Source organism: Acetobacteraceae bacterium, from assembly GCA_039613835.1.
GTDB lineage: Bacteria > Pseudomonadota > Alphaproteobacteria > Acetobacterales > Acetobacteraceae > Sorlinia.
In genome coordinates this window covers 342501-572597 of the sequence record CP154827.1, presented here as the reverse complement: position 1 = coordinate 572597, position 230097 = coordinate 342501, and the positions used below count along the sequence as shown (strand labels likewise).

Here is a 230097-nt window from a genome sequence, read left to right as displayed (position 1 = left end):
AAGCACGCCACGTGGGTCATGGCGCTTTTCAGCATCCATGATCGGGGCGCAGCCTTACATGGCGTTGACGCTTAACGCGGACGATGCGGCCTTCTTCAGGGGTCGATCTCGATGGTGACGGTCCGTGACGCAACGACGGCGTCCTTCGCATTGCGTGGGGCGCGGGATTTCTGCTGGATGATCCGCCCATCAACACCCTGGCGTGCAAGGGCTTCCGCGACATTTGCGGCGCGCTTTATCGCTAGAAGCTCATCCGCTGACAGGTTGCGTCCGACCTCGGCATGGCCAATGACGGTGACCTTACGTGCATGTTCCTTGATGGCATCACTTGCGGCACGCGCAATAACGACGTCGGCCGTGCTCGACAGTTTTACTGATCTCGGGCAAAAATACCGGATAACGGTCGCGATCCGACCCGCTCTGACATGCAGCGAGGCCGAGAACAGCAACAAACGGCATTTGGCGAAGATAAGCGCGCATTTATTGTCTTCCTTTGCTTGGGGCGATGCGACTCACCGCCTGCGATAAAGCGGATGAAATCACCAACTTCGCCGTCAATGATCCTCAGAAGGTCGAAATCGCCGATAATTGACCATTACTCAGTTTCCACACCGAATCAAGCTTTTCGACACCCGTCAGGCGATGAAGCACCATGATGAGTGTCCGTCCCGCCACAACGTGATTCAGCGTGCGGAAGAACTGTTGCTCTGTTTCAGCGTCAAGACCCGCTGTTGGTTCATCCAGCACGATGATCGGCGCGTCGGAGAGGAGGATACGCGCCAAAACTAGGCGTCGCCCCTCACCCCCGGATAAAGTGCGTCCGCCTTCACCCACCCAATGATCGAGTCCCTCCGGCAGGGCTTTGACAGTGTCCGCTAGACCCGCCTGCGTCAGGGCTCGCCAAAGTGCTTCGTCCGTATAGGCATGACCGTCGAGGCAGAGATTATTCCTGATCGTGTCCACAAAAATATGTGTCGTCTGTGATAGCCAGGCCACGTGGCGACGCAGCGCTTTTGTCTCAAATTCCTCATAGCCGTGATCATCAATCATCAGGCGCCCACGTGTTGGCGAGACGACTTTCAGAAGCAGGGATACAAGACTCGATTTACCGGCACCTGAAGGGCCAATAATGGCAATGCGTTGGCCACGGCGTATCACGAAGTCGCAATCACGCAGAACCGGCGGTCTTTCCGCTTGCCATGTAAAGTCAACATGGTCGAAGCGGATTTGGTCAAAATCGGGGTCGAAGTTTTTTCGGCCATGCAGCTGCGCCTGTTTCTGCGTCACAAAAACCGTCACCCGCGCCGACGCGTGACGCAATTTCCCGAGCAGAACGCCCGTGCGGGCGAAGCCCTGAAGCAGTTCCAATCCAGCAATGAGGATGAAGATCAGGGCGACAAAGCCCGTCAGTCTGCTGCCATGAGCCACACACGACCCGACCCCAATGAGGCAAAGTGCAAGCATGGCCTGGCCCAAAAGATAGGACACCATCCCGGATGCGGCCTGACGTCGGGCCTGCGTGGCTTCAGCTTTGATCAGATGCGATGCATCCTGCTGCACGTGCCCCTCCAGCAAGGATTGAGCACCATAGATCCGGGCCTCCCGCAGCCCGACCGCGAAATCAAGACCGGAGGACCGCAATTGCCCCTGTGCCCGCAACACGTCCCCACCGGAACGCGACGTCCATAGAGCGGATAAAACGGGCAGGCCAACCACCATGCTTAGGGCGACGGCCCCCAAAGTCACGGCGAGGGTGAAGCTCAGTGCCCCGGCGAAAAAGATAATGGCCAGGATTGTCACGATCGCCGCGCAGAAAGGCGTGATCAGCCGCAGATAGATTGCGTCCAAAGCGTCAACATCATGAACCAGCCGGGAGAGCATATCCCCGCTGCGCATGAAGCCCATCCCATGGTCAGAAACCCGTGCCAGATGGCGGAAAAACCAGATGCGCGTCGCGGTCAATGCCCTGAACATGGCGTCATGCGCGCAAAGGCGCTCAAAATAACGGAAAATGACACGTCCCGCGCCCAGCAGGCGGAGGGTCAGGAGACTCACAAGCGCCGTCGCACCGACGCCGCCGACACGGGCAGCGGCACTTCCCATCAGGGTCAGGCCAATGAGGGCGGAGAGGATCGCCAATATGACGCCGAACGTGAGACGCCATTTATAAGGCTGCCAGACAAGCAAGATCGGTTTGAAGATGCCTAACGCCTTTCCGGCTGGTTTTTCCAGATCCGTCACGTTTTCCTGCGTCATAATGATGCCCGCCCGCGCCCTACCGTCAGTTTCTGTGTCGCCAGGGCGCGCACCTTTTTCGCGTGGCTGGCGAGGATCACCGTTCTCCCGACCGCGAGGGCCGCGATGGCGTCGATAATGTCCCGTTCACTCTCCGGGTCGAGATGAGCTGTTGGTTCATCCAATAGAAGTATCGGGGCATTTTTGAGGAAGGCCCGGGCGATGGCGACGCGCTGTGCCTGCCCGCCAGAAAGACCATAACCGCCCTCCCCCATCAATGTATCAAGCCCGTGGGATAATTGCCGGATAACAGGCTCCAGGGCCGCACTTCTGACAGCCTGAAGAAGCGCTTCCTCCGTCGCATCCTGTTTCGCAAAAAGGATGTTGTCCCGCAACGTGCCCGCGAAAATGACGGGTTTCTGGTCGATCCAGGCTATTATGCGCGCCCGCGCCTCGGCGGAAATTTCCGAAGCATCCACCCCGTTGAAAGTGATCTTGCCAGCTTCCGGCGTGATGAAGCCAAGGATCAGCTCCATAATGGTCGATTTACCGACCCCGGAAGGCCCATCCGTCACCAGGATTTCCCCGGGCGCAACGTTGAAAGTAAGGGCGTCAATAATGCGTGGCCTGTCACTTCGCCAGCGATAGGAAACATTATGAAAGCCCAGTGTCACGAATTGCGGGACCTCGTCAACATGAGCATCAGGCGGCGTTTCAATAAAGGGTAGCCTGGCGAGTTCGGCTGCGGCGGCCTCCGCCTGAGCAATATCCTGATAAGTCAGCCCCTTGGCGCGAAAGGAACTGTAAAATTCCGGCACGCAGATGATTGTGAAAAATACAGCAAAAATATCGTACGAATAGTGACCGGGCCGGGCAAGCATGTGGTGGATCTGCTCACTATGGATCACCACCACACTGACCAGCGCGATGACAGAAGCGAGGTCCGTCGCTGTTGAGGACAGGAAGGCCGTGCGCAGGACGCGCATCGTCCGCTGGCGGAGCGCATCGCCTGAAATCTGCAATTGCGCCGCCTCATGCGGCACCGCGCCGGCAAGCACCAATGTTGCGATGCCCCGCGTCCTATCCAGAAAACGCGTTTGCAATCGCAGCATGGCGACAAATTGCTTCCTGGCCTCAACCCCCGTCCAGATGCCGAACACGGCCTGAGCTATAACGGCAATGAAAGCGGAAACCAGCAGGATAAGAGCCGCGGCGGGTTTGACATAGGCCACCGCACCCAGAACAATGGCGGGGGTGATGAGCCATGACGCCTTGATCGGCAGATAACGCGCAAAATAACCGTCCATCGCCTCAATATGATCAACGACCATCGCCGAGATTTCAGCGCTATGGTGGCGGCGAAGCAATTGAGGCCCTTCAGAGGAAATGGCGCGCATCACATATTGCCGCAAATTCTCGCGTGCGCGAGCACCGCAGCGACATGCGACAATTTCGCGGAAATATGAAAGGAGAGCGCGCGCCACCGCCAGAGCCGTAAATGCGATGATGCAGGATGTGACGTGGACATCAACCCCACCGATTGCCGCCGTGATCACCCAGGCAATCAACGCTGCCATCGCGACGCCGATCATGCTATCGACACACGTCATGGTGGTGAGGGGCAGAATTTGCGCCCGTACACGACGTTGCTGCTGCCGAAGCCATAACTTCGCCTGATTTTTGTCGTCCCGATTCATATGCCGCCATATAAGCGTCTGATCATGGCAAAAATAGTTATTTTTGAGAGGTAGGAGAAAAATTTACCGTTTTTCAAGTTCCTGGCGCGGTTGCTTATGACAACGTCATCCGACGCACGGGCTTGACGATAAAGGTCAGGACAAATTGTGTTCCATCCGTTGTGGAAAGTGTCATTTCACCACCGAGCTGTTTGGTAAAGCCCGCGATCAGTTTAAGACCCAACTTCTCGCGCCCGCCCTCCTTTTCAACATTTTGCGGGTCGAAGCCAATGCCGTCATCCTGAATTGTCAGAGTGCAGACCTCCTGATCCCGCGAGAGGGAAAGTTTGACGGCGCCGGATCGTTCCCCCGAGAAGGCATGGGCGAAGGCGTTCGTCATGACTTCTGTGACGATCAGCGCCACAGGGACAGCCTGATCCGCCGTGACCGTGACGGAATCAAGCTTGAGGTCGAGTTCCACCCGCCCCAGCAAATTGGGCGCATAGACAGCGTAGAGTTGTCGCGCCAGTTCACCGAGGAAATTTTCCAATTGCAGGATGGCCGCCCCGCCATCAGGGTAAAGATGACGGTGCAGGGTCGCCAGGGCAAGGACGCGCTCTCGGATCTCCTGAAATTCACGCCGTGCTTCGGGCTGGCTGATCCGCTTGGCCTGAAGATTCAGCAGCGAGGCCACGATCTGTAGATTGTTTTTGACGCGGTGATGGATTTCTTTGATCAACACATCCTGTTCCCGCATGGCGCGTTTCAGCTCCGCCTCATGGCGATCCAACTCGCGTGTGGCACGGCGGAAGGCCCGCAGCATGAAGGCCACTTCCGACGGGATGGACCTTGGGAAACTCGGGTTGAAGTGCCCTGTCCGACGCCAGACATTGACGGATTGCGCCAGTCTTTGAAGCGGTGAGACGAGGTAGAAATGGGCAGCGATCGCGACGAGCGCGAGCTCGATGATCAGCATCAACGTGATAAAGGCGACCCGGGCGAGGAAGAGGTCAAGCGCGTGCGCCTCCTTCGGTTGCTGGTGCCGCGTTGCAACAAGGCTCCGTCCCTCGAAAACAGGCACGTAAGAATAGGATATGCGCGCATCCTGAAAGTGATCCAGCTCCAGCTTCTTTCTCGCATCTCGGGCGATGCGTGCCAGGGCGTAAGATGTCCATGCTGTCTGGGCGTGACCTCCCGTGACAAGGGGAAGCGGTGTGGAGGTGGGGGACGAGTAAAGCCAGAGATCCCCGAAGCTGGGCGCTATCACACCGCGTATGGCGTCGCTGTAATTCAGAGCCTCCGCAATCGGAAAATATTTGATCCCAACGAGAAAGCCACGCCCAAAGCTTTTATTTGGGCGCGGATAAGGCGTCCTGAGCGTAACTTTGACATAAACCTTCTGATCCGCCACGCCGACAAATGGCGAGACGGCGGGATCTTCCCCTCCCGGTGTTTTCAGCCAGCTATGGCTTGAAAAGGCACGCTGCCCCGGCGCGCAATCCGGTGACGACTCATCAGGCGTCGGGAAGCGGTAGATAATCTTTTCCGTCTCGTCCAGCAACATAAGGCGGCACATCGTGCCTGAAGGCATCTGCATGTGCACGTCAGGCAACTGAACCGTACCATTTGTAACAATGCGGGAGGAAAGCGCCTCAAGCCCGAGGCGGACACGATAGACCTGATCAACAATCAAAGATCTGGCGAAAAAGAGATCAGCCTGGCTGCGGTCAAAGCCGCCATTGACGGAGGTGCGGTAAGCATGCCAGGCCAGCACTGCTGAGACGGCAGCAAGCGGCAGCGTCGCGAGGACGATAAATGTGATGACCCGGGCGCCGGCCGAGGAGAGACAATTGAGTCTCAAATGGCGCAATCTGGGTCTCCCTCACGCAATGCAAAACCGTCTGCCTGCCAAATTCTGATCCCCGCAGTTTCAGGATTTCTCGCGATCGTCCTGAATGAGGCGAAGAAGCTCCTCAGGGATAGGCTCATTTACAATATCGTCATACAAAGCATGCAGACCTCGCTTGAGCCAAAGATCGAACGCGTTTTCCGGCTCCGCGTCGTCATTTGGGCGGGCAGTTTGCGGTTTGATCTCCTTTCCCGCGCCCATAACATCACCTCGAAAATAAGATCCTGACCGACAAGAATTTCATTAATAAACAGCACGACCGCCGTCGAGTTGCAACGACGCGCGGCCGACCCGTTCGACATTATCGCCGACAGATTATTTAATTTCATAGGTTTACAAATACTTTCTCAACTTATAATTCTTCTTGAAAACGAATGGCGACTCCGTGGAGTCGCCATTCGTTTTCAATTATTAAACAAGTCGTCGTAAGCTTTGCCGTAACGTCGGCGCTCATCAATAGCCGCTTTTAAAGCACTTACCTTCAGGCGTAACTTGTCGTTAGAAGGTAATTCGCCTGTAAGCCATGCTTCAAGCTGGCGACGTGCCCGAAATACGCGGCTCTTTGCTGTCCCAACTGCGCATCCGGTCGCCTCAGCAAGTGCCTCATAACTGAGGCCCTGAACCACCACCATCACCAGCGCTTCACGTTGATCCGCCGGGAGGCGGGATAAGGCAAGGGATAGGTCATTGAGAGCAAGATTATCGTCATGTGTCGCATTGGTCGCGAAAGATGATGCGGGCACGTCATCAATATCTGTCGTGTCGCGCTTCTTCCGCAGGTCGGAGATGAAGCGGTTTCTGAGAATACGATGCATCCAGGCGGAAAAATTGGTTCCGGGAATAAAGCTGTCCTGCGCGGCCAAAGCATTGCACACCGCATCCTGCACAAGATCCTCCGCGGCCGAACGGTTACGCGTCAGAGAAAGTGCCTGAACGCGAAGTTTTGGCAGAATTTTTATCACTTGGTCGTGGAAGCTGGACATAAAACCACCCTTTCCCGGTTGTCCTCTACCGGCATAAATGGATGGGAATTAAAAAAGGTTGCAGTTGCGCGAAAGGTTCACAAAAAAAGTGAAGTTTTTTGTCAAGTTCGCGGGACATCGCCCTCCCGCATTTCGGCCAGCCTGTCCCGCGCGCGGGAGACACGGGCTTTCATCGTTCCGACCGAGCAATCACAGATTTGCGCGGCCTCATCATAACTGAAACCCTGCGCCCCCACTAATATAAGGGCCTCACGCATCACAACGGGAAGTCGCCAGATCAGGACACTTAAATCCATGACCTGATCCTGATATCGAGGCAATCCATGCGGGTCAGTCCGGGCACGATCCTCAAAATCCGCCATTACTTCCTGCTCCCGCTTTGAGCTGCGCAGGCCCTCATAAAAGAGGTTGCGCTGCACTTTAAGGATCCAGGCCTTCAGATTTGTACCTTCCTTATATTGGTCATGCGCCCGAAGGACGCGCAGGACCGTCTCCTGCACAAGGTCATCAGCTGATGAAACATCATGCGTCAGGAACCTGGCCAAGCTTCGCATCGTAGGCAAAATTGCCGCCAATCCACGTCTCAGTTCACCATCCACGTTTCACGACCCTTCTCGGCCTGCCATCATCGATGGGTATAGAAATCTTGAAGGCAGATACAATATAATTGTTTCGTCAAGAGGTTTGCCATAAAAATGGAGAGTAAGCTTCGTTTCTTGTTCCGTTCGAACCGCGTTTATATGAGGATCGACCCATGGTATCAGATTTGCCGCGTCAGGAGCTTTACCGTGCACTCCCGTTTGCCCGGCGGTTCGCACGCGCCCTGACCCGCGGACAGCAATCCGGGGATAAGCTTGTAACGGAGGCGTTAAAGCGTTTTCCCATATTGCCTGATGAGGAGACATCACTCAGCGCCCGGCATCGGCTTTACCGCATTGTCACGGAAACCTTCCACCAGATAGTCAAAATCGCGCCGGATGAGGTGCCAGGCCTGTCGCTGGATCAACGCTTTCTTCTGCTCCTGACAGCGTTGGAGGAAGTCCCGATCGGTAAAGCCGCGGAGATCATCGGATTAGATGAGCGCACGGCGATGCATACGGTGATGGAAGCACATAAAGGCCTGCGTTCAATGGCGGAAACCAGCGTCCTGATTATTGAAGATGAGCCGATCATCGCTTTTGACATCCAGAATATTGTCGAACAAAGCGGGCATCGCTGCGTCGGTATCGCCCATACGGAGGCCGATGCCGTCCGCCTCGCGCGGGAGACGCAACCCGGCCTTATCCTTGCCGATATTAATCTGGGCGCCGGCGGGGATGGCATGTCCGCGGTACGCCGCATCGGCCAGAATCAGGATATCCCCGTGATTTTTGTCACCGCCTATCCTGAGCGACTTCTTACCGGTGAATCGGAGGAGCCACCTTTCGTCATCACCAAACCTTTTGAGCCAATGACGCTCGCCATCACGACTTATCAGGCCGTTACAGGTGGGTTATCGACGATCTAATCTTATCAAAACCCATGCGTTTCGCCACGGATGACGCATGGATGCGCCTCTTTTAACACTTCAGAATATTTCGCTCTCGCTTGGTGGCCCTCGCTTCTGTCGAACGCCGCCTTATCCGTCCATGAGCGAGACCGTATTTGCGTTGTCAGGCGCAATGGCTGCGGCAAATCGACTCTCCTGAAAATAGCGTCCGGGGATATATTGCCGGATGAGGGGCAGAGATTTCTGCAAACCGGCATGCGGGTCATTTATGTCCCGCAGGAACCGACCCCGGGCGATGCGAAGACCGTCTTTGATTATGTTGTGGCCGCGTTGCCGCCGGCGCGCCATTTCCTCGCGCGCAGCCTGATTACGGAAGTCGGACTCACGCCGGATAAGGACGCCGCCGCGCTCTCCGGCGGTGAAATGCCGCCGTCATCTTCATCAGTCATGACCGGCAATTTCTCAAAAACATGTCGCGTGGGGTGTTGTGGATTCATCAGGGGCAGACCCATCGCCTGAGTGAGGGGGTTGAGAAATTCGAAAGCTGGCGGGAAACTCGCTGCCGATATTGAGGCACTCGGCAAATCTTACGGTGATCGCTGCCTTGTTCAGAACCTCAACCTTAAAATACTGCGCGGCGACCGTATCGGCATCATCGGACCGAACGGGTCAGGCAAAACAACGCTGCTCAAGCTCATCACAGGCGCGCTGACGCCGGATCACGGTCGTGTCGCGTTATATAGGCCCTTCCATCCAGCCCATCGTGATTGACCAGCGACGTGAGATGCTTGACCCATCGCGCACGTTGGTCGAGAGTCTGATGGATGGCAAGGGCGACATGGTGCAATGTGCCAGCCAGACGCGCCACGTTATACGTTATATGAAGGATTTTCTCTTCCGCCCTGAGCAGGCACGGACACTGGTCAGCGCCCCTTTCAGGGAGTGAACGCGGCCGCCTGGCCCTCGCGAAAGCCCTCCTGACCCCAACGAATTTCCTCATACTTGATGAGCCGACCAACGATCTCGACCTTGATACGCTAGAAGTTCTGTTCGAATGGTTGGAGAATTATGAGGGCGCCGTCCTGCTGGTCAGCCATGATCGCGACTTCCTTGACCGTATCGTCACGTCGACGTTGGTCGCGGAGAAAGAAGAGCGCTGGACGGAATATGCGGGCGGTTATGACGATATCGCGGCGCTTTCCCAAAATCTGAAGAGCCCCACATCGCGGGAAGATGTGACGACGGAACGCAAAGCCTCCTCCAGTAAGCCCTCCCTACCTAACCGGAAACTGAGCTACAATGATCAACGGACCCTGGATCAATTGCCGGAGCGCATCAGCAAATTAGAGGAAGCGATTTCCCGTATGACGGCGGAACTCGCGCAACCCGACCTTTATCAGAAAGACCCGACACGCTTCAGCACCCTCACCGAAAAACTTGCGCAAAGCGAGAAGGCGCTGGAAGCCGCGGAAGAGCAATGCCTCACGCTTGAACTCAAAAAAGCGCCCTCTCCGCGCCTCCCGACGCTTAAGGGAGCTGACCAAGTCCGGAGGCGAGCACGCGGGCGCGCGATTCCTTAATACAGGCGGTGATCCGGAGCGCGGCGTCAAGCGCGCGTATCCCCGCTTCCGCATTGACGAGAACCGGCGCGCCATCCCGGCAGGAAGCGACAAAAGCTGCATGTTCGGCTTCGATATTATCGTGATCCGCCCAATGAATGGCCTCCCGTCGGAAGCCGCCAGTGCCGGGCAAAGGAAGTCCCCTCTCCCGACCGATAAAAGTCAGTTCACGCTTCATGAAGTCAGCGGAAAGATAACCCTCTGCCCCGAAAATACGCATTTTCCGCTCAGTCTTCAGGGAGATCCGGCTGGCGGTGATCGTGGCCACGCACCCATTTTCAAATCGAACACGCGCATTGGCAATATCCTCATGCGTGCTGGACACCGCTACACCGAGCGCATCAATATCGCGGATCGGGCTGCGCACGAGGGATAAGGCGAGGTCAAGATCATGGATCATCAGATCCAGAATGACTGAAACATCCGTTCCGCGATCCTTGAAAGGCGCGATGCGCGTGGCCTCAATATAAATGGGTTTTGTCACACGGGTGGAGATCGCCTCATGCTCCGCCGAGTAACGAAGGAGGTGGCCGACCTGAAGCACGCAATTTTGAGACGCGGCGAGCGCACCGAGCTTCTCCCCCTCTTCACGCGTTGCAGCGATGGGTTTCTCGATCAGAACATGTTTCCGGGCTTCAAGACACGTGGCGGCCAGCGCGTAATGGTGCTCCGCCGGGGCCGCGATGATGACGGCCTCAACATGCGCCAGCAAGGCCGGGATATTTTCAGCCACGTCGCACCCAACCTCACGCGCGACGCTCTGCGCGCGTGATGGGTCAGGGTCATAAAGGATTTCAAGCGTTTCCCGGTTGGATGCGCGCGATTTCAGGGCGTGAAACCGCCCGAAATGCCCCGCCCCGATTAATCCTACGCGCAGGGGCCGCATCGCTGATGCGCCGGAACAGAAAGTCATGTCATCACCCTAAAAAACAATTCAGAAAGCGGAGGCTTTTACAAAGTCTTTATCACCCATAAAGGGAGTTGCATCACGTCAAGGCACACGCCATCCTCAGGCGCTAGGACAAATCTGCGTTATCTGCTATACTCCCGCACAGGCAATAAGGATACTGCGACGGCCGATGATCCGTTATAATCGCTTCACATTCCTCGGCGTGCTCGCCATCTGCTTCGCCGGGCTTCTGCTCTGCGTCCCGAATTTCGTGCGCCAGGCGCCCTATCACCTTCCCTGGCGTCAGGTGCACTTGGGGCTTGACCTTCAGGGGGGGTCATACCTCCTGCTTCAGGTCAATACCGAAACGCTCTCCAGTGATCGCCTGACCGCGCTTGAGGACGATATCAAGCATAGTCTTACAGATGCGGGGCTAGGCTACCGGCAATTCTCGATCGACTCAAAAACGCGGATGCTCCATTTTTATCCTCGGGATGCGCAGGAGGCCGATGCCGCTTTCAAAGTCGTCAATGATCTCCCGCGCGCTTCACCGGATGAATTCAGCGTTCAACGTGCGCAGGCAAGGATTGAGGTCGCCCTCAACCATCAGGTTTTGCAAATGCGCGCGCGTGAGGCGATGGCGCAGACGATTGAGATCGTCCGCCGCCGCATTGACGGCACGGGCGCCGTTGACCCGCAGATCACGTGTCAAGGTGAAGATCGGATCGTGGTGGAGTTGCCCGGCGTGAGTGACCCGGAGCGGATCAAGGCGCTTTTAGGCACGACCGCGAAAATGACCTTCCAGCTTGTCGCGACAGCGGGCAGTGCGCGTAATGTGGGCGGTATCACGATGATACCGGCAGCGGATAATTCGCGGCAATGGCCGGTCCTGAACCATGTTGAAGTGGATGGCGTCGCCCTCACCAATGCCGCGCCGGTCATTGACCAGCAGACCGGGCAATGGGCGGTCTCCTTCTCATTCGATCATCGCGGGGCCACGGCATTTGCCAAAACAACGACTGAAAATGTCGGCAAGATGTTTGCCATTATCCTCGATAATAAGGTCATTGAAGCGCCGGTGATCCGGACACCCATCACGGGGGGTAACGGGCAGATTACCGGCAATTTCGATGCGCGCAGGGCGACGGATCTCGCCCTGATGCTGCGCGCCGGTGCATTGCCCGTCCCGCTCAATGTCGTTGAACGACGATCCATCGGCCCTTCTCTCGGTGTTGATTCCATTCGGGCCGGTGCAATCAGCCTGCTGGTAGGGCTGTTGCTGGTCATTGTGTTCATGCAGCTTTTTTACGGGCTTTTCGGCCTTTACGCCAATCTCGCCCTCATCGCCAATCTTGTGCTGATGATCGCCATACTCAGCCTTTTCCAGGCGACTCTCACACTACCGGGCATGGCGGGGATGCTGCTCACCCTCGGGATGGCTGCCGATGCCAATATTCTGATCAACGAGCGTATCCGGGAGGAAGTGCGCAATGGCCGCACGGCCCTCGCCGCATTGCAGAATGGTTTTGACCATGCGCAATCAACGATTGTGGACAGTAATGCGACGGCCTTCCTCGCGCATGTCATGCTTTTTGCTTTCGGGACCGGGCCGGTGCGTGGTTTCGCCCTGACGATCACCATCGGCATTCTCACCACCCTGTTCACGACCATGGTGCTCTCCCGGCTGCTTATCGTGCGATGGTACGCCAAAACGCGCCCTGCGACCCTACCGGTGTAAAGAATCATGTTTTCTCGTCCTCTTCTGCGCTTTTTTCGAGATAATAAAAAAATCCCCTTTATGCGGGGGCGTTATGCCGGGCTGATCGCGTCGGCCGCTTTATCTCTCCTCTCCATCGCCCTGTTTTTCAAACCGGGGCTGGAGCTAGGGCTGGATTTCCGCGGCGGTATCGTTGTGGAAGCGCGCACCAAAGGCCCGGCTGATGTGCTGGTGCTTCGGGAAGCATTGAATAAAAAAGGGATTACCGCCGCCGGCATCATCACATTCGGGGCGCCAGACGATGTGCTGATTCAGCTCGAAACGCCGAAAGCGGGGGCGGATAATAATCAGGAGACGCAACGCCTCGTTGACCGGGTGCGTCAAACAGTTGAGGCCGTCCAGACAGGTGCGCAGATCCTGCGTGCGGATGCGGTCGGGGCTTCCGTCTCGCAGGAGCTTTTCCGCAACGGCATTTTAGCGCTGCTTTTGAGCCTCGGCATGATCCTCATTTATATCTGGGTGCGGTTTGAGTGGGAATTCGCGATCAGCTCCGTACTGACCCTTGTGCTTGATTTGACTAAGACGATCGGCTTCCTCGCCATCACGCGCATTCAGTTTGATCTGGTGATGGTCGCGGCGATTTTGACAATCCTCGGTTATTCCACCAACGATAAGGTCGTGGTCTATGACCGCGTGCGTGAAAATCTGCGCAAATATCGCAAAATAAATTTGCGTGAATTGCTCGACCTTTCCATCAATGAAACACTGAACCGTACTTTGGGCACGTCATCCACCGTGTTTCTCGCCGCACTGCCTTTGGCGATCTTCGGGGGTCACAGCCTGTCCGGCTTCGCGACCGTGATGTTATTCGGTATCGTCATCGGTACCTCCTCCTCGATTTTCATCGCCTGCCCCATTCTCTTGCTTCTGGGCGCAAAAAGACTGCGTCGCGACGCGTCGTAAGGTGCTTGATGATGAAGCGGCGGGAAGCTTGACCATATTAAAGTTCCGGTAAGGCTTCCCGCGCCGCAGAGCCGCTTTACTTACGGTTTACGCTCCAGCAGATCACGAATTTTGGTCAGAAGTTTTTCTGAAATTATGGGCTCCGCCACTTCTTCCTGCTTTTTATAGAGGCTCGAAACGAGCTTCACCAGCCAAAAGACGGCAAAGGCAACGATGAGAAACTGAATCAGCGCATTCAGAAAAACGCCGACATTGATCGTCACCGCCCCTGCATTTGTGGCTTCCGCCAAAGTTGGCAGGACCGGGCCTTTAAGGGTGATGAAAATATTTGAAAAATCGATACCATCGGTCAACAGACCGATACAGGGCGTCATCACATCCTTGACGAGGCTGCTGACAATAGTCGTGAAGGTCGCGCCGATAATGATACCGACAGCCATATCAATGACATTGCCGCGCATGATGAATTTTTGAAATTCACCCACCCAGCCGAGCTTATGTATCGAAAATTTATTATCCATTTTCTCTCTCTTAATTTGTCAGCTTGTCTCTTCTATTGACGGGAAACGCTTCTCTTATCCGAAAAACCCGGTGATTCTGAAAGTTCCCGCAAATAAGCGTTCCCTTTCACGCCTGATTGCGATAAGACGCATCGCTTATAAGTCCCGGTCAGCATCGGGGCATGGTTATCTGGAGAGATTGGCAATCATGAAATCTGGCATCCACCCTGAATATCACGAAATCAAAATTGTGATGACTGACGGGACCGAATTCACCACGCGTTCATGCTATGGTGAGCCCGGCGCGACATTGCGCCTCGACGTTGACCCGAAGTCACATCCCGCCTGGACAGGCATGGAACGTATCCTGGATACGGGCGGCCAGGTAGCCAAGTTCAACAAGCGTTTTGCCGGGATCGGCGCGCGCAACGCGAAGAAATAAGCGCGTCGGGGACCTCCCCGGGATCTCTTGAAACCTCCTTTTCCGATCCCCATTTTAAGGTTGTTGCGGTGCCATTGGGCCGCAACAACCTAAACGGCTCAACCCTCCGCCCTTCGGGGAGGGTTGAGCCGGATCTGCCTTAAAGGAGGTTCTTATGACGTATGATATTTCCCCGCTTATGCGGACAGCGATTGGTTTTGACCGTTTTGCCCGCCTTATGGATAACGCGGCAAATGTGGCCGCTCCCAATAATAGTTACCCCCCTTACAACATTGATAAGCAGGATGCCGACACGTATCGGCTGACGATGGCGGTTGCCGGGTTCGGTTCGGCTGATATCGACATCACGCTTGCTGATAATAACCTCGTCATCAAGGGCACGCCGCCCGCACGTTTCACGGAAGGTGAAATGCTGCATCGTGGCATTGCGGCCCGTGCCTTTGAGCGTCATTTCGTCTTGGCCGATCACATCGAGATCGGTGAAGCCGAACTGGTCAATGGGCTGTTGACGGTCACGATCAAACGGGTTGTGCCGGAGGCTCTGGCACCGCGCCGTATTGAAATTAAAAGCGTCGAAGCCCTTTCCGCCTCCGCAAAAGCAGAAGGGTCGAAGACGCAGCGCAACGCCGCTTAAATTGACGCGCTTTTGAGAGAGAAATAGGGTGCAAATGCACCCTTTTCTCTTATTCAGAGGCCGGAAAACACTTGACGTTTTATCCCGCACACCGTCATACGATGACAACTTCGCAATGCATTTCCAGGCACCGTGCGGACCGTATCTCGATACGACAACTCTCTTTCGGTGCCTGGCGCGGCACAATCTTGACCCGGGGTGACCGAGAATGACTCTTCCACTTATGCCAAAAGCCACTGCGGTGTGGCTTATCGACAAAACGGCGCTCACATTTTCACAGATCGCGGCTTTTTGCGGAATGCACCCTTTAGAGGTGCAGGCTATAGCGGATGGTGAAGTTGCTTCCGGCATTAATGGATATGACCCCGTCAAAAATAATCAGTTGACCTCTGAGGAAATTGCCCGCTGCGAGCGTGACTCAAATGCAACTCTGAAGCTCTCCTCCGCCGCCAATCCGATTCCGCGTCGTGCCAAGGGCGCCCGTTATACTCCGATCGCCCGTCGAAATGATCGTCCGGACGCTATTGCGTTTCTCCTCCGGCAATTTCCGCAATTATCCGAGGCGCAGGTCATCAAGCTTCTGGGCACCACGAAAGATACGATCGCCAAAGTGCGGGATCGTCAGCATTGGAACAGCGCCAACATTAAGCCGCGTGACCCCGTCATTATCGGTTTGTGTAGCCAGACCGACCTGAATGCCGCTGTGCATATCGCCGATCAACGCCTTGAGAAGGAAGGCGGCGCGCAGGATATGCGTTTCGCGGCCCCACCGGCGGATGACATAAATGACGTGCCGAAAAGCGCACCGATAACCGACGACAATGCGTCAGATGAGGATGATGTCGCTTGAGACAAGCTGCTGACGATTGCAGCGGTGCTGTGCGTCGAGCCTGTGTGGCCCGGCGGGACTTCGGCGTCTCGCTATCAAGCCATGGCGCCATGTTGCCGATCGCGCCTGGGCATGATCACTTCAGAGGTGAGGACGGTACGATAAACCTGCCTGCCTCTCCATCCGAACCAAAGCCGGTTTGAGGTGTCAAATGAGAGACGACCGAATACAGGACAGGAAAGCGTGAACCGAAATCGAGACCTACCCGCCCATGTTGGCATCATTATGGGAAGTCAGAGTGACTGGGAGACGATGCAGCACGCCTCCCAGACGCTGGACGAGTTGATGATCACGCATCAGACTAAAATCGTCTCAGCACACCGCACACCGGATCGCCTGCGGCAATATGCTGTTTCAGCACGGGATGCAGGTCTCAAAGTCATCATTGCCGGAGCGGGCGGTGCCGCGCATCTGCCCGGGATGGTGTCAGCCTGGACGACGCTTCCCGTCCTCGGTGTGCCAGTTGAAAGCCGCGCGTTGAAAGGCATGGACTCCCTTCTCTCCATCGTGCAGATGCCTGGCGGTGTGCCGGTGGCAACGTTCGCCATTGGCCGCGCAGGGGCTATTAACGCCGCCCTGACCGCCGCGTCGATCCTGTCTCTCGACGATGACGCGGTGCGCATCCGTCTTGAAAAATGGCGCCAGGCCCAGACGGATAACGTCAAAGACGCACCTGAGGGCTAGGCCATGCCGCGTATATTGAAGCCCGGGGGGCGAATCGGCATTATTGGTGGCGGGCAGCTTGGCCGCATGTCCGCCATGGCGGCGGCAGAAATGGGCTTCCACTGCCATATCTTCTCGCCGCGTGACGATGAGCCTGCACTTGACGTGGCTCCCTCCGCGACGATCGCCGCTTATGATGATACCGCAGCCCTGCGGCGCTTCGCGGAAAATGTCGATGTCATCACCTTCGAGTTTGAAAATATTCCCGCAGAGAACCTTGCATTGCTTGAGTCGCTCAAGCCCGTGCATCCTTCACGCAAAATATTAGAGATCAGTCAGGACCGCATTGTCGAGAAGTCTCAACTCAACGCATTTGGCCTGAAGACGGCACCCTGGGTCGCTGTCACGGACCCTGCTGCGCTTGCCACGATAGAGGCGGCACTCGGCTTACCGTTCATCCTGAAACAGACGCGTTTTGGTTATGACGGGAAAGGCCAGTGGCGGGTCAATGGCCCTCAGGATCTTGAAGCGATTCAGGATACGCTGCCCTACCCGCTTATCGCCGAGGGCCTCGTTGATTTTGATCGGGAGCTCAGCATCATCGTCGCGCGGGATCTTTATGGTGACGCTTTCTGCTTCGACGTGACGGAAAATCGCCATCGACATGGCATCCTCGATATCAGTCTCGCCCCGGCCCGCATCAGCCCTGAGCTGGCCGCATCAGCGCAGGACATTGCGTGCCGCATCGCCCATGGTCTGCAGCTTGTGGGCATCCTCGCCGTTGAGTTGTTCTTGGGCGCAAAGGGGGAATTGCGCGTGAATGAGATCGAGCCGCGACCCCATAATTCAGGCCATTGGACGCAGGATGCCTGCCTGATCAGCCAGTTTGAGGCGCATATACGCATGGTGGCGGGGCTGCGCGCCCAACCCCTCACCCGTCACAGCGATGCTGTCATGAAAAATCTGGTCGGCCCCGGCACATATGACGCAGCTTCCAGGGCGTTGGAAACACCCGGCACGCGCCTGCATCTTTACGGCAAGGCGGAAGCGCGGCCCGGACGCAAGATGGGTCACATCAATGCGCTTTTCCCTAAAGGGGCGCTACCCGGGGATCTTGGGCTTGCCGCCGCGCTTGGGCCGATCCTCAATGACGGACTCGAGTAAGCCGAGTTCTTTAAGACTGGCGTAACGCCCTTTACCAATCACGAGATGGTCAAGAATATCGACGCCGATCAGGCGCGTTGCATACATGATCTGATGTGTCATGTGGATGTCACTGCCTGACGGTGTCGGGTCTCCACTCGGGTGATTATGGACGAGGATGAGGTTGGCGGCCCTTAACTCCATCGCGCGACGCGCAACTTCCCGAGGGTAGACAGGTGTATGATTGACTGTGCCCTGCGCCTGAGCTTCATCCGCCAGAAAACCGCCATCATCGAACAGGAAAATAGCATGAAACTGCTCAACGGCCTCTCGCGCTAATCAACTGGTGAGATAATCCAGAAGAAATTGCTTATCCGCGAGGACGTTCTTTTTATTGATACGCTCACGATTAATGCGGATAGCCGCTTCCTGAACGAGGCGCACGGCGATGATGGCGCTGGTCGGAAAATTCGGGACAGAAGTGAGCGCTTCATTGGGCGCGCAAAGTAAACCGGAGAAGGAGTCGAAACGCGCCTTGAGATTGACGGACACCGCAGCCGCGACATCTTCCGGAATTTGCAACACTCGAAGGAAATGTCGAATCTGATCATAGTCATCTTTGACCGGCAGGCTTCCCGCCGCTTCAATTTCACTCAGGGCGACCCGCGACCACCCGGAGCCGATGACGTCAAAGAGATCGTTCGACCCGGTCGGCCTCTTCCTCGTTCTATTCTTTCGATTTATTCTTGGCAGAGTAGCCTCTCGTTGGGACAAACACTGATGAGGATCGGGGGGGAACGGGATAAGTCTACAGCGTCAAACAGTTAACGAATGATGAAAGTCGCGCTTCAAACTTAGCGAAAGGTGATCCTAATCAAAACTCTTTTTTTACCGCACCGCATAATTGCTTTCAGACGATAATTCCCTGTTGCCGGAAACTGAACAATTCGAATTGCTTATCAATAAAAATATAGTCATGCAGCGTAATTGCGAGGTTTTCTGTCTCTTTCTGTAGTTTGACTGCAACACTCCGAAGTCGACGCGCCTCGCCTTGCACGTTGAATTGCACAGAGTGCAAACATATAAGCGCCGTTGCATGGAGAGATAAGGCCCGGCGGAACATATCCTGCGTGTCGCGACCTACATTGAAAGCCTCATCGGCCAGAAGCCGGTTCTTGTTATTGAGGAAAAGCACCCGAGAGCTATCCTCCGGCATGATCTCCATTGTGTCATGTAGATAATCAACCAGCTCCTCCCAAGCGCCAACGACGATCTCAGTCTGTGGCTCAGACACGGCCAGCAATGATGCCGCTACCTGCGGGAGGCGCATGATTTTTATCGCCTTGTCGTTGAGGCCAATCTCGCGCAAGCGAGTCACGGGTGCATTTACAACGCCGCCAATGGAACAAAACGTGGCCATTAGCTCCTTGGTACGCGGCTTTGTGTCCTGCCTTGGGACGGACAGAAACAACAGCATTTCAATTATTTCGTAATCCGCCAGAGATTCGACGCCATTGCGCAAAACGCGCTCACGCATACGGGCACGATGGCCGAGCACGCTGTTCTTTTGACTGGAAGACCGCCTGCTCATTCTTTAAAAGGATATAGTGTCATAAAATTCTGCAACGTCGTGCGGTAAATGTGAATCATTCTGTACCATCCCCTGAAGCACATGGATACCTGAAACGCTTAAACCTTGAGCAGCGCGCCGCTGTCGAGTCAATCGAAGGGCCATTATTGATCCTCGCTGGCGCGGGGACAGGTAAAACCCGCGTTTTGACGACACGCTTCGCGCATCTTCTTCTGACGGGTAAAGCACGCCCCCATCAAATTCTCGCCGTGACTTTCACGAATAAAGCAGCGCGGGAAATGAAAGACCGCATTGAGACGCTCGTCGGGCATACAGTCGATGGGTTGTGGCTGGGCACGTTCCACGCAATCTGCGTGCGGATGCTGCGTCGACATGCCGCTCTGGTTGGTCTCAGCAATCAATTTACCATTCTCGATACGGATGACCAGATCCGCCTCATCAAACAGGTGATGGAGCCGGCCGGAATCGATGTGAAACGCTGGTCGCCCAACGCCATGCTCGGCGTCATCCAGCGTTGGAAGGACCGCGCCCTCACCCCGGCAAGTATCACGCCAACTGAGGATACTGACTTCGCGCAGGGTAAGGCGCGCGACATATACCTCGCTTATCAGGAGAGGTTGCGCACTCTCGACACCTGCGATTTTGGCGACCTTATCCTGCACGTTTATGAAATCCTGCGCCTGCATCCTGAGGTTCTCAAATCTTATCATCGCTTATTCAGATATATCATGGTCGACGAATATCAGGATACGAACACAACCCAATATCTTTGGCTACGTCTTTTGTCACAACGCCCGGATGAAGACGCCAATATCGCCTGTGTGGGTGATGACGATCAGTCCATATATTCCTGGCGCGGCGCTGAAATTGAGAACATCCTTCGATTTGAGCGTGATTTCCCGAATGCGAAGATCATCAGGCTTGAACAGAATTACCGTTCAACGCAGGAAATTCTGTCCGCCGCTTCCGGGCTGATCGCACATAATCATGACCGACTGGGCAAAACACTCCGCCCCGGGACGGATGACCGCCGGGGGGAAAAAGTCACCGTTCTGGCAGCACCGGATTCGGATGGTGAGGCGCGTCTCATTACCGCACGGATTGAAGCGCTGCATCATGAGGGTCATGATTACGCGCAAATGGCAATATTGGTGCGCGCCTCCTTCCAGACGCGCGCATTCGAAGATCGTATGCTGGTCAGAAACATTCCTTACCGCATTATTGGCGGCATCCGATTTTACGAACGCACTGAAATCCGGGATGCGCTGGCCTATGCGCGTCTTCTGGCGCGCCCGGGCGATGATCTCGCGTTTGAACGCATCGCCAACACACCCCGCCGCGGGATCGGCGCCATCGCGATGCAGAAAATCCATGCCGCCGCGCGTGCGCAGCATATTCCCCTCATGGCGGCCGCCCTGGCTGAAAACGGCCCCAAATTATTAACGCGCAAGGGGCAGGAAGCTCTGGCGACTTTATCCGACACATTAACGCAGGGGCGTGAACGGCTGGGTGGGGAAGGCCATGTCGTCGCGCTTGAAGCCGTGCTGGAAGAGGCCGGTTATCTCCAGATGTGGCGTGACGATAAATCGATCGAAGCGCCCGGCAAGCTCGATAATATCAAGGAACTCCTCCGCGCCATGGCGGAATTCCCGTCATTGGAAGCGTTTCTGGAGCATATCGCCCTTGTCATGGATGCGGATGCTGTCCAGAGGGATGACAAGGTTAATGTCATGACGCTTCATGGTGCGAAAGGGCTGGAATTCGATACGGTCTTCCTGCCGGGATGGGAGGAAGACATTTTCCCCTCACAACGCAGCCTTGAGGAGGGTGGAGAACGCAGCCTTGAGGAGGAACGGCGCCTGGCCTATGTTGGGCTGACACGCGCCAGAGTGCGGGCTATCATCTGCCATGCCGCGCGCCGGCGCATTTACGCCAATTGGCAGGACAGCATCCCGAGCCGGTTTGTCGGGGAAATCCCGGAAGACTGGCGGAATGAAACAAACCCCTATGATGGTTTGCGCGTGCCGGAGACGCCCTTCCCGCGCCCTGCCAGCCATTGGCCAATCCTGGCGCGACGTGATAGGGGCAAAGCATCAATGTCGCCCCCGGTGGAAGAATTTGAGGTGGGTCATCGTGTTTTCCATCAGAAATATGGATATGGTACAATTATGGTCGTTAATGGAGAGACTTTATCCGTCGCCTTCGAGAAAGCGGGTGACAAAGCCGTTCATGTCAGTTACGTCGATCTGATCTCATCATGATCCGCCCGCGCCACGCGACACAACTTGAAACCTTCTCCGTCACGGTTGCGGAAAGCGCTGTCCCTTTATTTGAAAGTGCGCTTGCCACAGTCTGCACAACTGTTGGCATTTTCGAGGCGGATGACGACCATCGGAACTGGCGGGTTGAACGGGTGCGTGATCAGAGCCATCGGGAGGATGAGTTGCAAAGCGCCCTTACGGTGGCACGCCTCCTTTCCCGGCCATGACGCGCCGCTTCATCAGCAGGCAACCCATAGTGATGGCCTGGCTGGCCCGAATTTATGAAGCCTTCCCGCCGCAGAAGATCGGCCAGCGTTTCATGATTTGCGGCACGCATCTCGATGCGCAGCGCGCGCCGGGGCGGCACGTTATCACGCTCGATGCGGGGATCGCCTTCGGCTCGGGCGAGCATGGCTCAACCCGAGGTTGCCTGCGCGGCTTTGAAAAAGTCGCTTATCGCCGCCTGCGCCGCATTCTGGATATGGGTTGTGGCTCCGGCATTCTGGCGATGGCCGCAGATATTGATCCATGGTCTGTGCGTATCATCTGGAGCAATGCGCGGCTTAACGGCCTCAGGAACATGATTCACGCGGTGCAGGGTCAAGGCTGGGCCACGCCCGCAGTGCGTCGCAGCCGGAATTTTGACTTGATATTCGCCAATATTCTTGCGCGCCCCTTTTGCCTCATGGCCCGGGACCTTACCGCCAAACTCAGACGCGGTGGAACGACCATACTGGCCGGACTGCTCACGACGCAAGCGAATATGGTTCTCGCGACTTATCGTCGTCAGGGCCTTGTGCTGCAGCGCCGCATTTATGAAGGGGAATGGTGCACCCTTATTTTGAGGAAACCCGCATGACCACACGTGATTGTCAGCTTCGCCTCGCGCGGGAAGAAGACCTCCCGGAAATTCTTGAGATCGTCAATCACAATATTGCGCATTCCGACGCGCTCTGGAACAACACGCCGCAAACCCTCAAACAACGTGCGGTCTGGCTGAAACAGCAGCAGGAAAATGACATGCCCGTTTTTGTCGTGATATGTGAGGGCACGTTTTTCGGCTATGGCAGTTACGGCCCTTTCCGCCCCTATGAAGGTTATGCGCAGACGGTTGAGCACTCCATTTACGTCAAACCGGGGATGAGCCGCCTCGGGATCGGCCAGATGCTCCTCACCGCATTGATCACCCATGCGACGGAAGCCGGGCGCCACCTGATGATCGGTGCCATCACCGACACAAATACGGCGTCCATCCAATTGCATGAGAAATTCGGCTTTACCGCCATGCCGGCGATTCCGGAAGTGGGGCGCAAATTTGACCGATGGCTTAACCTCGTCTTTATGTATCGGATACTCGATTCCTGAAGCAGGGGTTAAAGGTGACATTACCCGCAAGCCGCGATTCCATTCGCCATATTCGTGCACAACTCTCCGCGGAGGGTCTGGACGGGATGATCCTGCCGAGGGGCGATGAATTTCTCGGTGAGTATGTCGCACCTTATGCTGAGCGCCTTGCCTGGTTGACCGGATTTACCGGCAGCGCCGGGCTGGCGATTTTGCTGCAGGAGGAAGGGGCCGTCTTCTCAGATGGTCGATATACCGAGCAGCTTCGCAGCCAACTTGATCCGTCCATCTGGTCCGCACAGAGCCTTGTGGCGGGTGGTCCGCAAAAATGGGCGGCGGCGCGCCAGGGGGGCCTCAAACTTGGGTTTGACCCGCGCCTGGCCTCTGAGGCTATTTTCAAAAATTTCGACACCATATCGTCCGTTACGCTGGTCCCACTCTCGCAAAACCCGATTGATGCTGCCTGGGTGACACAACCAGAGAAGCCCGATGGCAGGGTCCAGCTCCTGGAACTGCAATTTTCCGGACAGGATTCACTTCAGAAACGCACGCATATCGGGCAGATACTGGCTGAGCGTGGACATGACGCCGCCCTGATTACCGATCCGACCTGCCTCGCCTGGCTGTTGAATATGCGCGGTAATGACGTGCCTTATACGCCGGTCGTGCTAGGCTTCGGACTGATCACGCCGGATGGCGCGGTGACGGCCTTCATCGATAAGGCCCGCCTGCCTGAAAACGCCGCCACCCATTTCGGGCCTGGCGTGACCTTCGCCCCACCCGAAACCTTGCCCCAGTCACTGGAAAATCTTCGGGGCAAAATCGTGCGGCTGGATCCGGAGAGCGCGTCAGTGTGGTTCCGACAGCATCTTGATGCGATCGGTGCAAAGCCGGTGCGCGATGCCGATCCCTGCCACCTTTTGAAGGCGCAGAAGAACGACGTCGAGCTTGATGGCGCCCGTCGCATCCAGAAAATCGACTCAGCCGCTTTGTGCAAATTCCTGCATTTCGTCACAAAGTCAGGCGTTGGATGCCAGGAGGCAGCACTCGCCGATCACCTATATAGGTTTCGCTCTGAAGCGCCGGAATTCCGGGAGGAGAGCTTCCCCGCGATCTCCGCCGCCGGGCCGAATGCCGCCCTGCCCCATTACCGCGCGATCAAAGGGCAGGATCGTGACCTCACAGCGAGCCAGATTTACCTCATTGATAGTGGCGGGCAGTATGAGGCCGGCACGACGGACGTGACGCGCACAATCTGGATCGGGCCGAACGCGCCTGATGACGCCATATGTGACGCGTTCACGCGCGTGCTGAAAGGACATATCGCCATCGCCCGGGCGGTCTTCCCCGTCGGCACGCCGGGTTACCGGCTTGACCCCCTCGCCCGCTACGCTTTATGGCAGGCGGGGCTCGATTATGATCACGGCACGGGCCATGGCGTCGGGAGTTACCTCTCCGTGCATGAGGGGCCGCAAAATATCAGCGCGGCCCCGCGTCCCACTCCGCTTATGCCGGGCATGATCGTCTCAAACGAACCAGGATATTATGAGCCGGGACATTACGGCATACGTTCGGAAAATCTGCTGATCGTCAAAGACGCACCCCGAACGGGTTCGCGTGAATTTCTGGCGTTCGAGACGCTGAATTACGCACCTTTCGACCGGAAAATGATCCGCCCCGTCCTCCTCTCTGCGGAGGAGATCGATTGGATCAACGCCTATCACGCCAAAACGCGGGAGGAAATTTCCCCGCTTCTGGAGGGAGATGCACGGGCGTGGCTCATGGAGGCATGTGCACCCCTGAACTGTTGATTGAGGCTTTCTATGACAAGCAGAACATATCGGGCGACCCTCATTGAGGGTGATGGGATCGGCCCGGAAATCACGGACTCAACCGTGAAAATTCTTGAAAAACTGGGTGCGCCCTTCGCGTGGGAAAGATGTGCGGGCGGGCTCGGCGCGATTGAATCCAGTGGCCTCCCCTTGCCGGAGGCAACACTGGAAAGCATCTCCCGCACCGGTCTGGCCCTCAAGGGGCCGCTGACGACCCCGGTTGGCAAAGGGTTCAAATCCGTCAATCTCACCTTGCGCCAGCGCTTCGGGCTTTACGCCAATCTGCGCCCGACGCGGACGACCATCCCCGGCGGACGGTTTGATCATATTGACCTCGTCGTGGTGCGGGAAAATATCGAGGGGCTTTACGCCGCGAATGAATATTACCTGCCGTTGGGGGATGACCCACGCGCCATCGCCTGTGGTGGCGGCTTTAATTCCCGCGAAGAATGTGCGCGGGTCATCCGTTTCGCGTGTGATTATGCCGTCGCGAATGGCCGCAAAAAAGTCACGCTTGTTCATAAAGCCAATATTCTGAAAATCTTCAGCGGACTTTTCCTGGAGACAGGGCGCGACATTGCGCAGGAATATGCCGGAAAGATCACCATTGATGAGCGCATTGTAGATGCATGCGCCATGCAACTCGTCACCGATCCCTGGCAATTTGATGTCATCGTCACGACAAATCTCTTCGGTGATATTCTCTCTGATCTCACAGCCGGGTTTGTCGGGGGGCTGGGCATGGCACCGGGGGCGAATATCGGTGAGAAAGCCGCCATCTTCGAGGCCGTCCATGGTTCAGCGCCGGATATTGCCGGCAAAAACGTCGCAAACCCATTGGCCCTGCTGATGGCAGGCGGGTTAATGCTGGCCCATGTGGGGCGTCATGATCTGAAGCAACGTCTTGATGACGCCATCACCCGCGTCGTAACCACAGGCGGTGTCCGCACGCGTGACCTTGGCGGCACAGCGAGCACAAGTGAGATCACCACAGCCCTGCTCGACGCGTTGTAAACCCCCTGCCCTGACTTGGGCTGCGACACGCGCGGACCTTATCTGTCGCGTGTCGCGTCAAGCCAGCCTTGCAACATGTAGGACGCGGCCATTTTATCCACGACCGCCGCCCTTCTTTTACGGGTCATGCCGGCTTCCTCAATCAGAAAGCGATTGACAGCGGAGGAGGAAAGACGCTCATCCCAACAACAAGCGGGAAGGTTGAGACGTGTGGAGAGATCACGCAGCCAGTCTTCAGCCGCTTGTGCCGCCGGTCCCTTTTCCCCGTTCATGCTGAGGGGCAGGCCGCAAACCAGCGCGCCCACGCCCTCCGCGGCGACAATGGCGGAGATTTCGGCCACCATCTGCCCCAGCTTCTGCCGCTTAATGACATGGTAGGGTGAGGCCAGCATCAGACTGATGTCACTCAAGGCGAGACCAACGGAAACGCTTCCCGGATCGATGCCCAGCACACGTTGATGTCGTCCGAGCGCGGCGCGCAGCTTGTATGGATTGAACAGGGACATGATTCAGCGTTATAACCCGACCAAAATTAACACTCTTCCCTACCCACCCCTCAGCAGGAAAGTCGAGAATTTATGTCGTTGGACACAGAATCTGTCATGCGGATCGCCAAAATGGCCCGCATCGGCCTGACGCCTCAGGAATGCGCCGAAGTCGGGTCGGAACTTGATCATATTCTCGGATGGGTCGAGCAACTTAAAAATGTCGATGTCTCCAACGTGCCTCCCATGACTGGCGCGGGTGTCGCAACCCTGCGCATGCGTCAGGATAAAGTCGCTCTGGAAAATGACGGGGAAGATGTTTTAGGCAATGCGCCCCTGCGGCGCGGCCCGTTTTACGCTGTGCCGAAGGTGGTTGAATAATGTCCCGCATGACCCTTGCTGCCACACGTGACGCCCTCCGCGCCAAAAAGATTTCAGCGCTGGAAGTGACGGATCATTTTCTCGCCGCCGCGGAACGGCTGAACCCTGAGATCAACGCCTACATCACGCTTGACCCGGAAGGCGCGCGGGCCCAGGCGAAAGCTTCCGACGCGCGCCGCGCAAAGGGTGAAGCCCTGCCGCTTGACGGTTTACCTTTGGCCGTCAAGGATCTTTTTTGCACAAAAGGGGTCAGGACCACGGCAGCAAGCGCGATCCTGAAAGATTTCAAGCCACCTTATGAAAGTACGGTCACGCAAAATCTCCTCCAGGACGGCGCTGTTTTTCTGGGTAAGGCCAATCTTGACGAATTCGCGATGGGGTCGACGAATATGACCTCCCATTTCGGCCCCGTGACCAACCCCTGGAAACGCGCTTCTTCCGAGCAGCGCCTCGTGCCGGGTGGTTCATCCGGTGGGTCAGCGGCAGCGGTTGCCGCGGGGATGGCGTTGGGCGCGACGGGCACGGATACAGGCGGTTCCATCCGGCAGCCCGCGGCTTTCTGCGGCATTACCGGCGTCAAACCAAGTTACGGTCGATGCTCACGCTTCGGGACAATCGCCTTCGCCAGTTCGCTTGACCAGGCGGGCCCCATGGCCGCCAATCTTGCTGATTGCGCGTTGCTGCTGCAATCCATGGCCGGTTTCGACCCCCATGACAGCACCTCCGCACAGCGCGACGTGCCTGTTTACGCAGACGCATTAAATCGCGGCGTGAAGGGGCTGCGCGTCGGTATCCCCAAAGAATATCGCCCCAACACATTGCCCACGGAAATCCAGGTGCTCTGGGACCAGGGAATCGCATGGCTGCTTGAGGCGGGGGTCCACATCGTCGACGTCTCCCTGCCCCATACGCAACATGGCCTGCCCGTTTATTACATTGTTGCGCTTGCCGAGGCATCCTCCAACCTCGCTCGTTATGACGGGGTGCGTTTCGGGACGCGAGTCGCCGCTGACACATTGGACGCGCTTTATGAGGCGTCACGTCGCGCGGGTTTCGGGGAGGAAGTCCGCCGCCGCATTCTGATGGGCACGCACGTGCTTTCATCCGGCTATTACGACGCTTATTACCTGCACGCGCAGAAAGTACGCACACTGATCCAGCGCGATTTTGATGCCGTTTTCGCGGATGTTGATGTGCTTTTGACTCCAACAGCACCCAGCGCCGCCTTCGCGCAGGATGAAAAGCCAAGTGATCCGGTGCAAGTTTATCTGAATGACATCTTCACCGTGCCCGCCAGCCTGGCCGGCCTGCCCGCCCTTTCCCTGCCCGCAGGTCTCAATGGGGAAGGTTTGCCGCTTGGTCTGCAATTGATCGGCCGCGCCTTTGAGGAAGAAACCATGTTTGCAGCCGGCCGGGTGCTGGAAGACGCCGCATCATTCACGCACCGCCCTGCTTATTTCGCGGAGGGGCTGTGATGCGCACCTATATCATTGAAGGCGCAACGGACGCCTGGGAAGTCGTGATCGGGCTGGAAGTCCATGCCCAGATCGTCAGTCAAAGCAAGCTTTTCTCCGGCGCACCGACAGCGTTCGGGGCTAAGGCCAATACGCAGGTCAGTCTGGTTGACGCCGCCTTCCCCGGCATGTTGCCGGTTTTGAATGAGGAATGCGTTGCGCAGGCCGTCCGGACGGGCCTCGGACTCAATGCGCAGATCAATCTTTTCAGCCGGTTTGACCGCAAAAATTATTTCTACGCCGACCTGCCGCAGGGATATCAGATCAGCCAGTTTGAACACCCGATTGTGGGAAAAGGTGAAATTGAGATCGAGCTTGCCGATGGGCAAACGCGGAAAATCGGCGTGACACGCCTGCATGTTGAACAAGATGCAGGTAAGTCGATCCATGATCAGGACCCGGAACTCACTCTGATTGACCTTAACCGCGCCGGTGTCGGGCTTATGGAGATCGTCAGTGAGCCCGATATGCGCTCACCGGAGGAGGCCGGGGCCTATCTGCGCAAGCTTCGACAGATCCTGCGTTATCTCGGCACGTGTGACGGCAATATGGAAGAGGGCTCCATGCGCGCAGACGTGAATGTCTCCGTGCGCAAGAAAGGGGAAGCCTATCGCACACGCTGTGAGGTCAAGAACGTCAATTCAATCCGCTTTGTCATGCAGGCCATCCAGGCTGAAGCCCAACGTCAGGTGGAAGTCTGGGAATCGGGTGGCGAAGTGCAGCAGGAGACGCGGCTTTTTGACCATGTGCGCGGTGAGACGCGCTCCATGCGCAGCAAGGAAAATGCGCATGATTACCGTTATTTTCCTGACCCGGATCTTTTATCGCTGGTCCTCGACGCAAAGTGGGTCAAATCGCTGCGTGATCACCTGCCGGAACTCCCCGAGCCGAAACGTGCCCGGTTAGAGGCGCAATATGGGGTCAGCCGATACGAATCCGGTATTCTGACCACGGAGCAAGCCGTGGCGGATTTTTACGAGATTCTTGCGAAAGAATTGGAGCCGCGTCTGGCGGCAAATTGGATGTTGGGGGATTTCTTTGCGGGGCTCAATAAACTGAGCGTTGGAATTGACCGCTCCCCGATCTCGGCGCAACGCCTCGCGGGTCTGCTCAAGCTGATTCAGGATTCGACGATCAACGACAAGATCGCCAAGGAAGTTCTGGAGGAGATGTTTGCGTCGGAGGCTTCCGCGCGTGACATCGTTGAGAAACGCGGGCTGAAGCAGGTCACGGATACGGGGGTAATCGAAGCGGCGATCACGGCGGTTCTGGATGCAAACCTGGAAATGCTGGCCCAATATCGCAGCGGAAAAGACAAGCTTTTCGGGTTTTTTGTCGGGCAGGTCATGAAGGCGATGAAGGGAAAAGCCAACCCCGCCCTTGTCAATGACCTGCTGAAAAAAATACTCGCCGGATAATCGCGTTTCAGTATTAAAGGGGGTTTGACGTCCATGCTAATTCCCCCTAGAAGCACAGTTGCAAACGTCGTGTAAACAACGTCCCTCACGGCGGAGGGGTGGCCGAGTGGCTGAAGGCGGCGGTTTGCTAAACCGTTGTACGGTGTCAAGCCGTACCGTGGGTTCGAATCCCATCCCCTCCGCCAGCAACCGTTATCACGGCTTCTCATCCCCTTTCACACCCCTTTATTTTCCCGATTTTCCACCGTAAACTTCTCTCATGGCCTCTTACCCCCCTCGCGCAAGCGCACGAAATATGGGTTTTTCTGGGAGTCACTAAAATCGGGCGGGGGCATTGCATCGTCGCCGCAATCTGAGCCTTTTCAAGCCTCCGCCCCCTCACCCCATCCCCATCAAATACCGGGCCACTGACTGATCCGTGACGAGTGATGTGATTGCGCCGCTACGGAGGGCGGCGAGGATGGCTTTTTGTTTGCCGGGGCCGCCAGCTGCGGCAATGACGTGGGGGATGTTGCGCAAACTGTCGAAGGATACCCCCATTGTCCGGCGGCTGAAGCCTGTCTGAAGTGGCTGGCCCGCCGCATCAAAGGGGATGGCGCAGATTTCGCAGGCCATTTTGGCGGCGTCGATTTCCGCACGATCCGCTTCATCCAGAACGTCGTAGAGCTGCGAGTCCTCAGACGTCGCCCCGCCAATGGCGATAACAGCGACGGTGATTTTCAGCCAATGATCCATCACGTCGCGAATTCCCTGCTGGCGCTGAAAAACCCCTAACGCCGCCTCATCCGACACGACCAGTGGCGCGTAAATCGGGTAGCTTTCCCCACGCGCGACAGCCGCAAAGCGCCGCACAAGGTCAACGGAATTTGCTTCCACCGCCCCGGCCACACCGGTCATTTGCACCACGGCACAATCGGGCAAAGCGCGGATCTTCTGCGCAACAACGTCGATCGTGCGTCCCCAGGCCACACCAAGGACATCCTCCGAGGAGATGATTTCCTCCAATAATTCCGCCGTCAGACCACCGAGTGTGAGTCGCATGTTATCGACAGACGCATCAGAGGTTTCAGCAACCAGCACATGTCTCAGCCCGAAACGCGCACGCAGCGCCTCGGATAAGGCCGTATCGACCCGGCCGGAGTCGTTGATGTGTATCTGCACGAGACCCGACTCAATGCAGGCATTCAGAAGACGCGCCACTTTATAGCGTGACATGCCAAGCTTCTTGCCAATATCGATTTTGCTCACGCCCTCAAGGTAATATTGCCGCGCGACAGACACCGCCAGCACGCGTTCCGCAGGCCCCATTTCCATCTTCCTCATCCAAACTTCAACCGCACCATATCACAAATGGGCGAGAATTTTGACATATGGGCGAATCATGCTTGTTTTTTGTCACGCGAAACGTCACAAACATCTCATTAAACGCGTACAGGGAGAGGATGCTCATCGTGTTTGAGAGCAGTAACGGCGCTGACGAAATGCCGATCATGCCGCATCTGAGTGATGCGGAACTCGCCTCCACAGCGAAAAAAACACTCAGATTCGTCGTCATCATGGCTGCATTGGGCGGGGTACTTTTCGGTTACGATACCGGGATCATCTCAGCAGGGCTCCTGTCGATCAGCGCAGATTTCGGTCTCAGCGCTTTCGGGAAGGAGCTTGTCACCAGCGCGATTCTCATTGGCGGCATTTTCGGCGCTCTGGCGAGTGGTCCGGTCTGTGATCATTTCGGCCGCAAACGCACGGTCATTGCCGTCGCGCTGCTTTTCATCGCGGGCTCGATTGCGACAAGCTTCGCCCCGGACACAGTCTGGCTGATCGCTACACGATTTTTCCTCGGGATTGCGGTCGGGGCGGTCACACAGATCATGCCCGTCTATATCGCTGAAGTCGCACCCGCCGCCCGACGCGGCGGCCTCGTCGTGCTGTTTCAGGTTATGATCGCGGGCGGCCAGCTCGTCTCCTACCTCATCGGCTACGCCATAAGCGGGCACTGGCGTGTCATGTTCTTCCTCGCAACGTTTCCGGGGCTGGTGCTTTTCCTCGGTATGCTCAAAATGCCGGAGAGTCCCCGTTGGCTCATCCGGCGCGCGCGTCATCATGAGGCCCTTTTCATCCTGACGCGCATTCGTGGCCATCGTGGCCACGCGCAGAATGAAGTCTCACAGATCCGCAATCTCTCTGAAAATAATTCGGATCAGGGGCGCTGGCGTGACCTTGGCAGGTCCTGGGTGCGCCCTGCCCTCGTCGCGGCCCTTGGCGTCTCGATATTATGCCAGCTGACGGGCATCAACGCTGTCATCTACTATGCGCCGACCATTCTGGTTGAGTCAGGTTTCGGCAGTTCAGCGTCCCTTCTCGCCATTATCGGGGTGGGGGTGACGTTGCTCGTCATGACAGTTATCGGCACATATCTGGTCGATCATATCGGTCGGCGACGCCTGATGCTGGTGTTCATCCCGCTCTCCGTCATCGCCCTCCTGGTTCTGGGCGCCGCTTTCTGGGGCGGACATCCAACAGGCATCGCGCAATGGGCCGTTGTCATCTTGATGCTCGTCTATATCGCCTTTAACGGGGGCAGCCTCTCCGTCGTGATCTGGCTTCTGAATTCCGAGATCATTCCCCTCTCCGTGCGCGGCAAGGGGACGGGTCTCGCCTCGGTCTCCATGTGGGTATCTAACCTAATCGTCAGCCTCACAACCCTCAGCCTGATCCAGTCGATGGGAGCGTCAGGGACATTCTGACTATACGGCATCGTCTCCATCGGGGCTTTTGCCTTCGTTTATTTCTGCGTGCCGGAGACAAAAGGGCGCAGCCTGGAGGAGATCGAAAAAATCCCTCCGTGATGGCACTTTCTCCCCTCTCAGCCGGATGATGGAGCATCATAAAATTTGAGGCAGGCGCTTTTTCCAGTACGTTTTTTATGATCGGGATTTGAACAGTCATGTCCGTTGTCGTCGGGGTCGATAGCTCGACCCAATCATATAAAGTCGAACTCCGGGCCCTTGAAAACGGCGCGCTGCTGGGTAGAGGCAGCGCCAGCCATCCGCCCGCCCACAGCCCTCGGAGCGAGCAGGACCCGGCGGCCTGGTGGGAGGCTTTCAAGAAAGCCCTGCGCCGCGCAGTGGATCAATCCGGTGTGTCACGCCAGAATATCAGAGCCATATCAATCGCGGCACAATGTCACGGGCTCGTGGCGCTGGATGAAACCGGCGCCACCATTCGCCCGGTAAAATTATGGAATGATACGGAGAGCGCGAAGCAGCTCCAGCATCTTCGGGAGAAAATCGGCGCGCAGCATTGGATTGAGTCGGTGGGCTCCCTCCCGACCGCCGCCTTTACCCTTAGCAAAATTACCTGGCTCGCTGAAAATGAGCCATCGCATTTCCAACGGATGCGACGCATCTGCCTGCCCCATGATTGGCTGACCCTGCAATTATGCGGCCAGCACGTCACAGACCGGTCCGAGGCCTCCGGCACGGGTTACTATAATGCCCGAACGGACCAGTATATTTCGGCATATCTTGAATTGATTAATCCGGATCGGGACTGGATGCCCCTCCTGCCGCGCGTCTTTGGGCCTAACGAAGCAGCCGGAAGAGTTGACCCTAAAATCGCCGATAGTCTCGGCCTTGCACAGGACGTGCTGATCGGCCCTGCAGGGGACCAACACGCTGCCGCGCTGGGGCTAGACGTCAAGGAGGGAGACGTTGCTTACGTCTTAGGGACATCCGGCGTCGTCTTTACGACGTCGGCAAACCCGGTTGCGGATCTTGATGGGGTTGTCGATGGCGTCAGCGATTGCACGGGCGGCTACCTGCCTCTCGTTTCGACTTTGAATGCCACGCGTGTCACGGAATGGGCCGGGCAGATGCTCAATGTCGGGCTGGACGAGCTCGGGCGCCTCGCCCTCTCGGCTGATCCGTACGCTTCCCCCTCTTTTGCCGCTTTCATGGAGGGGGAGCGCAAGCCCAATCGCCCTGATGCGTGCGGCGTCCTGGCCGAGCTGACCTCTTCCACTACGCGCGCTGACCTCGCCCGCGCCGCGCATGAAGGTGTGTTGATGGCGCTGACCCGGGGTGAGAAACGCATCAATGCCGCCGGGGAGGCGACAGGGGGGCGAGTCATCCTGGACGGGCGGCGGCGCAAAATCCATGGCGTATCGTCAGATCCTCGCTGACCTGACGCAACGTCCCGTGCTGATTGTCGATCCGGAAGATGCCAGTGAGGCCCCGGCACGTGGCGCTGCCATTCAGGCGGCCGCATTTCGATTGCGCCGCTCACCCCCGAACGGAATTACGTCACGCTTATGAAACCGCATCTGAGCGTTACGCATGTGTGGCGGATTGGACGGCGTTCGACGGGAAATTGACCCGATGAAACAGTCAATTCCGCAGACACGGCCGGAACAGATCGCGCTCAATCCCGCGATAATTGGCCTGGCAAAGCGATCAGAGACCACGATTAGCGGTAGCCTCTACGCCGCGCCACCCGCCCGACGCCACGAGGTGGCGCGCGCTTTGGCGCAGGCGCATTGCTGGATCCATGCGGATATGTTCAGCCCGGAGGCGAAGGGCGTCCGCCTGGCGGAAACTGACCGGATTCTTGCAGAAGGGCTCGGGCCGGTCGATGTCCATCTGCTTAGCGACCAGGCCATGGGCGCTTCCCATATCATTGTGACAGACATGCAGGCGGACCGCCGACAACGTGCCCTGCAATTTGGCGCAACGCGCGTGATTGACCCGCTGAAAGAGTCGCTCGATCTCTTGGGGGTCGATACCTTTATCGACTGTTCCGGCGCGACGCCCGCCATCAAATCGGGCATCAAGGCCGTGCGTCCCGCCGGGTATGTCGTTCTGGTCGGGATGGGCGCCGATGAGCTGCCGATCCCTTCCCCGAGCTTCAGACGCGGGAAATCTGGCTGACAGGTGTTTTCCGCTATACCGGTACCTGGCCGATCGCGATTTCAATGGTTGCTCGCCATCAGGTGGATCTGACATCCATGGTAACGGCGCGTTATGACTTGGCGCATGTTCAGGATGCGCTTGAGGCCACGCGAGACCCGAATTCAATCAAGCCGATGGTGACATTATGAAATCGCTTGTTTCAACCAAGGCCAGTCTGCAAATCGTCAGGGATGAGACGTCGCGTCTCATGCGAAATATCGCGCCTACCCAGCTTGAGGCCGTCGCCGAGCTTTGCCTCGCCATTTCCAAAGGCGGGAAGACGGGGATGCGGTGGTTTTTCTCCGGCCAGGGGCGGTCCGGTCTGGTCGCGCAAATGGTAGCCATGCGCTTCATGCATCTTGGCCTCAACTCGCATTTTGTCGGTGAAGCTTCCGCACCCTCCATCCAGCCGGAAGACGTATTAATGCTGATTTCCGGCTCTGGCTCCACGCATGTGACACTCCATTTTGGAAAAATCGCGCACGATGTCGGTGCGAAGGTCATCTCAATTACGCGCGCGGGGGACAGTGCCTTACAGAAACTTTCCGACATCACCCTCGAAATTCCGGCATCTGACTCACGTCAATTTGCAGGAAGCCTCTTTGAGCAAGACGCTCTACTGGCCTGCGATGCCCTTTTTGTAAGGCTCGTGAAGGAATTCGGGGAGTTCGAGGCCGAAATGGCGCGCCGCTACACAAATTTCCAGTAAAGGCTTTGCGCGGCGGGATGGGTTTTCTTAAACGAGCCGCGCTTCACGCCATCAGTTAGCCATAACGCAACAATTAACTGATTGGGACGCGGCTGATGCAGTGGCGCATCATAAGATTTTGACCACACATGTCAGCTCAAAGAGTGGAAGGGTCTGTATTTGCAAAACAGAACTGACCCTTCCAACTCAAATCCCATCCACCGTGCGAGACTTAGCGCGGCGGAAGGTTTCTTTTAACAGCTACCGTCGGATCAGCTGATATGAATGGCAGAGGCATCGAGATGCTCAACCCTGAGGAACGTGACCTGCATGTTATTATCCACAGTTGCAGGATCGTATCCCCCCGAAACCGTGGCTGTGGCCAGCAGGTTCTGGACCGCTAGTGCTGAATCGATAGGGTCGTAGAAATATTGGAAAAAATAATCACCTTTCGAGGCATCGAAATCCGTGATGGTGATATTGCCGCCACTATGCCCCGCCAGAACGCCGAAGGAATTTGCACCCTCTTCGCTTGTCACAGTGACAGTCGAGTCACCTGAAGCGCTTGAAAAAGCCGTGCCGAAGACCATATGATCGTCACCCGCACCGCCTGAAATCGTTAAGTTTCCCGTTCCGTTGAGAAAGCTCAGTGCCCCGGCTACACTGATGACATGATCCTGCCCCTGAAAGACGGAGAGATTTCCCGAAGCGGAAATCGTGTCACCGACAGCACCGGTGATCGTCCCTGAACCACCTGCATTATCAAACGTCACAGTTGACCCGGCACCACCTGAGATGGAGCTGTTTGCCTGCACCTTGATGACGCTGCCAACCGTCGCCGCATCGACAACACTGGCGTTCTGGCCGAGATCATATTGTCCTCTGCCGCCATTGATCGTCACGAAATCCGTGCCATAGGACGTCCCTTCTGTGACGATGTAATCCGATGCACCGGCGCCGGTGAGGTAATCGACGTTGAAACCCTGACCGTAAACAGTGTCATTGCCCTGTGAGACGAGATAATTATTTCCCTGGCCGAGACCGATAAGGTTTCTCGCACCTGTCACCGTCACATAATTTTCACCACTCGAGGTGTTGATAACGTTGCCCCCGACATTAAAGGCCGTGCTGACGAGTTGGTTAAGGCCTTCCTGGCTGATAGGACCGACAGAAGAGTTGGGCACGCCGCCTGCATTGACGGCAATCGTTCAATCCCCTGTCGCGTTTCCGAAATCAGCAAAGCGAGAGCCTTCCAACACGGAGACAGGGCCCCCTATCGCCCCCGAGATGAGGTAATTCCCCGGGGATGTTGATGCATCAAGGATGGAGAGCTGGCGTGATTCCGTCGCATTGATCTTGAAACTTGAAGACGCCGTCGCTTCACCCTCATGGATGAGAAGATGGGTGACGCCGTCCGCCAGATTATCAAGACTCGTTCCGTAAGACTGAACGATCCAATCCCCCATAACGACCGAATATCTGTTGTTCGCCGAAACGTCGGGGGACGGCGACGAAAGTACCATCCGAAACGGCCGCAGCGATCGCGTCCGCATATTGCTGCGCCAAAGCGCTTGTCGCCTCTTCCGGCGCGTCGAACTGGTAATTCTGTCCGGTGATACCCGGGACGGTGATCGTTGCCATCGTTCTTCCACTCCTTTTCGATGAATCCTTCTCGTTCAGCTCTGAGGAAGTCGAGAAGACCTGTTTATTTCCGCGCTGAGAGATCGCCGGGCCCATGATCCGACGGTATCTCGCGAAGAATCACTGACAATGGAGGAAAATGAATTTTTCTTGCACGATAACATCCCGTCCCAGCCGTCATGTATGGGGGTGTTGAGGGGATGAAGATCGGTTAGAAGAGGTATCGGCCCTTGTTACTTAATTTACCAAGCAGCGACTTTTATCGATCGCTAAAGCCCACGTCACAATTTGCGATGGCTTTCGGCCTAACGCGAGCCTGGTAGCTTCACTATTTTCTTTGATAAAAGCGCGTCTTGCGTCATCAAGGCCGCTTTCGCTGGCGGCGACCGCCGGCGTTCCCGGGGGCGTAAAGGCGTCGCGGGGTGCGCATCGATCAGCTGAAAATCGGGGCGTTTGTAACGGACCAAATGGTGGGCGCAACAGGGATCGAACCTGTGACCCCTACCATGTCAAGGTAGTGCTCTACCGCTGAGCTATGCGCCCATCTGGTCCGTGGGCGTGCTTCTAACCTTCATCAGCGCAACTGACAAGACTGGATTTTGAAAAAAATGCCGTTCGCGCCTCATAAGCCGACATTACCCGCCCTTCGGCCCGGATGGTTTGGCCAATTTTGAGTGGGGGCGTGGCGGCGGACGGTCAATCGGGGGTGAAATCTCATCTTCACCCATAGAGGTGACCTCCCGACCCATATGCGCCGTCACCATCCCCAGACGATGGCGCGACAACGCCTCCGGATAATCCTCCCGAATACGTTTGATCATCTTCTCACGAATATCGCAGCGGAGGTCCCAGCTTTTAAGCGCGCTTCGGGCGCTGGCGATGATTCGGATCTTGATTGTCACAGCATCACAATCCGCAACCTGGAAGTCGAGCACCTTCCCGTCCCAGAGTGGACATGTCTTCGCGATCTCCTGCAATTCTTCCCGGAGCGCATCAATCGGGGCTTCGTAATCCAGGTATAGATAGACGATGCCGATGATGGCGGCTGAATTGTGTGTCCAGTTCTCAAACCGGTTTTCAAGAAAATAGGAGATCGGCACGATGTGACGCCGCCAGTCCCAGACGCGCAGCACCACGTAAGTCGCCGTGATTTCCTCCACCCACGTCCAGTCGCCATTGATGATGATCAGATCTTCCATCCGGATAGGCTGGGTGATGGCGATCTGCACACCTGCCAGAAGATTCGTCAGCAGGCCGCGTGCCGACAGGCCGACGATCAACGATGCCGCACCGGCCGACGCGAAAAGAGACACGCCGTAATTGCGGACGGAATCAAACGTCATCAATGCGACACCAACGGTGATGATACCGACGAGGATTTCAAGAAGGCGTTGCAGGACTTTGATTTGCGTCTGATGCGAGCGGACGATGATATCATCATGATGCTCACTGAGCGAAATGCGACTGAGATAAGCCTCCGTCATGATCCGGAACGCTTTGATCGCACTGTAACCCACCATCAATATGACGATGAAGACGAAGGATTTTTGCAGGATCTGCGTCGTCCGCCAGGAAAGTCCGGAAGCCGCGGGCAAAGCTGAAATCACCACAACAAGCACGATGATCAGCCGCACGGAGCGACGCGTCGACAGCACGATTTTGCGTGCCACCGTGCTGCCCTCCCGACTGAGCAGGCGGAGCAGGAAGCGCGTCATCCAGTGGCTGGCATAAAACGCGATTAAGGCCAGCGTGACGAGCATGACGACCGTCACGACAGACGCTGGCAACCAGCCGAAATACGCACGAAACTGGAGGAGGCAGGCGATAAAGTAGGTTTTGAAACTCATATCGGCATCAACCCATTCAAGACGACCGCGGTCAGCGAAAGCAATAGATGGTCACGAGACAAGCTTTCGATGAAACGGGTCAACGACCGGTCGGCTTCCTTTTTTCGTCAGCCGGGCACCATTGCAGTTTTTTGATATCACGCACAAAATCATTGCGCACGTGGTTGACACGATATCGTCGGGGCTTTAATTGCAACCCACCAGTCGCGATGGCGGCGTAGCTCAGCGGTAGAGCAGGGGAATCATAATCCCTTGGTCGGCGGTTCAAATCCGTCCGCCGCTACCATTCCGACTGGGTCAGCCATCATATCCGCATCTGACCCTGCGCGACCTCCCCCACATGGAACACTATGCCTTACCCGGGGCGGGGCGCGACCTCTGCCGAGGTCGCGATAAATCTTTCCTTACTCCGCGTTATCTTCAGCAGAATGGGCGGTCTCGCCCCCTGACTCATCCTCCGCCTCTTCAGGGCCGCGGCGGCTCATCTCCTGACTCAGCCTGTTGCGCCTTCATGCGCTTCTGATGGCGCTCCTGACGTTCTGTCTGCGATTGCTGGGCTGCCTGCGTCATGGCATTGATGATACGGAAATAATGTTCAGCATGCTGGAAATATGCCTCCGCAAGGATACGGTCACCCGCACCGGTCGCGTCCCGACCCAGCTGAAGATATTTCTCAAAAAGCTGTTGCGCCGTGCCGCGGACACGCATTTCAGGCCCGTTACTGTCAAACACGTGGTTGCGATTAAGCGGCGTCTGATTATTACCCTGACGCGCGCTCATCCCACCGTTGGAGCGATGATGACGGCCTCTGATACGTTTGATGTTCATGGATTTAAATGGGACTTTCCTGCTGGCAAGGCTGAGCCCTGCCTGGTTCATGATCGGCAAAGCAGTGTGGAAAATGTCCTGCTTTGCTTTCCAAAGTCGAAGGTCGGGCGAGGAAACAGCGCGTAGGTTTGACAATATCATAACCAGTAACCGCGATACCGTCTCCAGCAGAGCGAAATGCGCATTAAAAGCGCAATCGAATAAAGCCTCGCAGGCGAGTTTAGCAGCTCCCCCTCACCTCTGCCAAGTTTTAAAATGCGCCCAACCCGAGAATCATGGCGCGCGCAATGCCGTTAAGGTCATTGTAACATGCGCGCATTTCCAGCCCGTTTTCCGCCGCCAGATGCCTTACGTCGTGATCCTGCCCCTTGCCCAGCTCCAGCACGGCGATCCCGTCGCGGCGCATCAGGCGTGGAAGGTCAGACAGGATGGCGGCATAGGCGTCCAGACCCGACGCCCCGCCATCGAGGGCAGAGGCAGGTTCGTAATAACGCACTTCCGGCATCAGCCCTGCCAGCTCCCCGGTTCTGATATAAGGCGGGTTGCTCAGGATAATATCGAAGCGCCCTGTCAAGGCGTCACCCCAATGGCTGGTGACAAACCGGGCGCGGCGCTCAAGCTGGTTCAGTTTCGCGTTTTCTCGCGCAAGCTGTGTTGCTTCGGGCACGATATCGACGCCAATGCCCCGCGCATTCGGGTAATGGCTGAGCGCCGCCAGGAGGAGGCAACCCGTCCCCGTGCCGAGATCCAGAATGCGGTAAGGTCTATCCCTCTGCGGCTTGTGATGACGCAGCGCTTCAATCAGAGTCCCGCTATCGGCCCGCGGGATCAATGTATATTCGTTTGTCAGGAAATCCTGCGTCCAGAAACCGCGCGTGCCGGTGATATAGGCGTAGGGCTCCCGTCGCGCGCGGCGGGCAATGACGGCTTCAAACCGCGCCTGCGCCGCGTCATCAAGGCGAAGAATGGTCACGATTGCGGTGAGGTCAATTCCCGCCGCCCAGCGTAGCAGACGTCTCGCCTCCGCCCGTGCGTCCTCAACGCCTGCCTGCGTTAATCGAAGGGTTGCCCTTGCCAGAATGTCACGCACGCGCATTTTATTTAACACTTTTCCGTAAATCGCATTTTATAAGGAGATCATGCCTGCCCGAATTCGCACTCTGCTTTTTTGCGCCTGTTTGATGCTGATCGCAACATCAGCCGCGCAGGCTGGCGCCTTCAAATTGCAGGATCCACGCGCGCCGAATGAGATATTCGAGACGACGCGGCTTTATATTGACGGCAGGCTTGCCGCAGTGATTCACCTGCATGACGGTACGGTCTCGATTCATACGAGAAAATCATCCCGGTAAAAGACGCGCCCCGCGCCCATCATTATGCGCTTTGCGGTGAGATGATCGTCATTGATGAAACGGGCGCGCGGGTCGTCCATCATGTGGAGAGTGAAGGCATTCTCCTCCGGCCTGATGGCCATGTGATCATCGCGGCCGCTGATGATGATCTCGGAGACTTCTTTCTGATAGATGCCTCCGAACCCGGCGCAACCCGGCATGAAAAAGGTAAAGCCGGGATCTGCTCAGGCCCGACCAGCTGAGTTATGAGGGGGCCGAGCCATCATGTCACAGCCCTTCCGCGGCGAGCAGAGCGGTTTGCTCATCCTGCACCAGCGTGTCGATGATTTCGTTAAATTCGCCCAGCATAACGCGGTCAATTTTATGCAGGCTGAGATTAATACGGTGATCCGTGACGCGACCTTGAGGGAAATTATAGGTACGGATCCGCTCCGACCTGTCACCCGTCCCAACCTGGGATTTACGATCGGCTGAGCGGGCGGCGTGGACCTGGGCGCGCTGTTGCTCATAAAGACGTGCGCGTAGGATTTTCATCGCCTTGGCTTTGTTTTTATGCTGACTTTTCTCTTCCTGCATCGCGACGACGATGCCGGAGGGGAGATGGGTGATCCGCACGGCGCTTTCCGTCTTATTAACGTGCTGCCCGCCCGCACCTGAAGCGCGATAAACATCGATGCGCAGATCCGTCTCATCAATATCGACATCCACCGCCTCCGCCTCAGGAAGGACCGCGACCGTCACGGTCGAGGTATGGATGCGTCCCTGCGCTTCCGTCGTCGGCACACGCTGGACGCGATGCACGCCGGATTCGAATTTGAGTTTGGAAAAAACACCGCGGCCGGAAATCGTTGCGACACCACTTCTCAGCCCGGCAAGGTCGCTTTCATCATATTCATCAATTTCAAAGCGCCAGTGATTCAGCTCCGCATAACGTTTGTAAGCGCCGAAAAGCTCCGCCGCGAAAAGAGCTGCTTCATCCCCCCCGGCTGCGGGCCGGATTTCGAGAATGGCGCTCCGCGAATCGGCCTCATCTTTCGGGAGGAGCGCCAGCCGCAATTGTAGCTTCAGCTCAGCGCACTTCGCTTCGGATTCCTGAATTTCAATTTCGGCGAGCTCCTGCATTTCGGGGTCATCCAGCAACTCACGTGCCTGCACCATGCGTTGCGAAACGTCACGAAAAGCCTGCACGGCCTGCACGACGGGGTCGAGATCCGCATATTCCCGCGAGAGCCGGGAAAACGCATCGCCATTCACGTGCCCCTCTGCCATGATCGCAGCGATCTCTTTATGGCGCGCAAGAATGCGATCGAGCCGTTCATCCAACGCCATTGATCAGGCGCCGTGAGTCAGGAAGCGCAACGCCTCATCAATCGGCACTTCCCGCTGCGCACGCAGACTGAGATCCCTGATGATGACGCGGCCTTGCGCCAGCTCATCCGCGCCCATCAGGATGAGGTGCGTTGCCCCCCCTTTTATGGCGCGCTCCATTCGTTTCTTGAAAGCGCCATGAAGGGCCATTTCCGCCCGCACATCGCCTTCACGCAATTTCTGCAACAGGGAGATTGCCTCGGGCAGGCCGGCCTCACCCATGGGGAGGACGACAACATGTTTGCCGTGACTTTCCGGCGGCGCGATGAGGAGGGCGAGGCGTTCAATCCCGCCCGCCCATCCGATGGCGGGGGTCGATGGTCCGCCCATTTCGGCCACAAGCCCCTCATAACGTCCACCCGCAAGCACCGTACCCTGCGCGCCCAATTTCTCCGTCACAAATTCAAAGGCGGTGTGGCTGTAATAATCGAGTCCGCGGACGATATGGGGGTTTTCAGTGTAGGCAACGCCGTAGAGGTCCAGCCCGCGCCGAAGCCCGTCATAAAATTCCCGCGATGCTGGATTGAGGTAATCCGAGAATGACGGTGCGCTTTGCAGCAACAAGCGATCCTGACTGGATTTGCTGTCGATAATGCGCAGAGGGTTCTGGTGCAGCCGCGCCCGACTTTTATCGGAAAGCGCATCCTGATGCGCGACGAAATAGGCGATCAGCGCCTTACGCCACGCGAGACGACTTTCAACATCGCCCAATGTGTTGATCTGTAACGACACATCCTGTTCGAGCCCCAGTTCCCGGAGGATCATCTGCGCCATGGCGATCGTTTCAGCATCGACCAGCGGGTCGGAACTGCCGAGATATTCCGAGCCAATCTGATGAAACTGCCGGAACCGCCCTTTTTGCGGACGCTCATAACGAAACATCGGGCCATTGTAGAAAACACGTTGCGGCAATTTCTGCGTCAAACCGTTTGAGACGAAGGCGCGACATACAGCGGCCGTGCCTTCAGGCCGCAAAGTCAGGCTTTCCCCGCCGCGATCCTCAAAGGAATACATTTCCTTCGTGACCACATCGGAAGTATCTCCGAGCGTTCGGGAAAAAACGCGCGTGTCCTCAAAAATAGGGGTCGACCATTCCTCATAACCATGTCGCGCGGTGACGCGCCGCGCGACATTGATGACATGGGAATGACGGCGCGCTTCGTCGCCGATAAGGTCGTGCGTACCGCGCGCAGGTTGCAGAGATGACATAAAATCAAGCGTTTACTTTTTTAGGTTCATTCTGTTCGGTCTCGGCTGCTTTTTCCGCTTCGATCTTCGCGACGCGGGCCTCCACCAGATCAATAATGTGCGCGATCATATCCTGCCCATCTTCAAGGCGATGATCCTGCCGCCCCGCAGCATACACCATGTGGCGCCCTGCACCCCCGCCCGTTACGCCGAGATCCGTCATCAGTGCCTCTCCCGGCCCATTCACGACGCAACCAATAATGGACAGGGTCAAGGGTGTTTTGATGTGCTGGAGGCGATCCTCCAAGATCTGCACGGTTTCCACGACATTAAAGCCCTGGCGCGCGCAGGATGGGCAGGAAATAATCTTGACGCCGCGATGACGCAGACCGAGCGATTTTAGAATATCCCAACCGACAAGAACTTCCTCCTGCGGAAGCGCAGAGAGGGAGACGCGCATCGTATCACCCACACCGGCCCAGAGCAGATTGCCAAGCCCGATGGAGGATTTTACCGTGCCAGCGCGTTTTGACCCGGCTTCCGTAATGCCGATATGCAGCGGGTGGTCACAGCTATCGGCAAGTTGCTGATAAGCGGCCACGGCCATAAAGACATCAGAAGCTTTGACGCTGATTTTAAATTCATGAAAATCATGATCCTGAAGAATTTTGGCGTGCTCCAGCGCACTCTCAACCAAAGCCTCAGGGTTCGGCTCACCATATTTCTCCAGCAGGTACTTTTCCAGTGAGCCCGCATTCACGCCGATCCGGATGGAGCATCCGTGATCCCGCGCGGCAGAGACGACCTCACGCACACGCTCGGCACTGCCGATATTGCCCGGATTGATACGCAGACAGGCAGAGCCCGCCTTTGCCGCCTCAATCGCCCGCTTATAATGGAAGTGAACATCGGCGACGATCGGCACATTCACCTCATGCACGATCTCAAACAAAGCAGCGGTGCTTTCCTCATCCGGACAGGAAACGCGGACAATATCGACGCCGGCAATCTCAGCGAGGCGGATCTGCTCAATTGTCGCCTTGGCATCTGAGGTCAGCGTATTTGTCATTGTCTGGATGGAAATGGGCGCATCACCTCCCACCGCAACCTTACCGACCATGATCTGCCGGGATTTTCGGCGTTCAATATGTTGATAGGGGCGATATCCGCTCATACTCTCCACAATCCTCCATGAATTGCCGCCCATCGGGTATCGGCGGCGTCCATGACAAATATGACATATAACTAGGCACTCTGGCGCTTAATACCAGAGTTATGACGTGACTTTCCGCCTCTGGCGGCGTTGCGCCGCAAAATCTTTCCTCAAGGTGATACTTGCGTCCTGATTTGGCCGAGCTGACGGTCATTCAAACGGTCACTCTCGGATTTTTCAGGCCGCTTCTTCTGTTTGGAGGCCATTGCACTTGCCGGAGGCGGCTGATTTGGTTTGGTCGCCTCAGGAATCGTTGCAGGCGCGCCTCCGTCCCCTGGCAGATTTGGCGCGGTGACGGGCGGGGAGTCACTCTGCCGCAAAACGGAATCCGACGGATGCGCTTCCGGCGGGACTGATGCCGTGTTGTCGGGCGCGCGACCCTGCGTAATATCTTCTGAAGTCAAAGTGAGGTTGCGGACAACCTGCCCGTTCTCGCCAAGGGGCGCTGTCACAGCATCTCCGAATCTGAAAGCCACCCCGCCCGCATTGCCGGTCGTGATGCGATACGGCGCTTTATCACGCTTGCCGCTACAGATTTCACCGGGTTTGAGCACACGGTTGCACACATCCTGGCCGTCCTTGTCCGTCACGCGCACCCATGTGTTGTGCGATGCCACCAGGTCAAAACCGGTTGGACTTTCCGGAACGGTGGGAATCGGTGAGGAAGGCGTCGCCACTTCCTGCCCGGTTTGGATGGCCTGCCCGCCAGTGGCTGGCATATTGCTGACCGGTGCCGGGATTTGTGCCGCGCTAGGCTGCGCATTATCTATTTCCGGCTGGGTGGCTTGCCCGATAGGCGCTGCGTCTGACCCGGTATTGGCGGGGGTCGCTTCCGCCGCCTGCATGGAGGCTGGCGGCAATGACGATGTTTCCGCGGCTGGGGCCGGGGCGGGTGGCTCCGGCATCACAGCTGCGATTTCCGGCGATAATCCGGCATTTTTCGGCACGGTTTTCGTCGGTCCGGCCGCAAGCTTATCCCGCACGTCCGCGCTGTCATCTCCCGCATAATGATAAATACCGGTATAGGCGATGACGATCAGAACAAGCCCGATTGCCGCCCAGATCGCGACGGGGACACCGCGCCCTACCAGGGGTTCCGGGATGTTCAGGGCTGGGCTGCGCACTTTGGATAAGGGGATGACCGCCTGGAACTCCGACACAATATCATCCGCATCCAGGCCGAGGGCACGTGCATAGCTGCGTAAAAACCCCACCACGTAAACGCCGGAGGGCAGATCCTCCGTTCGCCCTTCTTCAAAAGCAATGAGGTAGGTTTCGCGGATGCGCAGCCAGGCCGCGACATCGCTTAAATCCCAGCCAAGCTTGACCCTCTGTTCTTTGAGACGTTTACCGACGGGGAAATAAGCCGGCGGCTCGGTTCTGGAAGCTTTCCCATTTGACGCCCCACCGCTGCTCATCCGAAAATCGCCTTTCTCGCCTGAAATATCGATTGTTCAACCCGCTTTGCGCTGCATAAGGCTCTGAATCGCTTCATCAACAAGGTCATTTATAATCTGTGCAACGGGTTTGACCGCTTTGACCATACCGACAGATTGCCCCGCCATGACGGAGCCATTCTCGATATCACCATCAATCACGGCCCGTCGGAGGGAGCCAGCCCAAAAATGCTCAATTTCCAATTGTGCGTCTTCCCTGCTCACTTCACCTTCCTGAAAACGACGAAGGATTTCCGCCTGATGCGCCAGAAAACGCCGCGTCCCGTTATTTGTCAGGCCACGAACGGGTATAACGGGGAAACGCTCATCAAGTTGAACAGATGTCACGGCATCGCGCGCATTCGCCCTTAAAAAAGCGGTTTTGAAGTTGTCATGCGCGATACTTTCCTGCGACGCCGCAAAGAGCGTGCCTAATTGCGCGCCGGATGCGCCCATCTCAAGATAACTGAGGATGGCATCACCGCGCGCCAGCCCGCCCGCCACGAAAATCGGCACATCCCGAAGGTAGGGCAGAATCTCCTGCGCGAGGACGTTGAGTGACACTGGCCCGACATGGCCGCCTGCCTCGGAGCCCTCAATAATCAGCGCCTCAATGCCCAGACGGACGAGGCGCTTACCAAGGGCGAGCGCCGGCGCAAAACCCATCGTCCGAGCGCCACCATCACGCAGCGCCTTGATTGTGGCGCCCGCGGGGACACCGCCCGCCAGCACGACATGCCCAACCTTATGCTCAAGACAGACGCGGACGAGGTGATCAAGATCCGGGTGCATCGTGATCAGATTAACGCCAAAAGGCGCGTCCGTCAGCGCGCGGGTGGCGGCCATTTCCAATGCCAGGCGGTCCGGCGACATGACACCGCAGGCAATCACGCCAAACCCCCCAGCATTGGAAATGGCCGCCACGAGGTGACGCTCACTCACCCACGACATGGCTCCACCTAATATGGCCGTTTTTGTGCCGAGGAAGCGACAGCCGTCCGCCCATAGACTGGCGAGCGCGGCCTCCGCACGTGCGCGATTAAGCTCAACCATTCTGACGTCCCCCGTCCTGATCGTCGAGGCCATAGGCTGTGTGCAGGGCGCGCACGGCCAGTTCCAGATATTCCGCCTTGATCAGGACCGAGATCTTGATCTCACTTGTCGATATCGCCTGCACGTTTATTCCCCGCTCTGCGAGTGTTGTAAACATCGTGCTTGCCATCCCGCTATGGGACCGCATCCCGACACCGACCACGCTGATTTTCGCAACATCCTGTGTTGAATGGATCGCGCCGAATTGAATGTCACCTTTCGTCGCCTCGAGCGCGGAAATGGCGGCGGACTGATCCGTCTTGGGGACGGTGAAGGTCATGTTGGTGGAACCATCTGACCCGACACTTTGCACAATCATGTCAACATTGACCCGCGCCGCCGCGAGGGTGGAAAATATGGCCGCCGCAATGCCTGGTCGGTCAGGGAGGTGGCTCACCGTAATTTTCGCCTCATCCAGCGCATAGGCGATCCCCGTCACCAGATCTTTTTCCATAACCTCTTCCTCATCCACAACGGATGAACCCGAGTCATCCGTCGATTCGTCAAAACTGGACAGAACGCGCACGCGCACGCGCTCCCGCATGGCGAGGGCGACGCTGCGGGTCTGCAAAACTTTCGCCCCGACCGATGCCAGCTCGAGCATTTCCTCGAAGGTAATGCGGTCCAGCTTGCGGGCGGCGCTGACAATACGCGGGTCCGTTGTATAAATACCATCTACATCGGTATAAATGTCACAGCGATCCGCTTTCACGGAAGCCGCGATGGCGACAGCCGATGTGTCTGACCCCCCGCGCCCCAAAGTTGCGATGCTGTCCACCTGTGTCGCTGATGGTGCTTCATTCGCCGGGCAGACGCCCTGAAACCCAGCGACAACCGGCACGATGCCGGCCTCAAGGCAGCGAATCAGCTTTGCGTCATCAATGCCCAGAAGATTGGCCTTACCATGCGCATCATCCGTGATGATCGGGATCTGCCAGCCCAGCCAGGATTGGGCCGGCACGCCGATCGCCTGAAGGGCAAGAGCCGTCAACCCGCTTGTCACCTGCTCTCCCGCCGCGACGACGGCGTCATATTCCCGCATGTCAATGTTGGGGGATAAAGCGTGGCAATAGGACACCATTTGATTGGTCACACCCGCCATGGCCGAAACAACGACGACGACCTGCTTCCCGCTTTCCCACTCCGCTTTGACACGGGTCGCCACGGCGCGAATGCGCTCAATATCGGCCACGGAGGTGCCACCGAATTTCATCACGATGCGATTGACTTCATAATTCTTCTGGGGCGCCATCGTGATAAAAACTCCTGAAATGTCGTTTTTTGTATAAACCCCGGCAGGCTCGGTTCAACACCGGGTGAAATCCGGGCGACGACATGTTAAACATGCGCCCAAACGCGGTGAATACAAATTTAACGCCGTTTCGTCCAGTTTTGATGAAGGGTTACGAGGTAGATGAGCAGGGCGTCATCCATATCCGCTGAGGAAATTGCACAGTTCGGACGTTCGGCAGCTTCATGGTGGGACCCGTCAGGGCCCATGCGCCCGCTGCATGACATGAATCCGCTCAGGACAAACTGGAATCATCAATTTTTCAGAGGGCTCGCCAAGCCGGATGGTGAAGCTGTCAGTCTGCTCGATATTGGTTGCGGGGCGGGCATCGCCAGCGAGGCTTATGCGCGACTGGGCTATCAGGTGACCGGGCTGGATGCCTCAGCGGAAGCCATCACGGCGGCGCAATCCCATCAGGAAATTTCCCGCCTGGAAACGGGGAAAGGAAGCCTCACTTACCAACATGGTGCCGCGGAGGATTTCGTTGCTCAGGGCCTGACATTTGACGCCATCAGCGCACTGGAAGTCATTGAACATGTGACAGATGCCGAGATGTTTCTGCATCTCCTCAGCGACCTGACCCGTCCGGGTGGATTGATCGCGATTTCGACCCTGAATCGCACGTTGCGCTCCCTCGCCATCGCCAAATTCGGGGCGGAATATGTGATGCGGCTCCTGCCCGTCGGCACCCATCAATGGCGCAAATTCATCAAACCTTCTGAGCTTGTCCGCGCCGCGCGCGGGGCCGGGCTTAAAATGATCGACATCACGGGCATCCTTTATACAGGTGCCGCCTGCCGCCTGACGTCGGACACGCGCATGAACTATCAGGCGATGTTCCGCAAACAATAAAGCGTCGGGGATGGCGATAGACTCATTTCGTCATTTTACAGGCGGGGCCGATATGGCCCGTATAACGCGTCCATGTCTGAGTCCGTCCTAAGAGCGGGATGCCAAGCAGGTAACCGCGGAGTTTAAGGACATTCGGGCTAGGCGACCAGATTATCGCGTCATAGACCTTACCGCCTTCAGGGTCGAAAATTTTTCCCTGCCATTGCCCGTCCCCCTGAGGCGTGAAACCTGTCAGCATGGTCAGGTCGCATTGTGATCGACCCAGAACATCATGCGGTACGGGCCCTTCATAATCCATACCGACGAGGCGACCGCAGATCTCCGCCCCGCAATGGAAGATATGAAAAACGCCATCCTGCGTTTGCGCCAACCATTTGCCCGTCACGTCGCCCTGCGCAGTGCGATCGCGATGCGCGGGGCTGGCGACGGCATGAAATGAAAAAAGCGCGACCAGAAGTACGGCGGCGCGTGACACAAGCCTAGGCATCATCGATTTGGCCCCAAGGGATGGAGACAAACTCTATGCCTTTTTCCTCAAGAATGTCACGCTCTTGTGAGGAGGCCTGCCCATAAATTCCTTTTGGGATGGTTTCGCGTTTCGCGGCGGATTCGTGGCGTTTAATCGTCTCCGCGGCAAAGCGGCTCCCGACATTCTCGCAATGATCGTCAACGACGCGCCTCAATTGCCGGAGCGCCACACGGAGATGATCCGACATCGGGATCGACCTGGATGGCGACGATGTCCGCGGAAGCGACGCATCAGAATCACTTGAATTTTGCTTCGCGATTGCTAGCGCCATCAACGCTTCATCAACGTGCGTCGTGCCGCAATGAGGGCAGGCGACAAGCTGCGCCGCGCCTTGCTCTGCAAATGATGTGGCGCTTTGAAACCAGCCATCAAATTCATGAGCCTGCGCGCATCGCAGCTTAAAGAAGATCATCCAGCACGCCTTAGAAGCGGGTCGAGTTTCTTCTGCTGCTCCAACGCGTATAATTCTGAGCAACCGCCAATGGCGCGATCATCAATAAAAATCTGCGGCACTGTCCTGCTTCCGCCCGAGCGACGTGTCGCTTCCTCACGCACCGCGCTGCCCCGCGGGACATCGATCTGCTCAAACGCGACGTTCTTCTGCGTCAGCAAAGCGACGGCCTGGGTGCAGTAAGGGCAATGTTCCTGAGTGTAAATTTCAATCTTCGGCATCAATAAAACCATGAATCTTATGGGCAAAGGGAAGGATGTGTCGACCAGAACGGGTCGCGAGCAAAATCGCAACCTCAGCCGCACCGGCATCCAGGAACCGTTGAGAGCAGATGGAGAGCGTTGCACCCGTGGTCAAGATGTCATCAATCAATATGACGCGACGCCCCTGGACCATCCCCCTGTAACGCGGGTTGAGCGTGATGGCCTCCCGCACCTTCTCCATACGGGCATCAGGCCCCAGCCGCGCGAGGGCGCCTGTATGTCGGATGCGCTTCAGCAGGTCCGGCACGCGTTGCAACCGCGCGGAATGCATTCGGCACAGTGACTGCGCGATAATGGCGATTGATTGAACTTGCGCCGCAGCAGACGCCGCCAATGCAGCAGAACCGGCGCGATGAGATCAGCATCGGATAAAAGAGCTGCGCCATGGCGCATCATGGCATGGGCGAAAAATGTCGCGACTTCCGTGCGATCACGATATTTCAGATCGAAAATAAGGGATTGCGTCACATCGCCGAAAATAAATGCAGCGCGCGCTGCCGACCATGGCGGCGGGGAATTCTGACAATATATGCAGAGATGATTGTGATTGAGATGTTTCGCGGCAGGGAGAGGCGCGGCGCATCCATGGCAGAAAGGCGGCGAGATTCGCTCTGTCTGCGCAAAACAAGTCGCGCAAAGCGCGTTGTGTGAAAGGATTTCCGCTTTGCAATGCAGACAGACAGGCGGGAAAGCCACATCCAGAACCTGATCATACCAGGACCGCTACAAAGCACCCGGCAAAAGTCAGTCGCCTTCCGGCAGCACGATCAACGTCACGTGCCGCGCGTCGATCATTTGTTTTCCCTGTTCAGGAAATGTCACGGTGACGCGCCAGGCAATCGCGGATTGGACCTGCCCGATGCCCCATTCCGGACGGGTCGGGCGCCGCACCAACATGCCGGGTTCAAGAAATGTCTGGAATTCGTCTTCCGTGACAACCCCCATCTTTCCGGCCCGGATGGCGGGAGCACCGACGTCATGCCCGCACGACCCGCCCTCACCGTGCCAGGCGCAACGCCCGGACCTTTAAATATATTTCCGCAGAAACGCTTTGACGGCCGGTCCGAGATCGGGACGATCAATCGCGAAAGCGATCTGCGCTTCAAGGAAACCCGCCTTGTCGCCGCAATCATAGCGCGTGCCCTCATAGCGAAGACCATGGAAGGGCATGTCGCCAATGAGCTTTGCCATGGCGTCGGTCAGCTGGACTTCACCGCCGGCACCGCGCTCCAGCTTGGAGAGGTGCGTCATGATCTCGGGGCGCAGAACATACCGGCCGATGATGGAGAGGTTGGACGGCGCAACGGACGGGTCCGGTTTCTCGACCAGCCCTTTCACCTCAACCGTGCGGCCATCATCCTGACCCACATCGAGTATGCCATAGCGATACGTGTAATCGCGCGGGACTTCCGTTACAGCGACGACATTTCCGCCGGTTTCGTTATAGACGTCCACAAGCTGCGACAGGCAGCCGCGCCCACCTTTGATGATGTCATCCGGCAGGAGGATCGCGAAAGGATCATCCCCGATGAAGGACCGTGCGCACCATATGGCATGGCCCAGCCCAAGCGGCTCCTGCTGGCGGACAGCCGCGAGTAACCCGGCTTCGATACTGCTGGGCTCCAGCGTTTCCAGCAATGCCAGCTTGTTCCGCTCCCTCAGGGTCGTCTCAAGCTCAAACGCGACATCAAAATAATCAATGAGGCTGTCTTTGCCCCGGCCCGTGATCAGACAGAACTGATCAATACCCGCCTCTCGCGCTTCGTCAATCGCATATTGCACGAGCGGGCGATCGACGACCGGAAGCATCTCTTTCGGCATGGCTTTTGTCGCGGGAAGGAAGCGTGTCCCCAAACCTGCGACTGGCAATACGGCCTTTCTGAGCGGCTTTTTCAAAACTGAACCCCTATTGATGCGAGCATCGTCACTTATGGTTATCATCGCGACGGCAATGTAAGCGTAGTGTAAATCAAAGGGGGGATTTTTGAATATGGTCATTTCATTTACTTATGACCATTGAGGGAAATGCCACATCCTCTGGGTAAACCCGCCATCACACCGAGCGTCACCCGATGGATGCATCTGATATGACAACCATCTTCTGAGAGAAGTGGTGCGGTCGAGAAGACTCGAACTTCCACGGGGTTTCCCCCACAAGCACCTCAAGCTTGCGCGTATACCATTCCGCCACGACCGCAACGTGACAAGTGTCTTGCAATAAGCGATACCACTCGTCGAAGGGGGCTATAGCTTATGCGGAAGAGTGAGGCAATCATCACGACGGAAAATTTTGAAAAAATAATGTGGAGGACAGCATCATCGCCCGTCAATTATCCGGACGCCCTTGCCGAGATGGCGGCGCATCAGGCACGGATGCAAGCGGGAACGGGGCCGGAATTGATCTGGCTTCTGGAGCATCCACGGCTTTACACATCCGGCACATCAGCCCGCGAGCAGGATCTCTTCAACCCGGACGCTTTGCCGGTTTATGAAGCGGGTCGTGGCGGGCAATGGACCTATCACGGTCCCGGCCAGCGCATCGCCTATCTCATGTTGGACCTTAACCGCCCCCATGGCGACACCCCAGCGCGTGATTTACGCCGCTTCGTCGCGGATCTTGAAAAATGGATCATCGCGACGCTCGGCATGTTCGGAATCGCAGCGGACGTGCGGCCCGGTCGTATCGGCGTCTGGACGACTGACCCGTTAAGCGGGGAAGAGGCCAAGATCGCTGCGATCGGGCTGCGCGTCAGTCGTTGGCTGACGACACATGGCGTCTCCATCAACCTCGCGCCGCGGCTGGAGGATTTTTCCGGCATCGTTCCGTGCGGTATCCGAGATTACGGTGTGACGAGCATCCAGCGATTCCGGCCGGACGTCACGATGGCGGTGCTTGACCGCGCGATGAAAGCGAGCTGGCGCGATATTTTCAGGCAGGCGCCTCAGGATGCGCCGTGACGTCAGGGGCTTTCATGCAGGCTCAACTGAATCTGCTGCTTCCTGACATCCGTGCCGATTAGGTCTTTGAGCCGCAAACCCGCACGGGTCTTCTCGAAATCGAGGGAAAGAAGCCCTTGTGACGGGTTTGCCGCCTCAGCGAGCGAAATGCGCAGCAGGTCCGACGTCTGAACCAGTTGCGTGACCTGTATCGCACGGGTCAGCCGCAAGGGTTTGCGCAGGAGGAGGCCAAGGGGATGCCGGGCAAGACCGATGCGAGTCACCGCGCCATTGGCTTTATCCGTTACGACGAGATGTTGATTTTCAGCCTCCGCTCGCAAGCCATGCGGCACGTCATAAGCGAGAAGCAGATAACCGGGGTGATAAGTAAAGTGACCGCGCCCGGCCCAGTTGCCCGGCCCAACCTGCTCAAAAAAACCGGTAACGGGTTGCGGGCGGTTCAGAGCATTTTCAACATCATGAACCATGGCCTGATCGGAGGGGGAAAGATGACTGATCCCGCCAGAGGCACAGGCACTCAGGAAGGCGGCCAGGCCCATGAAGACGAGATGTCGAAACTTCATGATCATGACGCGCCAGACGTCTGCGTTGTCAATGCCAGGCTGTGCAGGCCGCTCTCAAATTCAGCTTTCAGGAGATCATTGACCTGACGATGGCGGGCAATGCGGGAAAGGCCCTCAAAGCGGTCACTGACGATTTTAACCGCAAAATGCGTCTCCTCCCCTTCTATGCCCAAACGATCCTTATGGCGTGCATGACAATGAGAGACGTCCTTGATTTCAATTTCCTCCGGCACAAGGGCCTCTCGTAAAACGCGCTCGATACGTGCCGCGCGTGTCTCATGGACATTCATTAAGCTTTTCTCCTTGCACCGGACTGGATGACGTCACACATTGATGCGATGACCAAGCGCCGCCAGACACGTCATCGCGCCTTTGACCCCGACCCTGACGCGCCGGGGCGCGTGTGCGACATGCCAGGCTGCACGGCGAATGCCGGTTATCGTGCACCGAAAAGCCGCCAGACGCTACGGGAATATTACTGGTTCTGTCTTGATCATGTCCGTGAATATAACGCCAAATGGGATTTTTATAAGGGCATGACGCCGATTCAGATTGAGACACATCTGCAATCTGACTCATCCTGGCAGCGCCCTTCCTGGAAATTGGGCAGTCTCGGCAAACCCTCGAAATTTGAGGAACGTTTGCGTGATCCGCTCGGTCTGCTCAGCCGTGCGCGCCATGCGCGTGCGCGTTCCCTCCCCCATGACGCGCTGGAACGCCGGGCACCTAAACCCATCAAACAGCACCTCAGTGCGCTCGGGCTCGATTGGCCCCTGACGATGGAGGAACTCCGGGCGCATTACCGCAACCTCGCACGTCAGCACCATCCGGATGCGAATGGCAGCGACCCGCGCGCGGAAGCCCGTTTCAAAGAAATTAACGTGGCGTACACGACGATTCGCGCCTTCCTCTCAGCGCAATGACATGCCGGGGAAGATTTGCATTTGAGACGGAACGCGATATCCTTCCTGAGACAAAATTGAGGTTAAGGACACGCGCCGCGCATGAAGAGCCCCTCGCCCGCCGCCAAAAGGGCCCCAACGACCGAAAACCCCACGGAAAACATCGGAAGAGAATTGAAAGCGCCCGACAGAAAACTGTCCGCGCGTGAGGTTTTCGGCATTGACAGCGACATGGTCGTGCCAGCCTTTTCCGTCCGCACGAGTCACGTGCCGGAAATTGACCCGACCTATCAATTTGACCTGGATACGACGCGCGCCATCCTCGCCGGCTTTGCCTATAACCGCCGGGTTTACGTGCAAGGGTTTCACGGCACGGGTAAGTCATCCCATATTGAGCAGATCGCGGCACGTCTCAACTGGCCGACCGTACGCATCAATCTCGACAGTCATATCTCCCGCATTGACCTGATCGGCAAGGACGCCATCGTGCTTGAGGATGGTAAGCAAATCACCTCTTTCCGTGAAGGTCTCCTTCCCTGGTGTTTTCAGCGGCCTTCCGCCCTGATTTTTGACGAATATGACGCGGGGCGGCCCGATGTCATGTTCGTAATTCAGCGCGTTCTGGAGGCGGAGGGGCATTTGACGCTGCTGGATCAAAATCGCGTCATCAAGCCCGATCCCTGGTTCCGCCTCTTCGCCACCGCCAATACGGTGGGGCTGGGCGATGCGACCGGGCTTTATCACGGCACGCAGCAGATCAATCAGGGGCAGATGGATCGCTGGAACATCGTCGCGATGCTGAATTACCTCCCGCCTGAGCAGGAAGTGCGGATCGTGTGCGCCAAGATGGAAATTCCGCTGGGTGATGATGCCCAGCGTGAGGTTGTTGGCAATATGGTCCAGCTTGCGAAACTGACCCGTGAGGGATTTATGTCCAGGGATCTCGCAACGGTGATGTCGCCGCGCACGGTCATCACCTGGGCCGAAAATACGAAGATTTTCGGTGATCGGCAATTCGCTTTCCGCGTGACATTCCTCAATAAATGCGATGAGGCTGAGAGAGAAATCATCGCCGAATTTTATCAGCGTTGCCTCGGTGAAACGCTGAACCCGCTCTAACGGGTTACGGGCATGAGCTCCCAACCGCCCACCCCGCCAAAGCCGGACCCGGAACTCGGCGAACGTCATCCGGGCGATGGTTTCCGGCGTGCGACGAAGGCAACGCTCCGTGCCATGGCGGGGGACCCCCATCTTGCCGTCACTTTTCTGGAAGGGTCACCGCAGGAGGAGAGCCACGGCACCGTCCGCCTTCCCTACATGCCGCGCCATGTCACCTCGCAGGAGGAAGTCGAGATGCGTGGCGTCGCGGATGCGGAAGCTTTGTTCCGAAAGCATCACGACCCCCGTTTGGACATGTCCAGTCGCATCCCGGACCCGACACGGCGCACAACCTTTGAAGCCATGGAACAGGTGCGGTGTGAAGTTTATGGCGCCCGCATGATGCGGGGCGTGCAGGATAATCTCGCCGCAAGGCTGCAACGCAAATGCTTCATGCAGGGCGCGATGCGTATGCAGGAGAAGGCGGATATGCCGGCGCCGCTCGCGTTTGAACTTCTGTTACGCGACGCCATGATGCCCGGCTCCCTGCCGCACCCGATCGGCCCGGCATTGTCAGCCTGGCGCGACTCCCTTTCAGAGGCAGAGCGGGAGAAATTGCACCATCTCGCCGCCATCCGAGATGACCAGGCAGCTTTCTCCGAGACTTTAATGGAGCTTTTTGCCACGCTTGATGCGCCCGATCACACGCAGGACGCACCGCCACGGGCGACGCAGGATGACGCGGAGCCTGCCCCCTTCCCGGATAAGCCTGACGATGCTGGCGGCGAGGCGTCACAGGATGAACCGTCAGAAAAGGCGGAATCTGAAGGTGATGAGACGAATTATCAAGGTGAAATGGAGGGCGAATTGGGGTGCGATGAAGCCCCGCTTGGCGATGACCTCTCCCCGACAATGTCGAGAGGAGACGGGGAGCCCTCGGACACGGAAGCCGCCCCCTATCGCATTTTCACAACGGAGCATGATGAAGAGGTCAGCGCGTCCGAATTATGCGACCCTGAAGAGCTGGCGCATCTTCGGCACCTTCTCGACCAGCAATTAACGGGCACGCAATCGGTCGTCGCGCGGCTGGCGCATAAATTGCAGCGCCGTTTAATGACGAAACAGCAGCGCTCATGGCAGTTTGATCAGGAAGAGGGCCTCCTCGATGCCACGCGTTTGCCGCGCATCGTCATTAATCCCGCCACGCCCCTGTCATTTAAGATCGAGCATGAGTCCGCTTTTAAAGATACAGTCGTGACTTTGCTGATCGATAATTCCGGCTCTATGCGCGGCCGCCCGATTTCTGTCGCCGCGCTTTGCAGCGATATTCTCGCACGCACGCTTGAGCGTTGTCACGTCAAGACGGAGCTCCTCGGCTTCACAACCCGCACCTGGAAAGGCGGGAAAAGTCGTCAGGACTGGCTTGAGCAAGGCCGACCGGAAAATCCGGGACGCCTGAATGATACGCGGCACATTATCTATAAAAATGCCGATTCCCCTTATCGACGTGCGCGGCTCAATCTCGGCCTCATGCTGAAAGAGGGGCTGCTGAAAGAAAATATTGATGGTGAGGCGTTGCTTTGGGCCTGGCAGCGCCTTCTCAAGCGGCACGAGAAGCGGCGCATCCTGCTGGTGATATCGGATGGTGCGCCGGTGGATGACAGCACGTTTTCAGCCAATAACCACGCTTATCTTGAGGAGCATCTTCGCGCGGTGATTCGCAAGATTGAATCTCAGAAATCGGTGGAATTGCTGGCGATTGGTATCGGCCATGATGTGACGCGATATTACCGCAACAGCGTCACCATCCGCTCAGCGGATGAGCTTAGCGGGACCGTGCTGCAAAAGCTCCTCGACCTTTTTGGTGAGGACTGACCCCCAACCGTCTGGACAGGGTAACGACTGGAACGCACCGCATGACAGCCAGCTCGCGAGACGGCGTCCCGTTTAAACCCTTACCTTTAAATTAACTTAATATCAGTGACTTACGCGACTGGATTGAAATGATTTATTCATTCGTTTCCCTGGCCGCAAGAGTTTGGACGCCCCTAAAACCGGGGCGTTACAACCGCGTGACCGGTCCTAACGGTCCGCAGAAAATTACGATAATTGCGCGCGGCGCCCATTCGTGCCCTAGACTTGCAAACCCCACTTCCGCAACGTTTTGGTGCAGTCTTTCTGGTCAAGCGCGCATTCTATGAGGGTTGGGCCTTCCTTATTGGCGAGGGCCTGACGAATCGCCGTATTAAGCTCCGCCCCGGTCTTTGCATGCAGGCTCAGACCATGGCCGTCCTCTGCATTGAAGACATCCATCAACCCGGCATAATCCCAATTTTTGATCACATTATACGGCCCGTCATGGATCGCAATTTCAATGACATAGCCGCGATTATTAATAAGAAAGATAATGAGCGGTAATTTGTGACGGATCATCTGGGAGACTTCCTGCGCCGTGAGCTGGAAGGAGCCGTCTCCAACCATAACGACATGACGATCCCCCGGCGATCCGATCGCGTTGCCGAACATGCTGGGGATGGACCAGCCAATATGGCCCCACTGCATTTCAAGCTCCAGTCGCGCATGTTTAGGGAGGCTCAAGCGCATGGCATTGAATCACGAATCCCCGTCTCAGCGAAGAGCGTCGTCTCCGGACGTCATGAGTTCCTGAATTTGGCGCGTCATCTCATCATTGATGAGGGGCGCGTCGGTCGGGGTGGGTGCGGGGCTGAAGCAACGCGGTGCGGCGGGAGGTGCAATGGCGCCCCTCTGCTCCAGACGCGTCGTAAGGGCTTCAAGATAGGCTGCGAGTGTGAAGCCGTCATAGCTCGTCTGACAGAGAGTCACACGATCAGGATCCGCGACCAGCACATGTTCACCGTGCGGCATAGCGTGCCAACCGACGGTTGAGAAATCATTGAAGACAGGTGCGAGATAGAGCACCGCATCCGACGTGTTGATCAGTTCCTCCACGCCCGGATCACTCACGAGGCCCCAATAGACACCGCGGAAAGAAGGGTGCGTTTCCGGAAAGAAGGATTTGGCGGCCGCCATGACAGCGACGGGGCTCCCCAATTTTTCAGCCAGAGCGATAGCCGGCTTCTGGGCCTGCGCCGCGCGAATTTTACTCCCGACGATAATGACGGGTTTTTCACGCCCCTCCAGCCAATCGAGCGACGCGTCGAGGGCGGCAGTAAGGCTGGACCTGTCATAATTCAGGGAGGGGTGGCGTGTCGTCATCGGGCCGGGACGCAGACAGGGTGCATCGGCGATGTTACAGGCAATGCTGATATAAGCGGGTTTGCGCTCCGCCAAAGCGGTGCGAATGGCGTAATCGATTTTTTCGGGCGCTGTGGCAGCATCATTGATCTCGACCGCTGCGCAGGTAATCTGCCGCATCATTTCAAGCTGGAAATTATAATCCGTCTTGCCGATCGTATGATGAAGGATGCGTCCGCAGCCTTGATCATTGGAATTGGGCGCGCCGGAAATGAGGATGACAGGCAAATTTTCCGCATAGGCCCCGGCAATGCCATTTGTCGCGGAAAGGGCACCGACGCCGAACGTCACAACCGCCGCCGCCACACCGCGCACCCGTGCATAACCCTCCGCCGCAAAGCTGCAATTCAACTCATTGTAGCAATAAAGCTGCTTAAGATTTTCATGGCTGAGAAGTTGATCGAGAAGGATGAGATTATAATCCCCGGCGACCGCAAAATGATGCTCCACCCCGATCTGGTCAAGGCGCGCCGCCAGATACATGCCGACTGTATACGTCATCGTAAAAAAGTCCTTACCGTTGCCACGCGGGAACGTTAGACCTTGCTCCGATACATATCCAATATATATTCAAGCCAATTTCCATATGTAGGGGATATGGCTGTGGAATTACGGCATCTGCGCTTTCTCACCGCCATCGCGGATCACGGAACCTTCACGCGGGCGGCGGAAGCGTTGCATATGGCGCAACCACCTCTGAGCCAGCAGGTCAAAAGGCTGGAAGATGATCTCGACGTGCGGATTTTTGACCGTTCGGGCCGCGGGGCGGCGCTGACATCGGCTGGCAACATCCTCGTTGAACGAGCGCGCCATTCTCTCCCTCGCGAAGGAATTCGAGACACTCGCCCGTGCGCTTGGCGCCGGGGATCAGGGTCATTTACGGGTGGGTATGGCGGGCGGCGTCTCGCTTCTTCCCTTGATGCCGGCGGCGATTTCCGCTTTTCGGCGTGAGAAGCTCGGTGTCACCGTGACGCTGGAGAAGAGTAACACGCCCGCACTCTGTGCGTCATTGCGCCTCGGCCAGGTCGATATGGCCATCATCCCAGCTTATCTGCAACAGATCCACACGCAGGGCGTGACGTTTCACCCGATCCTGGGAGAAATGCCGCGCGCGACCATTGCCATGGCGACGACACATGCTGCACCCAACAAAGCCGCCACTGCTTTTGTCAACATTTTGAAGAAGCTCTGCGCTTCAAGCGATGGAAAAACCGTTGGCACCTGTTGAATTCCAACGCATTGAAAGCTTTGCGCTTCATGGGACGACGCGCCGACGGGGCGTTTCAAGGCGATCACGGTGCCCCCGTTTTTTTCTCCGCCATGCGGGCAAGGACGGCGGTGACTTTCCGCGCGTAGGCGATACGCTGGGCGTTTGTCATCTCCCGCACGATGGCCAGCTTGTGATCCGCCCTGAGTTTGACGCCTTGTGCCGCGTTGCGCGCGATCCATTTCATCAACCCGTCCGGGTTCGGGAATTGCTGCTTACGGAACTGGATGACCATGCCTTTTGGCCCGACTTCAACCCGCTCCACGCGCGCGCGACGGCAGGCTTTCTTGATTTCGATCACGTTTAGGAGATTCTCAACCTCCGGGGGGATCGGGCCAAAACGATCAATCATCTCCGCGCGCATGGCATCAACTTCCGCCTCACCTTCTAGCACGCCGATACGGCGATAAAGGCCAAGACGCACGGGCAGGTCCTTGACGTAATCTTCCGGGATCAGAACGGGAAGGCCGAGCACGATGATGGGCGTCCAATCCTCATCCCGCGCGCGTACCGCCTCGCCCGTATGGCGGAGGTCACCCACCGCATCCTCCAACATTTGCTGGTAAAGCTCGATACCAACCTCTTTGATATGGCCGGATTGCTCCTCACCCAGCAAATTACCGGCACCGCGCAGGTCGAGGTCATGCGCGGCCAGCGTGAAGCCAGCCTCCAGACTGTCGAGTGACTGCATGATCTCAAGTCGTTTTTCCGCCGCCGGGCTGAGAGGGTGCGTTTGCGGCCAGGTCAGATAAGCGTAACCCCTTTGCTTGCCGCGCCCCACACGCCCGCGCAACTGGTAAAGCTGACCCAACCCGAACATGTCGGCACGATGAATGATCAGCGTATTCACGGCGGGCATATCGAGGCCGCTTTCGACAATGTTGGTCGAAAGCAGGATATCGTGCTTCCCGTCTGAAAATTCCGTCATCACGCGCTCAAGTTCGGTCGCGGCGAGGCGGCCATGGGCCTGCGCGATTTTGGCATCCTGGACAATCTCCCGCAATCTTTCGGACATGCGCTCCATATTCTCGACGCGCGGCACGACGCAGAAAATCTGCCCCCCACGGAACCGCTCACGCTGTATCGCCTTACGGATCATCACGCTGTCGAACGGTGTGATGAAAGTGCGCACGGCCAGGCGGTCTGTCGGGGGTGTCGCAATCAGGCTCATTTCCCGCACGCCCGTCAGGGCAAGTTGCAATGTGCGGGGGAGAGGCGTGGCTGATAATGTCAGCACATGAACATCCTCCCGCAGGGCTTTGAGGCGTTCCTTGTGCGCGACGCCGAAATGCTGTTCCTCATCAATAATCAGCAGGCCGAGATTGGCGAATTTGATCGTTTTTGCCAGAAGCGCATGGGTGCCGATCACAATATCCACCCGGCCCGCCGCGAGCCCCTCCCGCACCCGCGCGGCTTCTGCCGCACTCACCAATCGAGATAATTGGGCAATCTGAATGGGAAAGCCTGAAAATCTCGACGTGAAGCTTCGATAATGCTGCTGCGCCAACAAGGTTGTCGGCACGACGACCGCCACCTGCACCCTGGACATGGCCGCGATAAACGCCGCACGGATAGCGACCTCCGTCTTGCCGAAACCGACATCGCCGCAAATGAGGCGGTCCATCGGCTTGCCTGACGTGAGATCCTCCAGCACATCACTGATGGCCCGCGTCTGATCATCCGTCTCGATGAACGGAAAACCCGCGCAAAATTCGTTCCAGAGCCCTTCCGGCGGTGCCAGATTAGGTGCTTCCCGGATGGATCGCCCAGCCGCCGTACGGATCAACTCCGCCGCCATGTCACGGATGCGCTCCTTCATTTTCGCTTTACGCGCCTGCCAGGCAGGTCCGCCGAGGCGGTCAAGGGCGACGCCATTCTGCTCTGATCCGAAGCGGCTTAATAATTCAATATTCTCAACCGGGAGGTAAAGTTTCTGGTCATTGTCGTAGAGCAGACGCAGGCAATCATGCGGCGCCATCCCGACACTGATGGTTTCCAGCCCCTCATAACGCCCGATGCCGTAATCCGCATGGACGACGAGGTCCCCCTCATTGATCTCCGCAGCTTCTGAGATAAACTGATCGGCCTTGCGCTTACGACGCGGTGGGCACGCGATGCGTCCGCCCAACAGATCCTGCTCGGTGATGAACACCACGCGGTCCGCGATAAAGCCGCGCTCCAGCCCCAGGATAATCAACCCGACGATGCCGGTCGCCACGCCCGCCGCATCGGCCCATGGGTCAAAATTCTCGTAAGCCAGGCCATGATCATCAAGCAGCGCCGCAATCCGCGTGCGGGACCCGGTTGACCATGCCGTGATGTAAACGCGCCGCCCCTGTGCCGCCCAATCCTTCACCTGACGCTTCAGATCCTGAAAGACGCCTTCCCGCGTTTGATCTTTCCCACGGGCGAAGACAAGGCCCGCCCGCGCACCGGCATCCAGCCCGACCCCGACATCCGGTTTGGCAAACGGGCTGATCTTGATGCATTTCTGTCGGCTCAGCATGGCATCCCAACCGGCGCGGTCGAGATAAAGCCGATGGGGCGGCAGGGCGCGATAAAGCGCTTCGCCCTCATGAGCGAGTTCCCGCCGCGCCGCGTAATAGTCCTTGATCATCTCCAGCCGGTTGAGCAGGATTTCCTCAAGCTGATAATCCGCGCTGACAGCCGCATCCAGGATATAATCAAAGATGTTCTCAAGTTCCGGGTAGAAGAGCGGCAGATGATGCTCAATACCCGGATGGCGGCGCATTTCCGAAATATGCTCATAAAGGGTGTCACGCACTGAGGAAGGGTCGAAAGCATCCCGCCACCCGGTGCGGAAGCGACTGACTGCCTCCGGCGTCAGCATATATTCCGTCACCGGCCGTAATTCAAAAATTTTGACCGGCGTCGTCGAGATTTGAGTCTGGACGTCGAAACGCCGGATATTTTCGACTTCATCGCCGAAGAGATCAATACGCAGGGGTGCGGCTTCGGAAGGGGGGAAAAGGTCAAATATCCCCCCCCGACTGGCGAACTCACCCGGCTCCCTGACTGTGTCAGTGCGGCTATAGCCACTCGCGGTAAGGAGGGCGATCAGTGTTTCCGGATCACAGGATTCTCCGACGGAAATCCGCATCGTCTGCCCCTGAAACACATCACGCGGGGTGACGCGCTGCACCAGAGCGGCCACCGTCGTCAGCACCACGCGTCGCCCCTTCGGCGCGTCCAGAAGGCGGGACAAAGTATCGGCGCGCTCGGCAATAATCACCGGGTGTGGTGAGACGCGGTCATAAGGCAGGCAGTCCCAGGCGGGGAAGCGCAGGATTTCCAAAGTGGGTTCAAGGTAATTGAGCACATCGCCAATGACGGCGATTGCCGCGTCTTCCCGGGCAATGTGCACAAGCGTCCCCTTATGCTCACTCAACCGCGTGCGAAGGAAAAACGCGGCATAAGAGTCCGGCACACCCCAAAGGGTCGGATAATCAACTGTCTGTCCCACGATGACGCCTTTTTACCTCACAAGCTATAAAGTCACTCTGTCGCCCTTCAGGAAGACGTCTTGTTGTTCATGTGGGTTTTCCTATAACGGTTGAGGGTTGTCGTGTCAGCCCGTCAGGTGAATGGATGAACGAGACAGAACCCGAAGACATGTTTGCGCCCCTTGACGCCCCGCTCCTCTCTTTGCCGGGGGTCGGGGCCCGCGCGGCGCCCCTTTTGACGAAAGTTGCGGGCGGTCAACGCGTGATGGATCTCCTCCTGACCCTGCCCGACCGTTATATTCACCGTGCCCATCCTGTCCCGCTGGCGCAGGCGGCGGAAGCCTGCCTTGCGGGCGATATTGTGACGACAACAGGTCGTGTCGCGCGCATTGAGAGATCATCGAGACCGCGCCAACCCTCCCACATCTTTCTGCGGGATGAAAATGCTGAAATTGACCTCGTCTTTTTCAATTCCGCTTTTATCCGCAATCTTGCCATCGGGCAGTCTATCGCCGTCTCGGGCATTGTGGAGCTTTATCATGGCCGGCTGACCATGCCGCAACCTGATTACCTCGTCCCGGCGGAACGTCGGCATATGATCCCGGCAATTGAGCCTATCTGGCCTTTAACGGCCGGGTTATTCACCTCGACCATGCGCCGCGCTGTCTCCGCCGCTCTTGCCACCCTTCCCCCTCTGCCTGAATGGCTGGACCCGGCGCTGTTGTGCACACAGAAATGGCCGCACTTCAAAGACGCCCTCATCACCCTCCATGCCCCGGACCGCGTGATCAAGCCTGGTCATGAAAGTGAATGGCAGGACCTGCAACGTGGCGCGCGGGAGCGGCTTGCCTGTGACCGGCTTTTTCATGACCAACTTGCGCTGGGTGCAACGCGCATGCGGCTTCGGCAGCAGACGGGCAGTGCATTAATCGGCACGGTCCGCCTGCAAAAAGAAGCGCTCAGCCGCTTCGGCCATGATCTGACATCTGCCCAGCAACGCGTCATTCATGAAATCACTGCGGATCTGACCCAGCCCAGCCCGATGCTTCGCCTTCTTCAGGGGGATGTGGGGTCCGGCAAGACGATCGTTGCGCTGATGGCCATGCTCCATGCTGTGGAAGCGGATATGCAGGCCGCGATGATGGCGCCGACTGAACTCCTGGCGCGACAGCATTTCACGACGATCTCCGCCCTCTCACCGGTCAAGACCGTCTTTTTATCCGGCAATGTCAAAGGGAAGGCGCGGCGTGAGGCGCTGGCGGCCATTGCTGATGGGTCCGCCTGCATTGTGATTGGCACGCACGCTTTGTTTCAGGATGGGGTGGCGTTTGCGAAGCTTGGCCTTTGCGTCATTGATGAGCAACATCGCTTCGGCGTCACGCAGCGCGTGAAATTGAGCAATAAGGGCGAGAACGTCAATATGCTCGTCATGACGGCCACCCCGATCCCCCGCACGCTTCTTCTGACACGTTGGGGGGAGCTTGCAGTAAGCCGTATTGATGAAAAACCGAAGGGACGCCTGCCCATCCAGACATCCCTACATCCCCTCAGCAGCATAAACGAGGTTTATCATGCGATCGGGCGCAAAATCTCGGAACAGGCTCAGATTTACTGGGTCTGCCCTCTGATAGAGGAAAGTGAGAAACTGGACCTCGCCGCGGCGGAGGCGCGCTATGAAAGTCTTGAGCGTTTCTTTCCCGGAAAAGTCGCTGTGGTGCATGGGCGTCAGGACAGTGCGACGCGCCAGGCGATTTTGCAGCAATTTCGGGAGGGGCTGTATAAAATCCTCGTTGCAACGACCGTGATTGAGGTTGGCGTGGATGTCCCGCAAGCTTCCGTCATGGTGATTGAACATGCGGAGCGGTTCGGCCTGGCCCAGTTGCACCAGTTGCGCGGCCGTGTCGGGCGAGGACATAAGCGGTCATATTGTCTGCTGCTTTTTGACAAGACGACGTCTTTCAACGCCCAGCAACGCCTTACCCTGCTGAAACAGACGGAAGACGGCTTTCTCATCGCGGAGGAGGATCATCGATTGCGCGGCGGCGGTGATGTTGCCGGGCGACGTCAGACCGGACTGCCGGACCCCCGCTTGTTAAATGGAGTCCCGCTGGAGAAGATACTGGAAATCGCGCGTCAACTCAGTGACGCCTACTGGCGGAAAACACAATCGGGCGTTACAGATGACAATGATCAATACAGGTTACTTACACGCATATTTAATGGTGACCAGCCTTTGGATTTGCTCGCATCTGGTTAAAATAGGTTATACAGTCCCCTGATAGGTGAACTGGGCGCATTTAACGCTACATTACACGGCCTCGGCCTGATCGCGCCGCGATGCCGGTGATGAAAGATGGATTTCAAAAATGTCGAATCTTCCGTCGCACCAAACCGAAGAGTCGATATTGGACATGTCTCGGCACCTGCTCGGCGCGGACCGCCTCGTCCTTTTGACGCTCAACGATAAAAACACCCGGTACGGGTCATCGCACGGGGCCGCGTGGACCTGCCCTCCGTTGAAAGCGTGATGCCCTCTTTGCGTGATCACGCCGCGCATATTGAAATCGCTGAAACGAGGGTGGCGACAGTCTTTGGGTGATATGATGACAGATCATATGTTGTGACGCAGTTCGGCCATCTGAAATCTTCGCCTGAGGAAACACTCTCCCGCTTGAGGAAAATCCTGCCTTATTTTTCAACGATTTTCGCCCCGCCGCATCCATCTCTCTCCGTAAAATCCCTGCCGGGACGGTCAGAATGCCTCGACTTTATCCGTCAGCAGATAGATGGCGAACGGCACTTGCCGCGCCGTCGCAGCTTCTCCGTCATTCGCGTTTCTCTCGGGAGCCTTGACCACATCAACCAGCTTTATGGCTGGGATGTCGCCAATCAGATCATCGACAAGCTGGCGGTGCGGATCGCTCAGAGCGGCACGCATTATGCCTTGATCGGCCATTTCGGCGGGGGGGGGAATTTTATTCTCGTCACGCTGCCTGGTGATAACCGCATCATCATCGATCTCCACATCTCCACATTGCGCAATATCATGTCCCGCCCGGTTCAGATCGGTGACATTAAATATGCGCCGGATATGAATTTCGCTGTCGCCACCTATCCCGAGCACGGGCATGACCCGATGTCCCTCCTCCGCATTGCCGAAATCGCTGTCTAGCCCCTGTCCGATCCGCAATATCGCGGCCCCACCGCCATAAATCCGGTGATCACCCATCGCCGCGGAAATAGCGGGCATGATATCCGTCTCGATACCCGCCACCTTGATGAGCGGAAAACGCCAGATGCGTCCGCCCTGAACCTGAAAGACGGGCTGATTACGCAATTGATGGTCCCAACCCCGGTTCGGCGAATCACCAATGACGCTGTGAAAGCCATTCTGCATCTGCCTGCCACCCGCGGCGGGGCCCATGACGCCTAATTGTGTCCCGACGACGGAGCGCGACAGATCCGTGTCATTAATTAGGTTCAGCGTGCCGAGCAGCACACCGGCATAAGGCCGGTCACCCGCGAGGGAGGTTGCCGCCTGTGTGTTGCTGAGCGTGAAGATAAGTTGCTGGACGCCGGCACTCATCCTTTGCACTCCGTCACCCAGCAAAGCGCGGTTGATGCGGGAGAAAAATCGCGGCAGCTGGTCCGTGCCTGACGTCCAGTTCACCCGCAGGCCGGAAGTGTAATATTGGTCGGACGTGCCTTTAAGGGCGGAGACGGCGTCATTCTCAGCCTGAATGGTCCAGATTGAGCGTGGGTCCGTCGGGGGAGATGCGGCAGCCTGTGCCACACGCGCGCCCCCCAGAAGACACGGCGCGACGCACGACATGTATGGATTTGAGCATTGAACAGCCTCTTGCGAAAATTGGTTAAGAGTAAAAGTTTATAATTTCTTGACACAGAGATGTGTGTTTTAGAATTGTTATGATAAATTTTTATTTAATTTTCAGAAATTGTGACACCTCTGATTTTATTACACCTTTTCCTGTGGCACGGTTTTCCAAAAGCATGCTAGTATCGTCGAGAAATTTTACCTGTGCGATTTAGGCTGCAATATGCAGACCGATTCTCAGTAAAATTTTGATTTACGCCACCAGCGCTCTCTTTATTGAAGAGACCGCGCCTAGATCTCGGGATTAGACCGTTGAGAAGTAACAGAACCGACCGCAGCCCCCGTTCCCCTCGCCGCGGCGGATTTGACGATGATTTCATGTCCGCTCCGTCATATGGGGACCGCCCCAATTCACAAAATCGTCGTCCATCAGGCGGCGGCGCTCAAGTCGTCGCTTCGGGACCGGAAGTCAGCGCCACGGTAAAGTGGTTCAGCGGGGAGAAGGGCTTCGGCTTTGTCGAACTTGCTGATGGCACGGGCGACGTTTTCCTCCATGCCAACGCGCTCTCCAATGCTGGCTTCTCGGCAGCGTCCCCTGGTGCGACACTCTCCGTACGGATCGGCCAGGGTCCGAAGGGTCGTCAGGTGGCCGAAGTGATTTCTGTCGATGAAACCACTGCCGAGGCCCCGCGCCCCCGCAGTGGTTTTGATGCCCGTGGCGGCGCTGGCGGTTTCGGCGGTGGCCGTCCGCCACGTGTCGCGCCGGACCTCTCCTCCGCTCAGGATCTTCGCGGCACTGTCAAATGGTACAATGCAACGAAGGGTTTTGGCTTCATCACACCGGAGAGTGGCGGCAAGGACATCTTCATCCACGCCTCCGCGCTGGAGCGTTCCGGCTTGAACTTCCTTTCCGAGGGTCAGGCTGTCAATGTCAAGGTTGTTCAAGGCTCGAAAGGCCCTGAAGCTGCCGACATCGACGTCGGTTAAGCTTTCAACAATATTGTTTAAGAAAAGGCCGGTCATGGATCGGCCTTTTTTGACCAGTGCCTTTGCCATGGAAAGTTCAGATTAGAGGTATCGGCTTATTATCTTGTCTCATTGGAGCGCCTCCAGATTTTTGTTTGACATCGGCAACGTCATTTTTAGCGCGCGTCGCGCCTTCCTTTTCCTTCGAGCCGTTGAAACGCTAAAACGTAAGCTTCCTCCCAAAGCATTTAGATACGCATCAGTTTTTCTGAAGATAGAGAAAAAACGTCAATCTCGTCAGCGCTCCATCTAAGCGAGTCTTGTCGACGTGATTTGACGCCGTGTTCGTCCTTCCGGGAACGATCCGACTCGGCTTCAATCGTCGGGCGGAGTTTATACCTTTTTATCGATACGATAAATCATGTTAAAGGCTCAATTTTTAAGGAAAATTCGATGCGTCATGCTCGCCCGATAGGATGAGCGATGTCTGCGCGGTACGGACGCAGTACCCGATTGTAGCATGTCACGTCCGGTAAGCGCAGAAGCGGTAATACCACAAATCTTGTCAGTTCATTTGAGATTAAACGAAAACTTATATACAGTAGATAAAAATCACTTTATCGCCTTCCTAACATGTGTTACTTTACATAGTCAGTTTTTATTGTTAACGACCTTCATGAGGGTAAGAAATGGCCACGCGTATTGTGATGAAACATAAAGAAACCAGGATATTGAAGAATGGATACTACGGTTTTTCCTGGACGACATTGTTATTTGGATTTTTCCCAGCTCTTTTATGCGCCGATTTTCTTACGTTTATTGGAAGTTTCATCATACTGGTCATAATCGGTCTTTGTACTTACGGGATCGGCTTACTTTTTGTCAGCTTTATCTGGGCATTCATGTATAATAAATATTATTGTCGCAAATTGCTCGAAAAGGGCTACGTCTTGGCGGGCGCACCCAGTGAGAATGTTCTCGCAGCGTCAGCTCTTGGCATCATTCCGCCCGACTCGCGGACGCCTCGCTGAGAGGTTGGTGATCCACCTGCATTTTGTTATCAAAAAGTCCGTTACCGCGTCAAAAATCTTTCCCCTTGGATCGCATGAGGCGTCCTTTGTCGCGTTGCCAGTCGCGTTCAGCGATGGCGTGGCGTTTATCCTCTTTCTTCCGGCCCTGCCCCAGACCCAAAGTCAGTTTCGCGACGCCCCGCTTATTGAAATGAATATCCAGCGGCACAAGAGACACGCCATCGCGTGAAACCGCACCGAGGAGATGCGCCATCTGCTTTTTATGCAGCAGCAATTTCCGTGGCGCTTTTGTCTCAAATCGGGATAGAACGCCGCCCTGATATTCGGGGATATACGCATTCAGCAACCATAACTCGCCGTCGCGTTCTCCCGCATAGGCTTCGGTAATTGTCGCACGCCCGTGGCGGAGGCTCTTCACCTCTGCTCCTTTCAGGACAAGCCCGGCCTCAATTGTCTCGATAATCGTGTAATTAAATCGCGCCTTGCGGTTTTGCGCCGCAATCCCGTGAGAGATCAGCGATGATTTTTTTTTTGGACTCGCCACGCTTTACCCCGTCAATCCGGCCTCAGTTAAAGCAGCATCAATGATTTTTTTCGATGCCGCGCTGACGTCACAAAGCGGCAGGCGCAACGTGTCGCCGCAAAGCCCAAGCTTCGCCGCCGCATATTTCAGAGGACCCGGGTTCGACTCGCAGAAAAGCGCATCATGTATCGGCGTTAATTTCTGCTGGATATCCATCGCTTCCGCGACACGCCCTTCACGCCACGCCGCATGCATGCGCGCACATTGACGCGGCGCAATATTGGCCGTGACACTGATGCAGCCATTCCCCCCACTGGCGAGGAAGGCCAAGGCCGTCCCATCTTCACCGGAAAGCTGTGTGAATTTTTTATCCGTGAGACGTATGACCTGTAAGGGACGCACGAGATTGGCCGTTGCGTCCTTCACCCCGACAATATTGGGATGGCCCGCCAATCGGCTGAGCGTCTCCGGCAGAACTTCCACAACGGACCGCCCGGGGACATTATAAACGAAAAGCGGCAAATCCGTTGCGTCCGCCACCGTCATGTAATGGCGATAAAGCCCTTCCTGGGTCGGCTTATTATAATAGGGCGCCACCACCAGCAGCCCATCCGCGCCAACGGCCTTGCCATCGCGCGCCATGGCCACCGCCTCATGCGTGCTGTTAGACCCGGCTCCCGCCATAACCGGCACCCGGCCACCCGCGATTTTGACCGTGTGGGCGACGACCAACCCGTGCTCATCATGCGTGAGGGCCGGGCTCTCCCCCGTTGTGCCGGCGGGACATAAACCTTCCGTGCCGTTTTCAATCTGACGTTCAATGTGTCGTGCCAGCCCCGGCAGGTCCAGAGACCCGTCTTTCTGAAAGGGCGTCAGCAACGCGACCAAAGAACCCTGGAAAATCTTACGTGCAGACACGACCCTACCCAGATCGGGGGCAACCCGATCATCACCTGAAATCAGCAATAAAAAACGCAGTTTAACGCCGACACGCCCGCACGACAATGCACATCCGATTTAACACTCACTGTCCTGTCGGGCCGGACTTTTACCATAAACGCCGAGGACCATTTGCTGATCCGCATAGGCCTTCATGTTATCCAATGCAGCCTGTGACCGCGCCTCTTCGGGGTGCCCTTCAAAATCAACGAGGAAACCCGTCGCGTTGAAGGAGTCAACCTCCATATAACTTTCCAGACGCGTCAGATTGATTCCCGCCTCCGCAAAACCACGCAGAGCACCATATAATGCGCCCGGGCTGTTTTCAACGCGAAAAAGCACAGTCGTCATCGTATCCGCGCATTTTTCCACCGGTGGCCAGCCGCCCTGCCGGGCGACGAGGTAGAAACGCGTTGTATTATGCGCCGCATCCTCAACATTTTTGCGAAGCACTGTCAGCCCGTAAAGCTGTGCGGCGAGTTCGGACGCGATCGCCGCATCTTCTCGAGATTGCCATTCCGCCACAAGTTTGACCGCGCCCGCCGTGTCGAAAGTCGGTATAGCCTGCACGTTCAGTGCGGTAATCAGTTTGCGGACCTGGCCAATGGCCACGGGGTGGGTGTGGATGCGACGAATCTCCCCCTCTTTGACGCCGGGAGGCGCAATGAGACAGTGCTCGACACGCTGAAAATGCTCGCCGATGATCGACAGACCCGCTTCCGGCAGAAGGGCATGCACTTCCGGCACGCGCCCGGCAAGGGAGTTCTCACAGGCCAGCATACCGAGGTCGGCGCGCCCCTCCTGCACGGCCTGAATCACATCGGGGAAACTCGTGCAAGGCAGCGTCTCCCAACCCGGACGCGCCTGGCGGCAGGCGAGGTCCGAATAAGCCCCCGCAACACCCTGAAACGCGATGACACTCATGGTTTCGCGACGTGACGGCGGACAATTTCAAGGTCATCCGCTGTATCGACAGATTGCGGTGCCGTCGCGATCTGGGCGCAACCGATTGTCATGCCATTTTCGAGGGCACGCAATTGCTCCAACGATTCCCGCTTTTCAAGCGCGGAGGGGGGAAGCGTGACGAAACGGTTGAGAGCCGGGCGGCGCCATGCATAGATTCCGACATGATGCCATAAAGGCCCCGCCCCGGACGGGATGACATGGCGGGAAAAATAGAGCCCTCTGGCGATATCCCCCGCCCTGCCAAACGCGCAGGCGACTTTAACGACGGCGTGCGTATTTGCCTCCGCTTCGGACATGATCGGGGCGACGAGCGCGCCGATATCAAAATCCATGCCGTTGAGCGGTGCGAGAACTTTTGCAATATCCTCAGGGCGGATCAGGGGAAGATCACCCTGAAGGTTAATGACCGTATCCAAAGCGCCATCCGGATCAAATTCCTGCAAAGCGACGTGAACGCGATCTGTCCCACTGGGGAGAGCGGGGTCCGTCAACACGGCATGCACACCGCATCCCGCCACCGCCTCCATAATCTCCCGATCACCCGCAGCGACGATAACCGGCCCGACATTCGCGGCGCGGGCGGCCTCAGCGACATGCACGACCATGGGCTTAGCGCCGATCATCGCGAGCGGCTTATCAGGCAGACGGGAGGCCGCGAGACGCGACGGGATGATGATGACGGCTTTCATGTGGACGCGCTGGCTCCAGACTTGTCGACGGGGCGTTAAACCGAGAATCGATTGCACAACTTCATGCCCCAGTGCAGATAGGGGCGTCAATCTCAGCATGAGAGCTTTGAAGGAGCTCAGAGTGACTGACTTCGTCCGCCTGTCACAGACGATGCTCATGCGCTGATCAAGCCGGTACCATTCTGAAACGTGCCTTCAGAGCCCCCCCTGACCGTGACATCCAAAGATGATGCCAGCCCAGTGACGCAGGTTGATCACGAAGTCGAAACGCTTTTACGGGGCCCGATTCAATCCACCCATCCGACACATCACATTCTGGGAGAGGAATTTGGCGGCCACCCCACGACGGACCGATGGCAATGGGTGATTGACCCGATCGACGGCACGCGGGCTTTCATCACCGGTCGCCCGAGTTTTACGACGCTGATCGCCGTGCTTCGTGACGGCGCCCCCTATGCGGGGCTGATCGACCAGCCCATAACGGGGGAAAGATGGTTCGGCGTGACCGGGGCGGAGACGCAATTCACCAGCGTAGAAATACCGGGGCAGGTTGGGACGCGGCGCGCAACAGCGTCATTAGCGGATGCAGAACTTTCCTGCACCGCGCCTGACATGCACATCGGTAAAGATGCCTCGCGGTTTGCGCAGCTTCAGCGCCACGTCCGGCGCACCAATTGGGGGGATGCTTACGCTTACGGGTTGCTCAGCCTCGGCCTGATCGACATCATCGCGGAAAGCACCATGAAAATCTGGGACTGGGCCGCGCTTGTTCCCATCGTGGAAGGTGCTGGCGGCTGCATTACCGATTGGCAGGACAGAAGCCTGACAGCAGAGAGCGATGGCACCGTACTTGCCTGCGCCAGCCCCTCCCTGAACCGTGAAGCCTGCGCCGCCCTCAACGCCCCTTTCTGACTCGACGCCGGCACCGGAAATACCTTCCCCGCGCAGCGATAATCGTTTAGGAAACCTTCAAAAGACGCGGCCATCATCAGGGTGGCGCGCAAAGTTGGATGAGGCTCGATGACGTTATCTCTGCACAAGGACAAAATCCGCATTCTGCTTCTGGAAGGCATCCATGAAAGCGCGGCTGCGTGGTTCAGGGCGAAGGGATATCACGAGATCACCCACCTCAAGACCGCATTGGATGATCAGGCGCTGGCCGAGGCGCTTCAGGGCGTGCATATGGTGGGCATCCGCTCCCGCACCCAATTGACGGGAAAAATCATCAGCGCGGCTGACCGCCTCATGGCGATCGGGTGCTTCTGTATCGGAACGAACCAGGTCGATCTCAATGCGGCGCGCCATGCCGCGATCCCGGTCTTTAACGCCCCTTACAGTAATACACGGTCCGTCGCGGAGCTGGCAATGGGTGAGATCGTCATGCTGCTTCGACGGATCCCCTCCCGCTCGGAGGAGTGTCATCGTGGTGGCTGGGATAAATCGGCCATTAATTCCTGGGAGGTACGCGGGAAGACGCTGGGTATCGTCGGATATGGCTCGATCGGCTCACAGCTTTCCGTCCTGGCTGAGTCATTCGGCCTCAATGTCATTTATTACGATATTGTCGATAAGCTCCCGCATGGCAACGCCACCCCTGTCGCGTCCCTTGAGGCGCTTCTGGCGCAATCCGACATTGTCAGCCTTCACGTCCCGCAAACGCCGGAGACGCGCAATCTGATGGGCGCGGCGCAGATCCGCGCCATGAAGTCCAACAGCATTCTGCTTAATAACGCCCGCGGCACAGTGGTGGATCTCGACGCTGCCGCAGCGGCCCTGAAGGATGGCCATCTGATGGGTGCCGGGATCGACGTCTTCCCCGTTGAACCGAAGGGCCGGGATAGGAAATTCTCCTCACCACTTCAGGGGCTGGATAACGTCATCCTTACGCCGCATATTGGTGGCTCCACCGTTGAAGCGCAGGAGAGGATCGGCGTCGAGGTAGCTAAGCGGCTCGTCGAATATTCGGATGTCGGGTCAACGCTGGGTGCCGTTAATTTCCCCAATGTGCAGTTACCTGAGCGGCCGAAAGGCTCCCGCTTCATGCATGTCCATGCAAACCGTTCCGGCATTCTGCAAAAATTCAACGAGATCTTCTCGGATGCGGGTCGTAACATCGTCTCTCAATATTTACAGACGGATGGAGAGGTTGGTTACGTCGTGGTTGAAAGTGACGCCGGGCCGGATCGAGAGGTTGACCAGACCCTGCTTCAACGTCTTCGCGCGCTTGATGGGACCATCCGCACAAGGTTGATTTACCAGAGATAAAGTTTTTTCTTTTTCCGCTTGTTATCCTCAACTGCCGTCGTTAACTATGTCGGCGTGTCGATACTTGAGGAACATCGCAGTCAGAAAGCGCCTTCGTTACCCGTGATCACACGGGTGCAGAGCTTCACCTTTGCCGGGATCGAGGCCATCCCGGTGACGGTTGAGGCGCATATTTCCGCCGGTATTCCCTCCTTCACCGTCGTTGGCCTGGCCGATAAAGCCGTTGGGGAAACGCAGGAACGCGTGCGCTGCGCCTTTGCTTCCCTGGACCTGGCCTTGCCGCCGAAACGCATTCTCGTCAATCTCGTCCCGGCTGACATCCCGAAAGAAGGGTCGCATTTCGATCTTCCCATCGCGTTGGCTTTGCTTGCCGCGCGCATGACCTCCATCATGCCCGATCTTGACCGGCATCAGATATTGCAGGTCAGCCGGATTTGCAGTCTCAGCGGCCTTCTCAAAGATGGGCAGCTCATCACACGCCCGTCCTTTCGGGATCCGCACCATTCCCTCTCCCTCCCTGCCCTGGCGGATGGCGGCGCGCGGGCCCGGCCGGGTGAAGTCAGCCTGGCGCAGCACGGTATTCTCTTTCTAGATGAGTTGCCGGAATTCTCGCGCGTCTGTCTTGAGGCTTTGCGCCAGCCGATCGAAACCGGCACCATCACCGTGGCGCGCGCCGCCCATCACGTGACCTATCCCGCGCATTTCCAGCTTGTCGCGGCCATGAATCCCTGTCGTTGCGGCTATTTTGGCGATGCGGATCGCCAATGCCGTAAGGCGCCGCGATGTGCCGAGGATTATACCGCTCGGATTTCCGGCCGCTGATGAATCGCATGGACCTCGCTGTTTTCCTCAAACCCGCCACGCCGGTTGAGCTTACCCGCGCCGTCAAAGGTGAGGCGAGCGCGACGGTGCGCCAACGTGTCGAAAGCGCAGGCGCGCGGCAAATGGCGCGTCAAGGCGGCATCAATGCCCGTGCCGATTTTGAAGAGCTGCATCTCACACATGATGCGCGGTCTCAGTTGGAGCAGATCGGCACGAAATTACGCCTTTCTGCACGCGCGATGACACGGCTGGTCCGTGTGGGGCGCACCCTTGCGGACCTGGCCGACTCCCCCGCTCTGGAACCGACGCATCTGATGGAAGCGCTCGCCTTTCGGCACCGATAGACTCATTACAAAACCGCCATGGCAGTGGCGAGATCCTCCATAAGCGTTTGAGGGTCTTCAAGGCCGATCTGAAGGCGGAAGGAGGGACCAAGCTGATGATGATGGGCGTGATCGCGCACGATGCCCCCCGAAGTCGGCATGACGAGGCTCTCATACCCGCCCCATGATGCGCCGATGCTAAAAATTCTAAGGTGATCAATCATGGCCCGCATGGCCGCGTCGGTGATTTCCGGTCGCAACGCCACCCCGAAGAGACATCCCGCACCGCTGAAGTCGCGCAGCCAATTATCATGGCCCGGGCAATTCTCCAGAGCCGGGTGCAGAACGCGCGCGACCGGCGCGCGGGATTGCAGCCATCGGGCCATTCTGTAAGCGGTCAGAGCCTGTTTTTCGAGGCGCACAGGGAGGGTGCGCAAGCCCCGCAACGTCAGCCAGCTCTCATCCGGATTAGCGCAGAAGCCAAGTTGGATCGCCGCGTCTCTCAGCTTCACCCAATCTTCTCGCGCATTGACGGTCACCGCGCCCAGAATAATATCGGAATGCCCGCCCGCATATTTCGTCAAAGCCTGGACAGAGATATGCGCACCATGTGCGAAAGGCTGGAATATGCCCAGTCCCCACGTATTATCGACAATCAGCTTTGCGTGACCCGCAGCGGCAACGTCCGCGATCATCGGCACATCCTGAACTTCAAAACTATGGCTGCCCGGGCTTTCAGCGACGATGATGTGTGTTTCGGGTCGCATCAGGGATTGCAGCGTCTCTTTTGACGCCATTGGGGGATAAAAGCTGGTCTCCACACCAAAGCGTCGCAACATCGTTTTGGCGAAACGACGTGTCGGGCCGTAAATCGCATCTGACATTAGCACGTGACTTCCGGCTTCCGTGAAAGCGAGAAGCGGCAGGGCACAGGCGGTCAGGCCGGAGCATACAGCCTGGCAGTCACTGCCGCCTTCAATATCCGCGATCAGGCGTTCGAGAAGATGCTGATTGGGGTTGCCCATCGCACCGTAAATCACCTCATGGTCATAGGTGCGGTGGCCCTGCGCATTCATCGCCTCCAAGTTCGGGAAGATAACGGTGGAGCCCCGCGCGACCGGTGCATTGATGAACTGCCCCCTTTCCGGCAATGAGTCGTGACGCCCCGCGCGCACGACCTTATCGGCGAAGCGGCTCCACCCTTCCGTGACTCGTCGTTCCATGGCATCCGTCATTGATGATGTATTCCTCTCCTCAAACCGACCTTGCTGCCAATGTCGAAAATTCCGTCATGACACCCGACCATTCCAACCCTAACCTGCGTGCCACCCGTCGGAAAATGGAAAATTCCACCTCGCGGCAAGATTTCATTTGAGAATAAATCTTGCGCATTCATGATTTTATGGTAGTGAATGCGCGTCAAGTGACATAGTGCGAACGTCATCGTGCCGCGTTGTGACGCCCCATCAAATCGATATCGCGCGGGGTAGGAATTTGTCAGAACGGATAAAATTGTGAATCGCGTTTTATTCTCTGAAAAATGTTATGGTGACCTGCGTTAAGAGATGAGCCAACGCCGAATGGCCGATCAAGTGAGGGACGGAGACAGCTCGTGACGACCGAACGCATCATGCTCGGCTTTTTACTCGTCGGCGTCGCCTATGGCTGCGGCGTCGTCCTCTGGCCGTTTCTTTCCGCCATTTTATGGGCCGCCATCCTGACATTTACGACGTGGCCGCTTTTCAAGCGCCTGCGGCGACGCATCCAACCTGTCCTCGCAGCGGTGACGATGATGATCATCTGCGCCGTGGCCATCGTCCTCCCTCTCGCCCTCCTCACCTCAACCGGCATTCAGGACCTGCCCGCTGCAACGGCCAGCATTACGGCGGGGCTTGCCCATTTCCGCAAGAACGAGGCGGCCCCGTTATGGATCGCCCATATCCCCTATCTTGGTGGGAAATTGACAGCACTTTACACCGAGTGGACGCGGGATATTGGCAGTATCGGCGCGACTATCCGCCCCTATGCCGGCCAGATCGCGCGCTATACAATATCTGTCCTGATCCAAATTGCCGGTGGGTTGGTTGAACTCGTCATGGCATTGTTCATCGCGTTTTTCTTCTGGCTGAATGGCGATGCGTTGGGGCGCGTTATCACCGCGTTACTGCGCCGCGTCACGGGTGATTATGCCTATCGCCTGATTGATGTGATTGGCAGTGTGGTGCGTGGCACCGTCTACGGCATTCTCGGGACGGCGATCATTCAAGGCGTGCTGACCACGATCGGCATGATGCTTTGCGGCGTGCCGGAAGCCGGTCTCCTTGGTGGATGTGCGGCTTTTGTCGCTGTGTTTCCGGTTGGGGCGCCGATTGTCTGGGTGCCAACGGCCTTATGGCTCATCCTAAATGGAAGCTGGGCCAAAGGGCTCTTTCTGGCCATTTATGGCGTCATTATCATTTCCGGTGCTGATCATATTATCCGCCCGGCCTTCGTTGCACGCGGCGCGCAGCTTCCTTACCTGCTGACAGTATTGGGCGTGCTGGGCGGTGTTATCACGCTCGGCGGTGTTGGTATTTTCCTCGGGCCGGTGCTTCTTGGCGTCGGTTATACGCTGACGACGGAATTCGCCAGCGGTGCCTACACGCACACGCGGCCCGACACGCTGTGACATCCATTTCGCCGCCCCTCGCCGTCCCCCCGCGCGATTCGGCGCAGATTTATGCGGGTGATCACGTCAAAATCCTCAGTTGGAACCTCCTTCATGAGGTGGGTGCCCAGGTGCAGGAGGTTGTGGCGCTGATTGAGGCCGTCAAGCCGGATATCGTCCTGATGCAGGAGGCCGTCGTTGGTCTCTCCGCTTTGACAGATCGCCTGGGCGGTTATTATGCGCGTTTCGCCCTGCCGGAACGCATTCACGGACTAGCCTGCTGGAGCCGACACCCATTTTCCCGCGCGCCGGTGCGGTGTCGCCTGCCCTCGGGGCTGATTGTCCGGCGTCACGCCCAGATCATTGATTTCGGGAATTTTTCCATCGCGAATGTGCATTTATCGCATGGGCAGATTCTTAATCGGCGGCAATTGCGCCACCTCGTCCCGATGTTACGCAATCAGGCCATCATCATGGGTGATTTCAACCTCGTTGGCCCCACCCTTCTTCCGCAATTTCAAGATGTGGGACCGCGCGCGCCGACCCATCGCATGGCGGAGATCTTCCCCATCCGCATTGACCGGTGCCTGGTGCGCGGGATGCATCTCATGAATCATCAGATATTGCCGAATTTCAGCTCCGACCATCATCCGATTTTCGTCAAGCTCGGCCTTGATGCCGCGCCACGCCGTTAAACGCGCCGCATCTCACAAATAAGGCGTCAAAAGACGAATGGCCGCGTTACGCACACGTTTGAGGAACGGGATGGACTTCAGATAGGCGGATGTCAGGCGGTTCGCCTTATGGGAATCGATGAAGTGCGCGAGACTTTCAGCGAGGCGCGCATCGTAAGCTTCAAGATTAATCTCGAAATTAAGCCTCAGGCTGCGGAGGTCCATATTGCTGCTACCGACAAAACACCATGTCGAGTCGCACACGAGCAATTTGCCGTGATTGAAAGGTGGCTTCGCAAGCCAGATGGCGCATCCAGCCTGTAAAAAGGGCCCGAGACTGGCATCACGCGCATAATCGATGATGCGGTGATTACCACGTTTGGGGATCACAATATCCACTTTGACGCCGCGCAGGGCGGCCAGGCAGATTTCCGTTGTCAGACGTTCCCCCGGCAGAAAATAAGGCGTCATGATACGCACATGATGTTGTGCTAGTGTCAGCGCCTGAAGAATGGCATATTCGATTTTCTCAAGATCATCATCCGGCCCCGCCGTTACGATACGCAGGGGGACGTCGCCTTCGGCTGACGCTTCAGGAAAGTATTTCGATCCTTCCAGCTCCTCCTCGGCAGTGAAAGACCAATCCCGCGCGAAGGCTTCCGTCAATTGCTGCACGACAGGGCCGCGAAGGGCAAAATGCGTGTCCGCCACGCGTTGCCGTGCGGCGCCGGTCAGCAGATTTTCAGCGCCGATATTCACACCGCCGAGAAAGCCGACAGCCCCATCCGTCACGAGGATTTTGCGATGATTGCGCAGATTGATGAAAGGCATCCGCCAGGGCAGGAAGGAATGCATGAAGCGCGCATGACGTATCCCGGCGCGCGTCAGGGCGCGAGCGATCCCGCTATAGAAATAACCGCTCCCGATCCCGTCAATCAGGACGCGCACCTCCACCCCACGCGCCTTAGCCCGCTTTAAGGCAGCGACAAATCTCTGCCCCACCTCATCCGCACGGAAAATATAGGAGCAAAGCAGAACAGAATGCTGCGCGGCATCAATGGCGGCGATCATCTGTGGGTAGATGCCTTCACCATTATGCAGACACGCGATTATATTTCCACCCAGAAGCGGGCGCTCCGTCAGGCGTGAGAGCATGGAGGCCAAGGGGGCGAAACGCCCCTCCACCGCGTGGCGATGTTCCATCAGACGGTCGCGGCCCGGCCAGCGATGCTCCAGCACGAGCCTCTGCGCCAGGCGACGCACACGATTAATGCCGAACATCGTATAGAGCACCGCGCCGGTAAAAGGCATGAAGCAGCAAAAGCCAATCCACCCCACAGCGGCCGACGTGTCATGCTTCGTCCTGAGCACATGCAGAATAACGATCAGCGTGACCGCAAGGCGACAGATCAGGAAACCAATGTCCGGCGTCGTTAAAATCTGTGTCATCCCGAAACCACCCCGACATGAACAGGCGCGAGGCGCCCGATTACCGGTAAAATCGCCCGGACTCTGAAAGCGGCTTCTTCATCAACGGGGGAAATATGTTTATGCAGGAAGGATGACAATAGGACAAATAACGACCGAAACGAAACCCAAACGTCAATTTTATCACCTCCCTGAAGAGGCCTGTTCCTATCTAGAGGGGCTCAGAGAGCGAAAGCGTGTGATCCTGCTGCGAGGCCCGCATGTCGTAGCGGATATGAGTGACCTGACATTGCGCGGCTATCGGCGCATGTTTGATGTCGCGTTCTCGCCTGATTGCGCGATGTGCCGCGCCTGCCTGCCCCTCCGCCTGCCCGTCGCAACATTTACGCCCTCCCGACAGCAGAAACGCGTGCTGCAAACGCATCTTGACCTCACCTGCCGTGAATCATTACGGGGCGCAACGCTTGAGCAATATCATCTTTTCCAGAGATATCAGCGTGTCCGACATCCTTCAGGCGCCATGCGGGAGATGAATTTTGATGCTTACCGCGACATTGTAGAATGCAGCCCTGTCCCGTCCATTGTCCTTGAATTTCGTGCAATGGACGGGGCGCTCGTCTGCGTTTCGCTGATCGACATCATGTCCTGCGGCATTTCGGCAATCTATAATTTTTACGTGCCTGATTGCCCGCACCGATCCTTCGGGATCTATGCGATTCTCCAATTGATCGCTCTAGCTCGGCAACGACATTTGCCGCATCTCTATCTTGGCAACTGGGTCGCGGCGAGTGCCAAAATGGCGTATAAATCATCATTCCGCCCCGCGGAAATCTTCCAAAATAATGTCTGGCGCCCGCTCGAAACGCCCTTCTCGCAGCCCAAAGACGTTCGACGGTAGGAAAAACACGTGAGGAGAGTCAGGCGCGCCGTTAAATCGGCTTCATCCAGACGGGCGCGGGACGGCCCTGCAAGGCCCGCCGCCCGACCAGTCCATCGAGATCCGCCACCACGCGACGTTTCTGTCCTTCCGTCCAGATCAACCCTTCCGCCAGATCCATAACCCTGATATCCGCTAGCCCGCCATGCGCGAATTTCTGCAATGTCACACCCTGACCGCGTGAGAGGACGGGCACCTGTTCAAGCGGGAAGATCAGGGCGTGCCGGTTTTCACCCAGTGTCAGCACATGCGTCCCCGCCGCCCTGATGCAAGCAAACACCGCATCACCGTCACGAAGATTGACAACCTGCTTGCCGGTTCGTTTCTCCGCAACGAGGTCCTGATGGGTGATCACCAGTCCGCGACCGGATCGGGTTGCGACCAATTGCCTGCCATCGCCCTCAATAACGAAGAGGGAGACGACATCCGCATCCTGCGGGATATCCGCGAGCAGACGAATAGGCTGGCCATAGCCCCGCCCGCGCGGCAATTCCGCGGCCTTGATGGTGAAGGCGCGCCCGTCGGAGGTGAGGATGCAGATGCGCTGGGTGCTCTGACAAGCCACTTGCTGGCGGAAACCATCACCTTCCTTGAATTTGTGGCTTTCAACTTCAATACCGTGGCCACGCACGGCGCGTATCCAACCTTCGCGGGACAGGATGATGGTGAGGGGTTCCTTCTCAACTTCTTCCGCTGAGGACAGGTCGATTGAGGCGGGAGGCGCGTCGATCATGGTGCGCCGGGGGCCATAAGGCCCTTTGGCGAAAACTCTGGTCGTCTCCTCAAGCTCTTTCGAAATACGCGTCCAACGCTTTTTTTCACTGTCGAGTAGCGCCTTTAAACTTGTCTGCTCCGTCGTCAACCCATCGCGCTCTTTGCGGATTTCCATCTCCTCCAGCTTGCGGAGGGAGCGTAGGCGCATATTGAGGACATATTCCGTCTGCAATTCCGTCAGCCCGAAAACGTCTTTCAGTCTCTGCTTAGGATCATCCTCCTCCCGAATGATGCGAATTACTTCATCAAGATTGAGGTAGACGGCAAGAAAGCCTTCCAGAATTTCAAGCCGCTTCTCGACCGCATTCAGGCGATATTGAGACCGGCGCTTGAGAACCTCGTGACGGTGGTCAAGCCATTGGCGCAGAATTTCCTTGAGCCCCATCACGCGGGGTACGCGATCGGCATCCAGAACGTTCATGTTCAAGCTGAAACGGCTCTCAAGCGCGCTCTGCCGGAATAATGTTTCCATCAGCACATCCGGATTGGCGGTCTTGGATTTTGGCTCCAGCACGAGACGTATATCCGTTGTGCTTTCATCCCTGATGTCCTCAAGGAGCGGAAGTTTCCGTTGTTCGAGAAGTTCAGCAATCTGCTCGATCAATCTGGATTTCTGCACCTGATACGGGATTTCCGTCACGATGATGGTCCAGGAGCCGAAACGTCCATGCTCCTGACTCCATTTGGCCCGTGTCCTCAAACTGCCGCGCCCGGTTTCATAAGCCTGTAAAATGGTTTCCGGATCTTCAACGAGGCGCCCACCCGTGGGAAAATCGGGGCCGGGGACGAAGGCCATGAGGTCACGCGTTGTGGCATGGGGCGTTTTGATGAGATGCGCCGCCGCCTGACATAATTCGGCGGCATTATGCGGTGGAATGCTGGTGGCCATCCCGACAGCGATCCCGGCAGCTCCATTGGCGAGGAGGTTGGGAAAGGCACCCGGCATAACCACCGGCTCACTCTCTTCATTATCGTAAGTCGGTCGGAAATCGACCGTATCCTCACCGATCCCATCGAGAAGCGCCGAGGCAAAAACGGTCAGGCGTGATTCCGTGTAACGCATGGCCGCGGCGTTATCGCCGTCAATCGACCCGAAATTGCCCTGCCCTTCAACGAGCGGGTAGCGCACGGCGAAATCCTGCGCTAGGCGGACGAGAGCTTCATAAACCGAGGCATCCCCATGAGGGTGGAATTTACCGATCACATCTCCAACCACACGCGCGCATTTTTTAAAGCCGGAGGTCGGGTCAAGCTTAAGTTGATGCATGGCGTAAAGCAGCCGACGATGGACCGGTTTGAGGCCGTCCCTCACATCAGGCAGAGAGCGCGCCATGATGGTGGACATGGCGTAAGCGAGGTAACGTTCACTCAGCGCCTCGGAAAGTCGGGCATCCTCGATCCGCCCCGCAGCATCACTTTCCATCCCGACCTCTCCTTATCTCACGACGATACGCGCCTTGCTGACATAAATGCCACTAGATGCGGGCTGTTTCAATCTTGCGATGTGTTCTCTGGCGTTTCGGATGAGTCAGGCACCGCTTTTTCAAGCCGATCCTGTAAAAGCTGGCGCGGCGAAGGGATCGGGAGATGCCGTGCGCCGAACACATGTTGCGCGAGGAAATAAGCCGTCAGACGCGCGCCATCCCTTATCTCCCGGGCAGTGACGTGCGCGTCTGACGGCGGGCCGGACGTCATCAGCATAAAACCGGGCAAGGGCAGGAGGCGGTCACGCCATTTTCCGGCAGCATCCGCAGAGACAGCGCGCCCGGATTTCGGCGAGACATAAGCGAGATTTCCTGTCGCGCCCGTCACGGCGCAGGATGATAAATCTAGCCCGAACCCGGCTGCCTGCAGCAACGCACATTCCCACCGTAAATAAGCCATCGACGCCGCGTCCCCCTGGCCGCGCGTCAGGGCGATAAGGGTTGAGACGGTTTCTGCAAAGAAATTGGGCTGGGGCTCCCCCTCCGGCAGCGTCTGGTCAATCAACGCGGCCAGCACATTGACCATCGCAAGGATGGCGGGGCGATCCATGAGGAAGGCAGCTGTTTCCAGCATCGTCTCACCGCTGACCTGCGGAAGTTGCGAGGGTAAACGGGATGTATAATGGCATGAGATAAGGGCGCCGGCCTGCCAGATCGCGGCCTGATGCCTTGACGCGCCGCCATGGACATAGGCGGCGATACGGCCAAGCTCAGCCGTGTAAAGATGAACGATGGCGGCGCCTTCACCATAGCGCCGACATGAGAGGGTGATGGCAGAGCAATCAAGCTGCATCTGTCATCATCCATCGATCATTTGCCGGGTTTTTATTTGCCCGCTGCTGCCGCGACTTCTGCCGCAAAGTCGCTCGATTCCTTCTCAATACCTTCACCGAGTTGGAAGCGCTCAAACGCAAGAAGCTTAGCGCCCGCCGTTTCAACGATCTTCGCGACGCGTGTAGCACCATCATGAACCCAGACCTGCTCAAGAAGAACAACTTCTTCATAGAACTTCCGGATGCGGCCTTCGATCATTTTCTCGATCACCGCTTCAGGGCGGCCGGATTGCTTCGCCTGCTCAACAAGCACGGCTTTTTCTCGCTCGACCATCTCCGGGTCCATGGAGGCGACATCGACGGCGTTGGGACGCGTCGCCGCGACATGCATGCCGATCTGGCGGCCCAACGTCAGGATCGCCTCACTCTCAGACTCAGCCTCAAGCGCCGCCAGTACGCCGATTTTGCCGAGGCCGGGTTTCAACGCACCATGGACGTAGCTGGCCACGACCCCCTTCGGGACGCCCAGCACGCGGGCGCGACGCAGCGCTATGTTCTCACCGATCATTGCGATTAGATGAGTCAGCTCATCCGCCACGCTGCGGCCGGATTTCAGCTTATATTGTCTGATCGTCTCAAGATCGTCACCGACTTCAAGCGCGACATGCGCAACGGCAACGACGAAATCCTGAAACGCCTCATTGCGCGCCACGAAATCGGTTTCCGCGTTGACTTCGACAATCGCTGCTTTTTTATCACCTAACGCGACGGCAACGAGGCCCTCCGCCGTGGTGCGGCCCGATTTTTTCGCGGCCTGGGACAGGCCTTTCGTGCGGAGCCAGTCGATCGCGCCTTCCATGTCGCCATTGGCTTCGGTCAGCGCTTTTTTGCAATCCATCATCCCCGCGCCGGTTTTCTCGCGGAGTTCGCGCACCAGAGCTGCCGTGATTTCAGCCATATCCCTTTTTCCTCCAAATAGAAACGGCGCGCCTCGGTCGATCGCGGCGGGCGCGTCATTATGATGATGTCAGCGCCCGCAGGCGCTGATGCCAATCAGGCTGAAGCCGCCTCGCCCGCAGCCTCTTCCGTCGCCACTACGGCCTCTTCCGTCGGCAGCTCTTCCGAAGCGCCGACATCAACGCCGGATGCCGCCATCTCCGCGGAGATACCATCAAGGACGGATCGCGCCACAAGGTCACAATAAGTCGTGATGGCACGGATGGCGTCGTCATTACCCGGGATAGGGTATGTCACGCCCGCAGGGTCCGAATTACTGTCGAGAATAGCCACGACCGGAATGCCCAGTTTATTGGCTTCCTCAACCGCAAGCTTCTCCTTATTTGCGTCGATCACAAACAGGATGTCGGGCAGACCACCCATTTCTTTGATACCGCCGAGGGAGCGCTCAAGCTTTTCCCGGTCGCGCGTGATGTCGAGGACTTCTTTCTTGGTCAGCCCCATTGTGTCGCCCGCAAGGGTCTCATCGATCTGGCGCAGACGTTTGATGGAGCCGGTGATGGTCTTCCAGTTCGTCAACATGCCGCCGAGCCAGCGGTGATTGACGTAATATTGTCCGCAACGCTGTGCCGCCTCAGCAACATGCTCTGCCGCGGCGCGCTTCGTGCCGACGAAAAGCACACGCCCCCCACTCGCAACCGTATCGCGCACAGCCCGCAAGGCGCGGTCCAGCATCGGAACGGTCTGCTGAAGGTCAATAATATGAACCTGATTGCGCACCCCAAAAAGATAGGGGGCCATGGCCGGGTTCCAACGACGTGTGTGGTGACCAAAATGCACGCCAGCTTCCAGAAGCTGACGCATGGTGAATTCGGGCATCGCCATGTGGCTGATCCTTTTCTCTGGTTAAACCTCCGCATGATTTGCCCTGAAAGGAGCACCAGAAATTCTGCTTCATGCGTGCGAATTACGCGCCTTTACGAGTGCATGGGGCTGATATAGCGGCAAAAGGCGTCTATTTCAAGCGGGATCGGCACCGTAATCCGTGATGTTTGCGGCTTTACAGATGATCGACCCTCTCCACCCCGCGCACCGCGTCAATCCGCTCCCCCATGCGGGGGGTGACGCGATATGAGGCGGGTAAGGTGATATCGACAGCGCGCAGGTCATCCAATACGGGCACGAGCACGACTTTGCCGCGCCCGCCTTTTGCCTGTTCCAGCACGCTCTTGATTTCTTCAATCGCCGCAATGTCACTGACCCAGACGCGCATTTCACCAGCATGTTGCGCCGCAGCATCCTCAAGGTCCATGACTTCCGTCGCGGTCAGGCGCAGGGCCTCGCCATCCTGTCGCAGATCCGCCGTCACCATCACCGCTCGCCCCGGCACCAGCAGGTCACGGCAGCGATTCAGCACCTCGGAAAATAACGTGACCTCACACCCCCCTGTCGGGTCGGAAAGGCGAAGCCACGCCATTTTACTGCCGCTACGCGTCGGGCGCTCCTTTTTATCAACAACGCATCCCGCAATCCGCACACGCCCGGGATGGGCCGCCGCGACGGCGAGACTGGCAGATGTCAGCGCCTTCGTGCGCTTGATGACGGAGAAATAAGCATCTAACGGGTGGCCGGTCATGTGGAAACCCACCGCCTCTGCTTCAGAAGCCAGGCGCTCAAACGCCGTCCAGGGTTTGACATGAGCCAGACGCAGGTTATCCGCCTCCGGCGCACCGCCAAACAACCCGATCTGACCGGAGGCCGCCTCCTGCGTCTGAGACTGGCTCCGCCGCATAATCGTCTCAGCACTGGCAAAGACGGCAGCGCGGTCAGGGTGGAGGCTGTCAAACGCGCCGGCTTTCGCCAGATTTTCAATCTGCGCCTTATTTAGCGCACGCGCATCGCAACGCGCCGTGAAATCCGCAATATCCCGGAAAGCCCGATCCCCGCGCGCCTGAACAAGTGTCTCCATCGCCGCGAACCCGACGCGTTTGACCGCCGCAAGGGCGTAACGCACGGCGTAACTGCCGTCTTTCTGCTTCTCAATGGAGAAATCAGCTTCGGAGCGATTAATATCCACGGGCAAGACTGAAATGCCCATATGGCGCGCTTCCTGACACAAAGCCGCAAGCTTCTCCGTCTTTTCCCGCGCGAGTGACATGCATCCTGCAATAAACGCCACGGGGTGGTTCGCCTTCATCCATGCTGTCTGATATGAAACCAGTGCGTAAGCGGCAGCATGCGATTTATTAAAGCCGTAATCCGCAAATCGCGCCATCAAATCGAAGATCTCAGCAGCCTGCCCTTCCTCGACACCGCGCGCGGTCGCACCGGCGACGAAAATCTCTCGCTGCGTGTCCATTTCGGATCGGATTTTTTTCCCCATGGCCCGCCGGAGGAGATCGGCGGCGCCGAGGCTGTATCCCGCCAGTTTTTGCGCGATCTGCATCACCTGTTCCTGGTAGACCATGATGCCGTACGTCTCTTCGAGGATATCGCGGATATCCTCATGGGGCGGAGTCCAGGCGGCACCGTGCTTGCGCAGGCAGTAATCCGGGATATTGGCCATCGGGCCCGGACGGTAAAGCGCCACGGCGGCAATGAGATCTTCAAATCTTGTCGGGCGCATCTGTTTCAGCACATCGCGCATCCCCGCGCCTTCGAACTGGAACACGCCACCGGAATCACCACGGGCCAGCATGGCGTAAGTCGGTGCATCATCGAGGGGGATATCCGTAATATCCACGTCGATCCCCTGCTGGCGCAGAAAGCGAACACCGCGTTTGAGGATGGTCAGCGTCGTCAGGCCAAGGAAATCGAATTTCACCAGCCCGGCCTGCTCAACAAATTTCATGTTGAACTGCGTGACGAGCATGTCACTCTTCGGGTCTCGATAAAGTGGGACGAGTTCAACAAGGGGACGATCCCCGATCACGACACCGGCCGCATGGGTGGAGGCGTGACGAAACAGCCCCTCCAGCTGAAGCGCGATTTCAAGCAGGCGGCGCAATGTCTCGTCATTATCGCGCATTTCCTGCAGGCGCGGCTCGCCATCAATCGCCTGACTCAATGTGACGGGTTTGGCAGGGTTATTCGGGATCAGTTCCGCGACACGGTTGACCATCCCGAATGGCAGGCCAAGCACGCGCCCGACATCCCTCACAGCCGCACGCGCCTGCAATTTACCGAACGTGATAATCTGCGCGACGCGTTCCCCCCCATACTCCCCGCGCACATAGCGAATCACCTCGTCACGCCGGTCCTGACAGAAATCAATATCGAAGTCCGGCATGGAAACGCGCTCAGGGTTGAGGAAGCGCTCAAAGAGGAGATTAAATGGAATGGGGTCGAGATCGGTGATCGTCAAAGCCCAGGCCACGAGCGACCCCGCGCCCGAACCACGCCCCGGCCCGACCGGAATGTCGTGACTTTTCGCCCATTGGATAAAATCCGCAACGATCAGGAAGTAACCTGGGAAACCCATGGATTGGATGATGTCGAGTTCCGTCTCCAATCTCTCAACATAAAGGGCGCGTTTTTCCGCTAATAATTGCCGACGTGCCAGACGCGCTTCCAGCCCTTCCCGCGCCATCTTGCGAAGCGTCTCATCCTCATTAGCGCCTTTATCCACCTTGGAGCAGACAGGCAGAAGCGGATCACGCGTATCGACCGCCACGGCGCATCGGCGGGCGATCATCAGCGTATTATCGTAAGCCTCGGGGAGGTCCGCGAAGATTTTGCGCATTTCAGAGGGTGGCTTAAACCAATGCTGGTCCGTCACACGCCAGCGATCATCCTCCGCCATAGTGCGCCCTTGCGCGATGCAGAGTAAGGCATCATGGGCTTCATACATTTGCGGACGCGCGAAAAAACACTCATTTGTGGCGACAAGCGGCAGGCTGAATCGGTCCGCCAAGGCGATCAAACCTGGCTCCACCGCCTGCTCCTGCGCGTGGCCATGTCGATGCAGTTCAATCGCCATATTATCTTTGAAGTGCGATGTGAGAGTCTGGAGGAGCACTGTCGCCTCATCTTCCATCCCCGCCGCAAGCAGGCGGAAAAGCCGCCCGCGCGTGCCCCCCGTCAGCAGAAATAAACCCTCAGCGCGGGCGCAGATCGCCTCCAGCGATAAAGTCGGGTCACCGGGGTCCGTCGTCAGAAAGCCTTCGGAGGAGAGAAATTGCAGATTCTCCAACCCTTTTTCATTGCGGGCGAGGAGGACGAGCGTTTCCGAAAGTTGCGCCGTCGCGGTCGGGTCGTCCAACGTAAGGGAGAGCTGACACCCGATAATCGGCTGCACGCCCTTCTTGACCGCATATTGCGAAAACTCGAGGGCGCCGAAGAGATTGCCCGTATCCGTCAGTGCCAAAGCCGGCATCTCATTCTCAACGGCCAGATCGACCAGATCCGGTATCCGAATCGCCCCCTGACTGAGGGAGTAAGCAGAGTGATTACGGAGGTGAACGAAATCAGCATGTGACATGACATCACAATATCAGACACACGCGGCTGACGGCATCAAAATCGTGCGCGGATTATCATTGCCCTGGTGACGCCGCGAGTCTGCGAATGGACCGTTCAGACTGTCTGAAGTTTCCCGTCTTTCAAGGCGATAACGCGGTCCATACGTCGCGCGAGCGTCTCGTTATGGGTCACGATCAGCGCCGTTGCACGCGCTTTGCGAACCACCTCCAGCAGGTTATCAAAAACGAGGTCAGATGTTTTGCCGTCGAGATTTCCCGTCGGCTCATCAGCGAGGATGATTTTGGGGTGATTGGCCAGGGCGCGGGCAATCGCCACGCGCTGTTTTTCCCCTCCGGAGAGGCGACCGGGCAAATGGTCCTGACGATGAGACAGTCCGAATTGCGCGAGCAGATCCGCCGCATTCCTGCGCGCGACCGAAGCAGGCACACGCCCGATACGTTGGGGAAGCACCACATTCTCCAGCGCGGTGAATTCAGCGAGGAGGTGATGGAACTGATAGACAAACCCGATTTCATCCCGGCGCAGGGTTGAATGCTCCGCATCGGAGAAGCGCGTCACGTCGCGCCCTGCAATCGCGATCTGTCCCGCATCGGGGCGCTCCAGCAATCCGGCTATATGCAGCAAGGTCGATTTCCCGGTTCCGCTGGGGGCAATGAGCGCGACGATTTCGCCTTCCTGAAGGGTGATCGACGCCCCATCAAGGACGCGCAGTTTTTCATCGCCGGATTCGTAAATTTTAACGATATTGGAGAGGGAGAAAACAGGCGGCTCACTCATGACGCAAAGCCTCGACCGGGTCCGTCCGCGCCGCCCGCCAGGCGGGGTAAAGGGTGGCGCTGAATGACAGGATGAGTGAGAGGACAAGCACATCCATAACCTGTGACCAGACAAGATGTGCCGGCAGATGCTCAAGATAGTAAAATTCGGGATTGAAGAGATTTGTGTGGGTCAGATGCTCAATGCCATGTTGGATGCGCTCAATATTCAGGCAGAAAACAACCCCAATGATAAAGCCGATCATTGTGCCGCAAACCCCGACAGACGCGCCGCACATCAGGAAAATGCGCATGATCGCACCGCGCGTCGCACCCAGCGTGCGCAATACCGCAATATCCCGCGCTTTATCCTTGACCATCATGATCATGGAGGAAACCACATTGAATGCCGCGACAAGGATGATCAGCGTCAGGATCAGAAACATGACGTTCTGCTGCACATCCAAAGCGCCGAGAAACGCATTATTGCTGCGCGTCCAATCCAGCACGCGTAATTGCGGGTCACCCAGTCTCTGCGCGATTTCACGGCCGACCGCCCGGGCCTTCATCGGGTCATCCAGCCCCACTTGGATAAAGGATACGCCGTCGGCCATCATCAAAAATTTCTGCGCCGCCTCCAGCGGCAGGAAAACAATGCTGGAATCGTAATCATTTACCCCGGCATCGAAAATAAGGGAAACCGTGTAACTCCGAATGCGCGGCATCGTGCCAAAGGGCGTTGCACGCCCCTGGGGGGAAAGTAGCGTGACTTTACTGCCGAGTTGCAACCCTGATTTCGTCGATAAAGCCGCCCCGATGGCGATGGCGTCCGGCCCGTGAAAATCCTCCAGCCGTCCGGCGACGATATTATCGTTTAAAGCGTGGAGCGCGGCGAAATCACCTGCTGAGATGCCGCGCATCAAACCGCCAGCACTATAGCCGGCGGCGTCAAGCAATATGGTCCCCTCCACCATAGGCGTGACGCGGGTAACGCCTTTGATCGCGCGGATCTGGGCGACATCGTCTTGATAGGAGGTAATGACATGGCGGCCTGAGTAAATATTGAGCTCGCCATTCAGGCCGAGAACGCGGAACATCAGGTCATCACGGAAACCATTCATGACCGCCATGACGATGATCAGCGTCGCCACGCCCAATGCAATGCCGATGAAAGAGAAAATCGCGATGATCGATAGGAAGCGCTCACCCCTTCGGGCGCACAAATATCTCCCCGCGACACTTCTCTCAAAAGCATTGAACATATTTACGACAAAACTCTTTCAATCGCCTCATCGACGCTGAGGTCAAACCTTTCACCGGAGCAACGGTTTTTCAGCTCAACACGCCCCTCTTTGGCGCCGCGCGGTCCGACAATGATCTGCCATGGGTGACCCATGAGATCCGCATCGTTGAACTTAACGCCAGCACGCTCATCCCGATCATCCAGCAACACAGCGTCACCCCCGACATGGTTGAACCTGTTGCAGATTTCATCAACCATCGCGTCACCGGGTTTAAGATTCAGGATCGCGGCTTTGAAGGGCGCAACCGATTCCGGCCAGATGATGCCCTGCGCGTCGTGATGCGCTTCGATAATCGCGCCGGTCAGGCGGGAAACGCCGATACCATAAGATCCCATATAGGGATGAAAGGCCGCCCCATCCGGGCCATTAACGGAGACACCCATTGATCTGGTGTATTTATCTCCGAAATAGAAAATATGGCCGACCTCAATCCCCCGCCCTTCCCGCTGCCTGTCGGCAGGGACGGTCTTCCAGGCCGTTTCGTCATGCATCTCATCGGTCGCGGCATAGGAGGTGGTGACGTCTTTAAAAAACCGCCCCAAGCTCTCAGGATCGTCAAGATCCACTGATTGTGCGAGCCAATCCTGCTGTTCCAATGCCGCGTCGAAATAGACGGTACTCTCTCCCGTCGGGGCGAGAATCAGGAATTCATGGCTGAGTTCCCCACCAATCGGCCCGGTATCCGCCCGCATCGGGATCGCCCGCACGCCGAGACGCTGGAACGTCCTTAGATAAGCCAGCATCATTTTGCGGTAAGAGACGACCGCCCCGTCATAATCCGCATCGAAGGAATAGGCGTCCTTCATCAGAAATTCACGCCCGCGCATCACCCCGAAGCGTGGCCGCCGCTCATCGCGGAATTTCCATTGAATATGGTAAAGTGATTGCGGCAACTCACGATAGGATTTGACCGTCTGCCCGAAAATTTCGGTGATCATTTCCTCATTTGTCGGACCGTAAAGCATGTCGCGCCCGTGGCGGTCATTGATCCGCAGCATCTCCGGCCCGTACGCATCATATCGGCCTGATTGCCGCCAGAGATCGGCGGATTGGAGGGTCGGCATCAGCACTTCCTGCGCGCCGATCGCGTTCTGCTCTTCCCGCACAATGCGCTCTATATTGCGCAAAACGCGCAGACTCGCCGGCAGCCAGGCGTAAATGCCAGATGCTGTCTGCCGGATCAGCCCCGCGCGCAGCATAAGACGATGTGACGCAATCTGAGCGTCAGCGGGAACCTCTTTGAGGGTAGGCAGAAAGCTTTTTGTAAGACGCATGGAGAGTTCCGGGATGATGATGGGTGAGGAAAAACACCCCCACCCTCATTTTATCAGATTTTATCAAACGCGTAAGAGATGGACATCCACGAGAGGACGCTTTTGCAATTTGCGTCCTAAAGCGCGCCGCAGCGCCGTTTTAGCCGCATCGCGAAACGCGTCATCCTCCGCGCGTATGTTATCCGGGATATCGTCAATCGCATTGGCGAAATCCCCAACAATCCGGTGTAACTCTGGGTCCGTACTTTCAAGCAGGCCAGGCGCGCTGATTTTCGGCAGGCCGATCATGAAGCCTTCATCATCGACAGCGAAACTGCCAATCACCATGCCATTATAAAGGATACGCCGCCGCGCCGCGAGGACATCGCTGGAGAGGGGCAGAATGCGGCTGCCATCCAGAACGTAACGCCCGGTCGGTGCCGTATCAATGATTTCCGGCTTGCCGGGCGCCAGTTGCAAGATGTCCCCATCCTCGAGCAGCACGGTCTTTGCGCCCACCTTGCGCGCGAGATCTGCATGGGCTGTGAGATGGCGCCACTCGCCATGGGTGGGGACAACATATTCGGGCTTCAGAACTTCATAAAGTCTGCGCAGGTCCCTACTGGTTGCATGACCTGAAACATGCACGGGATGGTCACGATCCGTCAGAACACGCACACCGCGGCGAGAGAGATTATCCTGCACGGCCATGACAGCGTGCTCATTACCGGGGATCATACGCGAGCTGTAGATAATGGTGTCACCCTCCCCGAGGGAAATATTCGGGTGCGTGTCTGCCGCGATCCGCGTCAAGGCTGAACGGGGTTCACCCTGACTTCCCGTGACGATCAGGAGCAATTCACGGTCCGGGATATGCGCCGCATCCTGCTCCGTCAGAAAAGGCGGAATATCAGTCAGATATCCACATTCCCGCGCTGCGACCTCAAGATTGCGCAGGGAACGCCCCACTGTCACGACTTTTCGCCCCGCTGCCCGGGCGGCCATTGCGATGGATTCCACGCGTGCGACATTGCTGGCAAAACACGTGACCGCAACGCGACCGGTCAGGTCCGCGATGAGGGTGGTCAGCCCTTCCCGCACCGATTGTTCCGTACCCGAGGGGCCTTCACGGAAAACATTCGTGCTGTCGCCAATCACGGCACGCACGCCATCCTCACCTAATTGCCGGAAACTGTCGAAATCGGTCATCGGCCCAAGGAGGGGGGGCTCATCGATCTTGAAGTCACCCGTATGGATGTAATTACCATAGGGCGTGCGCATGGCGAGGGACTGCGCCTCAGGGACGGAATGCGTCACCGAGATAAATTGCAGATCGAACGGGCCAACCTCGAAACGCGCGCCGGACGCGATGACGTTGATCTGCACTTTGTCGAGCATACGAGCTTCACCGAGCTTGCGCCGTAAGACGGCAGCGGCGAAAGGTGTCGCGTAGATCGGGCATTTGAATTGTGGCCAGAGATGCTCAATCGCACCTAGATGATCCTCATGTGCGTGCGTGACGACGAGGCCGTAAAGCTGATCCTGACGTTCAGCCAGAAAGCTTGGATCGGGCATGAGGATTTCGGCTTCAGGCGTGTCATTACCGGAAAAACCAATCCCGCAATCAACAGCCAGATAATGCCCGTCTAACATGTAAAGATTCAAGTTCATGCCGATTTCGCCCGTTCCGCCGAGAGGCAGAAAGGCGAAATTGCCGATGGTTTCTGTCATATAGTCTCCAGAATAAGTTGTAATTAGAGATAAATTTCGATGTCAATCATCGCGATCGATGGAATTCTGAGAAGGGTTTCTGTCCGCGAGGAGGCGCAGTCCATCAAGTGTCAGAGTCAGGACAACATGCTGAAAAAGCGACGTCCCCTCTGAAAAAAGAGGTGCCAGCCCGCCTGTCGCAATCACAGCGAGGGGGATCTTCATCTCCGCTTTTATTTGAGAAACAATCCCTTCTACCAGCCCGACATAACCCCAGAATAGGCCCGAGCGCATACTGACGATGGTGTTGCGCCCGATCGCTGAAGTCGGCCTGCCAACACTGATGCGGGGAAGGCGCGCCGCGGCCTGGTGCAGCGCCTCAAGTGAAAGATTGACGCCCGGTGCGATCGCGCCGCCGCAAAAAGCCCCTTCCGCATCCACAACATCAAATGTTGTCGCCGTGCCGAAATCCACGACGACGAGGGGGCCGCTAAACATGTGATGCGCGGCAAGGCCATTGAGACGCCGATCAACACCCACTTCATCCGGCGTATCAACTTTGCAGCCAAGGCCCCAATTGGAGCGCGAATTGGCGATGAGGGGCTCAACATCAAGCCAGGAGCGGCAAAGCAGCCTCAAATGATAGAGCGCGGCCGGGACGACGGTGCCAATGATCGCCCGCGTTATTTGCTTTGATGAAATATCCTGCTTTTCAAGCAATATGGTCAGCCACGCGCCATATTCATCGGAAGTGCGGTGATTATTGGTCGAGATGCGCCAATTTCCACGCCATTTTTCTCCATCATGGAGAGCAAAAACGATATTTGTATTGCCGACATCAATGGCAAGGAGCATCGCGAACCTGTAGCATCATGGACGTTTCACCCGACAGGAACGATTTTACCTTATTGCCCTCTGTCAAAAGCAGAAGTTGACCCTCCGGACCCAAGCCGTGAAACAAACCTTTTGTATAGTCATCTCCCGTCATGACTGCAAGGCGCGTCCCGATTTTATGCGCGCGGGAGAGCCAGGCATCCCGCACGAAATCAGCACCTGAAGAGGCAAAAGCGGCAAGCCCGGCACTGAGATGATTCATGATCATTTTGGCGAGGACTTCCGGCGCCGGTGAAAGACCAAGCTGGGCGAGGCAGGCAAGATGGCGGCTCGGCATTTCAGGTGCGGATCGGATATTGACGCCGATCCCCACCACAATCCACCCTTCGGAAGCGGGACTGGACTCAATGAGAATGCCGCTGACCTTATCTCCCCGCAGAAGAATGTCATTCGGCCATTTCAGAGTGAGCTCCGTTGTCGGGAGGAGGGCCTGTATCGCCTCATAAACAGCGATCGGCGCCAGAAATGGCAGGGTTTTGAGGCAGGAAACGACGTCAGCAGGGCGCAAAAGAAGTGAGAATGACAAATTGCCGGGTGGGGCGACCCAGACGCGGCCTTTTGTGCCGCGCCCTGCTGTCTGCCGGCGGGCCATGACGGCTAGCCCCTCCGCTGCACCGGCCTCGGCCTGCTCTTTACAGAAAGCCAAAGTCGACGAGAGTGACTCATAAATACGCAAGCGCCATTTGATTTTAGACAATTCGCGCCCTGTCAGCATATCATGGTGGGCGATGACGGGATTGAACCGCCGACCCTCTCGGTGTAAACGAGACGCTCTACCGCTGAGCTAATCGCCCATGATGTTGGCACATGGCAGATGACATGTGCCAGAAATTGGCTCAGGCGACGACGTCTTTCAAGCCTTTGCCGGCCTTGAAGCGGACGGAAGTCGAAGTGGGGATCTGGATTTCTTCACCTGTGCGGGGATTGCGACCTTTTGTCGCCTTGCGTGTCGCCGTCGCGAATGAACCAAACCCGACGAGGCGCACTTCCTGGTTGTCGACAAGGGCTTTCTGGATCACTTCGAAAACGGCATCAATAACTTCACCCGTCCTTGCTTTCGGCAAATCAGCATGACTCGCGACAGTCGCAATAGGCTCCTGCTTGTTGAGGGGTTTTTTCATTTTATGCCTTTCCAAATTGGGCCTTTTACCACATGACCCAAGCCGCAATCTTTCGGCCTCGGTCGGGTGCGGTATGGAGAGGTTTTTTAACGTCAACACCTTCCGAAACCAGAAAGATTATAAAAACAGATAATTTTGACGCTTGACGACGTCAGCGAAATCCAAACAACACAGGGCTTCCCCGATGTCACAGATGACAAACATCGGGGCGCCGCGCGTTAATGTGGCAGCCCCGTCCCCTCCCCCTCACCCCGATTTTCCCGCCCGGTTAACTTCTCATCCGGCTCGTTTGACCAGATGATCGGCGTCACCGGTTGCGTCAGGGCCGCGTTAACCACCTCACTGACGTGTGAGACAGGGACGATATACAAGGCCGATTTCACATTTTCAGGGATATCGACCAGATCCTTCTCATTATCCTTGGGGATAAACACCTTTTTGATGCCAGCCCGGACAGCCGCCAGTAGCTTTTCCTTCAGGCCGCCAATTTCCAGCACGCGGCCGCGCAGCGTGATTTCACCCGTCATGGCGACATCGTGACGGATCGGGATACCGGTCAGAGTGCTGATGATCGAGATGGCCATGGCCACACCGGCTGAAGGCCCGTCTTTCGGCGTGGCCCCCTCCGGCACATGCACATGGATGTCACGCGTCTCATAGATTTTGCGCGAGATGCCAAGCTCAGGACTGCGGGAACGCACATAGGAGAAAGCCGCCGAAACGCTCTCCTGCATGACTTCCCCAAGTTTACCCGTCGCCTTGACCTGCCCTTTACCGTCTAGCAACACGCTTTCAATCGTCAGGATCTCGCCGCCAACTTCCGTCCAGGCCAGGCCGGAAACCATGCCGACAAGGTCTTCCTGCTCCGTTTCACCATGGTGGAATCTCTTAACGCCGAGAAACTCGGCGAGATTCTCAACCGTGACGTCGATCTTTTTTGTTTCCAACGATGTAACGATGGCTTTGACTACCTTGCGTGCAATTTTGGCAATTTCACGCTCAAGATTACGAACGCCGGATTCACGTGTGTAACTCTGGATGATCTCGCGCAACGCGTCGTCACTCAATGACCATTCCGATGATTTGAGATTATTGGCCTTGGCCTGTTTCTCAACAAGGTGACGCCGGGCAATCTCGACTTTCTCATCTTCCGTATAGCCGGAGATGCGGATGATCTCCATCCGGTCCAGCAAAGGCTGGGGCATATTCAGGCTATTCGCCGTCGTCACAAACATCACGTCCGATAGATCGTAATCCACCTCAAGGTAATGATCGTTAAAAGTGCCATTCTGTTCCGGGTCAAGAACTTCCAGCAGCGCCGAAGAAGGGTCACCGCGCCAGTCTGAGCCCAGTTTATCAATCTCATCAAGCAGGAAAAGCGGATTCGACGTCTTGGCTTTTTTCATGCCCTGAACAATTTTGCCGGGCATGGAACCAATATAGGTGCGACGATGTCCACGGATTTCCGACTCGTCATGCACGCCACCGAGCGACATACGGACGTAATTTCTTCCGATCGATTTCGCGATGGAGCGCGCCAGCGATGTTTTACCGACGCCAGGCGGGCCCACGAAACATAAAATCGGCCCCTTGAGCTTCTGCTCGCGCGACTGAACCGCCAGATATTCGAGTATCCGCTCATTGACCTTCTCGAGTCCGTAATGATCCGTGTCGAGTATCTGCTGGGCAGCTCCGAGATCTTTGGAGATCTTGCTCCGCTTCTTCCAGGGGAGAGAGAGGAGCCATTCAAGATAATTCCGCACGACGGCCGACTCGGCGGACATCGGGCTCATGCCCCGCAGCTTGCGCAGTTCTCCTGTCGCTTTCTCACGCGCTTCTTTTGACAGACGGGTGGATTTGATTTTCTCCTCAATTTCCGCCGTCTCGTCACGACCCTCTTCACCCTCACCGAGTTCTTTCTGGATCGCCTTCAACTGCTCATTGAGGTAATATTCCCGCTGCGTCTTCTCCATCTGTCGTTTGACGCGATTACGAATGCGCTTCTCGACCTGGAGGACGCCAATCTCCTGCTCCATATGCGTGAAGACCTGCTCCAACCGCTGGGAGACGGAGATTGTCTCAAGTAGTTTCTGCTTATCGGGGATTTTGAGGGTCAGATGACTGGCGATCGTGTCCGCGAGTTTAGAAGGCTGCTCAATCTGGCCGATTGAGATCATGACTTCCGGCGCGATCTTCTTATTGAGTTTAACATATTGCTCAAACTGCGAGATGGCCGTCCGACCAAGCGGGTCAAGCTCCTCATCCTCACTGAGGTCGTCATCAACCTCGTCAATGACGGCCTCGAAATGTCCGTCCCTGTCCTGCAACGATTTAATGCGGGCGCGGCGAACGCCCTCCACAAGGACTTTAACGGTGCCGTCAGGGAGTTTTAGTAATTGCAGGATCGTAGAAACCGTGCCGAAACCGTAAATATCGTCGGATGAAGGGTCGTCCTGGGACGCGTCTTTCTGTGCGACGAGCAGGATCTGCTTGTTCTGACTGGTCACCGCCTCGAGCGCACGAACTGACTTTTCACGCCCGACGAAGAGCGGCACAATCATATGCGGGAAAACCACAATGTCGCGAAGCGGCAGAACCGCGACAAAATCGGCTGCCGGACTCTCGACGGCTTTGCGCGCGTCCGGCACGGCTTTCTCACCACTATCTTTCATTTTTTCCGTCACAAAATTGATCTCCTGATGGACGATCGCACCATGTCTGCCCGTGATATCGGCACAGATTCCGGACCGTTCCCCTCTGCTTTCGGGCAGGTCACTTATCGCACCATAAATGTATACAATTCGCGCCTTTTTCAAGGCAGTGCCGACGCGCGGCACAGCTTCAGGCTGATTGCTCCTTCGCCTCGGCGGAGCCACCTTTACCGTAAACATAAACAGGCTTGGCCTTGCCGTCAGCGACATCCTTATTCACGACCACTTCCTCGACACTTTCAAGGCCGGGAAGATCAAACATCGTGTCGAGAAGAATATTCTCCACGATCGAACGCAGACCACGCGCGCCCGTTTTACGGTCCATCGCCCCCCGCGCAATCTGGCCCAGCGCATCCTCGGTAAAGGTCAGTGAGACACCCTCCATCTGGAAGAGGCGCTGATATTGCTTGACCAACGCATTTTTGGGCGTCGACAGGATGGAGACGAGTGCGTCGCGGTCAAGGTCTTCCAATGTGGCGATGACAGGGATACGCCCGATAAATTCCGGTATCAGGCCGAATTTGAGGAGATCTTCCGGTTCAACACTTTGCAGGACGGCGCCCAGACGACGCTCATCATCGCCGCGCACTTCCGCGCCAAACCCCATGGCAGAGCCCTCCCCACGCGCAGCGATGATTTTGTCCAGACCCGCAAAGGCGCCGCCACAGATAAACAACATGTTGGTGGTGTCGACCTGCAGGAATTCCTGCTGCGGATGTTTCCGCCCTCCCTGTGGTGGCACGGACGCAACCGTACCTTCCATCAATTTCAGCAGCGCTTGTTGGACGCCCTCACCACTGACATCCCGCGTGATCGACGGATTATCCGATTTGCGGGAAATCTTATCGATCTCATCAATATAGACGATACCGCGCTGAGCGCGCTCAACGTTATAATCAGATGCCTGGAGAAGCTTGAGAATTATGTTTTCAACGTCCTCCCCAACATAACCGGCTTCGGTCAATGTCGTGGCATCCGCCATGGTGAACGGCACGTCGAGGATGCGCGCGAGGGTCTGCGCCAGAAGCGTCTTGCCCGAGCCTGTCGGCCCGATCAACATGATGTTCGATTTCGAAATCTCGACATCATTATTCTTCTGCGCGTGCGTCAGGCGCTTATAATGATTATGCACCGCGACGGAGAGCGCTTTTTTGGCGTGGACCTGCCCGATCACGTAATCATCGAGCACTTTGCAGATCTCACGGGGGGTGGGCACCCCGTCCCGTGATTTCACGAGATGGGATTTATGTTCCTCGCGGATGATATCCATACAAAGTTCGCTGCATTCGTCGCAGATGAACACGATTGGCCCGGCAATCAGCTTACGCACCTCATGCTGAGATTTGCCGCAGAACGAACAATACAACGTATTTTTCGAATCGCCGGACTTGATGTTCATAGGCACTCCTTTTTCCCCAGACGTCTCTCGCACATCGACTTTTCTGAAGAAACACAAACCAAATTGCCGCGTTGATGCGCCACGCAACTGCGCGTCATGCAGCTTCAACCTCCAGAAACCGCGCGAAGCGCCGATAAGGAAATAACATTATGGCGGTTTACCCGTCATGCAATCAATAGAGAATTATTTTACCGGCTCTTTCATCCGATCCGCGACGACCTCATCAATAAGGCCGAATTTCCGGGCTTGCTCCGCGGACAGGTAATTATCGCGATCAAGCGCGCCCTCAATCTCCTTGAGAGAACGACCGGTATGTGTTCGATAAATTTCGTTTAACCGGTCGCGGATGATGAGGATCTCTTTCGCCTGGATCTCAATATCCGCTGCCACGCCCTGCGCCCCGCCGGAAGGTTGATGCACCATGACACGTGCATTGGGCAGGCAGAAGCGTCGCCCCTTCTCACCCGCCGCCAGCAGAAGGGAGCCCATGGAAGCCGCCTGACCAACACACACTGTGCTGACGGAGCACCGGATGTAACGCATCGTGTCGTATATCGCCAAACCTGCGGATACGACGCCACCCGGGCTGTTGATATAGAACGAAATCTCCTTGGAGGGATTAACGCTCTCCAGATAAAGCAATTGTGCGGAGATGAGGGAGGCCACCTGATCATAAACCGGCCCGGTCAGGAAAATAATGCGCTCCTGCAAAAGGCGGGAGTAAATATCGAATGCGCGCTCACCGCGGGAGGTCTGCTCCACGACCATCGGGACCAGCGCATTATTAGATATCTCGAACGGATTGCGATCCTCGATGGACATAGTCACCCCTCGCTAAAAACAACTGAAATCACATGATAACGGATTGTTGTGAAATGTCACTGACTCAGAAAAATGAAACAGGGCCGGACCCGCTCAGGAAGCCCGACCCCGATTCCAGGATTTTCTGTGATGATCTTATTAGAGGCTGGCGCCCGGCATGTCAGCCAGTTCCTCCGGCGTCACTTCCTTATCCGTCACCTGCGCAAGCTCGATGAGATAATCGACGACCTTATTCTCCAGAATCGGCCCGCGCAAACCTTCAACAGCTTGTGGGTTTTTCCCGAAAAATTCAAAAACAGTCTGCTCCTGCCCGGGATAGCGCATGGCCTCCTGCTGCACGGCGCCCATCAGCTCTTCACGTGAGACGGAAATCTCCTTCTCACGACCGATCTCCGCCAGAAGCAGTCCGAGTTTCACACGGCGCTCGGCGATCTTGCGGTAGTCCGATCTGAGATCATCCTCCGACTTGCTGGCATCCTCTTCATCGAGTGAACCATTCTGCCGGTCCTGCTCAATACGCTGCCAAATCTGCCCGAATTCGGCTTCAATCATCGATTCCGGCGCCTCGAAATCTGTTCTCTCGGCGAGTTTGTCGAGCAATTCCCGCTTGATGCGCAGACGGGTCAGCTGGGAATATTCATTTTCAACCTGGCTTGAAATCAGCTCCTGCAATTTCTCCAGCGACTCAAAGCCCATTTTCTTGGCGAGTTCATCATCAATCGCCGGGTCGACCGGCTTTCTGAGGCTGTTGGCCTTGATCTCAAACTGCACCTCCTTCCCAGCAAGCTCTTTTGCCTGATAATCAGCCGGAAAGGTCACATTGATGGTTTTTTCTCCACCGGCCGACATGCCTTCAATCTGCTCAGCGAAGCCGGAGATGAAGCCGGCACCACCAATTTCGACATTGACGTCATTGACCGTGCCGCCATCAAAGGGGGTGCCATCGATCTTCCCGACGAAATTGACGTTCAGCACGTCACCTTCCTTGGCGGGGCGGGCTTCCTCGATATCCTCAAAGCTGCGATTCCGCTTGGCAAGCTCCTCCAACGCCTTGTCAATTCCGTCCTGAGCCGGTTTCGCGATCAGGCGCGTCAAGGTGATATCCGACGTTTCCGGGATGGTGATCGCGGGCAGGACTTCAAGGTTCAGCGTGAATTCAAGGTCACTCGCATCGTCAAGCTGGCCGACATCCACTTTGGGCTGAGATGCAGGATGCAGATCATGCGTCTTCATCAGCTCCGACACGCATTCATTGATCGTCTTATCGAGGACTTCCCCCTCGACCGACTGGCCGAAACGCTGTTTTACGACCGATGCCGGCACTTTGCCGGAGCGAAAGCCGGGAATATTGACCGTGCGCGCAAGCTCCTGCAACCGGGCGGCGCGGCGTTCCTGCAGGTCGGATGCGGGCACCGTGACTTTAAATTCACGCTTGAGACCTTCGGATTGCGTTTGCGTAACCTGCATCTTCCAGGCGATCCTCTCGACGAAGCTGCTATCGACGATCGTGCCAGGCATGGACCTCTTTGCGTCGACAGCAAAAATTAAGTTGGTACGGGCGGAGGGACTTGAACCCCCACGACTTACGCCACCAGATCCTAAGTCTGGCGTGTCTACCAATTCCACCACGCCCGCATAAAGTCAGGCCTTGAGATCGCTCTAAGGCTTTGCCGCGCGGCTTACAGCAATCCGGCGTTTTTCACAAGCGGCGTTCTGCGCTTTCCCGCGCAGCGCCAAGATGCTGGGCCAATTCCTCCGCCGGGGGCCACGGACCTGCGCGACGTCCGGCCTCCCCATGTATCCAGACAGCGGCGCAACCCGCCTCCCACGGCGCCATCCCACATGCGAGAAGGGTCGCGATGACGCCGCTCAACGTATCGCCGGAGCCTGCCGTTGCCAGTTTGGAGGAGGCGTGGGTGTTGATGGCAACGCGGCCATCCGGCGCGGCGATAACCGTTGACGCGCCTTTTAAAATGACGACCGCGCCGGTGGTCACGGCCGCCCGACGTGTCGTCTCAATCAAATCATGGGGCTTTCCGCCGAAGAGCCGTGCAAATTCACCCTTATGAGGTGTGATGACAGTTGCGCCCCTCAACTTCTCGGGCGCGGACCCGGCCCAGGCGAGCGCGCCCGCATCTGCAACAATCTGACGCCCCACACCCACCAGAATATCGAAGCTCGCGCCAACCTCATCCTCCATCAGGCCGGGGCCGCAGATCCAGCATTTCCGACGTGCGTCATCCAGCAATGTTTCAAGGGGGGCTGCATCGACGATCACATCCGCTGGCGCAACAATATGGTAGAGAGGCGCTGAAGGCCCGGCCGCGATGCGGACAAGGCCCGCGCCACTGCGGCGCGCCCCATCCACCGCCAGACGCGTGGCCCCGGGCATAACGGCACCACCAATAATACTGACAATGCCGCGATCATATTTATGGCCTGTCATCGACATGGCCGGCACGTCCCAAAGCTCAGGACTATTATGAAACACTTGACCGGCATATTGCGCGACAAGCGCGTCATCCATGCCGATATCGCGGCAGACAATCTCACCCATCAGAAATCTTGCCGGGGCGAGGAGATGCGCCGGTTTCAGCCGCACGAAGGTCACGGTCAGATCATATTCAGGTGCGTCGTCAGGCAAATGGCCTGTCGCACCATCCGCACCAGAGGGCACATCAATGGCGACACGCCGCTGCGCCGCGCGCAGCACCGATATCAAGGCGGCATCCGGGGGGCGGTTCAGCCCCGCGCCGAAAACAGCATCAATCACGAGATCCACGCGCGCTGCTTCCTCAGCGGTGAAGGGCACCATCGTAATCCCCGACCGCGCAAGCCATTCCGGTGGTGACTGCGGTGCGTCGCGGTAAAATGTCACACAAACGTCCCATCCCGCCCGCGCCAGGTTCTTCGCTGTCTCCTGACCATCGCGTCCATTATTGCCCGGCCCGCAAAGGATAAGAACACGGGACAGTGCGTAGCGTGACATGACTTCCCGCGCCACGCACCACCCTGCGCGTGCGATCAGCGTTTCCATGCCGATGATCCGGGCCGCCGCCGCATCCAGCGCGGCAAATTCCGCTGGAGTCAGCACGGCCCTTTGAATGAACTGATGCGGCAATGACACGCTCGATACCCCTATCCTGAAAGACGCGCCGCCACGTCACCCCGACCTGAGGCCAAGAAAATCGCGGCACTGCGGCGGCATATGCGCTGTGGGCAACGTCGATGGCGTGGCGCGCCTGCTTTACCCCCTTGCAGCTTCGCCAAATCGTGATAACCGTGCAAGCCGAAAACCTGACTTGGAGATGAGATGATCAACGCAGTCTTGTGGGATGTTGTTTTAACCCTTCACATTATCGGGATCATTACATGGGTCGGCGGTGGCGGGTTTATCGTCACCGTGATGCGGGCTAGTGTCCGTGCGCTGGACGCCGTGCAACGCCACAACATTATCCTCGCCGCGCTTACGCGCTATTTCCGTATTTTATGGCCTGTCATGCTGGTCACATTGGTGACGGGCTGGCTTCTCGTCACGCGCATCGGCCGTTTCTCCGCCCTGCCCTGGCCGATTAATGCGATGCAGGGCGCGGCGCTGCTGATGGCTATTTTGTTCATTTCATGTTATTTTGGACCTTTCCGTACCGCGCGGCGCGCCATCCGCTCAAAGCCGGAAACATTGCGGGCGATTTACTACCGACTCATATTGATGAGTGCGCTGGGCGTTGTTGCGATTGTCGCAGGCGTCATAAATAGCGGGATTTGAACAAAAATTGTTTCTTACCGCTGCTCTGGACATGTTATCATTGAACCTTAAGTCAGTTATCCGATATAGGGACGCGAATATGTCCCGATCGTTGCGCGCTTCCGGAATCCAGCGTTGCGCCTCACCCCGGTATTGAACCGTGTCATCAGAAGGCGGTTTTTTGTCAAACAGCTCTGTACCTACCAAGACCAAATCTCCGCGCCCACACCGCGTAAAGCGACCCCATCACGGTCTCGATCTGTCAAGGGTGAGAGCCAAATGACGCCCGAAAGTGACGCTGCCCCACCAGAGGACAGTGCACCGACCAAGCCCGCGCGCAAGCGTGCCACCCGTGCAAAAGCCGCGCCAAAGCCGGTATCCTTGGAAACAGGTATGGAGGTGACTTCTGAAAAAGAAGTTGCCACGCCAAAGAAACGCCGCGCGCCCTCTAAATCCCGCGCTTCTTCCACGGAGGCGGAAGCCCCCGCAACTGCATCAACCGACAAGCCGAAACGTCGCACCCGCAGAAAGCCAGAGGTCGCGGACATTGTCGCGCCTGACGCCTCTGAAACGGTTACAGAAACGCTCGCCACGTCGCCAGCCGCCGCGCCGGAGCCAGTTGCGAAAAGCCGCAAAGCACCGGTGACACGTCGCGCCCGCGGAAAAAAGGCGATCCAGCGGGATGAAATGACGTCTCAGGCGAGTCGGTCGGCCCCCTCTGACGTCGCGCAGGCCGAAGCACCGAAACCGGAGGAAGAGGACCTCCCCCCCTTTGATACGCTTGGCTTATGCGCCCCCCTTCTGAAGGCGATTGAAGAAATCGGTTACGAACGCCCGACGCCTATCCAGGCGCGCGCAATCCCGTTCGTGATTCGTCATCGAGACGTGCTCGGTGTGGCGCAGACAGGTACGGGGAAGACCGCCTCCTTCACCCTCCCGATGCTGGAAATCCTGACGGGTTCCCGCGCACGGGCCCGTATGCCGCGCTCCCTCATTCTGGAGCCAACGCGGGAGCTTGCACTACAGGTTTCTGAAAATCTCAATCTTTACGGCAAGCATCTGAACCTCAATCACGCCCTTTTGATTGGCGGCGAGAGCATGATGGATCAGCGCGCGGCCCTTAATCAGGGTGTTGATATCCTGATCGCGACACCCGGCCGTTTGCTGGATCTGTACGATCGCGGCGGGCTTCTGCTTAATCAGGCGGGCATCCTCGTGATTGATGAGGCGGATCGCATGTTGGATATGGGCTTCATCCCCGATGTCCAGCGCATCACATCGCTGTTACCGGCCCATCGTCAGACGCTTTTCTTCTCCGCCACCATGGCACCGGAGATCCGGAGCCTCGCCGATCAATTTCTCCGTAATCCGGAGGAAATCACGGTTTCACGCCCCTCATCCGTGGCAACGACCATCGAGGAAGCTTTAATCATTGTGGAGGAGCGCGAAAAGCGCCGCACCCTACGCACGCTCCTCCAGCGGGAAAATGTGCAGAATGCGATTGTCTTCTGCAATCGCAAACGTGATGTCGATATCCTGCAGAAATCGCTGCATAAGCATCATTTCTCCGTCGGTCACCTGCATGGCGACCTGCATCAGGCGACGCGCTTCAAGACGCTGGAGCAGTTTAAAAACGGCGATATCAAAATTCTGGTCTGTTCTGATGTCGCGGCGCGCGGCATTGATATTGGCGGGTTATCTCACGTTTTTAATTTTGACCTGCCTTTCAATGCTGAAGATTACGTGCATCGCATCGGGCGCACGGGCCGCGCAGGCAAAACCGGCCATGCTTTTAGCCTCGCGACCCCGACGCAGAAACCGCTTCTCGATGCTATTGAAGAGCTGACCCATAAAAAGCTGCCACAACCCGAAATTGACGGTGTCGAAACAGCGGATTGGCGCGATGAGGCGGATCCCCGCACGAACCGGCAGCGAAATCATCGTCAGAAAGAGCGGAATCCTGCCGAGACAAAATGCGATGAGATTCCGCATCAGGGCCAGCGGGAACGCCATCGTGACGGTAAACGCCCCTCCCCCCGCCAGGAACGTGACAACATCCAGGCGGTGACGGACCATGACGGGCCAGGTTTCGGAAGCACGGTGCCAAACTTCATGAATGCGCCGCGACGGAACCGTATCACGGATACAGGCGCTGTCGGTTCACCCGAATAATGTCGGCGACGCATCGCGTGGAGATCGCTTCTTTGGGGCGAGAGGGAGACGGTGTTGCCCGAATTGGTGCGCGCCCCTATTACTTTCCTTATCTTGTTCCCGGAGATGTTCTCGACCTTCAGGCGGATGAGGCAGACAATTGCTTGGAACATCATCTAGTGTCCCCCGCCCCGCACGCCATCGCCCCGCCCTGCACCATTTTTACGCGATGTGGCGGGTGCGCGACGCAGCGTATTTCTTTCTTCGATCAGCTGAGCTGAAAGCGCGCTCGCGTGCAAGCGGCGCTAGAACGTGCGAGCCTTGACGTCCCCGCACCCACCCTTTTGCATTAATCTGCGCCCCTATCCCACCGCCGTGTCGATCTTGCCGTGGTGAAAAATGGGGGTGGTGTGGTGATCGGCCTCCATCAGCGCAAAAGCGCGCCGGTCGATATGACATCCTGCCAGCTTCTCGACCCCCAGATTTTCGCGTTGCTGGCACCTTTGCGTGATTTGATGCGCCGTCTCGGCGCGATCTCACGTGAGGCGGATCTCCATATTAATCTCTTCGATTCTGGTGCGGATATTGTCATTGGCGCGAATGCCGCGCCTCCCTGTCGGATCGTGGCAAAATCGCAGCCTTCGCAGCCTCGCATCGCATTCCGCGAATTTGCTGGCGACAAGGCAAATCCTACGATAATAAGCCGGAAGTTATCGCACAATTGCGCCCCGTCACGCATGATTTTTCAGGCACGACGTTGTCCCCGCCGCCCGGATCCTTCATGCAGCCTACCGCCTCCGGTGAGGGTGCCATCATCGCCTCTATCTGTGAGGCTCTTCCGAAACTTAATAAGCGCGACCGGATTACCGAGCTTTATAGCGGCATGGGCACATTGACTCTGCCCCTCAGCGCACATGGTTTTGTCGAAGCGTATGAGGGAGGCGGCGTCTTCCGTCGCGGCATTGGATGCTGCCCGGACGGGAAAATGTCTCTCATGTTCAGTCAGGGATCTGGCCCGCCAGCCCCTGCAACAGAAAGAACATGAGAGATCTCGTCTCGTCGTCATGGACCCGCCGCGCATGGACCCAGGGATACAGGCGGCGCGGGTTGCCGAAGCTGGCGTCATAGACGTCATCTATGTCAGTTGCAACCCGGCAAGCCCTGGTGAACGATCTCGCACCATTCATGCGGCAGGGCTACGCTTTATTGAGCTGGTCCGTCATCGACCAGTTCCTCTGGTCTGCGGAGGTTGAAGCGGTTGTAGCGTTGACTTTGGACCGTAAAAGGCGGGCGAAGCGCCTTGCTTAGGTAAAAAAGCTCTCGCCGCAGCCGCAACGCCCTTTTTCATTCGGGTTGAAGAACGTGAAACCGGACTGCATCATACCGGCCTCGAAATCCATCACCGTCCCAATGAGGAAAAGTGTGGCTTTGCGATCGACGAAAAGACGAACATCATCCTTCACCACCGATTCATCACCCGGGTTCGGCGCGTCAACGAAATCCATCTCGTAAGATTTGCCGGAACAACCACGGTTCGAAACAGAGATGCGCAGCGTCTTCCCCTTCTGCGCTCCTGCATAAAGCGCCCGCAAACGGGATACGGCGTTTTCCGTCATCTCCATCAAAGGCGGCAGGGAGGGACGTTGGGGGGTGGCGGGGTGGTTATCCTGCATGACAGACCTCTTGTCAGACTCTCAAAACATATTCAACGCAAGCCGGGCTTCATCGCTCATGCGGCTCATATCCCAGGGAGGGGTCCAGACGATCTCAACCTTCGCCTCCGTCACGCCCGGCACGGATTCAACCGCCTGCTTAACCTGTAAAGGAAGCTCCTGCGCACTCGGACAATTGGGGGCTGTCAGCGTCATTTCAATATTGACGCGCCCATCCTCGTAAATATCGACCGCGTAAATCAGGCCCAATTCATAGATATTGACCGGTATTTCCGGGTCATAGACCGAGGCAATCGCACCGATGATCTGATCTTCATTTAAATGAGGAGAAGCGGCCTCTTCAGGCGGGTTGAACGCCTGAGTCAGGACGTGACGTGGGATGGCACTCATATCAACGTCCTTTCCCGAAAACGAACTGGGCTTTTTCAATCCCCGCCATCAGGGCTTCAATATCCTGCTGGGTGGAGTAGGCCGCCAGACTCGCCCGCACCGTCGCCGTCACACCGAGTCGCCGCATAAGTGGCTCCGCGCAATGCTGCCCGGCGCGGATTGCAATCCCCTGCTGATCCAGCAAAACGGCGAGATCATGCGGGTGGATATTGCCGAGCGTAAAGGATACGACGCCACCACGCTGCGCCGGTGCGCCAATGACGCGCGCCGCTTTGACAGTGCCCAATGCCGCCAGCAACGTTTTGGTTAAAGACTGTTCCTCCGCCCGAAGCTGCGCTCGATCATATTTTTCGAGGAAATCAATCGCTGCGCCCAGCCCGATCACCTCAATGATGGGCGGTGTCCCCGCCTCAAATTTATGCGGGATGGGTGCCCAGCTGGAGGACTCAAAGGTTACGCTTTCAATCATCTCGCCCCCGCCCATAAAAGGAGGCATCGCTTCAAGCAGGGCCGTGCGTCCCCAGAGGACGCCAATGCCGGTCGGACCATAAAGTTTGTGACCGGTGAAGACGAAGAAATCCGCGCTGAGCTTTTCAAGGTCAACGGCCCCGTGCACAACGGATTGCGACCCATCGACAAGCAGTTTCGCGCCATATTGATGCGCAAGCGCGGCGATACGGGAAATGGGGGTGAGGGTTCCCAACACGTTGGACATATGCGTGACAGCAGCCAGCGCGACCTTCCCGTCCGAGAGAAGCGCTTCCATCGCGTCGAGATCGAGATCCCCCTCCGGCGTGATCGGCGCGACACGCAGGGAGATCCCGCATCGATCCCGAAGAAGCTGCCAGGGAATGATGTTGGAATGATGCTCCAACTCCGAGATCAACACGGCCTGACCAGGTTTAAGGAGGCTCCCGAAGCTATAGGCGACGAGATTGATCGCCTCCGTGCTGTTGCGTGTGAAGATGACTTCTTCCCGCCGCGGCGCATTGAGAAAGCGTGCGACTTTCGTGCGCACGGCTTCATAGGCCTCAGTCGTGTGCTCACTCATATAATGCAGGCCGCGATGGATATTGGCATATTGGTGACGCATCACGTCGGCCGTCGCTTCGATAACAACTTCCGGCTTTTGGGCGGATGCGGCGCTATCAAGATAAGTGAAGGGCCGCCCGTGCACTTTTTCCCTCAAAATCGGGAAATGACTGCGGAAATCGTCACGCAATAAGGTGTGGGAAGCGACGTCACTCATGAAACATGTCTCAGACTGGCGGATGCGGCGACACGTTGATGCAAAAACGGCAGCAGAGCCTCGCAAGGTGCCAGCGCGATCACCTCCATCAGAAAAGCCTCAATCAGCATTTCCCGTGCGCGAGACTCATCAATGCCGCGCGTGCGCAGATAAAAAAGCTGCTCATCATCAATGGCCCCGACCGTTGCCCCGTGGGAGCATTTAACGTCATCCGCGTAAATCTCAAGCTCCGGCTTACTGTTGATCTCCGCCTCAGGCGATAGAAGCAGCGCCTGATTCATCTGGAAACCATCCGTCTTCTGCGCGTGCGGTGCAACGACGACTTTGCCTTGAAAGACCCCTTTGCCACGCCCGTAAATCACATTCGCGACAGTCTGGCGCGATTGGCAATGCGCCGCCGTGTGATTGATGACGGAGGTGATATCACCCGTTTGGCCCGTCCCGATCAGTTGAGCGCCGTTAATGTGCACGGCCGCACCCTCTTCAATGAGATGGGCGTAAATTTCCTGCCGGGAAAGCGCCCCGCCGAGGACCAATGTGAAGCTGTTATAAACGCCACCTGCTGCGACACGCGCCTCAATTACGGAGAGGGATTCAGCCGCGCGGCTATCCTCAATAATGCGGATATGCGCAAGGGTCGCACCCGGTCCCACATCGAGATCATAGACGGGATTGGCCAGGTAGGGGCTGTTACCTTTCTGGAAATCGAGAAGGATGAGGCGCGCACCGCACTTCAGATGAATATGATGATGCAAATGAGTTGAAGACAGGGTTTCATGCTGATTTAGCGCGGTGAGACTGACGATGCCTTCATCAACCCCCTCCCCGATTTCAAGGGTGAGGCCCGGTTGGCGCAAGGCACCATTCAGCACCGTCAGAGGCGAAATTACGGTGTCGGATGGTTTGCGATCAGGATCCCTTGCGCGAGCGCCCGCATCACCTTCCGCCAGAACGCCATTAACAAAAGTGACGCGGCGGCCTGGCAGGTCAGGGAGCTTGCTGAGAAGTGCGGAGAAGGTGACAGCGTCCGGTTGCGATGGCGCGGCATAAACCTGCTCCGAAAGGGAATGTGGGTTTGTGTAACGCCAGACCTCGAGGCGTCGATGGGGCAGGCCGGTTTCCCGCAATAAACGCGCCCCCTCACCTGACCCGGCGCGATCAAGAAAGCCAGCGAGACCGGGCGGCATGTGTGGCGTCGCCGTCATGCCGCACCTTCCAGATAACGCGTATAACCTTTCGATTCGAGCTCGACCGCCACGGACGCGTCACCACTATGCAGGATTCGCCCCTTGGCCATAACATGGACGCGGTCCGGCTTGATGTAGTTGAGCAGGCGCTGGTGATGCGTGATGATCAGCGCGGAAAAATCAGGGCCGCGCAGGCTGTTGACGCCCTCCGCGACGATGCGCAACGCGTCGATGTCCAGCCCGCTATCCGTTTCATCAAGGATGGCGAATGACGGACGCAGCATGCGCATCTGAAGCACCTCATTGCGCTTCTTTTCCCCGCCTGAGAAACCCTCATTGACGTTACGCTTCAGCATTTCATCAGACATGTGCAGATGCTTCGTCTCAGCGCGCACCGCTTTCAGGAAGGCGACAGCGTCCAGCTCCACCTCACCACGCGCGCGCCGCACCGCGTTGACGGCGACGCGCAAGAAATTGGCATTATTGACACCCGGCAGCTCAACCGGCGCCTGAAAAGCGAGGAAAACACCTAAAGCGGCGCGTTCCTCCGGTGTCAAGGCAAGCAGATCCTGCCCTTTAAACAGGGCGGAACCGCCCGTCACGGTGTAATTCTCCCGCCCGGCCAGAATATAAGAGAGGGTCGATTTGCCCGAGCCATTCGGCCCCATAATCGCGTGTACCTCACCCTGTAGCACCGAGAGGGTCAGTCCATTCAGGATTTTTTTGGGAGGTTCCGACATCGCGACCTCGGCATGCAGGTCGGTAATTTTGAGAAAATCATTCATGCACTTTATCCTATCCGACACTGCCTTCGAGACTGACCTGTAAGAGCTTCTGCGCTTCCACGGCGAACTCCATGGGCAATTCCTTTAAGACATCGCGACAGAAACCATTCACGATCAAACCCATCGCATCCTCCTCCGATATACTGCGGGACCGGCAATAAAAAAGCTGGTCCTCGGAGATTTTGGATGTCGTTGCCTCATGCTCCACCCGCGCGGTGAAATTGCGATTTTCAATGTAGGGAATTGTGTGGCCACCGCATTGATCACCGATCAGAAGACTGTCGCATTGTGAAAAATTACGTGCGTTCCGCGCGCGCGGCGTCATCCGCACAAGGCCGCGATAAGTGCTGTCCGAATGCCCCGCTGAGACCGTCTTGGCGATGATGGTGGAGCGCGTATTTGGCGCGAGATGGATCATCTTGGTGCCTGTATCCGCCTGTTGATGATTATTCGTGACAGCCACGGAGTAGAATTCACCGACAGACCCTTCCCCCGCCAGGATGCAGGATGGGTATTTCCAGGTGATGGCAGAGCCTGTCTCAACCTGCATCCATGAGATTTTGGCGTTACGGCCGCGGCAGGCGCCGCGTTTCGTGACGAAATTATAGATTCCACCGCGACCTTCCGCATCACCGGGATACCAGTTCTGCACGGTCGAATATTTGATGGAAGCGTCATCCAAGGCAACAAGCTCCACAACCGCGGCATGGAGTTGATTTTCATCACGCATGGGCGCGGTGCAGCCCTCCAGGTAGGAGACGGAGGCCCCATCCTCACAGATGATCAGCGTCCGCTCAAACTGTCCGGTATTGCGCGCATTGATCCGAAAATAGGTTGAAAGCTCCATCGGGCATTTGACGCCTTTCGGCACGAAGACGAAAGAACCATCCGTGAAAACCGCCGAATTCAGCGCGGCGTAAAAATTGTCACTGACGGGCACGACACTGCCAAGATATTTTTTGACGAGGTCGCTATGCTCCCGGATCGCTTCGGAAATCGGACAGAAAATCACACCCGCCGCACGCAGCGTCTCACGAAATGTCGTGATAACCGAGACACTGTCAAAGACCGCATCCACCGCGATGGGCGGACGTTGTCCGTCCGCAGGCGCATCAGCGCCCTCGACACCGGCCAGAATGGCCTGCTCATGCAAGGGGATACCGAGTTTGGCATAGGTATTGAGCAGTTCCGGGTCGACTTCTTCCAGAGATTTCTGGCCGGACTTCTTTTTTGGCTGCGCGAAATAATGGGCGTCCTGAAAATCGATCGGCGGGAATTTCGGCTTCTGCCATTGCGGCGGGGCCATGGATGTCCATGCCTTATAAGCCTGAAGACGCCAATCGAGCATCCATTGCGGCTCATCTTTCCGGGCGGAAATATAGCGTATAATGTCTTCATCAAGGCCCTTCGGGGCCATTTCCATATCGATATCGGTCTCGAACCCCCATTTATACCCGGATTGGGCAAGGGATTCGATGGTGTCGCGAGTCTCGGTCGACGCGCTCATGAAGACGCTCCATGACGATAACGGGGGCTTGTATCAATAATGCCGGCCAAAGGCGCCACTTTTGCCTGGGGGCGTGACGGCATCATATCCGCCAGCGTGATGGCTTCCAGCGCACGGAAGACAGCGTCATTCACCATATCCCAATGACCGAATAGGGAGCAGAGAGGCCCTGCATCACAATAGCGGCCATTGACGCAGGCCGTGACCTGAATCGGCCCATCCACCGACGTGATGACCGATGCGACTAAAATCTGATCAAGCGAACGACCCAGACGATACCCGCCGTGCCCCCCCCCGAAACGATGTGACAAGCCCCTCTCCGGCCAGTCCCTTGAGTAACTTGGCAACGATCGGCTCCGGCACGCCCGTGGATTGCGCAAGGGAGGACGCCATCGCGAGCGTGTCCAGCTGGCCAAGCTGCACCAGTAGCACCGCCGCGTAATCAGCTAATTTGGAGAGTCGCAACATCGCTCACCTCAGACATTCGGAAAAATTCATTCAAGACTAGGTAAGTCCTCTTTGCCCCTGAGATGGACCCGGTCCCGTTTACAGTCAAGGGTTTTTTAGATTTTTTTATCGCGTTTTCAATGCATCGTCATGCGGAAGAAGCGAGATGCGGCTTCCAGCATGGCGCCGATGATGAACCCCACCAGCGTTCCATTGACGCGGATATATTGCAGGTCTTTCCCGATCTGCTCCTGAAGGCGGTTTGTCAGGCTTTGACTGTCCCATTTCGACATGACACTGGCGATATATTGCGCGAGCTGGGCACGGACCGCGGGCAAAACACGCAAAATGATGGCGCGGATTGTGGCGTCGACTTTCTGCGCCATTGCCGAGTCGGACTGCAGATGATGGGACGTGCTGAGCAGAATCGAATCGATGAACTTGGCCGTCACACCATCATCCGCCGCACTATCATCCTCGATCCGGCTGCGGAGGCGGTGCCAGATCTGCCCGCTCCAAGACAGGGCGCTGTCATGGCGGATCAGGCGCAGCAGGCTCTCCTCCAGATGGGCGCGGCGCGGCGCGTCATTTTCAAGCAGATCAATCTCCCGCCGCAGCCATTCCGTAATATTCTCCCGCATGTGGGGGTCGGCAGGGTCGATTCCTTCGAGCTCATTATAAAGGGACGTGATCACTTTCTGCGCGACGGAAGGGCCGATCATCCAACCCACGACTTTGCCCCCCTGCTCCGTCACGCGCCGCTGGATGAAGCGGCGAAGATGATCCTCCTTCTCCTGAATCGCGTTTTTGAGACGCAGAAGGAGGAAGGAAACCACCTCCTGATGCAGATCATCCCGCACCAGACTGCGCAGAATGCGGATCAGAAGCGGCCCAGTCGCCTTACCCGCCACGAGCATCTCAAAGCCGCGCCGGATGGCGGAAGCCGCTGTGCCATCCTCCACCCGGTCCAGCAAGCCCGTCAGGGCGCCCCGTATGGCGACGGAGCAGTTTGCGCGAAAGGCATCATGGCCCAGCCAGCCCGCCAACCGGCCCGGTAATTGCGCGGATTCAAGCGCGAGGGCGACTTCAGCCTCATCAAAAAACTGAGACGCAACAAATCGTCCGGTGGCCTCCGCCAGGCGCGCCTGTTGGCGGACGAGAATCGCCGTATGGGGAATCGGCAGTCCGAGCGGATGGCGAAAAAGCGCCGTCACCGCGAACCAGTCGGCAATCCCCCCCACAAAACCGGCACGGGCACCCGCCCCGATCAACCCGACGAGCCAACCCTCTTTGATAAGATGCATCATGGGCAGAACGGTCGATATCATGCCGACGCCACCCATCGCGACAAGCATTCCCGTCGCCACGCACCGCATCTTTCGGTAAGCGTCCGCGGCTTTTTGATCTGACTGGATAAATATCGGCATCACCCTGCAACGTCTGAAGGCCCGATCGGATAAAACCCGGCTGCCTGATTTTTTACGTGGCAGACGGCACGCCCCTGACCTGTTACACGCATGCACCGTCATGACCGCGATTGCGTTACATCTGCGTCACTGTCGCCCGCAAGTCGCCCTGATAACCTAAAATTCTTCCGGTCGCCTTATGAAACATCATTGCGCACGACCGAACGCTTGTAGAGAATGCACCCCTTAAACCTCCTTTGCATATTGAGACGATCTTGCCGACAGAACGCCATAACGCCCCGATAACCGAACGTCCCTTTCCTGCGGAAACGGCCATGACTGAGCGGACGTCGCGATCAAAGCTGTCAAAGTCGAAATTGATGGCGGCTTTGGCGGGTGACTCAATATTCGCTGAAAAGGGCCACGGCCAGGTCAGTGCCATGACGCAGCGTATCAGCGCCGGGCTTGCCAGGGAGGAACTCAGCGTTGACGATCTGGAAGAAACGGTGCGGCATTTGCGGGACGCGGCGCTGCATCAGCGCGCGGCCCATCTCCGATATTATGTCGGGCTTGATGCAGAAGCGCCCCTGAATGATCGCATCATTTCAGCAGCCCGCCAGCTTGTCGCGCAATGTGAGCGGATCGAGGACCTGCATAACCGCCTGGCCCGACCGGCTTTTTCCGCTGTTTTCACGGCGCACCCGACTTTCGCCCTGAGCGACGCTGTTTATGAACAACTCGCCCATCTCGCGACAGACCCTACGCTTGAGGTCTCAAAATTGGCGTCACATCGGCGGTTGGAAGCGCCAATACTCTGGCATGAGCAGGACCTCGCCCTTGCCGCCATTTTACGCGGCCGGGATGCGATTGACGCGCTCAACCGTGCACTCCTTGATGCCTGCCGGAAAAAATGGCCTGACGCGACCTTCCTGCCGAGTCCTGTCGTTCTGGCGAGTTGGGTGGGGTTTGATACGGATGGGCGGAGTGACATTCATTGGTGGGACACAATTGCGATCCGCCTCGCGCTTAAGGAGACGCAATTACGGCGTCTCACGGCGCAGCTTACAGAATATCTGCCTTCGGACAGCTCTCTTCTCGCTCGGTTGCGTGTGGCGATCGATGCTGTCTCAGCGCAGCGCAGTGCAAGCCCGCAGCTCGGCCGCAATGCTGCGAAAGATGTCGCTGCCTTCGCGGCGGTTCTGGTCGGGCGGCGTGAAGAAGCCCTGGCGGATGCGCATGCGCTGACAGATCTTTATCAGGCGGCCAGAGAGAAGTGCGACGCGGCCGCCCGCCATGAGATCGACATTGCCTGGAGTGGCTTCACAGCCCACGGGCTGAGCGCGGCGCATATCCATACCCGGCTGAACGCGACACAGATTTATAATGTTGTCCGCCACCGTCTGAGCATTGAAGATGACCCCGCGATCCCTTCCCGTCGGCGCAAGGTGATCGGTCAGATCAATGAAGCGCTCAATGAGAAGGCACCGCCGGTCCCGGTTGATTTCGGCTCCCTGTTGATGGAGCAAATTTCCGCGGCGCGTCTGATGATGACGATGGCGCAGATCCTCAAACATATCGATCAGACGACGCCGATCCGGTTTCTGATTGCCGAGACTGAGAGCGGCTTTACGCTGCTGGCAACATTGTGGCTGTCCCGACATTTCGGCATTCGGGATGATCAGATCCAGATTTCCCCGCTTTTTGAAACGCAATCCGCGTTAGAGCACGGGGATACAATCCTGGAAGAATGCTTCCGCTCCCCTCATTGGCGGGACTATCTGCGCAATAATGGCCGGTTGTGCCTGCAATTCGGCTATTCGGATTCAGGGCGTTATATCGGGCAATTGGCGGCAACCAATCTGGTTGAACGCCTGCGTCTCAAAACGCTTGAACTCATGCGCCGCCATGAGCTAACCGATATTGAGCTCGTGCTGTTTGACACGCATGGGGAGAGTATCGGGCGCGGTTCACATCCTTTCAGCTTGCAGCAAAGACTGGAATATTTCTCACCCGCTTATACGGCGCATCTCTTCAAGGAAGCCAATATTCGCGTGCGGGAGGAGGCCGCCTTTCAGGGGGCGGATGGTTACACACTGTTTGGCACGCCAGAACTCGCGACATCCACCGTCGTGACCATTGCGGAGCATCTCTCGCGAGAGACGCAGACGGCCTCATCCGACCCGATTTACGCCAATCCGGAATTTTCCTTCGATTTCTTTTCGACCATCGCGCTGGACATGGCGACATTGGTTGAGGATCCCGGTTATGCCGGGATGTTGGGGGCTTTCGGGCCGGCGCTGATTGATAAATCCGGCTCGCGCCCCTCAGCCCGGCAGGCGGATGGCGCCAGCGTGACGCGTATTACGCATGTTAATCAGCTTCGCGCGATTCCGAATAACGCGATTCTCGAACAGCTTGGCTGGTGGGCGAATGTGCTTCAGGGGCTGGGCTCTGCCGCGGCGCGGCACGCAGATAGTTTTGAGCGCCTTTCCCGTACCAGCCGCCGCTTTGATCTGGCATTAGATTTCGCGCGGCAGGCCTTGAGTAACTCGGATATCGGTGCCTTGCGTGCCGTCGTCGACCTGCTTGACCCAGGCACCTGGCTGGACCGCGCAGCCAATAGTGACAATGAGTCACGCCGCGGCCAATATATGCGCCTGGCCAAAGGGCTGGAGGAACTCGGTTTCTGGCGGCATCTTCCGCCCATGTATCGACACGTCCAGGCGGACCATATCTCACTCAATTCCGTCTGGTCGCACGGCCTGTATATGGCGCGGGATGAGCGCATCCTTCACGCAATACGCCATGCCGTGATTGAGGAAATCTGGCTGCTGGCGACGCGCATCCCGTATTTCAGCCCACGAAATAATATTTCCCGCGAGCGGCTGTTACAATTGATCCTGCAATTGGAGATCCCGCTCGCGCTCAGGAAGCTGGGGGAAATCTTCCCGCAATATCTTGGCGCGCCTTCTGACCTGAGTTTTCATGAGCCGCAGGGCGCTCGGGATGATCAAGGCTTCATGAAGGAGCATGAGACGATCTTCCGCCCCATGGCGCGGCTGTTTGACCTGTTGAGAGAGATCAGCACGGCCGTAATGCATGCAAACGGCGCATTTGGCTGATTTCCCTCGTATTTTCCGCTAGTTTGGCCCGTTGCGCGGTGTGGAAATATCACGATCCGGTGCGTAATTTTCTGTCGGGTCAACTTAAGTCGATCTGACTCGTTTTCCAGTGCAGTGGTTTTATGTCTGGAGACGTTTTATGCACATTTTGTGGACGTTGGTCGTCGGGTTTCTGGTGGGGCTTGTCGCCAAGCTGCTGATGCCCGGACGGGCGCCGAGTGACTTCATTATCAACATCATCCTCGGTATCGCGGGTGCGTTTCTCGCTGAGTGGATCGGTCAGCAGCTGAACTTCTATGCTGAAGGTCAACCGGCGGGCTTTATCGCCTCCGTCATCGGCGCGATGATCCTGCTCTTCTTCTATGGACTTCTCACAAGAAACCGACCGCCGCTTGTTTAAAAGAAAGACGCCTCCCAATGGGAGGCGTCTTTCTTTTACGCTCTGACCGGACTCAGGCAGATTTCGCCATGATCTCATCCGCGACATTGCGCGGAACAGGATCATAATGGTGGAACTGCATGGTAAAGGAAGCGCGGCCCTTCGTGGCTGAACGCAGATGCGAGATATACCCGAACATCTCTTTCAGCGGCACCTGAGACCGGATCATCACAGTTGAGCCCGCTGTCTCCTGACTCTGGATGATGCCACGGCGGCGATTGAGGTCACCCACCACATCACCAACGTGATCATTCGGGGTCGTGATCTCGACATTCATGATGGGCTCAAGAATGACGGGGCCCGCCTTCTTCATCCCCTCACGGAAACACGCTTTTGCCGCGATTTCAAAAGCCAGGGCCGATGAGTCGACATCGTGATATTTACCGTCAAGCAGGGTGAACTTGAAGTCCACCGTCGGGAAGCCCGCCAGAACACCCGTGGATGACTGGACACGAATGCCCTTCTCAACCGCCGGGATATATTCCTTCGGAACAGCGCCACCCACGACTTTGTTCTCAAACTGAATATCCGCATTCCGCTCAACCGGGGTGAATTCGATCTTCACCTCAGCGTACTGACCCGACCCACCTGACTGTTTCTTATGAGTGTAGGTCTCAACATGCGTCTGGGTGATCGTCTCACGATAAGCAACCTGCGGCGCGCCAACATTGGCCTCAACGCCATATTCACGCCGCAGACGATCAACAATAATGTCGAGATGTAACTCGCCCATGCCGGAAAGGATGGTCTGCCCTGTTTCCTGATCCGTCTTGAGCTGAAGGGAAGGATCCTCCGCCGCAAGCTTCTGCAGGGCGAGGGTCATTTTCTCAACCGCGTCCTTCGTCTTCGGCTCAACGGAAATATCAATGACCGGGACAGGGAATTGCATACGCTCAAGCACGACAGGGTCACTCGCATCCGCAAGTGTGTCACCCGTGACCGTGTCTTTCAGCCCCGCGAAAGCCGCGATATCACCAGCGGCGACGGATTTGACCTCCTGACGCTTATCTGCATGCATCTGGAACATACGACCCACGCGCTCTTTATGGCCTTTGATCGTGTTGATCACGGTATCACCGGCATTAAGCACACCGCGATAGACGCGCACGAAGGTCAGCGTGCCATATTTGTCGGAGATGATTTTGAATGCGAGGCCCGCAAATTTACCATCCGGATCGACCGGGACGACCGGCAGGAAGTTTTCATCCGCTTCCTCATCTTCCGGCGGCGCAATGCGGATGCCCTCAACCTCATCCGGCGCCGGAAGGTAATCAATCACCGCGTCAAGAAGGGGTTGGACGCCCTTGTTTTTGAAGGCTGTGCCACAAAGGACCGGGCGGAACTCACCGGAAATAGCACCCTTCTTGATGCATTTCTTCAGCGTTTCAACCGCGACGTCGCCTTTCTCGAAATATTCCTCCATCGCCGTCTCATCGACGCTCAGCGCCGTGTCGAGCAGGTTCTGGCGGGCTTCCTCAGCTTTTTCCTTCAGCTCGGCCGGAATATCCTCATAGTGGAATTTCGCACCCAGCTCACCGCTTTCCCAGATGATGGCGCGCATTTCAACGAGATCAACCACACCAACAAAATTCTCCTCCGCGCCGATCGGCAGCTGGAGCGGAATGGCGACGATATCAAGCCTTTCCTTCAATGTGTCGAAAGCGCGATAGAAATCCGCGCCCGTGCGATCAAGCTTATTGATGAAGATGATGCGCGGGACGTTGTAACGATCCGCAAGGCGCCAGTTCGTCTCGGATTGCGGCTGGACACCGGCCACACCCTCGATAATGAAGATCGCACCATCAAGAACGCGCAGTGAGCGATTGACCTCAATATTGAAGTCAATATGGCCAGGTGTGTCGATGATGTTGATTCGGTGCGCATTCCACTCACAGGTCACAGCGGCTGAAGTGATTGTGATGCCGCGCTCACGCTCCTGCGTCATATAATCTGTGGTTGTGTTACCGTCATGGACTTCACCAATACGGTGGGACATGCCGGTGTAATAAAGGATACGCTCCGTCGTCGTCGTTTTGCCGGCATCAATATGCGCTGTGATGCCGATATTTCGGATTTTGGAGAGAGCCGATTTGGCTTCTGCGACGCTGCTGTCGGACACGGATAAACCTCCACAATGCACTTGAGGCGCTTCAGACCTTCTGAAACACCCCGCCGAGGCCGTCACAATCCCCTATTCACCAGAGGGGGCTTTGGATCGACCATGTCGCCACGCGTCAAGGAAACGGATCAAAGACGGCTGACGATAAGGCTCTAAAACTTCAGAATATCCCGGATGCAGACAGGCGTCATCCGGGAGGGGCCGACCGTCAAGTTGACTTTTCGGCCCGATTTTCCATCACGCGACGGATGCGGCGCTTGATAATCTGCGCTTCCGCGGGGAGCTTGCGATTCGGTGTCGAAAGCAGGAAGGCATCAAGCCCGCCATTATGCTCAATCGTGCGGATGCCCTGCGTGCTGAGGCGCAGACGCACGCCCGTCTGCAACGTGTCGGACAGAAGTGTGATCTCCTGCAGATTAGGCAGGAAGCGGCGGCGCGTTTTGTTATTGGCGTGGCTGACATTATTGCCAGTCAGCACGCCTTTGCCTGTAATTTGGCAACGGCGAGACATAGCAGATTTCCTCGAAACAATTCTCGATCGCCGAGAGGTCTCCCCGGCACACGACATGGGTATTCAGGCGCGGCTTATGACGGAGAGGCTTGATTTCGTCAAGCTGAAAGCACAGATCCCGTGCATTTGGCACGCTTTTTGGCCGGAGTTGTGTTAAAAGTCATCCGAACAGCCATCCGGGCCAGGCCAGTTGCGACGTGACATGGCTCGCCCGTTATGCCCCGAAACGAGCCGCCGATAAAGCGCGGAAGGAATGTAGCAGAGAATGGAATGTGTTAAGGCAGAGGGCACAGAGACGACCCTTTTTTGAAAAAATAAGCGTGTTACGCCCTTCCTCTCTCCGCACGACACGGCAACCGCTCTTCTATCACGGCCATCTGATAGGATAGGTCGCCGCCGATATCGCCACACATATCCCGCAGGAAGAAGGCGACGCGGCGCTGCAGAAAGGCGTTCATATTGCCGGGCAATATCGCCTGACCGAAATTGGCGAGATCCTGTCGCAGAAACAGTTATTCCGTTGTTTTAAAGAGCTTTTTGACGTGTTCACGTCCAGTGGGCATGCGCTTGGCCAGATTGATCGTGGCGCGCTGCCGCTTCTCGGGATGGCCGCGCGCGGCGTGCATATGAATTGCGTTGTCATGCGCGACAATCAATGCTCCCTCTGGGTCGGGCATCGTGCGGCGAATAAACGTCTTGACCCGGGTAAGCTGGATCACCTCGCCGCAGGTGGCGTATCCGCCGGGTTGTCCCCTTTTGATACAATGATCAAGGAAGCGGCCGAGGAGGCTGGCATCCCGGCATCGTTGAGCCGACAGGCCCAACAGGTCGGCCTCCTGAATTACGTCCAGAACCGGCCTGAAGGTTTAAGGCGCGACACGCTTTATTGCTATGACCTGATCCTGCCAGAAGATTTCACACCCCGCCCCGTGGATGGCGAAGTGACGCGGTTTGAACTGATGAAGCTGGAGACCGTTCTGGAACTTGTTCGGGACACTGACAAATTCAAATTTAATGTCAATCTTTTGCTCATCGACTTCTTTATACGTCATGGCCTTTTTATCCCCCCATGAATCGCGAGAAATCAGGGCTGTCCTTTATCAGGACATCAAATTCGAGCCTTCGACCTCTTAAAGCGAGGCTGCGCGTCAGCTCTGAAAAGACTCAGCGGCGCATCCTTATTTTTGCTATAAAAGATTCTTGTCAATCCGGCGCAGAGACTTGCCATTTGACGACCCCCTCCCCTCCGCGGAAAAGCGGGAAGCAATCAGGACGGACATGAAAACTGGCGCCGAACATCCTCCAAGCTCAGCACGTAAACCCGGCAAGCCATCCCGCCGCCGCACCGTGGAGGCCGCCCCACCGCCCCCTGAGGAAATGAGCAGCCCCGCACAGCGGCGCGCCCGGGCGTTGCTCGGCGTGTTTTTTGTGCTTCTCGCCCTTTATACCCTCCAATCCTTTCTGCCAGCCCTGCTTTGGGGTTGCGTCTTCGCCATCGCCTGCTGGCCACTTTATCGACATGCTGTGCAAAGATGGGGCCATTCCAATTGGATTCCTGCCCTGTTCACGCTTTTTGTCGCGCTGATCTTCCTCATCCCGATGAGCTATCTGGCCGTGAAAACAGCGGAGGAGGCGCAAGGAGCGCTGCACTGGCTGGATTCGGTCCGGCATGAGGGTGTCCCCGCCCCGCCATGGCTGGAGGAACTCCCTTTTCTTCAGGCACCCGTCGCCAATGCCTGGGAGAAATATCTCGCTGATCCGCAGCAACTGAATCAGATTTTCCATTCTCTCGATACAGGCGGGCATCGCGTCGCGGTGACGAAACAGGTCACTTCCCTCATCCTGCGACGTTCGACCCTCTTCCTCTTTTCCATTTTAACGCTGTTTTTCCTCCTCCGGGATGGCGCAAGCATTATCGCGCGCCTCATCACCGTTTCTGAGAGGACATTCGGGCAACGTGGGGAAATCATCGCACGTCAGATTATTTTCTCGATTCATGGCACCATTGCCGGTCTCGTTTTTGTAGGGCTGGGAGAGGGCTTCGTGATGGGTGTCGCGTACGCTTTCGCAGGTACGCCGCAGCCGATTCTCTTTTCCTTTCTGACTGGTGTCGCAGCGATGATTCCGTTTCTCGCCCTGCCGACGGTGATGGTCGCGGCGCTTCTGGTGCTGATTCAAGGCAAAATGGTTGCGGCATGCCTGATTATCGCCATAGGCTGCCTCGTCATCTTCATTGCCGACCATTTCATCCGCCCCGTCATTATCGGTGGGACGATCAGGATGCCGTTCCTCTGGGTGCTTCTCGGCATACTTGGCGGGGTGGAGAGTTGGGGGTTGCTCGGGCTCTTCCTCGGGCCAGCCATCATGGCGGCGTTGCATATGCTATGGAGGATGTGGAGCAATACGGAAACGGTAAGCGCTCCGCACCGGAAAAACGAGATTGCTTCGTGAGAGACTAAACGCGGACGGAGATATCGGGCAGGCGGGATTCGAACCCACGACCCCCAGTCCCCCAGACTGATGCGCTACCAGGCTGCGCTACTACCCGTCCGTCGTTTGGACCCCTGCGCATTTAGCAGGGGGCGGCCCCGCCTGCAAGAGCCTTAAAGGGATTTTCTATGGTAAGGGGAGGTTTTTGCGCAGCGCCAGCAACTCAACCCGCAAGTCACGCAGGAGCTCAATTAATTGCGCCTGCTTATCCATCAATTGTGTGTATCGCGCCGAATCCATTTGCGCCCCATTCGCTGCCTCATCAGCCTTACGATCCGGGCTGGTATCGCCAGAGTCTGACGTCATTTTCGATTCTGCGCCATTGCGCATGCGGGGTGCACTACCGGGCATGATTTGCGCCCGTCCCGAATGGCCTCGCGGTGAGTCTTCAAGTGTTTTCGACCGGGCCGCGGCGTTGATGCCGTCCTGGAAGTTCTGCGTGCTTCCCGGCTGATAAACGAAGGGTGCCGCACTATCCTCAGCGAAACCGACTGCAGAAGCGTAATCTGACGTTCTGAACGTCGCTTCAGCCATCGGCGCCTCACCATGACCCCTCAGAACGCGTTGCACGCCTTTGATCGTATATCCCTCAACGTAGAGAAGCTCCGAAATCCGGCGGAGCAGGTCGATCTGATCCTGGCTGTAATAACGACGGCCACCGCCACTTTTAAGCGGCGCGACCTCATGAAACCGCGTTTCCCAGAATCGTAGCACATGTTGAGGGACGTGAAGAAGGTCAGCGACTTCACTTATCGTGCGATAGGCGTCGGGCGCTTTCTTGCCGCATCTCTTGGCTGAGGCAGCGCCAAACGCGTCATCTTGAGAATCGGGAACAGGTCTTCCATCGACCATTTTGCGTGACCTCCTCGACGACTCTCTTTTCCTTGATGGGGGCTGCGCGGAGGGCTGACTTCAACATCTGGCTTGGCCTGAAAATCAGGACACTCCTGGGTTGTATGGCCACTTCTTCCCCCGTCTTGGGGTTGCGACCAATGCGACGGCCCTTTTTGCGGACGGCAAACGTCCCGAAACCGCTTAATTTCACGGTTTCGCCGGACTCGAGGCTTGCTGCGATATTCTCTAATACGCTTTCAAGCACGTCAGAGTTGTCTTGCCGCGACAAACCTATACGGGTGTGAAGTAAATCGACCAGATGAGCGCGTGTGATTGTAGACATGTGCACAAGCTACCACGGTAATTTTTTGCGTCAAATATTAACGTCAATAAAACAGTAACTGTTACAGTCTCAGAAGCGCGGCGCCCCAGGTAAGTCCGCCTCCAAGCGCCTCCAACAACACAATTTCACCCTTTTTTACACGCCCGTCGCGAACAGCTTCGTTGAGCGCCAAGGGGATGGAGGCGGCGGAGGTATTGGCGTGGCGGTCAACCGTCACAATGACGCGCTCCTGAGGCAGGGCCAGCTTTTTCGCGACGCCATCAATGATGCGTAGATTGGCCTGGTGCGGGACGAGCCACTGCACGTCCTTGCCTGTCATGCCATGTGCATGCAGGGCCTCATCCACAACCTCCGCGAGCTTTGTCACGGCGTGTCGGAAGATCTCCCGGCCATTCATACGGAGGGACGGGCTGTCTTTCCCCTCACGTTCCACATAGAGAATATCGGCATGGGCACCGTCACTATGCAGGTGAGTCGACAGGATGGCGCTCTCCGACTCCGGCTCAGCGACATCGAGCAGTACAGCGCCCGCCCCATCGCCAAAAAGCACACATGTGGTGCGATCGGACCAATCGAGAATCCGGGAGTAAACCTCACTCCCGATCACAAGCACCCGGCGCGCCTGCTTTGTCTGAATGAGGGAATCGGCAACGGCCAGCGCGTAAATAAAGCCGGAACACGCGGCGCTGATATCAAAGGCAAAACCATGTTTAAAGCCGAGCGCACCCTGAATGCGTGTCGCGACGGCGGGGAAAGGCTGGTCCGGCGTGGCGGTGGCGACGATGATGGCATCCACCGTCTCCGCATCAACGCCAGCATATTCGAGTGCGGCCCGTGCGGCGGCTTCCCCCATACTGGCCGCCGAATCGTCCGGCCCGGCAATGTGACGTTGTGCGATGCCGGTGCGGGTGCGAATCCACACGTCCGATGTATCGACCCGAGTTGAGAGGTCCGCGTTTGTGACGATTTTGTCAGGGAGATACCCCCCGAACCCGATCAGTTTAGAGCGGACAAGCATAAAGACTTCCTTTTTTTTTGCACGACACTCTACCGTGTCGGATCGGCCCGGCAAAGTACAGTTTAGTGCAAAACAGGCGTTATTTAGAATGTTCAACTGTATTGGTGGCGCCGCTCTTAGATGCGTCAGGGGCTTCCTGCAGGAACTGAATCTGCTTAAGCCGGGAACGGATCTTTTTATTCACCTCATTATCGACAGCATTCATCGCGACATCAATCGCAGAGGCGAAACCCTCAGCGTCGGCGCCACCATGGGATTTGACGACAATGCCATTCAGCCCCACAAAAACGGCACCATTATATTGGCGAGGGTCAATCCATTCTCGCATCCGACGCAACCCAGGGCGCACGAGAATATAACCGATTTTCGTCAGCAGATTCGTTTTGAAAATCTGCTGCAGAAGCTGGGCTGCAAGCTTGAGCGCCCCCTCACCCGTTTTAAGGGCGATATTGCCGGTGAACCCGTCAGTGACAACGACATCCGCCGTCCCCGCCGTGATGTCATGCCCTTCAACAAAGCCGAGAAATTGCGCACTGAGCGGAGACGCGCGCAAGGCATCGGCAGCGCATCTCAGGCGCTCATCACCTTTCAGCTCTTCAACCCCGACATTGAGCAGGCCAATGCGCGGAGCAGGCAGGCCGAGCACAACCTGGGAAAAAGCTTCACCCATGACCGCAAATTCGACGAGATTTCGCGCATCGCAGGAAATATTCGCCCCGAGATCCAGCATGACGACATCACCCCGCGCGGAGGGGTTAACGGCCGCCATGGCAGGGCGGGAGATACCCGGAAGGATTTTGAGGAGGATCTTGGCCAGCGCGAGCAGGGCGCCGCTATTCCCCGCGGAAACAACACCGCGTGCCCGACCATCCGCCACGGCCGCGATGGCCATTCTCAAAGAGGAGTCCCGAAGGCGCAGGGCCGATGTCGGCCTCATCTCCATCGTGATCGCTTCCGTCGTGTGGGCAATCTGCGCAATCTGCGCCGCTTTTTTATAGCGTGCAAGGAGAGGCGTCAGCCTGGCTTCATCACCGAAAAGGAGGAAGCGCGCGCCCGGATGGCGGTCGGCGGCCAGATCTAACCCGGCAACGACAATCTCGGGCGCGTCATCCCCGCCCATCGCGTCAATCGCAAGGCTGAACGAAGCTGCCTGATCAGGCGCCACGACGTTATCAATCATTGCGAGCCTCACGCATCAACCCGTCCTCTTCAGCCGCCAGAGGCATGCCGAGCCGCCGCAGGATCAGGCGCGGACAATTGTCTTCAGGGTCTTGCCGGTAGCGACCACCTCACGTCCATCATAATGTCCACAATGAGAGCAGACGTGATGAGGGCGTTTCAGTTCACCACAATTGGCGCATTCTGCGCTCGCCTGAATCGTCAGGGCGTGATGGCTCCGGCGCATACCGCGACGGGATGGCGAGGTTTTTCTTTTCGGAACGGCCATGGCAAAGGTCTCTTTCCAGTAAGTCGCCCGTCCCAGACGTCGAGCGACTGTGATGTAGAGCGATACGATTCAATGTAATAAGGCGCGCATCCTCTAGCAGACACGTTTAAAACTCGCAAGCGTCTCGTCGCCTGATCACCCGCCCTTCCTACACGGGGCCTTACCCATCCGCCTTTTGAGGCGCGGTCTCCCACCTCGAAGGCAGCTAACGGGTCGGGCACCTCACTTTATGTGGGGAGAAGGCGTGCCTGACGCAACATCCATGCGCGTCCGCGCCTGTCATGCACTTTAATCGCCCTCGCGGGATTTCTTATTCATCAAATGTGCGAGATGCGCGAAAGGGCGGGTCGTCGGCATATCGTCATCCGGCGTGGCGGGGTTTTCGGCAGCATCGACCTCTGGAAGGTCCGGCTTACGCGGAAAAGGCGGTAATGCCAGGGCCAGTTGCTCAATCGTTAGCGCGCCGAGATCAACGACCTGCCCATCAAAAATGATTTCATCCGGCAGGTCCGGGTCAAGAAAATCCTGCGAGCTCTCACGCGCCGCCGTCACGAAACGGACGCGAAACGCCTCCGACACAATATCTTCAAACAGCTCGCCGGAGACGCAGCAGGCAAGCACAACCTGCGTGTCAAGCCATCCGTCGCAAATGACGGAATGATCGTGCAGGGACATTACTTTATAAGTGCATGTCAGCATCTTGACGGCGGGGATCATGAGGCGTTCAGCGATGCGCTCACATTCCTCGTGATTTGCTTCCACCTTGACGCGACGCTCCGCCCCGTTTCGACCGTGAAGCGCCACACGGCAATCCAGTTCAGAAGGAAGCTCCACGCGGCATGTCCTTAATTGAAAAGTTGTGCGCCATCAGCACCGTTTGAAGATTGCGCTGCGCCGACAGGTGACACTATAGTGTCACGCACTCTGTCAGGCCCGCACGGCATCTTGTTATGATATCAGCAGATGATATAACATCACGGAGCTCAGATAAAAGCGGGAATCTGCGGCTGATGACACGCGTGAAACTTGTCCACACATCCAGGGGTTCAGCTTTTTCCCTGCGCTATGCCGCCGCCACTTTGGCGCTGTCCGTACCCTTGCTGGTTGGCTGTTCTGTCTTCGGGTCGATTCCGCAAAATCGTGGCACGCTTGTTGAGAAGTCCGATTTCAAACTCCTCGTCCCAGGCACCAGCACAAAAGATGACGTGCGGCAACTCATCGGCTCCCCGACGACGACATCCACTTTTGACGATAATAAGTGGATCTATATCTCGCTCGTCACGCATCAACAGCCGCTGAGCTATCCCAAAATCCGCAAGCAGAATGTCACTGTGCTGGCGTTTGATCATGGTGGCGTTCTGCGCAACGTATCGCAATATGACTCCAGCGACCGTTATAATGTCGGCATGGCACCGGGCGCGACGCCGGCACCCGGGACAAAGGTTAATGTCTTCCAGCAATTGCTGGGCAATGTGGGCCGCTATAATCCGCTTGGAAACATGAATAACCAGTTCGGCGGCAGCCAGGGCCCGCTTGGGGGTGGTGCCATCGGGACCGGTAATGGCGGAACAGGTAAACTCGATCCCGTAAGATAGCGCGCGCCCCGCAAGGACGTGATGAGGCTTCAGTCAGGCGTCGGCAAACGCACCAGAACACGCAACCCGCCCTGCGGGCTATCGAGAAGCGTGATCTCGCCCCCATGGGCGCGCATGATGTCGCGTGCAATCGTCAGTCCCAGGCCGCTCCCACTGACCGTTGCGCGATTGCGTGAGAAAAGCTGAAAAACCTCTTCCCGCAGGTGCAGGGGAATGCCATCGCCGTCATCATCGATGCAAATGAAGATTTCCGTCTCGCGGCGGTTGAGGGTTATGGACATGCTGCCCCCGTGCGTGCGCGCATTTTCCGCGATATTGGCAAGCGCGCGCCGCAGCGCATCCGGTCGCACCACGGCAAAAATGCCGTCCGGAATATCAATATGGGTGATGCGTCCGCCGACGCGTTCCGTATCCGCGGCGATCCGACGGAGCAAGGCGCTGAGATCCGTCTCGACCGGCGCTTCCGCCCCCTCCCCGCGTGCGAAGGTCAGGTAGCTGTTCATCAGCGCCTCCATCTCCGCAATGTCGGACACCATATCGGCAATGTCGGGCCGCAGCGCCGCCGCTTCAATCACGCCGGCATTCGGGATCATCGAGAGAGAGAGACGCAGGCGGGTCAGGGGCGTGCGCAGATCATGCGAGACACCGGCAAGGACGATCGTGCGTTGCTCAACAAACCGGTTGACGCGCGCCTGCATCCGGTTGAAAGCCACCGCCGCCTTGCGCACTTCCCGCGCGCCGCGCGGATGGATCGGCCCATCATCGCGCCCGACGCCGAACTGCTCCGCAGCGTGGGAAATCCCGCGTATGACGCGGACCTGATTGCGGATGAAAAGCCCTGCAATGCCGAAAAGAATGGTCGCGCTACCCCCCGCCCAAGCGAAGAAAAACCATACAGGCCCCGTCACCAGTCTTTTTCGCGGCACCTCGACAATCAGCAGCCCGCCACGATAGGGCAACTCGAACCGCACATTATCCGACGTCGCGTGCCAATCAATGCGGCAAGATGTATGAAAGATGCGCCTGACAGCATCCTGCAGGTCATCATACATCGGGCCTAAGACGTTACGCGTGCGCTCGATTTTGGCGTCGGACATTTCGCCATAAGTGACGATGAGTTGCTGCTCCCGACGCGCCTGGTCCAGAATCCAGTCCCGCTCATCCGGGAAACGCGCAACCAGCCGTACCGTCATGGCCAGTTCGGCTACGACGGAGTCGGCCAGGCGTCTTGAGACAAGGCTGAGATAATTGCCGTAAAAAAGCTGGAATGCGACAAGCTGCGTCACGAAAAGAGGCACAAAGACGATGAGAAGCGACCGCCCGAAGAGCGAGCGCGGCAGAAATCGTCGTAAAGGCCGTTCGATCCTACGCCCGAATTTTCGAAAAATCATACAGCTTCTTCCGTCAGGGTCTGAAGACGTAGCCGCGTCCGCGCACCGTCTGTAGGTGCCGAGGCTCTCTGGGGTCCGGCTCAATTCGCTTGCGCAGACGTGTCACCTGAACATCAACGCTGCGCTCACTCACATCTTCCAGCGCCAGCGCACCTGCAATGACCTCACGCGACAGAATGGCCCCGGGGCGGGAGCAGAAAAGTTGAAGCAAGGCGACATCCCGGCCCGTCAGATGAATGGTGCCGTCACCGCCATTCAGCAGCCCACGATGAGCGTCAAATTCAAGCGTGCCGATCCGGATCAGACGTGTCCCGCATTGGGGCACCTGCCCTGTGGCGCGCCGCAAATGGCCCTGAAGCCGCAGGACCAACTCCCTTGGTTCAAAAGGTTTGGCCATATAATCATCCGCCCCAGCCTCAAGCCCGTCAACGCGCTCCTCCGGCTCGCCACGCGCTGTCAACGCCATGATCGGCCATGCGCACCCCTCGTCCCGCAAGGCCCGCGTCAGGGAAATGCCATCCTCGCCCGGCATCATCACGTCCACAATCATGGCATCGGGCTGAACCATTTTCAGAAAATGACGCACCTCCGCCGCATTGGCGGCCGTCGTCACCCGAAAGCCATTCTCATCGAGAAACCGCTTGATCAGTTTCAAAAGACGGGGGTCATCATCGACGACGAGGATATGCGCTGATTTCAAGTTTCGTCTCCATCGCGCGTCAGACAGGCAAGAACCTGCTGAAACCCTTCCACAGCCTGCGCCCCGGCCTGTCGATAAGCCGCCGTCAGGGACTGCCGCAGAGGTTCAAAGCAGATATCGGCAAGCTCACGCCCTTTATCCGTGACGTGAAGGCGCCGCACGCGTCGATCGACTCCATCAATCGTGCAGGTGACGTAACGTTTTCGAAGCAGCAGATTCAACTCCCGGTTGAGGCTCTGCTTTGACACAACCAGTTTACGCTGTACATCCCCGACAGAGAGGCCGGGCCGGTTGGCGAGAAGGATCAGGATGCGCTGATGCGCCTTGCCGATACCGTGCTCCATCCGCCTTGCATCTGACTGTTTCTCAAGCTGTCGGAAGGCTTTCGTCGTGGCTTCCCACGCGCTGCGGACCTGTTCCTCCCGGAGGTAAAGATGTGTCGAGGTGACGTTACGCGCGGGAAGCCCCTGGCGGCGCGGGTGCTGGATATCACGCATCGTAAACAGCCCTCTCTGCCTTGCTTTGGCGCACCGGCGGGTACCCGGCGGGCTAAGCGCGTGTTTCGACTGACTCTTATAGGCAAAAATGCGCGGAAACGTGAAAACATTTGTGCTGTGACGCGCAATTATGCTAATGCGACCACCTGGTCGGACGAAAAGCCGAAATGGCGCGTCATTGAACGTATTTATTCAGCAAGCCCGCAACACCGATTGGGCGACAGGAGATGACAGGCACGTGCAGGTTCTGGTCCGTGACAATAATGTCGATCAAGCGCTCAAAGCGCTTAAAAAGAAAATGCAGCGCGAAGGCATTTTTCGTGAAATGAAGCTGCGCCGCCATTTCGAGAAGCCTTCTGAGCGCCGGGCGCGTGAGGCTGCTGAAGCGGTGCGCCGTGCACGTAAAATGGAGCGTAAACGTCTGGAACGTGAAGGCTTCTAAGCCGTCACGTTCCAGACGTTTAATAAAAACCGCCTTTCGGGGCGGTTTTTTATAGCTGACGCCCGGCCATCACCCCACTTGCCTCATGATAACCGAGTCCTTTCCTGAATTTTTGATCGGCGTCAGACGGTAACATTTTATATTCTGCCTCCGCGCCTTTCGACATAGGGACGTCGGGTTTGGCGACGCCGCAACCCATCCGCGCAAAATGGCGTCCCGCGACTCCTGTTTTTCAACCAGAAGCGCCGCCCCTTCCCGCCCGACCGGGCGATCGAGGTAAAACCATCGCGGGTCCGTGCTGTAAATCGTCAGTTCGGGCGCATAAAAATGGATGAGGGACGCCTGCGCATAATCCCGGAATATGACGGCCTGCCCCTGATTTTCCCGCGCGAGATGCTGTGCGAAATCCCGCCACCCCCCGGTCTGGCGCGCCACGATATCATGGTGGGGCGAAAGCGGTATGATATGCGCTAAAGCCTGGAGGTATATGAGGCCCGTCATGACATAACCAAGGCAGGCGGCCGAGGCGACACCGCGCATATGGGTGGCGAGCAGAATTGCGGCTGGGTAAAGAATGATCGGCCAATTTGCCTGGACCCTTCCCCCCAACGCATGTTGCAGAAAGACGCCGCCCGGGAGCACCACCATGGCGCTGAGCAGCCACAAAGCGTCGCCGCGACGCGCCCGACGTACCGCTGCGATGACGCCGCTCACACACAGCAGGAAGATAAGCGGCGTCGCAAGGCCGATCTGCCCCCCCAGCAATTCTCCACAAAATTGCGCGGCGCGCGATGGCGCCCAATCCTGCGCCCTGCCGCCCTGTTTCAGAAAGCTCGCCCAATGATGCTGCGCATTCCAAAGAAGAACGGGCGAAATGAAGAGCCATCCCGTGAGCGCGCCACCAGCAACCCATTTGAAGGGCGGTTTTCGAGGCGAGAAAAGCCACCATATTCCGCAGGCAAGAGCCGGAAGTACGGCCGTATATTTGCTGTCAAAACCCAGTCCGAAAGCCGCGCCGATAAGGAGCCACCATTCAGGGCGCTTTGTCACATAGAGACGCCCCAGCGCCCACAAGGCCAATGTGTTGAAAAACAGGAGCGGTGTATCCGGCGTCATCGTCGCCGCCCCGACACCGAGAAAGAGCGTCGCATTTAAAAGGAGCGCGGCTTTGATGCCGTCCTCACGCCGCCCCATCAAATCCCTGCCCGCATTGATGAGAAAAAATGAACCGGCCAGCGCCAGGATCGGCTCGAAAAACCGGATGCCGAAGGTCGTATCACCCCAGACCCATGTGCCGGCACGGATGATAAAAGCCACGGCGGGGGGATGATCAAGATACCCCCCCTGAAGATGCTGGGACCAGATCCAGTAATAGACCTCATCCGGCGTCAGGCCGATTTTGGCGGCGAGGATCAGCCGCGCCATGGTGACGAAAATGAGAAGGGGCCCGACCGCGATATTATTGGAAAGGGCCTGACGCATTGTCACCGCCAGACAAGTGTGGAGGCGACGGCGTAATTCCATACCACACCGATCACCGCACCGGCGGCGCTGGCCTGGCTCCAATGCCGATCAGCGTGATAGATCATCTCCGCGACGCCGATATTCGCGTAAGCACCAAGGCTGCATCCAACCATAAAAACCGCGAAACCAGTCGAGAGGCGCAGCCAGCCTTTGAGCGGGCGATCATGATATGTCAGGCAGTTATTCAGAAAAAAATTCATGATGATGGCGGCGATCATGCCGGTCAATTGACTGGCCCCGAAACTTAACCCGGCGAAACGCGCCCCTTCTGACACGGCCAGATTGACCAATATGCCAAGCGCCCCGACAAAAGCGAAAACGAAGAAGCGCATCGGAATGATATGCCCGATCACACGCTCCACCAACATGCCGAGAAACTGAAACAGGACGATCGGCCCTAATTTGCTCTCACCCGCATGTCTTTCACGAAAAATGAAAGGCACTTCACCCATACGCACAGAGCATGGCAGGGCGAGCATCATTTCCAGCAGGATTTTGAACCCCGTCCCCGTCAGCTTTGGCAGCGCCTGATTAAAGCAGTCGCGACGGAAAGCGAAATAGCCGCTCATCGGATCGGTCAAAGGGTGTTTGAGAAAAATCTGGCCAAGTTTGATCCCGGTGCGGGAAAGGAGGTGCCGCCCCCGATGAGCCAGCCCCGCACTGTCACCACCCTCCATAAAGCGGCTGGCGACCATCATATCTAAACGACTCTCTCGGAGGGGTGCGATCATCTGCGGAAGGATGGATTCGTCATGCTGCATATCGCCATCTATGACGGCGAGTAGCGGCGCGGTGGAGGCAAGCACACCTTCAATCACCGCCGATGAGAGCCCGCGCCGCCCAACGCGGCGCAAAAGCCGAACACGCGCATCCTGCTGCGCGATGAATGCCACAATTCGGGAGGTCCCATCCGGCGAGTCATCATCAACAAAGATGATTTCCCACGCCATATCGGTGAGAACCTTGCAGATCGCATTGTAAAAAAGTTGAATATTCCCCGCCTCATTGAAACAGGGCACGATAATGGAAAGTTCTACCGGCGGGCGCGCCGTCATAGAGGAATTCCGGCCCGGCTGAGGCTGGTACGGATTGTCTGCAGGGTGACGACACGCGCGACGGCGTCCAGATCCGTCAGGCGGCGGGTGAGTTCGTTCTGATGATTAGGGTTCCGCGCGATGAGGCGCAGCAGAAAATCGCCGCCGCCGCGAATCATATGACATTCGCGCACCTCATCCCAATCCGCGACCCGACCCTCAAAATCTTCCAGCGCGGCACCCTTCTGACTTTCGAGCCCGATCAGCGCAAAAAAAGTGATGGGCCAGCCGAGCTTCTCAACATCCACATCGGCATGATAGCCCTTGAGGATGCCCAATTCCTCCAATCGTCGGACCCGCCTGAGACATGGGGGCGCGGAGAGCCCCGTGCGACGCGCGAGTTCAACGTTGGTCATGCGACCATGAATCTGCAATTCCCCAACAATCCGAAGGTCGGTTGCGTCCAGCGCATGTTCATCTATTGGGGAGGGTGCGATTGCCTTATACGTATCGGAATCATGTCGCGTCATAGAATGCCAGTAAACTTCCTCTGAAACTCCGTTTGGTGTTTCGTTCGAATTCTCTATATCTGGATTATGGGTGAAGAGCCACAGTTTGAATGCGATAGACAATTTATGGGTAAGACAGCATGACGCGTAAATATGAAACGGACCTTATCGTGATTGGTGCAGGGCCCGCCGGATATACAGCTGCGATTTACGCCGCGCGTGCCAGTCTTAAGCCGATATTGGTGACGGGTCTACAACCTGGCGGGCAATTGACCATCACAACCGATGTGGAAAATTATCCTGGCTTCGCAGCGCCCATTCAGGGGCCATGGCTGATGGAGCAGATGCACGCCCAGGCGGAATCTGTGGGGACCCGCATGGTGACGGATCTCGTCACCACATGTGAGGATCTCGGCGATAAAAAACCCTTCCGTTTTCGCTTCACGGGAGATTCAGGGGACGTTTATCTCGCCAAATCGGCTGTCATCGCCACTGGCGCACAGGCGAAATGGCTCGGCCTCCCCTCCGAAACCCGGCTACAAGGGGCTGGCGTATCCGCCTGTGCAACATGTGACGGGTTTTTCTTCCGCGGTAAGCATATCGCGGTCATTGGTGGCGGAAATACGGCGGTTGAGGAGGCCCTCTATCTAACACGTCATGCGGATAAAGTGACCCTCATCCATCGACGCGACACATTGCGCGCGGAACGCATCATGCAGGAGCGGCTTTTCGCTGATCCGAAAATCAAGGTTCTATGGAATCGCAGCGTTGATGACGTTCTCTCGGACGGAACACCGGCCACCGTCAGCGGGCTTCGCCTGAAAAATCTCCAGAAAAACACGTTGGAGACCCTGGCAGTTGATGGCGTTTTCATCGCGATCGGCCATCAACCGAATACAGCGCCGTTTCTGGACTTTGTGAGCTGTGACGCTGAGGGCTATGTCAACACGCCCCCAGGCTCAACGCGCACGTCCCGTCCCGGTATTTTTGCGGCAGGTGATGTGCAGGACAGGGTTTTTCGGCAGGCTGTCACCGCAGCGGGCACAGGCTGCATGGCCGCTTTAGAGGCTGAGCGTTTCATTGCGGGTGAATCGTGACTTTCTCTGCACGGCTTACGAGAAATAAATTTCGTTTCAGCGGAGACCTGCCACGCACCTATTGACGTGTCATTGTCATCAACGCATGAGCCAAAGCGGGTCACATTCCGGTTTTTCATTGAGAGTTTACGTGGGGGAAAAGAGTGGACTGGGACAAGCTACGCATCTTTTACGCTGTGGTTGAGGCGGGCTCCTTCACCCACGCGGGTGAAAAACTGGGTTTAAGCCAATCCACTGTTTCGCGGCAGATTTTCTCCCTGGAGGATGATTTGCGGGTTCAGCTTTTCAACCGTCGCGCGCGGGGCCTGATCCTGACGGAACAGGGTGAAACCCTTGCCGCCACGGTGCGGGAGGTTTTCGAGAAACTCATCACCACGCAGGAATCGTTGCGTGACAGCACCGCGAAAGCGACGGGCGTCATTAAATTGACAACGACATCCGAGTTCGGCCTTTACTGGCTGATCCCACGATTGAAACGGTTTTTTGTTCAACAACCTGAGATTGATATCCAAGTCTTACTTGATGACACAGATCTCGATCTGAACCAGCGTGAGGCCGATGTCGCCATACGCGTGCATCCACCGCGACAACCTGACCTGATTCAAAGGCACCTCGCGACATTCTCGATACCTGTTTATGCGAGTCAGAATTACCTTGCGGATAAGCGCACTCCACGTCATTTCCGCGACCTTGCACAACATCAGATCATCAGTTTTTCCGGTGATCCCCTTATGTTGCCGCACACAAACTGGCTTCGAAAGGCGCTTTGCAAACGGCAGCACATGCCCTCCCGCAGCCATCTTGAGGTTAATAGCTGCCCTGCCATGGCGGAAGCGATCTCAAAAGGATTGGGCGTTGGCGCGATGCCGAGTTACGTGGCGGCATCGTACCCCCACCTGGTGCGCCTTGTTCCGGAACATCCTGTTCCGGCGCTTAAGCTTTACCTTGTCTACCCGCAGAATCTGAAAGCCTCGATGCGACTCATCTTGTTGCGCAATTTTCTGTTAAATGAAATCAGTCTCGGAAATATCGGGGGCGACGACGCCTGTAATATATCGACAGTTGCCGAATCAACCTCTCATACAAGTCTTGAATTCTGAGTTTCTGAGATCTCATGCTGAGAGGTTGCGCTATCGCCTTACTCGGCCTTTGGCGTTGATGCGCTCCCGGAGTTCCTTCCCGGTTTTGAAAAATGAAACATATTTCTGGTCTATTTCCACGGCCTCACCCGTTTTGGGATTGCGACCCAGCCGGGCGCCGCGTTTTTTGACGCCAAAAGCCCCGAAACCACGCAGTTCCACCCGATCCCCGCGCGCGAGGGAGGAAACAATCTCGGAAAAAAGCGTTTGCACAATGCGCTCTATATATCGGGTTGTAAGCTGCGGGTATGCTTCACTCAGCAGTGCGATAAGCTCAGATCTCGTCATGCTCCCCCCCTCCTGACAAATAACGGCATCGCGCAACCACCAAAAACTCCGAGCAACCCTGGGTATGTCGAGACCCAGCCCAGTAAAAATTGCTCGATGCGGCTCGCTTTGATAAGTCTACTGCACGCTTATTGTCGAGGAGATAAAGATTTAAAGACAGTTAACGGTAGCCCCATTCAGACGCGAATGGATGTATGAACTCTGCTTAACGAGCTCAAATTACCGCATTTTTATGCTCAGAAAATAAGTAATTCTTCTCGCGACAGGCGAAATCCGAGCTATTTCTTCGCGTGTAAGTTGCAAATAAGTCACATACTCCTCCCGGCGCCTGATCCACCGCCGGAGGAGAAACGACGACCTACTCTAATATTAAGCGCGTTTGCGGCCTGACCGACCTGTGCCATCCTCATTCTCATTACCAAGGACGCGATCTTTCCGGCCGGAAAGATCAAGATTGGCGTTTATTTTGCGACCGAGCCCGATCTCGCGCGCGAGATGTGAGCGACGCTCCGCGTAATTCGGCGCAACCAGGGGATAGTCCGCCGGGAGGCCCCAACGCTCGCGATATTGTTCCGGGCTCATGCCATAAGCGCTCTGAAGATGGCGTTTCAGCATCTTGAGCTTCTTGCCGTCTTCCAGACACACGATGTAATCCGGAAATACCGAGCGTTTGATCGGCACAGCTGGCTGCGGACGCTCTGGCTCTGCCTCAACGGCGCCGGCCCCGCGAAGGGCTTCATAGACGCGTTTGATCATCGAAGGCAGATCTTCACTTGTCACGGGGTTATTTGCAACATGTGAAGAGACGATTTTCACTGTAAGCTCAAGGAGAGCTTTATTGTTGTCATGCTCGGACATTTATTTACCCTGGTCTGGTTTTTTACTCGGGAACTCAGAACGTTCCCATGATAAAGAAGTTGCTACAAAATATCGGCTTCAAATATGCCCCGATGCCTTACGAGAGGATCGTTAATGCTGTTAATCCTACAGGAATTACAAAAAAAAAGAAACTCTGATTCGCACGTCTCAAAAGCTTCTACCGGTTGAAATTCGTCAATGATCGTTAATGCTTCATCAAACTGCACAACAGCGATGCCAATCGCTCACTGATAGAAAAGCGGTTATTAAGTATTTCGGAAGATATTCTTATTTTATTAAAAAAAATTATAGTGCGGAGATTTTCCGGTCACATCTGGATGAAAGGTTAATAACAATATGTTTGACGTGACACTTGCTCACCACGATGACTTCCGGTCATGGCGTGACGCCACCCGGAAGCATGTTTCCGCCGGTATTAATTCCCGCAATATCAACTGGATCGTTAACCCTCCTGATGATCTTTTTCAACGTCAGAACCTTGATTCGACAGAACAAAACACCTCACCATTCAAAATAACGCGTCAAAGATATGTGCAATTGCAGGAAGCGTTTCACGCGCAGGACTCACATCGTTTTGAGACGCTCTACACCTTTGTCATGGCGTTGCACCAGCAGGATGACGCCCAAATTGCCGCCTTAACCCCGAAAATCGAGGCTCTTATCCAGGCCGGTCGCGAGGCTGTGCTGCGCTTCCGTGAATCTTTTGTAAAATTAGCACTTTTTGGCAGGGAAATAGCGCCTGACCGGTCAACACAATCCGTATTTGACATGCGAGGCCATCGCATCTTCACAGGTCAGGCCGCAACTTTAACGCGCATGATCCCCTCTCCTTGGGTTGTTTCAGGTGACACAGTTACGATTCGATGGACGGGAAGTGCCTTATTCTCCTCCCGAGGGGGACTTAAAGCGCAGAATGAAAAGTCTCAACCAGAGATTGCTTTCGGATCAGGGTATTGGGCGCAGCTTCCCCAACTTCGTCTGCCAGTCAAAACCATCCCCTCTCTCATCCCCGACGCGCCTTTAACTCAACATCAGACGGGTGCGTCAGAGGCGCCTGAACCGAATCGTGAAAGTCGTTTCGCGCAGCTGAGGGCACATGCTGTTGATTGCGCAGCCTGTGAACTTTGTGACATCGGCACACGGACCGTCTTCGGGGAGGGCCGCCTTGACGCGAAAATCATGCTGATCGGTGAGCAGCCGGGTGATCAGGAAGATCTCTCCGGTCGCCCCTTCGTCGGGCCTGCCGGTGCCCTGCTTGACCAAAATCTGCGCGAGGTCGGGCTTGAGCGGGCGCGCCTTTATGTCACGAATTCCGTCAAACATTTCCGTTTCGTGCACCGCTACGGGCGTCGCCTTCATCAGAAGCCGGACCTCATCCACATCCATCAATGTCACCCCTGGCTCTCGCAGGAAATATCGCTCATTGCACCGACACACATTATCTTGCTTGGCGCCTCCGCCGCTTCAGCTATGTTGGGTCGCCCCGTGACCGTTAATCGAGAGCGCTCAAGATTTTTCCGTCTCGGAAATTGTGATGCGCTCATCACCGTGCACCCATCTTACCTTTTGCGCATCCAGGACCACGCCTCCCAGGACTTTAAAAAACGCTGTTTTCTTTCGGATTTGCGACTCGTTGCCGATGCCATCTCACAAACCCGGACGCAGCTTCATCCAACTTAAATTGACGCGACATTGAAGGATTTTTATATCCTGTTGTGGGACAATGTCCGTTCTGACGCTGCGTTCAATGCTTCATTGTGCAATGGAATACGTCTTTCCCAACAGGCGGGGGGACGTTCTTTGACGCACGCATTTTTAGGCAGGAACCACGCGTGACGGTGGCTGAACGAATTTTTTTACAATGCGCCACCCGATTAGGGCGCGGTCGACTCCTTGCGACCGCGCCCCGATTTCCGCGCCCGATGGAAATGGCTGTACGCCCCATCGCCGCAAGCCGTTGAATTTGCTTTCCGCAACACGATTGCAGCCCTCATTGCCCTCGCGATCGCTCTCTGGGTGGAGCTGGACAGTCCGGTTTGGGCGCCCTCAACCGTCTGGGCCGTTGCGCAGGCCACACGCGGGGAAAACCTTTCCAAAGCGCGATGGCGCCTGGCGGGCACTTTGCTGGGGGGGCGTGGCCAGCGTGCTGCTGATCGCCGCCTTCCCGCAGGAGCCTTGGCTCTTTTCCCCGGCTTTGGCGATATGGGTCGGGTCATGCGCCGGGTTGGCGACTTTTTCACCTCCTACCGCGCCTATACCATGACACTGGCGGGCTATACCTGCGCCATCATTGCGCTGGATGCGTCACAGGCACCGGATAATGTCTTTTTCCTCGCCGTGTCCCGAAGCACCTATATTGGCCTCGGCGTCGTATGCGAGGTGGCGATGGGAATGATTTTCTCCCTTCAGCAGGAGAAACGGGCCCGCATGACGATCAAGAGAAGCCTTCAGGGGCAAGAATTATTCGGGCGGATTCTGCGCCTAAACAGTGAAGTTGAATATCTGGAAATTGAGATGGGCCCTCATGGTCACGAAGGGGATCACGCCCGGGCCGACCTCGCCGTCGTCGCTGTTCTGCTGACGCGATGTCTGGGCATGACGGCACGACTTGCTGCGCTGAAACATCGGGAACCGCGCCTGAATGATATGCTGACGCGCGTGCGGGAATTTGTCCTCACCATCACGCCGCGCCTCGAACAGGATGCCCCCTGGCGGATATTCTGACGGAATTGCACCTCCTGCGGATAAGCTGCCGCGACGCCGCGATTACCCCTTAGACCCATGACGACACGCATACATCGCACCCTCCATCGCGGGAAGATGAGGTTGATGCGCGCGTCCTTTATGTTTCCATCTCGGAAATGTCGAGGAAGATCGAAGATGCCTTGCTGGAATATAATGCCAGCACGCATCAGATCCCACGTGATCGTTTCCGATTCCGCCTGCCCGTGCATCGTGATGTGCGTGAGGCGGTGAATAATATCATTCGCGTCTTCTCCGCCATCATCATCTGCGCACTCTTATACGAAATCACCGCCTGGCCATCCGGCCCCCTTTTCATATCGAATCTTGCGCTGATCTGCGGATTATTCGCGACCCAGGAAAATCCCGTTCTTGGCACGACGCAGTTTTTACGTGGTGTCCTCTGGTCAGCTCTCATTGCCGGCGTTCTCACAATGATTTTTGTCCCGGCCTTCGATACTTATGAGACGCTGATTCTCGCGCTTTTCCCACCGATGTTCATTTCAGGTCTGGCGCACCTGAATAAGCCGACGATCGGCGTTTCATCAGCGTTCGACCTCCTCATGCCGACGATGCTTAATATCCAGAATCATCAACGACTTGATGAAATTTCCTTTTTCAATTCAGACTTCGCCGTCGTCTGCGCCGCTGCGGCGGCGGTTCTGGCTTTCCGCATCATCATGCCCTTTAACCCTGAGACAGAACGCATGCGATTAAGGCGGCAGATGCTGGCAGAATTAAGAGCGCTCTGTCATCTTCAGACGTTGCCAGACACGAGAATGTGGATCAGCGGCAATCTCGATCGATTCGCAAAACTGATCCGTCACGCGGGTAACACACCCTCCCCCGCCGTCGAGACCTATCTCAGAGGCACATTGGCCACGCTGACGCTCGGCATGAATATCATCCGCCTGCGCGCCCTCTTAAATCGTGATCACCTGCCTGATCGCGCGCGCCGTGCAGCGACCCTGCTTCTGGACAGAATTGAACATGCGCATGATGAGCATGTCCGTTCCGCACGCGTTGCGGCCGTGGCGTTATGACGATTTCGCGCGCTGGAATATAATGAGTCTGACCTTATGACGCGCATGGAGCTGATCCGCGGCATTGCCTATCTCGTTGTCATCCGCGCCGAACTTCTGGCGAATGCGCAATTCCTCGACGCAACGCGCCCCGTGAGACTGACGGGCTGATGCATTCCTGCGCCAAAGGGCGCGAAATCGGGTGAGCCGGCCCGCCCCTTGCCTTGGCTTATCACCTCTTCCGGCTCACATCGTGGGCGGCGGTCTAATCGGTTGTTATCGGAGGTCAGGCGCGCTTTTCAGCTTGTGATGCGCATCCTTCGACAACAATATTGGCTGGGCGATCTGAAATATTTCTTTAATCTACGCAGGTCAGAATTTTTTACTTTTCCCCCCTTCGCCTTTGAGACCTGATTTTTCCCGCAAAATCGCGCCAGGGTCGTCCGCGCCGCGCGCCAATCCAGACTGGAACGCGGTGTCGGCGATTTCTTTAATGTCAAATTTAAACAGAGAAAGCGACGCCAACTTTAAACTCGAGGTTGTTTTAAGCAGCGGCAAATCCAATGATTAGGGAGCAACGCGTGCTTTCATATGCGTCATCGCACGCCGCGGGCGCGCCGCACGAAATCCGCCACATCAAAATCGGGCGCATACACACTATATTATGTCATTGAGGATAATAGGCCGCTGTAGCGAGCCATCAGATTTTTCGCTCGGGGCAAAAAGGATTTTCACCCTAAAAAAGCTTGGTTATTAGAAATGTCACATGGAGATTTAGTAAAAAAACCATAAACATCGTCCGTTTTTATTGGAGTTCGCCGAAAAAACGTATCGATCAAACTCCATCGGAGGATAGGATAGGCTATACGACCACCTTTAAAAAATCCATTTTCACAATTTGTTTCGCCGTCAAAGACCGCTACCTTAAACCGCTCGGTCACCTCTCCATACGGGTTCCGGTCGTCGGCTGAGCTCTCATAAGCAGGAAAGCGCCCCCCTTTGCAAGGGGATGACGTTTCTTTTTGAGGCCAGGCCGCCCAGCGGCCATGAAAGGGTGAAAAACAGTTGACGTAAGCGGATCTTTTCCGGTATCGTGCGGAGCCTACTGTCGTGAGGCGGCTATAAATAAAAAGCGACTGGGCGGTGCCGACTGGGGAGTAACTTCGGCAAAAATCGTCAAGAGTTCGATTTTACGAGGGATTTATGTTCGCAATTATACGTACAGGTGGCAAGCAATATCGCGTGACCACAGAAGCAACACTTAAAGTCGAGAAACTTGAGGCGGAAGCCGGTAGCACCGTCACATTTTCTGACGTTCTGGCGGTTGGCTCCGATGCCGGGATGACGCTTGGTGCCCCTCTGGTCGCGGGCGCGACAGTGACGGCAACCGTCATCGCGCAGGATCGCCTGCCAAAGATCATCACCTTCAAAAAGCGCCGCCGGCAGAACAGCCGTCGCAAAAACGGCCATCGCCAGCCCGTGACAGTGCTGCGCATCACAGGCATCAACGCGGCCTGATCGCGTCGCCGGAAGATAGGGAGAAGCTGAAATGGCACAAAAGAAAGCAGGCAGTTCAAGCCGTAACGGTCGCGACAGCGCAGGCCGCCGCCTTGGAGTCAAGAAATTCGGCGGTGAGCGCGTTATTGCGGGCAATATCATCGTCCGTCAGCGCGGGTCGAAAATAATCGCCGGTGACAATGTCGGGATGGGGCGTGATCACACGCTCTTCGCCCTCTCGGACGGGCACGTCAAATTTACGCGTCGGGCAGAGGGGCGGGTCCACGCCTCTGTCGCCCTGTAAATCCTGACGCGATAAATGATGGAAGGGCACACCTTCCCCCAAGGCCGGTCTTGCGACAGACCGGCCTTTTCTTTGTGTTGAACAGACCCGCAGGTGGCCCATGAAATTCCTAGATCAGGCCAAAATCTATCTTCGTTCCGGTGATGGCGGTGACGGTGTCGTCGCTTTCCGACGTGAAAAATACGTGGAATTCGGCGGTCCGGACGGCGGAAATGGCGGCCGCGGCGGGAATATCATTTTAAAAGCCGTACCCAACCTCAACACGCTGATCGACTTTCGTTACACGCAGCATTTCCGGGCGCGGAAAGGTGGGAATGGCGCAGGGTCCGACCGGACCGGCGCTAAAGCGGATGATGTCATCATCAACGTCCCCATCGGCACCCAGATCTTCGATGAATCGCGTGAGATCATGCTGGCGGACCTTGATGCTGACGGTAAGGAAATTCTGCTTTGTCGGGGGGGGGATGGCGGTTACGGCAATGCCTATTACAAAACCAGCACCAACCGCGCCCCTCGCCGTGCCGATAAGGGTTGGCCGGGTGAAGAGAGATGGGTGTGGCTTCGGCTGAAACTCATTGCTGATATTGGTCTTGTCGGATTACCCAATGCCGGTAAATCCACCCTGCTTTCAGTATCTTCCCGGGCAAAACCGAAAATTGCGGATTATCCCTTCACCACACTCCACCCACAACTTGGTGTGGTGCACCTTTCCATGACGGAAGAATTCATCATCGCCGATATTCCCGGACTGATCGAGGGCGCGAGTGATGGTGCGGGGCTGGGTGATCGCTTCCTCGGCCATGTTGAGCGCTGTGCAGCACTGATTCATCTGCTGGACGGGACGGAGAAGCACCTCGTCAAAAATTACCGCCTGATCCGCACGGAGCTGGAACGGTACGACGCGACACTTGCGGATAAGCCTGAAATCATCGTGCTTAATAAATGTGATGCCCTGACGCCCCAGCAGATCAGCGCCAAAAAACGCGCGCTTGAAAAAGCAGCAGGCACGGAGATTTTCCTCCTTTCCGCCGTCTCCCATGACGGGTTGGAAAAACTTTTGCGTGCCGCGCAGGATCGCGTAAGGTCGTTGAAACAATCCTGACGGACATGTGAGTATGGTCTCTCCTCTCCAATCCGCGAAACGCATTGTCGTCAAGATCGGCAGTGCCCTTCTTGTTGACACTGAAGGCGCTAAATTGTGCGATGGCTGGCTCGACAGTGTCAGCGCGGATATCGCATCCTGGCGCCAATCAGGCATTGAGGTGATCATCGTCTCATCAGGTGCCATCGCCCTGGCGCGGACCCAGCTCAATATGACTGCCGCCCGCCTCAGCCTGGCGGAGAAGCAGGCCGCGGCAAGTGTTGGGCAAGATCCGCCTCGCGCAAGCCTGGAGCGCTTCCCTGGCGCACCAGGCCCACGCCGCCGCGCAATTGCTTCTGACATCGGAAGACACAGAAAATCGGGAGCGTCACCTCAATGCTCGCTCGACCCTTCGGGCGCTTCTTTGCATGGGATGCGTGCCTGTCATCAATGAAAATGATGCGATTGCGTTTGAGGAGATACGCTTCGGGGATAATGACCGCCTCGCGGCGCGAGTCGCGCAGATGGTGGATGCTGACACGCTAATCCTGCTTTCCGACATCGACGGGCTGTATACGCAGGACCCCCACACCCATGCGGATGCCACCCATATTCCCCATGTTGAGGAAATCGACGATAAGATTCGCGCCATGGGGTAGCCCCCGCCCGGTTACTCTTCCGGCGGGATGAAGACGAAACTGATCGCCGCGTATATTGCGACACAAGCGGGTGCCCGGATGGCCATCGCCCGCGGGAATATCGATCATCCCCTGAAAAAATTATCGTCCGGCGCACGGGTGCCATGGTTTAGCGCCCATGCGGGTGCCGGTAAAGCGCGCAAAAATGGATCATGGGGTCTTTACGGCCGAGTGGCACCTTCCAGATCGATGCGGGCGCCGTGCAGGCGCTTCGGAAGGGCAGTTCACTCCTCGCTGTCGGAGTGCAGAAAATTGACGGCCAATTTCCGCGTAATGCGCTTGTAACGGTCACGGACCCGAAAGGCGCGGAGGTGGCGCGCGGCCTGACATCCTACTCATCAGAAGAAGCGCAAAGGGATGGCCGGGCAGCGCAGCGCGGCTTTCCCGGATGATCTCGCGGGCACGCACCGTGACGCACTTATCCATCGGGATGACCCCGTCATGCTGCGCAAAGCAGTTTCCGGTTGAAGACCGCCCGCACGAATCCCGCAGCAAAATAGATTGATCACGTCGATGACGATTTGGGCGGCCACTTCAGAGTGGGCTCTTTACGCACTTTCGGCGGTTCAGCGTGGGGTGCGCCATGCGTCCCCTCGCCGCGCGCGATCGGGGCACGACGCGTCGCACGGAGGCGCCAGATATCGCCATCCTCCTCCGGCGTCGGGGGCGGCTGCGTCGCGGCACGTCGCGCGCCCTTGGCCGTTACGGCTTCTACGGGCGGGTCAAAATGCGTCTGCTTCAGCAGATCGGCGGAGGAGAGATTTGACGGGTTATCCGCATAATCCTGATAGGCTTCCGGCGGCAGGACGGGCATATTCCCGGCATCATTATTAATATAGCGCGCCCGTGGCATGGCGGCCTCTTGCAATGGAGCCAAAGGCGGCGCTGATGCCGCCATGGCAGGCGCGGAAGCAAGAGACACGCTGGGCCTGTCCTCCGACATGTCCGCGCCTGTGTCGCCTGGGTGCATGACCGGCTCATCCAGCTCATTCATCGCGAGGCGGAGGGACACGGTTCGGAGGTCAGTGCCGATATCCACCAATTGCTGCTCCATAACGTGCAGGCGGCGGATGATATTCATCAGCACCACAAAGAAAAAAAGAAGAAGGGCAATGACAAAGCCGAGTATGAGGGGCAAAGACATCGTTTCCGGCAGAACTGAAGACATATCGTCCATCGACACACCGCTCCCCTCTTCCCTGAATTTTACCCTTAACGCTTACATCTCTAAGGCATGACGATAAAGATGTAGGAGGGTTTCCTGCTCTTCCACCTCTGACGGCTCCTGCTTACGGATACGAAGAAGCTGGCGGAGCACTGGCACATCGAAACCTGCCGATTTCGCCTCAAGGAAAATATCCTTGATGTCGCTTGCAAGCGCCTTACGCTCCCCCTCCAGACGTTCGACCCGATCAATGATCGATTGGAGCCGTTTGGCGGACACCTCCCCGCTTTCAGCGGCGGCATCTTGCGTTATTGTCGTATCATCCATAGATATAGGCCCTCATGATCGAATAATCTCAGGGTCGGATTATCAATCGTTCTTCCGTTTGGTCAATGGGCGATCAATGTCGCCACCCTGTTCGATCTCCCTCCTGTCGCCACTTCGGCATCGCGAAAAGCACGTCGAAGCGAAACGGCCATGCAGAACGTCAGGCATCCAGGGGCGGACTTTGCCGTCTCCTTTACCCTCAGCTTACGTCTGTGCATAATGGCCACGATATTTCATTTTCTTATTAAGAAAGGTGAGACCCATGTCTCGTACCGTAACCGTCAAACCATTTGATTACGTCATCTTCGGCGCAACAGGTGATTTGACGATGCGCAAACTGCTCCCCGGCTTTTATTATCGGATGCTTGAGGGGCAGGTGCCGGAAGAGGCGCGCATTATCGGCACGGCGCGCTCGCCTCTGACCCGTGAAGCGTATCAGGGACGTGCGCTGGAGGCCCTTAAGAAGTTTGTCAAAAAAGAGGATTTCGACGACGCCAAAATTCAGCGTTTCCTGAAGCTCGTTCATTATGTCAGCCTTGATGGCCCCAAACCGGAGAGTGATTGGAACAGTCTGCGCGCGCTCATTCCCGAAGACAGGGCGGATCGTGTGCGCGTCTTTTATTTCGCGACAGCGCCCAACCTCTATGGTGCGATTGCTAAAAACCTACATGACAAGAAACTCGCCGTTGGCGACGCACGCGTTGTGCTGGAGAAGCCGATCGGCGTCGATCTCGCGACCGCGAACGAAATCAATGATTCGGTCGGGCAATATTTCAAGGAAGAAAATATCTTCCGCATTGATCATTATCTCGGCAAGGAAACCGTGCAAGGCGTGATTGCCCTTCGCTTCTCCAATCCTATGTTTGAGGCTGTCTGGTCATCCGACTATATCGAGTCCGTGCAGATTACCGCTGCTGAAACAGTGGGTGTCGAAGGACGGGGCGCTTATTATGATGAGTCCGGCGCCCTGCGCGACATGATCCAAAATCATCTGCTTCAGGTGCTCGCGCTGATCGGGATAGAAAAACCAGCCTCAATGGCCGCTGATGATGTGCGCGACGCCAAGGTTGCCGTGCTTCAGGGCCTGAAGCCTTTCGACAGTAAGACGATCGCGTCTCACGCTGTGCGCGGGCAATATGTCGCAGGAAAGATGGGTTCTGAAAATGTCCCTGGATATTTGGAGGAACTCGGTAAGGAAAGCCAGACCGAGACCTACGTCGCGCTCTGCGCCGAAATTGACTCACCGCGTTGGAAAAACGTGCCGTTCTTCATCCGTACGGCGAAAAGACTTGAGCAGAAGGTCAGTGAGGTTGTCATCACCTTCAAACCAACGGAGTCGCGGCTTTTCCCGACGGAAGCCAAACGCAATGCGTTGGCCATCCGTGTCCAGCCGAATGAGGGTATTTCCTGGACGTTCAACGCCAAAAACCCCGAGCATGATGATTTCAGCCTCGGCCAGGCAACGATGCGCGTTGATTTCGCGCAGACATTCCAGACGCGTTACCCTGATGCTTATGAGCGCCTGATGCTGGATGCGGTCCGGGGTGACCCGATCCTGTTCATCCGTCGGGATGAGGTTGAAGCGGCGTGGACATGGCTGGCGCCGTTGATGAAAGCCTGGGCTGACAAAGTCACACCCATGGCACATTATAAAGCTGGTAGTTGGGGACCGGATGAAGCACGCGACATGCTGAAGCGCCATCATGCCCAGTGGCATGAAGATGTGTCTCTCTGACCCATGACGTCGCAGAAACAGGACGGCGCAACGCCGCAGCCATCCGGGCCCGGCCTTGCGCGTCGGCCCCGACGGACGTTGCGGCAGCATATACTGCGCCGTCTTCTGGTCATTATCCCGGTGGCGCTGATGACGCTTCTTGCCGCGAAAATGGGATGGCTCCCGAAAGCGGCGGACAAGGTTCAGTTCAATGATCTGGCCTGGTTTGACAATACCAAGTTGACGGAGCATTTGCGCCTGCTCGTGAAAGACCAGGGGCTGCTGGATGTGCCACGCCGCTGCGTTGTCCCGATCATCAACGGGGCCAACCCGGCACATGCCACGCATGTCCAGTTTCTGGTGCGTGCGACAGATAGCTGCCCCGGCATTGATGGCAAAACGGCCACGGCCTTCACGATTCTCGTGAATAAGGCGGACCGCACCTTGCAGAATGATGCGGGCAGTCCGGGGCATTATCACCCTATGCCCGCGCAGTGACGTCTCCGGGCAGCGGGGTCAAGGCAAACTTGTCTTGACGAAAGCCCGCCCCTGCTGCACGTAAAACACGGGTTAGATGGTCAGGCGACCGCTGCACCAGCATCAAGCTACGTGTAGAGGAAAGTCCGGGCTCCACGGAAGGACGGTGCCGGCTAACAGCCGGCGAGGGCAACCTCAGGGAAAGTGCCACAGAAATCAAACCGCTCAACGGGCTCTCGGGCTTTGGGTAAGGATGAAACGGCGCGGTAAGAGCGCACCGCTCGGGCGGCAACGTCCGGGGCATGGTAAACCCCATCGGGAGCAAGACCGAATAGGAGTGACGCGTCACGTCTGACGTGATGAAGGGCCCCTCCGCCCTGTCACTCGGGTTGGTTGCATGAGGTGCGATGTGAGTCGCGCCCAAGATGAATGGTCGCCCCGCCTCGGCGGACAGAACCCGGCTTATCGATCATCTGACCCACCGTTAATCGTTAATGGAAGCACCTTCCCTGTCACGGTTAAACGGGAACATAATAAGAACAAATAAAAAACAAAAGAGGGTCTTTCCATATTGTTGCACAGCAAATGAAACGCTTTTTTAACTCCAATAAAAAATTAAAATCTCGCGTACGCCTCTGATTTTTGGCGGTTTTCTACGGTTTTTTATTTGACTTCCCATAAAATCCCATGATATCCTGCAAAACGATAAAGATACTCGTTAACTGATTTCACGGGTGTTTGATGACAGATTTTGACGGGAGCAAGGCGGCGTGAGTGTGTTTTTAGGCACGCACCAAAACCGTTTTGACGCCAAAGGGCGTGTATCAATCCCCGCACCGTTCCGGAACGCGCTTAAGGCGCTGCAATCCGGTGACGGTACGCTTGTGATTCTGCGCCCATCGCATTTGCATCCCTGCATTGAGGCCTGGTCCCCCGCTTCTTTCGGCGCACTTGCCCGCCCGCTTGATGATATCGATATTTTTTCTGAGGAGCATGACGACCTCGCTGCCAGCCTCTATACTGAGGCCTATCCAATCGATTCGGATAAAGAGGGGCGCATCATCCTCCCTGACATGCTTAAGCAACATGCGGGATTGTCTGACGACGTCACTTTCATGGGCCTCGGACGCGTTTTTCAGATCTGGGAGTCGGGCGCGGCCATCAAAAGGCGGGAGGAAGTCCGTCTGCGCACCCGCGCCACGTCCGCGCAGCGCACCGCTTCATCCATCAAGGGGTCGGACGCATCATGACCGTTCCGCTTCCCCCGTGCGTCAAGATGCCAATCATATCGCAATTTGAGGGCCATAACCCGGTCATGCTGCGTGAGGTCCTCACGCTGTTGCAAATTCAAAGTCGCGGCACTTACCTCGATGGGACGTTTGGCGGCGGCGGTTATGCGCGCGCCATGATGGCAGAGGCGCCAGCCCATCTCTTCGCGCTGGATAAAGATCCCGATGCGATCACGCGCGGGCAGGCGCTGCAAGATCATTTTGCCGTCAATGATCGCAGGGCCGCGCCCACTTTTGAAATCCGCCAGGGAAATTTCCGCGATATGGCGACGCTTTTCGCCGATGTGGCGCCATTTGACGGGATCGTGCTTGATCTCGGCGTGTCATCTTTCCAGATCGATCAGGCTGAGCGCGGTTTCTCCTTCCGCCAGGATGGGCCGCTCGATATGCGCATGTCGCAATCGGGTCAATCCGCTGCAGATCTCGTTAATCATGCGGATGAAGCGACGCTGGCGGATATCATCTATCATTATGGTGAGGAGCGCCTCGCCCGTCGTGTCGCCCGCGCGATTGTCGCAGCGCGGCAGGAAGAACCAATCCATCGGACGGGACAGCTTGCCGCGATCATCCGCAAGGTGGTGCATCCTGACCGCTCACGCATTGACCCGGCGACGCGTACTTTTCAGGCCATTCGTATCGCCGTCAATGATGAGATGAATGATCTTGAACGCGTGCTTGAAACAGCACCCGGATTGCTGCGGGAGGGGAGTCGCCTTGTGGTGGTCACCTTCCATTCGCTGGAGAATCGCCTCGTGAAACGCGCCATGCAGGCGGCAGCGGGTCGCGTCGCGCGCCCATCACGTCACATGCCGGTGACTTTGGCGGAGCCGACAAACATGTATCGGCTGCCGCATGGTAAGCCGCTCACCCCTTCCGATGACGAAATTCAACAAAACCCGCGCGCCCGAAGCGCAAAAATCCGGGTACTGGAAAAAACACGACATATTATAGAGCCACTCGAGGGCACATCATGATTCGGCCATATACTATTTTCTGCGTCCTGCTCGCCGGCGCATCCGGGCTTTTCCTTTACTCGAAAAAGCATCAAACAAATGTTCTTGACGAGAACATCCGGACCATTGTTCGCCAGACGGATGATGTCCGGCAGCAAACCGCCATGCTGCAATCCCAATGGGCGCTTCTGAACCAGCCGGACCGCCTGCAGAAATTATCTGCACGCTTCCTGACGGATCTCACGCCGATGGCACCCACGCAATATAAGAGATTAGGCACGGCCATTGCCGCATTGCCAGCCCCCGGCAGTGCAGGACCGCAACGTGATATGATGGTCGCGAAGGCTTCCGCCCCGACAAGCAACGCGTTGGCGCAGCGTGCAGCGCCCGCGCCCGCGACACAAATGGGCCAGGTCGTAAAAGCCAAGCCGGCTGAAGTTATGGCCGCTGCACAGGGAGATGCGACGCCCCATCATGTTGTGACCGATAAGCCTCATCTTTCGACGCGCCTGGCCCTGGCCACACCCCCCTTGAAACATGAGGCGACACCAGCCGCGCGCGCGCGCGCTGACTCCCACGTGCATTACGCCACTTATCGCGGCGCCCGCGCTGTGGCAACGCCCGCTGTGGCCTGGCGCCCCTCCTCAGGCGGGCGTCTGACAGCCACGAAGGCACGTTACCGTCAGCTTGGCACACATAATACGAAGTCCACTTTTGCAATGGCTGACGGTGCGTTGCCACCGCCCGCGCCGCGGCGCCCTTGACTTGTCCCACCCAGTAAGCCGTGCCCAGCCCACCTCACGATGACGGAAAACGCAGAACGCGTCTGAACCGGAGAGCGCACCGCGCCGCTGCCCCCATCGCAGCCCGGCGTGAGCCGCCTTATCTGGAGCGGATGCATATACGTATTTTCTGGGTCGGGGTCGGGTTTACCTTCCTTTTTCTGGCGCTCTGCCTGCGCCTCCTCCTCGCCTCCATCATCAATCCGATGTTGCCGACCAACGGTGAAGCCAGTGCGCAAATCCCGATTGTGCCGGATTTGACGGAGGGCGATGACGGGCGGACAATGCCAGTCCTGCAAGTGCAGCGCGCTGCGATCACGGATCGCAATAGCCAGATCCTGGCCATGTCCCTCCCCGTCGCGCAAGTCTACGCTAACCCGCAGGAATTGATTGACCCCGAGGAGACCGCAAAAAAACTCAAAACCGTTCTTCCGGATCTCGATGTGAAATCAACGGTGCAGAGGCTGCGTCAGGATAAGCAATTTGTCTATCTTGCGCGGGACATTTTACCGTCGCAGCAACTAGCCGTCAATAATCTGGGCATCCCCGGTATTTATTTTGAAAATGGTGAGCGTCGCCATTACCCGCTCGGCCGGACAGCGGCCCAGATACTGGGTGCCGTGGATATTGATGACCATGGCGTGGCCGGTATTGAGAAATTCTTCAATGACCGCCTTTTGAAAGATCGGACACCGATCCGCCTTTCCATTGATACGCGGGTGCAGGTTGTCACGCGCGATGTGGTCAATAAAGCGATGCATCATTTTCAGGCGAAAGGCGCTGCCGGGATAGTCATGGATGTGCGTACGGGTGAGATCCTCTCCATGGTTTCCCTGCCCGATTATGACGCTAATGATTTCGGCCGCGCACCGGACGATGCCCGCTTTAACCGCGCTGTGACGGGAATGTATGAGCCTGGTTCAACCTTCAAGTTGCAGGTTGCCGCGGCCGCGCTTGAAATGAAAGTCGCGCATATCTGGGACCGGTTTTCAACCATTCCGATCAAGATCGGGCGCTTCACCATTCGCGACATTAAGTCAGATCATTTCGCCCCGTGGCTGGCCCTCCCTGATGTATTGGCGAAATCCTCCAATCCCGCGGCGGCCCATATCGCGCTCGATATCGGAGCGGAGAGGCAGCAATCATGGCTGGGACAAATGGGGTTTCTTGACCGCGTCCCCGTCGAACTCCCCGAAGCCGCCCGCCCCATCGTGCCCGCCCGCAAAAACTGGGGGATCGCGACGGTGATGACGATCGGTTTCGGTCACGGAATCGCGGAATCGCCTCTCGCCATCGTCCGGGGCACGGCGGCGACTGTTAATGGGGGCATTCTCATCACCCCGACCCTCCTTTCACGCGATGAAGACCCCGACACGATGGGTGCGGATGAAACCAGCCAGAGCACAAGCGTCGGCCTGCCGCCCACGCGGGATAGTGATGATCGCGCCGTGACGCCGGAGGGGCGACGCGTCCTTTCTGACAGCACATCCCGCCTTCTGCGCCGGATGTTGCGCCTCGACGTGACGCAGGGTACGGCCAGGAAAGCTGAAGTGCCGGGTTATTTCGTGGGCGGCAAGACAGGCACGGCGGAAAAAATCGGCGCGAACGGGCGCTATCTCAAACACGCGAATATCTCCGCTTTCACGTCGATTTTCCCGATGAATAACCCGCGTTACGCCGTGTATGTTATGCTTGATGAGCCGAAAGGCATCCCGGAAACCTATAATTTCTCAACAGCGGGCTGGAATGCAACGCCGACAGCCGGGAAGTTGATCGCGCGCATCGGTCCCATACTCGGCCTTTTCCCCGACGTGGAAAATGCCGCCAAAATCGACGCCGCCCTGGCCATGACGCTGGAGCCCGCCATCCCGCCCGGCGTGCGCCCGCTTGGGCCGGGGAATGACCCGGGCGCGGCGCGGGTCAGGAAAGCGGAGAAAAAGCCGCAGACCACCAAAATGAAATTATCGTCACAACCCAGAAAGTAAAGGAGGGCCGATTGCCATGCAATTGCAGGAGCTATTCAGACAAGCGCGCATCACCCTGCCCTCCTCCGTGAGGCCGGAATGGGTAGGTCGGACGGTTGGCGGGGTGACGAGTGACAGCCGCCTGGCCACCTTGAACAGTCTTTTCGTGGCGATTGATGGCGCCGCCGTCAGTGGCGCGACATTTATGCCGCAGGCAGTGGCGAAGGGGGCTGATGTCGTCATGTCCCATCACGGCCCCAATGCGGTAACCGCCATCGCGGGCCGTGACATCCTGCATCTTGCCTCTACCAATCCCCGGCGCGACCTCGCCCTTCTGTCCGCCGCGTTTTATGGCGCGCAACCTGCTGAGATCGCGGCCATCACCGGCACGAATGGCAAGACAAGCACAGCGGATTTTTTGCGGCAGATCTGGATGATGCGGGGCCTGCGTTCTGCCAGTATCGGTACGCTCGGCCTCGTTTCTGAGGGTTTGGATTTGCGCCTCCCTCCCCTGACAACGCCCGACCCGGTGAAGCTGGCCGAGACATTGCATGACCTCAAAACCCACCGCGTCGATCATGTTGCGCTGGAAGCCTCGTCTCACGGGCTTGATCAGTTTCGCCTTGATGGCGTCAGATTGACACGCGCAGGTTTCTCCAACCTCACGCGGGACCATCTGGATTACCATCAGACTCTCGACGCCTATCGCGACGCCAAATTGCGGCTTTTCCGAGAAGTCCTCCCCACAGCGGGTGTGGCGGCGATCAATGCAGATATGGACTCTGAAACGCTTGCGACATTAAAGGATATTGCAACGTCACGCGCCCTCGCGCTTCGCACAGTGGGCGTAGCTGGTGAGGCGCTGTGGCTTGTCAGTGCAAGGCCCCTCCCGACGGGGCAGCGTCTGAAACTATGCCTTTTCGGGGAAATGCTGGATGACATCGCCATCCCCCTCATCGGGCGCGTGCAGGTCGATAATATTTTGCTGGCGGCTGCTCTGGCATGGGACGATGAAGAATCCGCCCGTCAGATCTGTCAGGGTCTGACACAATTACAGGGCGTGCGCGGGCGGTGTGAATTTGTCGCCGCATCGCATCATGGTGCCTCGATATTTGTAGACTACGCCCATACGCCGGACGCGCTCGGCCACGTGCTGCAAAGCCTACGCCCGCATGCGCGGCATCGACTGACTGTTATTTTTGGCGCGGGAGGCAATCGTGATCAAGGGAAGCGCCCCCTAATGGGTCAGATTGCCGCCAGATATGCGGATCAATGCATCGTCACCGACGATAATCCGCGCGATGAGGACCCCGCTGCAATCCGCCGAGCCGTCATGCAGGGATGCCCTGACGCCACGGAAATCGGCGACCGCCACACAGCCATCGCCCACGCCGTGCTACATGCCGAACCGGGCGATATCGTCGTCGTCACCGGCAAGGGGCACGAAACCGGGCAGATCATTAAAGACGCAGCGCATCCATTTGATGATGCCGCCGTCATTCGTGAGATTTTGACAGCCGCGCAGGGCGGTTCTGTCATTAAGACAGCAAACAGGGTGAATGCATATGACGCGCCTGGTTAAGCGGCAAAGCGGCAAAAGGGAACTGAGATGACCGTTCTATGGAAAGGTGAGGAGCTGGCAGAGGCGACGGGTGCGACAGCGGCCCCTGATATCGCCATCACCGGTATTTCCATCGACACGCGCACTCTGCAGCCCGGTGATCTCTTTATAGCCCTCGAAGGCTCGTCACATGACGGGCACGCCCATGTTGCGGAGGCTTTCGGCAAAGGCGCGGCCTGTTGCATTGTGCATCGCCCCGTCACGACGTCCGGCCCTCTGATTGAAGTGCCGGATAGTTTGAAAGCGCTGCAAGCGCTGGGCGTCTATGCGCGCAGCCGCTTCACCGGCAAAATGATTGCCATCACTGGCAGTGTCGGCAAGACAACGACGAAGAACATGCTCCATGCGGCTTTGGCGACGCAGGGCCGCACCCATGCCGCGGACAAGTCCTTCAACAATCATATTGGCGTGCCGTTAACGCTGGCGCGTCTGCCCCGCGATATCGTATGGTGTATCTGTGAAATCGGCATGAACCATGCTGGCGAGATTGCGCCCCTTGCGCAGATGGTCCGCCCGGATGTCGCGATCATCACATCCATCGGAAACAGCCATATCGGGCATCTCGGCTCACTGGAAGCAATCGTAGAGGAGAAATCCGCGCTTTTCGCCAGTCTGCGCCAGACCGGAACCGCCATCGCCCCCGATTCGGTTTTTGGCAGGGACGTCCTCAAACGCAAGCTTGAAGCATCCCGCGCACGATTTATCAGTGTTGGCACCGCACCCTCGGCGGATATGCGCCTGCTTGATCTTCAGATGACGGCGGAGGGGAGCAGTTTCACTTTTTCCGGGCGTCACGTCGCGCTCAGTGTGCCGGGGCGGCACCTTGCAAAAGACGCCGCGCTCGTCCTTGCGGGGGTGAAGTCCGTCGGTGCGGATCTGGACCTCGCCATTGCCGCCCTGGCCCGTTACAAGCCGGATGCGGGACGCGGTATGCGCCTGCCAATCCTGAACGAGTCCGTTACACTTCTGGATGAAAGTTACAACGCCTCCGGATTGTCAATGCGGGCCTCACTCGCCACTCTTGCCCTCATGCCGGCAAAGCGGCGGATTGCCGTTCTGGGCGACATGCTGGAAATGGGTAACCACGCGCAGGAAGCCCATCTGGCGTTGCTGCCGGACATTGTCGCGAGCGCTGACGCGCTTTATTGCTGTGGCGCCGCGATGAAAGATGTTTTCGACCACCTCCCGACGGGAAAAAAAGGCGCCTGGTGCGAAACCGCCAGTAGGCTTGCACCGCTCTTAATCAAAGGGCTCGCCGCCGGGGATGTTGTCCTCGTTAAAGGCAGCTTCGGAAGCTGTATGCGTGATGTCGTTGACGCACTGAAAAAGCAGGGAAATCAAGGCTGATGCTTTACAGCTTGTTCGCCGTAAGTGAGAGCGGTCATGGTGGCCTGTTCAATCTCTTCCACTATTTGACGTTCCGATCCGGCGGCGCGTGTCTCACGGCGCTTGTCATCAGCCTCAGCCTCGGGCAGCCTTTCATACGCTATCTCAGACGCATCCAGCGCGATGGCCAGCCCATCCGGGAATTGGGCCCCGCGCGCCATCTGACTGAAAAAGCAGGCACGCCGACGATGGGCGGCGTCATGATCTTCCTGTCTCTCATCGCCTCGACGCTCTTATGGGCTGATCTGAGAAACGGCTTTGTCTGGGCCGTTCTGTTTGTCTCCTCGGCGTTTTTCGCTGTCGGATTTGCGGATGATTATCTCAAGCTCTCCCGCCGCAACAGCCATGGTGTCTCCAAAAAAATGCGGTTGGGGTGCGAATTTCTGGCCGCGCTTATTGCCGGATACTGGTTGCAAAGCCTGATGCCGGTCGGGATGCAGAATGCCCTGGCTATCCCTTTCATCAAAAATCTTCTCATTCCGCTTGGCTTGGCCTTCCCCATTTTTGCCATGCTAACGATTGCGGGTTTTGGCAATGCGGTTAATTTCACGGATGGGCTCGATGGACTGGCGATTGTGCCGACTCTGATCGCGACACTCGTCTTCGGTGTCATCACTTATCTGGTCGGCAATCGTGTCTTCGCGGAATATCTTCAGATCCACTTCATCCCCGGGACAGGGGAGCTCTGTGTTTTCTGCGCCGCCCTGGTTGGGGCGGGTCTCGGATTTCTCTGGTTCAATGCCCAGCCGGCCGAGGTTTTCATGGGGGATACCGGGTCCCTCCTGCTTGGCGGTGCGCTCGGCGCGATTGCTGTCGCGATCAAGCATGAAATCGTTCTCTGTATTGTCGGCGGGCTTTTTGTTGTCGAGACAATTTCAGTCGTTATTCAGGTGTTCTGGTTTAAGCGCACCGGGCGGCGCATTTTTCTGATGGCCCCGATTCACCATCATTTTGAGAAAAAAGGATGGTCCGAATCTAAAATTGTCGTCCGATTCTGGATCATCGCTTTCGTGCTGGGGCTGATCGGTCTATCAACCCTGAAACTCCAATAAACCGTTCCAGATGATCCAGCCATTTCCCTCCACGCTCTTCAAAGGCCAGCAGTTTCTGGTCGTCGGCCTCGGTAGAAACGGCTTTGCAGCCGTCAATGCCCTGTTCGGGATGGGCGCGCGGGTTACGGCCTGGGATGATCGTCAGGATATCGACCGGTCACACACGCATCCCTACCTGACATATGCGTCCCCGACCACTCTCAAAGGGTTTGACGCGCTCATTCTCTCGCCCGGCATCCCGCATCACCTCCCCAGCCCCCACCCCTTGGCGGCGCTGGCGCGGCGTGAGGGGGTTCCAATATTGTCGGATGCCGAAATGCTGTACCGAGCCGTGAAATCACAGGGCGCGAAAGCACGATTTGTCTCCATCACCGGCACGAATGGGAAATCGACGACAACGGCACTGATCGCCCACATTCTCGCCCATGCCGGTTTTGATGTGGCGGCCGGAGGCAATCTCGGCCCCGCCGCGCTCGCGCTTCCCCTTTTGGATGATCGGGGAGTCTATGTGATTGAAATGTCTTCCTACATGCTCGAAAGGCTGGACAGCTTCCACGCTGACGCGGCCTGCCTGCTGAACCTGACGCTCGACCATATGGAACGCCACGGCGATATGCAGCATTATGCCGCGGCGAAGGCACGTGTTTTTGACCATATGACGACGGCGGATCGCCTGATTGTCAGTATTGATGACGCAGAATGCCGGGATATTTATGAGATGCTCCGTGCGCGCGGCGCGCAACCACATGCGCTTTCCCTGCACCAGCCCGCTAATCTGACCCCGGCTCTGCTGGACTTGTCACAGGCACAGGCTTTGCGGGGGGCGCATAATATGCAGAATGCCCTTGCCGCCTACGACACTTGCCGCTTCCTCGGCGTGGCGGCGGAGAAAATTTTGGCGGGGCTCAATAGTTTCCCCGGCCTTCCCCATCGACAGGAGGTCGTGGCGCGCATTGATGGCGTGACTTTCATCAATGACAGCAAGGCAACAAATGCGCAGTCAGCGGCCACGGCACTGCAATGTTATGATCGCGTCATATGGATCGCGGGAGGGCAGGCTAAGGAAGGCGGGATCACGTCGCTTTCTCACCTCTTAAATCGCGTCACGAAAGCTTTTCTCATCGGTGAGGATGCTTCGAAACTCGCCGTGACCCTTGAAGCGAACAACGTGGCGTGGGAAAACTGCATCACGCTGGAACGCGCCGTCATCCAAGCCTTTGCGGCGGCTAAGGCGACCTGGACGCACGTTATTCTACTGTCTCCCGCCTGCGCCAGCTTCGATCAGTTCGCGCATTTTGAAGCACGTGGAACCGCATTCCGGGATCTGGCGCAATCGCTTGATACGCCCGCAAAATTTTCGGCATGGGCCGAAGGTGAAAAGAGCTGATATGGCCGGCCCCTCCCGCGTTGATAATTCGGCTTTCGGACGTTGGTGGCGCAATATTGACCGCGTGACGCTTTATTGCGTCGGGGTGCTCCTGGCATTCGGCTATATCCTCGTCCTCGCCGCTAGCCCGGCTGTCGCAGTGCGCATCGGCGCATCGCGTGAAATGTTCATTCTCAAACAGGTGATTTTTCTGGCCGTGGCCGGCATTGTGACTTTGTTCGTCTCCACCATGTCGCGTGAGGCGATCCGCAAAATGGCGCTGATTGGCGGGGGGCTCGCTTTGCTGGCCACGCTCATGACGCTGGTGCATGGGCTGGAGATTAAAGGGGCACGGCGCTGGATCGCTCTGCCGTTCATGTCCGTTCAGCCTTCCGAGTTTCTCAAACCGTTTTTCGCGATTGTCACGGCGTGGCTGCTTGCCAAACGGCGCCAAACGACGCGCGACGGTAAAATGCTGCATTTCCCCGGCATGGTCATCGCTTTCGGCGTTTATGCGGTCATTCTCTTCCTTCTTAAATCGCAACCGGATATCGGTATGCTCTCCGTCGTGACGATGGTTTTTTTTGTGCAGCTTTTTGTCGATGGATTGCCGCTGATCTTCGTCGGCGCGGGTGTCGGGGCCATGATCGCCGCCTTTATCGGCGCCTTCATCGCCTTCGCCCATGTGCGCTCTCGTGTTGAACGCTTTCTACATCCCAATCTGGGCGACCATTACCAGATCGACATGGCCCTGCGCGCCTTCGGCAATGGGGGGCTGTTGGGTCGCGGCCCGGGGGAAGGCCGCGTGAAGGATCTGCTTCCCGATGCCCATGCGGATTTCGTTTTCGCCGTTGCGGGGGAGGAATATGGCATGATTGTCTGCGCCGCCGTGATCGGCGTGTTTCTTGTGATAGTCATTCGCAGCCTGCAATGCGTTTTGCGCGAGCAGGATCCGTTCGCTATCGTCGCGGTTTCCGGCCTTATTGCAGGGTTCGGCCTTCAGGCTTTCATCAATATGGGCTCAACCCTGCATCTCATCCCGACCAAGGGAATGACCTTGCCCTTCATCTCCTATGGTGGCTCTTCCGCATTGTCGGTAGCGTTGACAATGGGCATGATCCTGGCTTTGACCCGGCACCATGTCGGATCAGACACGAATTTCCTCCATGGTGGCAGTCCGGATATGCGGCGAAACTGGACAAACGGCACGCGGAGGCACCTCCCGTCATGAAAAAAACAATCATCATCGCCGCAGGGGGCACAGGGGGGCATTTCTTCCCCGCGGAAGCCCTGGCCCTGGCCCTGCAACAGCGCGGTTATCATCTGGTTTTAATGACCGACTCCCGCGCCGGCCATCGTCCGATGGGGCCATTTTCTCACCAGCCGCAATATGTCCTCCGTGGACGCGGTGTCGCGGGTAAAACACCCTGGACGAAGCTGCGCAATCTTTATGAGCTTTTCAAAGGCGTGCAGCAGGCGCGGCGGCTTCTCCGGCAATTGCGACCGGCGGCCATCATCTGTTTCGGCGGGTATCCTTCAATTCCGCCTGCGATCGGCAATCTCAATATATTCGGGCGCAGCCGTGCGAAATTGATCCTGCATGAAGGCAACGCCCTGCTGGGCAAGGCAAACCGCCTGCTGGCCCGGCGCGCCAGCGTCATCGCCACATCATTTCCGAAACTTGAGGGCACATTGCCATCGCGACCCGTCATCTATACCGGGATGCCCGTGCGCCCTGAAATCGAGGCCCTTTATACGCGCCATTACTCAGATGCGCGGACGCATATCAATCTGCTCGTCTGGGGCGGCTCCCTCGGGGCGCAGGTTTTTTCAGAAATCGTGCCGGACGCGCTGAGTCGACTTCCGCAGGAGGTCCGACATCGCCTGCATGTCACGCAGCAGACGAAGGAAGGCGACATCAGCAAAGTGCGGGAAATTTACGAAACGGCCGGGATTGAGTGCGCGCTGGCGCCGTTTTTTGAGGATGTTGCGGGGCTTCTGGGACGCAGCCACCTCGTGATCGGGCGCGCCGGGGGCTCATCCGTTGCAGAGCTGACCATGGCAGGATGCCCGGCCATCCTCATCCCCCTCCCCATCGCCGCTTCGGATGAGCAATCCGCCAATGCCCGGAAATTGGAGGAAGGCGGTGCAGGCTGGTGCATCAGCCAGTCAGAGCTGACCGCAGCGCACCTTTCTGAAAAAGTTGAAGCGCTTCTGACCAATATTGACCAATTGGCCGAGGCATCCAGCGCGACCCATCGTCTGGCGATGCCCGCCAGCGCCGAACGTCTCGCTGAGGTGGTTGCGTTCCAGATCGGGGATGCTTCGCAACATTGAATGATTTGACACCCGTTTCGAAAGCTTGTTGACATGCGCGCGCTTCCCCTCTCGATTGGCACCCTGCATTTTGTCGGAATTGGCGGCATTGGCATGTCGGGCATCGCCGAGGTTCTGCATTTGCTCGGATATAAGGTTCAGGGCTCCGACATTGCGGAAAATAATAATGTCCTGCGCCTGCGTGATCAGGGCATCCATATTCAAATCGGCCACTCGGCGGAAAATCTGGGTGACGCACAGGTTGTCGTGACATCAACCGCCGTGCGTCGGGACAATCCGGAAGTCGTCGCAGCGCGGGAGCGGCACATCCCGGTCGTGCGCCGGGCGGAGATGTTGGCTGAACTGATGCGCCTGCGCTGGTCCATCGCGATTGGCGGCACGCATGGTAAAACGACCACAACCAGCCTCGTCGCAGCGGTTCTTGAGCAGTCTCGCCTTGACCCGACCGTGATCAATGGCGGGATCATCGAGGCTTACGGCACGAATACCCGCATGGGGTCCAGGGACTGGATGGTTGTCGAAGCGGATGAAAGTGACGGGTCTTTCCTCCGCCTTCCGGCTGTTATTGCTGTCGTTACGAATATGGACCCGGAACATCTCGACCATTGGGGAAATGAGGAGGCCATGCAGGCGGCCTATCATCAGTTCGTCTCCAATATCCCCTTTTATGGTTTCGCCGTTTTATGCATTGATCACCCGGAGGTGCAGCGGATGATTCCGCGCCTCTCAGATCACCGCATCATCACATACGGTTTTAGCCAACAGGCCGATATCAGGGCCGAGAAGCTCGTTACGGACCGCCTTGGCGCGACGTTTGAGGTGGTCGTCTCGAATCGTGCCAGCAAAGTGACGCGGCGGGCCGGGCCTTTCCGCCTGCCGATGCTGGGCCAGCATAATGTCCTGAACGCCCTCGCCGCGATTGCCGTGGCGACGGAAATGGACATCAGCGACGACACGATCCGCTCAGCCCTTGCGAGCTTCCGGGGCGTCAAACGTCGTTTCACCCGGGTGGGGGAACATAATGGCGTTTCTATTATCGATGATTACGGTCACCACCCGATTGAAATCGCGGCAGTTCTGCGCGCAGCCCGGCAGGCCGGGGCGCATCACGTCATCGCTGTCGTGCAGCCACATCGTTATTCCCGCCTTAAGGCTTTGTTCCATGAATTCTGCACCTGCATGAATGACGCCACGACCGTCATCATCGCCGATGTTTATGCCGCGAATGAACAGCCGATTGAGGGATTTGACCGTGATGCGCTGGTAGAGGGCTTGCAGGCCAGCGGGCATCACTCCGTCGTACCTCTGCCGGGGCCGGAGCATCTGGCTGAGATGATCAATGTCATCGCGAAACCGGGCGATTTTGTCGTCTGTCTTGGCGCGGGGTCGATCACCCACTGGGCCCAGGCCCTCCCGTCACAGCTTGAAGCGCTGCCCCCCAAGAAAACGATCAAGGCTGTCTCCGGATGATGGTGCGCTTTCGACAGGCCAAAGTCAGGGGTCGCCTGCAATTTGGTGCGCCCCTCGGCCCGAGAAGCTGGTTCCGCACGGGGGGGAACGCCGAGAAGCTTTTCACCCCGGCTGATCGGGAGGATCTTGCCCAACTCCTCCGACAGCTTGACCCACGCATGCCGGTCACCGTGCTCGGTGCGTGCTCAAACGTGATTATACGCGATGGCGGCATTAAGGGACTGGTCATCCGTCTTGGGGGCGCGTTCGCGCAGGTGATGCGTCAGGGTGATGATGTGATTGCAGGTGCGGCAGCTCTTGACACGACAGTCTCCGAGCAGGCTGCCGCCTGGGGGCTTTCGGGGATGGAGTTCATGATTGGCATACCGGGTGCCATCGGCGGTGCCGTCATCATGAATGCCGGCGCGCACGGTTCTGACACAAGTAAGATTCTGAGCTGGGCGGAGATAATGGACCGGCGGGGCCATATTCAGCGCCTGAGCCATGCCGACCTCAAATTCACTTATCGACACGCGACATTGCCGGAAGGGGCCATCGTGCTGCGCGTCGCCCTGCGCGGCAAGCCCGCGGAACCCGCCAAGATCCGTGCTCACATGGCTGAGATCAAAGCGCAACGCGATGAAAGTCAGCCCGTTCGGGCGCGGACAGGCGGGTCAACCTTCCGCAATCCGACAGGCCAGAAGGCCTGGGCGCTGATCGACGCGGCGGGGTGTCGGGGCCTCCAGCTTGGGGGCGCGCAGGTTAGTGAAAAACATTGTAACTTTCTCCTTAACCTCGGTGACGCTACCAGTGCGGATCTTGAAGCGCTTGGCGAGACGGTGCGACAGAAAGTCCAAAACCATGCGCAGGTGCAGCTGGAGTGGGAAATCAAAAGATTGGGAGAAACGCGATGAGCCTTCACGTCGCGATTCTGCATGGTGGCATCAGCCATGAGCGAGATGTCAGCCTGAGAGGCGGCCTCGCCGTGGCGGAAGGCCTGCAGGCATATGGTTATGCCACAACCCTGATCGATGTCGGTGCGGATATCGCCGCCACGATCCAGGAAATTCGGGCCTGCACGCCGGATGTCGTCTTCAATAACCTTCATGGTTCACTTGGGGAGGATGGCGCCATTCAGGGTGTGTTGGAGTGGCTGGACCTGCCTTACACGCATTGCGATATACGCACCTCCTCTCTCGCGATGAATAAAGTCGCCTCGCGCCAGATTTTCGCAGCGGCTGGCATCCCCATCGCGCCGGGGAAACTCCTCACCCCGGCAGAACTTGCCGCCGCACATCCTTTCGAAACGCCCTATGTTGTCAAACCCATCGCGGAAGGCTCGTCTTTCGGGGTGCATGTCATCAAGGGTGATGATGCAGCGACGCAGCGACGGGACATTGCGTCAAGCTGGAACTATGGCGACATCCTCCTCGCTGAAGCCTTCATCCCGGGGCGGGAATTAACCGTCAGCGTGTTGGGAGAGCGCCCTCTGACCGTCACGGATATCGTGGCTGCGTCCGCGCAGGACGGGTTTTATAATTACCACGCCAAATATGCGGCGGGTGGGTCACGGCACAGCTTGCCAGCCGACATACCCGGGCGGATTTTTGAGGATGCGCTGCGATATGCCAGGGAGGCCCACGCCGCCCTGGACTGCCGCGGTGCCACACGTGCGGATTTCCGATATGATGAGTCGCGGTTGGAAAACGGACTGGTCATCCTTGAAGTCAATACGCAACCGGGCATGACCCCGACCTCATTACTGCCCGAGCAAGCGGCCCATTGCGGGATGGATTTTTCCCAACTTTGCGATTGGATCGTGCAGGAGGCCTGGGGTCGACGCAAGGTGCGGGGATGACAAGAGCACGATCAGAGAGAAAGCCGCCGGCACGCGACGTTTATCTTCAGGACCGCCCCTCCCGCATCGCGATGTTCCTGCGGCGCCTCCGTCGCGCCGCGCCGCAGATTATCTTTGTGACACTCCTCGTCGCGGTGCTGGGCGGGTGCGGTTACCTTTTTTTTCAGCAAATTTCACAATCGCGGAACGATATTTTCAGATCCTGGCTGGAGGACCATACTTTATTACCCATCAACCACATCGATATCATCGGTGCGCGACTGACGTCGCGGGCGGAGGTGGAAAAAGCTTTGGGCGCAGCACGCGGGAAACCCATTTTCAGTTTTGCAATTGCGGACGCGCAGAAACGTCTGAGTGCGTTGCTGTTTGTCTCAAATGTCACGGTTCAGCGGCGTATGCCCGATACAGTGCGCATCGTGCTTGAGGAACGTGACCCGCTGGCCATCTGGCAGATCAAGGGCAAATTCATGTTGATCAACCGGGACGGGGACCAAATCGCTGATGCTTTCGGGCTGCGTGATCACGTCCGGGCTTTTATATCACTTCCGCTTGTAGTGGGTGACGGGGCGGATAAGGCCGCGCCGGATTTCCTCGCCGCTTTGGCTGAGGCGCCGGTCGTCCGGCCTTTTGTCGCCGCCTCCATCCGGGTGGGGCACCGTCGCTGGACGCTTTTACTCAAGGATGGCACGCAGATTTACCTTCCGGAAGGACATGAGCGGGAAGCGTTAAAGCGCGTGACAAGCTACCAGCAGAAATTTCGCCTGCTTGAGCGCCCCGTCCCCCTTATCGATATGCGTCTCTCTGATCGCATGGTGATCCGCCTGCCGCCATCTCAATCTGTCAGCAATAATGCGGCGCAGGATCTCCTGAAGACGCAACATGCATCCCCTGGAAAAACGTCGTCCGATGGCCATCCGCCCGATAAGTCCCCCCATGGAGACAATGTTCCGACACCGCCCCGCGCGCCGCCCCCTTCAGGCCGCGTGCTTCCTCTCCCTCTGACGCCCTGACGAGACTGGCTGAGCGCGACGCAACATCATGACAGATAATCCGCAGAAACCCGTGATGCTTTCAAACCGCACCGCCGTATCGCTGGAGGAGCGCTCTGGTGCGCGAAAATCTTCAGGCCGTGCTGAAAGCGAAATCCTGTCATTGCCACCTTTGGATGAGCCGCCGCCGCGCTACGTTCGCCCTGGCGTTTTCGGCGTGCTGGATATCGGCTCCACAAAAATGACATGTCTGATCGGGCGTGCGGAAACTAATGGCATGTTGCGCATCCTTGGCTATGGATGGCGGCGGTCTCACGGGATCCGAAATGGCACGGTCATTGATTTTGCGGAGGCAGAGCGCGCCATCCGCGCCACAGTGGGCCAGGCAGAGGAGGCCGCTGATCGCCGCCTAGATGAGGTCACCATCAATCTCTCCTGCGGGCAGCCGACGAGCAACCTATATAACGCGCGCATGCCCATTGGCGGGCGGGAAGTCACGGAAGCGGATATGGAGCGCGTCGTGGCGGAAGGGCAGATGCGCGCCGTGGTGGAAGGGCGGAGCGTCATACACACGATGCCGATCGGTTTTATCGTCGATGATATTGGCGGGCTTGTTGATCCGCGCGGGCAGCTTTGTGAGCAATTGACGGCGCGGCTGCATGTTGTCGACGCTGCCTCCAATGCGCTGGCGACCCTGACCTCCGCCGTCTCACGTGCGGAACTCAAAGTGCGCAATTTTGTCTCCGCGCCTTTCGCCTCCGGCCTGGCTGTTCTGGCGAAGGATGAGCGTGACCTCGGCGCGACCGTGATCGATATGGGGGGTGGGACGACATCCATCGCCGTATTTGGTGAGGGCGCATTGCTGCATACAAGTTTCATCCCTGTGGGGGGGCTGCATGTCACGCGCGATCTGGCAGGTTACCTCTCCGTCTCCCTGGATGAGGCGGAGCGTCTCAAGACGAAATATGGCGCGGCCGACGTCGCGATCGAAGATTCCCGGGATACATTTCCGGTTCAGCTGATCGGGGAGCGCACGGGCTCACTTAATCGCGTCTCACGCGCGCGCCTCGTCACCGCCATCCGGCCACGGATTGAAGAAACACTGGAGCTGGTGCGTGACCGCCTCGCCGAGGCCGGTTTCGGCCGCGCCTCGCGGGAGCGGGTGGTGATCACGGGCGGGGCCTCCCTCCTCGAAGGGCTGGGCCTGGCCGCCGCGCGCATCCTCAATCGACCAGTTCGACTGGGACGACCCATGCATATTTCCGGCCTGCCGGAGACGGGCGCAAATGCGGCCGGGTTCGCTACGGCGTCAGGCTTATTGGCCTGGGCAACGGGGGCTGATGTAAATTTCAAGGACGCTTATTCACCTGAGCCGCGAACTCAGCACGCTCTGTTGCGCTTCATTCAAAGATTACGAGGATGACTCAGGTCCGCGAGGTGAGTCATTTATTGGCAAACTTCATGCGCGCGTCGCGCCCCACACAGGACCATAGAGCACACGCGCAGGGCAGACAGGCCCGCCACGCCTTGCCTGCTTGATTGAATGGGAGTTTACTATTGGGATACCTTTTAAAGCCTTTTCAAGTAAGCAGGACCTTTTATAAATGGTCTGACTGGCCTCAAAGATTTGACGCGAGTGCGCGCGAGGATGCGTTCCCCGCCAAATATTGATAGTTCGAAAACCCGATTCTGGCTCTGGATTCCAAATGACGCTCAATCTCACCGCCCCGCAATTCACCCATTCCGATTTTTCTCCCAAAATCACGGTTATTGGCGTCGGCGGCGGCGGGATGAATGCCGTCAATAATATGATCGAGATGCAACTTCAGGGTGTGGAATTTGTGGTCGCCAACACGGACGCCCAGGCACTGGCCAATGCCAAGGTTGAGCGTCGGGTGCAATTGGGGCCACATTTGACGCAGGGCCTCGGCGCCGGCGCAAAGCCCGAAATCGGGCGCGCCGCGGCGGAGGAAGCTGCGGATGAGATCACCCGCCACATTGACGGTGCGCACATGATTTTCGTGACGGCAGGTATGGGTGGCGGCACAGGCACAGGCGCCGCCCCAGTCATCGCGAAAATGGCGCGTGAGCGTAAAACCCTGACGGTCGGGGTTGTCAGCACGCCCTTCGCTTTTGAAGGACAGAAACGTAAGGTCCTGGCTGATGCCGGGGTTGCTGAATTACAGCAATATGTTGATACGTTGATTGTCATCCCCAATCAGAACCTTTTCCGCATGGCGTCTGAGCGCACAACGTTGCGTGAAGCCTTCAAGATGGCGGACAAGGTGCTCTATATGGGTGTGCGCGGCGTGACGGATCTGATGCTGGCGCCGGGACTGATCAATCTTGACTTCGCCGATATCCGCACGGTCATGGCTGAAATGGGCAAAGCCATGATGGGCACAGGTGAGGCAGAAGGTGAAGACCGCGCCTTGATGGCGGCGAATGATGCGATCTCGAACCCGCTTCTCGATGATACATCGATGGCCGGGGCGCGCGGGCTGCTGATCAACATCACAGGCGGTGACGACATGACGCTTTATGAAGTCGATCAGGCGGCGGAGCGCATCCGGCAGGAAGTCGCCGAGGATGCGACGATCATCTGGGGGTCCGCCATTGATCCGGAGTTGAATGGCCGTATCCGCGTTTCCGTCGTTGCAACTGGTATTGACGCCGCCAAGGCCGCCGCCGCGATGGAGGCTGCGCGCGCCGCAGAGGCTGAGAAAGCCGCCACCCAGGCGCAGTCAGATGCGGCCTCAAGCGATGAGAAACGCGACGCCACCTCAGAGCTTAATACTCTCGGAAGTGCAAGCGTCACGCCCCCGCCATCCGCTTCTCAGGAGGCACTGCGCCCTGCCGCCGCACCGATGCGCCCTACTGAGCCGGTGCGTGCGCCCTCCCCGCGCTCAGGGCTTTTCTCAGGGGCGCAGCCAGCGCCTGAGCCCCCGCACTCTCGCGGGTTCATGGGTTTGGTGACAGGTGTCCTGCGGGGAAGACCAGCCCCGAACGGCGCTTCGGACGCGACGCCTGTTCGTGCGGAACCGATGATCGTGGAGCGCGCCGATTTCAAACCGGGTCAGGCGCAGCTTGACCCGAATGATGATGAAGCGCTCGATATCCCCGCTTTCCTCCGTCGGGATCGTTGAAGCTGCCTCAGGGAGGGCCGAGCGCGTTCTGACACGCGAAAGGCCCTCTCTCACCCTGGAAGCCATTGAGAAAATGGTTTCAAATCCCCCGGCAACGTAACATTTGGCAACAAAGCTTGACTGGCATGCGTCATTCTCCCGGCGTAAAAGAAAGACTGCGCCCCGGCGCATCAACTACTCCTGAGGGGAATGTCATGCACGGTCTGGCCGGTTCGCCACCTGAGGAAGCACGCGATCTCGACGCGCCGCTCTCCCCCGCAAACCGTCATGGTCACGGGCAGGATCATCGTTTCCTTCGCTATCAGACGAGTTTCGCCAACCCTATTCACTGCCGCGGCGTCGCGCTTCATTCGGGGCATGAAGTCAATCTTGCGCTTCTGCCGGCACCCGTGGGCTTCGGCATTCGCTTTCAGCGTACGGATTTACCGGGCTCCCCCCTTATTCCCGCGCTTTTTGACCATGTCATTGATACGCGCCTGAGCACCGTCATCGGGATTGCGGATGCGCCGCATATACGCGTTGCCACGATTGAGCATTTCATGGCGGCGCTTCATGCCAATCACATCACAAATGCGCTGATCACGCTCGACGGACCGGAAACACCAGTTTTCGATGGCTCTTCCGCCGCGTTTGATTTTCTCATCCGGTGCGCGGGGCGACAAAATCTTGGCTCACCCTGCCCGATTATTTCCGTCAAACGTGTTGTGCGTGTCACGGGTATGCACGGCGCATTTGCCGAATTGCGACCGCAGGAAGGCGCTTTCAGCCTGAGCGTCTCAATTGATTTCTCCGCGCAGGCGATCGGATTTCAGCATCGGGACATCACTTTGTCAGAGGCCATTTTCCGCCGCGACATTTGTGACAGCCGCACTTTTGTCAATATGAAGGAAATTGAGGCGCTGCGCAAAGCCGGTCTGGCGAAAGGCGGTTCCCTCGATAATGCTGTTGTGGTCGATGGCGCCAAAATCCTCAATGAAGGGGGTTTTCGTTATCAGGATGAATGTGCCCGACATAAAATCCTCGATGCGATCGGGGACATGTATCTTGCAGGCGCCCAGATTGAGGGGCAGTTTGTCGGATATAAATGCGGGCACGAAATCAATAACCGGCTCCTTCGTGCCGTTTTCGCCGATAAGGCCAATTGGTGCGTGATATCGCCCCTTCATGGCGTCAATGCACCCCTCCACGCCGTCGCCTAGTTTTCATGCGTGTTGGGGCTTCCGCAATAGCGGAGGCATGCTATAAGATTTCAGATCATCGGAAGAGTCGGCATGCACGTGAAAATCGATTTTCGATCTCGAAGCGCCAAGCGGGCGCGCTCCAGCGTTGTGACCTGTTCCGTCCTGAGTGCCCTCGCCCTTGTGGCGTGCGCTCACCATGACGACACGCCTGCCCCGAAAACGGTTGGCAGCCCGGAAACACTTTATAATTACGGCATAGATGCCCTACATGCCGGTCGCTACAAGCTGGCGAGTGAGCAATTTGAGGCCTTACAGCAAAACTACCCTTATTCGGGCTATGTCGGTAATGCCGAGTTGATGGAGGGGTATGCCTTCTATCTGCAAAATGCCTATCCGCAGGCGGTGCAGCAGCTTGAGCGCTACCTCCTCCTTCACCCCACCAGTCCGGACGCCGCTTACGCCTATTATCTACGCGCGCTCTGTTTCTTTGAGGAAATCGGCACGGTGGATCGCGACCAGCGGGGGACGCTTGAGGCGCTCGGCGCTTTGCAGGAGGTCGTAACACGTTACCCCGAGACGGCCTATGCACGCGATGCACGACTCAAGATCGATCTATGCCGTGATCACCTTGCCGGTAAGGAAATGCTCGTCGGGCGTTTTTATCAGAAGCAACGCAATTATGAATCCGCGATCGGGCGTTATCAGCGCGTTATCGATGATTTCCAAACGACGAACCACGTGCCTGAAGCGTTGGAACGCCTGGTAGAGGTCAATCTCCAGCTCGGCCTAACGGATGATGCGCGCGAGGCGGCCTCCGTCCTCGGTTATAATTACCCGCGCAGCCGATGTTATGAGCGCGCTTATGACATATTGCGCTATAACGGCCTGATCACGAAAGAGGGCACTGTCCCCCCAAAAATAGAACGTCCGAACTTCTTCAAGCGTGTATGGAACTGGATTTTTAAAACGGTTCCTCCTCTCGATGCGTATGAAAGTCGAGGGGCGCGCCGCTCATGAGCGCGCAAGGGATAAGGATCGGCTTTCGTGCTGACGCAAGTTTCCATTCGCGACGTTGTCCTTATCGAAAAGCTTGATCTGAAATTTGCAAATGGTTTGACGGTTTTTACCGGCGAGACGGGCGCGGGCAAGTCAGTCCTCCTTGATAGTCTCGGCCTCGCTTTGGGCGACCGTGCACGGGCGGGGCTGGTGCGCCATGGTGCGGCGCAGGCTTCCGTCTCCGCGACGTTTGAGATCCATGAATCACATCCCGTTTTCACCCTGCTTCAGGAACATGGCGTGGATATCGCCCCGGATGAAGAGCCTCTTATCCTCCGACGCGTCGTCTCCACCGATGGTAAATCCCGCGCCTTCATCTCTGACCGAGCCGTGAGCAGTGCGTTACTAAGGCGGATCGGCGCGCTTCTTGTTAAAATTCAGGGTCAGCATGAGCAGATCACCCTGACCGACACCTTCCTGCATCGCGACCTTCTCGATCATTTCCGTATCCCGACAGATTTGCTGACGCAGGTCGCGACTGGTTATAACGCCTATCAAGCCGCGCAATCCGCAGCACAAACTGCGGAGGCTGGCTTGAAAGCCGCGCGGGAGGAGGAATGGTTGAGGCAATCCGTGAGTGACCTCACCACCCTCGCCCCTCAGGAAGCTGAGGAGGATGAACTCGTCACGCAAAGGACAAATCTGCAGCGCGAAGAAAGACAGATCGAGGCGGTCAACGCCGCCCTTGCGGAGCTCAATCCGCGAGATCGCCGCAGTCACAGCCCCGCCACACCGCCCTGCGCGCAGCCAGTCGCGCCCTCTCCCGCCTTGCCGTGCCGGAGAGCGAAGCGCCCTCACCGCGACTGGCATAAGGGCAGGATGTCATGATCGCGCTGGAGAAAGCGGAGGAGGCCGTGGCCGAGGTGGAGACCCTCCTCTCCCCCCTCGCGCAAGAGAGTGAGCTTGATACGGCGCAGTTGGAAGCCACGGAGGAACGTCTTTTCGCCCTGCGCGCGACGGCACGCAAATATCATGTATCGGTCGCGGAGCTGCCGCAATTTCTCGCTGATTTACAGGCGCGGCTCAGCACACTTGATATCGGGGAATTGGAACTGACTCGATTGCATCAGAATGTGCGGGAGACGCGGCAAGCCTTTGATGACGCCGCCGCCATATTGTCGGATGCCCGTCAGAAAGCCGCTATTGCCCTCAAATCCGCGATCGAGACCGAGTTTCGCCCCCTTAAACTTGAGCGCGCACGTTTCGAAGTCGCGATCCTGCCCCTCCCTGAAGCGGAATGGAGCCCGCGCGGTAAAGAGCGCGTTTCGTTTCTGATCGCGACAAATCCGGGCCAGACGCCCGGCCCGATGGGGAAAGTCGCTTCCGGGTGTGAACTCTCCCGGATTATGTTGGCCCTGAAAGTGGTGCTTGCGGCACGTTCGGACATGACAACCCTGGTATTTGATGAAGTCGATGCCGGGGTCGGCGGGGCCACCGCCGCGGCGATCGGCGAGAGGCTGGGTGATATTGCGAAAAACGTTCAGGTCTTCTCCGTCACGCACAGCCCGCAGATCGCCGCGAAAGCGGATCACCATTTCCGCATCGTGAAAAATGTCATGAAGGATCGGACGGGAACAATGGCGCACCGCCTCCATCCGGAAGAACGCCGCGAGGAGCTGGCACGTATGCTTGCCGGTGAGAAAGTGACCGAGGCCGCCCGAGGGGCTGCCGATAGTTTATTGGGACAGGGTAAATGACGCCGGATAAAGCTCGCGAGGAATATGCGCGGCTCGAACAACAACTCGAAGAATGGAACCACGCCTATTATCAGGATGATGCACCGGTCGTTGATGACGCCACTTACGACACGGCGCGGCAGAGAGCCCTTGAAATTGAGGCGGCCTATCCGGAATTCTGCAAGCTGGACCGCGTAACGCAGCGCGTTGGCGCGCCGGTTTCCAGCGGGTTTCGCAAGTCGGAACATCGCGTGCCCATGCTGTCACTTGATAATGTCTTCAATTTGGCGGAATTTGAGCAATTTCTTGAGCGCATCAACCGCTTTCTGGGACTTTCTGAAGAGGATTTTCGCGGCCTGCAATTTGTTGCAGAGCCCAAAATTGACGGCCTGTCCATCAATCTGACGTACGTCAATCGTCAACTCACTATCGGCGCCACGCGCGGCGATGGGACTGTTGGTGAGAATGTGACGGAAAATATCCGCACGATTGATCAGATCCCGACCACCCTCCCTGATGACGCCCCGGATGAGATCGAGATACGCGGCGAAGTTTTTATGCGTAAAGATGATTTCCTCGCGCTGAACGAGGCCATGCAGGCGGCGGCGCAACACTCCTTCGCCAATCCGCGCAATGCCGCAGCCGGCTCCCTTCGCCAGCTCGACTCAAAAGTTACGCAGGAGCGCTCACTGTCCTTCTTCGCTTATGCGCAGGGCTTTGCTTCAGCGCCCGTCGCGGCGACGCATTGGGATTATCTCGAAAAACTGCAAAAATGGGGTTTCGACGTCAATCCCTTGCGGATGCGCTTGTCACACCCATCCGACATCGCGGCGGAAGTGGATAAAATCGGGCAGGCGCGCGCCACCCTGCCCTATGACATTGATGGCGTTGTCATCAAGCTGGATGATCTCACCCTGCAAAACCGGCTGGGCTTTGTCGGCCGGGCGCCACGCTGGGCCACAGCCTGGAAATTCCCGGCAGAGCAGGCTGTGACACATCTCAACGCGATCGAGATCCAGGTGGGCCGAACCGGTGCACTGACACCGACCGCGCATCTTGAGCCCGTAAATGTTGGCGGCGTCATTGTGTCACGCGCGACATTGCACAATGAACAGGAAATCGAACGTAAGGATGTGCGACCCGGTGACCTCGTACGCATCGAGCGCGCGGGCGATGTCATCCCGAAGATCGTCGCGCGTGTAGAGGAAGATCGCGCGCGTGGTGAGAAATTTATCTTTCCGACTCATTGCCCGGTTTGCGGTGCGCTGGCGGAACGACCTGAGGGAGAAGCTGTGCTGCGTTGCACGGGGGGGCTGACCTGCAGGGCGCAGATCATTGAACGCCTCATTCACTTCGTGTCCCGCACCGCGATGGATATTGAGGGATTGGGGACACGCAGCATTCACGAGCTGTTTGAGCTGGGCCTAATTGAGAAGCCCGGCGATATTTTCAGGCTCGCGCAGCATCGCGACCAGATCGTTGCGCTTGAGGGCTGGGGAGACCTCTCCGCTGATAATCTTTTCCGGGCTATTGACGCACGACGTGTCATCCCCTTTGCGCGGTTCATTTACGCATTGGGCATACGGCGCATCGGCGTGCGCAATGCGCAACTTATCGCGCGCCATTATCGGGATTATGAGACATGGCGTCAGGCAATGAAGGAGGCTGCCATTATCGGGTCGGATGCGCGTCTGGCGCTGGGCTCCATTGTGGGGATCGGCACCGCGATCGCGTTGGAGCTGGTTAATTTCTTCACGGAGCCACGCAATCTGGAGACGATCGAGGATTTACGGGCGCAACTTGACATCACCCCCGCTGCGGAAAAGCAGGAAGGCCCTTTTTCAGGCAAGACGATTGTCTTTACCGGCACGTTGACGACGTTGACACGCCCGGAGGCCAAGGCCATCGCGGAGCGCCTGGGCGCGCAAGTGTCAGACAGTGTCTCAAGTAAAACACACCTTGTCGTGACAGGTGAAAAAGCCGGGTCCAAAGCTAAAAAAGCGCAGGAACTTGGTATCGAGCAAATCGATGAAGTTGAATGGCGTCGCCGTGCAGGATTATGAAACATGCGTTTTATCTCGACAGCGCCACATTTCAAAGGCTAGAATGTGGCCCCATGCGATGTACACTTAACTTGAGCGTAAGGATATTTCGATGACGCTGTTTCTATTCGGAGCCGCATCAATTCTTGCCTTGATCGCTATCTCTATATTCATCTCCCTGTCGGAGATTTCTTTCGCCGTAGCGCGGGAGATGTGCCTGCGTTCCCTTGCGGAACAGGGCGATAGCCGAGCACAAACCTTCCTGAAATTACGGCGCAATAGTGGGCAGGTCATTACCGTTCTGCAGATCTGCCTCAATGCTGTCGGCGTTCTGGGCGGTGTGGTGTCGAGTGAGCTCCTGACGCCAGCCTTCTCCAGTGTTTTCATGCAATTGGGCGTAAGTAACGACATCAGCACAAAAAGCGCGGCGGCATTATCCTTCGTTCTTGTCACCGGGTTGTTTGTGCTCTTCGCGGATCTGCTGCCAAAAGGCGTGGCGATTAACGACCCGGATCGTATCGCTTTGCGTATGGGCGTGTTTCTCACCCTCGCATTGAAGCTGCTTTATCCGGCTGTGTGGCTTTTCACGAAAATTTCCGACTTTCTGCTCGGGCTGCTGCGCATCCCCGCTGCGTCAACCGTGCAGAATGTGACGGAGGAGGATCTCAACGCCATCCTCGCCGCGGGGACGGCGTCAGGCGCGCTTCTAAAGCAGGAACATCAACTGATTCAGAACGTCCTGGCATTGCAGGATCGCTCCGTCACGTCGGCTATGACGCCTCGGGGTGAAATTGTCTTTCTCGACGTGAATGAGGGGATCGAAAAGCAGCGCGACAAGGTGCGCGCCAAACCTTACTCCCTCTTATTTATGTCTACGACAATAATTCGACTGATAAGACAATAGAAGTCGCAAAGGAAACGGGCGCGATTGTGCGGTCGGAGAGGCTCTAGGGCAAGGGCCATGTCATCAGGCGCATGTTCGCTGACATTGATGCTGATTATTACATCCTTGTGGATGGTGATGCCACATATGAGACGGCCAGCGCGCCGATAATGTTGCAGAAGACGGTGCGTGAGGGCCTGGACATGGTCAATGGCGCGCGCGTCACGGATCGCAAGGCGGCCTATCGGTCGGGATATGTATTGGGCAATAAAATTCTGACCGCGATGGTCACGAGGGTATTTGGCCGACGCCTGTCAGATATGCTTTCGGGATATCGAGTTTTTTTCAAAACGCTTCGTTAAATCCTTCCCCGCTTTGGCTGGAGGGTTTGAGACGGAGACCGAATTTACAGTTTATGCGCTGGAGCTCGGCATGCCGATCGGGGAAGTTCCAACGCGGTACATCGAACGCCCACAGGTTCAGTTTCAAAATTAATGACTTATACTGACGGCATCATCATCCTCAATACAATCGTCAATTTGTGTAAACAGTAAAGGACCCTGATTTTCTTCTCATTCCTGGCTCTTATTTTTGCACTGATCGGACTCGTCTTCGGCGCGCTCATCATTTATACTTATTTTAAGACGGGATTCGTTTTACGTCTTCCTTCGGCTCTTCTGGCAACAGGGTTTGAGATTATGGCCGCCTTATCCATGACCTGCGCCCTTATTCTGGATAGTGTGACCCTGGCACGTCAGGAGCAGAAGCGCACGCGCTACCTTTCCCTTCCCGGACCGGCATGGATGGATAAATGATCAAGCCGTACCGTCGATAACCCGCGCCATTCAATCGCAAGATTTGATTATCGCATTTTGGTGGGACATTGATGAAGCTTTCTCCTCAAATCACGCTTTATGGCGTTCTGACAGCTTGCTTTCTCCTCTTATTCTGTTTCGCCGAACTCCCATTCATGGAGCCGGATTCCGGCAATCACTTCAGGCGCGCCTTTCAAATCGCGCATGGCCAGCTCATCGGTAAAAAAGTCAGTCCGGTGAGCAGTGACGGGGAAAGCCTCACAAATTTTGAGGAAGACCAGGCCGCTTACTACCCCGGATTTTTCGACCGACATTGGAAGGTGCCTGCAGGCGCCCACGTCAAGGCGCAAAAGGATACGATTAACGGCCCTACCGAATACAGCCAATTTTCAAACACTGTCATCTATGAGCCGATTTTCTACCTGCCAGATGCGGTGGCGATCAACATTGCACGGATCTTTGACTTTTCAGTCCTTGATACGATGCATCTGATGAGGGTCCTGACGGCGGTCACGTCATTCATCATCACACTCATTGCCCTCATGATTGTTCCGGCCAATCGGCGATTTCTCCTCCTCTTTGCTATGAGTGTCCCGGAGGTATTGCTCTCTTATGCCTCCATTTCCTATGATGCGCTGCTCATCGCCTTTTGTGTGCTCGCTTCTGCCGCATTGTGCAAAGCTTACGAAGCCGAGACATATGAGACAAAACGTGCGGGGCTGATCCTTTTTTTTTGCGGTATCCTCCATTATAGTGGCGCCGAAACCGCCTTACATGTCCCTCCTTTTATTTCCCGTTCTGACGACGCCTCTTCTTGCCATGCCGTTCAAGAAAATCCTGACATGGACGGCCTTATCCTTTCTGCCGACGATATTTTGGGGTGCAATCGGCATTCGTCCCGTCATCACGCCGACTTGGGTCGGGCGATCAAATGTGACAGGGCAAATTGCCTATCTCCTCCATCACCCCTTACAGATTTTCAGCATCACTTATAATACGGTGCCTCGACATGGTGTGGCCCTGCTGGCGCAATCTATCGGCACGATCCGTTGGTATGGTGCCTGGCTGCCGATATTTTATTACATCTTTGTGGGCATCGCATTTCCGCTGCTTCTCATTTCTTTTATCGCGCTTATCGTCAGGTCGCGGGGCAAAAGAGTGCCGCTCATCCTGATGTTCCTGAATTTTCCGCTCTGCGCTTTTCTCGTGAGCCTGTCTATATATCTCACCTAGGATGGGGTCGGTGATGACAATATATGGGGGATTAATGGCCGGTATTTCACGGCCATTATGGTGTTTGTGCCGATCTTGTTTTTCCTCAATGGAGAATTTTCCTCTTACCTCAAGCGCGCAGAAAAAATTGTCACTTATATTTTTCTACCGGTTTCGCTTCTCATCACGCTTTGGACGCTTGTTTCTCTGAATTACGCTCTGCCTATTTAAGGGCGCTTGGCCGGCCTTCCTTGCGAGAGATGTTGAAGCACGAGGGAAACCGGCCTCACCTTCCCAAAAAAAAATGGCTTCCGCCGAAGCGATCTCGTCACCACCGCCCGCGCGGCTTGACGCATGTGCGAGATCCTCCATGGCTGTGAGATTGACTCAACTCCTTAAATCGTCATCAGAGTTTTCCTACGTAGTCACTACCTTAGGTTGAGTACTTTTTAATTTATTCTCTTATAAGAAATTAGGTAATTAAAATTTTGACTTTTATCTTTTCCAATCAACATGAGGTTGTATTTATTTTTCATCGCTGAGGACCTGATTTTTCTTTACAAAATTCATTAAAAAATTTTAATGCTCAATATAAATATAAATTTGGAAAAATCCATGCACTTCTTCAAATTGTTAATTTTAGCTCTACCCTTTTCTATTTCAGCCTGTGCATCTATCATTGATGGTACAAGCCAACAGTCGGGAACATCGCGCTGGGTGGCTTTATCGGGGTCGCTGTCGATAGCGCGTCCGGCGCCGATAACAAATATGACCCCGCCGTGAATATCTCCCTCACCAAGTCGGACGATCCTAAGAAGGAAGCGGTCCTGCCGCAATTTTTTGGAAATGGCGCCGGATGGAGACGCTCATGTCAGACAAAGCTCTCGATCCGGTCATGGGGCACGCCCAACCACCTTTGATAATGTCGCCAAAGATCTGGCCTACCTGATTTAAGTTAACTCAACGCATGAAGGAGGAGATTTCGCCCGGGGTCACTTGAGGAGTAAGCGTGCATGTCAGTTTAACGTCGCGCGTGGGCTGCGCGTATTATCCTCGGCAAGCTGGCGCGCCCTGCTGGATTCGAACCAGCGACCCACAGCTTAGAAGGCTGTTGCTCTATCCAACTGAGCTAAGGGCGCAAAGCTCTTCTCTAGTGGTCGGGGCGCCCGGACTCGAACCGGGGGCCTCTTGTACCCAAAACAAGCGCGCTACCAGGCTGCGCCACGCCCCGAACGCGCGCAACCTAACGCAAACAACGCTCAAGCGGAATGGGAAAAACGAAAAAACTTCATTTTGCCGTCTCTATCAGAGGCGGGCTGAAAGCGGGCGCCATATCCCACGGGAAAAGCACCCAGATGTCCTGACGGACTTCACGCGTATAATAATCTGCGCGCAACAACCGCCTTGAAGGCTTTGCGTAAAGACAGGCAAACGTGGCTTCAGGGTATAATTCCCTTACGATACGCGCCGTTCACCCGTATCCACAAGGTCATCAATAATGAGGTAACCCGCACCACCCTCATCAAGAGGAGGTTGCGCCAACACATGGACGTTGCCGCGCGATTTTGCGCGCAAACCCGTATAACTTTCGACTGAGATAGTCTGAACGCGGCGGATGTCCAATTCTCGCGCCATGATCGCGGCAGGGATCAAACCACCCCGCGCAATGGCCAGAATTCCTTTGACAGATGGTGCGCCCAGCAGAGCACTTGCAAGGGTACGCGCATCTGTATGAAGCTGGTCCCACGTGATGGTTAAATACTGGGTCGCCATGCGCACCACTTCTCACAAAATCACTTGCATCGCCACCTTAATGCTATCTTCACGCGCGAAAAAAGGGGAAGCTCGATCCTTTTCCCCAGCAACGTCGCGCTCGTTTTCTTGATGAGATAAACATCGTGCCGTGAGCAAGGGCGGAGGAGAACATTGGCCAATCCAGATGTCGACGGAGTCATAAGATGTAGCTTTGACAATAGGCGAGCCGAACTCAAATTCCGACATCTGAGATAAAATGATTTCTCGGGCCTAGGCTTCGATACTCGCGGGTGAGGGATTTTTTTATAAAGTTAAAATGAGATAAAGTTTTGAATGAATGGGCTTCTTTGCAATAAAAATCATTTTCTTTCAAGTAATTATATTCTGGAAATCAATGTTCATAAAATAATTATAAATGTTATATAAATAATATTTAAATATATGACGTTTTTATGCCGTTTATAATATAAAAGTTATGTCTTTCATAACAAAAATCTAATAATAATGAAAGAATTCATGTAATAAGAAACATTTTCCACACCCTGGCGCTTGGCGCCATTCTCACCTCCGGAATGTCCGCTGCGTTTGCTTCCGATTCTCCCTCGATAGATTGCCCATCACGAAAATTACCGGCAGGTGAATATACGGGTCACTTCGGGAAGTTGAAATTCCGCGATGGTTGGAATGTGGTAAAATTGCTCTTCATCGATGATGCAACGAAGGCCGGTTATTGCCTTTCAATCGATCCCAACGTCTCTCGAATGGGGCGCGATACGCCGCGATTGTGAACGCTTATCTATTAAGGCAGCATGTCGTCATCAAAACAGATCATCATCAGGAATTTGTTGCTTTTACCGCCGCTCAAGACTGAAGAGACCTTCAAAACTGGTTCATCAGCATCATAAATGGGACAAGCAGGGCAATGTTCCCAACAGCATGCGTCGTCGGATCGGGTCCATCGCACATAAATAAGTATGCGGGGCTAAAACCTAGCCGACACGCCTGCCACCGCAAACGATGCGCCGATAAAATATGCCCCCGCACAATGTGTGTTGACTCAATGTAGGTAAAGACGTTTCCGGGAGTGCCTTGAGACGCCCCTCCCGGCATCTCAGCAAAGCGTCGATCGATGCGGAGGATACGGGCAGACACGCGAGAAAGCCCCATGAGGCGACAGTGAGAGGTGACGCCCAGAAAACCCTTGCCAACACTGCGTTTTTGATTGAAAAAGTGGCTCCCGAAGTAGGACTCGAACCTACGACCCAGCGATTAACAGTCGCTTGCTCTACCAACTGAGCTATTCGGGACCAGCGACCGATTATCTAGCGAAAGCTTCGTCGTTGGTAAAGCCCTCAAATTGCTTTTTCAGGAGAAAATGATGCGGCCCATATCCCGACGTGCAGTGATGGGCGGCCTCGGCGCATCAGCTATGGCTTTGGGCACCGGCTTTTATCTTTCAAGGCCGCAACAACCTGCTGAGCTGGAGAATCATGATGAGATACCGGGCCCGCTGCGCATGGCCTGGGCCCATGGACGTTACGAGCCCATGCTCGCCCTATGTAAAAACGGTCTTTTCGCGCAGCATGGCTTTCACCTGATAGAAGCGCCGACGGAGGATGACAATCATTCCATCGACCTTCTGAGCCCGCCTGACCCTGTCGATATCGTTGTCGCACCCCTTCTGGACTGGATACCGGCTTTTTACCGTCCCAACGTCGCCCATCCCCCGGCCAAACTCGTTTGCAGCATAAGGACTGGTTATTACCGCGTCGTCGTGCAGCGTAACCGGCGCATCAATAAAACGGCGGATCTCCGCGGCAAAACAATCGGGATCACGTCTTTCCACGGTGCGGATCGTCGCTTTCTCAGCATTCGCCTGCGACGGAAATTCATGCACCCAACGACTGATGTCACCTGGGTCGAGTTACCCGCGTCGAAAATGGCGCAAGCCTTCATTGATGGCAAAATTGATGCGTTCGTCCTGCATGATGACGCCTCCTGGCGTGTGCTCAAAGCTGTCGGCAAACGCGGGTGGAATATGCTGGATAGCATGACCGGTCTGGCTCGAAACCGCGTGGACCTCGTCCTTAGCATCGCGGACACCACATTGCAGAAATATCCTCAACTGGCAAAACGGCTCGCTTCCTGCTTTCTCGCTGCGCAGCACGCTTATAAAGGGCAGATTGATGCCCTCATTAAAGACTGGAGCGCGCGCCCTGATGCGCCGCCGGACCTAGCGGGCATGTTGAGGCGCCAGACAGGGGGGGGCGTTATGACGAATGATCTGCTGCGTGTGCAGGTCGCGCAATATGTGGATGAGTTCAAACTGATAAAGCAGATACCAGGCACAACGCACGCAGCCGAAATCGCCGCCGCCCTGACGTACAAAATTTGAATAAGGCGCGTCAGGAGGGCGTTTCTGACGCGGCCGCCTCAAGCGCCGACGTTGCCAAAGCGTCGACGCGGTCATTTTCAGGGTGGCCGTTATGCCCTTTGACCCACACCCAGTTTACTTCGTGAGGCTGCGCAGCGGCGAGAAGGCGTTTCCAGAGGTCCATATTTTTGACAGGGTCACCGGATGCGCTGCGCCAATTTCGCCGCGTCCAACCTGTGAGCCATCGCGTCATTCCGTCTTTGACATAGGCGCTATCTGTGTAAAGCGTCACGCGACAGGGGCGGGTCAGCGCCTCCAGGGCGGATGCGGCCGCGGTCATTTCCATGCGGTTATTAGTTGTGTCAGGGTCGGCGCCGGAAATCTCGCGCTCCTTGCCGCCAAAGCGAAGAAGCACACCCCACCCGCCAGGGCCTGGATTGGGACGACACCCGCCATCGGTCCAAGCTTCCACCATCGGGCGATCCTGGGGGGTCTTTTTCATCAGCTCAACTCCAAAGCGCGATTCTTCTGCCAATATTGCAGGCGGTGCATGAATGAAGCAGGGTCCTTACGCGTGACAAGCGCATCAGCTGGGGTTGAGATCCAATCATATAGGCGCGTCAGCACAAAGCGCATGGCCCCTCCCTGCGCAAGAAGGGGGAGAGCCACCTTTTCTGCGTCGGTCAAGGGGCGGACTGACTGATAGCCGGCCAACATGGCCGCGCACAAAATCGGGTTCAATTCACGATCATCCGGAAAACACCAGGCATTCAGTGCGATGGCGAGATCGTAAGCGAGAAGATCCGAACATGCGAAATAAAAATCAATCACCCCTAATATTTTGCCGTCCTCCCCGAAAAACACATTATCCGGAAAGAAGTCCGCATGGATATGTCCGGATGGTAAAGCGCCGGGACGCGGCCAATGCGCCAGGATGCGCGGCAGGGAATCCGTCACTTGCGCAATCAGCGGCAGCATGGGCCCCACATCACCAAGCGTGGCGGCATCCCGCAACGTGTCGAGAAGAGGCTGCCAGGCGGCAGGGCCGAAATCATTGGCACGTTGCGCGGCATAACCCCGCGCGGCCAGATGTAATTGCGCGAGGCAGCGCCCGGCTTCGTGACATTTATCCGCTGTGAGCTCGATCGCAGGCCGTCCCGGCAGAAACGTCGTTATCGCCGCCATCTTGCCAAGGAGCGGCCTTAAAACCTGCGCATCCTGCCCGGCGACGGGGCGTGGACATTCTAAGCCCTGCCCATTGAGATGCGCCATCAGACCCATGAACCACGGCAGATCATCCTGCGCCACACGTTTTTCGAAAATTGTCAGGATGTAGCGCGCGTGCGTGGTTTGGAGGAGGAAATTACTATTTTCGACGCCTTCCGCGATTTCCTGTAAGGAAAGACAGGTGCCCAATGCGAAATTTTCCAGAAATGCTGTGAGATCCGCGTCCCCGACCCTTGTATATACCGCCATGATCCGTCCAATATTACGGAAATATCACATCCCCGGGAGATGCTGCGTTAAAGCATATCCCCCAAGGGGTTGGGAAGGCGGAAGGTGACGTTTTCCTCCTTGACGATGCGCTCCTCAATATTCAGCCGGAAGCGTTTGGACATCGCATCCACGATCTCCTGCACCAGTGACTCGGGTGCCGAAGCACCGGCCGTGATCCCGACCGTCTCAACATCATCCAGTACCGACCAATCCAGCGCATCAAGCTTCGGCACCAGCAGGGCCGCCTTCGCACCGGAGCGCTCCGCGACCTCTCGCAAACGTTGAGAATTAGATGAATTGGGGGACCCGATGACGATGACGAGGTCGCTCTCCGGCGCAATGGCTTTTACAGCTTCCTGACGGTTCGTCGTGGCGTAGCAGATATCTTCCTTCTTCGGCCCCTCGATAAGCGGAAAACGCTCCCGCAAAATCGACACGATTTCAGACGTGTCATCAACGGAGAGCGTCGTCTGGGTGATAAAGGCGAGGCGTGTCGAATCTTTGGGCTCTACCCGTCGCGCTTCATCCGCATCGTTGATCAGCGTCACGGCCCCGAGAGGCAGTTGCCCCATTGTCCCGACAACTTCCGGATGCCCGGCATGGCCGATCATCAGAATATGCCGACTATCTTCCGACCCACCGGCAAAATGGCGCTCTGCCTCACGATGGACTTTGGAAACCAGCGGACAGGTCGCATCGAGATAAAGGAGGTTCCGCCTCTCCGCCTCAGCCGGGACGGTTTTTGGCACGCCATGGGCGGAGAACACGACATGGCCATCCGCTGGCACCTCATCGAGTTCCTCGACGAAAATGGCGCCCTTTTTCTCCAGGCTTTCAACGACCGTGCGATTATGGACGATTTCATGACGCACATAGACAGGCGCCCCGTAACGACGCAGCGCCTCCTCGACAACACGGATGGCGCGGTCAACCCCTGCGCAGAAGCCTCGTGGACCGGCGAGAAGAACGCGCAACGTACGAATCGTGTTCGCCGACGTCGCCAGATTATCGTCAAGTCGGTTGATCACCGGGTTCTGAACCATCCAAGTCTATCCATGCCTTCATATTGGCGTAAAGGTTTAAGCCGCGTTCGGGCCTCATCACCAGAAACGTTCAAAATCCGCAAGAGCTGCATATATGTCCCGCATGAGAGAAAAACGCAAACCATCTGACCCTCAGGGAACATTCGGCGCCCTGACGCGCATGAAACTTTATATCGTAGCGCTTGCATCTTCCTACGGAAAATGGAACTGTCAGTCATGGTCGCATCGAATTCCAGATTTGTCAGAATCCCATTCGCTCTCGCCTCTATTCTGGCGTTGACCGCCTGCGCGGGGGAGGAACAGGGCGATTTCGCGCCTGTCTGCCCCCATGTCGATGTTGTCCTCCCTGCGGCTGACCTTTATCAGCTGGACTCTGTTGCGCCGAACACCCATGCGCCCGCTTACCATGTATCCCTCACCGGCATTGCGGGAAGCTGCGCCGCCGCGCCAAAAAAAGCCGTTCGCTCCCGCGTGAGTGTCAGGGTCACGCTTGAGCGTGGCGCAATCAATGGCCCCATCAATATTGATCTCCCCTATTTCGTGGCCGTCACGCGGGACAACAAGGTGCTCGACAAAAAAACCTTCACATTGCACCTTGCCCTGTCGGAAAATGACGTGCGCGTGACGAAGCTCTCACCGCTTCGATATATTGATGTTCCGGCCTCGCCAGATCTTCAGGACACAAATTACGCGCTTAAAATCGGCATTCAATTGACGCCGCAGCAACTTAAATATAATCGCGACCATCTGGTTTCCGGTTATTTCCGTAAGACCGGTCGATAGAAATCCCTTCCGGGTGAGACGCCCTGACGGGGCGACGCAGGTCCGGGCAGCTGCTTTCCCGTTCGGTCGCCGCATGAGGCAAAGGTCACGCGCCAGAGCGCCAAAGAAAAGATAATGGCCCGTCTATGACGATAAAACGAGAGCTGACATGTCGCGGCCTCCTCATTGGCACGCTGATCACCCTCATTTTCACCGCGGCAAATATTTATCTCGGGCTTAAGATTGGCATGACCATTGCGTCCTCCATCCCGGCCGCGATCATCTCCATGTCGATATTGCGGGCCCTGAGTCACAGTCATATTCTCGAAAACAATATCGTGCAGACCTAGGCCTCGGCCTCAGCAGCGATCAGCTTCGTCTTCGCGACGTTGCCGGCCTTCATCATTATGGGCCACTGGCGTTCCTTTCCCTTCTGGCCCGTCTTTCTCGCCACGACTGCGGGCGGGGTGGCGGGGGTTATCTTCACCGTCCCGCTGCGTCATGCCTTGATCCGCCGACCAGATTTACCTTTTCCCGAAGGTGTGGCCCGCGCCGAGGTTCTTGAAGCGGGCTTCTCACATCATTCGGGCCGCGCACTGCGTTTATTGAGCATCGCCACGCTCGTCAGCGCCATTTTTACAGTGCTGACATCGAGGACGAAATGGCTGGCCAGTGGGTTTATTCTGGCCAGGCCATTGGGGCGGGCGATTTTATGTCTGCAGGGCGCCTACTCAACCCCGCTGTTTGGCGTTGGTTATCTAATCGGCTTGCGCGGCGGGTTGGCCATGCTGCTCGGCGTCGCCATCGCCTGGCCCATGGCCGTGCCGATATTGAGCGCTCACATCATGCGCCACCCGGTCGATCTGCCGATTTTTGACGTCGCCACGCAGATCTGGGCCGAAAAAGTGCGTTTTATCGGTGCGGGCGCCATCGCCATCGCCGCGATCTGGACGCTTATTTAGTTGGCGCCTGGTGTCATTTCAGGGTTGCGTGCGCTGGCAAGCCGTCGCGATGACGCGCGACCGGCGGCTGAAGAGCGGGACCTACCTTTAAAATATCTCGTTTTTTCCAGCTTTATCGTCGCCGTCGCTCTATTTGGCAGCTTCTATAATTTTCTGCCCGGGCACGGCGTCATGTCCGTTATGCTGGCGCTCGGCAGTGTGTTCCTCTGTCTTATATTGAGCTTCCTCGTCGCGGCCTCATGCGGCTATATGGCCGGTTTGATCGGATCATTCTCTTTCCCGATTTCCGGCATTATGATTATCGCGATCATCGCGATCTGCCTCCTCCTGCGCTTCGCGCGGAGGCATCACCCTTTTTCAGCGCGCATCTCACGGCGTGCCAATCAGTCGACAATCATCGCTTTTACACTGTTTATCCTGACATCTTTGACGGCATCCGCGGCAATATCCAATGATAATCTCCGGGATTCAAAACCGGACAGATCCTTGGCGCGACGCCCTGGAAGCAGCAGGTCGCCCTCATCATCGGGTGCATTGTCGGGGCGGTCGTGACGCCGCCCATCCTTAACCTGCTTCATCAAGCCTATGGTTTTATGGGTGAGAGCCTCGCGGCAACGTCCGCCGCGCCCCGCTCGCCGCGCCTCAGGCGACGTTGATGCTCTCGCTCGCACGCGGCATCATGCTGGGGCGCATGGATTGGACAATGTTTTCAATCGGGGCCGGGATTGGTCTAGCGATGATCCTTCTGGAAAACTTCTCCAAAGGGAAAGCTTACGCCCTTCCCGCCCTGGCCATCGGCATGGGGATTTACCTGCCGCCCGACGTGTCCGTGACGATTGCCTTCGGAAGTGTCATCGCGTTTCTGTGTGGCAAACGTCTCCGCGCCCTCCCTTCTGCAACCCGAGGTTAAGCGCGCAAGCTCATCAAATCTCTCAGTCTTTCCACCACCGCACTGGCTCTTGCGGATCATAGGAGGCCTTGCTCGTTTTAGACCCACGCGGGTTGACGGTTTTCGTCGTCTTCCCCACCTTCGTGCTTTTTAGCGGCGCACTTGCCGTTTTAGTTGCGCCGGTCTTCGGCGCTGAAGGCGGGGCTTCATAAGCCTCCCGCAGCGCGACAAGGCGCGAATCCTTGTGCTTGACAGCGATTTCAAGCTCCTGCACCCGCAAGCGCGCATGCATGAGATGAGCCTCCAATTGCTTGATCTGATTTTTTGCGGCGGTCAGCTCCCGCGTGGCAACGTCGGATTTACGGTGTGCGCCACGTATTTCCTGCTTCATCCGCTCAATCTCGGCGGCATGGTCTTCGACATTACTCTGCACATGACCGCGCGCATTTTGTCGCGGTATGGCACAACGCTCAACGATGACGTCACGATCCGCGTTGAAGCGTCGGCGTCGTGGCTCGGGCGCGGCACGGCGATGATTGTTGAAAGACGCTTTCGGGCTGTCACTCTGCTTGCGCGAGCCCAGTCGGTCCAGAGCGCGCCTTAAAGCCTCCTCGCTGACATCCTGCGTATCGTTTGTTGAAGTTTGCTCGACTGGCATGTCACCCGACACTTTTTCTCCTTTCCTGAATTTTGCCATATGAGCATGGGAGAAAGTAACGCGCGTCGGGGTTACCGCCATTAAGCGGCGGCTGACGTCTTGCTCCATTGCCTTTTCCCACTTCCGACAATGACGTCGAGGCATCATCACTTGGCGGGTCGTCCTGCAAAATTCCGTATTTATTTAAGTTCCAGGATACATCGCGTCATTTGATCCCTGAATAGGGAAGCCTTGACACTATACATAAGTCGGACTGCAATTTCGATGTCACCCCGATGATTATTTTTATAAAATATTTTTTCGTCAGATATAAAATAGTCTTAATTTGCCTCGATATAAGCGTTTGACGTGGCACTTTACCGATAAAAACAATAAACCGTACGATTTAACAAAGTATATGACGCACGCCCCAATCCAGGTGACCTGCGCCGTTAATATTTATATACGATAAATTTTGCAAGATATACACAAATTATTCATTCTTGACCGGTTTCCTGACTTGGCCATATTGTCCATGGGGCCGAATCCCGTCGAAGCACGCCTGTCTGGCCCGCTTCCGCGCCGCGACAGTTCTGCGCTTTCAGTTTATTCTGGGTGGCACAGCCCCGCATTAAAAAAGGTGACCGACGGACATGAAATTGCTACAACGTGTGGCGCTGTTTTTTGGTGGTCTGTATGGCGCTGTCGGGGTGGCGCTTGCCGCGTTCGGAGGCCGCGCCACAAAGCAGCAGAAATCAATTGAAGACTGAGCGCCACGATAAAGCAGGCCGCGATGATCATGACCATAATAAGCTGCTCACGCCCTTTTGCCGTTCCAATGCTGAGGGGCGCGTAAAGGCTGTTCCACCACCGACTGCCCGCGACCTGGTTGACCCAATGGGCAAGAAGGGTGGACCATCTGACAAGAAGGACGAAGCCGATGGTCAAAACTGTCAGAACCAGCGTGCGCATTAGAGTGACGCGGATCAGCACCTCGTTTTTATCCAACTGTTTAGTGTGTGTCGTCGTCATAAATATGCCATTTTCGAAGGATGAGAATGCCGCCTCAGGTGCTATCGCGCTGAATTCAAACGCGTCATTTCTTGCCTCCCCCTTTATCTAGCAGGGATCTCAACATGACTCTACGTCGTATCGCCCTTGTGGGCACAATTTTGATCTCCCTTTCCGCGTCGCCCTTATTGGCGGACACGGCTGAAGTCGTCCCGCCAAGTTTCGATGGTTCCACCACGATTGTGCCGGATGCCAAACCCTACCCCGACCCTGCCCTCGCCAAACGACAGGTTGAGGAAGCCTTCGCCACCGCAGGCAAGACGCACCGCCGGGTATTGCTAGTTTTCGGGGGTAATTGATACCCGGACTGCCGCTTTCTCGCGGGCGTTTTTTCCCAGCCGGATGCGGCGACCTGGCTTGACGCCCATTTCGTCGTCGTGCCCGTCAATATTGGTCGGCTGGACAAAAATCTGGAAATTGCCGCGCATTATGGCGTGACAGTGCATGAAGTCCCGACAATATTGCTCGTCACGCCCAATGGTAAATTGCTGAATGGCGACAGTGCCAATGTACTTGGTGACGCACGGGACCTTTCCCCGCAAAGTGTCATTGACCAGATCGTCGCATGGAATAAACGCGACTAATTCGACCTTCCCGGGCGCAGTTTCATGCGGCGCCCGGCGCTCAGTTCCAGAGCAATTCCTCAACCTCATGCATGATTTCGGGCAGGACGTCCGTATCGAAAGGTGAGATCAGACCCGCTTTTTCAAGCAGGGTGAGAAAGGGATATGTTCCGCCCAAAGCACTCAGGCTTTTAAAAAGTTCAATGGCATAACCGGGATCAATGCGACTGGAGAGCCAGATCTGCATCGCGCAGCAATCAGACAAAGCGGTGTTAATGGCGGAAAAAAGCTTGTCAAAAAGGGCGTCCTCCTGCTGCCAAGCGCGGCGTTCCTCGAGCCAGACGCCGTCCTGTCCCTCCCGCCACGGAAAGTAGATCTTCTCGAGCTCATGCCACGCCGTCATGCGCTGGTCATGCGACCATTCGGGGTGGTCGTAAATCGCATGCTCGAAACCATCGATACATGCGGCCCGCACGAGACCGAACAGAATTTTCAAGAGAAACTGCCGACGATAATCCGCCGCGCCACCCTCTTTCAAAAGGCGCTCAACGTGACCCATGGCCAGCAGGCCCAGGGCTTTCGGTGCGTATCAGCCGCTTCCGGCGTGGGGAGGAGATATTCATACAGGGAAAGGGAAGCACCCTGCCAATATTGATAGGCGCGGCCCAACGCATCCGTCACTATCGTGACGTCCTGGGGCTGGCCGTTACATTTGATGGCGATAAAAGGCGCACCATCTTTAAAGGGCGCGGGCAGAACCTTTTCACGCGCCACGCCATCCGGGTCGTTTTCAAGAACGACCTTGTCCTGCGATAATAATTCCCGACAAAGCTGCGACAATGTCTGATCCGCATCGATATCGGACAAAATACCCAGAGTACGATCAAACAGTAGGCGCGCCCCGCCGATCGAGCTGACCGTCTCAAACGCAGTCAGAATTTCCGCCTCCAACGGGTCGATGGCGCGCCCACCCGTTTCCAGCTGGCGGCGCTGCATATAGGCTTTTAGCAGAGGCACAACATGGGCGCGTATACTGGCATGGAATTGCAATATCTCCGCCGGGCCATAATCAAAACGAAAGAGGCGCTCATAAGTCAGATCGCGGTAATGATCGAAACCCAGCGCCGTCGCGAGGGAGGTGCGGGTTTTAATGAGCTGGTCGAGACAAGCCGCCATGTCCGACGCGGCGTCACTCCCCGCCCCCCGTTTCGGCTTCCGGGATTTCTGACGGGGGGCGTCGACGCTCACCCTGCGTGAGGGTCAGCCCGTCCGAATGCGCGGCCCATGCGCGCCTAAACTGGCTGACACATCGCGCTTCCTCAGAGGCTCCCTCATGAGCCGCATAACGCGCCACCGTCAAATCTGCCTGCCATAGACGCATGACGTGAGGGCCAAGATGGCTCAGAGCCGTTTCAGCGTGATCGCGCAATATAATCTGTTGGATGTCGAGGACTTCCCGCGCCCAGATATTGGCCATTTCCTCCGGGGGAGGGCGTCGCATCACCTCCCTGCGCGGCGGGCTGTTGCTTGAATAGATACCGGAGCTGCTGCGACTGCCAAGCGGTAAAACTGCGTCGCTTTGCATCAAAAAGCGTCAAACCAGCGTCAATATGTCCCGATTGCAGTAACGAACGAACGGCGTCAGCATCGGCCCGTAGCGTCGCCGCATCTATAAGGGATTTGGGATGATCCTCAAACGTTATCGGTATCGATGTCATAGGACCGTTAAACCCTTCCGCGAATGTGATTGATTTTCCCTCAACCCCGCAAATTCTGCACGAAATCTTTTATACGCGCGATGGCCTCTGTCAAATCAGCGTCGGAAGCCGCGATGGAGAGCCGTAAATAGCCAGCTTGCCCGAAAGCGGAACCCGGGACGGTTGCGAGATGCGCCTCCTCCAGAAGGGCCTCAGCTACAGCCGCATCGTCTTTTAATCGACGTCCGCCCAGCGTGGTACAGCCGATAAGGCGTTGTACACCCGGGAAAAGATAAAACGCCCCATCCGGCCGCGCACAGCTCAGCCCCTCAATGCCGCGCAAGGCGGAAAGCACATGGTCCCGGCGGCGCTCATAAACCGCGCACATCTCAACACGCTTTGAAGGGTCGCTCTGCAAGGCTGCCACCGCGCCAGCTTGCGACAGAATACAGACGCCTGACGTGGCATGACTTTGGATGGTCGTCATAGCGCGGATCAAACCAGCCGGACCCGCGCCGAACCCGACCCGCCAACCCGTCATGGCGTAAGCCTTTGACATGCCATTCACGATCAGAACGCGTGAAGCGAGGTCTGGCGCGACATTCAGCAGGGAAACATGCTGGCGGTTCCCGAATGTCAGATGTTCGTAAATTTCATCCGACAGGATCATCACATGCGGGTGACGCCGCAGCACTTCCGCGATCGCGAGGAGGTCTTCCGCCTCCAGCACGGCGCCGGTCGGGTTGTTCGGGAAGTTGAGAATGACCCATTTTGTGCGGGGCGTTAAAGACGCGGCCAAAGCCGATGCTGTGAGCCTGAAATTGTCATTTTCTCGACATTCTGGATATTTCGTCACCGCGCCGAACATTTGCGCGACAAGCGGGTAACTTACCCAGTAGGGCCGAGGGATAACGACCTCATCCCCCGGGTTCAGGGTCGCTGCAAAAGCATTATAGATTAGCTGCTTACCGCCATTCCCGACAAGGATATTCTCAGGTGCGAAATGCAGATGATTGTCCTGCGCGAATTTCTGAATGATGGCATCTTTAAATGGCGGCATACCGCCAATCGGGGGGTAACCCGTCTGCCCCTCCCGTACAGCCTGGATTGCGCCCTCCAGCGCCACTTCAGGGGATGGGAAATCCGGCTCCCCCAAAGCCAGGGAGATGACATCGGCACCTTGCGCCTTCAGCGCCCGCGCGCGGGTCGACATCGCAATGGTGGCGGAAGGGGGCAGATTTTCGAGGCGGCGTGAAAGTTTGACGTCCATTGTCCGAGCCCACCCTGCTCAATGCTGCGTTGGCCGCGTGCCGTGGCTCATCCGAGTTCGGCGCAGAACGCGATAATACGCGCGCAAGCCTGCTGAAGCACGGCGCGGTCAGCAACGTAGGAGATGCGGAAATATCCGGGATGGAGGAAGGCACGCCCCTGCACGGTGGCGACGCCTTTTTCCTCCAGAAGGGCTGCCACGAAATCCTCATTGGAGGACAGCGCGCGCCCCTGCGGCGTCTTCTTACCGAGAAAATTCTCGATTGCGGGGAAAACATAAAAGGCCCCCTGAGGCGTGGCGCAACGCATATTGGGGATTTTCGTCAGTTCGGAGAGGACGAGATCCCGCCTCGCCTTATATTCCGCCAACATGGGTGGCAGGAAATCATGCGATCCGGTCAGGGCGGCAATCCCGGCCGCCTGGGCGATGGAACATGCATTGCTGGTGCTCTGCCCCTGAAGCTTCGTCAGCGCCTTGATCAACCACATCGGCGCGGCCGCGTAGCCGATCCGCCAGCCCGTCATGGCATAGGCTTTGGACAGGCCATTCACCGTGACGGTGCGTGACCGCAATTCCGGCGCCACCTGCACGATGGTGCGGACCTCAAAACCATCATAGACGAGCTTGGCGTAAATATCGTCCGTCAACACCCACACATGCGGGAAATCCGCAAGAACCTCAGCCAGAACCTTAAGCTCCGCCCCTGTATAGACCGCACCTGTCGGGTTGCAGGGGGAGTTGAGCACGAGCCATTTCGTGCGCGGCGTCAGCGCGGCGCGTAAAGCATGGGGTGTCAGCTTGAAGCACTCATGCTCCGATGTCGGGATGATGACGGGCGTGCCGTCTGCCAAAGCGACAATATCGGGATAGGAGACCCAGGCGGGTGAAGGAATGACAACCTCATCTCCCGCATTGAGCGTCGCGACAAAAACATTGTAAATGACCTGTTTGCCACCCGTTGAGATGATGATCTCATCCGGCGTGTAATCCAGACCGTAATCAGCGTTCAGTCGTGCGGCGGCGGCCTCACGAAGCTGCTTCGTGCCCGCAACATCGGTGTAATGCGTGTCCCCGTCCCTGATCGCTTTGACGGCGGCTTCACAAATATGCGCAGGCGTCGCGAAATCCGGCTCACCGGCGGAGAGGCTGAGAATGTCGCGACCAGCAAGGCGGAGTTCCCGCGCCTTCTGCGTCATGGCGATTGTCTGGCTTGGTGAAATACGGTCGAGACGGGCTGAGATAACGGACATGATTTTACCCTTGTTCTGAGAGCCGCTTGATCTCCTGCAGGATCGCCGCAACCATCACCTCCGTCCCGACGCGCGCCGTCCCGGGAGTCATGATATCTGCCGTCCGCAGGCTGGTATTGAGGATGTTTTCGATGGCCGTCTCAATCAACCGTGCATCTTCATCCCGGTCAAAGGAGTACCGCAGCATCATCGCGAAAGATAATATCTGCGCAATCGGGTTCGCGATACCCTGCCCCGCAATATCCGGGGCCGAACCATGGATCGGCTCATACAAGGCGGCGCGGCGTCCATCTTCCTTGAGTGGGCCCAGCGTGGCGGAGGGCAGCATCCCAAGAGAGCCCGTCAGCATGGAAGCGAGGTCTGAAAGCAGGTCACCGAAGAGATTGCCCGTGACGATGACATCAAACTGCCTCGGGTTCCGGACAAGCTGCATGGCGCAATTATCTGCCAGCATGTGGGTCAGGGTGACATCGGGATATTCAGCCTGCTGCAATGATGTCACGACCTCGCGCCATAAAAGGCCGCTTTCCATGACGTTGCTTTTTTCGACCGAGCACACATGCCCCTGACGTTTGCGCGCTGCATCGAAGGCCACACGCGCCACGCGTTCAATTTCGGGTGTCGTGTAGAGCTCGGTATTGATGCCGCGACGCGTGCCGTCTGGCAGGGTCTCGATACCGCGCGGCGTCCCGAAATAAATGCCCCCGACGGTCTCACGCACAGTCAGTAGGTCAAGCTTAGAGACATATTCCGCTTTGAGGGTGCTCGCATCCGCCAGCGCGTCAAAAACCTGCGCCGGGCGCAGATTTGCGAAAAGATCAAGCTCCTTCCGTAAAGCAAGGATCGCAGCTTCCGGGCGGAGGTTGAAATCGACATGCGCCCATTTCGGGTCACCGACGGCGCCGAAGAGGATGGCGTCAACCTCATGCGCGCGCTGGATCACCTCATCCCGGATCGGGACGCCATGCACCTCAAGCGATGCGCCGCCGACAAGCTCCTCCGCGATATCAACATCAAGGCCCCGATAGGCGCGAAACCAGTTCACGATTTTCGCGACCTCGCGCATCACTTCCGGGCCGATCCCATCTCCGGCAAGGACCAGTATTTTTTTGATGAAGTCATTTTGCCACCTCTTCCGTGATGGAGGGGAGCCAGGACGCCTGCTCTGCCCGTCGCGCCTCAAAGGCGTCAATCTGTTTTTCGTGGATGAGGGTCTGGCCGATATCGTCCAACCCTTCCAGAAGCAGGCGCCGCCGGAGCGGGTCGACATCGAAAGGGATCTCGGTCCCATCTGGGGTGACGACGACCCGTCTTTCAAGATCGACCGTCAGACGCGAATTGGCGCCCAGGCGCGCATCCTTCATCAGAGCAAGGCATATCTCCCGCGGGAGGCGCACTGGCAGAATGCCGTTTTTGAAACAGTTATTGAAGAAAATATCAGCGAAACTGGGCGCGATGACGCAACGGATCCAGAAATCCAGCAAGGCCCATGGCGCATGTTCTCGCGAGGAGCCGCAGCCGAAATTATCAAGCGTGATCAGGATTTGAGCTTGCCGGTAGGGTGCTTGATTGAGCACGAAATCGGGACGTTCCTGCCCGTCCTGATCATATCGCTGTGCCGCAAAAACATGCTGGCCCAGCCCCTTGCGGTGGATGGTTTTCAAAAAACGCGCCGGGATGATCTGATCCGTATCAACGTTTTCAGCCGCCATGGGCGCGGCGAGAGCGGTGAGCTGGGTAAATTTATCCATTACGCCCCCTCCGCGCATCGACGAAACAACCGGCAATCGCCGCCGCCATAGATGGGGAACAGAGATGGGTGCGGCCGCGCGGGCCCTGGACCGCCCTTCAAAATTTCGGTTGGAGGTTGAGGCGCAACGCTGCTCAGGAAGAAGCCGATCCGGATTCATGCCCAGACATATGGAGCAGCCCGCCTCACGCCATTCAAACCCGGCATCCAGGAAAATACGATCCAGCCCTTCTGCCTCAGCCTGCGCATTGATAAGGTCGGAACCCGGCACCACCATCGTCCTAACATGTGCCGCCACGTGCCGCCCTTTAACCACTTCAGCCGCGGCCCGAAAATCCTCAATTCGACTATTGGTGCAGGAGCCAATGAAAGCGACATCGATTGGTGTGCCGGAAAGGGATTGTCCGGCTTTGAGCCCCATATAATCCAGCGCGCGCTGCCATTGCGCCGTCCTTGCCGGATCCTCACAATTTTCGGGGTCAGGCACGACCTCATCGATGAAAATAACGTTTTCCGGACTATTGCCCCAGGTCAGGGCGGGGCGGATCATGGCCGCGTCAATCGTCACTTCCCGATCGAAAACAGCCCCCTCATCCGTATGGAGACGGGACCAATGGCGACAGGCGGCCGTGAACGCCTCCCCCTTCGGGGCGAAAGGCCGGTTTTCAATGTAAGCGAAGGTCGTCTCATCCGGGGCAATCAGGCCAGAACGCGCCCCGGCTTCAATCGACATGTTGCACAAAGTCATGCGGCCTGCCATTTTCAGCGCCTCAATGGCGGGGCCGGCAAACTCAATGACATGACCCGTGCCGCCTGCCATTCCGATCTCACCGATAATGGCGAGGGCGAGATCCTTCGCCGTCACGCCCGGAGGGAGCATGTTTTCAACGGTGACACGCATATTTTTAGAGGGTTTTTGCAGCAATGTCTGGGTCGCGAGCACGTGCTCAACCTCGGACGTGCCAATACCGAAAGCCAGAGCCCCCAATGCCCCATGCGTCGATGTGTGACTGTCGCCGCAGACAATCGTCATGCCGGGCAGGGAAATGCCCTGCTCCGGCCCGACAACGTGCACAATCCCCTGTTTCGGAGACCTTAAGGGGATGTAGGGCACCTCGAAGGCTTTGACGTTTGCCTCAAGCGTTTCGATCTGGAGCCGACTTTCCGGCTCCGCCACGGGCGCTGAACGGCCCGTCGTCGGGACGTTATGATCCACAACCGCGACCGTCGCATCGACGCGGCGGACTTTCCGCCTCGCAAGGCGCAACCCCTCAAAAGCCTGCGGGCTCGTCACTTCATGAAGGAGATGCCGGTCAATATAGAGGACGCAGGTACCATCTGAAAGCTGCTCAACGACGTGGTCCGCCCACAGCTTGTCATATAATGTCTGCGCCATCGCGCCCTCCCTGACACCGGATTTACTCCTGTTTAAGATTATTCAGTCGATTTTGCCACATCCCGGGGGCGCTCGGCAATACGTGCTGACTTGCCGCTGCGATCACGAAGATAGTAGAGCTTCGCCCGACGGACCTTGCCGCGACGCACAACGGTGATCTCGGAGATATTCGGCGAGTAAAGCGGAAATACGCGCTCCACACCCTCACCCTTTGAGATTTTGCGCACGGTGAAATTGCTGTTGAGGCCCTTATTGGAGCGCGCAATTACAACGCCTTCATAAGCCTGGACGCGCTCACGCGTGCCTTCAACAACGCGCACACCGACGCGCACCGTGTCACCGGCCTGAAACTCGGGAACGGCGCGGGATGCGGTCAGGCGCTCAATCTCGCGCGCCTCATATTGCTGGATCGTATTCATGATGGTCTCCTTGGTAACAATTTAGATACCGGGTTTCCGGGACGCATATTGCGCCCATAAATCCGGACGTTTCGATTGGGTGATTCGCTGCGACTGGTCATGCCGCCACGCCGCGATGTCACGATGATTGCCGGAAAGAAGCACAGAGGGGATCCTCAGCCCCTCCCATTCCGCCGGTTTGGTGTAATGCGGATATTCGAGCAAGCCATTCTCGAAACTCTCCTCCGTCGCGCTGTCGGATGAGCCCATGACGCCGGGAAGCAGACGCGCACAGGCTTCAAGCAGCGCGCAGGCCGGAATCTCACCGCCGGAGAGGACGAAATCACCGATTGAGAACTGTTCGATTCCCCGGGCTTCAAGGACGCGCTCATCCACACCTTCATAACGACCGCAAAGGATGACCACCCCGCTTCCCGCCGCCAGACGCTTTGCATCGCGTTGGGAAAAGGGACGCCCGCGCGGCGTTGGGTAAATGACCGGCCGCCCATCGCCGGGCAACGCATCAAGTGCCGATGCCACCACGTCAGGGCGCATCACCATCCCCGCCCCGCCACCGTAAGGCGTGTCATCCACGGCGTGATGACGTCCTTTCCCGTAAGGGCGGAGATCATGCGCCGTGCAGGCCCACAACCCCTTCTCAAGCGCCCTGCCCGTCAGGGAAATACCCAGAGGGCCCGGAAATAATTCCGGAAAAAGAGTGATGATATCCGCCTGCCACGTCATTGCCGCACAACCACTTCAGCATCGTCGGACAGGTCGCCCTCCACCTCAATTTCCGCAGGCAACATGACTTCAAGCCGTGACTGAGACATATCGACGTGCGGCACGCAGGCCCGCGTAAAGGGCACCACCCGTGATTGATGCCCTTGCACGATTTCGAGGCTGACGCCCGCGCCGTAATCATGGACCGTCACCACCGTCCCCAAAGCCTCACCTGATGGTGAGAAAGCTTCCATGCCGACAAGATCCGCATGGTAGAACTCATCCTCATCCGCCTGGGGAAACTGCGTCCGCAGCGCGTAAAGTTTGAGATTGACGCAGCGCGCTGCATCCTCCCGGCTTTGCAGCGGCCCTTTATCCGGGTCGCCGAGTTCAGCAATGTGATGGCCCACCCAACGCACCTGCCACAGTCGGCCCGACTCATCTCTGAGGGGCGAGAGCGCCTCCAGCGTGGCCGGGTCTTCCGTCAATGCTGAAAGATGGACACGTCCGTGCACGCCGTGCGGTCTCCCCACGGTGGCAATATGTATCTCTCTCTCATCTTGCGATGCGCGTGTCATCGTCAGTCGCTATCGGGCTTAAGGCTCAGGCCGCGGCCTCAGACTTGGCGGCTGCACGCTCCTGCGCACGCTTTTTCGGGGCGGATTTCTTGGACTGCTCATTCCAGCTCGGCATGTCGATAATCCCGGCACGACCGAGGAAACGCGCCACGCGATCCGTCGCCTGCGCCCCGTTTGAAAGCCAGTGACGGATGCGCTCATCATCAAGACGCACGCGCTCAGCATGGTCTGAAGGCAGCATCGGGTTATAGGCGCCCACTTTTTCAATAAAGCGGCCATCACGCGGGCTGCGGCTGTCAGCCACAACAATATGGTAATAAGGGCGCTTTTTGGCGCCAGCGCGTGCAAGACGAATTTTAAGACTCATGCTTCAATCAACTCCTGAAGTGTGAAATTTTGACTTTATCGGCGTGGCAGACCGCCGAAACCACCGGGCATATTCGGATTTCCCTTGCCCGACATCATCCCTGACAGCATTTGCTTCACGCTCGCGAGGCCCATTTTATTAAGGCGCTTCATCATGGTGGACATGTCATCAAACTGTTTGAGCATTTTATTGATCTCCTGCACCGTGGTGCCGGAGCCAGCAGCGATCCTCTTTTTCCGTGACGCCTTGATAATGGCGGGCGTCTTGCGCTCCGCCTTCGTCATGGAGGAGATGATGGCCTGGTGCCGCTTGAAGATCGTGGTGTCGAGATCCCGATCGCCCACTTTTTCCTTGAGTTTACCGATCCCCGGCAACATGCCGAGAATATTCGAGACGGAACCGAGCTTGCCGATCTGGCGAATCTGGGAAGCGTAATCATCGAGGTCAAACTTACCCGCGAGCATCTTCTTGGCGGCGCGCTCGCTTTCCTCCTGATCCAGCGTTTCGGAGGCTTTCTCAACCAGTCCAGCAATATCGCCGAGACCAAGGATGCGCCCCGCAACGCGCTCCGAGTAGAATTCCTCCAGCGCTTCGGGTTTCTCGCCCATCCCGATAAATTTGATGGGCGCGCCGGTCATGGCCTTCATGGAAAGCGCGGCACCGCCACGCGCGTCACCATCCATGCGCGACATCACGACACCCGTGACACCGACAGCCTCGTTAAAATGCTGCGCCGTATTGACCGCATCCTGCCCGGTCATGGCATCGACAACCAGCAATGTTTCTGCCGGGCCCGCGATTTCACGAATTTCGCGGACTTCCTGCATCAGGGCTTCATCGATGGAGAGGCGGCCTGCCGTATCCAGCACGACAATATCATACCCTTCTTGACGCGAGGTTTTCATCGCGCGGCGGGTAATTTCCTGCGGGGACTGCCCGGCCAGAATCGGCAATGACGTGACGCCAACCTTCTCAGCCAGTTGCTGGAGCTGAAGCTGCGCAGCCGGGCGCTGCACGTCCAGGGACGCGAGGAGGACGCGTTTCCGCTCCCGCGATGAGAGGCGCAAACCCAGCTTACCGGTGGTCGTCGTCTTGCCTGACCCTTGCAGGCCGACCATCAATATGGCGACAGGCGGGGCCGCAGAGAGGTTCAGCGTGGCGGCACCAGCGCCGCCCAAAGCCTCGATCAGGGCGTCATTGACGATTTTCGCGACAGCCTGGCCCGGCGAAATACTTTCAAGGATTTCCTGCCCGACAGCGCGCTCACGGACTTTATCAACGAAATCACGCACGACGGGGAGCGCGACATCCGCTTCCAGCATCGCCATATGCACTTCACGCATCGCCTCAGCGACATCGCCTTCAGAGAGACGACCACGCCGGGAAAGGCTCGAAAATACGCCGGAAAGCTTGCTGGAAAGTGAGTCGAACACGTGTGCCCTTTGGCTGCAAATGACTTTGCGCCACTGCGCGAACCCTCGCGGAGTGGCGTTTCAGAATTTGATCGGTGCCTAAAACCCCGGCTGTCACAAGTCAAGCTTAATGCGACAGCCGGGATGAAAAACCTTACGGCGCCGGGGGTGGGGGCGAGGCCATCATGTCGTGCAGCCGCGCGGATAATTTACCGACCTCATCATAGGCGTTTTTGACGGCTTCCCGCTGATCGGGGGTTAGAACATCATGGACGGCGATCAATTCCGCCACGCGCTGCTGCTCCGCCTGCTCATGCAGCGCGATCTTCTGCTTCACAAGATCGTCGACAGCTTTTTATCGACATCCCCCTTCGCCAGTAAAGCGGCTGAGATTTTGTCATCCAGGGCACGGTCCTCATTGTGACGGGCCATGACCTTATCGCGATTGGCGTCGATGATCACACGGATCTTGTCATTTTGCTCAGGCGTCAGGTGCGCCTGATTCTGGATGAGGGCGGGTAGAGGCGGTGCGTGCATCATATGCGGCGGGAGTAAAGGCGATACCGCCATCGCCGGCATGGCAGTGCAAGCCACCGTCGCCACGGCAAGGCTGGAGAAAATTTTACGGAATGGCATCAGACATATCCCTCTGAGAAAGCCGCTCGCCTGTATGGCCGACTGATTTTGAAAGATGGACGTCAAGTTGCAGGCAGACAACTCGGGCGATTTCATCGCCACGCATCATCAGGTTCGTCATCCCGATGGTAAAAACGTTCTTACGCCCTGCCCGCATCGTTACATGAATAGCGTTAAAATAAAACGTCTCCGGGCCGTTGTGAGATCGGGGGGTTTTTCGTGACCTTTCACGGGGAAACGGTATAACGCTTGGCAAAAGAAATTAAGTGACCATCAAATCAATGATGCCCCCAATTGGACGGTGCCTGCAACAATTCATCGAAGACCGCTTCCGGAGGCGGCGCCGAAGCGAGACCCATGCGCGAACAATATCCCTTGCTGAACCGCCTAAAAATACGGCATCTCCGCCTGATCATCGAGCTTGAAGCCACGCATAACCTGCACCGCACGGCAGAGCGCATGAATTTGTCCCAACCCTCCGTGACGAAACTCCTTCAGGAAATTGAGTATGCTCTGAAAGCGCCGCTCTTCCGCCGGACATCTCAGGGTGCCCTGCCGACAGCTCTGGGAGAAATGGTCGCACGTCACGCGCAATTGATGATTAATGACGTTATCCGCCTCCAGCATGATGTGGACGCCATGCGGTCAGGGACGGCGGGAATGGTCAGAATCGGTGCCATCGTCGCCGCTTTGCCTGCGCATGTCTCTCCCGTCATCGCGCGGGCGCTCGACACCCACCCGCAATTGAGCGTCTCCCTCACCGTGGGTTCAAGCGATACGCTTCTTCAGGCGCTTGAGGCGGGGCGCATCGATTTCATTGTGGCCCGACCCTCTTCCACGCGCATTCCTGCGCAGATTGAGGCCCATATCCTGTCGCAGGAGCCTTTAAGCATCGTCGCCGCGGCGCGTTATCCCCTCGCCGAAGCGCCAATATTGGAGCTTGCCGCACTCGCGGACGCGCGATGGATCTTGCCTGAGGCGCACAGCCCCTTGCGACGCGCTATTGATGCGACTTTCGCCCTGGGCCCAGTTGCCCCACCTCGTCAGGCGATTGAGACATCGTCCATGATTGCGTCGCTTGACCTTCTTCAGCACAGTTCGATGCTCGCCTTCATGCCGACAAGCATCGCACAGATATTTGAACAGGCGCAGATGCTCCGCCGCCTGCACGTTCGGCTTGACGACCATCTTGGATGCTACTCCTTGATCACCTTGAAGGAACGCCCGCTTTCAGCCGCGGCAGCTTATCTCTCAGGCGCCATAAAGCTGGATTGATCAGGAATTCTGATCAAACCTTAACTTCTTGATCTGCCGCCAGCGCTGTTTTAGCCGGGCAGGATGCGTTTACACTGAAGACCTCCCCACGTCATTGACGGCGTGGAATGCCGCGATCCGAGTCAAAATCCATCGGGTCGGGTTCATGCGACAATCTGAAGAAGAGGAAAAACGCGATGGGACTGAAGCCCCCTTATAACCGACATAACTGGCCGATCGCCGCGGGCATGAATCAATATCCCAACACTCTGCCGGATGGAAGCTCTATGCAGGATCAACGGCCTGAAGAATGGGCCCTTGCCGTCCAGGATGTCGCGGATGCCGGTTTTACCGAGATCGACCCGACAGATTCATGGATTCGACTTGCGGATCTCGAACCCTCCCGGCGGCGGGAATTTCTGGATGTCGTTAAAAGAGAGGGCTTGACCATCCCGGCCATCACGACAGCGCGGCGTTCGATCATCGACCCTGAGCATGGTGATAAATATTTCGCTTATATGCGCCGCGTGATTGATGTCGCGGCTGAAATCGGCGCGGCGGAGGCGTCGATCGGTTTTTCACCCCCATTTAACGATCAGCAGAAAAAAGCCTTATGGTTGTGGACGACACAGGGGCCGAAAGATCCGGATGATCCTGCCGTGTGGAAAAAAGCAGTCGACCGTATCAGGGAGCTTGGCAAACAGGCTGCGGTGCTCAAAATTGGAATTTCTCTGGAAATCTATGAGGATACCTATCTCGGCTCCGCCGATAGCGCCGTGCGCTTCACACAGGAAGTTGACCTGCCTAATGTCGGCATCAATGCCGATATCGGTAATCTTGTCCGCCTCCATCGTCCCATGGCGCATTGGCGTGACATGATGGTTAAACTCGCACCCTATGCGCGTTATTGGCACGTTAAAAACTATCTGCGCACGGAAGATGAGGATAGCGGACTTGTTGTCACCGCCCCTGCCCCGATGGAGACCGGCGTCATCAGCTATCGGGAGGCCATCCGTATGGTTATCAAAGCGCTTTTCTGTGCGAGCATTATGGTGGTGATGGGCTGAGCGTCTCTGCGCGTAATCGTGAATATTTGCGGCGCATCCTGCCGAAATAACGTTTTACGCGCCATCAAAGTGCCCATTTGGCACCGCGTCGAGCTTTAGCTCGACGCGGTTTTTATTTTGTGCCACGCAGAATGATCAGGTATTTCACAGAGTGCCATGGGCTTAGCTGGACTTTAACAGATATTCACCGTAGATTTAATTAATAATACAAGAATCTTTGTAGAAAAGGCCCACTCCTTGGCAGATTTCCCTCGTGCAAAGATTTTCCTCATCGGGCTGTCAATGACATGCGTGGCACCGCGCACCGCTTTCGCGCAGCTCAATGACTTCAGCACCCGGCAGCGGGCGGACCTTGCGCAGCCCCCCGTCAAACATCGCCCGCCGCAGCGCACCGATGACCATCGTCACCTTTTCGGAGATTGGGGCGGCGCACGGACATGACTTCTGGATCGCGGGGTCGATATCATCCCCGCTTATATGATGGAAGCTGCCGGCAATACGTCCGGGGGCGTCTCTCAGGGTTCCGCCTTTACGGGACGGTTCGGTATTGATTTTGAAATTGACTGGGGCAAACTTGGCGGTATTCGCGGGCTCAAATCCCACACGCTGATCATGTCGAAATCAGGCCGCGACCTTTCTGCTGACCGTCTTAGGCATGACCCTTATTCCGCCACGGAGCTTTATGGCCCGTATCGGCACATTGGTGAAACTGCAATTCGCCTATCTAACGGAAGACCTCATGAGCGGCCATCTGCAACTCGCAGCAGGGCGGATGAATCAAGGGTTTTTCTTCGATACGTCACCCGTTTACTGCATGTTTCTGTCTCTCTCCATCTGTCCTGTTCCGCGTGTTCTGCCGGGCGCCAACCCGGCCGGGTTTTACACAAAATCGCGGACGAATTGGGGCGGCTATGTGCGTTACCGACCGGTCAGCCCGGTTTATGTGCAGATCGGCGCTTTCGAGGTCTCACCCAATCATGGCGGCATCTCCGGGGTTAACTGGTCTTTTCGTCAGACAGACGGCGTCAACCTCCCCTTTGAAATCGGGTGGCAGCCCGGCGGAAGCGCAGGTGAACGCTCAAGCCATTTCGCGCTTGGCGAGTATTATGATAACGCGCCCGTCAATGACGTTTATTGGGATGATCTCGGCACGGCGCGGGTTCTGACGGGGCTTCCCGGGCGGCAATCTCACAGTCACACCGCCATGTGGGCGCAATTTGATCATATGATCAAACGCAACACCCCATCCAATGTCGGTGGGCTGATCATATTCGGTAATTTTACGTGGACCGATCCGCATATTTCAGCTTTTAAACAGCAAGCCACAATCGGGTTTGAGGATGTTGGCGAGATTCATAGCCGACCAAGAGACGGGTTCGGCGTACAGATCACTTATGCGTTGGTCAGTGATGAGACGCGCTCAGGGCAGAAGCTTCTATACGCGCAATTTGGTCGTTACCCGTCGGGACTTTACAGCATCCAGTCCCATGAGATTATTTTTGAGGCACAATATAGTTACCACGTGCATCATGCCGTCGATCTTCAGCCTGATTTTCAATATATCGTACGCCCCAATTCTCAGGCCGGGATCAAAAATGCCACCGTGATCGGCGGGCGGGCGCGCGTCAGCACCTATCCCGGTCAGCGTCGGATTGACCCAGCAGAGGCCGGACAGGTGCAGAACCTGCAATCGCTCATGGGGAATGATAAGGACTATCTGGCCACGCGCGTCGCTTATAAGCTCAATCTCTCCGGGCCTACCCTGACGGTGCAGACGGCCTGTTCCAGCTCCCTCGTCGCGGTGCATCTGGCTTGTGAGAGTCTGCGCGCTGGCGAATGTGACATGGCGGTGGCGGGAGGTGTCGCGATTTCCTTCCCTCAGCCCGGAATGATCTTTTCACCGGATGGGAAGTGCGCCCCTTTGACAGGGATGCGAATGGCACTTTTCCGGGGCATGGCGTGGCCAGCGTCACATTACGCCGCCTCAGCGATGCCTTGCGGGACGGGGACCCGGTAATTGCTGTCATTCGCGGAAATGCCGTCAATAATGATGGTGCCACCAAGGCCGGATTCACCGTACCCTCCGTCTCCGGTAAGAAATGTGTCATCAGGGAAGCCATGTCAGTCGCCGGGCTTTCACCGGATGAGATCAGCTTGATCGAAGCACACGGCACCGCCACCCCCCCTGGGTGATCCCATTGAGGTTCAGGCGCTTCGAGAGGTGTTTGGTGTACGTCAGGACGGGTCACGATGCGCGCTGGGCTCGGTTAAAGGTAATCTCGGTCATTCTCGACACAGCTGCCGGGATTATCAGCTTCCTGAAAGCTGTGATGTCCGTCGCACGTGGCATGATCCCGCGATCCGCCCATTTCAATCATCCCAACCCGGCTTTGCGTCTTGACGAATCTTCCTTCCATATCCCGACGGCGAGTTTGCCTTGGTCGTCAACGCCGCGTCATGCCGGGATCTCATCTTTCGAGATCGGGAGGACGAATTGCCACGTTATTATCGGCTCCCTGCCTGACAAACTACGGCATGTCACGCCGCAGCGTCAAAAAGGGGCACCGCCAGGCGCCTCTCATGCGCAACGACCCGTCCTACTGCTGAGCGCGGCATCTGAAACCGCTTTGCGGCGCCTCTCCGGCCATTACGCCAAGGCGCTTGACTGTGAGAACCCTCAAGATCTTGCGCACACGGCGCTGATGGCGCGGCAGCTTGATTTGCGACATCGCCTGGCCCTGCGCCTGGATAACCGAAGCCGCAATCTACTGAAAGCATTTTCGGAAGGGCCCATCCCGACGGGCTGCGTTATAATGGCAGAGTGCGCTGTAAAATCGCGTTTCTCTGCACCGGTCAGGGCGCGCATTGGCCGGCAATGGCGCGCAGCTATGTCGAGGCATCACCTGATTTCGCCGCCATGCTGGCGCGCTGCATCGCCTCCTGCGACACGGTCCTGCCCGTTTCATTGCGTGAGGGTGCTATTGAGGGATGCGGGCGCACGCCTCACGGAGATGCGTTACGCGCAGCCAGCCATCATCATCGGCCATTCGGTCGGGGAATATGCAGGCGCCGTCATTGCAGGCATGTTGGATCTGGAAGTCGTCATGCCGCTTCTCTGCCATCGCGGCGCCCTGATGGACGCAGCGCAAAAAGGCGGGATGATCAACCTGCATATGGGGGAAGACGCGGCCCGTGACTGGGCAGAGCGGTTCGAGCTCGACATCGCCGCCATCAATGGTGCGGCACAGATTGTGCTTTCAGGGTCAGCCGACGCGATTGAGAAACTGGCCTCCGCCCTGGAGCAGGCCGGCACCCCCTTCAGCCATCTGCCCATTGCCGGGACCGCGCATTCTCGGCTCATGGACCCGATTTTGGACCGGTTTAACACGGAAGCCGGTAAATTGAGGGCGTGAGATGGCGAGGTCAGGCTGATATCAACCTGTCATGGTGATTTTGTATCAAGTGACGATCTCAACAGGCAAGGTTTTTGGGGACAGCATCTTCAGGTACCCGTCCGCTTCAAGGATGCGACTGATAAAGCCTTTAAGGCGGGCGCAGACGTATTTCTGGAAATCGGCCCTGATGCGGTCCTGACCCGTATCGCACAGAGTATGACCATCCACCTCCCATCGTTGGATCGCCTCCGCCCAGCGCCACGTCTCCGCCGCGGAGAAACTGGAAGAGGCGCAATGCTCCCTCTTTACCGCTGCGATTGATTTGGATTGGCGGCAGATTTTCGCCATTTCAGAACGCCGCATTCATGCCTCGCTTTATGCATTCGACCGGTCAGTCATTGGCGGGATGAAAGGGAAATGGCGCAGCACATGCAGGCTGATCATCCGCGTCTTCGTGCCGGACTTGATCAGGGGCGTCACACGGCGCTGACTCACGCCACCACGCTTGAGCTCCCTCGCCTTGAGAAGCTTTATGACTGCGCGCCCCCTCCACGCCGTTTATCTCGATCGGCTCATTCTTTGCTGCATCGGTGAATGGCGGGAGGATGGCGTCACACTCTCCGAAATCCTGCGCGGCGGGCGGCTCCTGCCACGATACCGGCAATTACTGGGCCGTATGGTTGAGGCGTGCGTTGAGGACGGTTACTACGTACGGACGGGTGAGCGTTACCGACCCGCCCGACCCGACAGCATTTCGCACGCTTCCTGCGCCAAACTGCTCGATAATCTGGCCTCATGCTGTGAAGGCCTGCATGCCATCCCTGCCACTGTTGAACGCGCGGGCGCGCAATTATTCGATATGCTGCGCGGGCAGGTGGCACCGGTCGAGATCATCTTTCCCGAAGGGGAGTCGCGCGGCGTGGAAGTTCTTTATCAGGACTTCAGCTTCGGGCGTTATTTTAATGAAATTGCCGCCGGAATTCTTACGGGCATGTTACGGCAGGAAAGCGTACGTCCCAAAACTTTCCGTATATTGGAGGTTGGCGGGGGGGGACGGGCGGCACAACCAGCGCAATGGTTGCTGCGATCAGCGCGGTGGATCAGGTCCTTTACCATTTTACGGACATATCGCCGGTTTTCACGCGGCGCGCGGAGGAGAAATTCGCCGCTCATCCTTTCATGCATTATGGCGTTCTGGATTTGCAGAAAGACCCCCGAGACGCAGGGCTTCGAAGGCGGCACTTATGACCTGATCATCGCCGCCAATGTCGTACATGCGACGGATCATGTCGGGCATACGCTGACACGGATACGGTCCCTCCTCAAACCGGGCGGTCGCCTCCTCCTGCGGGAAATCACGCAGCCCATGCGGTTGTTTGATTTCGTTTTCGGGCCACTAGTATCGCCCCTTCTTGACCTGGAAGAGCGTGACGGCCAAGTTTTCCTGACAAAAGAGCTATGGCGAAAGCAATACCGCGCAGCCGGATTTGCCCGAATTGACTGGCTGCCCGATTGCGTCATCGCCAGACTTGCCTGCGCCAGCGGAGAACCAACATCCTGTGCTTGGTGCGCCCTTTAACGTCAGACGGTTTTTATCTGGCGGACTGGTCAAAATGTAACGCCGATCCATCGCTCTGGAATTAATATCTCATCGAAGCGTCGCGCATGATACTCCACCTCCTCCGCGTTGGAAAAACGGATCCTCTCGCACTGTTGCAGACGGTGAAGCATCATATCACCGAGAGGGCCGCCACCCCGCTTGTGATCGTGACCCGAAATGCCTCGTCACATGGTCAGGACGCCCCGTCCAACCGACGCACCGCGCCGTGTGGGGGCTGATGAAAGTCGCGATGCAGGAATGTCCCCAGCACAAAATAGCGATTATCGACCTTGACCATTCGTCAGAAGCGGCGGATCTCCTCACCGGGTTATGCGGCGTTGAAGGGGGAGCGCGCTTCGTGATGGTGAGGGATGGCACAGCGAGACGACAAGGCATTGTGCCGCTTTCCGCGAACGCCCAACCGTTACCCCCGTCCGCATTCGATATTCCAGGGTGGCATGTTGTCACAGGTGGTTTTGGCGGGCTTGGCCGCCTGACGATCGCCTGGCTGGCCGCGCATCACGCCGCGCAGATTGCAATCCTGGCACCACGTGCTCCTGCAGATTGGCGGGATTTCGCAGAAAGGACGCGGATATCGTATGGCGCGACATTGCGTTGGCTGCCCTGCGATGTGGCGGATCACCATCAGCTCACGGGTGCGCTTGAGGAACTCGCTGCGGAGGGCGGTGTTGCCGGCGTCATCCATGCGGCCGGGCTGATCGAGGACAGCCTTATTCCAGAGGAGGATGAAGCGGCATTCAAGCGTGTCTGGGCCGTCAAAGCGGAAGCTTCTGACGCGTTGCAAAGCTGGCTGGCCGCGCATGGCAGCCGTTACCTCCTCCTTTATTCTTCCGCTGCGGCGATGATGGGCACGGCCGGACAGACGGCCCATGCTTCAGCCTGTGGGTATCTCGACGGGTTTGCGGAGGCGCAACGAAGCGACACGGCATTGAAAGTGATATCCATCGCCTGGGTGCCTGGCGCGGACTCGGCAGGGCCGATGATGACGGGCTTCAGAGCCGCCTCGCCGCGCAGGGTATGGGGTTGATCACGCCGGGCGAAGGGCTTTGGCACCTTGAGCAAGCGGTGATGCGGTCCCGGCGGAACCGCCTGGCGATGCGCCTGATCCCTGACGCTCTGAATGACATTCACCGTGACCTTATCAACGCTCCCGTGCCTCCCGACATCCCAGCCCGCCAGGCAGGACGGTTCACGCATCCATTTTGCGACGGAGGATGAGGCGGGAAACTGGCTGGCACAAATAATCGGGACGCTTCTGCGCCTGCTCGATATCACAGCGATCGACCGGACCAGAACCTTGGTCGAATTAGGCGTGGATTCCCTCCTTCTGCTCGAATTGCGGAGCCTCATTGAGAAGCGCAGCACCCGACGCCTCGACGCGCGCATGATCGATGCGGGAAAGACGATCAACGCCATCGCGCAATCTCTCCACGTGACGCGCCATGCGGAGATATCCCCGCCCGCCGCCATCCATCTGCAACATGACGATAAAAACCGCTTCGCCCCCTTTTCGCTGACGCCGATCCAAAATGCTTACTGGGTGGGCCGAACGGAGCTCATCGCCTATGGCGGGATCGCCTGTCACATTCTTTTCGAGTGGGATCTTGACCGCCGTCAGATCGACCCGGATCGCTTCACGGCGGCATGGAACGCTTTGATCCGGCGTCACGACATGCTGCGCATCATCATTGCATCTGACGGCCAGCAACATGTCCTTGAATCAGTCCCTCTTTACACCCCTACCCGACGTGACGTGACCGAACTGACGCCAGCACAACGTGAGGAAGATCTTCTGTCATTCCGGGAGGCGCTTTCATCACGCGTTCTGCCGACGGATCGCTGGCCTCTCTTCGACATCGCCATTTCAACATGTGATGAGCACCGTTATCGACTGCACCTGCATCTCGATCTCCTTTTATTCGACGTGCGCAGCCTGAAAATCATGATGGATGACCTCGCCGCCGCCTATCGGGGTGAGACCCTCCCGGCGCTCTCCATCACTTTCCGAGATTATGTCATGGCAGAGGCCGCGCGGCGGGAAAGTGCCGCATGGCAGGCAGACTGGGTTTATTGGTGCGACGGCCTTTACGACCTGCCCCCGTCCCCCGCCCTGCCACTCAATACTCAAAGTCAACCCTTCCGGCCCCGGCTTGTGACGCTGACGGGACGCATCGAGGCGGAAGACTGGCAGGCCCTCAAGGCGCGCTGGAGAAATTGGGGGGGTGACGCCTTCCGTCGGACTCCTGACAATATTTGCGCGCACGTTGGAAATCTGGGCGCGGCAGCCGGAATTTACCCTTAACCTCACCATGTTTGACCGTCAGGCCGTGCATGAGGAAATTGATCATGTAATTGGGGATTTTACGTCGGTCCTGAAGCACTTCAGGCCGCTTTGCAACATAAAGAGGTCAATGGCGTCGAGCTTCTGCGTGAGCTGGCCAGAATTCAGGGCCACGCCCAAGCGCCGCAAATGCTCATTGTCTTTACCAGCATGTTGGGGATGACTCTGGACGGCCTGAGTATTGACCAGGCTATACAGAGTTTTCTTGGCGACCCGACCCATGTTTTTACCCAGACGCCGCAAGTCTGGCTTGACCATCAGGTGATGGAAATTGAAGGGGCGCTGGTTTTCAACTGGTATGGCAGGGATAATGTCCTTGCAGAAAATTTTTGTGCCGACGCTTTCACGACCTACACCCATTTGCTGCGTGGCCTGGCTGAGAAGCCGGAACTGATGGAAGAGACAATCCTTGCTGCTCTTCACCCTGACGGGCATTAGTATGACCCCGTACCGCGTTGGCGAGGATGTGAAGACACCGCGACCCGCCTTTGTCGGACGATTGAAAGCGACATGCGCAGCCTGCCGGGCATTGCGCGGGTGCAGGCTGACTTCTCCGTCCCGGAGCAATGCATGATTGACGTCGTTACAGACGCTATCAACGCCTCTCCCGAAACGCCGCTTCACCCTGCCCATACGCCGCCTCCGTCGCTTCTTCCCGTGCTCTCGACAGATTTGTGCGATGAGGTCAGCCGGACCTGGACGCTTATTGAAACTCGTGCGCTTGCGGCATTAATGCGCACCTTGCGTCACGCCGGTCTTTTCACCCATGCCGATCAAAAGCACGCTCTTACCGACATCAGGAGAGCGCTCAACATCATACCGAAGCATCATCGGTTGTTGATGCAGTGGCTTTAGAAACTCGTTACGACGCACATTCTGACGCAGGACGGGGCATTCTTTACCGCGATTCAGGAACAAGCCGCGCCTGAAATAGAAGCGCCAATGGCGGGCATCCCCGCTTGGGTGGCGAAACTCCTCGATTATCTTGCGCGCTGCACGACGCACCATGGTCGGCTCTTCACCGGTGAAGCGAATGCGCTGGATCTGCTTTATGATGAGCAACATCGGATCATGGATGTTTTCTACGCGACGAATCCCGTCTCGCAACATCTCCATGATGTTGCCAGAACCGTCGCAGCCCATCTCGCTGAGTCATCTGACGGCCCCATCTCCATTCTCGAAATCGGCGGCGGCACGGGGGCCACGACACGCACCCTCCTCCCCGCCATCGCACACCGTATTGCCCGCTATGTGTTTACTGACATATCGGCGCTCTTTTTGAATGAGGCGCGACGGGCTTTCCGGGGCCATGATTTCATGGCGTTTCAACGCCTCGACATTAATGCCCCGCTTGATGCAGGTCTCATGATCGAAGGGGGTTACGATGTGGTCATCGCAGGTAATGTCCTGCATGATGCCACGCATATCGGGCGGACATTGCGGCGCATGGGCAGGCTGCTCAAACCCGGTGGCGCATTCGTGATTATCGAAGCGACAGAACCTCATTCCGCCCTCCAACTGGCAACAATTGGCTTTCTGGAGGGTCTCCATGGCTATCATGATTTCCGACACCAAACCCATGAGGCCTTCCTCCCCATGCCGCGCTGGCGGGAGCTTCTGGTGCAGAATGGTTTCGACGTCCCCCTCACTTATCCGAAGGAAGCCGCGTCACCTCTGCGCCAACATCTGATCCTCGCGACAGCCACGCGCATCCACCGACCGGACTTCACCACGATTGCGCAGCGTTTACGCGCGCGCCATGGCATGGACCTGCCCACATTGACCCTGCGCCAGCGAGAGACGCTGCATTCCCCACGCCGCAAAACCTCTGAGACGGAACAGGCTGAACATGACGACCTGACGATACGCCCCTCCAATACTCTCCCGAATGACGTTGAGGACGCCGTACTCAAAATCTGGCGGGAATTTCTGGGACGGCCCACTTCCCTCGAAAGTGACTTTTTCGACGCGGGCGGGGACAGTCTGATCGCGACCCGCGTGGTGGCCCATCTTGCCCGTGCCGGGTTTGAGGGTGTCAGCCTGCAACGGCTTTTCGCCAACCCGCAATTGCGCTCATTCTGCGCGTCCCTCACCCCGCCCGCAGCCCATCGCGGCCACGCGCCGATTACCCTCACGCGGAAGGAGGCGGGAATGCATATCTTCGTTTTCCATGCTTCAAGATGTTGGGCGTTGCGGCCTATCTGCCACTCACCCAACATCTTGAAGCGACGACTTACGGGTTGGAGCTCGCCTCCCTGGCGAGGATCGAAACTCTTGACGGCCTCGCCATGCGCTATGCCGAGTTCATATTGGCAGCCGGAATTGACGGCACGCTTACCTTGCTTGGCTGGTCATATGGCGCGTTCCTCGCGCAATCATGCACGCGGATCGTCTCACGACGCGGGAAGAGCGTTGACCTTATTCTGATTGAGCCGGTTCTGGCAGCGGATTTCTGCGCGACCCGACACACTGGCCGGAAAATTTCCGATCAGCGACGCGATGCTGCAACAGACTTTGAGTCTGCTGAAATTATTGCGGGGGCATGACATTGATTTTGAGCCACCGCGACGCTGCCTGTGCATTCGCGCCGCCTCACGGCCTCAACATTGGGGGGCGCGGCGGAAGACTGTCCCCCTTATTTTCAGCAGGCGGAATATCAGACATTGCCAACAGATCACTGGTCTCTCCTGCTTCATGAAAAATGGGCGCTTGAGGTGGCCAAACGCGTCAATGAGTGGTTGGGAGTCACCGTATCATGACGGAGAGACACCCGCGCCGCGTTCTGATCGTCGGTACGAAATTTGGTGAGATCTACGCCAATGCTTTCCTTGATGATATGCTCGGTGTCCCTCTGGCAGTGATCATGGCCAATGGCAGTGAGCGGTCGCGTAAACTCGCCCATGCTTTCGGGGTGCCGCTTTATACGCGTCTTGAAGACGTGCCCCGGGATATCGACATGGCCTGCGTGGTTGTGCGCTCCACCATCGTCGGGGGTGAGGGCGTCCCCGCCTGGCGGAAAGCCTGCTGTGCCGGGGCCTTCATGTCGTGCAGGAACATCCCGTCCACCCGGAGGAAGTCGCCCGCCCGCAGAAACTGGCACGCGAATTGCGCCGGGTTTATTGGGTCAGCAGCTTTTACAGCAGCGCGACAGCCGGGAAAATCTGGATCGACACGGCCCGTCAGATTCAAATCCGCGTCGCCCCGCAGATCGCCACCCTTACCACGAGCCGGCAATTACTCTATTCCGGCCTCGACCTGCTGCTTCAGGTAATGGCCCATCCGATCACCCTGCCGGAAACGTCTTCAAGGATCCTGAACGGGCTCCATGCTGACTCATTGCGTCTGACCTGCGGCCGGACTGATATCTCACTCTTCCTGCAAAACTACATTGATCTGGAAGATCCAGACATGCACAGTCTGGTCATGCACCAGATATTGCTGGGTTGGCAGGAAGGTTACCTCAGCCTGACCTCAAGTTACGGCCCGGTCATATGGGTGGGTAACTGGTTTGACCCCGCCCATATGGAGGCCAGCACAACCCTGTATGACGGCCCGCCTGAGACACGTCTGCGCCTCAAACTGCCAGCGCGGCAGATCCTGCATGAGGGGCCGGAGACATGGCAACGGATTTTCGAGCATGATGCCCCGACCTGCGTGCGACGCCTGCTTGAGGCGATCTGCACGGCTTTGGATGGCGAGGACGCCGTTATACGCGCACGCGTCACATCAATATCAAGTCGCCGCCGCGTGGCAATCCATTCTGCACTGCACCGGCCCCGGCGCATGAGCACAATGTCACACCGCCTGAAACCCTGCACATCAATACATGCGCCACGTCCTCTGCATGGGAGAGAATATGGTGAATAATATCGCGCACCCCAGTTGTCTGACACCGCTTAACGAGACGCATTCAGATCTCACCATCATCATGTGCCCATGCGGGCGTCGGAATCGGCGCTTTCCGGCAGTGGCGGCATGTCACGTCACCAGCGCTTGATATCGCCATGGTTACTTATCCCGGTCGTGATCACCGGATGGATGACCCTCTGACTTATGACGTCACCGCCCTGGCAGATGAGGTCGCGGACGCGCTCCTTCATGCCGGTTTCAGAAACCGACGCATCATCCTCGCCGGACATAGTATGGGCGCGCAGATCGCCTTTGAAACATGCCTCAGGCTGGAAGCCGCAGGGAGGTCACCGGATTTGCTGGTTTTGTCCGGATGTCATGCCCCACATCTTAAACCTCGCACAAGGCTGAGCGGTCGTATGGTCAAAAATAATCCCCTGATCCTGGAAATCTTCATGCCGATGCTGCGCGGGGATTTTTCAGCGACGGAATCCTATGGGCGCGATGACATGAAGCGCCTCATTCAGACGCCGACAATGCTGATGTCGGGTGAGGATGATCAGGAGGCGCTTACGGCGGAGGTTCTGGCCTGGACGCCGTGGCTTTACCGCCTTGTCCGATCCGTCACATTTCCCGGCGATCACTTTTATCCCACGCGCGACCCGGAAGGTTTTTTGAGTCACATCGTCGCGGCCCATGCGGATAATGTCGTCAAGATGGAGGGTGCTGACCATGCTTGACCAGCCTGATCACGATCTCGCCCATTCCACAAGGCCGCTTACAATCGACGGCATCGCCCTCAAAGCGCCAATCGGTGAGATGCTGACAGAGTGGGCGCGTAAATGGGGGACCCGCATCGCATTGGTGCATGGCGATGAAAGCATGACTTACGCCGCTCTGGACCATCGCGTTGATCGTCTGGCTGGCGCCCTTCAAAATTCGAGGCTGAAAAAAGGCGATCGTATCCTGATCCAGATGCCGAACAGCATCGGCCTTGTCACGACTCTGCTGGCCGCGCTTCGCCTTGGCATCAATCCCATCATGGCCATGCCGGCGCAGAGATTGCATGATCTCAGCGCGCTGGTCGCAAACGCGCAGCCCGTTGCCTATTTTGCCGCGCGAGAACTTCATGGATTTCAGTATGAGGTTCTTGCCCGGTCACTTCAGCAGGCGCATCCCTTCCTGCGCCTCATTGTGCTGGATGGCACGGACGTTTCTCGCGGATTTTCTGCAACTTCCCGCGCTGGATGCGCCGTTCCATCCGGTCCAACCACCCGCCCTCACCGATCTCGCCCTGCTTCTCCTTTCAGGCGGGACGACAGGCACGCCCAAGCTCATCCCGCGCACCCATGCGGATTACGCTTTCACTTTTCTTCGTTCCGCCGAGATGGCGGGTGTGGATGAAACTACCGTCTATCTTGCCATCCTGCCGGGTGCGCATAATTTCATCCTTTCCAGCCCCGGCATTTTAGGTGTGCTTTCCCGCGGGGGCCGGGTGGTGCTGGAAAACGCGGCTTCATGCGATGAAATCATGCCGCTGATCGTAAGAGATTCCGTCACCCACATCGTGCTCGTGCCGCCCTTACTGCGCCTCTGGATTGAGGCGTGGACATGGTAAAGCAGCGATCTCTCCAGCCTCAGTCTTCTTCAGATCGGCGGGGCGCGGGTTGATACGACGTTAGTTAAGCAGGCGCAACAGGTCTTTAATACCACCACCCAGCAGGTTTACGGCATGGCGGAAGGGCTGATTTATTACACGCGGCTTGATGACGCGCAGCATGTCATCCTCAATACACAGGGACGCCCCATGTCGTGGGAAGATGACATCATGATTGTCGATATGGACGGCCATGAGGTGGCACCGGGGGAGACGGGTGAACTCCTGACGCGCGGACCCTACACAATCAGCTGGTATTATAATGCAGCCGCGCATAATGCCGTATCCTTTACGACAGAGGGCTATTACCGCACCGGTGACCTCGTATGTCAGGATGCAGACGGTAACATCACTGTCATGGGACGGTTGAAGGAGGAGATCAACCGCGCGGGAGAGAAAATCGCGGTGGCGGCGCCTGACCCGCATCTCGGGGAACGCATCCGCGCTTTCCTCAGAGACGCGTCGCGCAAATTGTCCGACCTCGCCATTCGGGAATTTCTGCGGGAAAAGGGCATGGCCGCCTATAAAATTCCGGATCAATATGCGTGGATCTCCCTCTGGCCGCAAACTGCCGTCGGGAAGCTTGACCGTAAGAAACTTGTCGCGCTTGCGCAGAAGCGGGATCGATGATCTGAAGCGATCCGTGCTGTCATTGCAATCAATGGGTCTCGCGATCACGCCCCCTGAAGCGCGCGGCGGGGCGGAGGCGGCGACCCCGCCGCTGAATGATGCGGTGTGACAGAATATCGTGCCGCGACCTGCACAATGCCGGGACCTGTCCCCTCTCATTTTCGGAAAACGGCGTCGCCGCGCGCATGATCGCTTTACATGAAATCCGTGAGACGACGAGCATGATCGATTTGCTGCCACCGTCACTTGAGCACGCGCATCTGACGCGTCGGCGCGCCTTTCTAGCCGGACGTTATTGCGCCTTAAAAGCGCTGAGGGATAGCGGGTTTGATGGCCCAGCCCCGCTGCACCGTCTGGATAATGGCCTGGTCAATTGGCCCGCTTCCCGGGTCGGGAGCATCAGTCACAGTCGGAAATGGGCGATCAGCCTTGTTGCGCCAAAAAATCAAGGCGACCAGATCGGGGTCGATATTGAGCGAATCACAGGGACGGAAACGGCGAAGAATATTGCGAGTCTGGTGGCGTCGCCCCTTGAGTGGCGATTGATACGGGAGAGAAGTGAGTTAGAGACGGGCGTTACATTGATGTTTTCCGCGAAAGAGGCGCTTTTTAAAGCCCTCTTCCCCGCCACACTTCAGTTTGAAGATTTTCACGCTGCCGCCCTCACCTCAATCACGCCCGCCTTGATGGTTTTTACACTCACGAAAGACTGGAGTTCTCGCCGAAGGGGCGGTACCCGCATCACGGTGCGATATCAGTTTTTTGGAGACCATGTCGTGACCTGGTGTCGTTTCTAACTCGCGGATGCCGCTAGACTCAGCGGGCGGGCCCTTCAACCCGTCAGGCGTCACCCCAGTGCCTGGCGCCGTTCATGACAGAACCGGTCAAAGTAACCTTGAGATGTCAAGCAATCTGCGGGCGTGCCACTTTCAACAATGCGACCAGCCTCAATGTCAGAAGGTAATCCGCGTGCATAACGGTCTCAAGCTGGTGGGTGATCATCATGATCGTCGTTTTTCCGCGTAAGCGCCTCACCACATCCTGAAACGCGGCCACATTCAAGGCGTCGAGCGCTGAACTCGCTTCATCCAGCAGGAGGATCGGCGCGTTTTTAAGAAGCGCGCGGACAAGGGTAACTCTTTGACGCTCACCGCCGGAGAGCTGACATCCCCCTTCCCCGACCTGTGTGGCCCATCCATGACGCCACTGCGCAACGAGCGCATCGACGCGCGCAAGACGGGCGGCATGGCGCCATGTTTCTTCCGACGCATCCGGGTTACCGATGCGGATATTATCCTCTATCGACTCTGCACACAGAAAGACATCCTGTGAGACAAGGGCTATCTGGTCCGTGAGCTGATCTGTCGGGAGTTCGCGCAGGTCGACACCACCGATCAGGACCTGCCCCTTTGCCGGGTCATAAAACCGCATCATTAATTCGAGGAGGGTGCTTTTACCCGCGCCGGAAGGTCCGATCAGCCCGGTCACGCTCCCTTGTGGCACGTCAAACGTCACATCATGCAGAATGGCATCGCCATGATGAAAGCCGAAATCGACGGATCGGAATGTGATGGCACCCGGCGCACTGAGATTTTTGCGATGAGGGGCTTCTGGCAGGGTCGGTTCATTCATGATGGCGGCAATTCCCGCCTGATCATACCTAGCACACCCATGCGCGCGCCCAGCATTGCCAGCCCGCCGGAAAACCGGGCCGCGAGAACGAGGAAAGCCATGAGTCGCGGCACGGCGAGCCCCCTGACAGGGTGAGAAAAAGCCCAACCCCCACCAGCACCGTGAAAACGAGCTGCACGCTCAGCCCGCTGATCAGGACTTTCTGGAATGTGGTTGCCAGTAGAGATTGGCCCGCCGCATTCCTAGCTTCAAGCGCCCGGGTCAACGGCTTATAAGCGGCAGTCTCGTGACAGAAGGCGCGCAAGGTGGCCTGACACCGTGCGAATTCGATAACGCGATTATTGAGCGTGACGGTCGCTTCATGCGATGGCGCCTCCCCCCTGATGATCGATTTGCTGATCTGGGAATTGGCGGCGAGGGCGTCGATTGCGCCGCCAAGGGCCACGATGCCGAGACGCCAGTCCAGCAACATCATCGCGCCACTTGTCAGAAGCGGCACCGCGATGTCGGAAAGAAGTGCTGGCAGTAAATGTGATAGGGCACTGGCCAGCCCCATCGCGCCGAATGTCGCACAGCGTGAAACCTGACCACTGACCTCCTTTGTGAACCAGCCCAATGGCAAGCGCACCATATGCTGTCCCAACCGGGATTGCACCGTGCGCAGAACCACCACGGAAAGCCCCATCCCCCGCACCGTCTGCCAATAACGCAGAAGGCAGGTGATCCGCGATGGTCAGGACAATCATCCAGCTTTCAAGACGCTCATAGGCGTGTGTCATGAGGGATTGCGTTACCGATATCAGAAGCAGGGTCGTGCCCGCTTCACAAAGCCCGCTGACAGCGAGGAGGATGAGGTAGTTCCGGATAAGCCGGATCTGCTCCGGCATCAGCAGGCTGCGCAGGGAATTCAGCATGACAGGGCACTTTCCGTTTCGGCCAGATGCGGGAGAGGCTGCGCCCGGTTTTCGACCTCCAACAGATCTTTGTAACAGCCATCCTGCGTGATCAGCGCCTCATGGCGGCCTTTCTGGACAATCCGACCGTCCGCAAGGACCAGAATCTGGTTAGCATGGGTGATGGAGGCGAGTCGATGCGCAATGACAATAACCGTCCGCCCGCGTGCAAGGTGAGAGAGCGCCGCTTGAATCTGCACTTCATGATCCGGGTCGGCGCTTGACGTGGCTTCATCCAGGATCAGGACGAGCCGGTCGGCAAGGATCATCCGCGCCAGGGCGATGCGCTGCACCTCACCGCCTGAGAAACAATGTCCTCCACCGATAATTGTGTCATAGCCTTGCGGCAGGGCCTCGATGACGGAAGCAATCTGTGTCGCCTGTGCGGCCGCGATGATGTCACTTTCCCCCGCATCCATATTGCCCAGACGGATATTGTCGCGCACGGTGCCATGCGGCAATTCCACCTCCTGCAGGACGAAGCCCGTCTGTTTATAGAGGGTTGCGCGGTCAAGCTGACGCACATCGACGCCGCCAAGGCGTATGGCCCCCTCCGTGACGTCATAAAATCGCGGGACAAGCCGCGCCAAAGTGGATTTGCCCGCACCGGAAGGTCCGATCAAAGCTGTCACCGTCCCGGGAGCACAGGTGAAGGAAATGTGACTGAGCACGGGACGTCCATCGTCATAGGCGAAGCTGACATGATCAAAGGTGACTTCAGCGCTGCTCGGGCTGAGCGGCTGCGTTGGCACTGGCAGGGGTGGGCGTGAGAGAAGGTGCTCAAGACGCTCGGCCGCCGCCTGAGCCTTCTTAAAGGCTGCATTACCTGTATGCAGAGTTTGAAAACTCTGGGGCAGCGTTATGGCCACCATGATTTCAGCGAGGAGCATGACCGGGGTCATCTGCCCGCCTGTCACAAGGGGATACCCCCGGCGAGACTGGTCAGCATAATGACCGGGACAGAAAGGAGAAGGGCAGATATCGCCTCAATCCGCGCGGTACGACCGGCCCACCCCCCGTAAAATGTGGCAAAACGCGATGTGGCCTGGCCATAATCATTATGGATCTGCCGCGCCTATCGATAGAATTTGATGATGACGATATTGCGGACCAACTCGACGATCGCGGCGCTGATTGTCGCGAGGTCACGGTCCATATGTTGCAGATTTTCACGATATCCGCGCATCATCCAAAGATACGCCACGCCGTAAAGCGGCCAGGTGGCCATTGCGAGAAGCGCGAGGCGCCAGTTGAGCAGCGACAGACAGAATAATCCGATGAGAGGTTGAGACAGGGCACGCACGCGCTCAACCTCATGATGCGCCGTCAGATAATGAAGCTCAGTCAGGTCATCCTCGACCGCCTTGCGGACCATGCCTGAATGCGTCCCGGTAAACCATCCGAGCGGGAGGACGCCAAGATGTGTGATGATCTGACCCCGCAGGCGCGCCTGAAGGCGCTCATCCGCGAGATGGGTCAGCCCCATTGCCAAAGTTGTGGCCAGCCAGCCCAAGACTGCACAAATGACAATAAGGGCCGCCAGGATCGCAATGCGATGGAGGTCAGGCGGAGCGGTTTGCAGCGCATCGGCCAGCGCCGCCAACCCGAAATAGCGGAACAAGTGCCGAGACCCCGCCCAACGCGCCAAGCCAGATGCCGCCACTTATCAGTGTTCGGACCGGTTTGCGCAGCGATTTCAATGTATCATTGCGCATATTGAAACCCCCAGATTTAAGCCCCTAAACTAGCCCCGCCACCCACGACGATATCCTGCATGGTGATATGCCCGGCACGATCGGAGAGAAGGAACATCGTGATGTCGGCAATATCCTCCACCGTGGCGATCTTGCCTAATGGGACACCGAGCCTGAACGCATTCGGCGCGCCCCGTACCACGTCCGCCGCGCCGAACCCTGGTTTCCAGAGACGCCTCTGCATCTCCGTATCCGTAGAACCGGGCGAAACAATGTTACACCGGACATGATGGGGCGCCATTTCAAGCGCCAACCCTCGCCCCATTGCCGCAAAGGCCGCTTTTTGATGCAGCGTAACCCAACATGCCCAAGCGGGGAATGTGAGCTGCATTCGAGCCGATCAACACAATCGCGCCACGTTGCGCGGCACGCAGGGCGGGCAATGCGGCTTTGATAAGGTTGAATGGCCCCGTCACATTGACAGCGAAAGGCCGGTCCCATGCTTCCAGCGACAAGGTCTCGCCACCGCCCTCCATAAATATACCGGCCGCGTGGACAAGATAATCTGGGTCCGCATCGCGTGAGAGAAGGGCATCCGCCGCTTTGCGTGTGGCTTCAGCATCAGAAATATCGAAGATTATGCTGTCCGACACATTATCAACCTCAATCGGGTTCTGATCCATGCCGATGACGAAGACACCTTCAGAGAGAAGACGGGTGCAGATCGCCTTGCCGATACCCTGCACCGCGCCGGTCACTCAGGCAATTTTTGACTTCCCGGCGGTTATCTCATGCGCAACCGTCATTATCCGAGGAACCGACACGCTTCGGCGGCGCTCAGCACCCGGCCATAGCGTGTCTCAACGTAGCGGAGCGCCATTTCATGATCCGCCAGGCTGAAATCCGCCGTCGCATCCGCGATCAGGAAAGATTTCACATCCATCATAAAGGCGTCCAGACTTGTGGCCAGACAGCCAATCGACGCATAGACGCCGCAGAGGATAAGTTGATCGCGCCCCGTTGCCTCCAGACGCCTTTTCAGATCAGTTTTTGCAAAGGCGCTATAACGCCATTTCGTCAGCACGATTTCTTCCGGGGCAGGCGTGAGGTCTGACACGATGCGCGCTGCCTCAGGGGCCTTATCCGTCAGGCCCGGGTCGGTCCCCACATATCGGTTAGAAGCGCGCGCCGCCAGGCTCTGACGCGTTGGCTGGGTGGTGTAGAATATCGGCAGCCGAGGGCGCGGCATTTAGCGCGAAGCCCTTCGATGTGGGCGATCATACCTCGCACAAGCGGCGCATCGCCGTCGTAAAATGACAGGAAATAATCCTGCATGTCATGGATCAGCAGCGCCGCGCGTGACGGATCAATTACCCAATTGACGCGCGGTTTGACGCCTTTTTCACGGCGGGTTTGTTCCCATTGCGGCAAGGGGTAGGATGTTATTTTCGGGATCGCCATAAGATGTCCTGATCTCTCGCTATTTTATTTCTTAAGCACGCCTCTCGCGTCAGACGTCGTCACACGCTGACGGATTCCAAGCCCAGAGCGCGCCGCATCGTGCCCAACTTAGCCTCAATCTCCTGCCATTCTGCTTCTGGGTTGGAACCCGGCACGATACCCGCGCCGGAGAAGAGCCGCGCCTCAGCACCCTTGATGATGCCGGAACGGATCGTCACCGCCCATTCCCCATCCCCGCGCGCATCACTCCACCCGACAAGTCCAGCGAAGAGGCCCCGCCCCGATGGCTCAAGCGCCGCAATGGTGCGAAAGGCGAGGTCTTTCGGCGCGCCGCATAATGCGGCGGTGGGGTGGATAAGACGTGCCAGATCAAGCGCACTCATCTTTGGGTCCCGTATGATCCCGCGCACTTTGGTTGAGAGGTGCCACATTGTGGCCGTCCGGGTCAGGCTGGGTGAGTCGGGAATATCCAGGTCACGACACAAGTCGCTGAGTTGAGACCTTAATTGCGCGATGACGATCGCGTGCTCGTCCCTGTCCTTGGCGGATGAGAGCAGCACCTGGCTGCGGCGCGCGTTCTCCTCCTGATCCGGTGAACGGGAGATGGACCCGGCCAGCGGATGACAACTGAATTGCTCACCGGTTTTTCTGACGAGCAGCTCCGGGCTGGCGCCGATAAGGGTACTGCCGTCCCGTAACGGGATCTGGAACACCATGTCTCGCTGGTTTTGTATAATCAACCGCCGTGCGACGGAAGGCACATGGACAGGTCCTGAAAAACGCAGACGCGCACATCGACCCAGGATGAGTTTCCGGAGATCCGAATGCGCCATTCTCTTTTTACGTCGATGACTAGATTGCAATATTGAGCTTCAGATAAATCGGATTGATAGGATTGAAGGGTGGGTTCCTCAACCGTCTCGGCCCCGCAATCCGCCTGGAGCATCTCCCGCGTCGTAAGCGCGATATCCGTCGGGATGAATAATTCCGCCTGTGCCGAAAGGTCAAAGGGGAGCGTCCCCATGATGGTCGGTACAACGTGACCCGAATGGAAAGCGGCATTTTCCCGCCATTCCGCAAGTTGCTTGCACGCTTGACTTAGATTGAGGCGTTTCTGAAGGCGGGATGCTTTCAACGCACGGAAGGATGACAGGAAAAATGACGGCGCGGCATCCTGTGTATGACCAGGTCGTGTTACGGATGAAGAGCGTTCATGCGATGAAAAAGCCTCATGCATCACATGCCCGGGTGATAATTGATCGTGGTTCATCATCATAGGCCGCCGGTTTTGACGAAATGATTCGAATTGAATGAAATCGAGACGGGTCCTGGACTTGCCTCTTGTTCTGGAAAAACACGGATTATCCGATGATGCAAGTGATAATCGTTTTCATTAAAAGCGGTTTTCATAAGTCATTGATTTCCCAAGTTACAGGGCAATATGACCATGAAGACCGGGCGCGCTGAGACTTTCTATCAAGTCGCTGTCAGATTTCCGTTTTGAGATGACATACCAGTTGTTTTCTTTATCGCGGACTTAGAAATATCAGACCGGACGTTCCATCTTTCTCACACAAGGCGTTCCCACCTTTATCGTTTTAATAACGGTGGCGGCATTCATGTGCCTGTCATGCGGCGTTTATCCACCTTTGAGACACATGGAATGAACGGTCGTTTTTCATGCGACGTGGCTCTGAGGGCTGTATGCCGAGGTCGGATTCAGTGAAAAGCCGGTGGACATCTTTCATGAGGGATCGGCTTGCCACGGACTTCCGCTATGGTTAAGCTCGCTGAAGCGATGACCTCATTTACGGGGACGTGGCAAGTCGTCCCTGCCAAAATTCGGGGTGAAAATCTGTCACAATGTCGAAAATGACCGATGATATATATGACCCAGATTGCTCGGAAGATATTTATCTCGCCCGCCTGAGAGCCATGATCGACATCGTGGCCGCCCATCTGGCGACGACACGGATGGAGACCGCCCAATTATCGCAGCTTGTCAGGGAGATTTACGGCACGATTTCCCGAATGGATCCGCTTTGGCTGTCGGAAACATCTGAACTGCGCCCGTCATTTGATGGCGCTCAGAAGGATATTTACCCGACGGACCCGCCCCGGGCGAAGCCGATGGAAGTGCTTGATGCGCGTTCAGACGCGACCAGCCCCGCGCTGATATCTGCCGTGCCCATTCATCAATCTGTCCATCCCGATTACATTATCTGTCTGGAAGATGGGAAGCGTCTGAAAACGCTCAAAAACATCTGAGCGCGACGTTTGGCGTGTCGGTAGAGGATTATCGATTGGGGGCTCCCGCCCGAATATCCGACGGTCGCGCCAAATCTTTCCGCCAGTCGGAGGGGGCGTGTGCGGAAGATTGAGGAGAAGCGTCCTTACCGCACCGTTGAATGTGACGTGTCGGATGTTTCAACTTTTGACGATTCAGGTCGTGCGCCGACGAGATTGCGAGGGAATACCCGTCGACACACTGCGAACCTGCTTGATAAAATGGCTTCCCGCTAAGGTCAGGCTTTGTCGGCGGATTTTCAGGAAGCCACAAGGGAGAAGTGACCATGCGGCCTTTAACGGACGCGCGTCGAAACGGCTCGATCTAATTCGCTTCTGAGGGCGAGCTTAACCATTTGCTACGCATTTTCAGCCGCGTCTTTCTCCCCCAGTGAATGGGCGGCGATGATCGCCCCGTCAAGCAGGCAAAGTACAGAACGCGCCAGGTTTTCACTGCGGTTTTTACGAACGCCCAATTCTTCAACAAAAGCCTGTATCGCAGCACGAAGGCTGAGCTTCTGTGCTTTGCCTGCTTGGCGATTTCCCGCCTTTTGCCGGCATATTCTCCCGTCGCGCGGTAAAACAGACACCCGGCGAAACTGGGCTTGTGAAACCATTTTGTGTGGTAATCAAAAATCGCTTTCAGATGTGCGCGCGGCGCCCCGTGCGCCGTGATGGCGGTGATTAGACCTTCCTCCACCTTATCGATGCGGTCACCCAGAACCTCCACAACCAGCCCGTCTTTACTGCCGAAATGGCGGTAAAGCGTCGTTTTGGTCACGTTAGCCGCCCGCACGACGTCTTCAACACCGACCTGATGAAAACCTGATTGCTCAAACAGCGTGACGGCTGCCGTCAGGATCTCATGCCGATTTTCATGACTGCGTCGTTTTCGCACCTGGATCTGCGACAATTTCCGGACCTCTCACTTACCGGTCACACCCCTCATTTTCGGGAGATTTAAGCAGATAGTTACGAATGTCTCAAGACGATACGACGGCGATGTGCGCTTCCTCCCGGCGTTTTCTGGACGCTTTTAAGTTGGCTGGGGTGTGGGTCGGTGGTTTGTAACGATGGAGGTCGGCGTGCTTTGTAGCGCAAGTCTTGTTAAGAAGGGGGTGACGGTTGAAACCTGTGGCCTATGAGCAGAGGAGCCTGTCAGATTGAGTATGATTGTGATGGTTGCGGGGGCAGGATTTGAACCTGCGGCCTTCAGGTTATGAGCCTGACGAGCTACCGGGCTGCTCCACCCCGCGCTGGTGGGGGATGAGTGACTTGACCCCCTATTGTTACAGGTTTGATTTGGGTGGATCAGGAGACCTGGCGGCGACCGACTTTTCCGCAGCTTAAGCTGCAGTATCATAGGCGCTAGGGCGTTTCACGGCCGAGTTCGGGAAGGGATCGGGTGGAAATCTCCCGCCATGGCCACCAGGTCATCTGGCCCACCCTTTGCAGGGTGGAGAGGCTGGTGCATGCCCTGTCTCTCTTAATGAGTGAGACGGGTTGAGGAGGATGAGGAGGATGAGATGAGAGACACGCTTTGGATGCGTGGATGACTGCTATGTATGTGCATGCTGCTTTCCTGTTAGGGAGAGCGGCGTTGATGTGAATAATCAAGGGCGATTAGGACTGGTCAGCTGCACGTGTTACCACGCTTTCACACCCAGCCTATCGACGTGATGGTCTTTCACGGCCCTGTGAGACCTTGTTTTGAGGTAGGTTTCCCGCTTAGATGCTTTCAGCGGTTATCCTGTCCATACTTAGCTACCCGGCGGTGCCGCTGGCGCGACAACCGGTGCACCAGAGGTATGTTCATCCCGGTCCTCTCGTACTAGGGACAAATCCTCTCAAGTCTCTTACACCCACGGCAGATAGGGACCGAACTGTCTCACGACGTTCTAAACCCAGCTCACGTACCACTTTAATCGGCGAACAGCCGAACCCTTGGGACCTGCTCCAGCCCCAGGATGTGATGAGCCGACATCGAGGTGCCAAACCTCCCCGTCGATGTGGACTCTTGGGGGAGATCAGCCTGTTATCCCTAGAGTACCTTTTATCCGTTGAGCGATGGCCCGTCCACGTGGGACCACCGGATCACTATGGCCGACTTTCGTCTCTGTTCGAGCTGTCACTCTCACAGTCAGGCGGGCTTATGCCATTGCACTCGACAGTCGGTTTCCGACCGACCTGAGCCCACCATCGCGCGCCTCCGTTACACTTTGGGAGGCGACCGCCCCAGTCAAACTGCCCACCATGCAGGATCCCGGACCCGGCTTACGGGTCGCGGTTAGACATCAAAGACAGTCAGGGTGGTATTTCAAGGATGGCTCCACACAGACTGGCGCCCATGCTTCATAGCCTCCCACCTATCCTACACAGAATGTCTCTGATGCCACTGCAAAGCTGCAGTAAAGGTTCATAGGGTCTTTCCGTCTGACCGCGGGTACCCCGCATCTTCACGGGGAATTCAATTTCGCTGAGCCGATGCTGGAGACAGTGGGGAAGTCGTTACGCCATTCGTGCAGGTCGGAACTTACCCGACAAGGAATTTCGCTACCTTAGGACCGTTATAGTTACGGCCGCCGTTTACCGGG

The 230097-nt window shown here is 57.0% G+C and carries 222 protein-coding genes, 11 tRNA genes, 2 rRNA genes, 1 other RNA gene and 16 pseudogenes (2 of these 252 running past the window's edge); 113 read left to right on the top strand and 139 right to left on the bottom strand.

Annotated elements, in window-relative coordinates; all coding sequences use genetic code 11:
* The 8 genes from recQ to AAYR33_03195 all read right to left on the bottom strand — a co-directional run.
* Nucleotides 1–39 carry the 5' portion of a DNA helicase RecQ gene (recQ, locus tag AAYR33_03230; GenBank protein ID XAO71951.1) on the bottom strand. 1821 nt of this gene lie to the left of the window's left edge, so 39 of the gene's 1860 nt are visible here — the first part of the coding sequence; the start codon lies at nt 37–39; its stop codon lies beyond the left edge, outside the window.
* Nucleotides 40–95: 56 nt separating this feature from the next.
* Nucleotides 96–452: an OmpA family protein gene (locus AAYR33_03225; protein XAO71950.1), complete on the bottom strand. Its 357-nt coding sequence runs from the start codon at nt 450–452 to the stop codon at nt 96–98.
* 112 nt (nt 453–564) lie between these two features.
* Nucleotides 565–2256 (bottom strand): thiol reductant ABC exporter subunit CydC, encoded by a 1692-nt coding sequence (gene cydC / locus AAYR33_03220; GenBank protein ID XAO71949.1) that lies wholly within the window; start codon nt 2254–2256, stop codon nt 565–567.
* Nucleotides 2253–3932 (bottom strand): ATP-binding cassette domain-containing protein, encoded by a 1680-nt coding sequence (locus AAYR33_03215; GenBank protein XAO71948.1) that lies wholly within the window; start codon nt 3930–3932, stop codon nt 2253–2255. The genes cydC and AAYR33_03215 overlap by 4 nt, the downstream gene beginning before the upstream one ends.
* Before the next feature lie 94 nt (nt 3933–4026).
* Nucleotides 4027–5772: a sensor histidine kinase gene (locus AAYR33_03210; GenBank protein ID XAO71947.1), complete on the bottom strand. Its 1746-nt coding sequence runs from the start codon at nt 5770–5772 to the stop codon at nt 4027–4029.
* A 69-nt stretch (nt 5773–5841) separates the two neighbouring features.
* On the bottom strand, nt 5842–6021 hold the full coding sequence (locus AAYR33_03205; protein XAO71946.1) for a NepR family anti-sigma factor: 180 nt from the start codon (nt 6019–6021) through the stop codon (nt 5842–5844).
* Nucleotides 6022–6224: 203 nt separating this feature from the next.
* Entirely contained in the window at nt 6225–6803 is a 579-nt protein-coding gene (locus AAYR33_03200; protein XAO71945.1) for a sigma-70 family RNA polymerase sigma factor, read from the bottom strand.
* 101 nt (nt 6804–6904) lie between these two features.
* Nucleotides 6905–7402, bottom strand: a complete 498-nt coding sequence (locus tag AAYR33_03195) for a sigma-70 family RNA polymerase sigma factor (protein ID XAO71944.1) — start codon at nt 7400–7402, stop codon at nt 6905–6907.
* 155 nt (nt 7403–7557) lie between these two features.
* Here AAYR33_03195 and AAYR33_03190 point away from each other — a divergent pair, with 155 nt between their 5' ends.
* Together AAYR33_03190 and AAYR33_03185 are read left to right on the top strand one after the other, a co-directional pair.
* Complete coding sequence (locus AAYR33_03190; GenBank protein XAO71943.1) at nt 7558–8310, top strand: response regulator; 753 nt, start codon at nt 7558–7560, stop codon at nt 8308–8310.
* A gap of 37 nt (nt 8311–8347) precedes the next feature.
* Nucleotides 8348–9872 (top strand): annotated as a pseudogene (locus tag AAYR33_03185) (ATP-binding cassette domain-containing protein).
* On the opposite strand, the gene AAYR33_03180 reads toward AAYR33_03185, so the two are convergent.
* Complete coding sequence (locus tag AAYR33_03180; protein ID XAO71942.1) at nt 9820–10824, bottom strand: Gfo/Idh/MocA family oxidoreductase; 1005 nt, start codon at nt 10822–10824, stop codon at nt 9820–9822. The pseudogene AAYR33_03185 and the gene AAYR33_03180 sit on opposite strands and share 53 nt — an antisense overlap.
* A gap of 166 nt (nt 10825–10990) precedes the next feature.
* On the opposite strand from AAYR33_03180, the gene secD reads away from it, so the two are divergent.
* Together secD and secF are read left to right on the top strand one after the other, a co-directional pair.
* A complete protein-coding gene (gene secD / locus AAYR33_03175) occupies nt 10991–12538 on the top strand; it encodes a protein translocase subunit SecD (protein XAO71941.1) in 1548 nt (515 codons plus the stop codon).
* 6 nt (nt 12539–12544) lie between these two features.
* On the top strand, nt 12545–13480 hold the full coding sequence (secF, locus tag AAYR33_03170; GenBank protein ID XAO71940.1) for a protein translocase subunit SecF: 936 nt from the start codon (nt 12545–12547) through the stop codon (nt 13478–13480).
* 80 nt (nt 13481–13560) lie between these two features.
* On the opposite strand, the gene mscL is transcribed toward secF, so the two are convergent.
* Complete coding sequence (mscL, locus tag AAYR33_03165) at nt 13561–14001, bottom strand: large-conductance mechanosensitive channel protein MscL (protein XAO71939.1); 441 nt, start codon at nt 13999–14001, stop codon at nt 13561–13563.
* 187 nt (nt 14002–14188) lie between these two features.
* Here mscL and rpmE point away from each other — a divergent pair, with 187 nt between their 5' ends.
* From rpmE to AAYR33_03140, 5 genes are all read left to right on the top strand, one after another.
* Nucleotides 14189–14422 carry a 50S ribosomal protein L31 gene (gene rpmE, locus AAYR33_03160; GenBank protein ID XAO71938.1) on the top strand — a complete coding sequence of 78 codons (234 nt, stop codon included), beginning with the start codon at nt 14189–14191 and terminating at the stop codon, nt 14420–14422.
* A gap of 154 nt (nt 14423–14576) precedes the next feature.
* Entirely contained in the window at nt 14577–15056 is a 480-nt protein-coding gene (locus tag AAYR33_03155) for an Hsp20 family protein (protein ID XAO71937.1), read from the top strand.
* Nucleotides 15057–15264: 208 nt separating this feature from the next.
* Nucleotides 15265–15906, top strand: coding sequence for a cell cycle transcriptional regulator TrcR (locus AAYR33_03150; protein ID XAO71936.1), 642 nt, complete (start codon nt 15265–15267; stop codon nt 15904–15906).
* Nucleotides 15907–16170: 264 nt separating this feature from the next.
* Nucleotides 16171–16629 (top strand): 5-(carboxyamino)imidazole ribonucleotide mutase, encoded by a 459-nt coding sequence (purE, locus tag AAYR33_03145; GenBank protein XAO72359.1) that lies wholly within the window; start codon nt 16171–16173, stop codon nt 16627–16629.
* A 3-nt stretch (nt 16630–16632) separates the two neighbouring features.
* On the top strand, nt 16633–17772 hold the full coding sequence (locus tag AAYR33_03140) for a 5-(carboxyamino)imidazole ribonucleotide synthase (protein ID XAO71935.1): 1140 nt from the start codon (nt 16633–16635) through the stop codon (nt 17770–17772).
* Here the strand turns inward: AAYR33_03140 and AAYR33_03135 are convergent.
* From AAYR33_03135 to AAYR33_03125, 3 genes and pseudogenes are all read right to left on the bottom strand, one after another.
* Nucleotides 17710–18069 (bottom strand): annotated as a pseudogene (locus AAYR33_03135) (JAB domain-containing protein). The gene AAYR33_03140 and the pseudogene AAYR33_03135 sit on opposite strands and share 63 nt — an antisense overlap.
* A 21-nt stretch (nt 18070–18090) precedes the next feature.
* Complete coding sequence (locus AAYR33_03130) at nt 18091–18333, bottom strand: hypothetical protein (GenBank protein XAO71934.1); 243 nt, start codon at nt 18331–18333, stop codon at nt 18091–18093.
* Nucleotides 18334–18661: 328 nt separating this feature from the next.
* Nucleotides 18662–19309, bottom strand: coding sequence for a JAB domain-containing protein (locus tag AAYR33_03125; GenBank protein XAO71933.1), 648 nt, complete (start codon nt 19307–19309; stop codon nt 18662–18664).
* Nucleotides 19310–19392: 83 nt separating this feature from the next.
* Here AAYR33_03125 and AAYR33_03120 point away from each other — a divergent pair, with 83 nt between their 5' ends.
* The 5 genes and pseudogenes from AAYR33_03120 (at nt 19393) to AAYR33_03100 (ending at nt 25793) form a co-directional block, all read left to right on the top strand.
* Complete coding sequence (locus AAYR33_03120) at nt 19393–21603, top strand: UvrD-helicase domain-containing protein (GenBank protein XAO71932.1); 2211 nt, start codon at nt 19393–19395, stop codon at nt 21601–21603.
* Nucleotides 21600–22462, top strand: a pseudogene (locus tag AAYR33_03115) (50S ribosomal protein L11 methyltransferase). The gene AAYR33_03120 and the pseudogene AAYR33_03115 overlap by 4 nt, the downstream one beginning before the upstream one ends.
* Nucleotides 22459–22968 carry an N-acetyltransferase family protein gene (locus AAYR33_03110; GenBank protein XAO71931.1) on the top strand — a complete coding sequence of 170 codons (510 nt, stop codon included), beginning with the start codon at nt 22459–22461 and terminating at the stop codon, nt 22966–22968. Before AAYR33_03115 ends, AAYR33_03110 begins: the two are co-directional and overlap by 4 nt.
* 14 nt (nt 22969–22982) lie before the next feature.
* Nucleotides 22983–24758 (top strand): aminopeptidase P family protein, encoded by a 1776-nt coding sequence (locus AAYR33_03105; protein XAO71930.1) that lies wholly within the window; start codon nt 22983–22985, stop codon nt 24756–24758.
* 12 nt (nt 24759–24770) lie between these two features.
* On the top strand, nt 24771–25793 hold the full coding sequence (locus tag AAYR33_03100) for an isocitrate/isopropylmalate family dehydrogenase (GenBank protein XAO71929.1): 1023 nt from the start codon (nt 24771–24773) through the stop codon (nt 25791–25793).
* 38 nt (nt 25794–25831) lie between these two features.
* Here the strand turns inward: AAYR33_03100 and ruvX are convergent, their stop codons facing one another.
* Complete coding sequence (ruvX, locus tag AAYR33_03095) at nt 25832–26299, bottom strand: Holliday junction resolvase RuvX (protein XAO71928.1); 468 nt, start codon at nt 26297–26299, stop codon at nt 25832–25834.
* A 72-nt stretch (nt 26300–26371) separates the two neighbouring features.
* Here ruvX and gatC point away from each other — a divergent pair, with 72 nt between their 5' ends.
* The 4 genes from gatC (at nt 26372) to AAYR33_03075 (ending at nt 29776) form a co-directional block, all read left to right on the top strand.
* On the top strand, nt 26372–26659 hold the full coding sequence (gene gatC / locus AAYR33_03090) for an Asp-tRNA(Asn)/Glu-tRNA(Gln) amidotransferase subunit GatC (GenBank protein ID XAO71927.1): 288 nt from the start codon (nt 26372–26374) through the stop codon (nt 26657–26659).
* Nucleotides 26659–28134, top strand: coding sequence for an Asp-tRNA(Asn)/Glu-tRNA(Gln) amidotransferase subunit GatA (gene gatA, locus AAYR33_03085; GenBank protein XAO71926.1), 1476 nt, complete (start codon nt 26659–26661; stop codon nt 28132–28134). Before gatC ends, gatA begins: the two co-directional genes overlap by 1 nt.
* A complete protein-coding gene (gatB, locus tag AAYR33_03080) occupies nt 28134–29591 on the top strand; it encodes an Asp-tRNA(Asn)/Glu-tRNA(Gln) amidotransferase subunit GatB (GenBank protein ID XAO71925.1) in 1458 nt (485 codons plus the stop codon). The genes gatA and gatB overlap by 1 nt, the downstream gene beginning before the upstream one ends.
* Before the next feature lie 92 nt (nt 29592–29683).
* Nucleotides 29684–29776: transfer RNA gene (locus AAYR33_03075), tRNA-Ser, on the top strand.
* A 193-nt stretch (nt 29777–29969) separates the two neighbouring features.
* On the opposite strand, the gene AAYR33_03070 is transcribed toward AAYR33_03075, so the two are convergent.
* Nucleotides 29970–30905 carry a sugar-binding domain-containing protein gene (locus AAYR33_03070; GenBank protein XAO71924.1) on the bottom strand — a complete coding sequence of 312 codons (936 nt, stop codon included), beginning with the start codon at nt 30903–30905 and terminating at the stop codon, nt 29970–29972.
* Nucleotides 30906–30961: 56 nt separating this feature from the next.
* On the opposite strand from AAYR33_03070, the pseudogene AAYR33_03065 reads away from it, so the two are divergent.
* The 6 genes and pseudogenes from AAYR33_03065 to AAYR33_03040 all read left to right on the top strand — a co-directional run bounded on the left by AAYR33_03065 (nt 30962) and on the right by AAYR33_03040 (nt 35249).
* Nucleotides 30962–32440 (top strand): annotated as a pseudogene (locus AAYR33_03065) (sugar porter family MFS transporter).
* A 98-nt stretch (nt 32441–32538) separates the two neighbouring features.
* Entirely contained in the window at nt 32539–33774 is a 1236-nt protein-coding gene (locus AAYR33_03060; protein ID XAO71923.1) for an FGGY family carbohydrate kinase, read from the top strand.
* Nucleotides 33749–33907 carry a hypothetical protein gene (locus AAYR33_03055; protein ID XAO71922.1) on the top strand — a complete coding sequence of 53 codons (159 nt, stop codon included), beginning with the start codon at nt 33749–33751 and terminating at the stop codon, nt 33905–33907. Before AAYR33_03060 ends, AAYR33_03055 begins: the two co-directional genes overlap by 26 nt.
* 63 nt (nt 33908–33970) lie before the next feature.
* Nucleotides 33971–34519: a zinc-binding dehydrogenase gene (locus AAYR33_03050; GenBank protein ID XAO71921.1), complete on the top strand. Its 549-nt coding sequence runs from the start codon at nt 33971–33973 to the stop codon at nt 34517–34519.
* 44 nt (nt 34520–34563) lie between these two features.
* The gene (locus tag AAYR33_03045; GenBank protein ID XAO71920.1) at nt 34564–34689 is read left to right on the top strand and encodes a hypothetical protein; all 126 of its coding nucleotides are present in this window, start codon (nt 34564–34566) and stop codon (nt 34687–34689) included.
* Nucleotides 34686–35249, top strand: a complete 564-nt coding sequence (locus AAYR33_03040) for an SIS domain-containing protein (protein XAO71919.1) — start codon at nt 34686–34688, stop codon at nt 35247–35249. Before AAYR33_03045 ends, AAYR33_03040 begins: the two co-directional genes overlap by 4 nt.
* A 251-nt stretch (nt 35250–35500) precedes the next feature.
* On the opposite strand, the gene AAYR33_03035 is transcribed toward AAYR33_03040, so the two are convergent.
* The 5 genes from AAYR33_03035 to AAYR33_03015 all read right to left on the bottom strand — a co-directional run bounded on the left by AAYR33_03035 (nt 35501) and on the right by AAYR33_03015 (nt 38716).
* The gene (locus tag AAYR33_03035; protein ID XAO71918.1) at nt 35501–36412 is read right to left on the bottom strand and encodes a hypothetical protein; all 912 of its coding nucleotides are present in this window, start codon (nt 36410–36412) and stop codon (nt 35501–35503) included.
* 24 nt (nt 36413–36436) lie between these two features.
* Nucleotides 36437–36694, bottom strand: coding sequence for a hypothetical protein (locus tag AAYR33_03030; protein XAO71917.1), 258 nt, complete (start codon nt 36692–36694; stop codon nt 36437–36439).
* Nucleotides 36654–36869, bottom strand: coding sequence for a hypothetical protein (locus AAYR33_03025; GenBank protein XAO71916.1), 216 nt, complete (start codon nt 36867–36869; stop codon nt 36654–36656). Before AAYR33_03025 ends, AAYR33_03030 begins: the two co-directional genes overlap by 41 nt.
* A gap of 468 nt (nt 36870–37337) precedes the next feature.
* Nucleotides 37338–37412: transfer RNA gene (locus tag AAYR33_03020), tRNA-Val, on the bottom strand.
* Nucleotides 37413–37504: 92 nt separating this feature from the next.
* Nucleotides 37505–38716 carry a mechanosensitive ion channel domain-containing protein gene (locus AAYR33_03015; GenBank protein XAO71915.1) on the bottom strand — a complete coding sequence of 404 codons (1212 nt, stop codon included), beginning with the start codon at nt 38714–38716 and terminating at the stop codon, nt 37505–37507.
* 211 nt (nt 38717–38927) lie between these two features.
* On the opposite strand from AAYR33_03015, the gene AAYR33_03010 reads away from it, so the two are divergent.
* A tRNA-Met gene (locus AAYR33_03010) sits at nt 38928–39002 on the top strand.
* Nucleotides 39003–39220: 218 nt separating this feature from the next.
* On the opposite strand, the pseudogene AAYR33_03005 reads toward AAYR33_03010, so the two are convergent.
* The 3 genes and pseudogenes from AAYR33_03005 to AAYR33_02995 form a co-directional block, all read right to left on the bottom strand.
* Nucleotides 39221–39544, bottom strand: a pseudogene (locus AAYR33_03005) (DUF4167 domain-containing protein).
* Nucleotides 39545–39794: 250 nt separating this feature from the next.
* Complete coding sequence (gene prmC / locus AAYR33_03000) at nt 39795–40640, bottom strand: peptide chain release factor N(5)-glutamine methyltransferase (GenBank protein ID XAO71914.1); 846 nt, start codon at nt 40638–40640, stop codon at nt 39795–39797.
* 100 nt (nt 40641–40740) lie between these two features.
* On the bottom strand, nt 40741–40875 hold the full coding sequence (locus AAYR33_02995) for a hypothetical protein (GenBank protein XAO71913.1): 135 nt from the start codon (nt 40873–40875) through the stop codon (nt 40741–40743).
* A gap of 62 nt (nt 40876–40937) precedes the next feature.
* Between AAYR33_02995 and AAYR33_02990 the strand changes: the two genes are divergently transcribed.
* Nucleotides 40938–41138 (top strand): hypothetical protein, encoded by a 201-nt coding sequence (locus AAYR33_02990; protein ID XAO71912.1) that lies wholly within the window; start codon nt 40938–40940, stop codon nt 41136–41138.
* A gap of 25 nt (nt 41139–41163) precedes the next feature.
* Here AAYR33_02990 and prfA read toward each other — a convergent pair whose 3' ends face one another.
* From prfA to AAYR33_02960, 6 genes are all read right to left on the bottom strand, one after another.
* A complete protein-coding gene (gene prfA, locus AAYR33_02985; protein ID XAO71911.1) occupies nt 41164–42225 on the bottom strand; it encodes a peptide chain release factor 1 in 1062 nt (353 codons plus the stop codon).
* A gap of 3 nt (nt 42226–42228) precedes the next feature.
* Nucleotides 42229–43473, bottom strand: a complete 1245-nt coding sequence (gene hisS / locus AAYR33_02980; protein XAO71910.1) for a histidine--tRNA ligase — start codon at nt 43471–43473, stop codon at nt 42229–42231.
* Between the two features lie 4 nt (nt 43474–43477).
* Nucleotides 43478–44626 (bottom strand): flavodoxin-dependent (E)-4-hydroxy-3-methylbut-2-enyl-diphosphate synthase, encoded by a 1149-nt coding sequence (ispG, locus tag AAYR33_02975; protein XAO71909.1) that lies wholly within the window; start codon nt 44624–44626, stop codon nt 43478–43480.
* Between the two features lie 149 nt (nt 44627–44775).
* Complete coding sequence (locus tag AAYR33_02970; GenBank protein ID XAO71908.1) at nt 44776–46083, bottom strand: RodZ domain-containing protein; 1308 nt, start codon at nt 46081–46083, stop codon at nt 44776–44778.
* Nucleotides 46084–46119: 36 nt separating this feature from the next.
* Nucleotides 46120–47154 (bottom strand): nitronate monooxygenase, encoded by a 1035-nt coding sequence (locus AAYR33_02965; GenBank protein XAO71907.1) that lies wholly within the window; start codon nt 47152–47154, stop codon nt 46120–46122.
* A complete protein-coding gene (locus tag AAYR33_02960; GenBank protein ID XAO71906.1) occupies nt 47147–48445 on the bottom strand; it encodes an aspartate kinase in 1299 nt (432 codons plus the stop codon). Before AAYR33_02960 ends, AAYR33_02965 begins: the two co-directional genes overlap by 8 nt.
* A gap of 162 nt (nt 48446–48607) precedes the next feature.
* Between AAYR33_02960 and ubiG the strand changes: the two genes are divergently transcribed.
* Nucleotides 48608–49336, top strand: a complete 729-nt coding sequence (gene ubiG, locus AAYR33_02955) for a bifunctional 2-polyprenyl-6-hydroxyphenol methylase/3-demethylubiquinol 3-O-methyltransferase UbiG (protein ID XAO71905.1) — start codon at nt 48608–48610, stop codon at nt 49334–49336.
* Nucleotides 49337–49358: 22 nt separating this feature from the next.
* Here the strand turns inward: ubiG and AAYR33_02950 are convergent, their stop codons facing one another.
* The 8 genes from AAYR33_02950 to AAYR33_02915 all read right to left on the bottom strand — a co-directional run bounded on the left by AAYR33_02950 (nt 49359) and on the right by AAYR33_02915 (nt 52776).
* Nucleotides 49359–49826: a DUF2147 domain-containing protein gene (locus AAYR33_02950; protein ID XAO71904.1), complete on the bottom strand. Its 468-nt coding sequence runs from the start codon at nt 49824–49826 to the stop codon at nt 49359–49361.
* Nucleotides 49816–50277: a DUF1178 family protein gene (locus AAYR33_02945; protein XAO71903.1), complete on the bottom strand. Its 462-nt coding sequence runs from the start codon at nt 50275–50277 to the stop codon at nt 49816–49818. The genes AAYR33_02950 and AAYR33_02945 overlap by 11 nt, the downstream gene beginning before the upstream one ends.
* A complete protein-coding gene (gene grxC / locus AAYR33_02940; GenBank protein ID XAO71902.1) occupies nt 50274–50537 on the bottom strand; it encodes a glutaredoxin 3 in 264 nt (87 codons plus the stop codon). The genes AAYR33_02945 and grxC overlap by 4 nt, the downstream gene beginning before the upstream one ends.
* Nucleotides 50524–50850: a hypothetical protein gene (locus AAYR33_02935; GenBank protein ID XAO71901.1), complete on the bottom strand. Its 327-nt coding sequence runs from the start codon at nt 50848–50850 to the stop codon at nt 50524–50526. Before AAYR33_02935 ends, grxC begins: the two co-directional genes overlap by 14 nt.
* Nucleotides 50811–51275 (bottom strand): double zinc ribbon domain-containing protein, encoded by a 465-nt coding sequence (locus tag AAYR33_02930; protein XAO71900.1) that lies wholly within the window; start codon nt 51273–51275, stop codon nt 50811–50813. The genes AAYR33_02935 and AAYR33_02930 overlap by 40 nt, the downstream gene beginning before the upstream one ends.
* A gap of 48 nt (nt 51276–51323) precedes the next feature.
* Nucleotides 51324–51524 carry a DUF3553 domain-containing protein gene (locus AAYR33_02925; protein XAO71899.1) on the bottom strand — a complete coding sequence of 67 codons (201 nt, stop codon included), beginning with the start codon at nt 51522–51524 and terminating at the stop codon, nt 51324–51326.
* 81 nt (nt 51525–51605) lie between these two features.
* Complete coding sequence (gene galU / locus AAYR33_02920; protein XAO71898.1) at nt 51606–52520, bottom strand: UTP--glucose-1-phosphate uridylyltransferase GalU; 915 nt, start codon at nt 52518–52520, stop codon at nt 51606–51608.
* A 170-nt stretch (nt 52521–52690) separates the two neighbouring features.
* Nucleotides 52691–52776: transfer RNA gene (locus AAYR33_02915), tRNA-Leu, on the bottom strand.
* 56 nt (nt 52777–52832) lie between these two features.
* Between AAYR33_02915 and lipB the strand changes: the two genes are divergently transcribed.
* Nucleotides 52833–53537, top strand: coding sequence for a lipoyl(octanoyl) transferase LipB (gene lipB, locus AAYR33_02910; protein ID XAO71897.1), 705 nt, complete (start codon nt 52833–52835; stop codon nt 53535–53537).
* A 2-nt stretch (nt 53538–53539) separates the two neighbouring features.
* Here lipB and AAYR33_02905 read toward each other — a convergent pair whose 3' ends face one another.
* Together AAYR33_02905 and AAYR33_02900 are read right to left on the bottom strand one after the other, a co-directional pair.
* Nucleotides 53540–54100, bottom strand: coding sequence for an outer membrane lipoprotein carrier protein LolA (locus AAYR33_02905; protein ID XAO71896.1), 561 nt, complete (start codon nt 54098–54100; stop codon nt 53540–53542).
* Nucleotides 54101–54102: 2 nt separating this feature from the next.
* Nucleotides 54103–54390 (bottom strand): BolA family protein, encoded by a 288-nt coding sequence (locus AAYR33_02900; GenBank protein XAO71895.1) that lies wholly within the window; start codon nt 54388–54390, stop codon nt 54103–54105.
* A gap of 48 nt (nt 54391–54438) precedes the next feature.
* Here AAYR33_02900 and AAYR33_02895 point away from each other — a divergent pair, with 48 nt between their 5' ends.
* From AAYR33_02895 to AAYR33_02885, 3 genes are all read left to right on the top strand, one after another.
* The gene (locus tag AAYR33_02895; GenBank protein XAO72358.1) at nt 54439–55023 is read left to right on the top strand and encodes a J domain-containing protein; all 585 of its coding nucleotides are present in this window, start codon (nt 54439–54441) and stop codon (nt 55021–55023) included.
* Nucleotides 55024–55176: 153 nt separating this feature from the next.
* Nucleotides 55177–56121, top strand: coding sequence for an AAA family ATPase (locus tag AAYR33_02890; protein XAO71894.1), 945 nt, complete (start codon nt 55177–55179; stop codon nt 56119–56121).
* A 12-nt stretch (nt 56122–56133) separates the two neighbouring features.
* Nucleotides 56134–57975, top strand: coding sequence for a cobaltochelatase subunit CobT (locus AAYR33_02885; GenBank protein XAO71893.1), 1842 nt, complete (start codon nt 56134–56136; stop codon nt 57973–57975).
* Nucleotides 57976–58233: 258 nt separating this feature from the next.
* Here the strand turns inward: AAYR33_02885 and AAYR33_02880 are convergent.
* Nucleotides 58234–59877 (bottom strand): annotated as a pseudogene (locus tag AAYR33_02880) (thiamine pyrophosphate-binding protein).
* Between the two features lie 96 nt (nt 59878–59973).
* On the opposite strand from AAYR33_02880, the pseudogene AAYR33_02875 reads away from it, so the two are divergent.
* Nucleotides 59974–60102: pseudogene (locus tag AAYR33_02875) on the top strand (LysR family transcriptional regulator).
* Nucleotides 60103–60172: 70 nt separating this feature from the next.
* Nucleotides 60173–60604 (top strand): LysR substrate-binding domain-containing protein, encoded by a 432-nt coding sequence (locus AAYR33_02870; protein XAO71892.1) that lies wholly within the window; start codon nt 60173–60175, stop codon nt 60602–60604.
* Nucleotides 60605–60668: 64 nt separating this feature from the next.
* On the opposite strand, the gene mfd is transcribed toward AAYR33_02870, so the two are convergent.
* On the bottom strand, nt 60669–64127 hold the full coding sequence (gene mfd / locus AAYR33_02865; protein XAO71891.1) for a transcription-repair coupling factor: 3459 nt from the start codon (nt 64125–64127) through the stop codon (nt 60669–60671).
* 149 nt (nt 64128–64276) lie between these two features.
* Between mfd and AAYR33_02860 the strand changes: the two genes are divergently transcribed.
* On the top strand, nt 64277–66364 hold the full coding sequence (locus tag AAYR33_02860) for an ATP-dependent DNA helicase RecG (protein ID XAO71890.1): 2088 nt from the start codon (nt 64277–64279) through the stop codon (nt 66362–66364).
* 495 nt (nt 66365–66859) lie between these two features.
* Here the strand turns inward: AAYR33_02860 and AAYR33_02855 are convergent, their stop codons facing one another.
* Nucleotides 66860–67939, bottom strand: a complete 1080-nt coding sequence (locus AAYR33_02855; GenBank protein ID XAO71889.1) for a lipid A deacylase LpxR family protein — start codon at nt 67937–67939, stop codon at nt 66860–66862.
* 315 nt (nt 67940–68254) lie between these two features.
* On the opposite strand from AAYR33_02855, the gene AAYR33_02850 reads away from it, so the two are divergent.
* Nucleotides 68255–68929, top strand: a complete 675-nt coding sequence (locus AAYR33_02850) for a cold-shock protein (protein ID XAO71888.1) — start codon at nt 68255–68257, stop codon at nt 68927–68929.
* A gap of 668 nt (nt 68930–69597) precedes the next feature.
* Nucleotides 69598–69939 carry a hypothetical protein gene (locus AAYR33_02845; protein XAO71887.1) on the top strand — a complete coding sequence of 114 codons (342 nt, stop codon included), beginning with the start codon at nt 69598–69600 and terminating at the stop codon, nt 69937–69939.
* 49 nt (nt 69940–69988) lie between these two features.
* On the opposite strand, the gene smpB is transcribed toward AAYR33_02845, so the two are convergent.
* The 4 genes from smpB to AAYR33_02825 all read right to left on the bottom strand — a co-directional run bounded on the left by smpB (nt 69989) and on the right by AAYR33_02825 (nt 73056).
* The gene (gene smpB, locus AAYR33_02840) at nt 69989–70483 is read right to left on the bottom strand and encodes an SsrA-binding protein SmpB (protein ID XAO71886.1); all 495 of its coding nucleotides are present in this window, start codon (nt 70481–70483) and stop codon (nt 69989–69991) included.
* 3 nt (nt 70484–70486) lie between these two features.
* On the bottom strand, nt 70487–71380 hold the full coding sequence (dapA, locus tag AAYR33_02835) for a 4-hydroxy-tetrahydrodipicolinate synthase (protein XAO71885.1): 894 nt from the start codon (nt 71378–71380) through the stop codon (nt 70487–70489).
* A gap of 99 nt (nt 71381–71479) precedes the next feature.
* Nucleotides 71480–72325, bottom strand: coding sequence for a prephenate dehydratase (locus AAYR33_02830; protein ID XAO71884.1), 846 nt, complete (start codon nt 72323–72325; stop codon nt 71480–71482).
* Nucleotides 72322–73056 (bottom strand): 3-deoxy-manno-octulosonate cytidylyltransferase, encoded by a 735-nt coding sequence (locus AAYR33_02825; GenBank protein XAO72357.1) that lies wholly within the window; start codon nt 73054–73056, stop codon nt 72322–72324. Before AAYR33_02825 ends, AAYR33_02830 begins: the two co-directional genes overlap by 4 nt.
* A 189-nt stretch (nt 73057–73245) precedes the next feature.
* On the opposite strand from AAYR33_02825, the gene AAYR33_02820 reads away from it, so the two are divergent.
* From AAYR33_02820 to AAYR33_02810, 3 genes and pseudogenes are all read left to right on the top strand, one after another.
* Nucleotides 73246–73968, top strand: coding sequence for an inositol monophosphatase family protein (locus AAYR33_02820; protein ID XAO71883.1), 723 nt, complete (start codon nt 73246–73248; stop codon nt 73966–73968).
* A gap of 108 nt (nt 73969–74076) precedes the next feature.
* Nucleotides 74077–75321: a phosphoglycerate dehydrogenase gene (serA, locus tag AAYR33_02815; GenBank protein XAO71882.1), complete on the top strand. Its 1245-nt coding sequence runs from the start codon at nt 74077–74079 to the stop codon at nt 75319–75321.
* Nucleotides 75322–75423: 102 nt separating this feature from the next.
* Nucleotides 75424–76487: pseudogene (locus AAYR33_02810) on the top strand (ATP-binding protein).
* A gap of 5 nt (nt 76488–76492) precedes the next feature.
* Here the strand turns inward: AAYR33_02810 and metC are convergent.
* Complete coding sequence (metC, locus tag AAYR33_02805; GenBank protein ID XAO71881.1) at nt 76493–77701, bottom strand: cystathionine beta-lyase; 1209 nt, start codon at nt 77699–77701, stop codon at nt 76493–76495.
* A gap of 377 nt (nt 77702–78078) precedes the next feature.
* On the opposite strand from metC, the gene AAYR33_02800 reads away from it, so the two are divergent.
* Nucleotides 78079–79134, top strand: a complete 1056-nt coding sequence (locus tag AAYR33_02800; GenBank protein ID XAO71880.1) for an AI-2E family transporter — start codon at nt 78079–78081, stop codon at nt 79132–79134.
* A gap of 5 nt (nt 79135–79139) precedes the next feature.
* A complete protein-coding gene (locus AAYR33_02795) occupies nt 79140–79808 on the top strand; it encodes an endonuclease/exonuclease/phosphatase family protein (GenBank protein ID XAO72356.1) in 669 nt (222 codons plus the stop codon).
* Between the two features lie 12 nt (nt 79809–79820).
* Here AAYR33_02795 and AAYR33_02790 read toward each other — a convergent pair whose 3' ends face one another.
* Nucleotides 79821–81236, bottom strand: coding sequence for a phospholipase D-like domain-containing protein (locus tag AAYR33_02790; protein XAO71879.1), 1416 nt, complete (start codon nt 81234–81236; stop codon nt 79821–79823).
* 112 nt (nt 81237–81348) lie between these two features.
* Here AAYR33_02790 and AAYR33_02785 point away from each other — a divergent pair, with 112 nt between their 5' ends.
* Nucleotides 81349–82113 (top strand): arginyltransferase, encoded by a 765-nt coding sequence (locus AAYR33_02785; protein ID XAO71878.1) that lies wholly within the window; start codon nt 81349–81351, stop codon nt 82111–82113.
* Between the two features lie 31 nt (nt 82114–82144).
* On the opposite strand, the gene parC is transcribed toward AAYR33_02785, so the two are convergent.
* The 19 genes from parC to AAYR33_02690 form a co-directional block, all read right to left on the bottom strand.
* The gene (parC, locus tag AAYR33_02780) at nt 82145–84349 is read right to left on the bottom strand and encodes a DNA topoisomerase IV subunit A (GenBank protein XAO71877.1); all 2205 of its coding nucleotides are present in this window, start codon (nt 84347–84349) and stop codon (nt 82145–82147) included.
* Between the two features lie 68 nt (nt 84350–84417).
* Entirely contained in the window at nt 84418–85203 is a 786-nt protein-coding gene (gene recO, locus AAYR33_02775) for a DNA repair protein RecO (GenBank protein ID XAO71876.1), read from the bottom strand.
* A 32-nt stretch (nt 85204–85235) separates the two neighbouring features.
* Nucleotides 85236–86141 (bottom strand): translation elongation factor Ts, encoded by a 906-nt coding sequence (tsf, locus tag AAYR33_02770; protein ID XAO71875.1) that lies wholly within the window; start codon nt 86139–86141, stop codon nt 85236–85238.
* A gap of 95 nt (nt 86142–86236) precedes the next feature.
* Nucleotides 86237–87025, bottom strand: coding sequence for a 30S ribosomal protein S2 (gene rpsB, locus AAYR33_02765; protein ID XAO71874.1), 789 nt, complete (start codon nt 87023–87025; stop codon nt 86237–86239).
* 175 nt (nt 87026–87200) lie between these two features.
* Nucleotides 87201–90620: a DNA polymerase III subunit alpha gene (gene dnaE, locus AAYR33_02760; protein XAO71873.1), complete on the bottom strand. Its 3420-nt coding sequence runs from the start codon at nt 90618–90620 to the stop codon at nt 87201–87203.
* A 95-nt stretch (nt 90621–90715) separates the two neighbouring features.
* A complete protein-coding gene (locus AAYR33_02755; GenBank protein ID XAO71872.1) occupies nt 90716–91399 on the bottom strand; it encodes an ABC transporter ATP-binding protein in 684 nt (227 codons plus the stop codon).
* On the bottom strand, nt 91392–92639 hold the full coding sequence (locus AAYR33_02750; GenBank protein XAO71871.1) for a lipoprotein-releasing ABC transporter permease subunit: 1248 nt from the start codon (nt 92637–92639) through the stop codon (nt 91392–91394). The genes AAYR33_02755 and AAYR33_02750 overlap by 8 nt, the downstream gene beginning before the upstream one ends.
* Nucleotides 92640–92641: 2 nt before the next feature.
* Entirely contained in the window at nt 92642–93955 is a 1314-nt protein-coding gene (proS, locus tag AAYR33_02745; GenBank protein XAO71870.1) for a proline--tRNA ligase, read from the bottom strand.
* Nucleotides 93956–94018: 63 nt separating this feature from the next.
* Complete coding sequence (locus AAYR33_02740) at nt 94019–95665, bottom strand: ribonuclease J (GenBank protein XAO71869.1); 1647 nt, start codon at nt 95663–95665, stop codon at nt 94019–94021.
* 42 nt (nt 95666–95707) lie between these two features.
* Entirely contained in the window at nt 95708–96499 is a 792-nt protein-coding gene (locus AAYR33_02735) for a type III pantothenate kinase (GenBank protein ID XAO71868.1), read from the bottom strand.
* Nucleotides 96483–97235 carry a biotin--[acetyl-CoA-carboxylase] ligase gene (locus AAYR33_02730; protein XAO71867.1) on the bottom strand — a complete coding sequence of 251 codons (753 nt, stop codon included), beginning with the start codon at nt 97233–97235 and terminating at the stop codon, nt 96483–96485. The genes AAYR33_02735 and AAYR33_02730 overlap by 17 nt, the downstream gene beginning before the upstream one ends.
* 22 nt (nt 97236–97257) lie before the next feature.
* Nucleotides 97258–97332 (bottom strand) — tRNA-Val (locus AAYR33_02725).
* A 42-nt stretch (nt 97333–97374) separates the two neighbouring features.
* Entirely contained in the window at nt 97375–97659 is a 285-nt protein-coding gene (locus tag AAYR33_02720; GenBank protein XAO71866.1) for an HU family DNA-binding protein, read from the bottom strand.
* A gap of 218 nt (nt 97660–97877) precedes the next feature.
* The gene (gene lon, locus AAYR33_02715) at nt 97878–100331 is read right to left on the bottom strand and encodes an endopeptidase La (GenBank protein ID XAO72355.1); all 2454 of its coding nucleotides are present in this window, start codon (nt 100329–100331) and stop codon (nt 97878–97880) included.
* A 169-nt stretch (nt 100332–100500) separates the two neighbouring features.
* A complete protein-coding gene (gene clpX, locus AAYR33_02710; protein ID XAO72354.1) occupies nt 100501–101769 on the bottom strand; it encodes an ATP-dependent Clp protease ATP-binding subunit ClpX in 1269 nt (422 codons plus the stop codon).
* Between the two features lie 183 nt (nt 101770–101952).
* Nucleotides 101953–102591, bottom strand: a complete 639-nt coding sequence (locus AAYR33_02705; protein XAO72353.1) for an ATP-dependent Clp protease proteolytic subunit — start codon at nt 102589–102591, stop codon at nt 101953–101955.
* 138 nt (nt 102592–102729) lie between these two features.
* Nucleotides 102730–104058: a trigger factor gene (gene tig / locus AAYR33_02700; GenBank protein ID XAO72352.1), complete on the bottom strand. Its 1329-nt coding sequence runs from the start codon at nt 104056–104058 to the stop codon at nt 102730–102732.
* Nucleotides 104059–104141: 83 nt separating this feature from the next.
* Nucleotides 104142–104226, bottom strand: a tRNA-Leu gene (locus AAYR33_02695).
* Nucleotides 104227–104290: 64 nt separating this feature from the next.
* Nucleotides 104291–105718: an NAD(P)H-hydrate dehydratase gene (locus AAYR33_02690; GenBank protein ID XAO71865.1), complete on the bottom strand. Its 1428-nt coding sequence runs from the start codon at nt 105716–105718 to the stop codon at nt 104291–104293.
* A gap of 186 nt (nt 105719–105904) precedes the next feature.
* Here AAYR33_02690 and AAYR33_02685 point away from each other — a divergent pair, with 186 nt between their 5' ends.
* The 5 genes from AAYR33_02685 to AAYR33_02665 all read left to right on the top strand — a co-directional run bounded on the left by AAYR33_02685 (nt 105905) and on the right by AAYR33_02665 (nt 109795).
* On the top strand, nt 105905–106357 hold the full coding sequence (locus tag AAYR33_02685; protein XAO71864.1) for a hypothetical protein: 453 nt from the start codon (nt 105905–105907) through the stop codon (nt 106355–106357).
* Between the two features lie 258 nt (nt 106358–106615).
* Nucleotides 106616–108508 (top strand): DEAD/DEAH box helicase, encoded by a 1893-nt coding sequence (locus AAYR33_02680; protein ID XAO71863.1) that lies wholly within the window; start codon nt 106616–106618, stop codon nt 108506–108508.
* Nucleotides 108508–108768: a hypothetical protein gene (locus AAYR33_02675; GenBank protein XAO71862.1), complete on the top strand. Its 261-nt coding sequence runs from the start codon at nt 108508–108510 to the stop codon at nt 108766–108768. Before AAYR33_02680 ends, AAYR33_02675 begins: the two co-directional genes overlap by 1 nt.
* Nucleotides 108769–109268: 500 nt before the next feature.
* A complete protein-coding gene (locus AAYR33_02670; protein XAO71861.1) occupies nt 109269–109532 on the top strand; it encodes a hypothetical protein in 264 nt (87 codons plus the stop codon).
* 140 nt (nt 109533–109672) lie between these two features.
* On the top strand, nt 109673–109795 hold the full coding sequence (locus AAYR33_02665) for a hypothetical protein (protein ID XAO71860.1): 123 nt from the start codon (nt 109673–109675) through the stop codon (nt 109793–109795).
* On the opposite strand, the gene AAYR33_02660 is transcribed toward AAYR33_02665, so the two are convergent.
* From AAYR33_02660 to AAYR33_02620, 9 genes are all read right to left on the bottom strand, one after another.
* Nucleotides 109792–110160 (bottom strand): iron-sulfur cluster assembly accessory protein, encoded by a 369-nt coding sequence (locus AAYR33_02660; GenBank protein XAO71859.1) that lies wholly within the window; start codon nt 110158–110160, stop codon nt 109792–109794. The genes AAYR33_02665 and AAYR33_02660 overlap by 4 nt on opposite strands.
* Nucleotides 110161–110181: 21 nt before the next feature.
* Entirely contained in the window at nt 110182–110550 is a 369-nt protein-coding gene (locus AAYR33_02655; GenBank protein ID XAO71858.1) for an SUF system Fe-S cluster assembly protein, read from the bottom strand.
* 1 nt (nt 110551) lies between these two features.
* Nucleotides 110552–111799, bottom strand: coding sequence for a cysteine desulfurase (locus AAYR33_02650; GenBank protein ID XAO71857.1), 1248 nt, complete (start codon nt 111797–111799; stop codon nt 110552–110554).
* A complete protein-coding gene (sufD, locus tag AAYR33_02645) occupies nt 111796–113004 on the bottom strand; it encodes a Fe-S cluster assembly protein SufD (protein ID XAO71856.1) in 1209 nt (402 codons plus the stop codon). Before sufD ends, AAYR33_02650 begins: the two co-directional genes overlap by 4 nt.
* Entirely contained in the window at nt 113001–113771 is a 771-nt protein-coding gene (sufC, locus tag AAYR33_02640; protein ID XAO71855.1) for a Fe-S cluster assembly ATPase SufC, read from the bottom strand. The genes sufD and sufC overlap by 4 nt, the downstream gene beginning before the upstream one ends.
* Before the next feature lie 10 nt (nt 113772–113781).
* Nucleotides 113782–115278, bottom strand: coding sequence for a Fe-S cluster assembly protein SufB (gene sufB, locus AAYR33_02635; protein XAO71854.1), 1497 nt, complete (start codon nt 115276–115278; stop codon nt 113782–113784).
* On the bottom strand, nt 115275–115589 hold the full coding sequence (locus AAYR33_02630; protein ID XAO71853.1) for an Rrf2 family transcriptional regulator: 315 nt from the start codon (nt 115587–115589) through the stop codon (nt 115275–115277). Before AAYR33_02630 ends, sufB begins: the two co-directional genes overlap by 4 nt.
* A complete protein-coding gene (locus AAYR33_02625) occupies nt 115534–115746 on the bottom strand; it encodes an Rrf2 family transcriptional regulator (GenBank protein ID XAO71852.1) in 213 nt (70 codons plus the stop codon). Before AAYR33_02625 ends, AAYR33_02630 begins: the two co-directional genes overlap by 56 nt.
* Before the next feature lie 116 nt (nt 115747–115862).
* A complete protein-coding gene (locus AAYR33_02620; GenBank protein ID XAO71851.1) occupies nt 115863–117152 on the bottom strand; it encodes a DUF445 domain-containing protein in 1290 nt (429 codons plus the stop codon).
* A 314-nt stretch (nt 117153–117466) separates the two neighbouring features.
* Here AAYR33_02620 and AAYR33_02615 point away from each other — a divergent pair, with 314 nt between their 5' ends.
* Both AAYR33_02615 and AAYR33_02610 read left to right on the top strand, forming a co-directional pair.
* Nucleotides 117467–120253 carry a phosphoenolpyruvate carboxylase gene (locus AAYR33_02615; GenBank protein ID XAO71850.1) on the top strand — a complete coding sequence of 929 codons (2787 nt, stop codon included), beginning with the start codon at nt 117467–117469 and terminating at the stop codon, nt 120251–120253.
* 139 nt (nt 120254–120392) lie between these two features.
* A complete protein-coding gene (locus tag AAYR33_02610) occupies nt 120393–120653 on the top strand; it encodes a GlsB/YeaQ/YmgE family stress response membrane protein (GenBank protein XAO71849.1) in 261 nt (86 codons plus the stop codon).
* A gap of 52 nt (nt 120654–120705) precedes the next feature.
* On the opposite strand, the gene fusA is transcribed toward AAYR33_02610, so the two are convergent.
* From fusA to AAYR33_02595, 3 genes are all read right to left on the bottom strand, one after another.
* Nucleotides 120706–122811, bottom strand: a complete 2106-nt coding sequence (gene fusA, locus AAYR33_02605) for an elongation factor G (GenBank protein ID XAO71848.1) — start codon at nt 122809–122811, stop codon at nt 120706–120708.
* 208 nt (nt 122812–123019) lie between these two features.
* Nucleotides 123020–123322, bottom strand: a complete 303-nt coding sequence (rpmB, locus tag AAYR33_02600; protein ID XAO71847.1) for a 50S ribosomal protein L28 — start codon at nt 123320–123322, stop codon at nt 123020–123022.
* A gap of 323 nt (nt 123323–123645) precedes the next feature.
* On the bottom strand, nt 123646–123792 hold the full coding sequence (locus tag AAYR33_02595; GenBank protein ID XAO71846.1) for a hypothetical protein: 147 nt from the start codon (nt 123790–123792) through the stop codon (nt 123646–123648).
* 72 nt (nt 123793–123864) lie between these two features.
* Here AAYR33_02595 and AAYR33_02590 point away from each other — a divergent pair, with 72 nt between their 5' ends.
* Together AAYR33_02590 and AAYR33_02585 are read left to right on the top strand one after the other, a co-directional pair.
* Nucleotides 123865–124395 carry an NUDIX domain-containing protein gene (locus AAYR33_02590; protein XAO71845.1) on the top strand — a complete coding sequence of 177 codons (531 nt, stop codon included), beginning with the start codon at nt 123865–123867 and terminating at the stop codon, nt 124393–124395.
* A 205-nt stretch (nt 124396–124600) separates the two neighbouring features.
* Complete coding sequence (locus AAYR33_02585) at nt 124601–125773, top strand: AI-2E family transporter (protein XAO71844.1); 1173 nt, start codon at nt 124601–124603, stop codon at nt 125771–125773.
* Nucleotides 125774–125796: 23 nt separating this feature from the next.
* Here AAYR33_02585 and AAYR33_02580 read toward each other — a convergent pair.
* From AAYR33_02580 to AAYR33_02550, 7 genes are all read right to left on the bottom strand, one after another.
* A tRNA-Pro gene (locus AAYR33_02580) sits at nt 125797–125870 on the bottom strand.
* Between the two features lie 68 nt (nt 125871–125938).
* Nucleotides 125939–126664: a MerR family transcriptional regulator gene (locus AAYR33_02575; protein XAO71843.1), complete on the bottom strand. Its 726-nt coding sequence runs from the start codon at nt 126662–126664 to the stop codon at nt 125939–125941.
* Nucleotides 126627–126989, bottom strand: coding sequence for an integration host factor subunit alpha (locus AAYR33_02570; protein XAO71842.1), 363 nt, complete (start codon nt 126987–126989; stop codon nt 126627–126629). The genes AAYR33_02575 and AAYR33_02570 overlap by 38 nt, the downstream gene beginning before the upstream one ends.
* Nucleotides 126990–127050: 61 nt before the next feature.
* Nucleotides 127051–128007 (bottom strand): beta-ketoacyl-ACP synthase III, encoded by a 957-nt coding sequence (locus AAYR33_02565; GenBank protein XAO71841.1) that lies wholly within the window; start codon nt 128005–128007, stop codon nt 127051–127053.
* Nucleotides 128008–128086: 79 nt separating this feature from the next.
* Entirely contained in the window at nt 128087–129187 is a 1101-nt protein-coding gene (gene plsX, locus AAYR33_02560) for a phosphate acyltransferase PlsX (protein ID XAO71840.1), read from the bottom strand.
* A 63-nt stretch (nt 129188–129250) separates the two neighbouring features.
* The gene (gene rpmF / locus AAYR33_02555; GenBank protein XAO71839.1) at nt 129251–129454 is read right to left on the bottom strand and encodes a 50S ribosomal protein L32; all 204 of its coding nucleotides are present in this window, start codon (nt 129452–129454) and stop codon (nt 129251–129253) included.
* A gap of 288 nt (nt 129455–129742) precedes the next feature.
* Entirely contained in the window at nt 129743–130288 is a 546-nt protein-coding gene (locus AAYR33_02550) for a DUF177 domain-containing protein (GenBank protein XAO71838.1), read from the bottom strand.
* A gap of 176 nt (nt 130289–130464) precedes the next feature.
* Between AAYR33_02550 and bamE the strand changes: the two genes are divergently transcribed.
* Complete coding sequence (bamE, locus tag AAYR33_02545; protein ID XAO71837.1) at nt 130465–131049, top strand: outer membrane protein assembly factor BamE; 585 nt, start codon at nt 130465–130467, stop codon at nt 131047–131049.
* A 29-nt stretch (nt 131050–131078) separates the two neighbouring features.
* On the opposite strand, the gene AAYR33_02540 is transcribed toward bamE, so the two are convergent.
* The 3 genes from AAYR33_02540 to AAYR33_02530 are packed head-to-tail and all read right to left on the bottom strand — an operon-like array spanning nt 131079 to nt 133637.
* Nucleotides 131079–132440, bottom strand: a complete 1362-nt coding sequence (locus AAYR33_02540) for an ATP-binding protein (protein ID XAO71836.1) — start codon at nt 132438–132440, stop codon at nt 131079–131081.
* 13 nt (nt 132441–132453) lie between these two features.
* Nucleotides 132454–133140 carry a response regulator transcription factor gene (locus AAYR33_02535; GenBank protein XAO71835.1) on the bottom strand — a complete coding sequence of 229 codons (687 nt, stop codon included), beginning with the start codon at nt 133138–133140 and terminating at the stop codon, nt 132454–132456.
* The gene (locus tag AAYR33_02530) at nt 133137–133637 is read right to left on the bottom strand and encodes a MarR family winged helix-turn-helix transcriptional regulator (GenBank protein XAO71834.1); all 501 of its coding nucleotides are present in this window, start codon (nt 133635–133637) and stop codon (nt 133137–133139) included. Before AAYR33_02530 ends, AAYR33_02535 begins: the two co-directional genes overlap by 4 nt.
* Before the next feature lie 238 nt (nt 133638–133875).
* On the opposite strand from AAYR33_02530, the gene rpsU reads away from it, so the two are divergent.
* On the top strand, nt 133876–134079 hold the full coding sequence (gene rpsU, locus AAYR33_02525) for a 30S ribosomal protein S21 (protein ID XAO72351.1): 204 nt from the start codon (nt 133876–133878) through the stop codon (nt 134077–134079).
* A gap of 69 nt (nt 134080–134148) precedes the next feature.
* Here the strand turns inward: rpsU and AAYR33_02520 are convergent, their stop codons facing one another.
* From AAYR33_02520 to AAYR33_02510, 3 genes are read right to left on the bottom strand one after another with little or no spacing between them, the layout of a single operon-like run.
* A complete protein-coding gene (locus tag AAYR33_02520) occupies nt 134149–135603 on the bottom strand; it encodes a glycosyltransferase family 39 protein (protein ID XAO71833.1) in 1455 nt (484 codons plus the stop codon).
* Nucleotides 135564–136658 (bottom strand): glycosyltransferase family 2 protein, encoded by a 1095-nt coding sequence (locus AAYR33_02515; protein XAO71832.1) that lies wholly within the window; start codon nt 136656–136658, stop codon nt 135564–135566. Before AAYR33_02515 ends, AAYR33_02520 begins: the two co-directional genes overlap by 40 nt.
* The gene (locus tag AAYR33_02510; protein XAO71831.1) at nt 136655–137167 is read right to left on the bottom strand and encodes an Lrp/AsnC family transcriptional regulator; all 513 of its coding nucleotides are present in this window, start codon (nt 137165–137167) and stop codon (nt 136655–136657) included. Before AAYR33_02510 ends, AAYR33_02515 begins: the two co-directional genes overlap by 4 nt.
* Before the next feature lie 119 nt (nt 137168–137286).
* Here AAYR33_02510 and trxB point away from each other — a divergent pair, with 119 nt between their 5' ends.
* Entirely contained in the window at nt 137287–138243 is a 957-nt protein-coding gene (gene trxB / locus AAYR33_02505) for a thioredoxin-disulfide reductase (GenBank protein XAO71830.1), read from the top strand.
* Nucleotides 138244–138386: 143 nt separating this feature from the next.
* Entirely contained in the window at nt 138387–139343 is a 957-nt protein-coding gene (locus AAYR33_02500) for a LysR family transcriptional regulator (GenBank protein ID XAO71829.1), read from the top strand.
* 30 nt (nt 139344–139373) lie between these two features.
* Here the strand turns inward: AAYR33_02500 and ihfB are convergent, their stop codons facing one another.
* Both ihfB and AAYR33_02490 read right to left on the bottom strand, forming a co-directional pair.
* Nucleotides 139374–139670, bottom strand: coding sequence for an integration host factor subunit beta (gene ihfB, locus AAYR33_02495; protein ID XAO71828.1), 297 nt, complete (start codon nt 139668–139670; stop codon nt 139374–139376).
* 369 nt (nt 139671–140039) lie between these two features.
* Complete coding sequence (locus AAYR33_02490) at nt 140040–140528, bottom strand: MucR family transcriptional regulator (GenBank protein ID XAO71827.1); 489 nt, start codon at nt 140526–140528, stop codon at nt 140040–140042.
* A gap of 366 nt (nt 140529–140894) precedes the next feature.
* Here AAYR33_02490 and AAYR33_02485 point away from each other — a divergent pair, with 366 nt between their 5' ends.
* From AAYR33_02485 to AAYR33_02475, 3 genes are all read left to right on the top strand, one after another.
* A complete protein-coding gene (locus AAYR33_02485; protein XAO71826.1) occupies nt 140895–142229 on the top strand; it encodes a UdgX family uracil-DNA binding protein in 1335 nt (444 codons plus the stop codon).
* Between the two features lie 213 nt (nt 142230–142442).
* Nucleotides 142443–143273, top strand: a complete 831-nt coding sequence (locus AAYR33_02480) for an FUSC family protein (GenBank protein ID XAO71825.1) — start codon at nt 142443–142445, stop codon at nt 143271–143273.
* 137 nt (nt 143274–143410) lie between these two features.
* Nucleotides 143411–144334, top strand: a complete 924-nt coding sequence (locus AAYR33_02475; GenBank protein ID XAO71824.1) for an FUSC family protein — start codon at nt 143411–143413, stop codon at nt 144332–144334.
* A gap of 351 nt (nt 144335–144685) precedes the next feature.
* Here AAYR33_02475 and AAYR33_02470 read toward each other — a convergent pair whose 3' ends face one another.
* Nucleotides 144686–144871 carry a hypothetical protein gene (locus AAYR33_02470; protein ID XAO71823.1) on the bottom strand — a complete coding sequence of 62 codons (186 nt, stop codon included), beginning with the start codon at nt 144869–144871 and terminating at the stop codon, nt 144686–144688.
* A gap of 645 nt (nt 144872–145516) precedes the next feature.
* Between AAYR33_02470 and rplU the strand changes: the two genes are divergently transcribed.
* The 4 genes and pseudogenes from rplU (at nt 145517) to proB (ending at nt 148361) form a co-directional block, all read left to right on the top strand.
* Entirely contained in the window at nt 145517–145831 is a 315-nt protein-coding gene (gene rplU / locus AAYR33_02465; protein ID XAO71822.1) for a 50S ribosomal protein L21, read from the top strand.
* Nucleotides 145832–145862: 31 nt separating this feature from the next.
* Nucleotides 145863–146114, top strand: a complete 252-nt coding sequence (gene rpmA / locus AAYR33_02460) for a 50S ribosomal protein L27 (protein XAO71821.1) — start codon at nt 145863–145865, stop codon at nt 146112–146114.
* Between the two features lie 100 nt (nt 146115–146214).
* Nucleotides 146215–147216 (top strand): GTPase ObgE, encoded by a 1002-nt coding sequence (gene obgE / locus AAYR33_02455; GenBank protein XAO71820.1) that lies wholly within the window; start codon nt 146215–146217, stop codon nt 147214–147216.
* 13 nt (nt 147217–147229) lie between these two features.
* Nucleotides 147230–148361 (top strand): annotated as a pseudogene (proB, locus tag AAYR33_02450) (glutamate 5-kinase).
* Between the two features lie 37 nt (nt 148362–148398).
* On the opposite strand, the gene AAYR33_02445 reads toward proB, so the two are convergent.
* Nucleotides 148399–149076 (bottom strand): hypothetical protein, encoded by a 678-nt coding sequence (locus tag AAYR33_02445; protein XAO71819.1) that lies wholly within the window; start codon nt 149074–149076, stop codon nt 148399–148401.
* Nucleotides 149077–149112: 36 nt separating this feature from the next.
* Nucleotides 149113–149385: a DUF2312 domain-containing protein gene (locus tag AAYR33_02440; GenBank protein XAO71818.1), complete on the bottom strand. Its 273-nt coding sequence runs from the start codon at nt 149383–149385 to the stop codon at nt 149113–149115.
* Nucleotides 149386–149647: 262 nt separating this feature from the next.
* Here AAYR33_02440 and zwf point away from each other — a divergent pair, with 262 nt between their 5' ends.
* From zwf to AAYR33_02315, 25 genes and pseudogenes are all read left to right on the top strand, one after another.
* Nucleotides 149648–151120 (top strand): glucose-6-phosphate dehydrogenase, encoded by a 1473-nt coding sequence (gene zwf / locus AAYR33_02435; protein XAO71817.1) that lies wholly within the window; start codon nt 149648–149650, stop codon nt 151118–151120.
* A gap of 3 nt (nt 151121–151123) precedes the next feature.
* Nucleotides 151124–151597 carry a hypothetical protein gene (locus AAYR33_02430; GenBank protein ID XAO71816.1) on the top strand — a complete coding sequence of 158 codons (474 nt, stop codon included), beginning with the start codon at nt 151124–151126 and terminating at the stop codon, nt 151595–151597.
* A gap of 72 nt (nt 151598–151669) precedes the next feature.
* An RNA gene (rnpB, locus tag AAYR33_02425) (RNase P RNA component class A) lies at nt 151670–152057 on the top strand.
* A 289-nt stretch (nt 152058–152346) separates the two neighbouring features.
* A complete protein-coding gene (gene mraZ / locus AAYR33_02420; protein XAO71815.1) occupies nt 152347–152826 on the top strand; it encodes a division/cell wall cluster transcriptional repressor MraZ in 480 nt (159 codons plus the stop codon).
* Nucleotides 152823–153839 (top strand): 16S rRNA (cytosine(1402)-N(4))-methyltransferase RsmH, encoded by a 1017-nt coding sequence (gene rsmH, locus AAYR33_02415; protein XAO71814.1) that lies wholly within the window; start codon nt 152823–152825, stop codon nt 153837–153839. The genes mraZ and rsmH overlap by 4 nt, the downstream gene beginning before the upstream one ends.
* On the top strand, nt 153836–154582 hold the full coding sequence (locus tag AAYR33_02410) for a hypothetical protein (protein XAO71813.1): 747 nt from the start codon (nt 153836–153838) through the stop codon (nt 154580–154582). Before rsmH ends, AAYR33_02410 begins: the two co-directional genes overlap by 4 nt.
* Nucleotides 154583–154677: 95 nt before the next feature.
* Entirely contained in the window at nt 154678–156585 is a 1908-nt protein-coding gene (locus tag AAYR33_02405) for a penicillin-binding protein 2 (protein ID XAO72350.1), read from the top strand.
* A gap of 16 nt (nt 156586–156601) precedes the next feature.
* Nucleotides 156602–158146, top strand: a complete 1545-nt coding sequence (locus AAYR33_02400; protein XAO71812.1) for a UDP-N-acetylmuramoyl-L-alanyl-D-glutamate--2,6-diaminopimelate ligase — start codon at nt 156602–156604, stop codon at nt 158144–158146.
* Nucleotides 158147–158173: 27 nt separating this feature from the next.
* Nucleotides 158174–159532, top strand: coding sequence for a UDP-N-acetylmuramoyl-tripeptide--D-alanyl-D-alanine ligase (murF, locus tag AAYR33_02395; protein ID XAO71811.1), 1359 nt, complete (start codon nt 158174–158176; stop codon nt 159530–159532).
* Nucleotides 159532–160623 (top strand): phospho-N-acetylmuramoyl-pentapeptide-transferase, encoded by a 1092-nt coding sequence (mraY, locus tag AAYR33_02390; protein ID XAO71810.1) that lies wholly within the window; start codon nt 159532–159534, stop codon nt 160621–160623. Before murF ends, mraY begins: the two co-directional genes overlap by 1 nt.
* A gap of 10 nt (nt 160624–160633) precedes the next feature.
* Nucleotides 160634–162010 (top strand): UDP-N-acetylmuramoyl-L-alanine--D-glutamate ligase, encoded by a 1377-nt coding sequence (gene murD / locus AAYR33_02385; protein XAO71809.1) that lies wholly within the window; start codon nt 160634–160636, stop codon nt 162008–162010.
* Between the two features lies 1 nt (nt 162011).
* Complete coding sequence (locus AAYR33_02380; GenBank protein ID XAO72349.1) at nt 162012–163220, top strand: putative peptidoglycan glycosyltransferase FtsW; 1209 nt, start codon at nt 162012–162014, stop codon at nt 163218–163220.
* The gene (gene murG / locus AAYR33_02375; protein ID XAO71808.1) at nt 163217–164326 is read left to right on the top strand and encodes an undecaprenyldiphospho-muramoylpentapeptide beta-N-acetylglucosaminyltransferase; all 1110 of its coding nucleotides are present in this window, start codon (nt 163217–163219) and stop codon (nt 164324–164326) included. The genes AAYR33_02380 and murG overlap by 4 nt, the downstream gene beginning before the upstream one ends.
* Nucleotides 164327–164359: 33 nt before the next feature.
* Complete coding sequence (gene murC / locus AAYR33_02370) at nt 164360–165796, top strand: UDP-N-acetylmuramate--L-alanine ligase (GenBank protein XAO71807.1); 1437 nt, start codon at nt 164360–164362, stop codon at nt 165794–165796.
* A complete protein-coding gene (gene murB / locus AAYR33_02365) occupies nt 165796–166689 on the top strand; it encodes a UDP-N-acetylmuramate dehydrogenase (GenBank protein ID XAO71806.1) in 894 nt (297 codons plus the stop codon). The genes murC and murB overlap by 1 nt, the downstream gene beginning before the upstream one ends.
* Nucleotides 166686–167633, top strand: coding sequence for a D-alanine--D-alanine ligase (locus tag AAYR33_02360; GenBank protein ID XAO71805.1), 948 nt, complete (start codon nt 166686–166688; stop codon nt 167631–167633). The genes murB and AAYR33_02360 overlap by 4 nt, the downstream gene beginning before the upstream one ends.
* Nucleotides 167630–168643: a cell division protein FtsQ/DivIB gene (locus AAYR33_02355; protein XAO71804.1), complete on the top strand. Its 1014-nt coding sequence runs from the start codon at nt 167630–167632 to the stop codon at nt 168641–168643. Before AAYR33_02360 ends, AAYR33_02355 begins: the two co-directional genes overlap by 4 nt.
* 28 nt (nt 168644–168671) lie before the next feature.
* Nucleotides 168672–170045, top strand: coding sequence for a cell division protein FtsA (gene ftsA, locus AAYR33_02350; protein ID XAO71803.1), 1374 nt, complete (start codon nt 168672–168674; stop codon nt 170043–170045).
* Between the two features lie 283 nt (nt 170046–170328).
* Nucleotides 170329–171768, top strand: coding sequence for a cell division protein FtsZ (ftsZ, locus tag AAYR33_02345; GenBank protein XAO71802.1), 1440 nt, complete (start codon nt 170329–170331; stop codon nt 171766–171768).
* Between the two features lie 194 nt (nt 171769–171962).
* Nucleotides 171963–172967 (top strand): UDP-3-O-acyl-N-acetylglucosamine deacetylase, encoded by a 1005-nt coding sequence (gene lpxC / locus AAYR33_02340; GenBank protein ID XAO71801.1) that lies wholly within the window; start codon nt 171963–171965, stop codon nt 172965–172967.
* Nucleotides 172968–173039: 72 nt separating this feature from the next.
* Nucleotides 173040–173966 carry an outer membrane protein assembly factor BamD gene (locus tag AAYR33_02335; GenBank protein ID XAO71800.1) on the top strand — a complete coding sequence of 309 codons (927 nt, stop codon included), beginning with the start codon at nt 173040–173042 and terminating at the stop codon, nt 173964–173966.
* Between the two features lie 27 nt (nt 173967–173993).
* Nucleotides 173994–175702, top strand: a pseudogene (recN, locus tag AAYR33_02330) (DNA repair protein RecN).
* The gene (ligA, locus tag AAYR33_02325; protein ID XAO71799.1) at nt 175699–177744 is read left to right on the top strand and encodes an NAD-dependent DNA ligase LigA; all 2046 of its coding nucleotides are present in this window, start codon (nt 175699–175701) and stop codon (nt 177742–177744) included. Before recN ends, ligA begins: the two are co-directional and overlap by 4 nt.
* A 91-nt stretch (nt 177745–177835) precedes the next feature.
* Nucleotides 177836–178582 (top strand): annotated as a pseudogene (locus AAYR33_02320) (CNNM domain-containing protein).
* A gap of 116 nt (nt 178583–178698) precedes the next feature.
* Complete coding sequence (locus AAYR33_02315) at nt 178699–178968, top strand: hypothetical protein (GenBank protein ID XAO71798.1); 270 nt, start codon at nt 178699–178701, stop codon at nt 178966–178968.
* A gap of 581 nt (nt 178969–179549) precedes the next feature.
* Here the strand turns inward: AAYR33_02315 and AAYR33_02310 are convergent.
* Nucleotides 179550–179735: a hypothetical protein gene (locus AAYR33_02310; GenBank protein XAO71797.1), complete on the bottom strand. Its 186-nt coding sequence runs from the start codon at nt 179733–179735 to the stop codon at nt 179550–179552.
* 439 nt (nt 179736–180174) lie between these two features.
* Here AAYR33_02310 and AAYR33_02305 point away from each other — a divergent pair, with 439 nt between their 5' ends.
* Both AAYR33_02305 and AAYR33_02300 read left to right on the top strand, forming a co-directional pair.
* A complete protein-coding gene (locus AAYR33_02305) occupies nt 180175–180654 on the top strand; it encodes a hypothetical protein (protein XAO71796.1) in 480 nt (159 codons plus the stop codon).
* Nucleotides 180655–180711: 57 nt separating this feature from the next.
* On the top strand, nt 180712–180864 hold the full coding sequence (locus tag AAYR33_02300) for a hypothetical protein (protein ID XAO71795.1): 153 nt from the start codon (nt 180712–180714) through the stop codon (nt 180862–180864).
* Nucleotides 180865–181695: 831 nt separating this feature from the next.
* On the opposite strand, the gene AAYR33_02295 is transcribed toward AAYR33_02300, so the two are convergent.
* The 4 genes and pseudogenes from AAYR33_02295 to AAYR33_02280 form a co-directional block, all read right to left on the bottom strand.
* A tRNA-Arg gene (locus AAYR33_02295) sits at nt 181696–181772 on the bottom strand.
* A gap of 15 nt (nt 181773–181787) precedes the next feature.
* Nucleotides 181788–181864: transfer RNA gene (locus AAYR33_02290), tRNA-Pro, on the bottom strand.
* A 57-nt stretch (nt 181865–181921) separates the two neighbouring features.
* A pseudogene (gene gpt, locus AAYR33_02285) lies at nt 181922–182406 on the bottom strand (xanthine phosphoribosyltransferase).
* Between the two features lie 1213 nt (nt 182407–183619).
* Nucleotides 183620–183695, bottom strand: a tRNA-Asn gene (locus AAYR33_02280).
* 68 nt (nt 183696–183763) lie between these two features.
* On the opposite strand from AAYR33_02280, the gene AAYR33_02275 reads away from it, so the two are divergent.
* A complete protein-coding gene (locus AAYR33_02275) occupies nt 183764–184783 on the top strand; it encodes an ABC transporter substrate-binding protein (GenBank protein XAO71794.1) in 1020 nt (339 codons plus the stop codon).
* A gap of 10 nt (nt 184784–184793) precedes the next feature.
* Here AAYR33_02275 and rnhA read toward each other — a convergent pair whose 3' ends face one another.
* The 3 genes from rnhA to ispH are packed head-to-tail and all read right to left on the bottom strand — an operon-like array spanning nt 184794 to nt 187302.
* Nucleotides 184794–185264, bottom strand: coding sequence for a ribonuclease HI (rnhA, locus tag AAYR33_02270; protein XAO71793.1), 471 nt, complete (start codon nt 185262–185264; stop codon nt 184794–184796).
* The gene (locus AAYR33_02265; protein XAO71792.1) at nt 185264–186238 is read right to left on the bottom strand and encodes a homoserine kinase; all 975 of its coding nucleotides are present in this window, start codon (nt 186236–186238) and stop codon (nt 185264–185266) included. The genes rnhA and AAYR33_02265 overlap by 1 nt, the downstream gene beginning before the upstream one ends.
* A 47-nt stretch (nt 186239–186285) precedes the next feature.
* Nucleotides 186286–187302 (bottom strand): 4-hydroxy-3-methylbut-2-enyl diphosphate reductase, encoded by a 1017-nt coding sequence (gene ispH / locus AAYR33_02260; protein XAO71791.1) that lies wholly within the window; start codon nt 187300–187302, stop codon nt 186286–186288.
* A 276-nt stretch (nt 187303–187578) separates the two neighbouring features.
* Here ispH and AAYR33_02255 point away from each other — a divergent pair, with 276 nt between their 5' ends.
* From AAYR33_02255 to AAYR33_02245, 3 genes and pseudogenes are all read left to right on the top strand, one after another.
* Entirely contained in the window at nt 187579–188085 is a 507-nt protein-coding gene (locus AAYR33_02255) for a hypothetical protein (protein XAO71790.1), read from the top strand.
* A 125-nt stretch (nt 188086–188210) separates the two neighbouring features.
* Nucleotides 188211–189578, top strand: a pseudogene (locus AAYR33_02250) (oligopeptide transporter, OPT family).
* A gap of 91 nt (nt 189579–189669) precedes the next feature.
* Nucleotides 189670–189936, top strand: a pseudogene (locus AAYR33_02245) (OPT/YSL family transporter).
* Nucleotides 189937–189958: 22 nt separating this feature from the next.
* On the opposite strand, the gene AAYR33_02240 reads toward AAYR33_02245, so the two are convergent.
* Nucleotides 189959–190573, bottom strand: coding sequence for a hypothetical protein (locus AAYR33_02240; protein ID XAO71789.1), 615 nt, complete (start codon nt 190571–190573; stop codon nt 189959–189961).
* A 585-nt stretch (nt 190574–191158) separates the two neighbouring features.
* A complete protein-coding gene (locus AAYR33_02235; GenBank protein XAO71788.1) occupies nt 191159–191584 on the bottom strand; it encodes a hypothetical protein in 426 nt (141 codons plus the stop codon).
* A 104-nt stretch (nt 191585–191688) separates the two neighbouring features.
* On the opposite strand from AAYR33_02235, the gene AAYR33_02230 reads away from it, so the two are divergent.
* Both AAYR33_02230 and AAYR33_02225 read left to right on the top strand, forming a co-directional pair.
* Nucleotides 191689–191922, top strand: coding sequence for a hypothetical protein (locus tag AAYR33_02230; protein XAO71787.1), 234 nt, complete (start codon nt 191689–191691; stop codon nt 191920–191922).
* Nucleotides 191923–192000: 78 nt separating this feature from the next.
* Complete coding sequence (locus AAYR33_02225; protein XAO71786.1) at nt 192001–192207, top strand: hypothetical protein; 207 nt, start codon at nt 192001–192003, stop codon at nt 192205–192207.
* Nucleotides 192208–192247: 40 nt separating this feature from the next.
* On the opposite strand, the gene AAYR33_02220 is transcribed toward AAYR33_02225, so the two are convergent.
* The 15 genes and pseudogenes from AAYR33_02220 to AAYR33_02150 form a co-directional block, all read right to left on the bottom strand.
* Nucleotides 192248–192745, bottom strand: a complete 498-nt coding sequence (locus AAYR33_02220; GenBank protein XAO71785.1) for a hypothetical protein — start codon at nt 192743–192745, stop codon at nt 192248–192250.
* A complete protein-coding gene (locus tag AAYR33_02215; protein ID XAO71784.1) occupies nt 192721–193434 on the bottom strand; it encodes a hypothetical protein in 714 nt (237 codons plus the stop codon). The genes AAYR33_02220 and AAYR33_02215 overlap by 25 nt, the downstream gene beginning before the upstream one ends.
* The gene (locus AAYR33_02210) at nt 193376–193687 is read right to left on the bottom strand and encodes a hypothetical protein (GenBank protein ID XAO71783.1); all 312 of its coding nucleotides are present in this window, start codon (nt 193685–193687) and stop codon (nt 193376–193378) included. The genes AAYR33_02215 and AAYR33_02210 overlap by 59 nt, the downstream gene beginning before the upstream one ends.
* Before the next feature lie 257 nt (nt 193688–193944).
* The gene (locus AAYR33_02205) at nt 193945–195153 is read right to left on the bottom strand and encodes a pyridoxal phosphate-dependent aminotransferase (GenBank protein XAO71782.1); all 1209 of its coding nucleotides are present in this window, start codon (nt 195151–195153) and stop codon (nt 193945–193947) included.
* 47 nt (nt 195154–195200) lie between these two features.
* Nucleotides 195201–196403 (bottom strand): pyridoxal phosphate-dependent aminotransferase, encoded by a 1203-nt coding sequence (locus AAYR33_02200; GenBank protein ID XAO71781.1) that lies wholly within the window; start codon nt 196401–196403, stop codon nt 195201–195203.
* Nucleotides 196404–196407: 4 nt separating this feature from the next.
* Nucleotides 196408–197517 (bottom strand): 3-isopropylmalate dehydrogenase, encoded by a 1110-nt coding sequence (gene leuB / locus AAYR33_02195; GenBank protein ID XAO72348.1) that lies wholly within the window; start codon nt 197515–197517, stop codon nt 196408–196410.
* A 4-nt stretch (nt 197518–197521) separates the two neighbouring features.
* Nucleotides 197522–198154: a 3-isopropylmalate dehydratase small subunit gene (gene leuD, locus AAYR33_02190; GenBank protein ID XAO71780.1), complete on the bottom strand. Its 633-nt coding sequence runs from the start codon at nt 198152–198154 to the stop codon at nt 197522–197524.
* A pseudogene (gene leuC, locus AAYR33_02185) lies at nt 198147–199549 on the bottom strand (3-isopropylmalate dehydratase large subunit). Before leuC ends, leuD begins: the two are co-directional and overlap by 8 nt.
* A gap of 38 nt (nt 199550–199587) precedes the next feature.
* Nucleotides 199588–199968, bottom strand: coding sequence for a 50S ribosomal protein L19 (gene rplS / locus AAYR33_02180; GenBank protein ID XAO71779.1), 381 nt, complete (start codon nt 199966–199968; stop codon nt 199588–199590).
* Nucleotides 199969–199989: 21 nt separating this feature from the next.
* Nucleotides 199990–200691, bottom strand: a complete 702-nt coding sequence (gene trmD, locus AAYR33_02175; protein XAO71778.1) for a tRNA (guanosine(37)-N1)-methyltransferase TrmD — start codon at nt 200689–200691, stop codon at nt 199990–199992.
* Nucleotides 200688–201248 carry a ribosome maturation factor RimM gene (gene rimM, locus AAYR33_02170; GenBank protein ID XAO71777.1) on the bottom strand — a complete coding sequence of 187 codons (561 nt, stop codon included), beginning with the start codon at nt 201246–201248 and terminating at the stop codon, nt 200688–200690. The genes trmD and rimM overlap by 4 nt, the downstream gene beginning before the upstream one ends.
* A gap of 25 nt (nt 201249–201273) precedes the next feature.
* On the bottom strand, nt 201274–201615 hold the full coding sequence (gene rpsP, locus AAYR33_02165; protein ID XAO71776.1) for a 30S ribosomal protein S16: 342 nt from the start codon (nt 201613–201615) through the stop codon (nt 201274–201276).
* A gap of 35 nt (nt 201616–201650) precedes the next feature.
* Nucleotides 201651–203048: a signal recognition particle protein gene (ffh, locus tag AAYR33_02160; GenBank protein ID XAO71775.1), complete on the bottom strand. Its 1398-nt coding sequence runs from the start codon at nt 203046–203048 to the stop codon at nt 201651–201653.
* 133 nt (nt 203049–203181) lie between these two features.
* Complete coding sequence (locus AAYR33_02155) at nt 203182–203364, bottom strand: hypothetical protein (GenBank protein XAO71774.1); 183 nt, start codon at nt 203362–203364, stop codon at nt 203182–203184.
* Nucleotides 203361–203663 (bottom strand): hypothetical protein, encoded by a 303-nt coding sequence (locus AAYR33_02150; GenBank protein ID XAO71773.1) that lies wholly within the window; start codon nt 203661–203663, stop codon nt 203361–203363. The genes AAYR33_02155 and AAYR33_02150 overlap by 4 nt, the downstream gene beginning before the upstream one ends.
* A gap of 357 nt (nt 203664–204020) precedes the next feature.
* On the opposite strand from AAYR33_02150, the gene AAYR33_02145 reads away from it, so the two are divergent.
* The 6 genes from AAYR33_02145 (at nt 204021) to AAYR33_02120 (ending at nt 209397) form a co-directional block, all read left to right on the top strand.
* Nucleotides 204021–204938, top strand: coding sequence for a LysR family transcriptional regulator (locus AAYR33_02145; GenBank protein ID XAO71772.1), 918 nt, complete (start codon nt 204021–204023; stop codon nt 204936–204938).
* A gap of 176 nt (nt 204939–205114) precedes the next feature.
* Nucleotides 205115–205984, top strand: a complete 870-nt coding sequence (locus AAYR33_02140) for a sugar phosphate isomerase/epimerase family protein (GenBank protein ID XAO71771.1) — start codon at nt 205115–205117, stop codon at nt 205982–205984.
* Nucleotides 205985–206221: 237 nt separating this feature from the next.
* Entirely contained in the window at nt 206222–206425 is a 204-nt protein-coding gene (locus AAYR33_02135; GenBank protein ID XAO71770.1) for a hypothetical protein, read from the top strand.
* Nucleotides 206426–206639: 214 nt separating this feature from the next.
* Nucleotides 206640–208001: a carbohydrate porin gene (locus AAYR33_02130; protein XAO71769.1), complete on the top strand. Its 1362-nt coding sequence runs from the start codon at nt 206640–206642 to the stop codon at nt 207999–208001.
* On the top strand, nt 207980–208177 hold the full coding sequence (locus tag AAYR33_02125; GenBank protein ID XAO71768.1) for a hypothetical protein: 198 nt from the start codon (nt 207980–207982) through the stop codon (nt 208175–208177). The genes AAYR33_02130 and AAYR33_02125 overlap by 22 nt, the downstream gene beginning before the upstream one ends.
* Before the next feature lie 35 nt (nt 208178–208212).
* On the top strand, nt 208213–209397 hold the full coding sequence (locus AAYR33_02120) for an acyltransferase domain-containing protein (GenBank protein XAO71767.1): 1185 nt from the start codon (nt 208213–208215) through the stop codon (nt 209395–209397).
* Between the two features lie 45 nt (nt 209398–209442).
* Here AAYR33_02120 and AAYR33_02115 read toward each other — a convergent pair whose 3' ends face one another.
* Nucleotides 209443–209742 carry a hypothetical protein gene (locus AAYR33_02115; protein XAO71766.1) on the bottom strand — a complete coding sequence of 100 codons (300 nt, stop codon included), beginning with the start codon at nt 209740–209742 and terminating at the stop codon, nt 209443–209445.
* 169 nt (nt 209743–209911) lie between these two features.
* Between AAYR33_02115 and AAYR33_02110 the strand changes: the two genes are divergently transcribed.
* The 7 genes from AAYR33_02110 to AAYR33_02080 all read left to right on the top strand — a co-directional run bounded on the left by AAYR33_02110 (nt 209912) and on the right by AAYR33_02080 (nt 216100).
* Nucleotides 209912–210958, top strand: coding sequence for a class I SAM-dependent methyltransferase (locus tag AAYR33_02110; protein XAO71765.1), 1047 nt, complete (start codon nt 209912–209914; stop codon nt 210956–210958).
* A 259-nt stretch (nt 210959–211217) separates the two neighbouring features.
* The gene (locus AAYR33_02105; GenBank protein XAO71764.1) at nt 211218–212027 is read left to right on the top strand and encodes an SDR family oxidoreductase; all 810 of its coding nucleotides are present in this window, start codon (nt 211218–211220) and stop codon (nt 212025–212027) included.
* A 93-nt stretch (nt 212028–212120) separates the two neighbouring features.
* Nucleotides 212121–213302, top strand: a complete 1182-nt coding sequence (locus AAYR33_02100) for a condensation domain-containing protein (protein XAO71763.1) — start codon at nt 212121–212123, stop codon at nt 213300–213302.
* Nucleotides 213303–213392: 90 nt separating this feature from the next.
* Nucleotides 213393–213779, top strand: a complete 387-nt coding sequence (locus tag AAYR33_02095; GenBank protein XAO71762.1) for a hypothetical protein — start codon at nt 213393–213395, stop codon at nt 213777–213779.
* A 72-nt stretch (nt 213780–213851) separates the two neighbouring features.
* On the top strand, nt 213852–214196 hold the full coding sequence (locus AAYR33_02090) for a hypothetical protein (GenBank protein XAO71761.1): 345 nt from the start codon (nt 213852–213854) through the stop codon (nt 214194–214196).
* Nucleotides 214197–214283: 87 nt separating this feature from the next.
* The gene (locus AAYR33_02085) at nt 214284–215768 is read left to right on the top strand and encodes a methyltransferase (GenBank protein XAO71760.1); all 1485 of its coding nucleotides are present in this window, start codon (nt 214284–214286) and stop codon (nt 215766–215768) included.
* A 149-nt stretch (nt 215769–215917) separates the two neighbouring features.
* Entirely contained in the window at nt 215918–216100 is a 183-nt protein-coding gene (locus AAYR33_02080) for a hypothetical protein (GenBank protein XAO71759.1), read from the top strand.
* A 160-nt stretch (nt 216101–216260) separates the two neighbouring features.
* Here the strand turns inward: AAYR33_02080 and AAYR33_02075 are convergent, their stop codons facing one another.
* Nucleotides 216261–216383: a hypothetical protein gene (locus AAYR33_02075; protein XAO71758.1), complete on the bottom strand. Its 123-nt coding sequence runs from the start codon at nt 216381–216383 to the stop codon at nt 216261–216263.
* A 3-nt stretch (nt 216384–216386) separates the two neighbouring features.
* Between AAYR33_02075 and AAYR33_02070 the strand changes: the two genes are divergently transcribed.
* The gene (locus tag AAYR33_02070) at nt 216387–217208 is read left to right on the top strand and encodes a hypothetical protein (GenBank protein XAO71757.1); all 822 of its coding nucleotides are present in this window, start codon (nt 216387–216389) and stop codon (nt 217206–217208) included.
* A 41-nt stretch (nt 217209–217249) separates the two neighbouring features.
* Nucleotides 217250–217930 (top strand): alpha/beta fold hydrolase, encoded by a 681-nt coding sequence (locus AAYR33_02065; protein ID XAO72347.1) that lies wholly within the window; start codon nt 217250–217252, stop codon nt 217928–217930.
* Here AAYR33_02065 and AAYR33_02060 read toward each other — a convergent pair.
* Nucleotides 217902–218321, bottom strand: a complete 420-nt coding sequence (locus tag AAYR33_02060) for a hypothetical protein (GenBank protein ID XAO72487.1) — start codon at nt 218319–218321, stop codon at nt 217902–217904. The two genes, AAYR33_02065 and AAYR33_02060, sit on opposite strands and share 29 nt — an antisense overlap.
* On the opposite strand from AAYR33_02060, the pseudogene AAYR33_02055 reads away from it, so the two are divergent.
* A pseudogene (locus AAYR33_02055) lies at nt 218257–219477 on the top strand (AMP-binding protein). The gene AAYR33_02060 and the pseudogene AAYR33_02055 sit on opposite strands and share 65 nt — an antisense overlap.
* A 185-nt stretch (nt 219478–219662) precedes the next feature.
* Complete coding sequence (locus tag AAYR33_02050) at nt 219663–220274, top strand: 4'-phosphopantetheinyl transferase superfamily protein (GenBank protein XAO71756.1); 612 nt, start codon at nt 219663–219665, stop codon at nt 220272–220274.
* A gap of 106 nt (nt 220275–220380) precedes the next feature.
* On the opposite strand, the gene AAYR33_02045 is transcribed toward AAYR33_02050, so the two are convergent.
* The 10 genes from AAYR33_02045 to AAYR33_02000 form a co-directional block, all read right to left on the bottom strand.
* The gene (locus tag AAYR33_02045) at nt 220381–221109 is read right to left on the bottom strand and encodes an ATP-binding cassette domain-containing protein (GenBank protein XAO71755.1); all 729 of its coding nucleotides are present in this window, start codon (nt 221107–221109) and stop codon (nt 220381–220383) included.
* 28 nt (nt 221110–221137) lie between these two features.
* Nucleotides 221138–221794: an ABC transporter transmembrane domain-containing protein gene (locus tag AAYR33_02040; GenBank protein ID XAO72346.1), complete on the bottom strand. Its 657-nt coding sequence runs from the start codon at nt 221792–221794 to the stop codon at nt 221138–221140.
* A gap of 222 nt (nt 221795–222016) precedes the next feature.
* Nucleotides 222017–222964, bottom strand: a complete 948-nt coding sequence (locus AAYR33_02035; protein XAO71754.1) for an ATP-binding cassette domain-containing protein — start codon at nt 222962–222964, stop codon at nt 222017–222019.
* 173 nt (nt 222965–223137) lie between these two features.
* The gene (locus tag AAYR33_02030; protein ID XAO71753.1) at nt 223138–223683 is read right to left on the bottom strand and encodes an ABC transporter transmembrane domain-containing protein; all 546 of its coding nucleotides are present in this window, start codon (nt 223681–223683) and stop codon (nt 223138–223140) included.
* A gap of 110 nt (nt 223684–223793) precedes the next feature.
* A complete protein-coding gene (locus AAYR33_02025; protein XAO72345.1) occupies nt 223794–224057 on the bottom strand; it encodes an SDR family oxidoreductase in 264 nt (87 codons plus the stop codon).
* Between the two features lies 1 nt (nt 224058).
* A complete protein-coding gene (locus AAYR33_02020; protein ID XAO71752.1) occupies nt 224059–224514 on the bottom strand; it encodes an SDR family NAD(P)-dependent oxidoreductase in 456 nt (151 codons plus the stop codon).
* Between the two features lie 47 nt (nt 224515–224561).
* Nucleotides 224562–225005, bottom strand: coding sequence for an isochorismatase family protein (locus AAYR33_02015; protein XAO71751.1), 444 nt, complete (start codon nt 225003–225005; stop codon nt 224562–224564).
* Nucleotides 224903–225217 (bottom strand): hypothetical protein, encoded by a 315-nt coding sequence (locus tag AAYR33_02010; protein XAO72486.1) that lies wholly within the window; start codon nt 225215–225217, stop codon nt 224903–224905. The genes AAYR33_02015 and AAYR33_02010 overlap by 103 nt, the downstream gene beginning before the upstream one ends.
* Before the next feature lie 59 nt (nt 225218–225276).
* Entirely contained in the window at nt 225277–226050 is a 774-nt protein-coding gene (locus AAYR33_02005) for an isochorismate synthase (protein ID XAO71750.1), read from the bottom strand.
* Nucleotides 225954–226493, bottom strand: coding sequence for a hypothetical protein (locus AAYR33_02000; GenBank protein ID XAO71749.1), 540 nt, complete (start codon nt 226491–226493; stop codon nt 225954–225956). Before AAYR33_02000 ends, AAYR33_02005 begins: the two co-directional genes overlap by 97 nt.
* Before the next feature lie 596 nt (nt 226494–227089).
* On the opposite strand from AAYR33_02000, the gene AAYR33_01995 reads away from it, so the two are divergent.
* Complete coding sequence (locus tag AAYR33_01995; GenBank protein XAO71748.1) at nt 227090–227485, top strand: MucR family transcriptional regulator; 396 nt, start codon at nt 227090–227092, stop codon at nt 227483–227485.
* A 343-nt stretch (nt 227486–227828) separates the two neighbouring features.
* Here AAYR33_01995 and AAYR33_01990 read toward each other — a convergent pair whose 3' ends face one another.
* From AAYR33_01990 to AAYR33_01975, 4 genes are all read right to left on the bottom strand, one after another.
* A complete protein-coding gene (locus AAYR33_01990) occupies nt 227829–228416 on the bottom strand; it encodes a TetR/AcrR family transcriptional regulator (protein ID XAO71747.1) in 588 nt (195 codons plus the stop codon).
* A 266-nt stretch (nt 228417–228682) separates the two neighbouring features.
* A tRNA-Met gene (locus AAYR33_01985) sits at nt 228683–228759 on the bottom strand.
* A gap of 62 nt (nt 228760–228821) precedes the next feature.
* Nucleotides 228822–228936: ribosomal RNA gene (rrf, locus tag AAYR33_01980) — 5S ribosomal RNA — on the bottom strand.
* Nucleotides 228937–229105: 169 nt separating this feature from the next.
* Nucleotides 229106–230097 (bottom strand): 23S ribosomal RNA (locus tag AAYR33_01975); it runs 1747 nt beyond the window's last position.

Excerpts from the sequence above, each read along its gene's own strand:
- sufD (XAO71856.1), bottom strand. The coding sequence starts at position 113,004 with ATGACGGCGACGCCACACATGCCGCCCGGTCTCGCTGGCTTTCTTGAT.
- AAYR33_02685 (XAO71864.1), top strand. The coding sequence starts at position 105,905 with ATGATCAACGCAGTCTTGTGGGATGTTGTTTTAACCCTTCACATTATC.
- recO (XAO71876.1), bottom strand. The coding sequence starts at position 85,203 with ATGCAGCTTGATTGCTCTGCCATCACCCTCTCATGTCGGCGCTATGGT.
- rpsP (XAO71776.1), bottom strand. The coding sequence starts at position 201,615 with ATGAGTCTTAAAATTCGTCTTGCACGCGCTGGCGCCAAAAAGCGCCCT.
- AAYR33_03205 (XAO71946.1), bottom strand. The coding sequence starts at position 6,021 with ATGGGCGCGGGAAAGGAGATCAAACCGCAAACTGCCCGCCCAAATGAC.
- AAYR33_02740 (XAO71869.1), bottom strand. The coding sequence starts at position 95,665 with ATGACAGAAACCATCGGCAATTTCGCCTTTCTGCCTCTCGGCGGAACG.
- AAYR33_02355 (XAO71804.1), top strand. The coding sequence starts at position 167,630 with ATGACAAGAGCACGATCAGAGAGAAAGCCGCCGGCACGCGACGTTTAT.
- AAYR33_02230 (XAO71787.1), top strand. The coding sequence starts at position 191,689 with ATGACTCTACGTCGTATCGCCCTTGTGGGCACAATTTTGATCTCCCTT.
- AAYR33_02045 (XAO71755.1), bottom strand. The coding sequence starts at position 221,109 with ATGAATGAACCGACCCTGCCAGAAGCCCCTCATCGCAAAAATCTCAGT.
- AAYR33_02855 (XAO71889.1), bottom strand. The coding sequence starts at position 67,939 with ATGTCGTGCGTCGCGCCGTGTCTTCTGGGGGGCGCGCGTGTGGCACAG.
- AAYR33_03045 (XAO71920.1), top strand. The coding sequence starts at position 34,564 with ATGGTTGCTCGCCATCAGGTGGATCTGACATCCATGGTAACGGCGCGT.
- AAYR33_02625 (XAO71852.1), bottom strand. The coding sequence starts at position 115,746 with ATGTTGCGACTCTCCAAATTAGCTGATTACGCGGCGGTGCTACTGGTG.
- ftsA (XAO71803.1), top strand. The coding sequence starts at position 168,672 with ATGACAGATAATCCGCAGAAACCCGTGATGCTTTCAAACCGCACCGCC.
- AAYR33_02490 (XAO71827.1), bottom strand. The coding sequence starts at position 140,528 with ATGTCCGAGCATGACAACAATAAAGCTCTCCTTGAGCTTACAGTGAAA.
- AAYR33_02000 (XAO71749.1), bottom strand. The coding sequence starts at position 226,493 with ATGATGATGAACCACGATCAATTATCACCCGGGCATGTGATGCATGAG.
- AAYR33_02540 (XAO71836.1), bottom strand. The coding sequence starts at position 132,440 with ATGATTTTTCGAAAATTCGGGCGTAGGATCGAACGGCCTTTACGACGA.
- AAYR33_02650 (XAO71857.1), bottom strand. The coding sequence starts at position 111,799 with ATGAGTGACGTCGCTTCCCACACCTTATTGCGTGACGATTTCCGCAGT.
- sufC (XAO71855.1), bottom strand. The coding sequence starts at position 113,771 with ATGAATGATTTTCTCAAAATTACCGACCTGCATGCCGAGGTCGCGATG.
- AAYR33_02085 (XAO71760.1), top strand. The coding sequence starts at position 214,284 with ATGGCGGGCATCCCCGCTTGGGTGGCGAAACTCCTCGATTATCTTGCG.
- secF (XAO71940.1), top strand. The coding sequence starts at position 12,545 with ATGTTTTCTCGTCCTCTTCTGCGCTTTTTTCGAGATAATAAAAAAATC.
- grxC (XAO71902.1), bottom strand. The coding sequence starts at position 50,537 with ATGCCGAAGATTGAAATTTACACTCAGGAACATTGCCCTTACTGCACC.
- AAYR33_02790 (XAO71879.1), bottom strand. The coding sequence starts at position 81,236 with ATGACACAGATTTTAACGACGCCGGACATTGGTTTCCTGATCTGTCGC.
- leuD (XAO71780.1), bottom strand. The coding sequence starts at position 198,154 with ATGGATAAATTTACCCAGCTCACCGCTCTCGCCGCGCCCATGGCGGCT.
- AAYR33_03030 (XAO71917.1), bottom strand. The coding sequence starts at position 36,694 with ATGGGGGATTGGATCGTTCAGTCTTACGGAACGAGTCTTGATAATCTG.
- serA (XAO71882.1), top strand. The coding sequence starts at position 74,077 with ATGACGTTATCTCTGCACAAGGACAAAATCCGCATTCTGCTTCTGGAA.
- hisS (XAO71910.1), bottom strand. The coding sequence starts at position 43,473 with ATGTCATCTCTGCAACCTGCGCGCGGTACGCACGACCTTATCGGCGAC.
- AAYR33_03070 (XAO71924.1), bottom strand. The coding sequence starts at position 30,905 with ATGGAAATGGGGCCTGCGGAACGCGTGCTGGCGGTGTCTGTCGCGCGG.
- AAYR33_02430 (XAO71816.1), top strand. The coding sequence starts at position 151,124 with ATGACGTCGCAGAAACAGGACGGCGCAACGCCGCAGCCATCCGGGCCC.
- ruvX (XAO71928.1), bottom strand. The coding sequence starts at position 26,299 with ATGTCCCTGTTCAATCCATACAAGCTGCGCGCCGCGCTCGGACGACAT.
- ispH (XAO71791.1), bottom strand. The coding sequence starts at position 187,302 with ATGGTTCAGAACCCGGTGATCAACCGACTTGACGATAATCTGGCGACG.
- mscL (XAO71939.1), bottom strand. The coding sequence starts at position 14,001 with ATGGATAATAAATTTTCGATACATAAGCTCGGCTGGGTGGGTGAATTT.
- AAYR33_02965 (XAO71907.1), bottom strand. The coding sequence starts at position 47,154 with ATGGTTGAGCTTAATCGCGCACGTGCGGAGGCCGCGCTCGCCAGTCTA.
- AAYR33_02615 (XAO71850.1), top strand. The coding sequence starts at position 117,467 with ATGACTGAGCGGACGTCGCGATCAAAGCTGTCAAAGTCGAAATTGATG.
- murG (XAO71808.1), top strand. The coding sequence starts at position 163,217 with ATGAAAAAAACAATCATCATCGCCGCAGGGGGCACAGGGGGGCATTTC.
- cydC (XAO71949.1), bottom strand. The coding sequence starts at position 2,256 with ATGACGCAGGAAAACGTGACGGATCTGGAAAAACCAGCCGGAAAGGCG.
- AAYR33_03150 (XAO71936.1), top strand. The coding sequence starts at position 15,265 with ATGACTCTTCCACTTATGCCAAAAGCCACTGCGGTGTGGCTTATCGAC.
- AAYR33_02400 (XAO71812.1), top strand. The coding sequence starts at position 156,602 with ATGCAATTGCAGGAGCTATTCAGACAAGCGCGCATCACCCTGCCCTCC.
- AAYR33_02105 (XAO71764.1), top strand. The coding sequence starts at position 211,218 with ATGAAAGTCGCGATGCAGGAATGTCCCCAGCACAAAATAGCGATTATC.
- sufB (XAO71854.1), bottom strand. The coding sequence starts at position 115,278 with ATGAGCGCGTCGACCGAGACTCGCGACACCATCGAATCCCTTGCCCAA.
- AAYR33_02300 (XAO71795.1), top strand. The coding sequence starts at position 180,712 with ATGGTGTTTGTGCCGATCTTGTTTTTCCTCAATGGAGAATTTTCCTCT.
- AAYR33_02090 (XAO71761.1), top strand. The coding sequence starts at position 213,852 with ATGCGCAGCCTGCCGGGCATTGCGCGGGTGCAGGCTGACTTCTCCGTC.
- AAYR33_03100 (XAO71929.1), top strand. The coding sequence starts at position 24,771 with ATGACAAGCAGAACATATCGGGCGACCCTCATTGAGGGTGATGGGATC.
- murD (XAO71809.1), top strand. The coding sequence starts at position 160,634 with ATGATCCAGCCATTTCCCTCCACGCTCTTCAAAGGCCAGCAGTTTCTG.
- obgE (XAO71820.1), top strand. The coding sequence starts at position 146,215 with ATGAAATTCCTAGATCAGGCCAAAATCTATCTTCGTTCCGGTGATGGC.
- AAYR33_02310 (XAO71797.1), bottom strand. The coding sequence starts at position 179,735 with ATGTCGGTCGAAAAATCCGGGGTAGTAAGCGGCCTGGTCTTCCTCAAA.
- AAYR33_02675 (XAO71862.1), top strand. The coding sequence starts at position 108,508 with ATGTCGGCGACGCATCGCGTGGAGATCGCTTCTTTGGGGCGAGAGGGA.
- AAYR33_02885 (XAO71893.1), top strand. The coding sequence starts at position 56,134 with ATGAGCTCCCAACCGCCCACCCCGCCAAAGCCGGACCCGGAACTCGGC.
- secD (XAO71941.1), top strand. The coding sequence starts at position 10,991 with ATGATCCGTTATAATCGCTTCACATTCCTCGGCGTGCTCGCCATCTGC.
- AAYR33_02115 (XAO71766.1), bottom strand. The coding sequence starts at position 209,742 with ATGCGGCGTTCTGAAATGGCGAAAATCTGCCGCCAATCCAAATCAATC.
- AAYR33_02900 (XAO71895.1), bottom strand. The coding sequence starts at position 54,390 with ATGAATGTCCATGAGACACGCGCGGCACGTATCGAGCGCGTTTTACGA.
- lpxC (XAO71801.1), top strand. The coding sequence starts at position 171,963 with ATGCACGGTCTGGCCGGTTCGCCACCTGAGGAAGCACGCGATCTCGAC.
- AAYR33_03110 (XAO71931.1), top strand. The coding sequence starts at position 22,459 with ATGACCACACGTGATTGTCAGCTTCGCCTCGCGCGGGAAGAAGACCTC.
- AAYR33_02265 (XAO71792.1), bottom strand. The coding sequence starts at position 186,238 with ATGGCGGTATATACAAGGGTCGGGGACGCGGATCTCACAGCATTTCTG.
- rpmF (XAO71839.1), bottom strand. The coding sequence starts at position 129,454 with ATGGCCGTTCCGAAAAGAAAAACCTCGCCATCCCGTCGCGGTATGCGC.
- galU (XAO71898.1), bottom strand. The coding sequence starts at position 52,520 with ATGATAACCATAAGTGACGATGCTCGCATCAATAGGGGTTCAGTTTTG.
- AAYR33_02515 (XAO71832.1), bottom strand. The coding sequence starts at position 136,658 with ATGACGGCGCGCCCGCCGGTAGAACTTTCCATTATCGTGCCCTGTTTC.
- AAYR33_02570 (XAO71842.1), bottom strand. The coding sequence starts at position 126,989 with ATGTCTACAATCACACGCGCTCATCTGGTCGATTTACTTCACACCCGT.
- AAYR33_02015 (XAO71751.1), bottom strand. The coding sequence starts at position 225,005 with ATGCCGCGCCCTCGGCTGCCGATATTCTACACCACCCAGCCAACGCGT.
- AAYR33_02235 (XAO71788.1), bottom strand. The coding sequence starts at position 191,584 with ATGACGACGACACACACTAAACAGTTGGATAAAAACGAGGTGCTGATC.
- rimM (XAO71777.1), bottom strand. The coding sequence starts at position 201,248 with ATGACACGCGCATCGCAAGATGAGAGAGAGATACATATTGCCACCGTG.
- AAYR33_02200 (XAO71781.1), bottom strand. The coding sequence starts at position 196,403 with ATGTCCGTTATCTCAGCCCGTCTCGACCGTATTTCACCAAGCCAGACA.
- AAYR33_02220 (XAO71785.1), bottom strand. The coding sequence starts at position 192,745 with ATGGGTCACGTTGAGCGCCTTTTGAAAGAGGGTGGCGCGGCGGATTAT.
- AAYR33_02380 (XAO72349.1), top strand. The coding sequence starts at position 162,012 with ATGGCCGGCCCCTCCCGCGTTGATAATTCGGCTTTCGGACGTTGGTGG.
- rsmH (XAO71814.1), top strand. The coding sequence starts at position 152,823 with ATGACCGTTCCGCTTCCCCCGTGCGTCAAGATGCCAATCATATCGCAA.
- AAYR33_02860 (XAO71890.1), top strand. The coding sequence starts at position 64,277 with ATGTTTGCGCCCCTTGACGCCCCGCTCCTCTCTTTGCCGGGGGTCGGG.
- AAYR33_02110 (XAO71765.1), top strand. The coding sequence starts at position 209,912 with ATGACTGCGCGCCCCCTCCACGCCGTTTATCTCGATCGGCTCATTCTT.
- AAYR33_02005 (XAO71750.1), bottom strand. The coding sequence starts at position 226,050 with ATGGCGCATTCGGATCTCCGGAAACTCATCCTGGGTCGATGTGCGCGT.
- AAYR33_02895 (XAO72358.1), top strand. The coding sequence starts at position 54,439 with ATGACCAAGCGCCGCCAGACACGTCATCGCGCCTTTGACCCCGACCCT.
- plsX (XAO71840.1), bottom strand. The coding sequence starts at position 129,187 with ATGATTGATAACGTCGTGGCGCCTGATCAGGCAGCTTCGTTCAGCCTT.
- zwf (XAO71817.1), top strand. The coding sequence starts at position 149,648 with ATGTCTCGTACCGTAACCGTCAAACCATTTGATTACGTCATCTTCGGC.
- mraY (XAO71810.1), top strand. The coding sequence starts at position 159,532 with ATGCTTTACAGCTTGTTCGCCGTAAGTGAGAGCGGTCATGGTGGCCTG.
- AAYR33_02785 (XAO71878.1), top strand. The coding sequence starts at position 81,349 with ATGACAATAGGACAAATAACGACCGAAACGAAACCCAAACGTCAATTT.
- AAYR33_02035 (XAO71754.1), bottom strand. The coding sequence starts at position 222,964 with ATGACCCCGGTCATGCTCCTCGCTGAAATCATGGTGGCCATAACGCTG.
- AAYR33_02440 (XAO71818.1), bottom strand. The coding sequence starts at position 149,385 with ATGGATGATACGACAATAACGCAAGATGCCGCCGCTGAAAGCGGGGAG.
- ftsZ (XAO71802.1), top strand. The coding sequence starts at position 170,329 with ATGACGCTCAATCTCACCGCCCCGCAATTCACCCATTCCGATTTTTCT.
- AAYR33_02360 (XAO71805.1), top strand. The coding sequence starts at position 166,686 with ATGAGCCTTCACGTCGCGATTCTGCATGGTGGCATCAGCCATGAGCGA.
- AAYR33_02585 (XAO71844.1), top strand. The coding sequence starts at position 124,601 with ATGAAAACTGGCGCCGAACATCCTCCAAGCTCAGCACGTAAACCCGGC.
- AAYR33_02670 (XAO71861.1), top strand. The coding sequence starts at position 109,269 with ATGCAGCCTACCGCCTCCGGTGAGGGTGCCATCATCGCCTCTATCTGT.
- rplS (XAO71779.1), bottom strand. The coding sequence starts at position 199,968 with ATGAATACGATCCAGCAATATGAGGCGCGCGAGATTGAGCGCCTGACC.
- rpmB (XAO71847.1), bottom strand. The coding sequence starts at position 123,322 with ATGTCTCGCCGTTGCCAAATTACAGGCAAAGGCGTGCTGACTGGCAAT.
- AAYR33_02510 (XAO71831.1), bottom strand. The coding sequence starts at position 137,167 with ATGACGCGACATGATTCCGATACGTATAAGGCAATCGCACCCTCCCCA.
- AAYR33_03040 (XAO71919.1), top strand. The coding sequence starts at position 34,686 with ATGAAATCGCTTGTTTCAACCAAGGCCAGTCTGCAAATCGTCAGGGAT.
- ispG (XAO71909.1), bottom strand. The coding sequence starts at position 44,626 with ATGAGCGGATATCGCCCCTATCAACATATTGAACGCCGAAAATCCCGG.
- rpmA (XAO71821.1), top strand. The coding sequence starts at position 145,863 with ATGGCACAAAAGAAAGCAGGCAGTTCAAGCCGTAACGGTCGCGACAGC.
- AAYR33_02750 (XAO71871.1), bottom strand. The coding sequence starts at position 92,639 with ATGTTCAATGCTTTTGAGAGAAGTGTCGCGGGGAGATATTTGTGCGCC.
- AAYR33_02410 (XAO71813.1), top strand. The coding sequence starts at position 153,836 with ATGATTCGGCCATATACTATTTTCTGCGTCCTGCTCGCCGGCGCATCC.
- AAYR33_02610 (XAO71849.1), top strand. The coding sequence starts at position 120,393 with ATGCACATTTTGTGGACGTTGGTCGTCGGGTTTCTGGTGGGGCTTGTC.
- AAYR33_02040 (XAO72346.1), bottom strand. The coding sequence starts at position 221,794 with ATGGGGCTTTCCGTGGTGGTTCTGCGCACGGTGCAATCCCGGTTGGGA.
- AAYR33_02960 (XAO71906.1), bottom strand. The coding sequence starts at position 48,445 with ATGGCGCCCCAGAAGAATTATGAAGTCAATCGCATCGTGATGAAATTC.
- murC (XAO71807.1), top strand. The coding sequence starts at position 164,360 with ATGCGCGCGCTTCCCCTCTCGATTGGCACCCTGCATTTTGTCGGAATT.
- AAYR33_02100 (XAO71763.1), top strand. The coding sequence starts at position 212,121 with ATGACATTCACCGTGACCTTATCAACGCTCCCGTGCCTCCCGACATCC.
- rnhA (XAO71793.1), bottom strand. The coding sequence starts at position 185,264 with ATGAAAAAGACCCCCCAGGATCGCCCGATGGTGGAAGCTTGGACCGAT.
- AAYR33_02950 (XAO71904.1), bottom strand. The coding sequence starts at position 49,826 with ATGATGCCTAGGCTTGTGTCACGCGCCGCCGTACTTCTGGTCGCGCTT.
- metC (XAO71881.1), bottom strand. The coding sequence starts at position 77,701 with ATGACGGATGCCATGGAACGACGAGTCACGGAAGGGTGGAGCCGCTTC.
- AAYR33_02995 (XAO71913.1), bottom strand. The coding sequence starts at position 40,875 with ATGAATCGAGACCGTACCGTCATGCAGGTGAATCACTGCGGCAAGCCT.
- AAYR33_02130 (XAO71769.1), top strand. The coding sequence starts at position 206,640 with ATGACCCTTATTCCGCCACGGAGCTTTATGGCCCGTATCGGCACATTG.
- bamE (XAO71837.1), top strand. The coding sequence starts at position 130,465 with ATGACACGCGTGAAACTTGTCCACACATCCAGGGGTTCAGCTTTTTCC.
- AAYR33_02705 (XAO72353.1), bottom strand. The coding sequence starts at position 102,591 with ATGTCCATCGAGGATCGCAATCCGTTCGAGATATCTAATAATGCGCTG.
- AAYR33_02275 (XAO71794.1), top strand. The coding sequence starts at position 183,764 with ATGATGCGGCCCATATCCCGACGTGCAGTGATGGGCGGCCTCGGCGCA.
- AAYR33_02140 (XAO71771.1), top strand. The coding sequence starts at position 205,115 with ATGGGACTGAAGCCCCCTTATAACCGACATAACTGGCCGATCGCCGCG.
- rplU (XAO71822.1), top strand. The coding sequence starts at position 145,517 with ATGTTCGCAATTATACGTACAGGTGGCAAGCAATATCGCGTGACCACA.
- AAYR33_02150 (XAO71773.1), bottom strand. The coding sequence starts at position 203,663 with ATGCCATTCCGTAAAATTTTCTCCAGCCTTGCCGTGGCGACGGTGGCT.
- gatA (XAO71926.1), top strand. The coding sequence starts at position 26,659 with ATGTCCCGCATGACCCTTGCTGCCACACGTGACGCCCTCCGCGCCAAA.
- AAYR33_02830 (XAO71884.1), bottom strand. The coding sequence starts at position 72,325 with ATGAGTGTCATCGCGTTTCAGGGTGTTGCGGGGGCTTATTCGGACCTC.
- tsf (XAO71875.1), bottom strand. The coding sequence starts at position 86,141 with ATGGCTGAAATCACGGCAGCTCTGGTGCGCGAACTCCGCGAGAAAACC.
- AAYR33_02205 (XAO71782.1), bottom strand. The coding sequence starts at position 195,153 with ATGGACGTCAAACTTTCACGCCGCCTCGAAAATCTGCCCCCTTCCGCC.
- prmC (XAO71914.1), bottom strand. The coding sequence starts at position 40,640 with ATGCGCGTGCGTGACATTCTGGCAAGGGCAACCCTTCGATTAACGCAG.
- gatC (XAO71927.1), top strand. The coding sequence starts at position 26,372 with ATGTCGTTGGACACAGAATCTGTCATGCGGATCGCCAAAATGGCCCGC.
- AAYR33_03200 (XAO71945.1), bottom strand. The coding sequence starts at position 6,803 with ATGTCCAGCTTCCACGACCAAGTGATAAAAATTCTGCCAAAACTTCGC.
- rpmE (XAO71938.1), top strand. The coding sequence starts at position 14,189 with ATGAAATCTGGCATCCACCCTGAATATCACGAAATCAAAATTGTGATG.
- AAYR33_02755 (XAO71872.1), bottom strand. The coding sequence starts at position 91,399 with ATGAGTGAGCCGCCTGTTTTCTCCCTCTCCAATATCGTTAAAATTTAC.
- AAYR33_03015 (XAO71915.1), bottom strand. The coding sequence starts at position 38,716 with ATGAGTTTCAAAACCTACTTTATCGCCTGCCTCCTCCAGTTTCGTGCG.
- lon (XAO72355.1), bottom strand. The coding sequence starts at position 100,331 with ATGAAAGATAGTGGTGAGAAAGCCGTGCCGGACGCGCGCAAAGCCGTC.
- AAYR33_03060 (XAO71923.1), top strand. The coding sequence starts at position 32,539 with ATGTCCGTTGTCGTCGGGGTCGATAGCTCGACCCAATCATATAAAGTC.
- AAYR33_02075 (XAO71758.1), bottom strand. The coding sequence starts at position 216,383 with ATGAAGGCCCCGGCACAGCAGGCTTTCCGCCAGGCGGGGACGCCCTCA.
- AAYR33_02565 (XAO71841.1), bottom strand. The coding sequence starts at position 128,007 with ATGCTTGTCCGCTCTAAACTGATCGGGTTCGGGGGGTATCTCCCTGAC.
- AAYR33_02845 (XAO71887.1), top strand. The coding sequence starts at position 69,598 with ATGGCCACGCGTATTGTGATGAAACATAAAGAAACCAGGATATTGAAG.
- AAYR33_02620 (XAO71851.1), bottom strand. The coding sequence starts at position 117,152 with ATGCCGATATTTATCCAGTCAGATCAAAAAGCCGCGGACGCTTACCGA.
- AAYR33_02990 (XAO71912.1), top strand. The coding sequence starts at position 40,938 with ATGATCGTCATTGATGAAACGGGCGCGCGGGTCGTCCATCATGTGGAG.
- AAYR33_02905 (XAO71896.1), bottom strand. The coding sequence starts at position 54,100 with ATGAAGTTTCGACATCTCGTCTTCATGGGCCTGGCCGCCTTCCTGAGT.
- AAYR33_02025 (XAO72345.1), bottom strand. The coding sequence starts at position 224,057 with ATGGCGCCCCATCATGTCCGGTGTAACATTGTTTCGCCCGGTTCTACG.
- AAYR33_02935 (XAO71901.1), bottom strand. The coding sequence starts at position 50,850 with ATGCATTCCGCGCGGTTGCAACGCGTGCCGGACCTGCTGAAGCGCATC.
- tig (XAO72352.1), bottom strand. The coding sequence starts at position 104,058 with ATGCAGGTTACGCAAACGCAATCCGAAGGTCTCAAGCGTGAATTTAAA.
- AAYR33_02010 (XAO72486.1), bottom strand. The coding sequence starts at position 225,217 with ATGGCGATCCCGAAAATAACATCCTACCCCTTGCCGCAATGGGAACAA.
- proS (XAO71870.1), bottom strand. The coding sequence starts at position 93,955 with ATGCGTCTTACAAAAAGCTTTCTGCCTACCCTCAAAGAGGTTCCCGCT.
- lipB (XAO71897.1), top strand. The coding sequence starts at position 52,833 with ATGCGGAAGAGTGAGGCAATCATCACGACGGAAAATTTTGAAAAAATA.
- AAYR33_02925 (XAO71899.1), bottom strand. The coding sequence starts at position 51,524 with ATGGGGGTTGTCACGGAAGACGAATTCCAGACATTTCTTGAACCCGGC.
- AAYR33_01995 (XAO71748.1), top strand. The coding sequence starts at position 227,090 with ATGACCGATGATATATATGACCCAGATTGCTCGGAAGATATTTATCTC.
- AAYR33_02060 (XAO72487.1), bottom strand. The coding sequence starts at position 218,321 with ATGAAGTTCTCGCGCGGCAAAATAGGCAACGGGCTGCGCGTTTGCGAC.
- AAYR33_02680 (XAO71863.1), top strand. The coding sequence starts at position 106,616 with ATGACGCCCGAAAGTGACGCTGCCCCACCAGAGGACAGTGCACCGACC.
- AAYR33_03180 (XAO71942.1), bottom strand. The coding sequence starts at position 10,824 with ATGACTTTCTGTTCCGGCGCATCAGCGATGCGGCCCCTGCGCGTAGGA.
- AAYR33_02210 (XAO71783.1), bottom strand. The coding sequence starts at position 193,687 with ATGCGACGCCCTCCCCCGGAGGAAATGGCCAATATCTGGGCGCGGGAA.
- AAYR33_02665 (XAO71860.1), top strand. The coding sequence starts at position 109,673 with ATGCGGCAGGGCTACGCTTTATTGAGCTGGTCCGTCATCGACCAGTTC.
- AAYR33_03215 (XAO71948.1), bottom strand. The coding sequence starts at position 3,932 with ATGAATCGGGACGACAAAAATCAGGCGAAGTTATGGCTTCGGCAGCAG.
- AAYR33_02240 (XAO71789.1), bottom strand. The coding sequence starts at position 190,573 with ATGCCAGTCGAGCAAACTTCAACAAACGATACGCAGGATGTCAGCGAG.
- AAYR33_02945 (XAO71903.1), bottom strand. The coding sequence starts at position 50,277 with ATGATCTTCTTTAAGCTGCGATGCGCGCAGGCTCATGAATTTGATGGC.
- trxB (XAO71830.1), top strand. The coding sequence starts at position 137,287 with ATGACGCGTAAATATGAAACGGACCTTATCGTGATTGGTGCAGGGCCC.
- AAYR33_02520 (XAO71833.1), bottom strand. The coding sequence starts at position 135,603 with ATGGAATTACGCCGTCGCCTCCACACTTGTCTGGCGGTGACAATGCGT.
- trmD (XAO71778.1), bottom strand. The coding sequence starts at position 200,691 with ATGACGTGGCAGGCGGATATCATCACTCTTTTTCCGGAATTATTTCCG.
- AAYR33_02660 (XAO71859.1), bottom strand. The coding sequence starts at position 110,160 with ATGCAGGATAACCACCCCGCCACCCCCCAACGTCCCTCCCTGCCGCCT.
- rpsB (XAO71874.1), bottom strand. The coding sequence starts at position 87,025 with ATGGCGATGCCCGAATTCACCATGCGTCAGCTTCTGGAAGCTGGCGTG.
- parC (XAO71877.1), bottom strand. The coding sequence starts at position 84,349 with ATGGAAAGTGATGCTGCGGGGCGGATCGAGGATGCCCGACTTTCCGAG.
- AAYR33_02050 (XAO71756.1), top strand. The coding sequence starts at position 219,663 with ATGATCGCTTTACATGAAATCCGTGAGACGACGAGCATGATCGATTTG.
- AAYR33_03190 (XAO71943.1), top strand. The coding sequence starts at position 7,558 with ATGGTATCAGATTTGCCGCGTCAGGAGCTTTACCGTGCACTCCCGTTT.
- AAYR33_02720 (XAO71866.1), bottom strand. The coding sequence starts at position 97,659 with ATGAAAAAACCCCTCAACAAGCAGGAGCCTATTGCGACTGTCGCGAGT.
- AAYR33_03050 (XAO71921.1), top strand. The coding sequence starts at position 33,971 with ATGAAACAGTCAATTCCGCAGACACGGCCGGAACAGATCGCGCTCAAT.
- AAYR33_02575 (XAO71843.1), bottom strand. The coding sequence starts at position 126,664 with ATGGTCGATGGAAGACCTGTTCCCGATTCTCAAGATGACGCGTTTGGC.
- AAYR33_02335 (XAO71800.1), top strand. The coding sequence starts at position 173,040 with ATGCACGTGAAAATCGATTTTCGATCTCGAAGCGCCAAGCGGGCGCGC.
- AAYR33_02315 (XAO71798.1), top strand. The coding sequence starts at position 178,699 with ATGTTCGCTGACATTGATGCTGATTATTACATCCTTGTGGATGGTGAT.
- AAYR33_02475 (XAO71824.1), top strand. The coding sequence starts at position 143,411 with ATGTCGAGGAAGATCGAAGATGCCTTGCTGGAATATAATGCCAGCACG.
- AAYR33_03140 (XAO71935.1), top strand. The coding sequence starts at position 16,633 with ATGCCGCGTATATTGAAGCCCGGGGGGCGAATCGGCATTATTGGTGGC.
- dnaE (XAO71873.1), bottom strand. The coding sequence starts at position 90,620 with ATGTCACATGCTGATTTCGTTCACCTCCGTAATCACTCTGCTTACTCC.
- AAYR33_03055 (XAO71922.1), top strand. The coding sequence starts at position 33,749 with ATGGCGTATCGTCAGATCCTCGCTGACCTGACGCAACGTCCCGTGCTG.
- AAYR33_02655 (XAO71858.1), bottom strand. The coding sequence starts at position 110,550 with ATGAGTGCCATCCCACGTCACGTCCTGACTCAGGCGTTCAACCCGCCT.
- murF (XAO71811.1), top strand. The coding sequence starts at position 158,174 with ATGACCGTTCTATGGAAAGGTGAGGAGCTGGCAGAGGCGACGGGTGCG.
- clpX (XAO72354.1), bottom strand. The coding sequence starts at position 101,769 with ATGAACATCAAGTCCGGCGATTCGAAAAATACGTTGTATTGTTCGTTC.
- AAYR33_03155 (XAO71937.1), top strand. The coding sequence starts at position 14,577 with ATGACGTATGATATTTCCCCGCTTATGCGGACAGCGATTGGTTTTGAC.
- AAYR33_02825 (XAO72357.1), bottom strand. The coding sequence starts at position 73,056 with ATGAAAGCCGTCATCATCATCCCGTCGCGTCTCGCGGCCTCCCGTCTG.
- prfA (XAO71911.1), bottom strand. The coding sequence starts at position 42,225 with ATGGCGTTGGATGAACGGCTCGATCGCATTCTTGCGCGCCATAAAGAG.
- AAYR33_02735 (XAO71868.1), bottom strand. The coding sequence starts at position 96,499 with ATGCTCCTTGCCATTGATGTCGGCAATACAAATATCGTTTTTGCTCTC.
- purE (XAO72359.1), top strand. The coding sequence starts at position 16,171 with ATGGGAAGTCAGAGTGACTGGGAGACGATGCAGCACGCCTCCCAGACG.
- AAYR33_02970 (XAO71908.1), bottom strand. The coding sequence starts at position 46,083 with ATGAGCAGCGGTGGGGCGTCAAATGGGAAAGCTTCCAGAACCGAGCCG.
- ihfB (XAO71828.1), bottom strand. The coding sequence starts at position 139,670 with ATGACGAGATCTGAGCTTATCGCACTGCTGAGTGAAGCATACCCGCAG.
- AAYR33_03025 (XAO71916.1), bottom strand. The coding sequence starts at position 36,869 with ATGGCAACGATCACCGTCCCGGGTATCACCGGACAGAATTACCAGTTC.
- AAYR33_02530 (XAO71834.1), bottom strand. The coding sequence starts at position 133,637 with ATGCGTGATATCCAGCACCCGCGCCGCCAGGGGCTTCCCGCGCGTAAC.
- ligA (XAO71799.1), top strand. The coding sequence starts at position 175,699 with ATGACGCCGGATAAAGCTCGCGAGGAATATGCGCGGCTCGAACAACAA.
- gatB (XAO71925.1), top strand. The coding sequence starts at position 28,134 with ATGCGCACCTATATCATTGAAGGCGCAACGGACGCCTGGGAAGTCGTG.
- AAYR33_02145 (XAO71772.1), top strand. The coding sequence starts at position 204,021 with ATGCGCGAACAATATCCCTTGCTGAACCGCCTAAAAATACGGCATCTC.
- murB (XAO71806.1), top strand. The coding sequence starts at position 165,796 with ATGGTGCGCTTTCGACAGGCCAAAGTCAGGGGTCGCCTGCAATTTGGT.
- ubiG (XAO71905.1), top strand. The coding sequence starts at position 48,608 with ATGAGCAGGGCGTCATCCATATCCGCTGAGGAAATTGCACAGTTCGGA.